This window comes from Microbispora triticiradicis, from assembly GCF_005864065.1.
Lineage (GTDB): Bacteria > Actinomycetota > Actinomycetes > Streptosporangiales > Streptosporangiaceae > Microbispora > Microbispora triticiradicis.
This window is the reverse complement of sequence record NZ_VANP01000004.1, coordinates 57,071-281,777: the sequence shown is the minus strand read 5'-3', so window position 1 is coordinate 281,777 and position 224,707 is coordinate 57,071. Positions and strand designations below refer to the sequence as shown.

221 protein-coding genes, 5 pseudogenes and 1 riboswitch (2 of these 227 cut by a window edge) are annotated in these 224,707 nt (G+C 71.6%); of the genes and pseudogenes, 111 read left to right on the top strand and 115 right to left on the bottom strand.

Features of this window, described 5'->3' with window-relative positions; all coding sequences use genetic code 11:
* On the bottom strand, window positions 1–197 hold the 5' portion of the coding sequence (locus FED44_RS12685; protein ID WP_138460763.1) for a class I SAM-dependent methyltransferase. Its footprint begins 457 nt before the window's first position; 197 of the gene's 654 nt are visible here — the first part of the coding sequence; it begins with the start codon at window positions 195–197; the stop codon falls past the left edge of the window.
* A gap of 163 nt (window positions 198–360) precedes the next feature.
* Here FED44_RS12685 and FED44_RS12680 point away from each other — a divergent pair, with 163 nt between their 5' ends.
* Complete coding sequence (locus tag FED44_RS12680) at window positions 361–639, top strand: DUF3040 domain-containing protein (protein WP_111698552.1); 279 nt, start codon at window positions 361–363, stop codon at window positions 637–639.
* 112 nt (window positions 640–751) lie between these two features.
* On the opposite strand, the gene FED44_RS12675 is transcribed toward FED44_RS12680, so the two are convergent.
* Entirely contained in the window at window positions 752–2,371 is a 1,620-nt protein-coding gene (locus FED44_RS12675; protein WP_111698549.1) for a penicillin-binding transpeptidase domain-containing protein, read from the bottom strand.
* A gap of 63 nt (window positions 2,372–2,434) precedes the next feature.
* On the bottom strand, window positions 2,435–3,058 hold the full coding sequence (locus FED44_RS12670) for a lysophospholipid acyltransferase family protein (protein ID WP_138460932.1): 624 nt from the start codon (window positions 3,056–3,058) through the stop codon (window positions 2,435–2,437).
* Between the two features lie 190 nt (window positions 3,059–3,248).
* On the opposite strand from FED44_RS12670, the gene FED44_RS12665 reads away from it, so the two are divergent.
* The 3 genes from FED44_RS12665 to FED44_RS12655 all read left to right on the top strand — a co-directional run bounded on the left by FED44_RS12665 (window position 3,249) and on the right by FED44_RS12655 (window position 5,238).
* The gene (locus FED44_RS12665) at window positions 3,249–3,806 is read left to right on the top strand and encodes a TetR/AcrR family transcriptional regulator (RefSeq protein ID WP_111698707.1); all 558 of its coding nucleotides are present in this window, start codon (window positions 3,249–3,251) and stop codon (window positions 3,804–3,806) included.
* A 44-nt stretch (window positions 3,807–3,850) separates the two neighbouring features.
* A complete protein-coding gene (locus FED44_RS12660) occupies window positions 3,851–4,435 on the top strand; it encodes a DUF4865 family protein (RefSeq protein WP_244301919.1) in 585 nt (194 codons plus the stop codon).
* Between the two features lie 251 nt (window positions 4,436–4,686).
* Entirely contained in the window at window positions 4,687–5,238 is a 552-nt protein-coding gene (locus FED44_RS12655; RefSeq protein WP_244301870.1) for a GNAT family N-acetyltransferase, read from the top strand.
* Between the two features lie 130 nt (window positions 5,239–5,368).
* Here FED44_RS12655 and FED44_RS12650 read toward each other — a convergent pair.
* Window positions 5,369–6,568: pseudogene (locus tag FED44_RS12650) on the bottom strand (MFS transporter); the annotation flags it as partial.
* A gap of 128 nt (window positions 6,569–6,696) precedes the next feature.
* Here FED44_RS12650 and FED44_RS12645 point away from each other — a divergent pair.
* Window positions 6,697–7,275, top strand: a complete 579-nt coding sequence (locus tag FED44_RS12645) for a TetR/AcrR family transcriptional regulator (RefSeq protein ID WP_167521458.1) — start codon at window positions 6,697–6,699, stop codon at window positions 7,273–7,275.
* A 70-nt stretch (window positions 7,276–7,345) separates the two neighbouring features.
* A complete protein-coding gene (locus FED44_RS12640; protein WP_138460760.1) occupies window positions 7,346–8,008 on the top strand; it encodes a class I SAM-dependent methyltransferase in 663 nt (220 codons plus the stop codon).
* A 6-nt stretch (window positions 8,009–8,014) separates the two neighbouring features.
* Here FED44_RS12640 and FED44_RS12635 read toward each other — a convergent pair whose 3' ends face one another.
* The gene (locus FED44_RS12635; RefSeq protein WP_138460759.1) at window positions 8,015–8,968 is read right to left on the bottom strand and encodes a tyrosine-type recombinase/integrase; all 954 of its coding nucleotides are present in this window, start codon (window positions 8,966–8,968) and stop codon (window positions 8,015–8,017) included.
* A gap of 198 nt (window positions 8,969–9,166) precedes the next feature.
* Here FED44_RS12635 and FED44_RS12630 point away from each other — a divergent pair, with 198 nt between their 5' ends.
* The 3 genes from FED44_RS12630 (at window position 9,167) to FED44_RS12620 (ending at window position 12,106) form a co-directional block, all read left to right on the top strand.
* Entirely contained in the window at window positions 9,167–9,574 is a 408-nt protein-coding gene (locus FED44_RS12630) for a YciI family protein (protein ID WP_111698534.1), read from the top strand.
* Window positions 9,571–10,716 carry an RNA polymerase sigma factor gene (locus FED44_RS12625; RefSeq protein WP_138460758.1) on the top strand — a complete coding sequence of 382 codons (1,146 nt, stop codon included), beginning with the start codon at window positions 9,571–9,573 and terminating at the stop codon, window positions 10,714–10,716. The genes FED44_RS12630 and FED44_RS12625 overlap by 4 nt, the downstream gene beginning before the upstream one ends.
* A gap of 169 nt (window positions 10,717–10,885) precedes the next feature.
* Window positions 10,886–12,106: a hypothetical protein gene (locus tag FED44_RS12620; RefSeq protein WP_138460757.1), complete on the top strand. Its 1,221-nt coding sequence runs from the start codon at window positions 10,886–10,888 to the stop codon at window positions 12,104–12,106.
* Between the two features lie 19 nt (window positions 12,107–12,125).
* Here FED44_RS12620 and FED44_RS12615 read toward each other — a convergent pair whose 3' ends face one another.
* A complete protein-coding gene (locus tag FED44_RS12615; RefSeq protein WP_138460756.1) occupies window positions 12,126–12,554 on the bottom strand; it encodes a glutaredoxin domain-containing protein in 429 nt (142 codons plus the stop codon).
* 140 nt (window positions 12,555–12,694) lie between these two features.
* On the opposite strand from FED44_RS12615, the gene FED44_RS12610 reads away from it, so the two are divergent.
* Both FED44_RS12610 and FED44_RS12605 read left to right on the top strand, forming a co-directional pair.
* Complete coding sequence (locus FED44_RS12610) at window positions 12,695–13,243, top strand: DUF2243 domain-containing protein (protein WP_244301869.1); 549 nt, start codon at window positions 12,695–12,697, stop codon at window positions 13,241–13,243.
* On the top strand, window positions 13,240–14,061 hold the full coding sequence (locus FED44_RS12605; RefSeq protein ID WP_138460755.1) for a cytochrome c oxidase assembly protein: 822 nt from the start codon (window positions 13,240–13,242) through the stop codon (window positions 14,059–14,061). Before FED44_RS12610 ends, FED44_RS12605 begins: the two co-directional genes overlap by 4 nt.
* Here the strand turns inward: FED44_RS12605 and FED44_RS12600 are convergent.
* The 8 genes from FED44_RS12600 to FED44_RS12565 form a co-directional block, all read right to left on the bottom strand.
* On the bottom strand, window positions 14,033–15,196 hold the full coding sequence (locus FED44_RS12600) for a cation:proton antiporter (RefSeq protein WP_138460754.1): 1,164 nt from the start codon (window positions 15,194–15,196) through the stop codon (window positions 14,033–14,035). The genes FED44_RS12605 and FED44_RS12600 overlap by 29 nt on opposite strands.
* Window positions 15,197–15,205: 9 nt before the next feature.
* Window positions 15,206–15,688: a cation:proton antiporter regulatory subunit gene (locus FED44_RS12595; RefSeq protein ID WP_111698508.1), complete on the bottom strand. Its 483-nt coding sequence runs from the start codon at window positions 15,686–15,688 to the stop codon at window positions 15,206–15,208.
* Window positions 15,689–15,800: 112 nt separating this feature from the next.
* Window positions 15,801–16,652 carry an SRPBCC domain-containing protein gene (locus tag FED44_RS12590; RefSeq protein ID WP_138460753.1) on the bottom strand — a complete coding sequence of 284 codons (852 nt, stop codon included), beginning with the start codon at window positions 16,650–16,652 and terminating at the stop codon, window positions 15,801–15,803.
* On the bottom strand, window positions 16,645–17,205 hold the full coding sequence (locus tag FED44_RS12585; RefSeq protein WP_111698504.1) for a helix-turn-helix domain-containing protein: 561 nt from the start codon (window positions 17,203–17,205) through the stop codon (window positions 16,645–16,647). Before FED44_RS12585 ends, FED44_RS12590 begins: the two co-directional genes overlap by 8 nt.
* 102 nt (window positions 17,206–17,307) lie before the next feature.
* Window positions 17,308–18,444, bottom strand: coding sequence for a SagB family peptide dehydrogenase (locus FED44_RS12580; protein ID WP_208758948.1), 1,137 nt, complete (start codon window positions 18,442–18,444; stop codon window positions 17,308–17,310).
* The gene (locus FED44_RS12575) at window positions 18,441–19,406 is read right to left on the bottom strand and encodes a tetratricopeptide repeat protein (protein WP_138460752.1); all 966 of its coding nucleotides are present in this window, start codon (window positions 19,404–19,406) and stop codon (window positions 18,441–18,443) included. Before FED44_RS12575 ends, FED44_RS12580 begins: the two co-directional genes overlap by 4 nt.
* 78 nt (window positions 19,407–19,484) lie before the next feature.
* Complete coding sequence (locus FED44_RS12570; protein WP_111698498.1) at window positions 19,485–19,733, bottom strand: hypothetical protein; 249 nt, start codon at window positions 19,731–19,733, stop codon at window positions 19,485–19,487.
* A 229-nt stretch (window positions 19,734–19,962) separates the two neighbouring features.
* Complete coding sequence (locus FED44_RS12565; protein WP_138460751.1) at window positions 19,963–20,373, bottom strand: nuclear transport factor 2 family protein; 411 nt, start codon at window positions 20,371–20,373, stop codon at window positions 19,963–19,965.
* Window positions 20,374–20,504: 131 nt separating this feature from the next.
* On the opposite strand from FED44_RS12565, the gene FED44_RS12560 reads away from it, so the two are divergent.
* Window positions 20,505–21,125, top strand: coding sequence for a TetR/AcrR family transcriptional regulator (locus FED44_RS12560; protein ID WP_138460750.1), 621 nt, complete (start codon window positions 20,505–20,507; stop codon window positions 21,123–21,125).
* Window positions 21,118–22,086, top strand: a complete 969-nt coding sequence (locus tag FED44_RS12555; protein ID WP_111698484.1) for a pentapeptide repeat-containing protein — start codon at window positions 21,118–21,120, stop codon at window positions 22,084–22,086. The genes FED44_RS12560 and FED44_RS12555 overlap by 8 nt, the downstream gene beginning before the upstream one ends.
* Before the next feature lie 23 nt (window positions 22,087–22,109).
* Here FED44_RS12555 and FED44_RS12550 read toward each other — a convergent pair whose 3' ends face one another.
* On the bottom strand, window positions 22,110–22,925 hold the full coding sequence (locus FED44_RS12550) for a putative protein N(5)-glutamine methyltransferase (RefSeq protein WP_138460749.1): 816 nt from the start codon (window positions 22,923–22,925) through the stop codon (window positions 22,110–22,112).
* Between the two features lie 416 nt (window positions 22,926–23,341).
* On the opposite strand from FED44_RS12550, the gene FED44_RS12545 reads away from it, so the two are divergent.
* The gene (locus FED44_RS12545; RefSeq protein ID WP_138460748.1) at window positions 23,342–24,415 is read left to right on the top strand and encodes a methyltransferase domain-containing protein; all 1,074 of its coding nucleotides are present in this window, start codon (window positions 23,342–23,344) and stop codon (window positions 24,413–24,415) included.
* Window positions 24,416–24,432: 17 nt separating this feature from the next.
* On the opposite strand, the gene FED44_RS12540 is transcribed toward FED44_RS12545, so the two are convergent.
* From FED44_RS12540 to FED44_RS12520, 5 genes are all read right to left on the bottom strand, one after another.
* Window positions 24,433–25,794, bottom strand: coding sequence for an MFS transporter (locus tag FED44_RS12540; RefSeq protein WP_244301867.1), 1,362 nt, complete (start codon window positions 25,792–25,794; stop codon window positions 24,433–24,435).
* A gap of 32 nt (window positions 25,795–25,826) precedes the next feature.
* Window positions 25,827–26,447 (bottom strand): TetR/AcrR family transcriptional regulator, encoded by a 621-nt coding sequence (locus tag FED44_RS12535; protein WP_111699354.1) that lies wholly within the window; start codon window positions 26,445–26,447, stop codon window positions 25,827–25,829.
* 64 nt (window positions 26,448–26,511) lie between these two features.
* Window positions 26,512–26,823 carry a VOC family protein gene (locus tag FED44_RS12530; RefSeq protein ID WP_111699355.1) on the bottom strand — a complete coding sequence of 104 codons (312 nt, stop codon included), beginning with the start codon at window positions 26,821–26,823 and terminating at the stop codon, window positions 26,512–26,514.
* A gap of 38 nt (window positions 26,824–26,861) precedes the next feature.
* Window positions 26,862–28,391 carry a serine/threonine-protein kinase gene (locus tag FED44_RS36365; protein ID WP_187406002.1) on the bottom strand — a complete coding sequence of 510 codons (1,530 nt, stop codon included), beginning with the start codon at window positions 28,389–28,391 and terminating at the stop codon, window positions 26,862–26,864.
* 69 nt (window positions 28,392–28,460) lie between these two features.
* Window positions 28,461–29,951, bottom strand: a complete 1,491-nt coding sequence (locus tag FED44_RS12520) for an aromatic amino acid ammonia-lyase (protein ID WP_138460747.1) — start codon at window positions 29,949–29,951, stop codon at window positions 28,461–28,463.
* A 62-nt stretch (window positions 29,952–30,013) separates the two neighbouring features.
* On the opposite strand from FED44_RS12520, the gene FED44_RS12515 reads away from it, so the two are divergent.
* A complete protein-coding gene (locus FED44_RS12515; RefSeq protein ID WP_138460746.1) occupies window positions 30,014–31,567 on the top strand; it encodes an NAD(P)-binding domain-containing protein in 1,554 nt (517 codons plus the stop codon).
* Window positions 31,551–33,044: a class I adenylate-forming enzyme family protein gene (locus tag FED44_RS12510; RefSeq protein ID WP_208758947.1), complete on the top strand. Its 1,494-nt coding sequence runs from the start codon at window positions 31,551–31,553 to the stop codon at window positions 33,042–33,044. Before FED44_RS12515 ends, FED44_RS12510 begins: the two co-directional genes overlap by 17 nt.
* 86 nt (window positions 33,045–33,130) lie before the next feature.
* Here the strand turns inward: FED44_RS12510 and FED44_RS12505 are convergent, their stop codons facing one another.
* From FED44_RS12505 to FED44_RS12485, 5 genes are all read right to left on the bottom strand, one after another.
* A complete protein-coding gene (locus FED44_RS12505; protein ID WP_138460745.1) occupies window positions 33,131–34,036 on the bottom strand; it encodes an alpha/beta fold hydrolase in 906 nt (301 codons plus the stop codon).
* On the bottom strand, window positions 34,033–34,731 hold the full coding sequence (locus FED44_RS12500; RefSeq protein WP_138460744.1) for a TetR/AcrR family transcriptional regulator: 699 nt from the start codon (window positions 34,729–34,731) through the stop codon (window positions 34,033–34,035). Before FED44_RS12500 ends, FED44_RS12505 begins: the two co-directional genes overlap by 4 nt.
* Window positions 34,732–34,992: 261 nt before the next feature.
* The gene (locus tag FED44_RS12495) at window positions 34,993–37,374 is read right to left on the bottom strand and encodes an ATP-binding cassette domain-containing protein (RefSeq protein ID WP_138460743.1); all 2,382 of its coding nucleotides are present in this window, start codon (window positions 37,372–37,374) and stop codon (window positions 34,993–34,995) included.
* Window positions 37,375–37,501: 127 nt separating this feature from the next.
* Entirely contained in the window at window positions 37,502–37,912 is a 411-nt protein-coding gene (locus FED44_RS12490) for a VOC family protein (RefSeq protein WP_187406001.1), read from the bottom strand.
* A gap of 5 nt (window positions 37,913–37,917) precedes the next feature.
* Entirely contained in the window at window positions 37,918–38,406 is a 489-nt protein-coding gene (locus FED44_RS12485) for a helix-turn-helix transcriptional regulator (protein WP_396698402.1), read from the bottom strand.
* 92 nt (window positions 38,407–38,498) lie between these two features.
* On the opposite strand from FED44_RS12485, the gene FED44_RS12480 reads away from it, so the two are divergent.
* A complete protein-coding gene (locus FED44_RS12480) occupies window positions 38,499–39,800 on the top strand; it encodes an APC family permease (protein WP_262367221.1) in 1,302 nt (433 codons plus the stop codon).
* Between the two features lie 107 nt (window positions 39,801–39,907).
* Window positions 39,908–40,915, top strand: coding sequence for an RNA polymerase subunit sigma-70 (locus FED44_RS12475; RefSeq protein WP_138460741.1), 1,008 nt, complete (start codon window positions 39,908–39,910; stop codon window positions 40,913–40,915).
* Between the two features lie 237 nt (window positions 40,916–41,152).
* Here the strand turns inward: FED44_RS12475 and FED44_RS12470 are convergent, their stop codons facing one another.
* The gene (locus tag FED44_RS12470) at window positions 41,153–41,737 is read right to left on the bottom strand and encodes a dihydrofolate reductase family protein (RefSeq protein ID WP_111699690.1); all 585 of its coding nucleotides are present in this window, start codon (window positions 41,735–41,737) and stop codon (window positions 41,153–41,155) included.
* Window positions 41,738–42,064: 327 nt separating this feature from the next.
* Here FED44_RS12470 and FED44_RS12465 point away from each other — a divergent pair, with 327 nt between their 5' ends.
* From FED44_RS12465 to FED44_RS12450, 4 genes are all read left to right on the top strand, one after another.
* On the top strand, window positions 42,065–42,607 hold the full coding sequence (locus FED44_RS12465) for a thioredoxin domain-containing protein (protein ID WP_138460740.1): 543 nt from the start codon (window positions 42,065–42,067) through the stop codon (window positions 42,605–42,607).
* Window positions 42,604–44,484, top strand: coding sequence for an ABC transporter ATP-binding protein (locus tag FED44_RS12460; RefSeq protein ID WP_244301865.1), 1,881 nt, complete (start codon window positions 42,604–42,606; stop codon window positions 44,482–44,484). Before FED44_RS12465 ends, FED44_RS12460 begins: the two co-directional genes overlap by 4 nt.
* A complete protein-coding gene (locus FED44_RS12455) occupies window positions 44,481–44,951 on the top strand; it encodes a S26 family signal peptidase (RefSeq protein WP_138460739.1) in 471 nt (156 codons plus the stop codon). Before FED44_RS12460 ends, FED44_RS12455 begins: the two co-directional genes overlap by 4 nt.
* Before the next feature lie 107 nt (window positions 44,952–45,058).
* On the top strand, window positions 45,059–45,238 hold the full coding sequence (locus tag FED44_RS12450; protein ID WP_111699684.1) for a hypothetical protein: 180 nt from the start codon (window positions 45,059–45,061) through the stop codon (window positions 45,236–45,238).
* An 84-nt stretch (window positions 45,239–45,322) separates the two neighbouring features.
* Here FED44_RS12450 and FED44_RS12445 read toward each other — a convergent pair whose 3' ends face one another.
* Window positions 45,323–47,095 carry an AfsR/SARP family transcriptional regulator gene (locus FED44_RS12445; protein WP_167521457.1) on the bottom strand — a complete coding sequence of 591 codons (1,773 nt, stop codon included), beginning with the start codon at window positions 47,093–47,095 and terminating at the stop codon, window positions 45,323–45,325.
* Between the two features lie 312 nt (window positions 47,096–47,407).
* On the opposite strand from FED44_RS12445, the gene FED44_RS12440 reads away from it, so the two are divergent.
* From FED44_RS12440 to FED44_RS12425, 4 genes are all read left to right on the top strand, one after another.
* On the top strand, window positions 47,408–50,338 hold the full coding sequence (locus FED44_RS12440; RefSeq protein ID WP_138460737.1) for a hypothetical protein: 2,931 nt from the start codon (window positions 47,408–47,410) through the stop codon (window positions 50,336–50,338).
* A 251-nt stretch (window positions 50,339–50,589) separates the two neighbouring features.
* Window positions 50,590–51,126 carry an RNA polymerase sigma factor gene (locus FED44_RS12435; RefSeq protein ID WP_138460736.1) on the top strand — a complete coding sequence of 179 codons (537 nt, stop codon included), beginning with the start codon at window positions 50,590–50,592 and terminating at the stop codon, window positions 51,124–51,126.
* The gene (locus tag FED44_RS12430; protein WP_138460735.1) at window positions 51,123–51,605 is read left to right on the top strand and encodes a hypothetical protein; all 483 of its coding nucleotides are present in this window, start codon (window positions 51,123–51,125) and stop codon (window positions 51,603–51,605) included. The genes FED44_RS12435 and FED44_RS12430 overlap by 4 nt, the downstream gene beginning before the upstream one ends.
* A 169-nt stretch (window positions 51,606–51,774) precedes the next feature.
* Window positions 51,775–52,227: a VOC family protein gene (locus FED44_RS12425; protein ID WP_111699679.1), complete on the top strand. Its 453-nt coding sequence runs from the start codon at window positions 51,775–51,777 to the stop codon at window positions 52,225–52,227.
* A 22-nt stretch (window positions 52,228–52,249) separates the two neighbouring features.
* On the opposite strand, the gene FED44_RS12420 is transcribed toward FED44_RS12425, so the two are convergent.
* Complete coding sequence (locus FED44_RS12420) at window positions 52,250–53,446, bottom strand: SGNH/GDSL hydrolase family protein (protein ID WP_138460734.1); 1,197 nt, start codon at window positions 53,444–53,446, stop codon at window positions 52,250–52,252.
* A gap of 156 nt (window positions 53,447–53,602) precedes the next feature.
* Here FED44_RS12420 and FED44_RS12415 point away from each other — a divergent pair, with 156 nt between their 5' ends.
* A complete protein-coding gene (locus FED44_RS12415) occupies window positions 53,603–56,854 on the top strand; it encodes a BTAD domain-containing putative transcriptional regulator (RefSeq protein WP_138460733.1) in 3,252 nt (1,083 codons plus the stop codon).
* Here FED44_RS12415 and FED44_RS12410 read toward each other — a convergent pair.
* Entirely contained in the window at window positions 56,835–57,986 is a 1,152-nt protein-coding gene (locus tag FED44_RS12410; RefSeq protein WP_138460732.1) for an erythromycin esterase family protein, read from the bottom strand. The genes FED44_RS12415 and FED44_RS12410 overlap by 20 nt on opposite strands.
* A 91-nt stretch (window positions 57,987–58,077) precedes the next feature.
* Here FED44_RS12410 and FED44_RS12405 point away from each other — a divergent pair, with 91 nt between their 5' ends.
* Window positions 58,078–58,761 (top strand): TioE family transcriptional regulator, encoded by a 684-nt coding sequence (locus FED44_RS12405; RefSeq protein ID WP_111699675.1) that lies wholly within the window; start codon window positions 58,078–58,080, stop codon window positions 58,759–58,761.
* A 15-nt stretch (window positions 58,762–58,776) separates the two neighbouring features.
* Here the strand turns inward: FED44_RS12405 and FED44_RS12400 are convergent.
* From FED44_RS12400 to FED44_RS12385, 4 genes and pseudogenes are all read right to left on the bottom strand, one after another.
* Window positions 58,777–58,917: pseudogene (locus FED44_RS12400) on the bottom strand (SDR family oxidoreductase); the annotation flags it as partial.
* A gap of 141 nt (window positions 58,918–59,058) precedes the next feature.
* The gene (locus FED44_RS12395) at window positions 59,059–59,877 is read right to left on the bottom strand and encodes an FCD domain-containing protein (RefSeq protein ID WP_167521456.1); all 819 of its coding nucleotides are present in this window, start codon (window positions 59,875–59,877) and stop codon (window positions 59,059–59,061) included.
* Window positions 59,878–59,959: 82 nt separating this feature from the next.
* Complete coding sequence (locus FED44_RS12390) at window positions 59,960–60,622, bottom strand: response regulator (RefSeq protein WP_111699655.1); 663 nt, start codon at window positions 60,620–60,622, stop codon at window positions 59,960–59,962.
* Window positions 60,610–61,764 carry a sensor histidine kinase gene (locus FED44_RS12385; RefSeq protein WP_138460730.1) on the bottom strand — a complete coding sequence of 385 codons (1,155 nt, stop codon included), beginning with the start codon at window positions 61,762–61,764 and terminating at the stop codon, window positions 60,610–60,612. Before FED44_RS12385 ends, FED44_RS12390 begins: the two co-directional genes overlap by 13 nt.
* 131 nt (window positions 61,765–61,895) lie before the next feature.
* On the opposite strand from FED44_RS12385, the gene FED44_RS12380 reads away from it, so the two are divergent.
* On the top strand, window positions 61,896–62,888 hold the full coding sequence (locus FED44_RS12380; protein WP_138460729.1) for a hypothetical protein: 993 nt from the start codon (window positions 61,896–61,898) through the stop codon (window positions 62,886–62,888).
* A gap of 39 nt (window positions 62,889–62,927) precedes the next feature.
* Here FED44_RS12380 and FED44_RS12375 read toward each other — a convergent pair whose 3' ends face one another.
* Genes FED44_RS12375 through FED44_RS12365 form a run of 3 tightly spaced genes read right to left on the bottom strand, consistent with a single transcriptional unit; the run spans window position 62,928 to window position 63,935 of the window.
* Window positions 62,928–63,254 carry a DUF1048 domain-containing protein gene (locus tag FED44_RS12375; protein WP_138460728.1) on the bottom strand — a complete coding sequence of 109 codons (327 nt, stop codon included), beginning with the start codon at window positions 63,252–63,254 and terminating at the stop codon, window positions 62,928–62,930.
* Window position 63,255: 1 nt separating this feature from the next.
* Window positions 63,256–63,612, bottom strand: coding sequence for a DUF1048 domain-containing protein (locus FED44_RS12370; RefSeq protein ID WP_138460727.1), 357 nt, complete (start codon window positions 63,610–63,612; stop codon window positions 63,256–63,258).
* The gene (locus FED44_RS12365; protein WP_111699650.1) at window positions 63,609–63,935 is read right to left on the bottom strand and encodes a PadR family transcriptional regulator; all 327 of its coding nucleotides are present in this window, start codon (window positions 63,933–63,935) and stop codon (window positions 63,609–63,611) included. Before FED44_RS12365 ends, FED44_RS12370 begins: the two co-directional genes overlap by 4 nt.
* A 205-nt stretch (window positions 63,936–64,140) precedes the next feature.
* Here FED44_RS12365 and FED44_RS12360 point away from each other — a divergent pair, with 205 nt between their 5' ends.
* Both FED44_RS12360 and FED44_RS12355 read left to right on the top strand, forming a co-directional pair.
* Window positions 64,141–64,854 (top strand): sensor histidine kinase, encoded by a 714-nt coding sequence (locus FED44_RS12360; RefSeq protein WP_244301864.1) that lies wholly within the window; start codon window positions 64,141–64,143, stop codon window positions 64,852–64,854.
* A 70-nt stretch (window positions 64,855–64,924) separates the two neighbouring features.
* The gene (locus FED44_RS12355) at window positions 64,925–65,389 is read left to right on the top strand and encodes a DUF4158 domain-containing protein (protein ID WP_138460726.1); all 465 of its coding nucleotides are present in this window, start codon (window positions 64,925–64,927) and stop codon (window positions 65,387–65,389) included.
* A 115-nt stretch (window positions 65,390–65,504) separates the two neighbouring features.
* Here FED44_RS12355 and FED44_RS12350 read toward each other — a convergent pair whose 3' ends face one another.
* The 6 genes from FED44_RS12350 to FED44_RS12325 all read right to left on the bottom strand — a co-directional run bounded on the left by FED44_RS12350 (window position 65,505) and on the right by FED44_RS12325 (window position 70,236).
* The gene (locus FED44_RS12350; protein ID WP_208758998.1) at window positions 65,505–65,879 is read right to left on the bottom strand and encodes a hypothetical protein; all 375 of its coding nucleotides are present in this window, start codon (window positions 65,877–65,879) and stop codon (window positions 65,505–65,507) included.
* 422 nt (window positions 65,880–66,301) lie between these two features.
* The gene (locus tag FED44_RS12345) at window positions 66,302–67,135 is read right to left on the bottom strand and encodes an alpha/beta fold hydrolase (RefSeq protein ID WP_111699647.1); all 834 of its coding nucleotides are present in this window, start codon (window positions 67,133–67,135) and stop codon (window positions 66,302–66,304) included.
* A gap of 27 nt (window positions 67,136–67,162) precedes the next feature.
* On the bottom strand, window positions 67,163–67,579 hold the full coding sequence (locus FED44_RS12340; RefSeq protein WP_138460725.1) for a DoxX family protein: 417 nt from the start codon (window positions 67,577–67,579) through the stop codon (window positions 67,163–67,165).
* 103 nt (window positions 67,580–67,682) lie between these two features.
* Window positions 67,683–68,528, bottom strand: a complete 846-nt coding sequence (locus tag FED44_RS12335; RefSeq protein WP_111699646.1) for an ABC transporter permease — start codon at window positions 68,526–68,528, stop codon at window positions 67,683–67,685.
* Window positions 68,525–69,490, bottom strand: a complete 966-nt coding sequence (locus FED44_RS12330; RefSeq protein ID WP_138460724.1) for an ATP-binding cassette domain-containing protein — start codon at window positions 69,488–69,490, stop codon at window positions 68,525–68,527. The genes FED44_RS12335 and FED44_RS12330 overlap by 4 nt, the downstream gene beginning before the upstream one ends.
* A gap of 104 nt (window positions 69,491–69,594) precedes the next feature.
* A complete protein-coding gene (locus tag FED44_RS12325; protein ID WP_138460723.1) occupies window positions 69,595–70,236 on the bottom strand; it encodes a PadR family transcriptional regulator in 642 nt (213 codons plus the stop codon).
* 1,380 nt (window positions 70,237–71,616) lie between these two features.
* Between FED44_RS12325 and FED44_RS12320 the strand changes: the two genes are divergently transcribed.
* Both FED44_RS12320 and FED44_RS36360 read left to right on the top strand, forming a co-directional pair.
* Window positions 71,617–72,402, top strand: a complete 786-nt coding sequence (locus FED44_RS12320) for a tyrosine-type recombinase/integrase (RefSeq protein ID WP_208758945.1) — start codon at window positions 71,617–71,619, stop codon at window positions 72,400–72,402.
* Window positions 72,306–72,674 (top strand): tyrosine-type recombinase/integrase, encoded by a 369-nt coding sequence (locus tag FED44_RS36360; RefSeq protein ID WP_208758944.1) that lies wholly within the window; start codon window positions 72,306–72,308, stop codon window positions 72,672–72,674. The genes FED44_RS12320 and FED44_RS36360 overlap by 97 nt, the downstream gene beginning before the upstream one ends.
* 87 nt (window positions 72,675–72,761) lie before the next feature.
* Here the strand turns inward: FED44_RS36360 and FED44_RS12315 are convergent, their stop codons facing one another.
* Window positions 72,762–73,862, bottom strand: coding sequence for a pentapeptide repeat-containing protein (locus FED44_RS12315; protein WP_167521455.1), 1,101 nt, complete (start codon window positions 73,860–73,862; stop codon window positions 72,762–72,764).
* 322 nt (window positions 73,863–74,184) lie between these two features.
* Between FED44_RS12315 and FED44_RS12310 the strand changes: the two genes are divergently transcribed.
* Complete coding sequence (locus FED44_RS12310; RefSeq protein ID WP_133305938.1) at window positions 74,185–74,637, top strand: hypothetical protein; 453 nt, start codon at window positions 74,185–74,187, stop codon at window positions 74,635–74,637.
* Here the strand turns inward: FED44_RS12310 and FED44_RS12305 are convergent.
* Window positions 74,556–74,927 (bottom strand): beta/gamma crystallin domain-containing protein, encoded by a 372-nt coding sequence (locus FED44_RS12305; RefSeq protein ID WP_138460721.1) that lies wholly within the window; start codon window positions 74,925–74,927, stop codon window positions 74,556–74,558. The genes FED44_RS12310 and FED44_RS12305 overlap by 82 nt on opposite strands.
* A 163-nt stretch (window positions 74,928–75,090) precedes the next feature.
* On the bottom strand, window positions 75,091–75,789 hold the full coding sequence (locus tag FED44_RS12300) for an SDR family oxidoreductase (protein ID WP_165900569.1): 699 nt from the start codon (window positions 75,787–75,789) through the stop codon (window positions 75,091–75,093).
* Between the two features lie 240 nt (window positions 75,790–76,029).
* Between FED44_RS12300 and FED44_RS12295 the strand changes: the two genes are divergently transcribed.
* From FED44_RS12295 to FED44_RS12270, 6 genes and pseudogenes are all read left to right on the top strand, one after another.
* A complete protein-coding gene (locus tag FED44_RS12295) occupies window positions 76,030–76,929 on the top strand; it encodes a helix-turn-helix transcriptional regulator (RefSeq protein ID WP_138460720.1) in 900 nt (299 codons plus the stop codon).
* 576 nt (window positions 76,930–77,505) lie between these two features.
* A pseudogene (locus tag FED44_RS38425) lies at window positions 77,506–77,892 on the top strand (recombinase family protein); the annotation flags it as partial.
* 127 nt (window positions 77,893–78,019) lie between these two features.
* The gene (locus FED44_RS12285) at window positions 78,020–78,442 is read left to right on the top strand and encodes a hypothetical protein (protein ID WP_244301861.1); all 423 of its coding nucleotides are present in this window, start codon (window positions 78,020–78,022) and stop codon (window positions 78,440–78,442) included.
* Between the two features lie 108 nt (window positions 78,443–78,550).
* Complete coding sequence (locus FED44_RS12280; protein ID WP_208758943.1) at window positions 78,551–78,760, top strand: ATP-binding protein; 210 nt, start codon at window positions 78,551–78,553, stop codon at window positions 78,758–78,760.
* Window positions 78,757–79,257, top strand: a complete 501-nt coding sequence (locus FED44_RS12275) for a response regulator transcription factor (RefSeq protein WP_111699637.1) — start codon at window positions 78,757–78,759, stop codon at window positions 79,255–79,257. Before FED44_RS12280 ends, FED44_RS12275 begins: the two co-directional genes overlap by 4 nt.
* 113 nt (window positions 79,258–79,370) lie before the next feature.
* Entirely contained in the window at window positions 79,371–80,456 is a 1,086-nt protein-coding gene (locus FED44_RS12270; RefSeq protein ID WP_167521454.1) for a protein kinase family protein, read from the top strand.
* Window positions 80,457–80,496: 40 nt separating this feature from the next.
* Here the strand turns inward: FED44_RS12270 and FED44_RS12265 are convergent, their stop codons facing one another.
* The 4 genes from FED44_RS12265 to FED44_RS12250 form a co-directional block, all read right to left on the bottom strand.
* A complete protein-coding gene (locus FED44_RS12265) occupies window positions 80,497–81,264 on the bottom strand; it encodes a GntR family transcriptional regulator (protein WP_138460717.1) in 768 nt (255 codons plus the stop codon).
* Window positions 81,261–82,088: a tryptophan synthase subunit alpha gene (gene trpA, locus FED44_RS12260; RefSeq protein WP_138460716.1), complete on the bottom strand. Its 828-nt coding sequence runs from the start codon at window positions 82,086–82,088 to the stop codon at window positions 81,261–81,263. Before trpA ends, FED44_RS12265 begins: the two co-directional genes overlap by 4 nt.
* Window positions 82,085–83,290: a tryptophan synthase subunit beta gene (gene trpB, locus FED44_RS12255; protein ID WP_208758942.1), complete on the bottom strand. Its 1,206-nt coding sequence runs from the start codon at window positions 83,288–83,290 to the stop codon at window positions 82,085–82,087. Before trpB ends, trpA begins: the two co-directional genes overlap by 4 nt.
* Before the next feature lie 222 nt (window positions 83,291–83,512).
* Window positions 83,513–83,890 carry a winged helix-turn-helix transcriptional regulator gene (locus FED44_RS12250; RefSeq protein ID WP_111699633.1) on the bottom strand — a complete coding sequence of 126 codons (378 nt, stop codon included), beginning with the start codon at window positions 83,888–83,890 and terminating at the stop codon, window positions 83,513–83,515.
* Window positions 83,891–83,940: 50 nt separating this feature from the next.
* On the opposite strand from FED44_RS12250, the gene FED44_RS12245 reads away from it, so the two are divergent.
* Entirely contained in the window at window positions 83,941–84,711 is a 771-nt protein-coding gene (locus FED44_RS12245; protein ID WP_138460715.1) for an alpha/beta fold hydrolase, read from the top strand.
* On the opposite strand, the gene FED44_RS12240 is transcribed toward FED44_RS12245, so the two are convergent.
* Window positions 84,704–85,087 carry a TIGR03618 family F420-dependent PPOX class oxidoreductase gene (locus tag FED44_RS12240; RefSeq protein ID WP_111699631.1) on the bottom strand — a complete coding sequence of 128 codons (384 nt, stop codon included), beginning with the start codon at window positions 85,085–85,087 and terminating at the stop codon, window positions 84,704–84,706. The two genes, FED44_RS12245 and FED44_RS12240, sit on opposite strands and share 8 nt — an antisense overlap.
* A gap of 225 nt (window positions 85,088–85,312) precedes the next feature.
* A complete protein-coding gene (locus FED44_RS12235; protein ID WP_111699630.1) occupies window positions 85,313–85,726 on the bottom strand; it encodes a MarR family winged helix-turn-helix transcriptional regulator in 414 nt (137 codons plus the stop codon).
* A 166-nt stretch (window positions 85,727–85,892) separates the two neighbouring features.
* On the opposite strand from FED44_RS12235, the gene FED44_RS12230 reads away from it, so the two are divergent.
* Window positions 85,893–86,819 carry a quinone oxidoreductase family protein gene (locus tag FED44_RS12230; protein WP_138460714.1) on the top strand — a complete coding sequence of 309 codons (927 nt, stop codon included), beginning with the start codon at window positions 85,893–85,895 and terminating at the stop codon, window positions 86,817–86,819.
* 51 nt (window positions 86,820–86,870) lie between these two features.
* Here the strand turns inward: FED44_RS12230 and FED44_RS12225 are convergent, their stop codons facing one another.
* Entirely contained in the window at window positions 86,871–87,824 is a 954-nt protein-coding gene (locus FED44_RS12225; RefSeq protein WP_138460713.1) for a helix-turn-helix transcriptional regulator, read from the bottom strand.
* A gap of 102 nt (window positions 87,825–87,926) precedes the next feature.
* Here FED44_RS12225 and FED44_RS12220 point away from each other — a divergent pair, with 102 nt between their 5' ends.
* Window positions 87,927–88,349 carry a VOC family protein gene (locus FED44_RS12220; protein ID WP_138460712.1) on the top strand — a complete coding sequence of 141 codons (423 nt, stop codon included), beginning with the start codon at window positions 87,927–87,929 and terminating at the stop codon, window positions 88,347–88,349.
* Window positions 88,350–88,581: 232 nt separating this feature from the next.
* Here FED44_RS12220 and rox read toward each other — a convergent pair whose 3' ends face one another.
* Both rox and FED44_RS12205 read right to left on the bottom strand, forming a co-directional pair.
* A complete protein-coding gene (gene rox / locus FED44_RS12210; protein ID WP_208758977.1) occupies window positions 88,582–90,006 on the bottom strand; it encodes a rifampin monooxygenase in 1,425 nt (474 codons plus the stop codon).
* Between the two features lie 315 nt (window positions 90,007–90,321).
* Window positions 90,322–90,930, bottom strand: coding sequence for a TetR/AcrR family transcriptional regulator (locus tag FED44_RS12205; protein WP_138460710.1), 609 nt, complete (start codon window positions 90,928–90,930; stop codon window positions 90,322–90,324).
* A 176-nt stretch (window positions 90,931–91,106) separates the two neighbouring features.
* On the opposite strand from FED44_RS12205, the gene FED44_RS12200 reads away from it, so the two are divergent.
* Entirely contained in the window at window positions 91,107–91,667 is a 561-nt protein-coding gene (locus FED44_RS12200; RefSeq protein ID WP_138460709.1) for a hypothetical protein, read from the top strand.
* Window positions 91,668–91,706: 39 nt separating this feature from the next.
* On the opposite strand, the gene FED44_RS12195 is transcribed toward FED44_RS12200, so the two are convergent.
* The 3 genes and pseudogenes from FED44_RS12195 to FED44_RS12185 all read right to left on the bottom strand — a co-directional run bounded on the left by FED44_RS12195 (window position 91,707) and on the right by FED44_RS12185 (window position 93,537).
* The gene (locus FED44_RS12195; RefSeq protein WP_244301860.1) at window positions 91,707–92,246 is read right to left on the bottom strand and encodes a DUF1062 domain-containing protein; all 540 of its coding nucleotides are present in this window, start codon (window positions 92,244–92,246) and stop codon (window positions 91,707–91,709) included.
* 259 nt (window positions 92,247–92,505) lie between these two features.
* Window positions 92,506–92,870: pseudogene (locus tag FED44_RS12190) on the bottom strand (VOC family protein); the annotation flags it as partial.
* Between the two features lie 130 nt (window positions 92,871–93,000).
* On the bottom strand, window positions 93,001–93,537 hold the full coding sequence (locus FED44_RS12185) for a TetR/AcrR family transcriptional regulator (protein ID WP_111699622.1): 537 nt from the start codon (window positions 93,535–93,537) through the stop codon (window positions 93,001–93,003).
* 86 nt (window positions 93,538–93,623) lie between these two features.
* On the opposite strand from FED44_RS12185, the gene FED44_RS12180 reads away from it, so the two are divergent.
* A complete protein-coding gene (locus FED44_RS12180; protein ID WP_111699621.1) occupies window positions 93,624–94,769 on the top strand; it encodes an FAD-dependent monooxygenase in 1,146 nt (381 codons plus the stop codon).
* Between the two features lie 374 nt (window positions 94,770–95,143).
* On the opposite strand, the gene FED44_RS12175 is transcribed toward FED44_RS12180, so the two are convergent.
* Window positions 95,144–95,392: a hypothetical protein gene (locus tag FED44_RS12175; protein WP_208758941.1), complete on the bottom strand. Its 249-nt coding sequence runs from the start codon at window positions 95,390–95,392 to the stop codon at window positions 95,144–95,146.
* A 203-nt stretch (window positions 95,393–95,595) separates the two neighbouring features.
* Here FED44_RS12175 and FED44_RS12170 point away from each other — a divergent pair, with 203 nt between their 5' ends.
* From FED44_RS12170 to FED44_RS12155, 4 genes are all read left to right on the top strand, one after another.
* Window positions 95,596–96,525 (top strand): alpha/beta hydrolase, encoded by a 930-nt coding sequence (locus FED44_RS12170; RefSeq protein WP_208758940.1) that lies wholly within the window; start codon window positions 95,596–95,598, stop codon window positions 96,523–96,525.
* 33 nt (window positions 96,526–96,558) lie between these two features.
* A complete protein-coding gene (locus FED44_RS12165) occupies window positions 96,559–97,014 on the top strand; it encodes a GbsR/MarR family transcriptional regulator (protein ID WP_138460706.1) in 456 nt (151 codons plus the stop codon).
* Window positions 97,015–97,023: 9 nt separating this feature from the next.
* Window positions 97,024–97,878, top strand: coding sequence for a class I SAM-dependent methyltransferase (locus FED44_RS12160; RefSeq protein ID WP_138460705.1), 855 nt, complete (start codon window positions 97,024–97,026; stop codon window positions 97,876–97,878).
* 427 nt (window positions 97,879–98,305) lie between these two features.
* Window positions 98,306–99,505, top strand: coding sequence for a coiled-coil domain-containing protein (locus FED44_RS12155; RefSeq protein ID WP_138460704.1), 1,200 nt, complete (start codon window positions 98,306–98,308; stop codon window positions 99,503–99,505).
* Window positions 99,506–99,515: 10 nt separating this feature from the next.
* On the opposite strand, the gene FED44_RS12150 is transcribed toward FED44_RS12155, so the two are convergent.
* Window positions 99,516–101,195, bottom strand: a complete 1,680-nt coding sequence (locus tag FED44_RS12150; RefSeq protein ID WP_138460703.1) for an ABC-F family ATP-binding cassette domain-containing protein — start codon at window positions 101,193–101,195, stop codon at window positions 99,516–99,518.
* Window positions 101,196–101,309: 114 nt separating this feature from the next.
* Between FED44_RS12150 and FED44_RS12145 the strand changes: the two genes are divergently transcribed.
* The 4 genes from FED44_RS12145 (at window position 101,310) to FED44_RS35750 (ending at window position 105,374) form a co-directional block, all read left to right on the top strand.
* A complete protein-coding gene (locus FED44_RS12145; RefSeq protein ID WP_244301859.1) occupies window positions 101,310–102,086 on the top strand; it encodes a TetR/AcrR family transcriptional regulator in 777 nt (258 codons plus the stop codon).
* A 234-nt stretch (window positions 102,087–102,320) separates the two neighbouring features.
* The gene (gene helR / locus FED44_RS12140) at window positions 102,321–104,468 is read left to right on the top strand and encodes an RNA polymerase recycling motor ATPase HelR (RefSeq protein WP_117410231.1); all 2,148 of its coding nucleotides are present in this window, start codon (window positions 102,321–102,323) and stop codon (window positions 104,466–104,468) included.
* A gap of 115 nt (window positions 104,469–104,583) precedes the next feature.
* Window positions 104,584–105,141 carry a DUF4158 domain-containing protein gene (locus tag FED44_RS38420; RefSeq protein ID WP_208758939.1) on the top strand — a complete coding sequence of 186 codons (558 nt, stop codon included), beginning with the start codon at window positions 104,584–104,586 and terminating at the stop codon, window positions 105,139–105,141.
* A complete protein-coding gene (locus tag FED44_RS35750) occupies window positions 105,030–105,374 on the top strand; it encodes a hypothetical protein (protein ID WP_167521448.1) in 345 nt (114 codons plus the stop codon). The genes FED44_RS38420 and FED44_RS35750 overlap by 112 nt, the downstream gene beginning before the upstream one ends.
* Before the next feature lie 149 nt (window positions 105,375–105,523).
* On the opposite strand, the gene FED44_RS12130 is transcribed toward FED44_RS35750, so the two are convergent.
* Window positions 105,524–105,976 carry a MarR family winged helix-turn-helix transcriptional regulator gene (locus FED44_RS12130; RefSeq protein WP_138460701.1) on the bottom strand — a complete coding sequence of 151 codons (453 nt, stop codon included), beginning with the start codon at window positions 105,974–105,976 and terminating at the stop codon, window positions 105,524–105,526.
* 60 nt (window positions 105,977–106,036) lie between these two features.
* On the opposite strand from FED44_RS12130, the gene FED44_RS12125 reads away from it, so the two are divergent.
* Together FED44_RS12125 and FED44_RS12120 are read left to right on the top strand one after the other, a co-directional pair.
* Entirely contained in the window at window positions 106,037–106,405 is a 369-nt protein-coding gene (locus tag FED44_RS12125; protein ID WP_111697601.1) for a VOC family protein, read from the top strand.
* A complete protein-coding gene (locus FED44_RS12120) occupies window positions 106,392–107,255 on the top strand; it encodes an NAD(P)H-binding protein (protein WP_111697600.1) in 864 nt (287 codons plus the stop codon). The genes FED44_RS12125 and FED44_RS12120 overlap by 14 nt, the downstream gene beginning before the upstream one ends.
* 323 nt (window positions 107,256–107,578) lie before the next feature.
* Here FED44_RS12120 and FED44_RS12110 read toward each other — a convergent pair whose 3' ends face one another.
* Together FED44_RS12110 and FED44_RS12105 are read right to left on the bottom strand one after the other, a co-directional pair.
* The gene (locus FED44_RS12110) at window positions 107,579–110,548 is read right to left on the bottom strand and encodes a Tn3 family transposase (RefSeq protein WP_244301858.1); all 2,970 of its coding nucleotides are present in this window, start codon (window positions 110,546–110,548) and stop codon (window positions 107,579–107,581) included.
* A 117-nt stretch (window positions 110,549–110,665) separates the two neighbouring features.
* Window positions 110,666–112,771, bottom strand: coding sequence for a HelD family protein (locus tag FED44_RS12105; protein WP_138460700.1), 2,106 nt, complete (start codon window positions 112,769–112,771; stop codon window positions 110,666–110,668).
* A 187-nt stretch (window positions 112,772–112,958) separates the two neighbouring features.
* Here FED44_RS12105 and FED44_RS12100 point away from each other — a divergent pair, with 187 nt between their 5' ends.
* Both FED44_RS12100 and FED44_RS37245 read left to right on the top strand, forming a co-directional pair.
* Window positions 112,959–113,303 (top strand): ArsR/SmtB family transcription factor, encoded by a 345-nt coding sequence (locus FED44_RS12100; protein WP_111697771.1) that lies wholly within the window; start codon window positions 112,959–112,961, stop codon window positions 113,301–113,303.
* On the top strand, window positions 113,300–114,397 hold the full coding sequence (locus FED44_RS37245) for an SRPBCC domain-containing protein (protein ID WP_111697772.1): 1,098 nt from the start codon (window positions 113,300–113,302) through the stop codon (window positions 114,395–114,397). Before FED44_RS12100 ends, FED44_RS37245 begins: the two co-directional genes overlap by 4 nt.
* A 309-nt stretch (window positions 114,398–114,706) precedes the next feature.
* Here FED44_RS37245 and FED44_RS12090 read toward each other — a convergent pair whose 3' ends face one another.
* Together FED44_RS12090 and FED44_RS12085 are read right to left on the bottom strand one after the other, a co-directional pair.
* Window positions 114,707–114,952: a hypothetical protein gene (locus FED44_RS12090; protein ID WP_111697773.1), complete on the bottom strand. Its 246-nt coding sequence runs from the start codon at window positions 114,950–114,952 to the stop codon at window positions 114,707–114,709.
* Window positions 114,949–115,194 carry a hypothetical protein gene (locus tag FED44_RS12085; protein WP_208758938.1) on the bottom strand — a complete coding sequence of 82 codons (246 nt, stop codon included), beginning with the start codon at window positions 115,192–115,194 and terminating at the stop codon, window positions 114,949–114,951. Before FED44_RS12085 ends, FED44_RS12090 begins: the two co-directional genes overlap by 4 nt.
* A gap of 132 nt (window positions 115,195–115,326) precedes the next feature.
* On the opposite strand from FED44_RS12085, the gene FED44_RS12080 reads away from it, so the two are divergent.
* Window positions 115,327–115,956 (top strand): TetR/AcrR family transcriptional regulator, encoded by a 630-nt coding sequence (locus FED44_RS12080; protein ID WP_111697774.1) that lies wholly within the window; start codon window positions 115,327–115,329, stop codon window positions 115,954–115,956.
* Between the two features lie 180 nt (window positions 115,957–116,136).
* On the opposite strand, the gene FED44_RS12075 is transcribed toward FED44_RS12080, so the two are convergent.
* The 3 genes from FED44_RS12075 to FED44_RS12065 form a co-directional block, all read right to left on the bottom strand.
* Window positions 116,137–116,610, bottom strand: coding sequence for a dihydrofolate reductase family protein (locus FED44_RS12075; protein WP_244301857.1), 474 nt, complete (start codon window positions 116,608–116,610; stop codon window positions 116,137–116,139).
* A gap of 7 nt (window positions 116,611–116,617) precedes the next feature.
* Complete coding sequence (locus tag FED44_RS12070; protein WP_208758937.1) at window positions 116,618–116,758, bottom strand: hypothetical protein; 141 nt, start codon at window positions 116,756–116,758, stop codon at window positions 116,618–116,620.
* Window positions 116,759–116,927: 169 nt separating this feature from the next.
* Window positions 116,928–117,602: a CHAP domain-containing protein gene (locus FED44_RS12065; protein ID WP_138460699.1), complete on the bottom strand. Its 675-nt coding sequence runs from the start codon at window positions 117,600–117,602 to the stop codon at window positions 116,928–116,930.
* A gap of 13 nt (window positions 117,603–117,615) precedes the next feature.
* A riboswitch (cyclic di-AMP (ydaO/yuaA leader) is annotated at window positions 117,616–117,750 on the bottom strand.
* 326 nt (window positions 117,751–118,076) lie between these two features.
* On the opposite strand from FED44_RS12065, the gene FED44_RS12060 reads away from it, so the two are divergent.
* Complete coding sequence (locus FED44_RS12060; RefSeq protein ID WP_111697776.1) at window positions 118,077–118,424, top strand: hypothetical protein; 348 nt, start codon at window positions 118,077–118,079, stop codon at window positions 118,422–118,424.
* Window positions 118,425–118,459: 35 nt separating this feature from the next.
* Here FED44_RS12060 and FED44_RS12055 read toward each other — a convergent pair whose 3' ends face one another.
* The 3 genes from FED44_RS12055 to FED44_RS12040 form a co-directional block, all read right to left on the bottom strand.
* The gene (locus FED44_RS12055; protein WP_111697777.1) at window positions 118,460–119,668 is read right to left on the bottom strand and encodes a hypothetical protein; all 1,209 of its coding nucleotides are present in this window, start codon (window positions 119,666–119,668) and stop codon (window positions 118,460–118,462) included.
* Window positions 119,669–120,205: 537 nt separating this feature from the next.
* Window positions 120,206–121,438: a sensor histidine kinase gene (locus tag FED44_RS12045; protein WP_244301856.1), complete on the bottom strand. Its 1,233-nt coding sequence runs from the start codon at window positions 121,436–121,438 to the stop codon at window positions 120,206–120,208.
* The gene (locus FED44_RS12040) at window positions 121,435–122,088 is read right to left on the bottom strand and encodes a response regulator transcription factor (protein WP_138460698.1); all 654 of its coding nucleotides are present in this window, start codon (window positions 122,086–122,088) and stop codon (window positions 121,435–121,437) included. The genes FED44_RS12045 and FED44_RS12040 overlap by 4 nt, the downstream gene beginning before the upstream one ends.
* Before the next feature lie 163 nt (window positions 122,089–122,251).
* Here FED44_RS12040 and FED44_RS12035 point away from each other — a divergent pair, with 163 nt between their 5' ends.
* From FED44_RS12035 to FED44_RS12020, 4 genes are read left to right on the top strand one after another with little or no spacing between them, the layout of a single operon-like run.
* A complete protein-coding gene (locus FED44_RS12035) occupies window positions 122,252–122,782 on the top strand; it encodes a hypothetical protein (RefSeq protein ID WP_138460697.1) in 531 nt (176 codons plus the stop codon).
* Entirely contained in the window at window positions 122,779–123,867 is a 1,089-nt protein-coding gene (locus FED44_RS12030) for an efflux RND transporter periplasmic adaptor subunit (RefSeq protein ID WP_244301855.1), read from the top strand. The genes FED44_RS12035 and FED44_RS12030 overlap by 4 nt, the downstream gene beginning before the upstream one ends.
* The gene (locus FED44_RS12025) at window positions 123,864–124,628 is read left to right on the top strand and encodes an ABC transporter ATP-binding protein (RefSeq protein ID WP_111697780.1); all 765 of its coding nucleotides are present in this window, start codon (window positions 123,864–123,866) and stop codon (window positions 124,626–124,628) included. Before FED44_RS12030 ends, FED44_RS12025 begins: the two co-directional genes overlap by 4 nt.
* The gene (locus FED44_RS12020; protein ID WP_111697781.1) at window positions 124,625–125,833 is read left to right on the top strand and encodes an ABC transporter permease; all 1,209 of its coding nucleotides are present in this window, start codon (window positions 124,625–124,627) and stop codon (window positions 125,831–125,833) included. The genes FED44_RS12025 and FED44_RS12020 overlap by 4 nt, the downstream gene beginning before the upstream one ends.
* Window positions 125,834–125,858: 25 nt before the next feature.
* Here the strand turns inward: FED44_RS12020 and FED44_RS12015 are convergent, their stop codons facing one another.
* Genes FED44_RS12015 through FED44_RS12005 form a run of 3 tightly spaced genes read right to left on the bottom strand, consistent with a single transcriptional unit; the run spans window position 125,859 to window position 129,302 of the window.
* Window positions 125,859–127,211, bottom strand: a complete 1,353-nt coding sequence (locus FED44_RS12015) for a serine hydrolase domain-containing protein (protein WP_138460696.1) — start codon at window positions 127,209–127,211, stop codon at window positions 125,859–125,861.
* A 34-nt stretch (window positions 127,212–127,245) separates the two neighbouring features.
* Window positions 127,246–128,619 carry an MFS transporter gene (locus FED44_RS12010; RefSeq protein ID WP_138460695.1) on the bottom strand — a complete coding sequence of 458 codons (1,374 nt, stop codon included), beginning with the start codon at window positions 128,617–128,619 and terminating at the stop codon, window positions 127,246–127,248.
* Window positions 128,616–129,302, bottom strand: a complete 687-nt coding sequence (locus tag FED44_RS12005) for an ArsR/SmtB family transcription factor (protein ID WP_138460694.1) — start codon at window positions 129,300–129,302, stop codon at window positions 128,616–128,618. Before FED44_RS12005 ends, FED44_RS12010 begins: the two co-directional genes overlap by 4 nt.
* A 107-nt stretch (window positions 129,303–129,409) precedes the next feature.
* Here FED44_RS12005 and recD2 point away from each other — a divergent pair, with 107 nt between their 5' ends.
* Window positions 129,410–131,656, top strand: a complete 2,247-nt coding sequence (gene recD2 / locus FED44_RS12000) for an SF1B family DNA helicase RecD2 (RefSeq protein ID WP_111697783.1) — start codon at window positions 129,410–129,412, stop codon at window positions 131,654–131,656.
* 16 nt (window positions 131,657–131,672) lie between these two features.
* Here the strand turns inward: recD2 and FED44_RS11995 are convergent, their stop codons facing one another.
* The gene (locus FED44_RS11995) at window positions 131,673–132,719 is read right to left on the bottom strand and encodes a hypothetical protein (RefSeq protein ID WP_138460693.1); all 1,047 of its coding nucleotides are present in this window, start codon (window positions 132,717–132,719) and stop codon (window positions 131,673–131,675) included.
* Window positions 132,720–133,298: 579 nt separating this feature from the next.
* On the opposite strand from FED44_RS11995, the gene FED44_RS11990 reads away from it, so the two are divergent.
* Entirely contained in the window at window positions 133,299–134,522 is a 1,224-nt protein-coding gene (locus FED44_RS11990) for a L,D-transpeptidase (RefSeq protein ID WP_244301854.1), read from the top strand.
* Between the two features lie 17 nt (window positions 134,523–134,539).
* On the opposite strand, the gene FED44_RS11985 is transcribed toward FED44_RS11990, so the two are convergent.
* Entirely contained in the window at window positions 134,540–134,719 is a 180-nt protein-coding gene (locus tag FED44_RS11985) for a hypothetical protein (protein ID WP_111697786.1), read from the bottom strand.
* Window positions 134,720–134,843: 124 nt separating this feature from the next.
* Between FED44_RS11985 and FED44_RS11980 the strand changes: the two genes are divergently transcribed.
* The gene (locus FED44_RS11980) at window positions 134,844–135,299 is read left to right on the top strand and encodes a helix-turn-helix domain-containing protein (protein WP_111697787.1); all 456 of its coding nucleotides are present in this window, start codon (window positions 134,844–134,846) and stop codon (window positions 135,297–135,299) included.
* Between the two features lie 20 nt (window positions 135,300–135,319).
* Here FED44_RS11980 and FED44_RS11975 read toward each other — a convergent pair whose 3' ends face one another.
* The 7 genes from FED44_RS11975 to FED44_RS11945 form a co-directional block, all read right to left on the bottom strand.
* Window positions 135,320–136,075 (bottom strand): phytanoyl-CoA dioxygenase family protein, encoded by a 756-nt coding sequence (locus tag FED44_RS11975; protein ID WP_111697801.1) that lies wholly within the window; start codon window positions 136,073–136,075, stop codon window positions 135,320–135,322.
* Window positions 136,076–136,196: 121 nt separating this feature from the next.
* Window positions 136,197–138,041: an ABC transporter permease gene (locus FED44_RS11970; RefSeq protein WP_244301853.1), complete on the bottom strand. Its 1,845-nt coding sequence runs from the start codon at window positions 138,039–138,041 to the stop codon at window positions 136,197–136,199.
* Window positions 138,029–138,790, bottom strand: a complete 762-nt coding sequence (locus FED44_RS11965) for an ABC transporter ATP-binding protein (RefSeq protein ID WP_111697788.1) — start codon at window positions 138,788–138,790, stop codon at window positions 138,029–138,031. The genes FED44_RS11970 and FED44_RS11965 overlap by 13 nt, the downstream gene beginning before the upstream one ends.
* Window positions 138,787–139,344, bottom strand: coding sequence for a PadR family transcriptional regulator (locus tag FED44_RS11960; RefSeq protein ID WP_138460692.1), 558 nt, complete (start codon window positions 139,342–139,344; stop codon window positions 138,787–138,789). Before FED44_RS11960 ends, FED44_RS11965 begins: the two co-directional genes overlap by 4 nt.
* A 203-nt stretch (window positions 139,345–139,547) precedes the next feature.
* Window positions 139,548–140,369 carry an alpha/beta fold hydrolase gene (locus FED44_RS11955; protein ID WP_138460691.1) on the bottom strand — a complete coding sequence of 274 codons (822 nt, stop codon included), beginning with the start codon at window positions 140,367–140,369 and terminating at the stop codon, window positions 139,548–139,550.
* Window positions 140,370–140,388: 19 nt separating this feature from the next.
* Entirely contained in the window at window positions 140,389–140,958 is a 570-nt protein-coding gene (locus FED44_RS11950; protein ID WP_138460690.1) for a DJ-1/PfpI family protein, read from the bottom strand.
* An 88-nt stretch (window positions 140,959–141,046) separates the two neighbouring features.
* Window positions 141,047–141,793 (bottom strand): GntR family transcriptional regulator, encoded by a 747-nt coding sequence (locus FED44_RS11945; RefSeq protein ID WP_138460689.1) that lies wholly within the window; start codon window positions 141,791–141,793, stop codon window positions 141,047–141,049.
* Window positions 141,794–142,218: 425 nt separating this feature from the next.
* Between FED44_RS11945 and FED44_RS11940 the strand changes: the two genes are divergently transcribed.
* From FED44_RS11940 to FED44_RS11910, 7 genes are all read left to right on the top strand, one after another.
* Entirely contained in the window at window positions 142,219–143,616 is a 1,398-nt protein-coding gene (locus FED44_RS11940; protein ID WP_208758935.1) for a sugar ABC transporter substrate-binding protein, read from the top strand.
* Complete coding sequence (locus tag FED44_RS11935) at window positions 143,613–144,563, top strand: carbohydrate ABC transporter permease (RefSeq protein WP_111697791.1); 951 nt, start codon at window positions 143,613–143,615, stop codon at window positions 144,561–144,563. Before FED44_RS11940 ends, FED44_RS11935 begins: the two co-directional genes overlap by 4 nt.
* A complete protein-coding gene (locus tag FED44_RS11930; RefSeq protein ID WP_111697792.1) occupies window positions 144,563–145,474 on the top strand; it encodes a carbohydrate ABC transporter permease in 912 nt (303 codons plus the stop codon). Before FED44_RS11935 ends, FED44_RS11930 begins: the two co-directional genes overlap by 1 nt.
* Entirely contained in the window at window positions 145,474–146,541 is a 1,068-nt protein-coding gene (locus tag FED44_RS11925) for an ABC transporter ATP-binding protein (protein WP_111697793.1), read from the top strand. The genes FED44_RS11930 and FED44_RS11925 overlap by 1 nt, the downstream gene beginning before the upstream one ends.
* The gene (locus FED44_RS11920) at window positions 146,541–147,617 is read left to right on the top strand and encodes an ABC transporter ATP-binding protein (protein WP_111697794.1); all 1,077 of its coding nucleotides are present in this window, start codon (window positions 146,541–146,543) and stop codon (window positions 147,615–147,617) included. The genes FED44_RS11925 and FED44_RS11920 overlap by 1 nt, the downstream gene beginning before the upstream one ends.
* A gap of 292 nt (window positions 147,618–147,909) precedes the next feature.
* Complete coding sequence (locus tag FED44_RS11915) at window positions 147,910–149,370, top strand: NAD-dependent succinate-semialdehyde dehydrogenase (protein WP_111697795.1); 1,461 nt, start codon at window positions 147,910–147,912, stop codon at window positions 149,368–149,370.
* A 138-nt stretch (window positions 149,371–149,508) separates the two neighbouring features.
* Window positions 149,509–150,744 carry an iron-containing alcohol dehydrogenase gene (locus tag FED44_RS11910; protein ID WP_111697796.1) on the top strand — a complete coding sequence of 412 codons (1,236 nt, stop codon included), beginning with the start codon at window positions 149,509–149,511 and terminating at the stop codon, window positions 150,742–150,744.
* Between the two features lie 117 nt (window positions 150,745–150,861).
* Here the strand turns inward: FED44_RS11910 and FED44_RS11905 are convergent, their stop codons facing one another.
* Window positions 150,862–151,995 (bottom strand): radical SAM protein, encoded by a 1,134-nt coding sequence (locus tag FED44_RS11905; RefSeq protein WP_244301852.1) that lies wholly within the window; start codon window positions 151,993–151,995, stop codon window positions 150,862–150,864.
* 178 nt (window positions 151,996–152,173) lie between these two features.
* On the opposite strand from FED44_RS11905, the gene FED44_RS11900 reads away from it, so the two are divergent.
* The 3 genes from FED44_RS11900 to FED44_RS11890 are packed head-to-tail and all read left to right on the top strand — an operon-like array spanning window position 152,174 to window position 154,965.
* Complete coding sequence (locus FED44_RS11900; protein ID WP_244301915.1) at window positions 152,174–153,097, top strand: copper resistance CopC family protein; 924 nt, start codon at window positions 152,174–152,176, stop codon at window positions 153,095–153,097.
* Between the two features lie 26 nt (window positions 153,098–153,123).
* Complete coding sequence (locus tag FED44_RS11895; RefSeq protein WP_117408974.1) at window positions 153,124–153,627, top strand: cupredoxin domain-containing protein; 504 nt, start codon at window positions 153,124–153,126, stop codon at window positions 153,625–153,627.
* Window positions 153,628–153,636: 9 nt separating this feature from the next.
* Entirely contained in the window at window positions 153,637–154,965 is a 1,329-nt protein-coding gene (locus FED44_RS11890) for a hypothetical protein (protein WP_138460686.1), read from the top strand.
* Between the two features lie 112 nt (window positions 154,966–155,077).
* Here FED44_RS11890 and FED44_RS11885 read toward each other — a convergent pair whose 3' ends face one another.
* From FED44_RS11885 to FED44_RS11865, 5 genes are all read right to left on the bottom strand, one after another.
* Complete coding sequence (locus FED44_RS11885) at window positions 155,078–157,798, bottom strand: CBM35 domain-containing protein (RefSeq protein ID WP_167521453.1); 2,721 nt, start codon at window positions 157,796–157,798, stop codon at window positions 155,078–155,080.
* A gap of 260 nt (window positions 157,799–158,058) precedes the next feature.
* Entirely contained in the window at window positions 158,059–159,426 is a 1,368-nt protein-coding gene (locus FED44_RS11880) for an ABC transporter substrate-binding protein (protein ID WP_117408971.1), read from the bottom strand.
* A 49-nt stretch (window positions 159,427–159,475) separates the two neighbouring features.
* Entirely contained in the window at window positions 159,476–160,366 is an 891-nt protein-coding gene (locus FED44_RS11875) for a carbohydrate ABC transporter permease (protein WP_117408970.1), read from the bottom strand.
* 10 nt (window positions 160,367–160,376) lie between these two features.
* Window positions 160,377–161,339, bottom strand: a complete 963-nt coding sequence (locus tag FED44_RS11870) for a carbohydrate ABC transporter permease (RefSeq protein WP_208758934.1) — start codon at window positions 161,337–161,339, stop codon at window positions 160,377–160,379.
* A 5-nt stretch (window positions 161,340–161,344) separates the two neighbouring features.
* Window positions 161,345–163,534 (bottom strand): alpha-galactosidase, encoded by a 2,190-nt coding sequence (locus FED44_RS11865; RefSeq protein WP_396699826.1) that lies wholly within the window; start codon window positions 163,532–163,534, stop codon window positions 161,345–161,347.
* 292 nt (window positions 163,535–163,826) lie between these two features.
* Between FED44_RS11865 and FED44_RS11860 the strand changes: the two genes are divergently transcribed.
* On the top strand, window positions 163,827–164,882 hold the full coding sequence (locus FED44_RS11860; protein ID WP_138460684.1) for a LacI family DNA-binding transcriptional regulator: 1,056 nt from the start codon (window positions 163,827–163,829) through the stop codon (window positions 164,880–164,882).
* A gap of 227 nt (window positions 164,883–165,109) precedes the next feature.
* On the opposite strand, the gene FED44_RS11855 is transcribed toward FED44_RS11860, so the two are convergent.
* Entirely contained in the window at window positions 165,110–166,267 is a 1,158-nt protein-coding gene (locus tag FED44_RS11855) for a TetR/AcrR family transcriptional regulator (protein ID WP_138460916.1), read from the bottom strand.
* A gap of 105 nt (window positions 166,268–166,372) precedes the next feature.
* Between FED44_RS11855 and FED44_RS11850 the strand changes: the two genes are divergently transcribed.
* From FED44_RS11850 to FED44_RS11830, 5 genes are all read left to right on the top strand, one after another.
* Window positions 166,373–167,572 carry a cytochrome P450 family protein gene (locus FED44_RS11850; protein ID WP_138460683.1) on the top strand — a complete coding sequence of 400 codons (1,200 nt, stop codon included), beginning with the start codon at window positions 166,373–166,375 and terminating at the stop codon, window positions 167,570–167,572.
* A gap of 118 nt (window positions 167,573–167,690) precedes the next feature.
* A complete protein-coding gene (locus FED44_RS11845) occupies window positions 167,691–168,014 on the top strand; it encodes a DMT family transporter (protein WP_138460682.1) in 324 nt (107 codons plus the stop codon).
* Between the two features lie 96 nt (window positions 168,015–168,110).
* A complete protein-coding gene (locus FED44_RS11840; RefSeq protein ID WP_138460681.1) occupies window positions 168,111–168,755 on the top strand; it encodes a TetR/AcrR family transcriptional regulator in 645 nt (214 codons plus the stop codon).
* Window positions 168,752–169,069 (top strand): DUF952 domain-containing protein, encoded by a 318-nt coding sequence (locus FED44_RS11835; protein WP_117409619.1) that lies wholly within the window; start codon window positions 168,752–168,754, stop codon window positions 169,067–169,069. Before FED44_RS11840 ends, FED44_RS11835 begins: the two co-directional genes overlap by 4 nt.
* A 191-nt stretch (window positions 169,070–169,260) precedes the next feature.
* The gene (locus FED44_RS11830) at window positions 169,261–169,659 is read left to right on the top strand and encodes a VOC family protein (RefSeq protein WP_138460680.1); all 399 of its coding nucleotides are present in this window, start codon (window positions 169,261–169,263) and stop codon (window positions 169,657–169,659) included.
* Window positions 169,660–169,748: 89 nt separating this feature from the next.
* Here FED44_RS11830 and FED44_RS11825 read toward each other — a convergent pair whose 3' ends face one another.
* From FED44_RS11825 to FED44_RS11815, 3 genes are all read right to left on the bottom strand, one after another.
* Entirely contained in the window at window positions 169,749–170,369 is a 621-nt protein-coding gene (locus FED44_RS11825; RefSeq protein ID WP_208758933.1) for a helix-turn-helix domain-containing protein, read from the bottom strand.
* A 189-nt stretch (window positions 170,370–170,558) separates the two neighbouring features.
* A complete protein-coding gene (gene argG, locus FED44_RS11820; RefSeq protein ID WP_117409622.1) occupies window positions 170,559–172,007 on the bottom strand; it encodes an argininosuccinate synthase in 1,449 nt (482 codons plus the stop codon).
* A 155-nt stretch (window positions 172,008–172,162) separates the two neighbouring features.
* Window positions 172,163–173,182, bottom strand: coding sequence for an NAD-dependent epimerase/dehydratase family protein (locus FED44_RS11815; protein WP_208758932.1), 1,020 nt, complete (start codon window positions 173,180–173,182; stop codon window positions 172,163–172,165).
* 93 nt (window positions 173,183–173,275) lie between these two features.
* Here FED44_RS11815 and FED44_RS11810 point away from each other — a divergent pair, with 93 nt between their 5' ends.
* Entirely contained in the window at window positions 173,276–173,746 is a 471-nt protein-coding gene (locus FED44_RS11810) for a MarR family winged helix-turn-helix transcriptional regulator (RefSeq protein ID WP_138460678.1), read from the top strand.
* Window positions 173,747–173,819: 73 nt separating this feature from the next.
* On the opposite strand, the gene FED44_RS11805 is transcribed toward FED44_RS11810, so the two are convergent.
* From FED44_RS11805 to FED44_RS11795, 3 genes are read right to left on the bottom strand one after another with little or no spacing between them, the layout of a single operon-like run.
* Window positions 173,820–174,620 carry an ABC transporter permease gene (locus tag FED44_RS11805; protein WP_117409625.1) on the bottom strand — a complete coding sequence of 267 codons (801 nt, stop codon included), beginning with the start codon at window positions 174,618–174,620 and terminating at the stop codon, window positions 173,820–173,822.
* Complete coding sequence (locus FED44_RS11800) at window positions 174,620–175,393, bottom strand: ABC transporter permease (protein WP_138460677.1); 774 nt, start codon at window positions 175,391–175,393, stop codon at window positions 174,620–174,622. The genes FED44_RS11805 and FED44_RS11800 overlap by 1 nt, the downstream gene beginning before the upstream one ends.
* A gap of 1 nt (window position 175,394) precedes the next feature.
* Window positions 175,395–176,330 (bottom strand): ABC transporter ATP-binding protein, encoded by a 936-nt coding sequence (locus FED44_RS11795; protein ID WP_208758931.1) that lies wholly within the window; start codon window positions 176,328–176,330, stop codon window positions 175,395–175,397.
* Window positions 176,331–176,484: 154 nt separating this feature from the next.
* On the opposite strand from FED44_RS11795, the gene FED44_RS11790 reads away from it, so the two are divergent.
* A complete protein-coding gene (locus FED44_RS11790) occupies window positions 176,485–176,934 on the top strand; it encodes a universal stress protein (protein ID WP_138460676.1) in 450 nt (149 codons plus the stop codon).
* A 30-nt stretch (window positions 176,935–176,964) separates the two neighbouring features.
* Here FED44_RS11790 and FED44_RS11785 read toward each other — a convergent pair whose 3' ends face one another.
* Complete coding sequence (locus tag FED44_RS11785) at window positions 176,965–177,702, bottom strand: ATP-binding protein (protein ID WP_138460675.1); 738 nt, start codon at window positions 177,700–177,702, stop codon at window positions 176,965–176,967.
* A 225-nt stretch (window positions 177,703–177,927) separates the two neighbouring features.
* On the opposite strand from FED44_RS11785, the gene FED44_RS11780 reads away from it, so the two are divergent.
* Together FED44_RS11780 and FED44_RS11775 are read left to right on the top strand one after the other, a co-directional pair.
* Window positions 177,928–178,323 carry a DUF3224 domain-containing protein gene (locus FED44_RS11780; protein WP_138460674.1) on the top strand — a complete coding sequence of 132 codons (396 nt, stop codon included), beginning with the start codon at window positions 177,928–177,930 and terminating at the stop codon, window positions 178,321–178,323.
* 29 nt (window positions 178,324–178,352) lie between these two features.
* The gene (locus tag FED44_RS11775) at window positions 178,353–179,423 is read left to right on the top strand and encodes a diacylglycerol/lipid kinase family protein (protein ID WP_138460673.1); all 1,071 of its coding nucleotides are present in this window, start codon (window positions 178,353–178,355) and stop codon (window positions 179,421–179,423) included.
* 1,063 nt (window positions 179,424–180,486) lie between these two features.
* Here FED44_RS11775 and FED44_RS11770 read toward each other — a convergent pair.
* Window positions 180,487–181,218, bottom strand: a complete 732-nt coding sequence (locus FED44_RS11770) for an SDR family NAD(P)-dependent oxidoreductase (RefSeq protein WP_138460672.1) — start codon at window positions 181,216–181,218, stop codon at window positions 180,487–180,489.
* A gap of 98 nt (window positions 181,219–181,316) precedes the next feature.
* On the opposite strand from FED44_RS11770, the gene FED44_RS11765 reads away from it, so the two are divergent.
* Window positions 181,317–181,922 (top strand): TetR/AcrR family transcriptional regulator, encoded by a 606-nt coding sequence (locus tag FED44_RS11765; RefSeq protein WP_117408968.1) that lies wholly within the window; start codon window positions 181,317–181,319, stop codon window positions 181,920–181,922.
* Between the two features lie 73 nt (window positions 181,923–181,995).
* On the opposite strand, the gene FED44_RS35745 is transcribed toward FED44_RS11765, so the two are convergent.
* Entirely contained in the window at window positions 181,996–182,136 is a 141-nt protein-coding gene (locus tag FED44_RS35745; protein ID WP_165900833.1) for a hypothetical protein, read from the bottom strand.
* A 1-nt stretch (window position 182,137) separates the two neighbouring features.
* On the opposite strand from FED44_RS35745, the gene FED44_RS11760 reads away from it, so the two are divergent.
* The 4 genes from FED44_RS11760 to FED44_RS11745 all read left to right on the top strand — a co-directional run bounded on the left by FED44_RS11760 (window position 182,138) and on the right by FED44_RS11745 (window position 185,024).
* Window positions 182,138–182,338: a hypothetical protein gene (locus FED44_RS11760; RefSeq protein ID WP_138460671.1), complete on the top strand. Its 201-nt coding sequence runs from the start codon at window positions 182,138–182,140 to the stop codon at window positions 182,336–182,338.
* A gap of 301 nt (window positions 182,339–182,639) precedes the next feature.
* Window positions 182,640–183,119: a hypothetical protein gene (locus tag FED44_RS11755; protein ID WP_117408961.1), complete on the top strand. Its 480-nt coding sequence runs from the start codon at window positions 182,640–182,642 to the stop codon at window positions 183,117–183,119.
* Window positions 183,120–183,295: 176 nt separating this feature from the next.
* Window positions 183,296–183,742: a ribosomal protein L7/L12 gene (locus FED44_RS37240; protein ID WP_244301850.1), complete on the top strand. Its 447-nt coding sequence runs from the start codon at window positions 183,296–183,298 to the stop codon at window positions 183,740–183,742.
* Window positions 183,743–183,833: 91 nt separating this feature from the next.
* Window positions 183,834–185,024, top strand: a complete 1,191-nt coding sequence (locus FED44_RS11745; protein WP_138460670.1) for a tyrosine-type recombinase/integrase — start codon at window positions 183,834–183,836, stop codon at window positions 185,022–185,024.
* A gap of 125 nt (window positions 185,025–185,149) precedes the next feature.
* On the opposite strand, the gene FED44_RS11740 is transcribed toward FED44_RS11745, so the two are convergent.
* From FED44_RS11740 to FED44_RS11730, 3 genes are all read right to left on the bottom strand, one after another.
* Window positions 185,150–186,622, bottom strand: a complete 1,473-nt coding sequence (locus FED44_RS11740; RefSeq protein WP_138460669.1) for a pectinesterase family protein — start codon at window positions 186,620–186,622, stop codon at window positions 185,150–185,152.
* 205 nt (window positions 186,623–186,827) lie between these two features.
* Window positions 186,828–187,274 carry an SRPBCC family protein gene (locus FED44_RS11735; RefSeq protein WP_117408959.1) on the bottom strand — a complete coding sequence of 149 codons (447 nt, stop codon included), beginning with the start codon at window positions 187,272–187,274 and terminating at the stop codon, window positions 186,828–186,830.
* The gene (locus tag FED44_RS11730) at window positions 187,271–187,666 is read right to left on the bottom strand and encodes an ArsR/SmtB family transcription factor (protein ID WP_117408958.1); all 396 of its coding nucleotides are present in this window, start codon (window positions 187,664–187,666) and stop codon (window positions 187,271–187,273) included. The genes FED44_RS11735 and FED44_RS11730 overlap by 4 nt, the downstream gene beginning before the upstream one ends.
* Window positions 187,667–187,822: 156 nt before the next feature.
* Here FED44_RS11730 and FED44_RS11725 point away from each other — a divergent pair, with 156 nt between their 5' ends.
* From FED44_RS11725 to FED44_RS11715, 3 genes are all read left to right on the top strand, one after another.
* Window positions 187,823–188,563: an HAD family hydrolase gene (locus tag FED44_RS11725; protein ID WP_165900832.1), complete on the top strand. Its 741-nt coding sequence runs from the start codon at window positions 187,823–187,825 to the stop codon at window positions 188,561–188,563.
* A gap of 64 nt (window positions 188,564–188,627) precedes the next feature.
* Window positions 188,628–189,428, top strand: coding sequence for an arsenate reductase/protein-tyrosine-phosphatase family protein (locus tag FED44_RS11720; RefSeq protein ID WP_138460668.1), 801 nt, complete (start codon window positions 188,628–188,630; stop codon window positions 189,426–189,428).
* Entirely contained in the window at window positions 189,425–189,580 is a 156-nt protein-coding gene (locus tag FED44_RS11715; RefSeq protein ID WP_138460667.1) for a VOC family protein, read from the top strand. The genes FED44_RS11720 and FED44_RS11715 overlap by 4 nt, the downstream gene beginning before the upstream one ends.
* Before the next feature lie 8 nt (window positions 189,581–189,588).
* Here FED44_RS11715 and FED44_RS11710 read toward each other — a convergent pair whose 3' ends face one another.
* From FED44_RS11710 to FED44_RS11700, 3 genes are all read right to left on the bottom strand, one after another.
* Window positions 189,589–190,401: a GNAT family N-acetyltransferase gene (locus FED44_RS11710; RefSeq protein ID WP_208758930.1), complete on the bottom strand. Its 813-nt coding sequence runs from the start codon at window positions 190,399–190,401 to the stop codon at window positions 189,589–189,591.
* 8 nt (window positions 190,402–190,409) lie between these two features.
* Window positions 190,410–191,837, bottom strand: a complete 1,428-nt coding sequence (gene purB, locus FED44_RS11705; RefSeq protein WP_138460666.1) for an adenylosuccinate lyase — start codon at window positions 191,835–191,837, stop codon at window positions 190,410–190,412.
* A 137-nt stretch (window positions 191,838–191,974) separates the two neighbouring features.
* Window positions 191,975–195,262, bottom strand: coding sequence for an efflux RND transporter permease subunit (locus tag FED44_RS11700; protein WP_138460665.1), 3,288 nt, complete (start codon window positions 195,260–195,262; stop codon window positions 191,975–191,977).
* A gap of 112 nt (window positions 195,263–195,374) precedes the next feature.
* Between FED44_RS11700 and FED44_RS37235 the strand changes: the two genes are divergently transcribed.
* The 3 genes from FED44_RS37235 to FED44_RS11685 all read left to right on the top strand — a co-directional run bounded on the left by FED44_RS37235 (window position 195,375) and on the right by FED44_RS11685 (window position 197,848).
* Window positions 195,375–196,166, top strand: a complete 792-nt coding sequence (locus tag FED44_RS37235; protein ID WP_244301849.1) for a MarR family winged helix-turn-helix transcriptional regulator — start codon at window positions 195,375–195,377, stop codon at window positions 196,164–196,166.
* 145 nt (window positions 196,167–196,311) lie between these two features.
* A complete protein-coding gene (locus FED44_RS11690; protein ID WP_138460664.1) occupies window positions 196,312–197,085 on the top strand; it encodes an SDR family NAD(P)-dependent oxidoreductase in 774 nt (257 codons plus the stop codon).
* A gap of 301 nt (window positions 197,086–197,386) precedes the next feature.
* Window positions 197,387–197,848, top strand: coding sequence for a hypothetical protein (locus tag FED44_RS11685; protein WP_138460663.1), 462 nt, complete (start codon window positions 197,387–197,389; stop codon window positions 197,846–197,848).
* Window positions 197,849–197,888: 40 nt separating this feature from the next.
* Here FED44_RS11685 and FED44_RS11680 read toward each other — a convergent pair whose 3' ends face one another.
* Window positions 197,889–198,368, bottom strand: coding sequence for a pyridoxamine 5'-phosphate oxidase family protein (locus FED44_RS11680; RefSeq protein WP_111697589.1), 480 nt, complete (start codon window positions 198,366–198,368; stop codon window positions 197,889–197,891).
* A 190-nt stretch (window positions 198,369–198,558) separates the two neighbouring features.
* On the opposite strand from FED44_RS11680, the gene FED44_RS11675 reads away from it, so the two are divergent.
* A complete protein-coding gene (locus FED44_RS11675) occupies window positions 198,559–200,619 on the top strand; it encodes a cellulose binding domain-containing protein (protein ID WP_138460662.1) in 2,061 nt (686 codons plus the stop codon).
* Here the strand turns inward: FED44_RS11675 and FED44_RS38415 are convergent.
* Window positions 200,585–200,986 (bottom strand): FAD-dependent oxidoreductase, encoded by a 402-nt coding sequence (locus FED44_RS38415; RefSeq protein ID WP_396699796.1) that lies wholly within the window; start codon window positions 200,984–200,986, stop codon window positions 200,585–200,587. The genes FED44_RS11675 and FED44_RS38415 overlap by 35 nt on opposite strands.
* Between FED44_RS38415 and FED44_RS11665 the strand changes: the two are divergent.
* From FED44_RS11665 to FED44_RS11650, 4 genes and pseudogenes are all read left to right on the top strand, one after another.
* Window positions 200,915–201,154, top strand: a pseudogene (locus FED44_RS11665) (IS1380 family transposase); the annotation flags it as partial. The gene FED44_RS38415 and the pseudogene FED44_RS11665 sit on opposite strands and share 72 nt — an antisense overlap.
* A 285-nt stretch (window positions 201,155–201,439) precedes the next feature.
* Window positions 201,440–201,913: a nuclear transport factor 2 family protein gene (locus FED44_RS11660; RefSeq protein WP_111697587.1), complete on the top strand. Its 474-nt coding sequence runs from the start codon at window positions 201,440–201,442 to the stop codon at window positions 201,911–201,913.
* 473 nt (window positions 201,914–202,386) lie between these two features.
* Window positions 202,387–202,725: an ATP-binding protein gene (locus tag FED44_RS11655; RefSeq protein WP_208758929.1), complete on the top strand. Its 339-nt coding sequence runs from the start codon at window positions 202,387–202,389 to the stop codon at window positions 202,723–202,725.
* Window positions 202,726–203,019: 294 nt separating this feature from the next.
* Window positions 203,020–203,604, top strand: a complete 585-nt coding sequence (locus FED44_RS11650; protein WP_208758928.1) for a TetR/AcrR family transcriptional regulator — start codon at window positions 203,020–203,022, stop codon at window positions 203,602–203,604.
* 313 nt (window positions 203,605–203,917) lie between these two features.
* Here FED44_RS11650 and FED44_RS11645 read toward each other — a convergent pair whose 3' ends face one another.
* The 5 genes from FED44_RS11645 to FED44_RS11625 form a co-directional block, all read right to left on the bottom strand.
* Window positions 203,918–204,316, bottom strand: a complete 399-nt coding sequence (locus tag FED44_RS11645; protein ID WP_111697586.1) for a VOC family protein — start codon at window positions 204,314–204,316, stop codon at window positions 203,918–203,920.
* Window positions 204,317–204,616: 300 nt separating this feature from the next.
* Window positions 204,617–205,219, bottom strand: coding sequence for a class I SAM-dependent methyltransferase (locus FED44_RS11640; RefSeq protein WP_138460660.1), 603 nt, complete (start codon window positions 205,217–205,219; stop codon window positions 204,617–204,619).
* 4 nt (window positions 205,220–205,223) lie between these two features.
* Complete coding sequence (locus FED44_RS11635) at window positions 205,224–206,216, bottom strand: helix-turn-helix transcriptional regulator (RefSeq protein WP_111697584.1); 993 nt, start codon at window positions 206,214–206,216, stop codon at window positions 205,224–205,226.
* Window positions 206,217–206,282: 66 nt separating this feature from the next.
* Window positions 206,283–206,963 (bottom strand): response regulator, encoded by a 681-nt coding sequence (locus FED44_RS11630; protein WP_138460659.1) that lies wholly within the window; start codon window positions 206,961–206,963, stop codon window positions 206,283–206,285.
* 4 nt (window positions 206,964–206,967) lie between these two features.
* Window positions 206,968–208,101: a sensor histidine kinase gene (locus FED44_RS11625; RefSeq protein ID WP_138460658.1), complete on the bottom strand. Its 1,134-nt coding sequence runs from the start codon at window positions 208,099–208,101 to the stop codon at window positions 206,968–206,970.
* Window positions 208,102–208,329: 228 nt separating this feature from the next.
* Here FED44_RS11625 and FED44_RS11620 point away from each other — a divergent pair, with 228 nt between their 5' ends.
* From FED44_RS11620 to FED44_RS11605, 4 genes are all read left to right on the top strand, one after another.
* Entirely contained in the window at window positions 208,330–209,868 is a 1,539-nt protein-coding gene (locus FED44_RS11620) for a nitrilase-related carbon-nitrogen hydrolase (protein ID WP_167521451.1), read from the top strand.
* A gap of 132 nt (window positions 209,869–210,000) precedes the next feature.
* Window positions 210,001–211,077 carry a PQQ-dependent sugar dehydrogenase gene (locus FED44_RS11615; RefSeq protein ID WP_138460656.1) on the top strand — a complete coding sequence of 359 codons (1,077 nt, stop codon included), beginning with the start codon at window positions 210,001–210,003 and terminating at the stop codon, window positions 211,075–211,077.
* A 166-nt stretch (window positions 211,078–211,243) separates the two neighbouring features.
* Window positions 211,244–212,986, top strand: a complete 1,743-nt coding sequence (locus tag FED44_RS11610) for a PQQ-dependent sugar dehydrogenase (protein WP_138460655.1) — start codon at window positions 211,244–211,246, stop codon at window positions 212,984–212,986.
* 110 nt (window positions 212,987–213,096) lie between these two features.
* Window positions 213,097–214,512: a xylulokinase gene (locus tag FED44_RS11605; protein WP_111697579.1), complete on the top strand. Its 1,416-nt coding sequence runs from the start codon at window positions 213,097–213,099 to the stop codon at window positions 214,510–214,512.
* Window positions 214,513–214,692: 180 nt separating this feature from the next.
* On the opposite strand, the gene FED44_RS11600 is transcribed toward FED44_RS11605, so the two are convergent.
* Both FED44_RS11600 and FED44_RS11595 read right to left on the bottom strand, forming a co-directional pair.
* A complete protein-coding gene (locus tag FED44_RS11600) occupies window positions 214,693–215,394 on the bottom strand; it encodes a Clp protease N-terminal domain-containing protein (protein ID WP_111697578.1) in 702 nt (233 codons plus the stop codon).
* A gap of 56 nt (window positions 215,395–215,450) precedes the next feature.
* Window positions 215,451–215,891 (bottom strand): ArsI/CadI family heavy metal resistance metalloenzyme, encoded by a 441-nt coding sequence (locus tag FED44_RS11595; protein WP_138460654.1) that lies wholly within the window; start codon window positions 215,889–215,891, stop codon window positions 215,451–215,453.
* Between the two features lie 176 nt (window positions 215,892–216,067).
* On the opposite strand from FED44_RS11595, the gene FED44_RS11590 reads away from it, so the two are divergent.
* Both FED44_RS11590 and FED44_RS11585 read left to right on the top strand, forming a co-directional pair.
* Window positions 216,068–216,829, top strand: a complete 762-nt coding sequence (locus tag FED44_RS11590) for a DeoR/GlpR family DNA-binding transcription regulator (RefSeq protein WP_244301847.1) — start codon at window positions 216,068–216,070, stop codon at window positions 216,827–216,829.
* Window positions 216,830–217,369: 540 nt separating this feature from the next.
* Window positions 217,370–218,599: an MFS transporter gene (locus FED44_RS11585; RefSeq protein WP_111697575.1), complete on the top strand. Its 1,230-nt coding sequence runs from the start codon at window positions 217,370–217,372 to the stop codon at window positions 218,597–218,599.
* On the opposite strand, the gene FED44_RS11580 is transcribed toward FED44_RS11585, so the two are convergent.
* Both FED44_RS11580 and FED44_RS11575 read right to left on the bottom strand, forming a co-directional pair.
* Complete coding sequence (locus FED44_RS11580) at window positions 218,560–218,910, bottom strand: hypothetical protein (protein WP_111697574.1); 351 nt, start codon at window positions 218,908–218,910, stop codon at window positions 218,560–218,562. The two genes, FED44_RS11585 and FED44_RS11580, sit on opposite strands and share 40 nt — an antisense overlap.
* 115 nt (window positions 218,911–219,025) lie before the next feature.
* Window positions 219,026–219,793, bottom strand: coding sequence for a TSUP family transporter (locus FED44_RS11575; RefSeq protein WP_138460653.1), 768 nt, complete (start codon window positions 219,791–219,793; stop codon window positions 219,026–219,028).
* 219 nt (window positions 219,794–220,012) lie between these two features.
* Between FED44_RS11575 and FED44_RS11570 the strand changes: the two genes are divergently transcribed.
* The 3 genes in view from FED44_RS11570 to FED44_RS11560 are tightly spaced (at most 44 nt apart) and all read left to right on the top strand, a layout consistent with a single transcriptional unit that may run on beyond the window.
* Window positions 220,013–223,348, top strand: coding sequence for a BTAD domain-containing putative transcriptional regulator (locus tag FED44_RS11570; RefSeq protein WP_138460652.1), 3,336 nt, complete (start codon window positions 220,013–220,015; stop codon window positions 223,346–223,348).
* A gap of 44 nt (window positions 223,349–223,392) precedes the next feature.
* Entirely contained in the window at window positions 223,393–224,037 is a 645-nt protein-coding gene (locus FED44_RS11565; protein ID WP_138460651.1) for a hemerythrin domain-containing protein, read from the top strand.
* Window positions 224,037–224,707 carry the 5' portion of a pyridoxamine 5'-phosphate oxidase family protein gene (locus FED44_RS11560; RefSeq protein WP_138460650.1) on the top strand. 334 nt of this gene lie beyond the right edge of the window, so 671 of the gene's 1,005 nt are visible here — the first part of the coding sequence; it begins with the start codon at window positions 224,037–224,039; the stop codon falls past the right edge of the window. Before FED44_RS11565 ends, FED44_RS11560 begins: the two co-directional genes overlap by 1 nt.

Sequence of the window (224,707 nt, the reverse complement as noted above, 5' to 3'; positions counted from 1 at the left end):
GCCTGCCCGCCGGCCCAGGGGTACGCCCAGAAGGGCAGCCCTCCGGCCCGTTCCCAGATCTCGTACAGCTCGCCGTGTGTCTCGTCGTGTTCCTCACCGGCATGGGCCAGACACAGACGGATCTCCGGCACGTACGGCACGGCCGCCGGCCTGGTGTGCGCGCGGACGAACGCCTCGGCGTGCAGGTCGTGCCCCATGCCGGGCGATCGTAGCGTCATCCGGACGAAACGCCGCCGGGCCGCGGGCACCCCCGAACCCCTAAAGGCAACTCATCGTAAATCGCGGTCCTGGAAACGGCTAACGATCTTCATCGTTGGGGACAACGTCGGCACATACCTTGCGTTCTGGGAGTGTTGCGCGATGGCCTGGTCGCAGGACGAAGAGCGGATGCTGGCGATGATCGAGCGGCACCTCACGGACGAGGACCCGAAGCTGGCAGCCAGGCTCGAGTCGTTCAACCACCGTGCCGGACATCGCGCCGGCCACCGGGCCGGCCAGCGCGCGGGGCGGGGCGCCGCACGGCGCCGGCCGGGCCGCTCCACCTTGATCATCGCCGTGAGCTGGCTGCTCATCGCCACGCTGATCGCGACCCTGCTGGTCATGGCCCTGCGGCATGACGCCGCCGCGTTCCCCGTGTAGCAGGCACCGTGTAGCAGGCACCGTGTAGCAGGCACCGTGTAGCAGGCACCGTGTAGCAGGCACCGTGTAGCAGGCACCGTGTAGTCGTCCCCGTGTAGTCGTCCCCGTGTAGTCACAGGGCCTTGAGGAAGCGTGCGGCGACCGGGGCGGCCACGTCGCCGCCCATGCCGCCGGCCTCCACGACGACGGCGAAGGCCAGGTCGCCGCGGTACCCCATGAACCAGGCGTGCGAGTCGAGCTTGGGCCCGGTGCCGAACTCGGCGGTCCCCGTCTTGCCCGCCGTGCCCGAGGGCAGCCCCGCCTTGCGGGCGGTGCCCTTGGTGACCACCGCCCGCATCATCGAGCGCAGGCCCTTCACCACCCCGCCGGGCAGCTCCCGGGGAGCCTCCGCCTGCTTGCGGGAGGGCACCAGCGTGGGCGGGCGCCAGGAGCCGTCCGCGACCGCCGCGGCCACCGTCGCCATGACCAGCGGGCTCGCGGTGATCCTGCCCTGGCCGAACGACTCGGCGGCCAGTTCGGCGTCGCTGGTGGCCTTCGGCATGCTGCCGGGCGTCGCCGGGACGCCGATGCGCAGCGGCTGGTTGAACCCCAGCTCCGTCGCCAGGTCGTACAGTTTCTGGGCGCCCAGCTTCTCGGCGGCGAGCGGGGCGAAGGTGGTGTTGCACGAGTGGGCGTAGGAGTCCAGGAACGACAGCGATCCGAAGGCCTCATGGTCGGAGTTCCGGATCTTCATGCCGCCGACGACCGCCTCCTCCGGGCAGGTCACCCGGCTCGACGGGGTCAGGCCCTCGGCCAGCAGCCCGGCCGCCGTGATCGTCTTGAAGGTGGAGCCGGGGGCGTACTTGCCGTCCAGCGCGCGGTTGAACCCGCCCCTGTTGTTGACGACCGCGAGGATCTCGCCGGTGGAGGGCCGTACGGCGACCAGCGACGCGGGCTTGGGCAGGTCGCGCACCGCGTCGGCGGCGGCCCGCTGCACCTTGAGATCGAGGCTGGTCGCCAGGTCGCGGCCGGGGGAGCCCTTGACCGCGTACAGGGTCTTGCGGCCCGCGCCCACCGCCTGGATCTCGGTGGTGGGGGTCCCGGCGAGCTGCTTCTGGAAGGTCTCCTGGAGGCCGGCGCGCCCCACGGGGTCGTTCTTCTTGTACGCGCTGCCCAGCTTGCCGAGGTCGTCGTCGCCGGCCTTGTCCAGGTAGCCGACGAGCTGCTGCACCGAGCCACCCACGTCGCCGCCGTCGATGCGGTCGCCGTTGGCGTCGGTGATCGGGGCCCGCTGCGGCCACGACGTCTTCAGCGCCAGGTGGGTGGTCCCGTCGAGGGCGGGGTGGACCGCGGCCGGTGACCAGTCCACCTTCCAGTAGTGGTCCTTGACGACGAGCCTCAGCGAGCCCTGGTAGGTCCAGTCGCCGACGTCCTTGAGGCTCGCGGTGGCGGTGAACGACGCGGTGGCCCGGTCGTCCTTCGCCTGGCCCGCCCGCACATCCCGTATGGAGACCTTCTCGGCCCCCAGGTTCTTGGTCAGCTCGGCGTACGCGGCGTCGAAGCCGGGTGCGGGGGAGGCGAGCTCGGCCTTCATGGCGGTGAGGTCGCCCCGGGACCAGGCCGAGGTGAAGCGGGCCGCGGTCTCCTGTGGGGTGCCGCGCGTGTGCAGCACGTAGTAGGCCCCTCCCGCGGCGCCCCCCGCCAGCACGACGGCCGCGGCGGCCGAGATCGCGACAGTCCGTCCTCGCGGCACAGGTACCCCCAGTCACGCCCGTGTCCCGGTCGGGACCAGAGCCTAGCGGGGCCGAATCGGGATTCACACTCCCGATTCGCCGGCGCCCTTGACGCTCGCGCCGTACCGGGGCACGTACTCCTGGCCCGACAGGCGCTGGATCGCGGCCATGACCTCGTCGGTCACCCGCCGCCGGTCCCGGGCGCTGCCGGGGTCGCCGGTGAAGGTCATCGGCTCGCCGAACCGCACGCCGATGCGGCGCAGGCGCGGCACCGACGCGCCGGGCGGCAGGACCTTCTCGGTGCCCAGCATGGCCACGGGCACGACCGGCGCGCCGGTGGTGAGCGAGAGCCAGGCCACGCCGATCTTGCCGCGGTAGAGGCGGCCGTCGGGGGAGCGGGTGCCCTCGGGGTAGATGCCGAACAGTTCGCCCGCCTTCAGCACCTCCACGGCGGCGTCGAGCATGTCCTGGGCGGCGGTGACGTTCTCACGGTCGATCTCCATGGCCCCCATCGCCCGCATCCAGTCGGCCGCGAGGCGGTTGCCGGTGAAGTACTCCTTCTTGGCCACGAAGCGGACCATGCGGGGCACCAGCGCCGGCATGAAGAACGAGTCGAGCACGGACAGGTGGTTGGAGGCGAGGATCGCGGGCCCGTGCGCGGGGACGTGCTCGCGTCCCTCCATCCGCGGCCGCCACAGCAGGTGCATGACGGGAACGCTGACGGCCTTCAGGGCGGAATAGAGCACGGCCTCTCCTTCTCAGCACCACCGGACTCGGCTCGACGGACATACCCTAGGCCGCTCCGGGTGCCCTTCAGGTGTACGCCCCCTGCAACACACCCTCCCGTGTTTTGTACGGCATCGCCAACACTTCTCTGTACCTACTAGTATGTACAGCATGAGCACACCGGACCGCCTGATCGAGAGCACGCGCGAGCTGTTGTGGGAGCGCGGCTACGTCGGGACCAGCCCGCGAGCCATCCAGCAGCGCGCGGGAGCGGGCCAGGGCAGCATGTATCACCACTTCTCCGGCAAGCCGGACCTCGCGCTCGCCGCGATCGGCCGTACCGCGGGGGAGATGCGGGCCGGGGTGGAGGAGATCCTGTCCGGGCCGGGCACGGCCGCCGAGCGGGTCTCCGCCTACCTGCGGCGGGAGCGGGAGGTGCTGCGGGGCTGCCCGATCGGGAGGCTGACGCAGGACCCAGAGGTGATGGCCGACCCGATGTTGCGGGGGCCGGTGGAGGAGACCTTCGCCTGGCTGCGGGACCGGCTCGCGGCGGTGCTGGCCGAAGGACGGGAGCGCGGCGAGACCGGCGCCGGACTCGACCCCGCCGCCACCGCGTCCGCCGTCGTGGCCGTGCTGCAGGGCGGATACGTCCTGGCCCGCGCGGCGGCCTCGCCCGAGCCGTTCCACCAGGCCGTCGACGGGCTGCTCGCCCTGCTGTCCCGGTCCTGACCCTCCAGTTCCCGATCTTCCTGAGGAGCCCCGGCGTGTACGCCATGCAGTACGACATCACCCTGCCCGCCGACTACGACATGACGACCATCCGGGAACGGGTCGCGACGCGCGGGCACGCCCTCGACGACCGGGCCGGGCTCGGTCTCAAGGCCTACCTGATCCGCGAGCGGGGCGCGGCGGGGTCGCCGGTCAACCAGTACGCCCCGTTCTACCTGTGGCACGACGCCGGGCGGATGGGGGAGTTCCTGGTCGGCGGTGGCGGCTTCCAGGGGATCGTCGCCGACTTCGGGCGCCCGGCGGTGCGGCAGTGGACCGGTCTCGCCGTCGAACCCGGCCCGGCGCGGGGAACGGCGCCGCGGGCGGCCTCCCGCCTGCTCACTCCGCTGCCCGAGACCGCCGATCTGACGGCGTGTGTCGCGGAGGCTCTGGCCGGCCTGCGTGCGCTGGGCGGCTCTGCGGGCCTGCACACCGCCGCCCTGGCCCTCGATCCCGGTAGCTGGCGGCTGATGACGTTCGCGCTGTGGGAGCGGGAGGCGCCGGGCGCCCACGGCGACGCCGAGCGCTATGAGGTGCTGCACGTGTCCACGCCCGGCCTGGCGCTCCTGCCGGAGGGCCGGGCCTGGTGAGAGGCGTACGGCGAAGAGCGCGTACGGACAAGAGGCGACAACACGACGCCCCGCGAGACAGGGTCTCGCGGGGCGTCCGCGTCGAGGGCCGATGTGGCGGTCGCCTCCTCGGCGGAATGCACAACACGGCTCCAGCCGAACGGTATTCCGTGAAGGCGGTGTTTGCGGCCCGGGGGACACAAACCACATCGGCCACAACCGACTCTAGCCGACGCCGGCCCCTGCTTTCTCCCGCCCCCTATCCTCGGAAGGTGACAAGTTCGATCAAACACCCCATCAGGACCGACAGGCTGGTGCTGCGGCGCTGGCGTGAGGACGACAAGGAGCCCTTCGCGGCGCTGAACGCCGACCCGGTCGTCATGGAGCACTTCCCGGCCACGCTCACCCGCGAGGAGAGCGACGCGCTCGTCGAGCGTGCCGAGGCGGCGATCGAGGAACGCGGGTTCGGCTGGTGGGCGGTCGAGGTGGACGGCGAGTTCATCGGCTTCACGGGACTGTCGGTCCCGGGGTTCACCGCGCACTTCACGCCGTGCGTGGAGATCGGCTGGCGGCTCGCCAGATCCGCCTGGGGGCACGGGTACGCCACCGAGGCCGCGCGGGCGTCGCTGGAGTACGGGTTCGGCCCGCTCGGCCTGACCGAGGTCGTCTCGTTCACGGCGGTGCCGAACCTCCGCTCGCAGGCCGTGATGCGGCGTCTCGGCATGACCCGCGACCCCGGGGAAGACTTCGATCACCCGGTGCTCCCCGAGGGGCATCCGCTGCGCCGTCACGTGCTCTACCGCGCACGAAGACCAGCGTGCTGAGCAGGGCGAGCACCGCGATCACCGACGCGCCGGCGAACGCGGCGGAGGTGCCGCGCGCCGGTGACGCCGCCCCGCCGCCCGCCGCGGCGTGCTGATACAGGGTGACCAGCACCGCGAGGCCGAGGGACCAGCTGGTCCACTGCAGGGTCTGGAACACGCCGGCCCCGGCGCCGGCGTCCTCGCGGCGTACGCCGGACAGTGAGGTGACGCTCAGCGCGACGGTGCTGAGCCCGGCTCCGGCGCCGAGCAGCACCAGCGGGCCGAGCACGCCGGTCAGGTAGCCGGTGCCGCCGGTCAGCCGGGAGAGCCACAGCAACGCGGCGGTGACGGAGGCGATCCCGGCGGCCATCACCGGGCGGGTGCCCCACCGGATGATCAGCCGACCGGCCGGGCGGACCACGCCCATCAGCACGAGGGTCATGGGCAGGAACGAGAGACCCGACGTCAGCGGGCCGTAGCCGAAGCCCTCGCGCAGGTACCGCGTGAGGAAGTAGATCACCGCGAAGACGGTGCTCGGCACCAGCAGCGTGTTCATGTACGCTCCGGCCCTGCGCCGGTCGGCGAACAGCCGCAGTGGCATGATCGGCTGTTCGGCCCGCGCTTCGACCAGGGTGAAGCCGGCGAGCAGCAGCACCGCGGCGGCGAAGACGGCGACGGTGACCGGGTCGCCCCAGCCGGAGGTGGCGGTGCGGATCACCCCGTAGGCCAGCCCGGCCACCCCGGTGGTCGCGGTGACCGCCCCCGCGAGGTCGAACCGGCCGCGGCGCCGCTCCGTCTCGCGTACGAAGACCGGGGTGAGGGCGAGGATCGCCGCGCCGACGGGCACGTTCACGAAGAACACCCAGCGCCAGGAGCCGGCCGAGGTCAGCACGCCGCCGGCGAGCAGGCCGAGGGCGAGGCTGGCGCTGGAGGCCGCGGCGAACACGCCGAGCGCCCGGGTCCGGCGGGGTCCGTCCTCGTACGTTGACATGATCAGCGACAGCACGTTCGGAGAGGCCATCGCGCCGCCGGCGCCCTGCAGCGCACGGGCCGCGACCAGCCACCAGGATTGGGTGGCGAGACCGCCGAGCAGCGACGCCGCGGTGAACAGCAGCACGCCGGAGGCGAACATCCGGCGGCGGCCGAGCAGGTCGCCCGCGCGGCCGCCGAGCAGCAGCAATCCGCCGAACGCGAGGGTGTAGGCGTTGAACACCCAGGCCAGGCCGGTCTGCGAGAAGTGCAGCCGCGCCTGGATCTCGGGCAGGGCGATGTTGACGACGGTGGCGTCGATCCCGACCATCAACTGGCAGGCGAGCACCACGGCGAGCACGATCGCCGGCCGTCCGGTCATGTGAGCCTCTTCCGCGGAAGACGGGCAGATGCTCCAGGCGTGGCCACGTCCTGGTCAGGCACGCACTACGATATGGGCGACCCGCCCACTTTGTAAACGGGCGACCCGCCCACTTCCGGAGGCCGATGATGACCGCGGGCCATGAGAAGGGACTGCGCTCGGACGCCCGGCGCAACGTCGAGCGTCTGGTGGAGATGGCGACGCGGGTCTTCGAGGAGCAGGGGCCGGAGGCGCCGCTCAGCGAGGTCGCGCGGGCCGCGGGCGTGGGCACGGCCACGCTGTACCGGAGGTTCCCCACCAGGGAGGCGCTGCTCGCCGCGGTGTACGCCGGGCACGTCGAGGCGCTCGCCGTCCGCGCCGACGAACTCGCGGCCTCCTCCGAGGACCCGTCGGTGGCGCTGGTCGGCTGGCTGCACGAGTTCGCCCGTCTGCTCATCGAGCACCGCGGGATGAAGGGGCTGATCACGGGCCGATACGAGGGTGACGCCGAGCTGTTCCGGAGCTGCCGGCGCAGCCTGTCGCGGGCCGTCGACGCGCTGCTGCGGCCCGCGCAGGAGGCCGGCGTGATCCGTCCCGACGTCGACGCCGAGCGCACCCTGATCCTGATCAACGCCGTGGTGCTGGCCGCGGGCCAGGCCGGCGACGACCGGGACGAGACCGGCCGCCTGATCGACCTGGTGATCTCCGGCTTCCGGGTCCGGCGCTGATCGCGGACTGGTTTGCCGGTTCGGCAACAAGATTTGCGCTGTCGCCGTATGCGTCCGCACGATGAGGGGCATGACGCACGGATTCGACAAGGACTATTGGGAGCGGCACTGGCAGCGGGGGCGGGACGGAGGCCCGGGTTCCATGGGCGGCAACCCGCCGAATCCGTACCTCGCCCGTGAGATCGGCGGCCTGGGACCGGGTACGGCGCTGGACGCGGGATGCGGCGGCGGCGCCGAGGCGATCTGGCTCGCCTCCCACGGCTGGGAGGTCACCGCGGCCGACATCTCGTCCGAGGCCCTCGCCCGCGCCGCCGAGCGCGCGGCGGCGAACGGGGTGGCGAGCGGTGTGCGCGAACGCGTGCGGTGGGTCGAGGCGGACCTGGGCGTCTGGAGCCCGGACACGCGGTTCGACCTGGTCATGACCCACTACGCCCATCCGGCGATGCCGCAGCTCGAGTTCTACGACCGTATCGCCGGCTGGGTGGCTCCCGGCGGCACGCTGCTCATCGTGGGGCACCTGCACACCACCGGCTCCGGCGGGCACGGGCATCACGGGCACGGGCATCATCCGCCGGCCGAGGCGTCGGTCACCTCCGCGGCCGTCGCCGCGCGCCTGGACGGCACGGAGTGGGAGATCGTCACCGCCGAGGAGCACGTGCGTACGCTCTCGGGCGGCGGCGGCAGGGAAGTCCCCCTGTACGACGTCGTCGTGCGCGCCACCCGCCGCGGGTGACCGCGCTCAGCTCGGGGCGCCGGGGACGCGGAGCCGGTCGACGGCCTCGCGGCGGCGGCGCTCGGGCCGCCGGTCGTACCGGGCGGTGGTGGCGGGGGAGGCGTGGCCGACCAGGGCCTGGGCGGTGGCGAGGTCGACTCCGGCGTCGAGGAGTTCGCCGATGAACGTGCGCCGGAAGTCGTGCGGGGTGCGGGGCGAGGCCCCGGCGGCGGCCAGGCGCCGCGAGACGATGTCGGCGATGGCCTGGCCGGTCATGTGGGCCATGCGCAGCCGCCCGGCCTTGTTGATCGGGCAGAACAGCGGCCCGGCCGCCCGGCCGCGTACGGCGAGCCACAGGTTCAGGCGTTCGACGGCCTGCGGGGTCAGGTAGACGAGCCGCTCCTTGTCGCCCTTGCCGCGCACTCGCATGGAACGGGCGTGCGGGTCGAAATCGGCCAGCCTGAGCCCGGCGATCTCGGCGCGGCGGCAGCCACTGGAATACAGCGCCGCCAGCATGGCGCCGTCCCGGCGGCCGGCGGGGGAGTGGTCCTCGTCGCACACCTCCAGCGCGGCCGCGAGCGCCTCGGCCTCGACGTGCCGTCCCGCCGGAACGCGCGTGTGCTTGTAGGCGGGCAGGTCGGCGGCGCGCTGGTAGTCCTCGCCGCTCATCAGGCCGAGCCGCCAGGCCTCCTTGAGCACGCGCCGCAGCGCCACCAGGTGCTTGTTGACGTGGGAGGGGGACCACCCCTGCTCGCGCATCAGCGTGCGGAGGCGGACCGTGTGCTCGTAGCGCAGCAGCTCCCAGGGCTGCCCGGCCCCGGTGGCCTCGGGGTCGCCGGTGACGAGGCGGGCGATGCGGTCGAGGCAGCCCTTCATCGTGCGCCGGGACTCCGGGCTCTGCAGCGCGCCGAGATACACCTCGTACGGATCGGGTGTGGAGGGTGCGGGGACACTCCGCTCGGGAACCGCGGGGATGCTCATCGAGCCCGATCATACTATGAATCTACAATGTAAAGACTCCCGGATTTTTGTGCACCCAGCAAGCACCAGCATCAGAAACCTCACCGACAGGAGGATTGCTTCGGAAAAAACTCGTGCCACGTGTCGAGAATGTGGCGTCGGCTCCGTCCCAGGGGCATGAGTGGCCGAACGGGCCGCCGACGACGAAGGGGAAGCACGATGAAATACCTGATCCTGAAGCACTACCGCGGTGGCCCGGCTCCCGTCGTCGACTACGGGTCGATAGACCAGTGGACGCCGGAGGAGGTCGACGCGCACGTGCAGTTCATGCGCGACTTCGCCGCCCGCCTGGAGGAGACGGGCGAGTTCGTCGACGGCCAGGCGCTGTCGCCCCAGGGCGCGTTCGTGCGGTACGACGGCGAGGGGCGCCCGCCGGTGACCGACGGTCCGTTCGCCGAGACGAAGGACCTCATCGCCGGATGGATGGTCATCGACGTGGAGTCGTGGGACCGCGCGGTCCAGCTGGCCGGGGAGCTGTCCGCCGCTCCGGGGCCCCGTGGCGAGCCGATCCACGAGTGGCTCGAGGTCCGGCCGTTCCTCGCCGAGCCGCCCACGGTCACCGAGTGAACGAGTCGCTGCTGCGGGAGCTCGTGCCCGCGGTGATCGGTGTCCTCGTCCGGCGCGGAGCCGACTTCGCCTCGGCCGAGGACGCCGTGCAGGATGCCCTGATCCGGGCGCTGGCGGCCTGGCCGGACGACCCACCGCGCGATCCGAAGGCGTGGCTCGTCACGGTCGCCTGGCACAGGTTCCTCGACGCCGCGCGTGCCGAGGCGTCGCGGCGGGGGCGGGAGGTGGCCGTACAGGCCGAGCCTCCCGCCGGTCCGGCGCCCGCCACGGACGACACGCTGCGGCTCTACTTCCTGTGCGCGCACTCCACCCTGCCGCCGGCCTCGGCCGTCGCGCTGACGCTGCGCGCGGTCGGCGGCCTGACCACCCGGCAGATCGCGGCGGCGTACCTCGTCCCCGAGGCGACCATGGCGCAGCGGATCAGCCGGGCCAAGCGGAAGATCGCGGGGCTGCCGCTCGACCAGCCCGGCGATCTCGGGACGGTGCTGCGGGTGCTCTACCTCGTCTTCAACGAGGGGTACGGAGGGAGCGTCGACCTGGCGGCCGAGGCGATCCGGCTCACCCGGCAGCTCGCCGCCCTGACCGACGAGCCCGAGGTAGCGGGGCTGCTCGCGCTCATGCTGCTGCACCACGCGCGCCGTACGTCTCGGACCGGCCCGGGAGGCCGCCTGGTGCCGCTCGCCGAGCAGGACCGATCGCGCTGGGACACCGGCCTGATCGCCGAGGGGGTGACGATCCTGCAGACCGCGCTGGCCCGTGACCGGCTGGGCGAATACCAGGCGCAGGCCGCGATCGCCGCGCTGCACGCGGACGCCCGGAGCGCCTCCGAGACCGACTGGGTGCAGATCGTGGAGTGGTACGACGAACTGCTGCTCCTCACCGGCAGCCCGGTGGTGCGGCTCAACCGGGCGGTGGCGGTGGGGGAGGCGGACGGACCACAGGCCGGCCTGGCGGCGCTGGCCGGGGTGGACCCCGGCCTGCCCCGGTACGCCGCGGTGACGGCGTACCTGCACGAACGCGCCGGCGACCTCGCCCGGGCGGCGGAGCTGTACGCCGAGGCGTCCCGTGCCGCCGCCAGCGTGCCGGAGCGCGACCACCTCACCCGGGAGGCCGCGCGGGTACGGCAACTGCTGAAGGCGTGAGCGCGGCCGATGCCACTGGTGACGGCTGGTCGGAAGTCCCGTCAAGACGCCGATGGAGTTGCTAATTCGCCCTGCTATGGCCTCCTTTGCTGTTCTTGTCACGCTCCAATGCCGGGGTTTGGATCAAGGGGGTGATCTTCCGCCGTCCCTGCGCGAAGGAGTCGTGAGCATGACCCTGCTGACCTACACCCTCCTCACCGACCCGGCGCCCCTGGAGGCGTCGGTGCCGGGGGCGCCTGCCGCGTCCACGGGGACCGTCCACCTTCTCGTCACCAACACCGGGGAGCAGGCGGTCTTCTGGCGGACGATCACGGTTCAGGTGCCCGTCGGCGACGGCGCCGTCCACCTCACGCCGGACCTGGGCAAGGTCGGCAGCGAGGGAGAGTACTTCCCCCGGTCGGGCCCTTCGCAGCGACTCGCCGTCCAGACACAGGGCACCGACGCCGTCCGCGTCACCGACCAGGCCGGTGGCCGGCCCAACTTCGAACCCGGCGGCCACATGGTGCTGATGCTGAAGGACGTCCCCGTCGCGCCTGCCGCCGGCCTGGCCGTGCTCAGGGTGACCGAGAACGCGGGCAGGACCCGGACCGGGCAGGCGGCGGACAGGCACGCGGTGGTGGCGCTGGTGAAGACCGCCCCGGCGCCACGCGACCTCCGCCCGGAGAGCGAGATCGTCGAGGCCGGAACACCGGTCACGCTGAGCTGGGAGGGGTCCGCCGACTTCGCCTACGAGATCCGGTTCCCCGGCGGACACGAGCCGGTTCCCCCGGGCCCGCCCACCGGGCCTCAGGGCAGGTACGCCGTACGACTGAACACCACCCCGCAGCGGGAGACCACCTACACCCTCGTCGCCGTCTCCGGCAGCACCAGGCGGCAGCACACCCTCACCACCACCGTCCAGGTGCGCAATCCCGTCATGGACGACCTCAGAGTCACCAATGTCTGGGCCACCAACGTCTGGGCCACTTCGGTGGGAGGACCGAACAGCGGCGACGGAGTCATCACCTTCCCCCAGGGCGGACTCAACGTCATGCGCGCGAGCGGCACCGGCGAACGGGGCACGGTGACGGCCGACAAGGCCGAATTCGACGGCGTGAACACCAGGTGGGTGCAGGGCAGGAGCTCCAGTGACGGGTGGATCAGCTTCCCGCAGGGCGGCGTGAACGTCTACCGGGACGGAACGCAGACCTGGGGCACGGTGGCGGCCGACACGGCCGATCTCAACGGCGTCAACGCCAAGTGGCTGCAGGGCAGAGGCGAGCGCGACGGGTGGATCGACTTCTCCTACTACGGGATCAACGTCTTCCGGCGCGACGACGCGGGCGCCGGCAGGAGGTTGAAGCAGTGGGGCGGCGTGGGCGTCAAATGGATCGCCCACCACGACGAGTAGGAGACCAGACCGGGCCCGGTCAGGGGAGCTGGCTGCGTACCCAGTCGGGGTCGGGGTTGACGTGGGGGCGGCCGGCGACCACGACGGTGGGCACCGTCTCGTCGCCGCCGGTGGCGGCGCGGACCGCCGCCGCGCCCTCGGGGTCCTGCCAGATGTTCACCCAGTGCAGCCGCCGCGCGTCGCGGGCGAGGCGCAGCCGGAGCCGGAGGCAGTAGCGGCAGCCCGAACGCCAGTAGACGATCGGGCGGCCGTCGGCCTCGCTGCGGCGCCGCGCCTCGGCCGCGCCGATCGACCTCGGGAACACCAGGGGAGACAGCAGGGCGGCGGCGAGCAGGAACACGAGGAAATACGTCGCGGCGGCGCCGGGGGACCCCTGGGCCGTCTGCCGGAACGCCGCGGCGACTCCGCATGCCAGGAAGACGACCGGCAGTATCCATCCGCGCACCATGGCCGTCACGCTATCGGGCCGTTCTCCGGCGCCGCAAAAGTTGGTAGGTCACGCGGCGGGTCCGCGCGTGGCCGCGTGACTGGGCCCCTCCGTGCCGGGAACCTGGCGGGGACCCGAAGACGGGTGCCGAGGACGGAGGGGTGAACGAGGCGATGGCGACCACCGCAGGCGGGACCCGCGCCGATCCGGAACCGGCCGATCTCCGGCTGCCGGGCATCGTGCTGGGTGTGGGACTGGGCGGGTTCGTCGACGGAATCCTGCTGCACCAGATCCTGCAGTGGCATCACATGCTGAGCGGCACCGACAGCGATCACATCGGAGTGCGGTACTACGATCCCCGCACCGTCTCCGGGCTGGAGATGAACACGGTGTGGGACGGCCTGTTCCACACCGTGTGCTGGCTGGCGGTCCTGATCGGGCTGGCGCTCCTGTACTCCCGGGTCACCCGGAACCGCCGCCGGGTGTGGGGTTCGCGGGTGCTGTGGGGCTGGATCCTGGCCGGGTGGGGTCTGTTCAACCTCGTCGAGGGCGTCGTGGACCATCACCTCCTGGCCATCCATCACGTGCGCGGCGGCCCGCATCAGTTGTGGTGGGACATCGGCTTCCTCGTCCTGGGGGCGCTGCTGGTCGCCGGGGGTTACCTGTTGGCCCGGAGCGGGCGGTCCTTCGAGCCCGAAAGCCGGACGTGACGGACCCTGTGACGGAACACGGCGCTCACTTCGCCGGCGCGCTGCCGGTCCTGGCCGTGCTCGGGTGCGCGATCGGATACCTGCGCCTGGCGCGGCTGGCCCGCCGCCGCAATCCGGCGCGCGGCTGGAGCCGGTGGCGTACGGCGGGGTTCGTCGCCGGGCTCGTCCTGCTGGGCGTCGCGCTGGTGCCGCCCGTCGCGTCCCTGGCCCACGCGGACTTCCGCGGTCACATGCTCCAGCACCTGCTCGTCGGCATGTACGCGCCGCTCGCGCTGGTGCTCGGCGCGCCGGTCACCCTGATGCTGCGCACCCTGCCCGCAGGCGGCGGGCGGTGGCTGACCGCCGTGCTGCGCAGCCGTCCCGTCCGGGTGGTGACCCACCCGGTGGTCGCCCTGCTGCTGTCCACCGGCGGCCTCGTGGTGCTCTACTTCACCCCGCTCTACAACGCGGCGTCGGCGTCGGCTGCGGGGCGCTGGCTGCTGCACGGGCATTTCCTGCTGTCGGGCTGCCTGTTCGCCTATGTGATCGCCGGGCCCGATCCCGCCCCGGACCGGCCCGGGGTCCGTACCCGCCTGGTGTACCTCGGCTGCGCCGTCGCCGTGCACGCCGTCGTCGCCCAGTTGATGTACGGCGGCTTCCGGGTGGACGTGCACGCCCCGATCCCCGAGGTCCGGGGTGGCGCGGAGATCATGTACTACGGCGGCGACATCGCGGAGCTGCTCCTCGCGGCGGCTCTGGTCGCCGCCTGGCGTCCCGCGCCCCGCACGGGTGCGGGGCGCGGGACGGTCGTCAGGCGGTACGAGCGGCGATCTTGGTGAGGAGTGGCTGCACCAGGCGGGCGGCCAGGGGGCCGAAGGCCGCGAGGATGAGGACGTACGCGGCGGCCAGGGCGCCCAGGTCGGGGTGGGCCCCGGCGGCCACGGCCAGTCCGGCGATGACGATGTTGAACTCGCCGCGGGGGATGAGCGCGATGCCGGCGCGTACCCGTCCGGCGCGGGCGATGCCCGCGCGGCGGGCCGCGTAGATTCCGGTCATCAGTTTGGTGATCATCGTGACCAGGGCGAGGCCGGCCGCGAGCCCGGCGGCGGGCAGGATCTTGGTCGGGTCGGTCTGCAGGCCGAAGAAGACGAAGAACACCGCGGCGAACAGGTCGCGCAGGGGAGCGAGCAGCGCGTGGGCGTCCTCGGCGAGCTCGCCGGACAGGGCGATGCCGACCAGGAAGGCGCCGACCGCGGCGGAGACCTGCAGCTGCTGGGCCAGCCCGGCCACCAGCAGTGCGAGCCCGACCACCTTGAGCACGAGCACCTCGGAGTTGGGGCTGGCGACGAACGCCTCGATGTAGCGGCCGAAGCGGAGCGCGACCAGCAGCACCACGCTGACCGCGGCCAGTGCGATGGCCACGGTGACCGCCCCGGCGACGAGGGTCAGGCCGGCCAGCATGGCGGTCAGGACCGGCAGGTAGACCGCCATCGTGAGGTCTTCGAACACCAGCAGCGACAGCACGACCGGGGTCTCGCGGTTACCGATCCAGCCCAGGTCGGAGAGGACCTTGGCGGTGATTCCGGAGGAGGTGGCGTAGGTGACGCCCGCCATGGCGACCGCGGCGACGGGTCCCCAGCCGAGCAGCAGCGCCAGGATGACGCCGGGGGCGGCGTTGAGCAGGAGGTCGACGAGACCGGCGCGGGCGTTGCCCTTGAGGCTGGTCACCAGTTCGTCGGCGTTGTATTCCAGGCCGAGGGTGAGCAGAAGGAGGATGACGCCTAATTCGGCGCCGGTGGCGATGAAGTCCTCACTGGTGCCCAGAGGGAGGATGCCGCCGGTGCCGAAGGCCAGGCCCGCGAGGAGATAGAGAGGGATGGGGGAGATGCCGACGCGCAGCGCCAGTGCTCCGAGAATGCCGAGTCCGAGGACGACGGCGCCGAATTCCAGGAAAAGTATTGCGGTGTTGTGCACGCGCTGCCCTCAGCCGCTGGCGAAGATGTCGGCGACTGCGGTGGTGCTCTCCTCGCCGCCCACCACGACCACGATGTCGTCCCCGGTCAGGACGAAGTCGGGTGCGGGGCTGGCGAAGACGCGTCCGGCGCGGACCACGGCGACGATGGAGGCGCCGGTGCGGGTGCGCACCTGCGCGTCGCCCATGGGACGGCCGTCGTAGCGGGAGCCGGGGGTGATCAGCACCTGGAGGCTGACCAGGCCCTCGACCTCCCGGTGCATCGCGTTGAGGCGCTGGACGATGCGGGGGGCGCCGAGGAGTTCGACGAGCGCGTCGGCTTCCTCGTCGTTGAGTTTGACCGTCTCACAGGCTCTGTCGGGATCGTCGGGGTCGTAGATGACGAGGTCCCGCCGTCCCGTGCGGTGCGAGACGACTCCGATGCGCCGGCCCGAGCGGGTGGTGAACTCGTGTCGCAATCCGATCCCCGGCAACACCGTCTGCTCGACTTCCACGGCGCCGCTCCTCCGTTCGTAACATGTCATTACTTGTCCGGAGAACCTACCAATAAGACGCGGTCGTCCCGCCGCTGGTGTCGCTCGGCGGCGGGACGACTACGCTCGCGCGTCAGGCGGCCATGTCGTCGGCGAGCCAGATCGGCCGCCAGTTCGACTGCTCGTGGTAGCGGCGCAGCTCGGCGAGTCCGGACAGCCATCCGGTCCAGGCGCCGTACGGCGGGTTGGCGGTGTCGAAGCCGCTCTGGACGAACGTCAGGCGGGTGGCGCCGCCGGTGTCCTCCAACTCCCAGGTGACGACGCCCATCGGTCCCCAGTCGACCGAGATCGTGCTGTCGGGAACCAGGTCGATGATCTTGGCGGGCTGGGGGTTGGCGTCGAGGCCGCCCATCGCGAAGCGGCCGCCGACGTACGGCTCGATGCCGATGGGGTAGCCGAACCACTCGGTGGCCTTGTCGGAGTCGATCAGCGAGTCGTACACCGTGGACACGGGCGCGGCGATGTCCAGGTGACCGCGGAAGTCGGTGGTGGTGTAGTCGGGCTGGGGGCCGATCTCCCTCCCCTGGACGTGGTCGGCGAGGTTCGACAGCGCGAGCGACCAGAACACCTGCAGCACCCCGCGGATGCTCGCCCCGGTGATGGCGTCCTGGAAGTCGAAGTGGGTCTGCGACAGGGTCAGGATGGTCGATCCGGCGTCCTCCTCCGCCAGGGTGATCTCCGTGGTGGTCTCCTCGCCGTCGAGCAGCCAGGCGAAACGCAGGGTGTGGTCGTCGGCGTGCAGCAGGCGCTGGTGCGGCGCGTCGCCCTCGGGAGTGCGGCGGCCCCAGAACTCGTACCGTTCGGGCAGGTCCACCTCGGCGTGCTCGGCCAGCCACACCCGCATCGCCGCGGGGTCGGTCAGCGCGTGGCGCACCTCCTTGATCGGGGCTTCCAGGCGGACACGGATGGTCATCGGCTCACTCACTGTCGTCTCCCTTGGGGTAGCAGGCCACGGCGAGTTTGAAGGCGTCGCCCTCGGCGCCGCCGTAGCGGGTGAACAGGTCCTGAAGTGCGGACCGCAGGTCGTTGAGGAACTCCTGACGGCGTTCGGGGGGCACGCGTATCTCCCCGGAGACGCCGATGGACGGCAGTTCCGGCGCCGTCCGGTCGAGGGCGGCGACATCGGCCTGCACCTGTTCCATCAGGTCGAGCAGGTAACCCAGGCTGAGCTCGTCCTGCCGCCGGCGCAGCCCGCCGATCCTGCCGACGAGGCCGGGGGACAGCCAGTAGGACCTGGCGCTCGCCCGGTAGATGCCCTCGGTGATGCCGCGCACCCGCCGCTCGGAGACCTGCTGCACCAGGCCGGCCTCCACCAGGCGTTTGACGTGGTAGTACACGCGCTGCGGGGTCTGGCCGAGCACCGCCGCCACCTCGGTGCAGGTGCGCGGCTCGGCCAGTTGCCGCAGCACCTCGATGCGCTGCGGCTTGAGCAGGGCCTCGGCCTGCTCGATCTGCTCCAGGTACAGGACGTCTCTCATCGCAAAAACAATCTTGTACGTAAAAATTGTATTTGTCAATGGGATACGCCTACGGCCTGCCGGGCGTCCCGGCAGGCCGGCGTACGGGTGAGGACGGGCGGGTCAGGAGGCGGGCGGGACGCCGATGACGGAGGTGCCGATGACGAGGTGGCGGGCGGGATCGCAGCCGAGGAGCTCTTCGACCACCTGGTCCCGAAGGGCCGCGGTGAAGGTGATGTGCAGACCGGCCGCGGTGGCCAGCAGGTAGACGGTCTGGCTGAGGTGGCCGACGTCCATCATCAGCGCCCGGTAGACCCGGGGGAAGCTGTACTTCCACTGGTTGCGGGCGATGACACTGGTGTAGAAGATGAGCGCTCCGGCGCCGGCGACCCAGTCCTGGCCGCCGACGGCGGCCACGAGCCGCTCGTCGTCGAGACGGCGGCCGAGGAACTCGAGGGTGTGGTCGGCGGCGGCGTAGTGGTAGGCGCCCGGATCGAGGCCCTGGACGTTGCGCGCGTAGAGGTAGACCTCGGTCGGGTGGCGGGCGCCGCCGGAGGGGCTGGTCTTGAACACCCGCTGCCAGGAGTCGGTCACCACCCCGTTCGGGTCGAGGTCGACACCCGCCTGGGTCAGCGGGCCGTCGGCCCGCGGCAGAGGTCCCGCGGCGGTCTTGAGCAGGGCCGCGACGGTCTCCAGCGGCAGCGCGGAGGGGCCGAAGTAGCGGCGGCTGCGACGCCGGTGGAGCACGTCCAACAGGTCGCGATGGCGCCAGACGCCGGGGCCGGCGTCCGGCAGCGCGAGGCGGGTGGTGCCGGGCAGGGACCAGAACGCCGGAGGCGGCGGGTCGGTCAGAACCTTGGCTTCGAGTTCCTCGTTGTCCTGTTCGGCGGTGCGCATGGCGGTGCCGGCGTGGGAGCGGGTGGAGAAGTGGTAGGCGCGCGCCAGCCGCCCCCACGGCTGCCAGGCCTCTTCTATGGCCTGTTCGCGCTGGTGGCGGGGCCCGTTCTCCGCGATCAGGATGTCGTGCCCGGCCAGGACGGTGGCGACCTGGTGCCAGTGGGCGGCCTCGCCGGGATCGCCGCCCAGCTCTCTCACCGAGCCCAGGTCGCGGAATCCGGTGAACCACCGCAGCACGCGCTCGACGCCGTCGGCGAGGGCGAACTGGCGGTGGTCGAGATAGTCGTCCCAGACCAGTTGGCCGGCGTCCCACAGCAGGGCGCCGCAGCCGGACACGCGTACGTTCACGATTCGGTCGCTCACTTCTCGTTCGCGGGCGGCGCCAGGGACGCGCAGGCGGCCGCCCGGCCGCGGCGTGCCGCCGCCAGATGAGGGTGGTCCGGCGCCGCCCGCCGCAGCAGCTCCACGGCCCGGCCGTAGCAGGCGTGGGCCTCGCCGGGCTGGTGGCGGGCGCGGTACAGGGCGCCGAGGTTGATCAGGGTGATGGCGGATTCCGGATGGCCCGGCCCCAGGACCGCGTCCTTGACGGCCAGGGCGCGGAGGTAGTGGGCCAGGGCCTCGTCCAGGTCACCGCGGCGATGCCTCAGGGCGGCGAGGTTGTGCAGCGCGGCGGCGACATCGTGGTGCTCCGGGCCGTAGGCGGCCTCAAAGACGGCGAGGGCACGCCGGAGCAGCGCCTCGGCCTCGTCCGGGCGTCCGCGGCCCTCCACGAGCGCGGCCCAGGCGGCGAGGTCCGCGGCTACCCTCGGATGACGCTCACCGAGGAGCCGGGCGCGGAGTTCCGCCGCCCGGCGAGCCCACGGCTCACCGGCCTCGTGGTCACCACGGGCGTGGGCGAGCCCGCCCAGGTTGTGGCAGACGGTGGCCACGTCCTCGTGCTCACCGCCGCGGGCCGCCTCCAGGATCGTCAAGGCCCGCCCGTAGAGGGCCTCTGCCTGCTGGAACCGGCCGGTGTACTTGCCCAGTACACCCCATTCGTTGCACACCTTGGCCACTTCCACCGACTCCGGGCCGAAGACCCGCTCCGCGGCGGGAAGAGTGAGAGCGAACAGCAGCCCCGCCCTGCGGTAGCCGCCGCACATACGCCACACACTCGCCAGCTCGCACTGGGCGTGGATCCGCAGCGCGTTCTGGCCCTGGCGCCGGGCCTGGCCGACGGCGGCCCGGAACGCCCGCTCCGCCTCGTCGAAGGCTCTTCCGGCGTAACGCTCCCGTGCGTGCGCCAGCAACTCGGCCGCCCCGGCGGGACGGGACTCATCGCTCACATGGCCTCCCGTACGACGTCACGACCGACGGCGGCGTCCGCCTCCCGGGGCTCACCGGCTCCGGGAGGCCGACGCGGCTCACGCCTCGATCAGAACCTCGTTGTGGTTGAGGTTCAGGAAGGACTCCGGCTGGGTGTAGGCGTCCTCGTGGGCCTCGAACACCGCGACCTCGTTGTGGTTGTGGTTCAGGGCACCTTCCGGCGCGCTGTAGTCGTCCTCGTGGATCTCGAACACCGAGGTCTCGTTGTGGTTGGGGTTCAACGCGGCCTCCGGCTGGGCGTAGTCGTCCTGGTGGACCTCGAACACTTCGGACATCTTCTGCGACATCTGGGGCACTCCTTACGGGGACTCCTGTAACCACCGGCCGGAAACCGGCCTCGTACAGGCGGGGTGACCACGCACCACCATTGCTCTGGCTCCGACTCCGGAATCATCGCAGCGGCAGAATCTCGCATTAGGTCCAGTGAGGGCGGGATCACGGGCGACACTGGTTCATCGCGCGACCCTGCCGGGCGCCGGTCCCGAACGGGAGCGCCCGCCGCTCCACCGGGAGGGGTCAGGCCGCGAACGCGGCGCTGATCGCGTGGCTGTCCTCATGCATGCGGTAACCGACGATCCTGCCGTCGGCGACGGTGAAGTGCAGGGCGAACTCGTTCAGGAACGACCTGCCCGTGGACAGCACGCAGAAGCGGCTGCGTCCGGTCACCACCGCGTGCCCGTCCTCGACGATCGTGGCGTCGATCGTGAACTCCTGGGCAGGCGTGAGCGCGGTGCCGAGCACGGCGAAGAACTCGGCGATCTGCTCCCTGCCGGAGCGGGCCCCGGTCCAGGGCACGTTGGGCGCGCCCGGGACGAGGAAGTCCACCCGGTCGGCGAAAAGATCGAGCAGGCCGGTCAGGTCACCGGCGGCGAACCGGGCGAAGAAGGCGTCGACGACCTCGCGGGTGGTCTGGGGTGTGGCGGTCATGCCGTGATTCCCATCTGTCGTGCGTGTGTGGAGCGAAGCCGGCCGGCGAAATCTCCAACTGATCGGTTGGAGTATGGCACGGGCACGGTCGTGATTCCAACTGTGCGGTTGGAATTCTGTAGGCTGCTCCCATGGCATGGGACACCACCAGGACGAGGCGGCTGCTGCTGGAGGCGGCGGTGGAGGAGTTCGCCGAGCACGGGCCGCAGGGCGCGCGGGTGGACCGCGTCGCCGTACGCGCGGGGGTGAACAAGGAGCGGATCTACCAGTACTTCGGCGGCAAGCGCCAGCTGTTCACCGCCGTCCTTGAGGCCGAGCTCGCCAAGGTGGCCGCCGCCGTGCCGCTGACCGGCGCGCACCTGGCCGACCTGGGCGAGTACGCCGGGCGGGTCTTCGACTACCACTGCGCCCACCCGCACTTCCTGCGCCTACTCACCTGGGAAGGGCTGGAACGCGGCCGCGCCGAGGTGGCCGCCGAGGACGAGCGTGCCGCGCACTACGCTGGCAAGGTCGCCGCCTTCGCCGCCGCTCAGGAAGAGGGGCTGATCACCGGAGAGTCCGACCCGGCGCATCTGGTCTACGCGGTGTACGCGCTGGCGACCTGGTGGTTCACAGCCCCGCAAGTGGTGCGCATGATCACGGCCGGCGTCGGCGGGGACGGCCCCGAAGCGCGCCGCGCCGGGCTGGTCCGATTGGTCCGGCGCCTGACCACCCCCGACGATCGCACGGGAGGACACCGGAGCCATGCCTGAGCCTCTGACAGGCCGCGCGGCCCCCACCGGACACAAGGAGATCAAGCACGTGCCCGACACGCACGACCACGCCCGCTCCGGCGGCGACCGGCTCGCCCTGCGGGCCGACTGCGCGAGCTGCTTCGGGCTGTGCTGCGTCGCCCTGCCCTTCGCCGCCTCGGCGGACTTCGCGATCAGCAAGGACGCCGGGCGGCCGTGCCCCAATCTCCAGTCCGACTTCCGCTGCGGCATCCACTCCCGGCTGCGCGACAGCGGCTTCCCCGGCTGCACCGTGTTCGACTGCTTCGGCGCGGGGCAGAAAGTCTCCCAGGTCACCTTCGGGCGCAGCTGGCGCGACGAGCCGGACACCGCGGCGCGGATGTTCGAGGTCTTCCCGGTAATGCGGCACCTGCACGAACTGCTGTGGTACCTGCACGAGGCACTCTCCCTGCCCGCGGCCCGCCCGATCCACTCCGAGGTACGCGGCGCGATCGACGAGACCGAGCGCCTCACCATGGGTACTCCCGGCGAGCTGCTCGACGTGGACGTCGCCGCCCACCGGGAGAAGGTCAACGTACTGCTGCTGCGGACGAGCGAGCTCGCCCGGGCCGGCGCCGGGGGCCGCGCGCCCGACCACAGGGGGGCCGACCTCATCGGCGCCCGGCTCAGGAAGGCCGACCTGCGCGGCGCCAACCTGCGGGGGGCGTACCTGATCGGCGCGGATCTGACCGGAGCCGACCTGCGGGGCGCCGATCTGATCGGCGCGGACCTGCGGGGCGCCGGCCTCGGCGGCGCCGACCTGACCGGGTGCCTCTTCCTCACCCAGGCCCAGCTCAACGCCGCCAGGGGCGACGCCGCGACCGTGCTGCCACCCTCGCTGACCCGCCCGGCGCACTGGCCCGAGCACTGGCAGGCGGAGGCCGCGCCGACGGCGGGCCGGGCGCCCGCCCGGCGGCCCCGCTCCCGCGAACGGCGCAGGTAGGGACCGCGCCCGCGTCCTGCCGCTCAGCCGGCCGGTACGGGCAGGGTCCCGATGACGGCGCTGGCGTCCAGCTCGTCGTCGCAGGTCAGGCGGGTGACGAGCCCGGCGCGGGCGACTGCTTCGGCGGTCTTGCCCGCCTGGCTCTCGCTCGTCTCCACCAGAAGGCTCCCGCCCGGCGCCAGCCATCCGGACGCCCCGGCGACGACCCGCCGTACGACGTCGAGCCCGTCGGCGCCGCCGTCGAGTGCGACCTTCGGCTCGTGTTCGCGCGCCTCGGGCGGGAGCAGGCCGATGGCCCGGGTGGGCACGTACGGCGGACTGGCGACGACGACGTCCACCCGGCCCCGCAGGGCGGCCGGCAGCGGCGCGTACAGGTCGCCTTCGTACACCCGGCCGCCCACCTCGGCGAGGTTGCGGCGGGCGCAGCGCACGGCGGCGGGATCGACGTCCACGGCGTGCACCTCGATCGGCCCCGCGGCGGCGGCGGCCAGCGCCGCGCCCAGCGCCCCCGTGCCGCAGCACAGGTCGACGACGACGGCCCCCGGGCGGGTGAGGGCGGCGGCCTGGCGGACGAGGAACCCGGTGCGCGGCCGGGGCACGAAGACCCCGGGCTCGACGGCCAGCCGCAGGCCGCAGAACTCGGCCCAGCCGAGGACGTGTTCGAGCGGCAGCCCGTCGGCACGCCGCCGCACCATGGCGTCGAGCTCGGCCGGCGTACGCGCGGCGGCGACCAGCAGACGGGCCTCGTCCTCGGCGAACACGCAACCGGCGGCGCGCAGCCGGGTCACGATCGCGGGCGGAGCGGGGGAGGGAGCAGGGGAGCGGGATGACAGTGACATGGGGAGCCTTCCGGGAATGCCGAGGGCGCTCCCGCGGTCGCCTCGCTCTAGGGGACCGTATGCACGGGGAGAAGGGAGCACCCGACCTGTTCAGCGGTAATGGGGCTCACCTCCTCGCGTCGTCGCCGCCGTGGACGGCACATTATCAGAGCACGCTCTCCCATCGCCCGGGGCGCTCGTCGGTGGAGACGCTGCCGGGTTGATCACCTGCTTCCCCGCGCCCTAGGATCGCCGCCATGACGTTCACGTCCTTCTTCCACCTCCGCTAGCCGCCGTCGGCGAAGCGAGGCACGACCCGTCGCCGACGAGGCGGGGCGGCGCGGTGCCGTCCCGGGCCGACGCGGGAGAAGAAGGATCACCATGCGCGTTCGCGCTGTCACTCTCACCGCTCCGCGTCCCAGCGCTCCCGCCGTCCCGTGACGGCGGCGAGCCTGGTGGCGCGGTGCGTCCACGGGCTGGAGCCGACGCTCGCCGCCGAGATTCTGCGGCGCGGCCTCGGCGTCATCACGCACATCGGGCATCGCGAGGTGCGGTTCCGCGCCTCGCGCCTGCCCGCCCTGGGCCTGCGCACGGCGGACGACGTGTTCCTGCTGGCGGCGCAGGGCCCGGACGTCGGCGCGTCCCGGCAGGGCGCCGCCGCGCTCGCGGGGCTCGCCGGCGCGGCCGACCTCGCCGCGCTGGCGCGGCTGCGCCGTGACCACGGCGGCCCCCGCGGGCTCACCGGCGTCGAGGTGTCGGCGTCGTTCCTGGGCAGGCGCACCTTCACCAGGTACGACGTGGAGGACGCGGTGGGCCGCGTCCTGGCCGGCCGGCTGGGGGTCGGCTACCACTCGCGGCGCGGCGCGGGCGCGCCGCCGCCGGGCCACAGCGGCTGGCGGGTCACGCTGGACGGCGAGCGGGCCACGCTCCTGCTGCGGATCGCCGCGCGTCCCCTGCACCGGCGGGAGTACAAGCGGCAGTCGGTCCCGGGGACCCTGCACCCCCCGCTGGCCGCCGCCATGGTGGCGATGGCCGGCGTCGAGCCCGGCGACACGGTGCTCGATCCCTGCTGCGGCGCCGGGACGCTGCTGATCGAGGCGGCGGGGCAGTGTCCGGACGCCCGCCTGTACGGGTTCGACCTGGCCAGGCGAGCGGTGACGGCGGCCCGGGAGAACGCGGCCGGGCTGCCCGTCGCCGTCGGCCGCGCCGACGCCGGACGGCTGCCGGTGCGGGACGGCGTCGCCCACCGTGTGCTGGCCAACCCGCCCTGGGGCGGTCAGGTCCCTCCCGGCGGCCTGCTCGCCGCGTCCCCCGCACGGTGGTGGGCGGAGGTGCGCCGGGTGCTCACACCCGGCGGGACCGCCGTGGTCCTGCTTCCCGGCGTCGGCGACCTGCCCCTCGCCCTCCGTCAGGGCCTCACGCCCGTGCACCTCCAGCGCGTGCGGATCGCCGGGGCCGAGTCGTTCCTCGTCCGGTTGACGGCGCCCAGTCCCGCCCGCGGGGCACGGTGAGGGCGCGGTGAGACGGCCTACGCGTCCCCCGCCTCCGCGGCCGGCTGTGCCGTGGGGCGCGGGGCCGGCCCGGCGGGCAGCAGCGACGCCGGTAACAGGCCGAGGACGACGAGCCCCGCCATGACCGGCAGGGTGGACCCCAGGGTGGACCCTGTGGCGGGGGCCTCCACGGCCGTCACCCCGGCGGCCACGGCGATGCCCAGGCTCGGGCCGATGTTCATCACGGTCTGCTTGAGCCCGCCGACGACTCCGGCGTACCGGGCCGGGGCGTCGCCGACGACGGTCCCGGTCGCGGTGACCATGACGGCCGCGAACCCGGCGCCGACCAGGGCGAAGGCCGCGCCGGTGGCCGTCCACGAGCCGTCCGGGCCGAGCCGGGCCACGCACGCGACGCCGAGGGCCGCGAGCGCCGTCCCGGCGACCGCCGTACGGCGCGGGCCGTGCCGGCGCACGGCGGCGGCTGCCACGGGCGCGCCGAGGACCATGACCACCGTCACCGGAAGCAGCCGCACACCCGCCGCGAGCGGGCCGAGCCCGTGCCCCTGCTGCAGCACGAAGGTGACGGCGAACAACGCGCCGAACACGCCGCTGGTGACGGCCAGCAGGAGCAGCATCGACGCCGTCACCGGCAGGGACCGGGCCACCGCGGCCGGCACGATCGGGTGCGCGGCCCGGCGTTCGTGTGCCGCGAACACGGCCGACAGGCCCGCGACGGCGAGAAACCCGAGCAGCGTCGGCCCGGCGGTCCACCCGTGCCCGGGCACGCCGGCCAGCGTGTGGACTCCGAGCGCCAGCACGACCGTGAGCAGGGCCGCGCCCGTGAGGTCGAGCCGCGTCCGTACGGAGCCTTGGGGGCGGGGTGTGCGCACGGCGATGGTGAGCGCGGCGATCAGGACGGCGATCGGGACCTGGAGCACGAAGACGGTGCGCCAGCCCAGCTCCGCGACGACGACCCCGCCCACGACCGGCCCGGCGGCGCCGGCCACGCCGATGGCGCCGGTGCGGACGGCGATCGCCGTCCCGAGCCGGTCCGCCGGGTAGGCGAGCCTCAGCAACGCGAGGGTCGCCGGCTGGAGCAGCGCGCCGAACACGCCCTGGAGGACCCGCAGGCCGATCACCCAGCCGATCGCGGGCGCGAGCGCGATGCCGGCCGAGGCGGCCGCGAAGCCGAGCACGCCGGCGAACAGCATGCGCCGATGGCCGTAGCGGTCGCCGAGCCGTCCTGCGACGACGAGGAGCGCGGCCACCGCGACCATGTAACCGGTGCTGGTCCACTGGACCTGCGTGAGGCTCGCGGCGAGGTCGCGCTGCAGGCTGGGCTGCGCCACGACCAGGACGGTGCCGTCCAGGGCGACGACCATCGCACCCGCCGCGCTCACCGTCAGCGCCAGGCGGGGTCGCGGGGCTCCGGTCACGGGACCGCGGGCCCGAGGTGGGCGTCCAGCACCTCGGCGACCAGCCGGTCGAGGCGTTCGCCGTCCGGCACGGCGCCGTGGGCGTCGAGGACGAGTCGCAGGCTGCCCCACGTCCACAGCTGCGCGAGCCCGTGCAGGGCGGACCAGAAGGCGGCCGCCGTCACCGCGGGCTCCTCCGGCGGGCTCGCCGCGCTCCGGCACTCGGCGACCAGCGCGACCAGGCGCTCGAACAGCGGCAGCGTGGACTCCCGCAACCTCGGCCCGTCCGACCCGTGCCTGTCGCTGTCGAGCAGTTCGTGGCGGAACATCAGCTCGAACATGCCGCGGCACTCCAGCGCGTACGCGACGTACTCCCGCGCGAACACTCCCAGCAGGTCGCGCGGGGAGGTCAGTCCCGCCATGGCGGCGGAGAACCGCGCTTCGAGGTCGGCGAAGCCCCGGCGGGCGATGGCCGACAGCAGCGAGTGGTGGGTGGGGAAGTACCGGCGCGGCGCGCCGTGCGACACCCCCGCCCGGCGGGCGATCTCCCGCAGGCCCACCGCGGCGGCTCCCTCGGTCATCACGAGGTGGACCCCGACCTCCACGAGCCGCTCCCGCAGGGAGCTCTCAGTCTTCATAGACAGTGTCTACCAGCCCCGAGTAGACACTGTCTATCCGCAAGCGGAGATCGCGACGTGTCGGTCACATCGCGTAGACCTCGATCACCCTGCCGTCCGGATCGGTCACGACGTGCCGGCCGGGCTTCAGCGGCGGCTCGCAGGCGGCGCCGTCGACACCGATACCGAGCCGTACGGCGCCGGTCCTGCGCTCGGAAGTGGCCGGGTAGAGCTCGAAGACCTGGCCGTCGGGCAGGACGGCGGCGTAATGCTCCGGGCCGTCCCCGTGTCGCTCCCGTGTGAAGCCGATGCCGAGTGCACCGTAGAAGGTGCGGCACTCCTCCATCCGGTCGGTGTAGAGGACCAGCAGGGTGAAGCGAGCAGTAGTGGCCGGCATGGGGATCCTTGTCTGCGCGGGTTGCTCCGTTGGAGTCGTCAGTCCTTGATCAGGAGGCCCTGGAAGGTGACGTCGCCCTCGTTGCCGTCCGATCGGTAGGCGAGCCCTTCGCCGGCCTGGGTCAGGGTGATCCTGCCCGGGGCGCACCTGTCCAGCCGGAAGACGAGTGCTGTGCCGGAGCTGCGTGTCAACGTCAGGACTCCCCGGCACGAGCTGTCGGTGTCCTTCCAGCTTCCGGTGCGCCCGCCCGGCTCCAGCACGATCTGGACGTCGGCCTCGCTGGTTCCCACGAGCTCGTCGGGCACGAGATGGCCTCCCCAGGTGCCGGCGAACGCGGCCGGAACCGTCCCGCCGGGGGTGGTCGACGGGACGGGAGCGGCCTTCGGAGTCGCTGCGGCGTCCCCCTCGGCGTCGTCGGTCGCCGCGGTGTCGTCCGTTGCCACGGCGTCGTCCGTTGCCACGGTGTCGTCCGTTGCCACGGCGTCGTCCTGGGCCGCGCCGTCCTCCGCGACGGTTTCCCCTGGCCTGGAGCCGGCGGGCGGTGCCGGTGACTCGGCGGTGTGCGACGAGGTGCCGGCCGGGCCGGTGGACAGCAGGCGCGGCCCCAGCAGGGCGGCGGTGACCGACAGCGCGGCCACGGCGGCCACCGCCCCGGCGACGATCCCGGTACGGGAAGCCGGACCCGAGGGCGGGACAGCCGGGAGAGTCGCGGTCGTCCCGCCCTGCCGCACCGGCCTGGTGGCCGCCGCGGCCGCGCCCGCCCGAAGCGGGTCGGGGGTGGCCCCGACGAGCTCCAGCAGCAGGTCGCGGGAGGCCGGTCGGCGGGCGGGGTCCTTGGCGAGGCAGCGTTCGACCACTCCGCGCAGCGGCCGGGGCAGTGCCGCGACGTCGGGCTCGGCGGTCAGGATCCGGTGCATGACGGCGGGGACGCCGGCGGCGCCGAAGGCCGGGCGGCCCGTGGCGGCGAAGACGATCGTGGCTCCCCAGGCGAACACGTCGGAGGCGGGCGTGGCCGGGTTTCCGGCGATCTGCTCGGGAGCCAGGTAGGCCGGGGTGCCGACCGGGCCCGCCGTGATCGTGTCGCTCTCGCCGTGCCTGGCGATGCCGAAGTCCACCACCCGGGGGCCGTCCGGCCCCAGCAGCACGTTGGCCGGCTTGAAGTCCCGGTGCACGATCCCGGCCGCGTGAACGGCCGCCAGCGCCGTGGCCGTGCCGACCGCGAGGCGTTCCAGCTCGCCGCCCAGCAGCGGACCGCCGGAATCCACCCGGTGCTGCAGTGACGGCCCGTCGATGAACTCGCTCACCACGTACGGCATCCGCCCGTCGACCATCGCGGTCAGCACCCGGGCCGTGCAGAAGGGCGCGACTCCGCGAATCGCGTCGAGCTCGCGGACCAGCCGCTCCTTCACCGAAGAGTCGAGCCCCGACTTGAGCACCTTCACCGCGACCGGTTCGCCACGGGGCGACCGGCCGAGGAACACCACCCCCTGCCCGCCCTCGCCGAGCCGTCCGCTCAGTGTGAACTCACCCAGTACGCGCGGGTCGTCGGGCTCCAGGGGGGTGACCATGGCACCGGACCCTAGCGACGCGGGGGCCCGGTGCGGAACGGCTATGGGCGATAACCCGGAGGCTGTCGCTCACAGAGGGAGTGTCGCGGTGAGCAGCTCGGCGGCCTTGCGGACATCGGCGTCCAGCGGGCGGTCGGGATCGACCGCGGGGATCGCCTCGACCAGGGTGTCGAGGAGCGCCGCGCAGCCCGGGGCCGTGGGGTGGCGGGCGCCGACGTGCGCCGCCTGCCGCAGCCCCACCGCCAGCGACCCGCAGAGCAGCCGCAGCAGGTCGGCCATGTCGTAGGCGCGAAGGGCGGCCTGGGTGCCGAACGGCACCACGTCCTGGTTGTGCAGGTTGGTCGGCAGGCTCTGCATGCTCGCCGGCACGGCGGCGCGGCGGATCTCGGCGACGAAGGCGGTCGTGGCGAGCTGCACCCCCTGCATCCCGTGCTGACGGCCGGGTCCGGCGGCGAGCATCGGGGGCAGGCCGCCGTTGCGGGCCGGGTCGACGAGGAGGTCGAGCTGCCGCTCGGCGAGGTTGCCGAGCTGGGCGGTGACCGTCGCCAGGACATCGGCGGCGAACGCGGCCGGCTGCCCGAAGAAGTTGCCGCCGTGCACGACCAGGTCGTCGTCGGGAAAGAACAGCGGGTTGTCGCTGACGCTGGACAGGTCGGCCGCGACGACGCCGTCGACGTAACGCAGGGCGTCCTCGGCGGCGCCCAGCAGTTGCGGGGAGCAGCGGATGCTGTACGGCTCCTGCAGCGCCCGTGTGCCGGCCGGGAGGATCCCGGCGAGGGTCTTGCGCATGCCGTCGGCGACGTCGATCGCGCCGGGATGGCCGTAGGCGTCGAGCAGGCGCGGGTGGAGGAAGCCCGGGTCACAGCCGAGCAGATCGACCAGCAGACAGGTGAGCGCCTGCAGCGCGCGGTGCGAGGACCGGACGCTGTCCAGGGCCAGGGCGGTCGCGGCCGTGGTGAGAGAGGTCCCGTTGACGAGCGCGAGGGCGTCCCGGCCGTCGAGTGCCAACGGGGTCAGCCCGGCCTGGCGCAGCGCCTCGGCCGCGGGCATCCGCGAGCCGCCGAGATAGGCCTGTCCCCGTCCGCGCAGCGCCTGGGTGGCATAGGCGAGCGGGATCAGGTCCCCGCTCGCGCCGACCGAGCCGTAGCGTGGGATCGCCGGGACGAACGTCGTCGTGAACATCGCGGCGAGCCCGTCGACCACGTGTGCCGAAACCCCGGACGCCCCTTGGGCGAGCGACCACGCGCGCACGAGGAGCGCGGCCCGGCTCACGTCGTGGGGCAGATCCGGCCCCTGCCCGGCGCCGAGGTGGGCCAGGGTGTTGTCACACTGGTCCGCTTCCTCCTCCCGGCCGGCGAACCCGACCAGGGCGCCGAAGCCGGTGGTCGCGCCGTAGACCGGACGTTCTTCCTCCCGCACGTCGCGGAGGAAGTCACGGCCGCGTTCGACGCGGTCGCGGACGGCCGCGCCGACCACGACGGACACCGGTGTCGCGGCGCGGTGCAGGTCGGCTGAGCGCAGTGGAAGGCTGAGGTCGATGGTGTCTTCGACGGCGGGCATGCCCGGACCGTAGACAGCCGATTCTCAGAATCCTATGAGAATTCGCCCGTAGCTTCCGGCTCATGGCGCATGACTACCTGATCATCGGGGCCGGACCGGCCGGGCTGCAGCTGGCCGCACTGCTCGAACACGGCGGTCACGACTATGTCGTCCTGGAACGCGGAGCAGGGCCGGGCACCTTCTTCACCCGGTTCCCGCGGCACCGCCAGCTGATCTCCATCAACAAGGTGCACACGGGGTACCAGGACCCGGAGCTGCGGCTGCGGATGGACTGGAACTCGCTGCTGAGCGACGATCCCGAGCTGCTGTTCACCCGCTACAGCGAGGAGTACTTCCCGCAGGCCGACGATCTCGTGCGCTACCTGTCCGACTACGCGGCGGCGACCGGCGTCAAGGTGCACTACGACGTCGACGTCGTCCGGATCGGCCGGGACGACGAGGGGTTCACCGCCACCGATCGCAGCGGACGTTCATGGCGGGGACGGCGGCTGGTCGTGGCCACGGGGGTCTCCCAGCTGCACGTCCCGCCGATCCCGGGCGTCGAGCACGCCGAACGCTACGACACGTTCGAGACCGACCCGGCGTCCTTCGCCGACCAGCGGGTCCTGGTGATCGGCAAGGGCAACTCGGGGTTCGAGACCGCCGACGCGCTCATGGCCAAGGCCGCGGTCATCCACGTCGCCGGGCCGCACTCGGTCAGGATGGCCTGGCAGTCGCACTACGTCGGGCACCTGCGCGCGGTGAACAACAACTTCCTCGACAGCTACCAGCTGAAGTCCCAGAACACGGTCCTCGACGGCACGGTGGAGAGCATCGAACGCCGCGCCGACGGCGGCTACCGGGTGCTGTTCCGCTACGCCCGCACCGTGGAGGCGCTGCGCGAGCTGTTCTACGACCGGGTGGTCGTGTGCACCGGTTTCCGCTTCGACGCCTCGGTGTTCGACGACGGCTGCCGGCCCGCGCTGGTCATCAACGACCGTTTCCCCGAGCAGACGCCGGCGTACGAGTCCGTCAACGTGCCTGATCTGTACTTCGCCGGCACGATCACCCAGCAACGCGACTTCAAGAAGGGCACCAGCGGGTTCATCCACGGTTTCCGGTACGGGGTGCGCGCGCTCTACCGGATCCTGACCACCCGGTACCACGGCGCGACCTGGCCGGCCGAGCGGATCGAGCCCACCCCGGACGCGATCAGCGACGCGATCATCGCCCGGGTCGACCGCTCGTCGGCGCTCTGGCAGCAGTTCGGCGTGCTCGGCGACGTCGTCACCGTGACCGGAGGCACCGCGCTGTACCAGGAGGAGGTCCCGGTGGCGTACGTGGCCGACGGCGGCCTCGGCGGCGCCCGGCACACGTTCGTCGTCACGCTGGAGTACGGCCAGGGCCACGACGCCGTCGACCCGTTCGACATCTCGATCCCGAGGGTCGTCGAGAACGACGCCGTCAACGCCCACGACGCGAGCTACCTGCACCCCGTGGTGCGGCACTACCGGGACGGCGCGCCGGCCGGCGTCCACCACCTCGCGGAGAACCTGGAGAACCAGTGGAACCTGCCGGAGGTGCACCAGCAGCCCCTGGCCGTCTTCGTCAAGGAGTGCCTTGCCGACGCCGGCTGAGCCGTACCCGCGTGCCGTTCTGAACCTCCTGGAGGCGGCCGGGGACCGGCCCGTCTTCGAGCACGGCGCCCGTGCCGTCACCGGCGCACAGATGCTCGGCCTCGTCCGGCGGATCGCGGCCGGGCTGCGCGCCGCGGCCGTCGGGCCGGGGGACGGCCTCGCCATGATGCTCGGCGTCACCCCGGAGGCGTTCGCCGCGACGATCGCCGCCTACGTCGTGGGAGCCCGGGCCGTCGGCGTGCGGCCCGGACTGCCCGACGGCCAGTTGCGCCACGTGCTCCACCAGGACATCACCGCGGTCGTGACCGACGCGGCCACCGGACCGGAGCACGCACCGCGCACGCTGACCGTCTCCGAGCTGCTGGCCGCGTCCGGCGAGGACGGCCCGCTGCGCCTGTCCGGCCGGCCGGAGGACGTCGCCCGGCTCGTCTACACCAGCGGCAGCACCGGCACGCCCAAGGCCTGCGCACAGACCTACGCCGCCATGAACGCCGCGTGGACGGCCCGCCCGGAGGCGTGGCCGCCGGCGATCCGCGAACTGGCCTCCCGGCTGCGGCGCTACCTGGTGTTCGGGTCGCTGGGCAGCCAGGTGATGATGGAGTACGGCGTGCTCACGCTCGCCGCGGGCGGCACCATGGTCGTCGCCGACCCGCCCGCGTTCCCCGACGCGATCACCAGGTACCGGGCGACCGCCAGCGTCATCACCGTGCCTCGCCTGTACAAACTCGTCGCCGCCCAGCGCACCGCCCCGGCCGACCTGAGCAGTCTCCGGGCGCTCATGGTGTCCGGGTCGCCGCTGGACGCGTCCCGGCTCCGCGAGGCACTGGACGTGCTCGGCCCGGTCGTGTTCCAGGGTTACGGGCAGACCGAGACCGGCACGATCTCCATGGCCACGCCGCGGGACGTCCCCCCGTCGGTCGGGTTCCCGCCGGACGTCGTCGACGTCGAGGTCCGGGACGCGGACGGCCGGCCCGTCCCGCCGGGCGTCGACGGCGAGCTGTACGTCCGTACCCCCGCGCAGGCCATCGGCTACTGGGCCGAGCCGGCGGAGACCGCGGAGGTGTTCGTGGACGGGTGGGTGCGCACCCGGGACCTGGGCCACTTCGACGAGGACGGACGACTGTACCTGACCGGGCGGACACGGGACGTCGTCATCGTCAACGCGAACCTCTACTACGCAGGCCCGATCGAGCGGGTCCTGGCCGCCGCCCCCGACATCGCTGAGGCGTACGTGGTCGGCGCCCCGGACGAGGACACCGGCGAGGCGGTGCACGCGTTCGTGGTACCGGTGGCGGACCGGATCCCCGACCTCGGCTCGCTGCGGGCGCTGGTCGGTGAGCGGCTCGGCGAGGCATGCGTTCCGGCGACCATCACCATTCTCGACGAGGTGCCGACGGCGCCGAACGGCAAACCGGACAAGCGCCTTCTGACGACCGCGATACCCCGAGGCCGACCGGCGTCCGGGAGGTTCTCCTGAAAAAGCGGTGGCGCGGGGTCAGGGCTGCGTTTGGGTAGGGGCCTGCCGATGGTGGCGCGCCCCTCGGTGCGGTGATGTGGGTGCGATCAGTTGGTTACGCGCGCGCTCGGGCGCGTCGCAAGGGTGGTGATGAAGGTGGCGATCTCGTCGGGATTCTCTTCGGCCATGAAGTGCCCTGATGCGGTCGGCTGGTAGGTAAGGTCCGGCGCCCAGGCCCGCCACAGCGATGCGGCGTCGAAGCCAAGCTGGGAGCCCCAGTCCTGTGAGATGACGCCCACCGGCATCGCGAGCTGCTCGCCACGCTCACGGTCGGCTCGATCCATCTCCAGATCGATGCTCGCGGTGGCACGGTAGTCAGCCACGATGGAGTCGATCGCGGCGACCGAGCTGTCGATGTAGTAGGCGCGCTCCTCATGGGTGAAAGTCGTGCCGCTGGCGTCCCATGCGTCCAGGAAGGAGCCGAAGAACTCCGGAGCGACCGCGCGGATCATCTTCTCGGGAAGCCCGATGGGCTGAGCCATCAGGTACAGGTGCCAGGCGACCTTGGCGTCTACTCCCTGCAGAACGGCCCACGTGTCGAGGGTGGGCAGGACGTCGAGGATCCCCAGGTAGTCCACGACGGCGGGGTGGTCCAAGCCTGCGCGGACGGCGACCAGTGCACCGCGGTCGTGCCCGACGAGCCCGAAACGGTCCACGCCGAGGGCGGACGCGACCGTTACAATGTCCTGTGCCATCGTGCGCTTGGAGTACGTGGAGGGGTCACTCCCGTCCGGCTTGTCGCTGTCGCCGTATCCGCGCAGGTCAGGGATGATAACCGTGTGGTCGTCGGCGAGTCTCGCCGCGACGTGGCGCCACATGTAGTGGGTCTGCGGGAACCCATGCAGGAGGACCACGGCCGGCCCGCTCCCGCCGACCGCGACGTTGAGGTTGACGCCGTTGGTGCCGGGGATGGCCTGGTAGTCGAAGCCGTTGATCGTCAGGCGGCTGGTCATGCGTTCTCCTTCGCGTCAGGCGCGGCGGTCTCATGGGCGGTGGGGGCCGGGTGGCCGGAGAAGATCCCGGCGGGCAGGGGGGCCCGCCCGGACGATGCCTTCAGGGCTGGGATGACGATGGTGTCGACGAGTGCGGACAGGTACTCCTCGTCGACTGCGAGGTCGTTGACCCGTCGCAGCAGGAGGGCGGCACCGACCACCTCCTCGAATGCGAAAGGGTCCGCGCCGTCGGGCAGCTCGCCGCGCGCGATCGCGGCGTCGATGACCTGTCGCGGCAACCGGGCTCCTGTCGGGCCGATGGCGTTCTCGATGGCCTCGCACAGGTCCGGGTCCTCCAGGCCCGCCTGCAAGAGCAGCATCGCGGTCTGACTGTCCGCGGCGCGCATGGTCTGGTCCAGGCGCCGACACAGGCTCAACACATCCCCGCGCAGGCTGCCCGTGGCGATCGGCTCGCCGGCCCCGCGCCGTGCGGGCCCAGCCTTGACCGCAGCGATCACCATCTCCCGCTTGGACCCCCACCGTCGATACAGGCTCGCCTTGGATGTCTGGCACCGCCGGGCGACCTCCTCGAAGGACACCCCCTCGTAACCGGACTCCGCCAGCACCTCCAGCACGACAGCAGTGATCCGCTGATCCAGAGCCGCATCACGGGGACGGCCGCGCGCCGCCCCGTCAACACTATTTCGATACGTCACGGACCGTATCGTAATACATAGGGCTGAACCCCATCAACCAACGTCTCCGGTCAGTACAGCCAGGCCGGCCGCGTCGTCGCCGGTCGCGGTCCTCCCCCGTGAGGGCTGTGACCGGACGTGGCCACCCCATGCGGCGGCGGGCGCTCACCCGGCTCGGTCATCGGAAATTTCTGCAGTGCTACCGGTATCCCGGTATGCGGCAGCCTGAAGTCCCTCACCGGGACACCAGGCTGCCCGATACCATGCGCCGGTGCGCCGCGGTCACGCGCCGACGTAGTCGGCGAGGTGCTCGCCGGTGAGGGTGGAGCGGGCGGCCACGAGGTCGGCGGGGACGCCCTCGAAGACGATCCGGCCGCCGTCGTGACCGGCGCCGGGCCCGAGGTCGATGATCCAGTCGGCGTGCGCCATGACCGCCGGGTGGTGCTCGATGACGACGACCGACTTGCCGGAGTCGACGAGCCGGTCGAGCAGGCCCAGCAGCTGCTCGACGTCGGCGAGGTGGAGGCCGGTGGTGGGCTCGTCGAGGACGTAGACGCCGCCGTCGTCGGCCATGTGGGTGGCCAGCTTGAGCCGCTGCCGCTCGCCGCCCGACAGGGTGGTGAGCGGCTGGCCGAGGCTGAGGTAGCCGAGCCCGACGTCGGCGAGCCGGCGGAGGATGCGGTGGGCGGCCGGGGTGCGGGCCGGACCGGCGCCGAAGAACTCCTCGGCCTCGGTCACCGGCATCGCGAGCACCTCGCTGATGTCCTTGCCGCCGAGGGTGTAGCCGAGCACCGCGGCCTGGAAGCGCTTGCCCTCGCACTCCTCGCAGGTGGTCGCGACACCGGCCATCATCGCGAGGTCGACGTAGATGACGCCGGCGCCGTTGCAGGCCGGGCAGGCGCCCTCGGAGTTGGCGCTGAACAGCGCCGGCTTCACGCCGTTTGCCTTCGCGAACGCCTTACGGATCGGGTCGAGCAGCCCGGTGTACGTCGCGGGGTTGCTGCGCCGCGAGCCGCGGATCGCGCCCTGGTCGACCGACACCACGCCCGCGCCGGCGGGGATCGACCCGCGGACGAGGGAGCTCTTGCCGGAGCCGGCGACGCCGGTGACGACGACGAGCACCCCGAGCGGGATGTCGACGTCGACGTCGCGCAGGTTGTGGGTGCTAGCGCCGCGGATCTCCAGGCTGCCGGAGGGCGTCCGCACGGTCTCCTTGAGCCGGGTCCGGTCGTCGAGATGGCGGCCGGTAACGGTGCCGGCGCTCCGCAGCCCCTTGACGTCGCCCTCGTAGCAGACGGTGCCGCCCGCCGTTCCCGCGCCGGGGCCGAGGTCGACGACGTGGTCGGCGATCGCGATGGTCTGCGGCTTGTGCTCCACGACGAGCACCGTGTTCCCCTTGTCGCGCAGCCGCAGGAGCAGGTCGTTCATGCGCTGGATGTCGTGGGGGTGCAGGCCGGTGGTGGGCTCGTCGAAGACGTAGGTGACGTCGGTGAGCGAGGAACCGAGATGACGGATCATCTTGACGCGCTGGGCCTCGCCGCCCGACAGCGTGCCCGAGGGCCGGTCGAGCGAGAGATAACCCAGGCCGATCTCCGTGAACGAGTCGAGGGTCTGCTGCAGCGTGGCCAGAAGCGGCGCGACCGACGGCTCGTCCAGGCCGCGCACCCACTCGGCCAGGTCGCTGATCTGCATCGCGCAGGCGTCGGCGATGCTGACATCGCCGATCTTCGACGACCGGGCGGCCTCGCTGAGCCGCGTGCCGCCGCAGTCGGGGCAGGTGGTGAACGTCACCGCCCGCTCCACGAACGCCCGGACGTGCGGCTGCAGCGCCTCCTTGTCCTTGGACAGCATCGACTTCTGGATGCGCGGGATCAGGCCCTCGTAGGTGAGGTTGATGTTGTCGACCTTGATCTTGGTCGGCTCCTTGTGGAGCAGATCGTTCAGTTCGGTCTTGGTGAAGTCGCGGATCGGCTTGTCGGGGTCGAAGAAGCCGGAGCCGCTGAAGATGCGGCCGTACCAGCCGTCGACGCTGTAGCCGGGGATCGTGAGCGCGCCCTCGTTCAGTGACTTGGAGTCGTCGTACAGCTGGGACAGGTCGATGTCGGAGACCCGGCCCATGCCCTCGCAGCGGGGGCACATGCCGCCGGTGACGTTGAAGCTGCGGCGCTCCTTCACGGTCTGCCCGGCCCGCTCCATGGTGACCGCGCCCGCTCCGCTGATCGAGGCGACGTTGAAGGAGAACGCCTGGGGCGAGCCGATGTACGGCTTGCCGAGCCGGCTGAACAGGATGCGCAGCATCGCGTTGGCGTCGGTGACGGTGCCGACCGTGGAGCGGGGGTTGGCGCCCATCCGCTGCTGGTCCACGATGATCGCGGTGGTCAGGCCGTCGAGCACGTCCACCTCGGGCCGTGCCAGCGCCGGCATGAAGCCCTGCACGAACGCGCTGTAGGTCTCGTTGATCAGGCGCTGCGACTCCGCGGCGATCGTGCCGAACACCAGCGAGCTCTTGCCCGAGCCGGAGACGCCGGTGAAGACGGTCAGCCGGCGCTTGGGGATCTCGACGCTGACGTCCTTGAGGTTGTTCTCCCGCGCACCGTGCACGCGGATCAGATCATGGCTGTCGGCCGCGTGCGGCGGGGTGTCCTGGCTCGGGGGCAAGCTCATCGTGTCTCTGTCTCCATGTGCGTACGCGGGGCCGTACCGGCGAACTGCGGTCGCGGCAACGGTCCCCCTGTCTACCCGATCGGCGGCTCCGGCGCGGCGGCGTGGCCCGGGCCGGGCCGGCCGCGCGTCAGCCGACCTGGTTGATGCGGATCAGGTTGCCCGAAGGGTCGCGGAAGGCGCAGTCGCGCACCCCGTACGGCTGGTCGGTCGGTTCCTGGACGACCTCGGCGTCGCCGGCCTGCAGCCTGTCGAAGGTGCCGTCGAGGTCGTCGGTGGCCAGGGTGAGTATCCCGTAGGTGCCCTTCGCCATCATCTCGGCGATGACGCGGCGTTCCTCCTCGGTGATGCCGGGGTCGGCGGCCGGTGGGTGGAGGACGATGGACGTGCCGGGCTGCCCGGCGGGGCCGACCGTGATCCAGCGCATGCCGCCGTACCCGACGTCGTTCCGGACCTCGAAGCCGAGGGTGTCGCGGTAGAAGACGAGCGAGGCCTCGGGGTCGTCGTGCGGGAGGAAGGTCGCGTGAATGGTGAGGTTCATACAGGTCAGGCTAGTTTCGGCGCGGTGGTCCGCGCTTCTCGATTCCTGACCGGCCGGGTCACCTGTTTCGCGACGCACGACGGCATCCCCGCCGTCGCGCCCGCCGCGGCGCGGCGGTAGGCGCTCGGCGGCATGCCGACCAGTTCGGTGAAGCGGGTGCTGAAGGTGCCCAGCGACGAGCAGCCGACCGCGAAGCAGACCTCGGTGACGCCGAGGTCGCCGCGGCGCAGCAACGCCATGGCCCGCTCGATACGGCGGGTCATCAGATAGCCGTACGGCGACTCTCCGTAGGCGAGCCGGAACTGGCGGCTCAGGTGCCCGGCGGACATGTTCACGCCACGGGCGAGCGCCTCGACGTCGAGCGGCTGGGCGTACTCCCGGTCGATCCGGTCCCGGACGCGGCGCAGCCGCGCGAGGTCGGCGCGGCGCTGTGCGGAGACGGGTGTGCTGGTCACAGGGGCATCGTACGCCGCGACGCCCTCTCGGCGGCCCATGCCCCCGGCCGCCGGGACGGCTTGACTCCGGGACGCGGCGACGCGGACGATACATCAAACACGTTTGATGTAAACGACCCCAAGGGGGTGCGGTGGCCTCCCAGCCACGAACCGGGCCGTACGGGCAGGACCACGGCGGCCTCGCGCGCCGGCTGGGCACGGCGGACGCGGTGGTCATCGGGCTGGGGTCGATGATCGGGGCGGGCGTGTTCGCCGCGTTCGGTCCCGCCGCGCGGGCCGCGGGCACGGGCCTGCTGATCGGGCTGGTGATCGCCGCGGTGATCGCGTACTGCAACGCGGTCGCCTCCGCCCAACTGGCCGCGATCCACCCGGTCTCCGGCGGCACCTACGTCTACGGCCGCGAACGCCTCGGCCACTGGTGGGGGTTCACGGCCGGGTGGGGCTTCGTCGTCGGCAAGACGGCGTCGTGCGCCGCCATGGCGCTCACCTTCGCCTCCTACGCGGTGCCCGGCCCCTGGTGGGCGCAGCGGGCCGTCGCCGTCGCGGCCGTGCTGGGGCTGGCCGCGCTGAACTACCACGGCGTCACCAGGACCGTCCTGCTCACCCGGGTGCTCGTCACCGCCACCCTGACCGCCCTGGCCGTCGTGCTGACGGGGATCGTCCTGAGTGGCGGCGCCGCGCCGGACAGCCTGGGCGACTGGCGGGGCACCGGCGGTGCGTACGGCGTCCTCCAGGCCGCGGGGCTGCTGTTCTTCGCCTTCGCCGGATACGCCCGCGTGGCCACCATGGGCGAGGAGGTCCGCGACCCGGGCCGCACCATTCCCCGCGCGATCCCGATCGCCCTGTTCGTCACCGTGGCCGTCTACCTGGTGGTCGGGGTCGCGGCGCTGCTGGCCGCCGGGCCGTCCCGGCTCGCCGCCTCGTCCGCGCCGCTGACCACCGCGGTCGAGGCGGCGGGCGCCGGCGGCCTGGCCCCGGTGGTGCGGGCGGGCGCGACGCCGGCGGCGCTGGGCGCGCTGCTCGCCCTGATGGCCGGGATCGGCCGCACCGGCCTGGCCATGGCCCGCCACCGCGACCTGCCGGGCTGGCTGGCGGCCGTCCACCCCCGCTACCGGGTGCCGCACCACGCCGAGATCGCCCTGGCCGCCGTCGTCTGCGTCCTGGTCGCCACCGCCGACCTGCGCGGGGTCATCGGCTTCTCCTCCTTCGGCGTCCTCGTCTACTATGCCGTCGCGAACGCCTCGGCGTTCACCCAGCCCGCGTCCGAGCGCCGCTGGCCGCGCGCGCTCAACCTGCTCGGCGTCGCCGGCTGCCTGACCCTGGTCGCCACCCTGCCCTGGCCGTCCGTGCTCGCCGGGCTGGTCATGTTCGCCGCCGGTCTGGCCGGCCGATGGCTGGCCCTGCGCCGCCGCGCCCGAAGGGCGGGCCCGTGAGGGCCCTCCTGCGAACGGCCCGGTGTCAGCGGCTTCACCGATCAGAAATCCTCCACCACGTCGTCAGTTCTGGTAACCCCTCGCCACCCGCGGAAGGATTGACGACCATGACCGACGCCAGACCGCCAGGCGACGACAAGGCCGCGTTCATCGCGGCGGCCCGCTCGAACGACGCGGCACAGTTCGCGCTCATCACGGAGCACTACCGGCGTGAGCTGCAGGTGCACTGCTACCGGATGCTCGCGCACTACGAGGACGCCCAGGACATGACGCAGGAGACGTTCCTGCGGGTGTGGAACAAGCGGGAGTCGTTCAAGGGCGACGCCGCGCTGCGGACCTGGCTGCACCGGATCGCGACGAACGCCTGCCTCGACTTCCTGGAGAAGCGCGACGACCGTACACCCGTGCCTGCCGAGCTGCCGGGCGCGGGCTCCGAAGTGCGCTACCTGCAGCCCTACCCGGACCGAATGCTCCCGGAGGACCCGCAGGAATCGGTGGTGGTGCGGGAGACGATCGAGCTGGCGTTCATCGTCGCCGTCCAGCACCTGCCGCCACGGCAGCGGGCGGTGTTCATCCTGCGCGACGTCCTCGGCTGGCCGGCGTCGAAGACCGCCGGCGCCCTCGAACTGACCGTCGCATCGGTGACCAGCGCGCTGCAGCGGGCGCGCGTGACGATGCGCGAGCAGCTGCCCGACCGCCGCCTCGACTGGCGGCGCCCTGCCGCGCACGAGCTGTCGGATGACGAGCGCGGCGTGGTGAAGTCGTACATCGAGGCCCATGAGCGCAACGACCTCGACGGGCTGACGGCCCTGCTGCGCGACGACCTGCGCTTCACGATGCTGCCCGACCCGGGCACCGTGACCGTCACGGCCAAGGAGGCGGTGGACGGCTGGGTCTCCAACGGGCTCTTCCAGCGCGGCTACGACGACTGGCGCTGCACCGCCACCACGGTCAACCGCATGCCTGCCGCCGCGCTGTACCTCCGCACCCCCGGCGACCCGGAACACCGTCTGTTCACCATCGCGGTCCTGCACATCGTCGACGGCAGGATCGCCGAACTCACCGGATTCGACGCCACCGACAAACCATGGCTGGGCCTGCCCGCGACGCTGTGATCAGACACGTCACCATCGTCGACGAGTCCGGCGCACGGGCCGCCGTCACCGAAGTCACCGGGGGATGAGCACCCCGACCAGCTGAACACCGACGTGGCAACGCGAACACCACCGCCCCGCCGGCGTCGCCGGCGGGGCGTCTTCATGCCCCGGGGGACATCGTCACGATCAACGAGGCGGTGAGCACGCCAGGAAGGATCTCGACCTGGCCCTGCGAGCCGAGCGTCTGGCCCGTGCTCATCGCCTCGTCTCGTATCGGGTCAGCACCACGCCGCCGGGGAATGTCCGCGTCTCGACCAGATTCAGGTTCACCCAGCTGTCCAGCGCGGTGAAGAACGGCGTGCCGCCGCCCACCAGGACCGGTACGGTGACCAGCGCGTACTCGTCGATCAGCCCGGCCCGCATGGCCGCCCCGGCGAGCGTCGCGCCGCCGATGTCCATCGGGCCGCCGTCCTCGGCCCTGAGCCGGGCGATCTCGGCGACCGCGTCGCCGGTGACCAGGCGGGTGTTCCAGTCGACCTTGTCGATCGTCGATGAGAACACCACCTTCGGCATGTCCCGCCAGAGCCGCGCGAACTCGATCTCCGCCGGGGTGGCGTCGGGCTGCTGGTCGCCGGTCGGCCAGTGGGAACTCATCGTCTCCCACAGCTTGCGCCCGTACAGCGACAGATCGCTCGCCCGCATCTGCTCGTACCACCACTGGAACAGCTCGTCGCTCGGCGACGAGTCCGGTCCCTCCCCTCCACCCCAGCCGATGTCGTCGCCGGTCGCGGCGATGTAGCCGTCCAGGGTCACGTTCATGCCGAAGATCAGTTTCCGCATCGTGCCAGCCTCCCGTGAGTCGATCTCACACCTACAGACGGGCCCGGCCCGGAAAACTCATCGGTGCGGGATCCGCGTCCGCAGGTGGTCCTCGCCTTCTGGACTCAGCACGCGTACTCGGCGGGTTCGAGCAGCACCGACCGGATACACCGCCGCGTGTAGCCGTCGTGTACCCCGCCGGCCGGGGCCGTTCCTAGCGTGGTGACGACCCGCCCGCCCGACCGGGGATGAGGACGCCCTGACGGCCGGGGCGGCGGCCGTCCTGCTGCCGGCGATGGGCGAGGTCGCCCATCTCTTCACGAACAGGCCCTCACGGAGGTAGTCCCCATGCCGTTCCTCAGCGCGCTCGTCCTCGGCGTCGGCGTCCTGTGCCTGATCGACCTGGTGCTGACGGTCGGGGTGATCCGCAGGCTGCGTACGCACGAGGAGATGCTCGCGGCGCGGCCGGGGGTGTCCCCGCCGATCGTGCTCCCGCCTGGAGCGACGATCGGCGCCTTCTCCGCCGTGAGCACCGACGGCGTGCTCGTCTCCGCCGAGACGCTGACCGAGCCGGCCCTCGTCGGCGTCTTCTCACCCGACTGCCCCGCCTGCGGGGACCGCCTGCCGCAGTTCGCCGAACGCGCGCGGTCCTTCCCCGGAGGGCGCGGCAGCGTGCTGGCCGTGCTCGTCGGGACGGAGGAGGAGGTGGCGGCCCAGCGGCGGGCGCTGGAGCCCGTCGCCCTGGTGCTGGTCGAGGAGTACGGCACCGGCGTGACGAAGGCGCTGCGGGTCCAGGGCTTCCCGTCGCTCGCCCTGCTCGACGAGCACGGCAGGGTTCTCGCCAGCGGGAGCACGCTGGCCGACCTCGACGTGCTTCCCGCATCCGCGTGACGGCGCCGGCGCGGGCGGTGGTCGCCGCCGCCGGCCTGGCCTGGCGGGCGAGCAGGGGCCTGACCCTTGCCTTCGCCGCCCTCACCGCGGTCATGGCCGCCCTGCCGGTGACGATCGCCTGGTGCACCAAGCTGGTCCTCAACGAGATCGGCGGCGGCCACCCCCGGCCCGGGGTGACGGCGGCGCTGGGCGCCGCGCTCGCCGGGTGCGGGCTGCTGGCCGCGCTCGGGCCGCAGGTCGTCCAGTACGTCAGGGACGAGAGCGGGCGCAGGGTCGGCCTCGTCGCCCAGGACCGCCTCTTCCAGGCCGTCGAGCGGTTCACCGGCCTGGCCAGGTTCGAGGACCCCGCCTTCCTCGACCGGATCCGGATGGCCCAGCAGTACGGCGGGGCGACCCCCGGCATGCTGGTCTCCGCCGCGCTGGGCGCGGCCAGGACGGTCCTGACCGGCGCCGCCTTCCTCGTCTCCCTCGTGACGATCAACCCGTGGACGGCGGTTCTCGTGATCGCGGCGGCCGCGCCGTCCCTGGCCGCGGAGCTGTGGCTGTCGCGACGGCGCGCCGCCATGCTGTGGGGCATCGGCCCGGCCGAGCGCCGCGAGTTCTTCTTCGGACAGCTCCTCGTCGACGTCCGGGCCGCCAAGGAGCTCAGGCTCTTCGGCGTCGGGGGGCACCTGCGCGGGCTGCTGCACGCCCAGCGGCGGGCCGCGAACGCCGAGCGGAGCCGTACCGACCGGCGGGAGCTGCGCGTCCAGGCCGCCACCGGGACCATCGCCGCGCTGGCGGCCGGAGGCGGCCTGCTGTGGGTTCTGCTCGACGCGGTGAACGGCACGGGCGGGGCCGGCGACGTGGCGCTTTTCGTCGCCGCCGTCGCCGGGGTGCAGGCGGCGGTCGGCGGCCTCGTCCTCGAACTGGTCTCGGCGCATCAGCAGGTGCTGCTGTTCGGCCACTATCTCGCCGTCCTCGACGCCGGGCCGGACCTCCCGGTCCCGGACCATCCCCGGCGGGCGGGGCCGCCGCGCCGCGGGATCGAACTGCGCGACGTGTGGTTCCGCTACTCGCCCGGCCACCCCTGGGCCCTGCGCGGCGTCAGCCTGACCATCCCGTACGGCGCCTCGGTGGCGCTCGTCGGCAGGAACGGCGCGGGCAAGAGCACGATGGTCAAGCTCCTGTGCCGGATGTACGACCCCGAACGCGGCGCTGTCCTGTGGGACGGCGTGGACCTCAGGGAGATCGACCCGGCGGAGCTGCGCGCCCGCATCGGGGCGGTGTTCCAGGACTACATGGAGTACGACATGACCGCGGCCGAGAACATCGGCCTGGGCGATCTCGCCGCGATGGGTGACCGGGGAAGGATCGAGGCGGCGGCGCGGCGGGCGGGCGCGCACGGCACCGTGAGCGGCCTGCCCCGGGGGTACGACACCATACTGTCGCGCATCTTCGCCGATCCCGCCGATCCAGCCGATCCAGCCGGCTCCGCCGAGGACGGCGGGGCGGTGGGCGTCCACCTGTCGGGCGGGCAGTGGCAGCGGCTCGCCCTGGCCCGCGCCTACCTGCGGGGTGAGCGGGATCTGCTGATCCTGGACGAGCCCAGCTCGGGGCTCGACGCGGAGGCGGAGCACGAGATCCACCAGGGACTGCGGGAGCACCGCCGGGGCCGCACCAGCGTGCTGATCAGCCATCGGCTCGGCGCCGTACGCGACGCGGACCGCATCGTGGTCCTCGACGGCGGTCAGGTCGCCGAGCGGGGCACACACGCCACGCTGCTGGCGCACGGCGGGATCTACGCCCAGCTGTTCGCCCTGCAGGCGGAGGGATACCGGCAGCGGGACGACCCGGACGCCGACACCCCGGGCCGGCGGCTCTCGGAGGCGAGATGACACCGGTCCCGCTCGTCCTGTCCGCGGCGGCGTTCGCGGCCGTGCTCGCAGCCGGGGCGGTGCTGGCGCTCAGACGGACCCTGCGCGTCGTCGAGGTCCACGGGGAGAGCATGCGGCCCGGCCTGCGGCCCGGCGACCGGGTCCTCGTACGGAACCTGCGGCCCGGCCGGGCCGGCCCGCGCGTCCGGCGGGGGGACGTGGTCGTCATCGCCCGCGTGGGCCCGGGGAAGGGCGTCACGCTCGACGGCGGCACGAATTCGGTGATCAAACGGGCCGCAGCCGTGGCGGGGGACCCGATCCCTCCGGGGTTGGAGGCCCTGCGCGAGACACCGGGAGAGGCGTGTGTGCCGCCGGGGCGGCTGCTCGTCCTCGGCGACAACCCGGCGCGGAGCACCGACTCCCGGCAGTGGGGCCTCCTCCCCGAGAGCAGGATCACGGGTGTCGTGCTCCGGCGGCTGAACGCGTGAGTCGCGTGCCGGTCGTACAAGCGCGCGTGTATCGGAGTGGTATCTCGGTGATCGAGGCCGCTCCTAACGTCGGTGGACAAGAGGTCCTTTCGCAAGGAGGAGACGAGATGACGCGGACGATTCAGCGGCTGGCCGACCGGATGGTCGCCCGGCTGGTCCCGGCCACCCGCGCCGAGGCGATCAACTGCTGGTACGAGTACTCGGGGACCTGCGTCCGCAGGTACTGCTGCACCGGATCGGAGATTCCCGGCGGCCGTTCCTGCACCCCCTGGCAGTACACCTGCTGACCGAACGCATCTGACCGAGCGCATCCGGACGACCACGGTGGAGCGCCCCTCGAATGCGGGGGCGGGGGCGCCCCGCCGCCGTTGTCACGTGGTCGGGGCGATCTCCCTGGCGTACAGGCGGGTGAGGCCGTTCATCCGGTAGTGGCCGGGGGCCAGCGGCTCCATCAGGCGGAGATCGGCCAGCCTGCCGAGCGCCGCCGACGCCGTACGCCGATCGCTCCCGAGGAGCCCGGCCGCGGCCGCCGGCCCGCAGTCGGCCAGGCCGCGCTCGCCGAGGCGGTGGAACAGGGCCAGCGCTCCGTCGCCGGCCGTCCCCCCGGACCGCCGCAGGGCCTGGTAGTCGAGGTCGATGGCGGCCCGCACGGAAAGGTCGCCGCAGGTCAGCAGGTCGAGCCGGTGCTCCTCGCCCGCCAGCATGTCGGCGAACGCCTCCGGTGTCCACTCCCTCCTGGCGGCGAGGCGCTTGCCCGCGATCTCCAGCGCGAGCGGCAGGTTGTCGCAGAGCCGGGCCACCCTTCCCGCCTGCGCGCGGTCGACCCGGTCCCGCCCGCACAGCCGGGTCAGCAGGTCGTACGCCGCGTCGTCGGCCAGGGGGGCGAGCGGCAGGTGCTCGACGTCGTCGAGCGCCGCGAGCATCCTCCTGCTGGTGACGACGAACCGGCAGTCCGGGCAGCCGGCGAGCAGGGGGCGCACCTGCTCCTCTCCGGTCACGTTGTCGAGGAGGACCAGTGCGCGCCTCGCGGCGGTGGCGGTCCTGAGCTGGTGCAGCGCGTCATCGAGGTCCGCGGCGATCTCGTCGTCGGCCAGGCCCAGCCGTCCCAGCAGCCGCGCCAGCGTCTCGTAAGGGCCGGGCCGGGGGAGGGAGCGCAGATCGACGTGGTGCACGCCGCCCGGGAAGCCGGGCGCCGCCGTGCGGACGGCGTGCCGGGCCAGGGCCGACTTGCCGACCCCCGCCGGGCCGTGTACGGCGACGGGCCGCGGAGGGCCTGCGCCGATCGCGGCCACGACCTCCTTGAGCTCCCGCTCCCGGCCCACCAGGCGTCCCGGCGCCGGGACCGTCGCCGTGATCGCCGCCGTGACCGCCGCCGTGGCGGGTGCCTGCGGATCGGCGCGGAGCGCGGGGTCGCGGTTGAGTATGCCCCGGTGCAGCCCGGCCAGTTCGGGACCGGGCTCGACGCCCAGTTCCTCCGCCAGGAACGCCCGGGCCTGCCCGTAGGCGGCGAGCGCGGCGGCGGCGTCGCCGGTGCGGTACAACGCGAGCATGAGGGCGCCCCACAGCCGTTCCCTGGTGGGATGGGCGGCCACTGTCTCCCGCAGCTCCGCCACCGCGTCGGCGTGCTCGCCCAGCATGAGGCGGGCTTCGGCCAGCGCCTCCAGGGCGAGGCAGCGCTGCTCGGTGAGGGCGTCCAGGCGCGGGCCGAGCGCCGCCGAACGGGGCACGTCCTCGGCGGGGGCGCCCCGCCACCGCGTGAGGGCCGTGGACAGCTGCCGCAGCGCCGCGTCCGGCCGGCCCGCGGACAGCGACCGCCTGCCCTGCCGCAGGGCGTCGGCGAACTCGGTCACGTCCAGCTCGCCGTCCCGCACGGCGAGGACGTAGCCGGGCTGGCGCGCCGTCAACCGGTCGCCGTCGCCGATCGTGCCGCGCAGGCGGTTGACGTACGTGCGGACGTTGGCGACCGCGAAGCGGGGCGGCTCGGCGTCCCACACGGCCGTGACGAGCCGGTCGATCGACACGACCCGGTTGGGTTCCAGCAGCAGCGCGGTCAGCAGGGCCCGCTGTTTGGGCGTGCCGAGCGGGACCGGCCTGCCGTTTCGGTGCAGCTCAACCGGGCCGAGCAACCCGAAGCGGAGGTTCACCCCGCCCTCCCGCGGCCGGATGGGGTGCACGTGCGGGTCGAACGGCGTGCTCGGTGCACGAGGAGACCTCCCGTGGCGTTTCGCGAGGAATGGGTGAGGAGAACCTCAACAAGATCACCGCCCTGGCCTGCCGCTCACAAGGGCCGCGGGTGTACGGAACAGTTCCGGACAACGATCCGGACAGCACGCTCGGGCGGCGCCGGGCGCGGTGGATCACCCATTGACTCGGACCGTTCCAAGGGCCAGCATCGGGGGCGTCGCCGCCGCCGTCGTCCGCCCGTCCCCGCGTACGGGGATCACCAGGAGGAAATCATGTCGATCATGTCGAGCGAGTCTTCGGCAGATGCGGCGTTACCCAAGAGCTGGAAGGCGTTCGTCGCGCTGCCCGACGACACCACGGCCAGGGCGGTCGCCCAGGAGCTGGAGAAGGACCCCAGCCCGGACAACGCGCTCGCGTCCGTGAGGCTCATCGCCGAGACGCTGGCCCAGCGTTCGGCGCAGGAGCGCAGCACGATGTCCGAGTTCATCGTCAGGCGGCTCACCGGCGACCTCGCCCGGGGCTTCCTGAAGGCGACCGCCGCGGTCCGGCTCGCCCACCCGGCGCTGGAGAAGCCGAAGGAGAAGCCCACGCCGCAGCACGCCGACGTGCGCCACAGCCTCGACCTCCTGAAGCCGGAGACACCCAAGACCCTCACCGAGAAACTCGCCGAGAAGACCTCGAAGACCCCCGAGGAGATCTCGAAGACCCTCCACCTGGAGATGCTCGACGCGCTCGACCTGGCCGCGGGGGGCAAGGGCAAGGACAAGGTCACCGTCGACCTGGTCGAGCTCGCCCAGCGTGTCGAGGACGAGAGCGACGCCTCGTCGATGGGACACCTCCGGGCGGTGGCGAGGCTCGTCGACTCCATCAGCGGCAAGGCGGCGTACTCGAAGGAGCGCCGTGGCGAGCTCGAAGACATCACGAAGGGGACGACGCAGCAGCACCTCGTCGAGCAGATCGGGTTCCGCGCGGCGAAGAGCCAGCGCAGCTCGCTCACGGGCCTGTCCACCCAGAACGAGCTCGCGGCCAGCTACTGGCGCACGAACTTCCGCGACACCCTGGACGAGTTCCTGAAGAAGCTGCGGGGAAGCGGGGAGTCGGGCAAGGGCGGCGCCCTCGACGAACTCGTCCAGAAGCTCACGAAGGTCGGGAAGTCGGGCAGTGACGTCCTGGTCAACAGCCCCCGCGTGCTCAACAAGCTGCAGATCGTGCTCGGCCCCGAGGTGCTGGAGAATCTCACGATCACACCGCTCGTCGGAAGGACGGGCGTCAGCGTGCTGAGCGGCACCGGCGCGTACACCAAGATCGAGTGGGACAAGATCCTGTACGAGCTCGGCGCGACGCCGTCGGCCTACCAGCTCTACGAGCTCATGGACACGGGAAAGACCCCGCCCACGTCCAACTTCGAGGTCGACACGCGGGCCGATCTCGTCAGGCTCATCACCTCCAGCCGGTTCTCCCGGCTGCAGGAGATCGCGCGGGGGAAGAGCGAGATCGCGCCGGTTTGCGCGATGGTCGAGCACCTCGTGCTGGGCCTCACCGACGCGCTCGGCCCGAAGCGCTTCGACGCGCTGACCGCCAACGCCCTCGGCTCGCTGAGCCGGCTCATCGACATCGTCGTGGAGAACGAGGCGAACCCCACGGTGGCGATGCGCGCGGCCGACCTGATGATGGACGAGATCGCCATCGTCGTCGCCGTGGCCCAGTACTACACGGGCACCGACTACCGGACGACGATGCGGGACATCCTGCTGGAGCGGGCCAAGGACTTCGCGAAGGCGGCCGGGGACATCCAGATCGACAGCTACCTCATGACGAGCGGCATGGACGCGCTCGCGACCGCGCTGTACATCGCGCTGTCGTGGCGGGACCACGAGGAGGTCTCGCGGTCCACCGAGGCGATCGACTACTACGAGACCGCGTTCCTGCTCGGCAAGCTCAAGAAGGGCGAGAAGGCGACCCCGCACAAGGACGTCCTGGTGGCGGCGCTGAACCCGAGCACGCCCGCCTTCGCGCCGTCGCCGGCCAAGCTCGTGGACGACGTGCGGCGAAGCCTGGAGACGCACAAGAAGGGCGACGCGCCGTTCGCGCTGATCATCGACACCACCATCGAGATCGCGCCCGAGACGGCCGGCAAGACCCAGATCGACATCCTGCTCGACGGCCTGAAGGACGCCGTCGCCGCCGGCAAGCTGGAGATCTTCCTGTGCAAGAGCTTCCAGAAGTACGCCTCGATGGGCACCGGCAAGGTGGCCGCCGGCAATCTCACGATGCTGTCGGCGAAGGGAAACTCCGGGTCCGCGTACGCGCGGGCCGAGGCGCTGCTGCAGGACATCGACCTCGATCTCGTCCGGCACGACGAGGGGCAGCTCGTGGTGCACATGCTCAAACACGGGCACCGCGACGAGCTGGCGCTGGTGCGCAGCGCCGCCAGGAACGCCAAGTTCGTGGACGAGTTCTGCTGGCCGATCGACAGTGGGGACCTCACCCAGGGAACCACGTACGTTGACGGCATCCCCCTGATCCTGCGCACGACTCCCACCGGCGACGTCGACAAGCTGTTCAACAAGCTCCAGATCGACAGGCGCGACAGCTTCTCCTTCCTGCGGACCTCCTACGTCGGCGAGATCCCGAGCGCCGGCGGCGTCGAGGGCAAGTACGTGCGCATCAACACCGGCCACGAGTCGAAGGCGACGATGGTCGAGTACTTCTACGCGTTCGGCCACCTGGCGCGCAGCACGCCCCCCGGCGCGAAGAAGCCGGGCGGCACGAAGGTCGATCTCGGCGCGCTCACGATCGACGTGGTGAAGGAGCATCTGGAGGTGCTGGGCGGTGTCAGGAACGACCAGGACCCCGGCATCGCGGAGTACCGGGACAACATCGTGGCGTCCTACTGCGCCTTCGCCCTGCAGAACGTCCCGGGGAAGGGCGCCGTAATGCCGCTGCTCCTCGAGTTCTTCGTGCGTCCCGTTAGCCGCGTGACGATCGAGACCCAGCGGTATCTCGCCGACGCACTGCTCACCTTCAAGGCGAAGGACCTCGGCACCAACCCCGTCGCCCTCGCGTCGTTGTGCCGCGCGGCGGTGGTCCTGCCCGCCTCGCGGATCAAGTCCCTCACCCCGGTCCTCAGGCTCGACACGATCGGCGAGTCTGAGGAGGCGAAGCAGCTCCGCGCGATCGTGACCCGGAAGAACAAGGTCTGAGCAGGGCCCGAGCAAGGCCTGAGCAGGGCCCTTCCGGCGACCTGAGAGGCCGTCGCGATCCGGGCGCCACGAACAGACCGCAGTGGCGCCCGGACACGAAGCGTCCGCACCGGAGACCGGCTGCCCAGGTCGTGTCCGGCCTGCGATCGCTGATCATCTAAGAACCAGTCACGCCTTCCTCCCGGAGAGATCCGGGGATCGTGAACCTTCTTGGCTTCTCGCCCGACTGTGCAAGATGACGGGAGGACGAGATGACCGATGAGCTGCTGGTTACTCGCGCTCAGCTGGGCGAGCGCGCGGCGCTGGCCCAGCTGGTGGCTCGATGGCGGATGCCGGTATGGACGTACGTACGGCGCATGCTGGATGCCGAGCGGGCCGACGACGTGGCGCAGGAGGTCTGGCTGGCCGTGGTCCGCGGCCTGCCCCGCCTCAGGGAGCCGGGCCGGTTCGCGCCGTGGCTGTTCACGATCGCCCGGCGGTCGGTCACCGACCGGCTGCGCGGCGAGTACGCCCTGGTCGAGGAAACGTCCGCATTCGGCGACCTGGTGGGCGAAGCGGGCGCCGAAGACCCGGCTGAGGCCCTGGTGGATCGCGCAGCGCTGGTGAGCGTACTGGCAGATCTGCCGCTGCTGGAGCGGGAGATTCTCGTCCTGTTCTACCTGGAGGACCTGCCGGTGGAGGAATGCGCGGACATCTGCCAGATCCCGGCCGGAACGGTGAAGTCCCGGCTCAGCCGGGCCCGTCGTCTGCTGCGTGGGCACCTGAAGGAGAAGGGATACAGGCCATGACCGAAGAGCCACGCCTGTCGGCGCAGGACATGATCGACCGGCTGTCGCCGGTGCTGTCGCTGAGAACCCGGATCCGGGCGGTGGCGGCACTGCTGGCCGGCGTCACCGGCGCGGTGTTCATGGGCACCTTGTGGTGGACGGAGCCCGGCCCGCTGCCCGGCCGCACACATCTGGCGTTCGCGTTGCTCACCGTGTTCTGCCTGGCCTGGGCCGCCTACGGCGGATGGCTGCTGACACGCCGGATTCCGTTGTTCGCCACCGACCAGGTGATCGCCGCCTGGATCGGCCTGGTCGCCTCGCTGGCCACCACGGCGGTCGTGACCGTTGTGGCCGTGCAGCGCGGCGCCGGCGTGGGACTTCCGTCGGCAGCCGGGGGCGTGTTCGTCGCGGTCGCCCTGGCGCTGGTGGTGCGCGCACAGGCCCGGCGGGCGGCGCTGCTGCGCCGCAAGCACGAGCTGACCGGCAGGGAGGAGCGGTGATGGCCCACAACCCGAAATTCATCCGCCGCCGGCTCGGCACGATAGCCCTCCTCGTGGTGACGGTACTCATCGCCGCGATGTTGCTGGCCGGTGTGATCACGTTGCTGGCCTGACTCGCCGCCGGATCGCGAGTTGCGCCCGCGCCGGTGTAACCACTATAACCAGTTACATGGTATTGAGCTGGAAGCTGGTCGTCGACAGTGTGAACGCGCCCGTGCTCGCGGACTTCTGGGCCGCGGCGCTGGGCTACGAGGTGGAGGATCCCAGCGTGCTCGTCGGGCGGCTGCTGGCCGCCGGCCACCTCCCGGAGGAGGCGGTCGCCGAGCACGACGGCCGCACGATCTTCCGCGGTTACGCCGCGATCCGCCACCCCGACGATCCCTTCGACGCAACCAGCGGCGTCGGCCTCGGGCGGCGCCTGCTCTTCCAGGACGTGCCCGAGGGGAAGACCGGCAAGAACCGCCTGCACATCGACGTGCACGGTGAGCCCGGTGGTCTCGACGCCCTGGTGGCGCGCCTGGAAGGCCTCGGCGCGACCCGCGTCCGCGAGGTGGACAAGGGACCCGCCGGTCACTGGTGGATCATGCTCGACCCGGAGGGCAACGAGTTCTGCGCCACGTAGGCCGCGCCTGCCCGCCGCCTGCTTAGTCGAACAGCGACAGGTCCACGGAGTCGGCCAAGGCCTGGTAGCCCGCGTCGCTGCCGTGCACATGGTCGCCGCAGTGGAAGTCCGCACGGATACGGCCGGGGTGGTCCGGATCACGCCAGACGGCGTCGAAGTCCAGCACGGCGTCGAAGGCGCCGCCGGTCCGGATCCAGTCGTTGACCGTCCGGCGTGCGCTCTCGCCCTCCGGTGTGAAGACCTCCGCGCCCTCGTAGGGCGCGATGGTGGTGGCGTAGACCCGCACGCCGCGTTCGCGCGCCCTGGCGATCAGCCAGCGGTAACCCGCGATGACGTCGTCCGTCGTCACCGGCGCGCCGGGGAACATCTTCAGGAAACCGGCCAGGGGTCCGTCGTCCCGGGGGGCGAAGGAGATGGCGATGTCGTTGGCGCCGACGGAGAGCACCACGTAGCCGAGGCCGGGCGTCGCCAGCACGTCACGGTCGAAGCGGGCCAGTGTGGCGGCGCCGATGCCGTCGTTGAGCATCCGGTTTCCGCTGATGCCCTGGTTGGAGACGTAGCCGGCGGCCACGCCCCCCTCGATGAGCCGCACGGCCAGTAGCTCCGGCCAGCTGTGGTTGGTGTCCGGTGTCGAACCGGCGCCGTCGGTGCGGGAGTCGCCCACCACGACGATGGTCTTGGCCGGGCCGTCAGGGAACAGCTCGACGGCGGAGATCAGCGCCCGCACCGGCAGAACCTCGGCGTTCTCCGGCAGCGTGAGGGCGGCGACGGCGTCGCCCGGGATCGTCCAGCCGGTCTCCAGGGCGGGGTCGTGGCAGGTGCAGGTCTCCACACGCCCCGGCAGATGGAGGCTGATGGACAGCTTGGCCAGGGCGGGCAGGGAGATGTCGACCGGATCGCTGAGGACCGGCGCGCCCGCAGGGACGGTGACGCGCGGCGCGCCGGAGAAGGTCAGCACGCGCTCGCTGCCCGGCCGAACCCCGCCGCCGGGCGCCGCAAGGCCCACCCGCGCCGCGCCGATGTCGAGGGGCGCGGTCCCGAACTCGTTGGTGAAGCGGACGCGCACCCGGCTCCCGCCGCCGCTGATGCGCACCACCTGGCGCAGGGTCACGTCCGCGAGGGGCAGGTGGCCATCCAGCGAGCCGAGCCCGTCGTGTGCCGCCTGGGGCGAGGCGCCCCAGCTCCTGACCCAGCTGCCGGCGTTGGTCGTCTCGGTCATGTGTCGTCTCCGTTGTTCGTCGGGATCCCAAGACTGAGGCGGGTCACTGACACGGGGCGAATATGGCGCTGACACGCGCCGGCATCGAGCTGACGTCACGCTGACACGGCTGTCCTTCTTTTGGCGTCTCGCGGGGGAGCGCACGAAGATTGAGGAATGGACGGAGTTGCGAGGCTTCGCATAACACTGCTCGGCGCGTTCCAGGTGTCTCGTGGTGACGCCGTCCTGCCCGTTCCCGGCGCGCGGTTGCGCGGCCTGCTCGTCCGGCTGGCGCTCGCCGGAGGCCGCGGGGTCGAGCCGGGCGTGCTGGTCGACGCGATCTGGGCCGAGGAGCCGCCGTCCGGCCCCGGCCCCGCCCTGCAGACTCTCGTCTCCCGGCTGCGCCGCGCCCTCAGCCCGACCGGCGCTGCCCGTGACGTGGTGATTCAGGGCGCGGGCGGTTACCGGCTGGCGGTGGACGCGGCCGACGTGGACGCGCTGCGCTTCGAGCAGCTCACCGCCGCCGGTCGGGAGAGGCTGCGGGCAGGTGACCCGGAGGCGGCGATCGCCGCGCTCGCCGAGGCCCTGGCGTTGTGGGGCGATCACCCAGGTGCCGAACCCGCGGTCGTCGCCGCGGTCGCGCCCACCGTCGCGACACGGCTGGCACAGGTGTCGATCGAGGCGGTCGCCGACCTCGCCGACGCCGAGTTGTCGCTGGGGCGGGCCGACGTGGCCGCCGCGCGGCTGACCAGGCTGCTGGCCGAGCACACAGTCCACGAGCACACGGTCCACGAGCGGGCGGCCGCGCTGCTGATGGACGCGCTCGCCGCTCAGGGGCGTCAGGCCGAGGCGCTGGCCGTCTACGAGCGGGTCCGCCGGGACCTGGCCGACGTACTCGGCGCCGACCCGGGCACCGCCCTGCGGGAACGCCATCTGCGCCTGCTGCGCCCCAGCCAGGGGGTCTCGGAGCCCGGCCGGATCCGGCCGGCCGCCCTGCCCGAGCCGCTGACCAGCTTCGTCGGCCGCGACGACGACCTCACGCGTATCCGGGGCCTGCTCACCACCGGGCGCCTGGTCACCGTCCTCGGCCCCGGTGGCGTGGGGAAGACCCGGCTCGCTCTGGAGGCCGCCCGCCGCCACCGCCACGAGTACCGCGACGGCACCTGGCTCATCGACCTCGCGTCCGTCACCGAGCCGGCGGAGCTCGCCGCGGCCGTGCTCGCCGGGATCGGGTCGCGGGGCGGCGCGATGCTCGCCGACCGCAAGCGGGTGGAGGGAGACGAGCTGGACGTCCTCGCCGGCGAGCTCGGCGGCCGGGAGATCCTGCTGCTGGCCGACAACTGCGAGCACCTGATCGGCGCCGTGGCCCACCTGGTCGCGGCGCTGCTGCCCCGCTGCCCCGGGCTGCGCGTGCTCGCCACCAGCCGGGAACCGCTCGCGGTCGACGGCGAGGCGCTCGTGCCGCTGGCCCCGCTCGCGCTGCCCGGCCCGGACGACGGCGTCGAAGCGGCCCGAAGCGCGGCCTCGGTGCGCCTGTTCACCGAGCGGGCCGCCGCCGTGCGGCCCCGTTTCGACGTCGACGAGATCACGCTGCCCGACATAGTGCGCGTGGTGCACGGTCTGGACGGCATGCCGCTGGCCCTCGAACTGGCCGCCGCCCGGCTGCGGACGCTGTCACTGCCCGACCTGGCCGACGGGCTCTCCGACCGGTTCCGGCTGCTCATCACCGGCAGCCGTACCGCACCACCCCGCCACCGCACCCTGCGCGCGGTCATCGCCTGGAGCTGGGAGCTGCTCGACGAGCACGAACGCACCGTGGCGGAACGGATCTCCGTCCTGCCCGGCGGCGTCACGCTCGCCTCCGCCACCGCCGTCTGCTCCGGCACCACCGTGCCCACCGGGGAGATGCCCGAACTGCTCGCCGCCCTCGTCGACCGGTCGCTGCTGCAGCTCGCGCCCGGCGCCGGGCGCTACCGGATGCTCGAGACCATCCGCGAGTACGGCGCCGACCGCCTGGCCGGCACCGGCGACCTCGGCACGGCCCGCGGCCTGGCCGCCGCCCACTTCACCGAGCTGATGGCCCGCCACGACTCCCGGCTGCGCGGGCCCGGCCAGCTGACCGCCATGCGGGCCATCGGCGCAGAGTACGACAATGCGCTCGCCGCGCTGCGCCACCTGTGCGCCGCCGGCGACTCTCCCGGCGCGACCACCCTCGCCCTGACCCTGATCTGGTACTGGCAGATGTCCGGCCGCCACTCCGACGCCGCCTACTGGCTGGACGAGGTCCTGGCGGTGCCCGGCGGCGGGCCGGCGCCCGAGCGCGACTGCGCCCGAGCCGTCCACCTGCTCAACCGGGCGGACATCCTGTCGGGGATCACCGCCCGGGAGGCCGCCGACGACCGGGCGGAGATGCGCGAGCTGGCAGAACGGCTGCTCGCGCATCCGGAGCTGCCGAGCCACTACCGCGTGTTCGGCCCGATCCTGCTCTTCCTGCGGGAGGAGCAGGCCGCGCTAACGATCTTCCAGCGTCTGGCGGACGGCGACGACGTGTGGCTGTCCGGGCTGGCCCACATGTTCCTGGCCGAGATCGCCGAGAACGCGGGCGCGCTCGACCGGACGCGTGTCCACGTGACGGCCGCCCTGGCCCGCTTCCGGCAGGCCGGTGACCGGTGGGGCCAGGCCGCCACCTTGCCGATGCGCGCTTGGCTGCGGCGATACGACGACCTCGACGGCGCGCTGGCCGACCTGCGCGAGGCCCGGGTGCTGGCGGGCGAGTTCGGCTCGCTCAGCCTCGGCGACCAGCTCTACAGCGACCTGCGCTGGATCGACATGCACATCCGGCGCGGCGACACCGACCGGGCGATGGCGTTGATCGGCTCCGCCCGCGAGCGTGCGCTGCACGCGTCGTCGGCGGAGATGCTGGTCCTGGTCGACGCGCGGGAGGCGGACGTGCGGGTGCGGCTCGGCGACCTGTCCGGGGCGGCCGACCTGCTCGACGACGCCGAGCGGCGCCTGCTCGACGATTCCGCGTTCCCCTCCGGCCACGCCCGGACGCTGGCCGGCAGCGCGCGGGCCGCGCTCTGCCTCGCGCTCGGCGACCTGTCCGGCGTGGAGAAGGCGCTGCGGGAGGCGTACGCGGCCGCGCTGGCGACCCGGGAACTGCCGATCCTGTCGCTGGTGACGGTGAACGCGGCCGCCCTCGCCGGGACGCGCGGGCGGCACCACGAGTCGGCCGTACTGCTCGGGGCCGCCGCCCGGCTGCGGGGAGCGCACGACCACACCGATCCGCAGGTCCGTGAGCTCAGCCGCCGGAGCCGGGCCACGCTGGGCGGGGAGGAGTTCGCGGCGGCCTACGCGAAAGGCTGGGAGCTGGACGCGAACTCGGCGTCACTTCATGTACGGCGCACGCTCACACCAGGGCCCGCTTGAGGAAGACGACCCCGTCGATCGTGTCGAGCCGGGCCGGGTCGAGCGGGAAGTAGCGGAAATCCTCCGAGACGCGCGGGGTGGGTTCGGTGACGGCCTGGGCCAGGCGGCGGGCGTCGACCAGGGCGCGGTCCCACGGGAGCGTGGACAGGACGCCCTCGACGGTGTCCGGGGGCGGGGTGTCGTCACCGGTCGTGCCGAGGGCCGAGGCGAGAAAGGCGTACCGGTCGCCGAGGTGCGCTCCGGTGATCGCTCCGGCGCTCCACCACTCCAGCGTCTGGTCGCCGAACGGCATGACGCTCTTGTTCCGCTGCAGGTGGAGGTTGTGGCCGAAGACCAGGGCCGGGCCGTGCCCGGCGACGGCCCGCAGGTTCGCGGCCATCATCGCGTCCCGCTGGGCCGACAGCCGGGTCCACCGAGCCGGGGACGCGTCGGCCATCCAGTGGTGGTAGCGGAGCAGGCCGACGGCCGTGCGCCCGTACAGTGCCGCCCGCTCCCTGTCCTCCGCGCTCAGCCGCGGAACCTGCGTGGCGAGCAACGCCACCAGGTCGTCGGCGATCAGCCGCAGCCGCCGGGCCTCGGTGGACCGGCCGATCGACCGGGCCGGATCCCTGGCCGTGGCCTCGTCCGACCACCGGTCGTCCGGGCCGAGAAGCTCGTCCAGGGTTTCGGGGGTGCAGGGGAGCGGGCCGTCGAGGAGGCCGTGGAGGGCGGTGAGCGCCTGGCGCGGGCTCGCCGCCCAGTACTCGAGCGGGCCGTCGAACCCGAAGAACCGGAGCCTCTCGTCGTGCTCCTCGTTGTAGGCGCGCATCCAGCGGACGAGCTCGCGGTTGGCCGGTGCCGCGCCGAAGCCGTGGCTGAAGCCGCGTTCCATGACCTCGTCGAGACTGCCCGCGCCCGTCCTGACGTAGTCGTCCACCACCAGGCCCATGAGACAGTCGCTCTCGATGGCGAACGACCGGTAGCCCTCGTGCTCGACCAGATGCCGGAAGACCTCGTTGCGCACCTCGCCCAGCTCGTCCACGAAATGCCTGGCCTCGCCGAGCCCGAGCAGCAGGGGTTCCGCCGGCAGCGACCGGAGGAACGCCGAGACGCCCGCGCCGTCGAGCGGCCGGGCCGTGTCCTTGATATCCATGCCTTCGACGGTATCGTTGAACTCTCGGTGTAAACTTTTCCCGATCGCACCCCGCTCTCTTCATGATGGACCTTCAATCGGTGATGTATCCATGAGGCCGGTGGACCTGGCGCGTGAGCACGGCCTGTCCACCCAGGCGATCAGGAACTACGAGGACGCCGGCATCCTGCCCGCCGCCGGACGCACCGCCTCCGGCTACCGCGTCTACACGACGCTGCACGCGCAGGCGCTGCGCGCGTTCCTCGCCCTCGTGCCCGGGCACGGTCACCAGACGGCCACGTCGATCATGCAGGCGGTCAACCGGGGCGCCACCGAGGACGCGCTGCGGATCGTCGACGAGAGCCACGCCCGGCTCCTCGACGACCGCCGCACCCTGGAGGCCGTCGAGGCCGCGCTCCGCGACCTCGCGCCCGTGCCGCAGGAGCGCGGCGACACGTTCATCGGCCCGCTGGCGCGCAGGCTCGGCCTCCGCCCGGCCACCCTGCGCAAATGGGAGAACGCCGGGCTGGTCCGGCCGCGCCGCGACCCGGGGACGGGCTACCGGGTCTACGGCGCCGACGACGTACGGGACGCCCGGCTGGCCCACCAGCTCCGGCGGGGTGGCTACCTGCTGGAGCAGATCGCCCCGCTGATCGCCCAGGTCCGCTCCGCCGGGGGCGTCGCCCCGCTGGAGTCGGCCCTGCGGGACTGGCAGGCCCGGCTGTCGGCCCGGGGCCGCGCCATGCTCAGGGGCGCCGCGGGCCTGGACGCCTACCTCCGCACCCGCGAATCCTGAACGGGGTCACCCGGCTCACCTGGCCGTGTAGCCGCCGTCGGCGACCAGAACGCTGCCCGTCATGAACGAGGAGTCGGCCGAGAGCACGAACTCGACGACCGATGCGATCTCGGCGGGCTCCGCCAGCCGGCCGAGTGGAATGTTCGCCGCCGAGTCCGCGAGCGTCCTGCCGAGGGGACCGCTCCGACTCGGCGCATGAGGCCGCCCTCTTCGACATCAACGCCCGCTACGCCGACGTGCTGCCCATCGAGGAGGTCGTCGACCACATCAGGCGGCGCCCGCGGGCGGCCGCCACCGTCACGACTGACGGCTGAACATCAGCAACCGGTCGAAGATCCGGACCTGGTCGCTGCGGGAGAAGTCGGTGACCTCGTCGATCAGGCGGGTGAGGTGACGGGCCATCGCCTCCGCCGCCGCCGCCGGATCCCGGCGGCGGATCGCGGAGACGATCTCCGCGTGCTCGGGCACCGACTGGCTCACGGTGCCGTGACCTCCGGTGATCACGTCGAGCACCTTCTCCAGCGGGAGGAGCGACTCGTTGAGCACCGCGCCCGCCAGCGCCCCCAGCAGGTCGCTGCCCGCGATGCGGGCGATCGTCCGGTGGAAGTTCATGCCGATCTGGCGGGCGTGTTCGTCGTCGTCCAGGCTCATCTCGTGACGGCGCAGGATCTCCTCGAGCCCCGCGACGTCGTCGTCGGTCGCCTTGGCCGCCGCCCGGCCGGCGATCTCCCGCTCGACGCCCCGCCTGGCGTGCAGCAGGTCGAGAAGCTGCTCCACCGTGCGGATGTCGAAGGCCCGGGTGAACTCCTTCTCGTGGCGCTGCCGCGCGGACATCGCCTCGGCGCAGCGCCGCCCGTGCTCGGTCAGCGTGCGGCCCTTGCGCCCCGACGGCATGGTGAGGCCGAAGTCGTCCAGGCGCTTGAAGATCCGTGAGACGGTCGCCTCGCTGATCTCCAGCCCGCTCTCGCGCAGCTGGCGGCCCGCGAGCCGGGCGCCCACGGGACCGTCGGCCCGCCACACGATGCCGAGCAGCCGCTCCTCTTCGGGGTTCAGCTCAGGAGCGGCGCCGTTCACCGCGGGGACGTCGGAAGCCGATGGTCGCGCTCGCCTCGCCACTTTGCGAGCCTCCCCATCCTCGAAGGACCCCACTACGAAGCGCCCATGATATCGGTCCGCCCAGCACCCGGAACGCCGTTGATCAGAGCGGGTTGTCGTGGGCGATGAGGGCGAGCTGGACGCGGTTGTCCAGGGTGGTCTTGGCGAGGATGCGGGAGACGTAGCTCTTGACCGTGCCGACGCTCATGTGGAGCTCGGCCGCGATGTCCGCGTTGGACATGCCCCGGCCGACCGCGGCGGCGACCTCGCGCTCCCGGCCACTGAGCCTGGACAGGAGCCTGCGCGCGTCGTCGCGGCGGCGGTCCTCCGCCTCCGGCGCCAGGTGGGCGATCAGGCGCCGGGTCACGTCGGGGGACAGGATCGGCTCGCCCGCCGCGACCCGCAGGACCGCGTCCACGATGCCCTCCGGCGGGGTGTCCTTGAGCAGGAACCCGCCGGCCCCGGCGCGCAGCGCGCCGAAGACGTGCTCGTCGGCGTCGAAGGTGGTCAGGATGATGACGTGGGGAGGGCTGGGCCGCCGCCGCAGCAGGCGGGTGGCGTCGATCCCGTCCAGGCCGGGCATCCGGATGTCCATGAGCACCACATCGGGCGCGTGCGCGTCGACCGCGGCCGCGACGTCGGCGCCGTCGGCCACGCCGCCCACCACGACGAGCTCGTCGGCGCCCCTGAGCATCAGCGTCAGGCCCGCCCTGACGAGCGGGTCGTCGTCCACGACCAGCACGCGGATGGCGCTCACACCGGCCATGGTAGCCAGACCGCCAGCCGGAACTCGCCTTCCTCCACACCGGCCCGCTCCACCCGGCCGCCCGCCAGCTCGGCCCGCTCTCGCATCCCGGCCAGGCCGGCGCCCTCACCCGCGGGGGAGCCGGGCACGAGAACGGAGCCGGGGACGGACGTCGTGACGGGGTTGCGCACCTCGATGGTCAGCCCCCGGCCGGGACCTCCGTCGAGGCGTACGGTCACCGGCCGGCCCGGGGCGTGTCTGCGGGCGTTGGTGAGGCCCTCCTGGACGATCCGGTAGGCGGCCCGCGCCGTCGCGCCCGGCAGGTCGGGCAGGCGCAGGCCGCCGTCGTGCATCTCGACCCGCACGCCCGCCCGCCGTACCTCCTCCACCAGCGCCGGCAGGTCGAGGACGGCCAGGACGGGCGCCTCGCGCAGGACCGAGATGACCTGGCGCAGTTCCTGCAGCGCCTGGTGCGCGCTGGAGCGCATCACCGCGGCCGCCTCGACCACCTCTGCGGGGTCGGCCCGCGCGTTGAACTCCAGCGCCCCGGCGTGCAGCGCCAGCAGCGACAGCCGGTGCGCCAGCACGTCGTGCATCTCGCGGGCGATGGCCAGACGCTCGGTGTGGCGGGCCTGCTCGACGCGCCGCCGCTGCTCCTCCCCGGCCCCGCGGAGCCGCTCCTCCAGTGACAGCACCAGCTGACGGCGGGCCCGCGCCAGCATCCCCCACCCGGTCAGCGCCACCCCGAACAGCACCGCGACCAGCGCCCACACCGCGTACGGCGCCAGCCCCGGCGGCCGCAGCCAGAACCGGGCCAGCGTCGCCGCCACCCACGCGGCGCCCATCCCGATCGCGACGGCCGAACGCCGGTACAGGGCGGTCATCAGCGTGGCGATGCCCGCCGCGACCGACGCCGAGGCCGCGGGCACCGCCAGCGCCACGGCGACCAGCGCCGTGGTGGCCGGCCACCGGCGCGACAGCCACAGCGCCCCGCACGCCACCGCACCGCCGGCCGTGTCGGCGATCAGGTGCCATCCGGAAGCCGCGCCGAGCTCGCCTCGCACGACGACCGCCGCCGCGGCCAGCGCGCAGGCTACGCTCCCCGCCCGGATCGCCCGGTCCCGCCGGGTCCGCGAGGGGCCGGGCCGTACGTCTGCCGTCACGGACGCCCAGCGTAGTGACGGCGGGCCGGGCGGCGGCAGCAACCGAAGTGACGCCGGGTTGTCACCTGGGTTGCCACGGACGGGACCCGGGACGGCAGACGCGGGCCGTGCTCGCGGCACACGCTGGCCGCATGACGGCGAACAAGACGCGCGGCCGGCTGGCCGCACTGCTCCTCGCGGTGATCACACCGCTCGTGGCCGAGTTCACCCTCGGCAACCCGCCGCTGCGCATGGCCTGGCTCCTGCTGCTGTGGATCCCGATCTACGGCGCGGGCGTCGTCCTGGTGCGCGAACTCGTACGCCGGGCCGGGACGGGCTGGACCGGGGTGCTGCTGCTCGGCGCCGCGTACGGCATCGTCGAGGAGGGCCTGGCGCTGCAGGCGCTGAGCAGCCCCACGATGTACGGCGCGGCCGGGTGGGCGCCGCGAATCCTGGGCCTGAACAGCGCCTACGCCGAGCTGCAGATCCCCTACCACGCGGTCTTCAGCGCCGCGATCCCGATCCTCCTGACCGACCTGATCGTCCCGTCCCTGCGCGACCGGCCCTACCTGGGCAGACTCGGCACGTGGGTGGCCGGGGCGGTCTTCGTCCTCGGCGCGCTGCTGCTGCGGGTGACGGTCGTGACCTCCATCGACCCCGGATACCAGGCGCCGCCGGCGATCCTCGCGGGCTGCGCCGTCGCCGTGGCCCTGCTGGTGGTGGCCGGGCTGCGGCTGAGGCCCCGGCCTGGCGCGCCCTCGATCAGGCCGCCCGCCCCCGCGGTGGCGGGAATGGCCGGCGCGGTGGCCGTCTTCGGATTCCTGGCTCTGCTGTTCCCCTTCGACGGCGCGACCCGGCCCGCCTTCACGCACGGCGGGTGGGTGGTCGTGCCCATGTCGGCCGCCGCCGTCGTGGCGGTGGCCGCCGCGTGGTCACTGCGCCGGTGGACAGCCGGCGACCGGTGGACCGACCGGCACGGTCTCGCCCTGGCCTCCGGCGCACTGGTCGCCCACACCGCCTTCGGCCTGGTCTCCAACACCGACACGGCGGCCGACCGGGCCGGCCTCGCGGCCGTCGGCGTGGTCATGGCGGGCCTGCTGGCCGTACTGAGCCGCCAGGTCGCCAGCCTTCCCGGCGCCGGATGAGGCCCCGGTGGAGCATCTGCTTGCCGGGGACGGCGGGCGTCACTTCTCGTCCGCGCCGGGTTTCGCGCTGATCGATTCCTGGTAGACGTCGGCGTAGGTAGGGGAGTCCTTGACCAGGTCGTCGCAGAACGCGGCGACGTCGGTGCCGATGAGTTCCACGACTCCCTTGCCTGCGGCGACGCCCTCCTCGAAGAAGTCGACGATCCCGGGGAGCAGGGGCCCGTCAGGCAGGTCGATCGGTCCGACCTTGAACAGGTACTTCTGCATCTCCTTGTAGACGATCTGGTAGTCCGGCGGGAGAGCCTTGACCCGCGCCACGTGCGCCCGCCACTGTTTCTTGCCCTCGACGATGTCGTGGATGCTCACGTCAGCCTCCCAGCCGGCTCAGTTTCCTCGCGACGTTCCTGTTCAACTGCTCGCGCCACCGGTCGCGATAGGTTCGCGCCCCTTCGCCACCGGCAAGCGCGGTGCAGAAGCCGCGGACGTCCTCGCCGAGCACGTCATGGGCGCTCTGCCCGTCCGCCGCCGCTACTTCGAGCAGCCCCAGGGCGGCGTCGAGGATCGGCATCAGGTTGCGGCCGGTGAAGTCCCCGTAGGGGAGGAGGTGGGCGATGATCTGTCCCCACGCCGCCCGGTAGTCGTCCGGCAGGGCCTCGGCCCGGGCTTCGAACGCCTTCCATTCCCTGGTGAGATCGCTGCCTGTGACTTTCTCCCAGAAGTTCATGTCCCGCCCTTCTTGAGCCTGTCGATGCGTGATGAGAGGTACTGCCATTTCGCCCAGAACTTCGTGAGTTCCTCGCGTCCGGCGTCGTTGAGGGCGTAGAACTTGCGCGGCGGACCGACCCCGGACGGTCGTTTCGTCACCTGGACGAGCCCGTTCCTCTCCAGCCGCAGCAGGATGGTGTACACCGTCCCCTCGATGACGTCGGTGAAGCCGAGTTCGTTCAGCTGACGGGTGATGGCGTACCCGTAGGTTTCCTCGCTGCCGATGATCTGGAGCACGCACCCTTCGAGGGTGCCCTTCAACATCTCCGTCAGGTCGTCCATCACAGGTGCTCCTCAGCCCTTTCGGTACTACGTGCCACCGAGTACCACTATACGGTATCACCGAGTAGTTCCGCCCTGCCTCCGCATCCCTGAATGCACCGATCCGTGGAGCCGCTCCACCGCGTGGGCGAACGACCGCTTCCACCGCCAGCTCGGGAGATCGGGCGATCCGCGTGAGCTGTACTTCATCGCCGGCGTCGCGGTGGTGGCCGGCACGGCACAGTCGGCCGGCCCGGACACCGGCTCCTGGGCCGGCCGCCTCGAGTACCTGGGGATCCTGGTGGTCAACATCGCGCCGATGTGCCTGCTGGCCTGGATGGGCGAGATCGGCGCGCGGTACTACGACTCCCGTGAGGCGGCGCTGCGCGAGGCCCGGGAGGCCAACGCGCGGCTGGCCGCGGCGCTGGCGGAGAACGCGGCGCTGCAGGAACGGCTGGTCGAGCAGGCCCGTGCGGCCGGCGTCCTCGACGAGCGGGCCCGGATGGCTCGGGAGATCCACGACACGCTGGCCCAGGGCCTGACCGGCATCGTCACCCAGTTGCAGGCGGCCGAGCACGCGGCCGACGACCCGGCCGCGTGGCGGCGGCACCACGCCGCGGCGACCGCGCTGGCCCGGGAGAGCCTGACCGAGGCGCGGCGCTCGGTGAACGAGTTGCGCCCGGAGCCGCTGGAGACCGGCCGCCTGGCCGACGCCATCACCGAGGTGGCGGCCGCGTGGTCGGCCCGCCACAGCATCCCGGCCCAGGTCATCGTCACCGGCGAAACCCGCACGATGCGCCCGGAGGCCGAGGTCGTCCTGCTACGGGTCGCCCAGGAGGCGTTGGCCAACGTCGCCAAGCACGCCGGCACCGCCACCCGCGTCGGTCTCACCCTCTCCTACATGGGGCATGACGAGCATCGGAACGAAAAGTCCCGTTAGCGGACGTCCCAGCTAACTATTTGATCTTCCGCTCGTCCGGGGCGCGTTGGCTGCCCTACTTTCGGCGTCTATGCCAGTTGAGTTCTTGAGTGACAGCGAGGCCGCCGCGTACGGCCGGTACTCGGGCGCTCCGTCGCAGGCGGAGCTGGAGCGGTTCTTCTTCCTCGATGACGCAGATCGAACGCTGATCGCCGAGCGGCGCGGTGCACACGCCCGTCTCGGCTTCGCCCTCCAACTGACCACGGCCCGGTTCGTCGGGCGCTTCTTGACCGATCCGCTGGACGTGCCTCACGAGGTGCTGGAGTATCTCGGCGAGCAGCTCGGGATCGAGGACATCTCGCAGATCAAGCGGTACACCGAGCGGCGCAACACACCATTCGAGCACCAGGACGTCATCCGCGAGGCGTACAAGCTGAAGGACTTCTCCCCGGCGGAGGCCGAATTCACCGCATGGGTGGACTCGCGGGCCTGGAACACCGGCGACGGCAAGAAGACAATCTTCTACGACGTCTGCCGGAATGCCCGGTTCGCATGATCCGGCAGCCGAGCGTGCCGTGCCGTTCCGCTTCCAAGGAAGTGGAACGGGATCTCTGCCAGGTTCCGCGTTCTGTCCGAGCACCTCGATAAGTGCGTGTCGCTGAACCAGATGATCAGTTGAGACGCCGACGGGCGAGGTAACGGTGTGTAGGGGCGGAACCTTGACAAGAGATGGACCAACTCCGCACCCCGGCCCCGTCATGTTCGTCAAGCAGGCGATCGAAGATCCGCTTCGCCGTGTGTCGCTGCTTCCGCGGCGCGTCGAGGTCCGAGCGCAGCCAGTCGTCGATCACCACTCGGTACGCGTCAAGCCGTGAGCCGCGTTTGGGCGGTTGCTTTCTCTCCTTCGGCCATGCAGATTCCAGCGCCGCTGTCACGGTTCGGAAGCCGACGCCGTGCTTGCGCTGCAGCGCGCGGTTGGACATCCCAGATCGGGCATCCCGTCGGATCGCCGCGTACAGGTCGACCCGGGAACGCGGCTGCGTCATCGGTGGCACTCCTGACGTGAGCACGCCGTGGGCACGACTTTCGGCACCGGGCCACCGCCCGGGAACGGTGACCGCATGCGACCACAGCCCGGAATCACTGGCCCTACCGAGGTGCCTGGTCATGTGCTGCGCAGGGGTTCGGTGGGCGGTACTGAGGCGGCCCGGAGTGCGGGGTACGACCGACGACGGAGCCGATGAGCCGCGAGTAGGCCAGGTCGAGTCCCACTGAAGCCCAGGTCAGTACGACGGCCCGGCCTTGCGTGGTGACGAAGACGTTGGTGACGAGCACGCCCTGGATCAGGCCTGTGATGCCGCCGACGACATCAAACCTCGACACCACCTGTCCGCCCCGTGTCCCTGGCGCGACGATGATCTGCTTGCGCGGTGCCTAATTGGTCTTCCCGCAACACCTCGCGGGCCCCTCAGTGTTCGCTGCTGAAGAACCGTAGCAACAGCCGGCCGACGGTCTGTGGGTCGACGACGTGATCCGGCCCCTCGAGGGTCTCCCGTTGAGCGTGGGGTAGGAGGTCTGCAAGCTCGTCGGCTGCGCGGTCGAAGAAGTCCGAGGGCAGGCCTGCCATGTAGGGGGCCGTGATCGGTCCTCCGGTGGTGACCAGGACCGGTTGGGTGACCGTTGCCAGTCGATCGGCTGGCAATTGGTAGCGGTTGAGGAAGAGGCTGTCGTGGACCAGCGTGGGCGCGAGGGCGACCGAATCCGCCCAATGCGCCGTCTGCTTGCCTGCCGCTTTCCTGGCCGCGATGTTGTCGTCGGAGGCGCCGGTCATGCGCATGAACAGTTCGAGAACCTCCTCGTCTCGCCCGGCGTCGAAGGCGCGTCGGGTGTCCGCGATGTACTCCTCGAATCGCGGGCGTATGTCGTCTCCGACCGCATAGGGCACCTCCCAGACGGCGATCGTGTCGATGGCTGACCCGGCCGCGGCGGCTTCCAGCGCCAGCGCGCCACCAGAGGACGCCCCGAACAGGTGTGCCGAGCCGCCCGCCTCCGCGATCAACGCATCCAGGTCTTCGATCTCCCGCTCCACGGCGTAGGGCTCGGTGAAGCCGCTCGCGCCGCGTCCCCGACGGGCATAGTTGTAAACCGTGAAGTGCTCGGCGAGAGCAGGTACCAAGGGAGCGTTCTCGGCTCCGTCGTCCTGTGCGCCGCCTACCAGGACGACAGCCGGGCCGCTTCCCTTCCGGTCGTAGGCGATGGTGGTGCCATCGTTTGATGTCACGCGAAAGGCCATCTCGTTCATCTCACATCTCCGTTCGAGAGGTTTGTCTCAGCGCCTGAGCAGCGTGCCGACGACGGCCTCGGTGCGCGACCACCGCGCCCTTGCGATCACGGCCGCCACGACGAGAAGGGCGAGCGGCAGCCAAGGGCTCTGCTCGAGCACGAACTGATCGGTGATGACAGCACCGGTCAGCAATGCCGCCAACCCGAGACTGGCCAGGCCCGCCAGAGCCGGAATCAGAAGTCCAACCCCTCCCGCGACCTCCAGCGCTCCGACCAGGTACCGGAGCCACTGGCCAGCCCCGATGTCGGCGAACATGTCCACCATGACCGGGTCGCCGGCGAGCTTCGAGATTCCGCCGCCGGCGATTATCGCCGCCAGCACGACTTGCAGAATCCAGACCCCGATGCTGGTCGCCCGCCCGGGCGTGTGCGCAACGGTTTCCGACTTGGGGATGGTGCTCATGCGTCTCTCCTTGTCGTGTCCGGGCCTGGTACCGGTGATGGCGTTGGCCGAGTGGGCCGGGTTGTCGGAGTTGATGTCGACCAAGTGCTCGCGGTAGCGGCATCTACTCCTTGTTGCGGTAGAGGACCATGGTGATGGGACCGAAGACCGCGACGAGAAGTACGGACGAGACGAGCACCCAGCCGATTTCCCCGGCGGGCACCGAGCCGTCCATCAGGCCGCGTACCACGGTCGCCAGGTGGGTGATCGGGTTGACCTCGACGACCGCCTGCATCCACCCGGGCATCGTCTTCGGGTCCACGAAGATGTTGCTCACGAACGTCAGCGGGAACATCACCATCATGCTGACCCCCGCCACCGAGTTCGGCGTGCGCAGGATCAGGCTGAGCATCGTCCACAGCCACGACAGGCAGAACGAGAACACCAGCAGCAGCACCACCGAGAGCACCACGCCGACGGCGCCGCCCTCCGGCCGGAACCCTAGGACCAGGCCGAGCGTGATCACGATCGCCGACCCGATCGAGTAGCGCATCACATCGCCGAGCAGGGCGCCGACCAGCGGCGACGGTCGCCACACCGGAAGTGACCTGAACCTGTCGAACACCCCCTTCTGGATGTCGGTGTTCAGCGTAATGCCGGTGTTCATGGTGATCATGACGTTCGCCTGCACCAGGATGCCGGGCAGCAGGAACTGTAGGTACGCCTGTGTCGACCCGGCGAGCGCGCCGCCGAACAGGTAGGTGAACATCAGCGTGAACATGATCGGGAACAGGGTCACGTCGACGAGCTGCTCGGGCACGTGTTTGATCTTCAGCAGCGCCCGCCAGCCGAATGTCAACGAGGTGAGCACCGGGCCGGGGCGAGACGGCCGCTCACCGGCCAACAGCACACTGCGCAGCGCGTCCTCGGTGACCGGCGCCGACGCCTGCTCCGCGGTCGTGGCATTCATGCGGCATCCTCCTCGGGTGTCTCCTCGGCGGCGTGTCCGGTCAGGGTGAGGAACACCTCGTCCAGGCTCGGCTGACCGAGCGCGAACTCGGTGACGTCGATGCCGCTGCGGGACAGCTCGGCCAGGGCGCGGGCGACCCGCTCGGGGTCGGAGATCCGCGCGGACAGCGCGGCCGGGTCGGCGGACGGCTCGGCCGGCACCTCGAGGACGCTGGCGAGGACCCGTTCGGCCTCGGCCCGCTGCTCGGGCGCACGTAGCCGTACGTGCAGCGAGCCGGCGCCGACCGATGCCTTGAGCTCGCCGCTCGAGCCCTCGGCGATCACCTTCCCGTGGTCGATCACCGCTATCCGGTCGGCCAGCTGGTCGGCCTCGTCGAGGTACTGCGTGGTCAGCAACACGGTGGCGCCCTCGGCGACCATGCCCCTGACGATTTCCCAGACCTGGTTCCTGCTGCGCGGGTCGAGCCCGGTCGTGGGCTCGTCGAGGAAGATCAGTTCGGGGGTGACGACCAGGCTCGCCGCGATGTCGATGCGCCGGCGCATCCCGCCGGAGTACTTCTTCACCTGCCGGTCGGCCGCCTCGGCAAGACCTAACGCGTCGAGCAGGTCGGTCGCCCGCTGCCTGCCTCGGCGGCGTGAGTAGCCGAGCAGCCTGGCGAGCAGCAGCAGGTTCTCCACCCCGGTGAGGTCCTCGTCGACCGACGCGAACTGCCCGGTGAGGCCCACCCTGCTCCGCACCGCCTGGGCGTCACGCACGACGTCGTAGCCGAGCACTTGCGCCTCTCCGGCGTCGGGGCGCAGGAGCGTGGCCAGCATGCGGATCGTGGTGGTCTTGCCCGCCCCGTTCGGACCGAGCACGCCGTACACGCCCCCGGCGCTCACGGCCAGGTCCACACCGGCGACCGCGTGGGTCGTGCCGAAGCTCTTCTTCAACCCTCTCGTCTCGATCGCGAACTTTCCCATGGGTTCGATTCCTTGTCTCGGTGTTGCGAACGGATTGGTAGAGGCTAGTCAAGTTTGACTACTTGGCCAGAGTGCACGAGGAGGAAACGTCTAGTCAAGTTTGATTAGAAGCGCATCTTGAGGTGACCGGGGACCGTTCGCCACGAACCCGGATCATCGGCCATGGTGTAGGCGCCCTCAGACAGTCGTTTGCTCAGGCTCTTCGCCCACTCCAGTTCGGTGCGTGCGTGTCCCGCCCACAGTTCGGCCTGATCGCGGACGTGTTCGGGGGCGTCCCGATTGGGGTGCTCCCGCCACTTGGCCTGCTCTACGAGCTCCGCTTCCAGGCGCGCGACCCGCTCGTTAACCTGCGCGATGGCATCTGTCCTGGTCAGCATGGGCAACATGGCGATGGACGCGTTGAGCATGTCCGCGTCGTGGGTGCGCCGCAGACCGTCGCGGACCAGTTCGACCATCTCGTCACGTCCCCGAGCTGTCGCGCGGTACAGAACGCGCTCCGGCCCAGAGTTGCCCGGCTCGGCGTGTTCGGTGAGGAGGCCATCAGCCGCCGCCTTCTTCAGCGCGTGATAAATCGAGCCGGGCTTGATCTTGGCCCAACTCTCCGCACCCCAGCTCTGCAGTTCGGACCGCACCTGGTAGCCATGCGCGCCGCCGGAGAGGTGCACGATACCGAGTACCAGGAGCTTCGTCGCCGACACGCGCCCACCTCCGCTCAACCCTCTCGTCTCGATCGCGAACTTTCCCATGGGTTCGATTCCTTGTCTCGGTGTTGCGAACGGATTGGTAGAGGCTAGTCAAGCTTGACTACTTGGCCAGAGTACACGAGGAGGAAACGTCTAGTCAAGTTTGATTAGAAGCGCATCTTGAGGTGACCGGGGACCGTTCGCCACGAACCCGGATCATCGGCCATGGTGTAGGCGCCCTCAGACAGTCGTTTGCTCAGGCTCTTCGCCCACTCGAGCGTGATGGAGCCACGCCGTGCTCGACGACGCCCGTACCGCAGGCATGTCGGAGTGGGAGCTGTACGCGCTGCACACGCTGGGTGGCCGACCCCATCATCCTGGGCCACGACGGACGATGGTCGGCCTTCGCACCCGCCTCGTACACCAACGGCCAGCACCGGCCCAGGCGATGCTCGAGGCCGGAGTACACCGCACCATCACCCTCGACTGGCGCTAACCCTGACCGCTGCCTACTGCTCGGTAGCCAGGGTGGGTGTGCAGCCGTGTGCATAGCGGTGCACGCACCTGCGGCACAACACTGTGACGGGGATCACTATCACGTCTTGTTGCGGTACGTTGCGCCTGCTCAGCCCCTCAGCAAACTCCGCACCTGCCCCAAGCTGGGATGTTGCGTATGTACAAGGGAGTTGGCAAAGGTGATCCGCCGGGCTATGGTCCACAACGCGGTTGTAGCAACCGCGCACAATACGAAAAGGCTCTGCCCGGGCTGCAACCAAGACAGAGCCTGTTTTCGCTACCGCGAGCTCAGGTAGGCGGCCGCCTACTTGGGCTCGCTGTCGTTAAGCCACTCCATGACGGAGAGGCCCACTCGCACCGCGAGCGGTCCCCATACGGGCAAGGTGCGACGTGCCGAGGCGAACCATCGGCGGCTGACTGCTGCAGCGAGTCGAGCACGCTCCCGGGTCCCCCTCCAGCGAGCCGCGACCCGCTCAAGGACCAGTGACGAGTGCCTCCGAAGGGCAGCCATCTCTCACTTCCCACCGGGCCCGGTTGGGGATTGGTCGGGATCGACCAAGGTCCCGGTCGGCCGATCCCCCGGGGGTGACAGGCCGTACGGCGAAGAGCTGGCCGCACTCAGGCGACAGGCACGGAACGTAGTACCGACACCGGGGCCAGGCCAACCGTGATCATTGCCCGAGAGCAACGGATTGGCCTGGCCCGATCGCAGGTCGCCGCAACGTGCCTGATCATCCCCCTGGTGGCCGTCTGGCTGTGATCCTCATCACATCGGCCGCCAAGTTGGGTTATCTCCGCCTCCCGATTCGGCCTGTGCCACGGATGTGACAGTGGAGCACCTTGCGGCGCGTGTAGCCCAGAGTCGTGGATCTGGCTCTTGAAAATGTTCCTTCTCAAGAGCAACACCGACCCCCGGAGGTACACCCCGTGACCGCGCTCGCCCCCCGCCCGACCGGCCCGCTCGCCCCCGCCGCCGGGCACGGCGAGGCGGACCTGTCGCTCAGCGCCGCCGCCCGCGCCGCCATCGAGGCCGGCGTCCCCGCATCGACCCGCCGGGCCTACGCCCGCGACTGGTCGGCGTTCACCGCCTGGTGCTCGGCCACGGGCCGCAGCCCGCTGCCGGCGACCGCGCAGACCGTCACCGAGTACGTCACCCACCTGACCGCCGCGCCCTCGGCGCGCACCGGCCGGTCGCTGGCCCCGCCGTCCATCGAGCGGGCGCTGGCCGCGATCCGCACCATGCACCAGGCCGCCGACGTCGACCCGCCGCAGACCAAGGCCGCCCGCAAGGTGCTGTCCGGCTACCGCGAGCGCCTGGCCCTGGCGAAGGACCCGGCCGCGCGGCCGCGCCGGGCCGACGCCGCGGTCCCCGACGCGCTGCGCGCCATGCTCGCCACCCTCGACCGCTCGACATTGGCCGGCAAGCGCGACGCCGCGCTGCTGCTGCTGGGCTACGCCTGCGCCGCCCGCGTCAGCGAGCTGGCCGCGCTCGACATCGCCGACGTCGCCGAGACCCCCGACGGGCTGCTGGTCACCTCTACCGGCGCAAGATCAAAACCTTCACCGAGGCGGCCGTGCCCTACGGCCGGGTGCCGGCCACCTGCCCGGTGCGCGCGGTGCGCGACCTGGTGGCCGCGCTCGCCGCGGCCGGTCGCACCGCCGGGCCGCTGCTGGTCCGCATCGACGAGGGGGGCCGCGTCGCCGTCCCGATGACCCGGGCCGGGCGCCCGATCGGCGACCCGCACGGCCGGATGACCGCCGAGGCCATCGCCGACGTCGTCACCCGCATCGCCGCGGCCGCCGAACTCGACGGACGGTGGACCGGCCACTCGCTGCGCCGCGGGTTCGCCACCGCCGCCCGCCGCGCCGGCGCCCAGCTCGAACGCATCGGCCGCCACGGCGGATGGGCCGACGGCTCGGCCGCCCTACTCGGCTACCTCGAAGAAGGCGACCGCTGGACCGACAACCCCGTCACCGGGCTATAGAAGCCCGCCCGCGTGCGTAACCACGTCGTGCATAGGCAAGCATCTGAGCACCTCCGGCATCTCGCGACCGTGTTTCGCAGGCGGCATTCAGAACTGCGTCGCGGAGTCAGTGCGAGCCATGTCCCGTATCTGATCCGGTGTCCGACCCCGCACCTCCCGCAGGTCCGCGCCGCGCAGGTCCGCGCCGAGCAGGTACGCGTCGCCCAGGTCCGTGCCGCGCAGGTCCGCACCGCGCAGATCCGCACCGCCCAGGTCCGCGCGGTTCAGGTCCGCGCCGCGCAGGTCCGCGCCGCGCAGGTTCGCCCTGCTGCCCAGGTACGAGCGGTTCAGGTCCGCGTCGCCCAGGTCCGCGCTGCGCAGGTCCGCGCCGCCCAGGTTCGCGTAGTTTAGGTTCGCGTCGCTCAGATCCGCATCGCCCAGGTCCGCATCGCCCAGGTTCGCGCTGCGCAGGTCCGCGCCGCGCAGGTTCGCGCCGTTCAGGTTCGCGCCGTTCAGGTTCACGTGCATCAGCTGCCTGCCGCTCAGGTCAGCGCCCCGGATGCGGATGTGTGAGAGATCGAGCTCAGTGAAGCTGTGCTCGAGGTTGGTGTTGCGGCGGCCGATGATGGTGAGGACGGCTTGGATGTCGGTGGCGGGTGTTGCGGGCATGGCGGCTTTGGGTTTGGGGTCGTGTTCGCGGATGAACGCGGTCAGGACGTCGTAGATGGTCTGGTGGTCGCGGGGGGAGTCCTGGGCCAGGCGCTCCAAGGCGTAGATGCCGCCGAGGCGGACGTCCAGGCTGGTGCGGGAGCCGAGTTGTTCGACGGCTTTGGTGTAGCGGTCGGTGATTTGTCCTTGTTCGGTGGTGCGCTGGGCTTGGCGGGAGGCGTCCAGGCTCTGGGCGGTGTACCAGAGGCCTTGGGCGGTGAACACCACGCCGCCGATGACGACCAGTCCGGTGGCGGCCTGGATCAGGGTGTGCCGGGCGGCGTTGATGGCCTCGACGCGTTCGGTGGCGGTCATCTGCCGGCGTTCGGCCGGGGTAAGTGGCTGGTGTTCGCCGGCCAGGCGGCGGGCGGCAGGCCCGATCAAGACAGCGATGCCCAGGCTGGACACCGCAGCGATCGCGATGCCGGCCAAGGTCCAGCGAGCCCAGTCAGCAACATCCAGGGACACCGCCGCCCACACCACGGCCCCGATCACGGCCACAGCGGCGACAAGCCATATCAACCGGGGTAATCGCCGCCGGCCGCCGGTCGGTGGCGCGGCGGGGCTGGGTGCGATCGCGGTCCGAGTGGCGCGGCGGGCTCTGGCCGCTGCCGCCGAGGTGATGACCGTGCGGGCAGATGGCGACGGAGATCGACTCTTCATGCCTCAATTGCACCGTCATTTCCAGGGCGAGGCGCGGCAGAACCGGGACACCCATGGACCAGGACACGCCTCACGCGCGTGCACAAGGGTTCGTGCGTGCGAACGCAGACCCGCCCGTGCGCCCGCACGACGTCCTGGCGAAACTGCCGTAACGCCCCCCGTGAACGCCGAGATCGACAGAAGACGGCCCGTCCCGGGCCGGGCAGATGCCAGCATCGACACCATGAACTGGTGGCGACGCAAGCCCTCCCGGCCCACCGACAGCGACCCCGACCTCGCCGACATCCGCCGCGACCTGGTGTGGAAGTTCGGCGAGGACATCGCTTACGCGATCTGGCTGACCGGCAAGGATCAGACGCCGGCCCGCACCCCGACCTGGGACACGCTGGTTTCGTCCGCGTTGATGTCAGTGGTGGTGACGCGAACTCGCGACCTCAATGTGGGAGCCCGGCTTTCCCGGGGCTGTACCCCGGGGCCTTGCCGGCCGGAGCGGCGATCGGGCAGGACCGCCGCCCCGATATCGCCGGCAGTTCAGACGATCCTGATCCCCTGGATGCGGACCCCACCGGGATGGTTCGGCCAGGTGAACACGGTCCACTTCGGGATCGGCTGAGCCGGCTGCCACCTTCCGTCCCCGTACCACTGGACGCGGTTGTTACCGGTCGAGATCCGGGTGACCCACCAGACATCCTGGACGTACATATCCGTTCCGCCGTTGGCGTAGCAGTAGTCGGCTGACGAGCCGCCGGTTGCGTGGATTGTGGCGCGCACGAGGTCGGTCCGGTCGCCGCACGGGACCTCATTGATCGCGTACGCCGCCGTCGGGAGGGCGACGGCAAGTGAGGCCGTCACCGCGACGGACGCCAGAGCGGCCAGGGCCGCGCGTTTGGTGATGCGTTTCATGGACTTCTCCTTTGCAGTGAGATTCATGCGGTGGAACTGGAGCCGGACTATCCGCAGGCGTGACCAGGAGATCTCTGGCCGCCTGCCGGGGTGGCTGTCTCGCTTCCGATGCGAACATCACGGCTCACGACCGGCTGCGATGCCACAGGGCGTCAGATCTGCCTCAGACGGGCTGGCCGACCGGCCGGATGGTCAGGGTGTTGAGGTCGACGTCGGCCGGCTGGTCGAGGGCGAAGCAGATGGCCTTGGCGACGGGCTTGGGGGACAGGGCGAAGGGCGGGACGCCGCCTTGCCAGAAGGCGGTGTCGGTCATGCCGGGGTTGACGAGGGTGACGCCGATGCCGCGGCTGGTGGCGTACATGCGCAGGTTCTCGGCCATGCCGGTGACGGCCCATTTGGTGGCGGAGTAGAGGTTGGCGGGGCTGTTCTTCAGGCCGGCGACGCTGCCGATGAGCACCAGCCGCCCGCCCGTGGTCTCGAGGTGGGGGAGGGCGGCGTTGGCCAGCAGGGCGGGGCCGAGGACGTTGGTGAGGACCATGGGCGCCCACAGGTCCGGGTCGCCGTCGGCGATGGTGCGCGGGTGGTCGGCGGGGATGAAGCCGGCGTTGGCCACTGCGGCGTGCAGGGCGCCGAAGTGTGCCACGGTGCGGGTCACGGCGGCGTGGGTGGCCGGCCAGTCGGCGGCGTCGGCGATGATGCCGAGCAGGCGGTCGGGGTGGCCGGTCTCGTTGAGGAAGGACTTGAGTTTGGTCTCGTCTCGGCCGGTGACGGCCACGCGGTGGCCGCGGTCGAGGAGCAGTCGTGCGGTGTGGGCGCCGATGCCGCTGGTCGCGCCGGTGATCAGTACGGTCTTGCCGGTCATGGTCATACTCCCGGGTGCTGGAGGTCCTGGCATCACAGGGCTTCGACGGTGATGGGCGGGCCGATCACCGCTACAAGAGCTGGTCGGACAGGGTCCATCTCCGTGTCGCAGGTCGCGTTCGATTCGCTGATCCCAGGAAACCCGCCCGGCCGGGCGCGAAGCAGAGCGCGTTTATAGAGGGGATAAGTTCAACCCCCTTACCGTCGGCGCCTGCGCGAACCCTGCGGTTACCGTGGGGGCATGGAGGACCGGCCCGACCACCGTGCCCAGATCCGGGATTTCCTCGCCACCCGGCGCGCGAAGCTGGCCCCGGAGCGGGTCGGGCTGCCCACCAGCGGCCGGCGCCGGGTCCCCGGGCTGCGCCGCGAGGAGGTCGCGGTGCTGGCCGGTGTGAGTACCGAGTGGTACACCCGGCTGGAGAAGGGCCACATCAGCGGCGTATCGGAAGAGGTGCTCGACGCGGTCGCCCAGGCCCTTCGCCTGGACCAGGACGAACGCACCTACTTGTTCGACCTGGCCCAGGCCGCCCGGCCCGCCCGCCGCGCACCTTCGCGCCGCAAGGACGTCCAGGTCCCGCCGCGCGTCCAGTGGCTGCTGGACTCCATGACGATGTCGGCGGCGTTCGTACGCAACGGCCGCCAGGACCTCGTCGCCCACAACGCGCTGGCCCGGGCCCTGCTCGCGCCGGTCTTCGACAGCCCTGCCACCACACCGAACGGCCGCGCCAACCTCGCCCGCTACGTCTTCCTCGACCCGGGCTCCCAGCGGTTCTTCGTCGACTGGGACGCGGCCACCGCCGTCAGCGCCGCGCTGCTGCGCGCCGAGGCCGGACGCGAGCCCCACGACCGGGCGCTACGCGACCTCGTCGGCGAGCTGTCCACGCTCAGCACCGCGTTCCGCAGCCAGTGGGCCGCCCACGACGTGCGCATCCGCCACGCTGGCAGCAAGCGGCTGCGGCACCCGCAGGTCGGCGACCTGGAGGTGACCTACCAGTCCCTCGACCTGCCCATCTCCAGCCGGACCGTGTACGACCTCACCATCTACACCGCCGAACCAGGCAGCACCTCCGAAGAGCGGCTCAAGCTCCTGACCAGCCTGGCAGCCACCCAGCCGGCACACCCCACCAGCCAGCCGCGTTGAAGCGCCGACCTGCTCACGGCCTGCAGCTCGGGCACCTATAGCTACGGCGAGCCGCCGCCCTGACCGGGCCCCGCGGACAGGCATTGAACGAACATCACCACGACCTGAACATGCGTTCACCCCAGCATGCCAGCATGCCAGCCAACGTGCCTTTACGTGCCTGGCAAGATGACATCTTCCTGCCCTGCGAAAAGATGCGAACAACCCCAGATAGCCACGGCGACGCCTGTCAGCATCGAAGTCCAGGTGTGCTATGAGAAACGATCTCCCAGGGGGCGGCACGACGAGAGCGTGATCCCCGCCGTGCCAAGCCGATGGCGAGCGGGGGCGCAATCGGTCGATTGCGCCCACTTGGGCGGATCCAATCAAGCCGCCGTCCGCCACCTGCGAAAACGGCCGGTCGATCCAATGGAATCCGATCCAGACTTTCGCCTCCCCTTTCCGCCCCCTTAAAGTGGCCGCAGAAACCCGTCGGCTCCCACAAGGCCGACCTTCGGCAAGGGGACACGATGGCCCTGGTCGAGCAGACCGACTGGAACAGCACGGCGATCCCCTTCACCAGCAACCACTCAGCGGATGCCGGGCGTGGCTGACCTGGTCTATCTGCGGCACTCCACCGACAAGCAGACCGACGCCCGCCAGCGGCACGCCCTCACCGCCCTGCTGACCGCAGGCGCCCCGGTCTACGAAGACCCCGCCACCTCCAGCCGGCAGCTCTCCCTCGACCGCGCGGGCTTCACCACACTGCTGCATGCGGCCGCAGTCGGCGACACCATCCGTATCGCCGACGCCGCCCGCCTGTTCCGCTCCGTCGCCGACATCCTCGCCCTGCGCCCCGTACTCATCCGCCGCGGCCTCCACCTGCGCGTCGAATCCGGACTGTTGTCCGGCATCGACCTGGCCAGCGACGACCCTGGCACGAAAATGATGGTCTCGGTCCTGGAGGCCGTGCTGGAGTTCCAGCGCGACATGATCGGCGAGAACACCCGCCAGGGCGTCGCCGCCGCCAAGGCCGCCGGCAAGACCCTCGGCCGCCCCGCCGCCCTCGACCAGGACAAGGCGGCCGCCATCGTCGAGGAGTACCGCCAGGGTGCCGCCGTTCAAGGCCCTGGCCCGGCGGCACCAGGTCACCCCCAAGACCATCCGCCGTGTCCTGGATGCCGCCGACGCCCGCAACATGCCCGACCAACTCGACGCGCCGCCGACCGACACCGGCGAGCGGCATCGCGTGCCCGCGCTGGGCCTGGACGCGACCCTTGATCTGCCGGGACTGCTCGCCGATCACCTGCGTACGGCTGGTGATGAAACCGTCCGCCAGGCCCTCGCCTCCGGGCAGACCATCCGCCGCGGCCACGGCTACTCAGTCCGCATCACGGCCCCGCTCGCACTCCACCGCGCCGCGCTGGAGCAGAGCGCTGCCCTCGCCAATGCTGGCCCAACCGAGCGCAAGGCGCACCGCGTGTACGCCGCCCGTGTCACAGCCGTTCAGGCCACCCGCCTGCATCCGTCATGACGTGCGAAAACCCTTCGGCGAGACGCATTTGAACGGAAAGTCACGGCAAGCCGCTTAACGCTGCTCCGTTAACGGGACTTTTCGTTCGGATGCTCGTCATGCCCCTACATGGACCGGCAGGTGGCCCTCGACGTACGCGATGACGGCTGCGGCTTCGACCCGGCCTCCCGGATCGAGCGCGACGGGGGCTTCGGATTGGTGGCGATGCGGCAGCGGATCGAGGCGTTGTCGGGCACGTTGCAGATCGAATCGGAGGTGGGGGATGGGACCGGGATCTCGGCCTGCCTGCCCGCCAAGGCGGCGGAGGTGCGTTCGTGAGTGACCCGATCAAGCTGCTCGTCGCCGACGACCACCCGGTGGTACAGGACGGGTTGAGCAGCATGTTCGCCCGCGACCCCGAGTTCACCGTGGTCGGCGAGGCGGCGGACGGGGCCGAGGCGGTCCGGCTGGCCGAGACGCTCGAGCCGGACGTGATCCTGATGGACCTGCGGATGGCCGGCATGGACGGCGTCACCGCGATCGGCGAGCTGACCCGGCGCGGTGTGTCGGCCCGGGTGCTGGTGCTGACCACCTACGACACGGACAGCCACGTGCTGCCCGCGATCGAGGCCGGTGCCACCGGCTACCTGCTCAAGGACGCGCCGCGGGACGAGCTGCTGCGCGCCGTACGCTCGGCCGCCCGGCTGTTCATCACCGAGGCCACGGTCAAGACGCACCTGCTCAACGTCTATGCGAAGCTCGACGTCAACGATCGTGCGGCCGCGGTCGCGGAGGGTTACAACCGCGGCCTGCTCGGTGCTACCGAGCCTCCGTGAACGTCGTGCCATCGGAACGACGGCATGAACCGGCTCGGGGGTCGGGCAGACCGTCGGTGCCGCTACGCGCTGACCACCGAGGCCGGCAAGCCCGCCGCACTAGGCTGATGCCAGTGATCAAGCTGGTGGAGTGGACGAGGTTGGAGCCCTGGCGGGTCGCTCGTGCTCGGACCGACCGCGGTGAGACAGTGATCGTCAAGTGGATGGGACCTCATGCCGACGGCAGGCGTGCCGAGGCGTGGCGGTTGTGCACGGAAGTAGCCGCACTGCGGTTTCTGGCGGAGGACCTCCGCGTCGATCTGGCACCACGCGTGCTGGCGGCGGACATCTCTGCGGGACGCGTCATTCTGCAGGATCTCGCGCCACGGGTCGCACTGGACGGACTGTTGCGCAGCGATGGCATCGCCGCGCATGCCGTACGCCTGGAGGCCTTCGCTCGTGCCCGTGGCGAACTCGGCGCGTTGACCGCCGGACAGGCGGGGCTGTACTACCGGCGGCGAGCGGACCTGGGACAGGTCGATCCGGAGACCGACCGGCTTGGGCATGTGGCCCGGCTGCGCGAAGAGGGTCTGTCGCAGGCCGAGGCCCTGGGAGTCACGATCAGCGGGGCGGTGGAACGCGAGTTCGCCCGCGCACTGTCGGAACTGGCCGATCCCGGGCCCTTTCTGGTGCTGAGCAACGGCGATCCGGAAACCAACAACGTTCTGGTCCGCCCGGATGGGCCGACCGATGCACGCCTGATCGACTTCGAGTTCGCCGGATTCACCCATGCGCTGCACGATGCCGTCTGCCTGCATGTGCCAGGTCCGGCCTGGATGTGGGTGAGCATGCCCGCACAGCCCGGCGGCTCGGCGCCGCTGCCGCAGGTCGCCGAGACCTATCGGCGGGCTCTGGCGACCGGGGTGCCGCAGGCCGAGGATGATCGGCTCTACGGTGTCGCCCTGGCGGCGGCATGCGTGGCATTCGCGCTGACCCGTCTCCGGCGTCTGCCGGCACTGGACGGGCGGCCGGCGGGGGAGGACAGCCGCGCCCAACTCGTGACGACCTTGGAAGCCGCCGCCGACACCGCTCGGGCGCACCATGCCCTGCCGCAGCTGACGGGCCTGTGCCGGCGCCTGGCCGAGGCGCTGCGTTCTCGCTGGCCCGACGCGGATGTGGACATCGCTGCTCTGGCTCCCTACACGCCGCGACGCCGCTGATGGCCTCGGCCACGAACGTGGACAGACCGCGCACAGGTGCTCAGCTGACGGCGCCCCAGGTGAGGGATAGGCCGGTGGCGGCGCGTTCGGTACGGATCTCCATCATGCTGCCGAGGATGGTGGCGTGGTCGGACACCACGGGCGTGGCGTCGAGCGTGTAGGTGATCCGGGTGCTGACGAGCACCGGGCTGCCCTGCGGCTCGTGGAGGTGGCGGGCGGCGGCGGGGTCGAGCAGACCCGGCCGGACCACCTCGGACGCCCGGGCGACCGCGACCCCCGCGTCGGCGAGGGCCGTGTAGAGGGAGACGGCGGTGAAGTCCCGGTCGCGGATCTGGTCGGCGACCGGCCGGCGGACCCAGGACACCTGGTGCACCGCGGGACGCCCCGCGAACTCGCGGACCCGCTCCAGCCGCAGGGCGGTGTCACCGGGCCGCAGCCGCAGCTCGGAGGCGATCTGGGCGGGGGCCCGGCGCACGGCCCGCCCGGTCACCACGGTCCGCACGTCGTGGCCCTGCTTACGCAGGTCGTCGGCGAGGCTGCGGAGCGAGTCGAGCTGGTACGCCAGATGCGGCGGGGCGACGAACGTGCCCCTGCCGGGCCGCTGCACGATCAGCCGCTCGTCGCTGAGCTCCCGCAACGCCTGGCGCAGCGTCATGAGGGTCACCCCGTAGGAGGCGCTCAGCTCCCGTTGCGGCGGCAGGGCCTCACCGGGGGCGTAGTGTCCCGACCGGATCTTCGCGGCGAGGTCGGCGGCGATGACGCGGTATCTCGCCTCGTGCCCGGCGTCGGGGGTCCCGTCGGGGGTCATCGTGGTCGGTCACACTCCTGGTCGAGGGCCTGCCGCAGGGGCGCGAGGAAGTCCCGCAGGTCGTCCGGCCCGGCCCCGTCGAGCACCCGCCGCATGACCGCGGCGCCGACCACCACGCCGTCGGCGTGCCGGCGGGCTTCGCGGGCCTGGTCCGGGGTGGAAATGCCAAATCCTAGCAAGACCGGCCGGTCGGTGACGCGCCTGATCCGCCCGGTGAGCTCCGCCGCCGAGGCGGCGAGGGCGGCCCGCTCACCGGTGGTGCCCATCAGCGACACCGCGTAGACGAATCCGCGGCTTCGGCGCGAGATCTCCGCCAGTCGCGGCTGCGGCGTCGCCGGCGACGCCAGCAGGACCAGTTCGATCCCGGCGGCGGCGGCCACGTCCGTCAGCTCGTCCGCCTCGTGCACCGGCAGGTCGGGCACGATCAGGCCGCCGACGCCGGCCCTGCGCAACGCGTCGCAGAACGCCTCGGGGCCGTCGTGCAGCACCAGGTTGTAGTAGGTGCTGGCGACCAGCGGCACGCCCGGGTCCGGCAGACCGGACAGGTCGGCGAGGATCCGGCGGGTGCTCGCCCCCCGGGCCAGTGCCGTGTCGCTCGCCCGCTGGATGGTGACGCCGTCCAGCGTCGGATCGGAGAAGGGCAGGCCGACCTCGATCGCATCCGCCCCGGCGTCGGCGAACGCCCGCAGGTACTCCGTCCAGCCGGGCGTGATCCCCCCGGTGACGTACGGCATGAGCAGGCCGCGGCCGGTGTCCCGGCGGGCCCGCAGGTGGCGTTCGACCGCGCCCGTGGCCAGGGTGGGGTCCGTCCTGTGGTTCGTCACAGCAGCTCCTTCAGGGTGGAGACGTCCTTGTCACCGCGGCCGGACAACGTCATCAGCACCGTCGATCCCGCGGGCAGATCGCCGTCGCCGGCCGCGCGGATCACCCAGGCGAGGGCGTGCGCCGATTCGAGCGCCGGGACGATGCCCTCGGTGCGCGCCAGCCGCACCGCCGCGCCGACCGCCTCGTCGTCGGTCACGGTGACGTAGCGGGCCCGGCCCAGGTCGCGCAGGTGGGCGTGCTCCGGGCCGACTCCCGGGTAGTCGAGCCCGGCGGCGATGGAGTGCGGCTGGGTGATCTGCCCGTCGTCGTCCTGCAGGAACAGCGAGCGGCAGCCGTGCAGGACGCCGAGCCGGCCGCGGGCCGCCCCGGCGCCGCCCTCCGCCTCGACACCGACCAGGCGCGCCGGAGTGTCGGCGAACCCGGCGAACGTGCCGGCCGCGTTGGAGCCGCCGCCGACGCACGCGACCACGTAGTCGGGGACGCCGGTCCGCAGCTCGGCGGCGCACTGCCCGCGGGCCTCGTCACCGATGACCCGCTGCAGCTCCCTGACCATCCAGGGGTACGGATCCGGCCCGACGACCGAGCCGATGCAGTAGTGGGAGTCCCCGGTCGCGCCCACCCAGTGCCGCATGGCCTCGCTGGTCGCGTCCTTGAGGGTACGGCTGCCGGTGGTCACCGGGACCACCTCGGCGCCCAGCATGCGCATCCGGAAGACGTTCAGCGCCTGCCGCTCGATGTCGCGCTCACCCATGAACACCGTGGCCTCCAGCCCGAGCAGCGCGGCGGCGGTCGCGGTGGCCACCCCGTGCTGGCCCGCTCCCGTCTCGGCGATCAGCCTGCGCCGTCCCATCCGGGCGGCCAGCAGGGCCTGGCCCAGCACGTTGTTGATCTTGTGGGATCCGGTGTGGGTGAGATCCTCGCGCTTGAGGTACAGCCGCACCCCCAGCGCCTCCGACAGCCGGCCGGCCGGGGTGAGCGGGGTCGGCCGCCCGGCGTGCACGGCGAGAAGCCGCGCCAGGGCGCCGCGGAATCCCGGATCCGCCCAGGCCTCCCGGAACGCCTCGGCCACCTCGCGGCACGCCTCCACCAGGGACTCCGGCGCGTACCGTCCGCCGTACTCGCCGAACCGGCCCCGCGCCCGGGGCTCGCCCATCGTCCCGTCCGGCGGGACCGGCTCCCGCCACAGCGACACGTCTCGCATGCCACGCTCCTGTCGTTCTATAACTCCTCAGTGAGTTCTATAACAGTGAGTGTGGCATGGGGCAGCACGGGCGCGCTACCGCGGTTCTGTTCTCGTACGGCTGCGGCAGTCGGCGTGCGGCACTGAGCGGCGGCCCGGGCCGCCGCGTCTCCAGGCCGGTCGTCGCCGGTCGTCTCACGAGTGGGTGGGGAGCCTGGGGTGGAGCCGAAGGAGGTCCGCAGGTCAGCCGCCGGACGCGGACTCCTCTTCCGCCGCCTCCTGGAAGCTGACGACGGCGCCGCCGTACGTCCTCGCCCATTCCGTCAGGACCGCGATGGGCTCGACGAGGGTCAGGCCGAGGTCGGTGAGGCTGTACTCGACCCTCGGGGGCGCTTCGGCGTAGGAGTGGCGCTCGACCAGGCCGTAACCCTGCAGCCTGCGCAGTGTCTGGGTGAGCACCTTGCGCGAGATGCCGCCGATGAGATCGACGAGTTCACCGTGCCGGCACGGCCTGCGACTCAGCGCGAACAGGACGACGACCGCCCACTTGTCGGTGATGATCTCGATGGCCAGCCGAGCGGGGCAGTCGGCGAAGAAGACGCTTCCTGCTGAGTCGCGCATGAGCCGAAGGTTACCAATAGGTACCTCACGGCTCATTAGCGTCCTTTTTCATGAGTACGCCACACACGAAAACCTTCGTTCTCGTCCACGGCGCCTGGCACAGCGGGCGCGTCTGGGACCGGGTCGTCCCCTTGCTGACGCGGGCCGGGCATCGGGTGTTCGCCCCCTCGCTCACCGGCCACGGCGAGAAGGAGCACCTGCTCGGTCCCGGCGTCGGCCTCGACACCCATGTCGCCGACATCGTCGCCGTCCTCGTCGAGGAAGAACTCACCGGCGTGATACTGGTCGGGCACAGCTACGCCGGGATGGTCATATCCGCCGTGGCCGACCAGGTCCCGGACCGGATCGCGGGGCTGGTCTACCTCGACGCGATGGTCCCGGCCGACGGCGAGACCGTGCTCGACGTCATGCCCCTGACCCAGCACCTGATCGACGCGGCCGCCGCCTCCGACGCGCCCTGGCGCATCCCGCCCATGCCGGAGGGGCCGGCGCCCATGGGCCTGTTCGGGGTGACCGATCCGGCGGACACGGCGTGGCTGCGCACAATGCTCGGCGACGAGTCGGTCCGCTGCTTCCAGCAGCCCGTCCGGCTGCGCAACCCGGCCATGGACGCGATTCCCCGGACGCACATCCACTGCGTCAGCGACGCGCCGAAGGGCGTCACCCGCCGTCCCGTGCCCCCCGTACAGCCCAACGGCACTCCGTCGCGGGTGTGGGAGTTGCGAAGCGGCCATGACTGCATGGTCACCGTGCCGGGCGAGCTCGCCGAGTTGTTGCTGAACACGACCCTGGTCGTCGGTCGCGATCGATCGTTCAGCTGACGCCGACGGTCTGCCGTTCGGGTTCGACGACGGCGACGACGCGCTCTTCCGTCCGGGAGTAGGGCCGGCCGATGTACTTCGCCGAGATCTGGTCGATGATCTCCCAGGCCGCGTCGCCTTCGAGCCATCGGACGACCCGGCCGCGGACGATGACGGGCTCGAACGGGTTGTCGGCGGGCGTCAGGGAGAGCGCCACCCGGGGGTCTCGGCGCAGGTTGCGGGCCTTGCGCGAGTGCGGGCCGGTCAGGAAGACGATGTGGTCGCCGTGGGTGCCGGCCCAGAGGGGGACGCTGTGGGGCGAGCCGTCCGGCAGGACGGTGGCGAGGTGGGCCAGCGAGGTGCCGTCGAAGGCGCGGCGTACGTCGGGGTTGAGCATCTTCTACTCCCTGCGGGGTTGTCGGTGCGTGATACGGCATGGCCGGCGGCTTTCGCGCGTCCTCGATGCCGGTGCTGATCGGTTCCTTGAAGAGACTCCATGACCGTAACACGTGGAGTTCCTTTAGGGAACCCAAAAGCGCGCACACTGCGGCCAGTTGATGCACGACGGCGATGTCGACCCACTGCCGGGCCTGGGCGCCGCCCGACCGAGGCGGTGTGTTCGCTACGGGCGGGTCGAGACGATTTCGAGCAGGTTGACGAGCTGATCGAGCTGGTCCGGGTCCAGGCGGCCGGTCCTGGGCGCCAGGGCGCGCCGGACTTCGTCGTGCACTCGCTCGACCAGTTCGAGCCCGGCCGGGGTCATGTAGACATCGACGACCCGGCCGTCATCGGGGTTCTTGCCGCGCATCAGCAGCCCCCTGCGCTGGGCTCGGTCGATGAGGCCGGACATCGTGGACTTGTCCAGGCCGAGGTAGGCGGCCAGTTCGGTGACGCGGGCGCGACGATCGCGGAGGATGCCGAGCACCCGCAGCTGGGTGAGCGACAGGTCGTTCTCGCCGCCGACGCGGGTCAGCACGCCTGCCACCTCGAAGGTGGTCCGGACGAGGGCGTCCAGGGCATCGTCGGCGGCGGTCATGCCGTCATGGTAGCTCCGGCATGGTTGGCAATCCCAACCAGCCGGAGCCGGCCCGCGCGGACGGCGAGCGGCTCCACCTGGTTCACGCCATCCCGTTGACATGGTTTGTATTGCCAACCATTATGGCCATTGGTTGGTAATACAAACGACTTTCAGGGAGACCACCATGCACGCCGCCGTCATCCAGGCCGCCGACGCCCCGCCGGTCTACCGCGACCACCCCGACCCGGCCGAGCGCCACGGCGACGAGATGGTCGTCGAGGTCCTCGCCGCCGGCCTGCACCATCTGACCAGGGCGAAGGCGAACGGTTCGCACTACTCCAGCAAGGGCGTGCACCCGCTCGTCCCCGGCGTCGACGGCGTGGTACGCGACACGGAGGGCAACCTGCGCTACGTGGTCCTGGACGACACGGCTCTGGGGACGTTCGCCGACCGCACCCTCATCGACCCCCGTCGCAGCGTGATCCTGCCCGACGGCATCGACCCCGTACGGATCGCCGCCGCGATGAATCCGGCCATGTCGTCCTGGATCGCGCTGCGGCGGCGCGTCGAGTTCCACGCCGGTCAGCGCGTCCTCGTCCTCGGCGCCACCGGCAACGCCGGACGGATGGCGGTCCAGATCGCCAAGCTGTTCGGCGCCGCCCAGGTCGTCGCCGCCGGCCGCGACACCACCCGTCTGAGGGCGCTGACCGCGCTCGGCGCCGACGAGACGATCACCTACGACCAGATCGGCCGCGCGGCCGACGTCGACGTGGTCATCGACTACGTGTGGGGCGAACCCGCCGCCGGCGCGATGATTCCGATGCTCACCGCCCGCGCCGACCGCACCGCCCCGCTGGCCTGGATCCAGATCGGGTCCGTCGCCGGCCAGACCGCGCCGATCCCCTCCGTGGCGCTGCGCTCCGCCCGCCTGCAGGTCGTCGGCAGCGGCATCGGCTCGGTCCCCGCCCGGGACATCCTCGCCGAACTGCCGGAGCTGGCCTCGGCCGTGGCCGCGGGCGCGATCGACGTACGGGCCCGCGCCGTGCCCCTCGCCCAGGTCGCGCAGGCGTGGACCGCCGAGACCGACGACCGCATCGTTCTCGTCCCGTAGCCGCCACGCCCGAGATCGCTCTCCGGCCGGTCCTGTCCGGCCCGGTACGGCCTATGCGGAGGCGTTGGCGTAGCGGCGGGCCAGGTGGGCGAAGGCGTCCTTGAGCTCGGCCGGGCCGACGACCTCGATGTCGGCGTCGAACCTGCCGACGGCGGCGGCCAGCCCGGTCCACGACCACGAGCCCAGGACGAGCCGGCAGCGGTCCAGGCCGAGCTCCTCGACGACCCCGTCGCGGACATAGGGGGACACCTCGGCCGCGGCCACGCCGAGGATCACCTCGCCGCGGCAGGGCCAGTCGCCGGAGCCGTCGGAGCCTCGGAACCTGGCGGACAGGAAGGCGGCCACCGTTCCTCCGGGCAGCTCACGCGGTGTGAAGCGGGGCCCGGCCGGGATGCGCAGGGTGATCCGGTCGGCGCGGAAGGTGCGCCACTCCTCCCGGTCGAGGTCCCAGGCGACGAGGTACCAGCGCCCGCCCCACGTCACGAGGTGGTGGGGCTCCGCCCGCCGCGGCGCAGGCCCCGGCGCGTAGTCGAAGCGCAGCACCTCACGACTGTGGACGGCGGCGCTGATGGCCATGATCACCTCGGTGCCGACCTGTGGGGCCGGGCTCGCCGCGGCGCGCCCGACCGCGGTGACCTGGAGTGCGTCGATCCGGTGGCGCAGCCGTGCGGGCATGACCTGCCGTACGGTGTTCAGCGCCCGGGCCGAGGCCTCCTCGATGCCGGCGCCGCTGGTGACGGCGGTCTGGAGCGCGATGGCCAGGGCGACGGCCTGCTCGTCGTCGAACAGCAGCGGGGGCAGCTCCGTGCCGGCGTCCAGCCGGTACCCGCCGTCGGGTCCCTTGAAGGTCGTGATGGGGTAGCCGAGCTCGCGCAGCCGGTCGATGTCACGGCGCACGGTACGCGGGCTGACCTCCAGCCGCTCGGCCAGCAGCGCTCCCGGCCAGTCCCGGCGCGTCTGGAGCAGTGAGAGCAACGCCAGCAGTCGCGCTGAGGTCTTCGGCATGGATTCAGTGTGCCGTAGGTAGTGGCCACATCCTGACCGCTACCCCTGCGACGGTTACCCCACATCAGGCGCTGCACAGCGTCGAGAACCGATAGGAGCGGCATGTCTGTCAAGTCCGTCACTCATCTGAACTTCCGGGGCGACGCCCGCGCGGCGCTGGAGTTCTACCAGTCCGTCTTCGGCGGTCATCTCGCCGTCGTCACCTACAAGGACGCCGGGAACGTGCAGGACCCGGCCGAGGCGGACCAGGTGATGTGGGGCCAGGTGGTCGCCGGCAACGGCTTCCACGTGATGGCCTACGACGTGCCCTCGCGGCAGCCGTGGGACCGGGGCGAGAACTCGTTCTTCCTCTCCCTCCGCGGCGAGACCACCGAGGAGATCACCGCGTACTGGGAGAAGCTCTCCGACGGGGCCGTCATCGCGCAGCCCCTGGAACCCGCGCAGTGGGCTCCGCTCTACGGCATGCTGACCGACCGTTTCGGTGTCGTCTGGGTCGTGGACGTCGCGAGCGAATACACCGGCTGAGCAGCGGGGCGCGACCCGGTGACGTGCTAGGCACCCGCGCACTCGACCGCGCCGGCCTGCCGGGCCCACCACGACCTCATGCTGCGCCGGTTCGGAAACACCGCCGCGAGCTCGCCGGGGTGAACCTCGACGAGTTCGCGGCGGCGGACCGGGCGGTCATGGCCGACGGCGAGCCGCGCTCGATGAGCGAGCTCGCGAGGGCGCCGGCCGCACCGGCCCGCACCAGGCACGATCAGCCGGTGGGCTTGCCGAACCAACGGGAGAGGTGGTCGTCCAGGTCCCGCTGGTCGTCGCCGATCCAGGCGACGTGGCCGTCGGGGCGTAGCAGGACACAGGGAACATCCAGTGCCGCGGTGGGATCCGCGAGGTGGTCGACCCGGTCCGACCAGCCGCCGGCGGTCAGGCGTTCGGTGCGGTCCAGCAGCAGGCCGCGGCCGCGATGCAGCAGACCGTAGAGGTGGCCCTGTTTCACGTCGATGTCGCGCAGGCGGCGGCCGAGCAGGTCGGGGCCTTCGCCGAAGTCGTAGCGGATGCCGACAGCGGTGATCTTCTCGATCAGGTGGCGGTTCACCTCGTCGAAGTCCATCAGTTCGGTGAGCAGCCTGCGCACGGCCTGTGCGCCCGGTTCGGTGGACAGCAGTTCCATCTGGGCGCGGGTGTTGTCCAGCACCTCTTGGGCGACCGGATGACGTTCGGCCTGGTAGGTGTCCAGCAGTGTGTCCGGCGCCCAGCCGCGGATCTGTGCGGCCAGTTTCCAGCCGAGGTTGAACGCGTCCTGAACGCCCAGGTTGAGGCCCTGTCCGCCGATGGGCGGGTGGATGTGTGCCGCGTCCCCGGCCAGCAGCACCCGCCCGACCCGGTAGCGCTCGGCCAGCCGCGTGGCATCCCCGAAGCGGGACATCCAGCGCGGGGAGTGCACCCCGAAATCGGTTCCGGCGACGGCGCGCAACTGCTGCTGGAACTCCTCCAGGGTGGGCGGCTTCGCCCGGTCGCCGACTTCCGCGGCCGCGACGACGATGCTGTAGACCCCTTCGCCGAAGGGCCGGAGCCAGAATCGCTGCTGGGTCTCGCGGAGTTCGGCCGCCTTGGCGGCGATCTCCTCCCGCGACGCGCCCACGAGCATCTCGCCCATCAGCGTGTCGTTGCGTGAGGGCTCGCCGGGGAAGCCGACGCCGAGCAGTTTCCGCACCGTGCTGCGCGCGCCGTCACAGCCGATGAGGTAGCGCGAACGCAGCTGTCGCCCGTCGGTCAGCTCGACGGTCACACCCTCGTCGTCCTGCTCGAAACCGGTGACCGCGCAACCGCGCCGGACCTGCGCACCCAGCTCGATCGCGTGTTCTTCGAGCAGTTGTACGATGACCGGCTGCGGGATGCCCAGCAGATAGGCGTACGCGGAGTCCAGGCCCTGGGGCACGGGTTTGGGGATGGCCGCGAAGAAACCGGCCGCCGGACGCTGTCTTCCATGCGGGAGAACGCGCTCGAGCAGTCCGCGCATGGCCATCAGTTCGAGGCTGCGAATATGCAGACCGACTATGCGGATGAACGACGCGGGCTCGGTCTCCTTCTCCAGGACGAGAACTCGTACGTTGTGCAGCCGCAGTTCGGCGGCCAGCATCGCACCGGTCGGACCGCACCCGGCGATGATCACATCGAACATGAACGGCGCGCGGTCGCGCTCGGCCACATCGTCCGACGACGGCTCGGAGGCGAACGGAAAGTCCATAGGTGTTGCCTTTCGGGAGTGCCTTGTTGGCGAGGCGCTCCCGGCGACACCTACGTCGATCGCCCGGCCGTGACGGGAAGGGGGAGCACCCACGTCGATACAGCGTTCATGGGTCTCACCTCCTCGGGCGGTGTCACGGTCGACCGCAAGCTACAAGCCCGAGCATCATCCCGTCCAATCCTTTTCCGAGCCGGAACGGCTGTGCGGAGCATCCGTGATCAGGGGCCTGACCGCGTCAGGCCCGCGGCTTCAGGCTCCCGCCGGTCCGCTGTAGTCGGTGACGGCGTAAACCTCCAGGAGCCTCTCGACTCCGCGGAGGAAGGTTTCGCTGATCAGTACGGGGTCGAACAGACAGCCGGCGGCCATGGCGCCGTCGCGCATCATCACGAAGTGGCGGGCGGCGGGCTCGGCGCCGGTCTCCTGGATCTTGGCCAGCAGTTCCGTGACGGTCTCCAGGAACCATTGGCGGTGGGCGAGCACGGCCCTGTGGACCGGGGACTCGGGGTCGGGATACTCGGCGGCGGCGTTGAGGAAGGCGCATCCCCGGAAGCCGGGGGACTGGATGCCCTGGACGATGGACTCGCTGAGGGCCCGGATGGTGCCGGCGGCCGGTAGTCCGGCGGCTACGGCCTCGTCCGCCTGGCCCCGGATGGCTCGGTCGACCTCGTTCAGATAGGCGAGGACGAGGTCTTCCTTGCCGGGGAAGTGCCGGTAGAGGGTGGCCCGCGTCACCTGCGCTTCGGCCACGATGCGATCGATGCCGACGGCGTGGATGCCCTCCGCGTAGAAGAGCCGGGTGGCCGTGCTGAGCAGCCGGGACCGCGCTTCGGACGGCCGGCCTTCGGATTGGCGGGACATATCGCCATCCTAGTGGGTAGAACGTTCGGTCTTGACAGCCTGCGTCGCCGATTGCCATGCTGGGCCGCGATAGAACGTTCGGTCTACCAGGCGGGGCACTCGCCGGTCGCCCCTGATCGGAAAGGCCGGACGCGTCGAACCGCTCTCCTCGTCGCTCATCCGCTGGAAGGATCACCATGAGCACCATCGCCGCTTCGCCGGGTATCTCCGGGACCGCGTCCGCACTGCGGCGGCTGTACTTCGTCCGGTTCGCGTTCGCCGTCGTCTGGGCCCTCGCGATGTTCACGACCGCCTCGAACCTGGGTCCGCTCGCGGTCACCCTGCTCGTGCTCTACCCGCTGTTCGACGTGGCCGCCGCCGTCGTCGACGCCCGTGCGTCGCGCAGCACCGGATCACCTGCCCTGCTGTACGTGAACATCGCCGTCAGCCTGGTCACCGCCATCGGCGTGGCCATCGCCTGCGCGTCCGGTATCCCGGCGGTGCTGCGCGTATGGGGCGCATGGGCGGTCGTGGCCGGGCTGGTCCAGCTGCTCGTGGGTGTCACTCGCCGCAGGATGAACGGCCAGTGGCCGATGATCATCAGTGGCGGCATCTCCGTACTCGCCGGTGCGTCCTTCATCGTCGGTGCCTCCTCGGCCGGCCCGACGCTGATCAACGCGGCCGGCTACGCCATCCCCGGCGGCGTCTTCTTCCTCATCTCGGCCCTCCGTCTCGGCCGCGCCGCGAAGGGAGACTGAAGCCGTGGCGGGCCGGGTGGCCCGCCACGGCGACATTCCCTAGTCTCCGGCCATCACGACGAACGCGAATCCGCTGCTCGTCGTACGGCGCAGCGGAGTGTCGCACTTGATCCGGCGCAGCACCTCGTTTCTGCTGAGGCCGAGCCCCTGCGCGATGAGCCGGTCCGGGCGCACCGGCACCGGGTCCTCGAAGACGACCTCCACCTGGACCGGCCACGCCTCCTCGAGCCATGCCGCCGGGGTGTCCAGCCGCCAGGCCCCCGTCCAGTCCAGGGTGAAGCGGTTGCGCCGGGCGAGCAGCGGATCCAACAGCCTGGACGCCACCAGTTCCGGATCGTTGACGCGGTAGCCGTGGAGTTCGGCCGGATCGAGGGATCTCACCGGCACCCGCTCGTGCACGGTGAGCTTGCTCGTCCGATCGCAGGACACGCAGCGGACCAGCAGCCACACGTCCAGCAGCTTGCCGTTGGCGTTGACGCGGAACCTGCCCTCGCCGGTGGTGGCCGACTCCGACGGGCAGCCCACGCACCGCACCGACAGCAGAGGCAGCCTGGTCCGGCGGACGACCCAGGGCAGCACGATATGAGGTTGTGAAGACATGATCTCTCTAGACCTGACACGAGGCCGATTACGCGCGGCCTCAGACGCCGTGCGACCGGGCGCGCGAGGGCAGCCCGGCGAGACCGACGGGAGCGTCGGCTACGGGTGAGCGGAAGAAGGTGTCAGGTCTGAAGAGCAGGCGGGGTCACGCGGTTCTGTCCTCTGTCCTCACTGCTACGGGCCGCAGGCAACCTACGGGAACACGGAAGGACGGCTCAACCGGTTTTCCGCCTCAGCCCGGGGCGAGGACGCAGAACTCGTTGCCCTCCGGGTCGGCCAGAACCGTCCACGGGACGTCTCCCTGGCCCACATCCGCGGGCGTCGCGCCGAGATCCTGCAGGCGCGCGACCAACTCCGCCTGATGGGCCACAGAGGTGGTGGCGAGATCCAGGTGCACCCGGTACCGCACGGTCTCGGGATCCGGGACGGTGACGACGTCGACGCAGACGGCGGTCGGGTCCGGCCAGGCGAAGCCCACCGGTTCGACGTTGGTCACGCCGGGCCCCTCGCTGGAGACCCCCAGCCGAGCGCCTCCGCCCAGAACCGGCCGAGGGCCGAGTCGTCCCGAGCCTTGAAGTTCACCTGAACAAGTCGCAGAGCCATGCCGCCCAACCCCACGCGCGGGCGGATCGGCGGGAACAACCGGCAAGTCGGCCAGGGTTCGGGTTCGTGAGCGTCGTCCGGGCACCGGCCGGCGGCTCCGGGCGGAGAGGAGCGCGAAGACCCCGCGGTGTCACTCGGTGAGATAGCGCTGGACCGTGGGACTCAGCCAGGCGATGAGCTCTTCCTCCGTTGCCGCCACCATCGGGGGAAATTTCAGGATGTAGCGGGACAGGGCCAGGCCCAGTAGTTGCGAGGCGACCAGGGAAGCCCGCAGGGGAGCGCGCTCCGGATCGCCGGTCAGGCCGATCACGAGCGGCATGACCTGGCCGCCGAAGATCGTCCGCATGCGCTCGGCGGCGGCCTCGTTCGTCACGCCGGTGCGGAGCAGGACCTGCAGCCCTTCGTCGGCCTCCCACTTACGCAGGAAGTGCCGGACCAGGCCGGCGCCGGCCTGGTCCGGTGCCAGCTCGGGCAGTTCCAGGTCGAATTCGGCCGCGGCGGCGAACAGCTTCTCCTTGGTGCCGAAGTAGCGCATCACCATGGCCGGGTCGATCCGCGCGTCGGCGGCGATGGCCCTGATGGTGGCCTTGTCGTAGCCGTCGGCGGCGAAGCGTTCGCGGGCCGCGGCCAGGATCACGGCCTTGGTCTCGGCGGAGGATCTCCTCATGTCAACAATTGTAGGCCAACGGCCGTTGACATTCCACTCGCGGCGGGCTTACGTTCATGCCAACAACCGTTGACCAAGGAGGCGCGATGAACGCCGAAGTGCTCGTCGTCGGAGCCGGACCCGCCGGGCTCACCGCCGCGATCGTCCTGGCCCAGCACGGCCGGCAGGTCATGATCGTGGACGCGCTGGGGGAGGGCGCCAACACCTCCCGCGCCGCCGTCGTGCATCCCCGCACCCTGGAAGTCCTGGAGCCGTACGGCGTGGCGGACCGGCTGGCCGCGCACGGCGTCCACACTCCGGTCTTCGCCATCCGGGACCGCGACAAGATGCTGGTGCCGGTGCCCTTCGGCGGCCTGCCCACCGCCTACCCCTACGCCTTGATGATCTCCCAGGCCGACACCGAGGCCCACCTGCTGGCCCGCCTGCACGAACTCGGCGGCAAGGTGATCAGGCCCGCCCGGGTGAGCACCGTCGAGCAGGACGCCGACGGCGTCACCGCCACCCTGGACGACGGGCGGCGGATCCGCGCCGCCTACCTGATCGGCGCCGACGGCCTGAACAGCACGGTCCGCCAGAGCGCCGGGATCGGCTTCACCGGCGGCACCTACGCCGAGTCGTTCGTCCTGGCCGACGTCCGCCTGTCGGGCGGCGTGCCGCAGAACGAGGTCATCCTGTACTTCTCGCCCGCCGGACTGGTCGTCGTCGCCCCGCTGCCCGGCGGCCTGCACCGCATCGTCGCCACCGTGGACGAGGCCCCCAAGGAACCCGGCATCCCCTTCGTGCAGCACCTGCTCGACACCCGTGGCCCCGAGGCCGAGCCCGCGCGGGTGCGGGAGCTGATCTGGAGCTCGCGCTTCCGCGTCCACCACCGCGTCGCCGACACCTACCGGCGGGGCCGCCTGCTCCTGGCCGGCGATGCCGCCCACGTGCACTCGCCCGCCGGCGGCCAGGGCATGAACCTGGGCGTCGACGACGCCGTACACCTGGGCGAGACGCTGGCACGGGTGCTCAAGGGCGAACCGGACAGCCTGCTCGACTCCTATGCCGCCACCCGCCGCCCGCAGGCCGAGCAGGTGATCGCCCTCGCCGGGCGGCTCACCAGGCTGGCCACCGCCGCCGACGGCCGCCGCGTGTTACGCAACCTCGTCCTCGCCCTGGCCGGCCGCGTCCCCGCCGTCCGTACCCGGCTGGCCTGGCAGTTGTCCGGTCTGAACAGACGGGAAGCCGCGTGAACCCCCGCCCTGCCTCCGTGTGACAGAGGAGCGGACCACGACGCGGCCTTCACCTCGCACCGATGATCGCCGGATCCGGGCAGGGGCGGAGCCGCCAGAAGATAACGATGGGCGCGGCCGCGTAGGGGAGTGCCCGGACAGGATCGCCGTGACCAAGCACGACGACCGCAAGGCCCGCATCCGCGCGCGCACGGCCGCCACCCGGTGAGCCGTACAACGTGGCCGCCCGCGCGCTGCGCAGCGAGGCCGACCCGTCGATCCCGCCCCGCCAGCCGGTCGTAGCCCGCGTGATCGAGGCTGGCCAGGTGCTGGTGGCGGGACTTGGCCTGCAGTTCGGGGGCGGTGCGGCCGGTGCCGGCAAGGTAGGTCAGCGCCTAGTGGCGCAACTGATGCAGCGTCCAGCCGTCGCCGTGCGGGTCGAGCTCGGCGGAGGCGGTCTTGAACAGGTACTCGGCGCGCGGGTAGGACAGGCGGCCGCGTCCGGTGACGGGGCAGACGTCGGCGGCCGCAGGCGCGTGGCGGCCGGAGGCAGGAGCGCGCCGGTCGGCCAGGAACACCGGCCCGATGGTGCGGCTGGAGAGCAGGCGGGGCAGCAAGCGGGCGGTGGCGGTGGCCCAGTGCACGTACTCGATCGCGAGCCCTTGGAGACCACGCGGGCGCGGCGGAACTCGGGGTCGAGGTCTTCGACGTTGAGGGACAAGATCTCTTCGGCGGGAACGGCTCCTGTGGCGGCTCCTCTACGAAACGGCGGCCCGGACCCCGGATTGACATGGCTAGATATTTCAGTCATGTTTGAAATAGCTAGCCAACAAGTATGGAGCAAGCCATGGAACACGTGACCTTCAACAGCCTCGGCACCCGCTGTGCGGGCGATCTCTACCTGCCCGAGACGAGCGACCCGGTCCCCGGGCTGGTGCTCGGGCACAGCGGGGTGATGGTCAAAGAGGCGCTGGCGTTCTTCGCGCCGTACTTCGTCAAGGCCGGCTTCGCGGTGCTGGCCATCGACTACCGCACGGTCGGCTCCAGCGCAGGCGAGCCGCGCGGCCTGGACTACCCGGAGCGGCAGGTGGAGGACTTCCGCAGCGCCGTGTCCTACCTGCAGACCCGTCCCGAAGTGCAGCCGGAGCGGATCGGGGTGTGGGGGGTGAGCATCGGCGGCTCGGTGGCGGCTCAGGCCGCCGTGCTCGATCGGCGCATCAAGTGCGTCGTCGTGCAGAGCCCCAGCGTGTGGAACGGATGGCGGTACATGGAACGCCTCCTGGGCCGTGCCGGTGTCCACACGCTGCGCGACCAACTGCAGCAGGACTGGCAGCGGCGCTACGAAGGCGGGCAGAGCGCTCGCGTGCCGCACCTGACGCTGGAGGGCGACAGCGTGAAGGACACCCCGGACATGTCGACCCGCCTGTTTCCCACCTACCGCAACGAGAAGACCCTCGACTCAGCCGAGCACCTGCTCACCTTCGCACCGGAGAACCTCATCCACCGGCTCGCGCCGACGCCACTGCTGATGATCGCCAACGGCGGCTGGGACCCGTACCACATGCTCGAGGAGGCGCAACGTGCCTTCGCCAAGGCGGGCGAGCCCAAGCGGCTCGCGGTGCTGCCCTACGACGTGCTCGGCCTCTACACCGGCCCAGGCCTGGAGGAGGCGACGGCACTCGCGATCGACTGGTTCGACCTCTACCTGCGCAGGACCCGGCTCGCGGACATCACCCCGACACCCACCTACAGGTCGGTGGCCGCGATGACACAGTGAACCGGCACACGATCAACAACGGAGGATGCGACGATGAGCACTGAGGACCAGCAGGACCGGCTGCTCCGCTGGGTGGAACGGGTGGCGGCCTTCTGCGTCGAGGAGTGGGGGCTGCCGCCCATCACCGGACGCATCCTCGGCTGGCTCATGATCTGCGACCCGGCCGAGCAGTCCGCCGGTCAGATCGCGGAGGTCATCCAGGCCAGCCGGGCCTCGCTCACCTCGAACATGCGGTTTCTCACGGCCATCGGACTGGTCAAGAAGGTGAGAAGGCCCGGGGATCGCGTCTCCTACTACCGCATCGAAGACGACGCGTGGCAGAAGGTCATCCAGCGCAAGCTCGAAAGCCTGAGCGCGTTCGGCGAGATCGCCGACGAAGGGCTCGACATCGCGGGCGGTGACGGGCACCGCACCGAGCGCATCAAGGCCGCCCACGACTCCCTGACGTGGCTGCAGAACCTCGCGGCCCGCCATCCGCTACGCCGTTAAGGAATCCCCATGCATCGCCGGCAACCCAAACTCGGGCTGATCCAGGAAACGCTGCTGCTCACTCTCCACGCCAGAGCCCTGGACGCCGGGCAACCCAGCCCGATCCTCGGCGATACGCTCTCCGCCGACCTGGCCGGCACCATCGATTACGACTTCGGCAAGCTGAAGGTAAAGCCCAACCTCGTCCTCACCACGGCACTGCGCGCCAAGAAGCTCGACGGCGTCGTCCGCGCCTACATCGCTGCTCATCCCGGATGCGTGGTGCTCGACCTGGGCTGCGGCCTGGACACCAGGATGTTCCGCTGTGATCCCCCGCCCGGCGTCGACTGGTACGACATCGACTTCCTGGAAGTGGTGCACCTGCGGGCCGAATGTCTGCCCGGCCGCTCCCACCTGGTCGGAGCCGACCTCACCAGCTCCGACTGGCTCACAGCCATCCCCGGCGACCGGCCTGCGATGATCGTCGCCGAGGGGCTGCTCCCCTTCATGCCCGGCGACTCCTTCCAGGCGATGACCCGCGCGCTGGCCGGCCATTTCCCTTCGGGCGAGCTCGCGCTCAACGGCTACACCCGCTTCGCCGCCTGGGCCATGAAGTACCACCCGACCATCAAGGCACTCGGCATCAAAGCCGCCCAGGGCTTCGACGACCCACACGAACCAGAGTCCTGGGACGCCGGCCTCGAACTGATCGAGGAGCAGATCCTCACCCGCGCACCGGAAACAGCCCGGTTCCCGCAGCCCCTACGCGCGCTGACCCGTCTCACCGCCCGCAGCACGACCTTGTCGCGGCAAGGGGCCCGCATTCTCCGCTACCGGTTCCAGTCGACCGCGTCGTCGCCGAACAGCCAGTCAATGTGCACGTAGCGGGTGTTCTCATCCGGCCGATACCCGTCCCGGCAGAGCACCGTCTGGATTCCTGTCGAATGACGAGCGGGGCTGAAGCAGTCGATTGCGCTCAGGTCAGTAGCGGCCCGCACTCACTTCCGCTCCGAGGACCTTACGACGCGAGCTGTGACGCCGGGTGTACGGCGATCGTGCGCAGTCTCCTGGTAGCGGGCGAGGGCGACATAAAGTCACGCTCGCCGCTGGGGCGGGCCGCGACGATCTCCTCCGGGCTGGCGACGGGCCGCACTCACTGGAGGCGGCGCCGGATCCGCCAGGAGGGCCGCCGGAAAGATAGCTTGCGAGAATTACCCATCTCCCAAGTTATCCGGGCGCGGACGCCACGCAACGGATCGAGGCTTTCTGTTTTCTGTTTCCAGAAATTCAGAAAATCGCTAGGCTACCCGTCGTGACGATCTCCGTGACCACCGCGTGCAAGCACTGCGGGGCGCCCATCGACCAGCCCGTACGGCGGGGCAGGCCGCGGGAGTACTGCCCGGACGGCGACTGCCAGGCGGCGGCCAAGCGGGAGCGGGAGCTGCGCCGCGCGACCCCGGGCCTGGAGGGCGCGCTGGCGCGGGTGGAGGACCTGTACGAGCGGATGGAGAAGGGCCTCGCCGCGGCGATCGACCCGCTGGCGCGGGTGCTGGAGCAGGAGCTGAGCCCGGCGGGGGTGGAGGCCAAGCTGAGCGCGGTCCAGGCGGAGGCGCACACCAGCGTCGCCATCGCCCGGGCCGAGCGGGAGCAGGCCCTGGAGCAGGTGCGGCTCGCCCGGGAGGCCGCCGAGGAGGCGCGGCGGGACGCGGAGGAGGCCCGCCGCCGGATGGACGAGGCCTACACGGAGCGGGACACCGCCTTCGCCGACGCGGAGACCGCCCGCGAGCAGGCCCTGGCCGCGCTGCGCGAGGCGGCCGCCACCGAACGGCGGATCAGGCAGGAGGCCGACCAGGCCGGCCGGCGGGCCGAGGCCGCCGAGGCCGCTCGCGAGCAGGCCGTACGCGAGCTCGCCGACCGGGTGGACAAGGCCACGGCCGAGGTGCGGCAGGTGCGGGAACGGGCGGCGCGGGCCGGTGCGGAACGCGACCAGGCGCAGGCCGAGGCGCGGGAGGCGCGGGCGGAGGCCGAGCTGGCCCGCCGCGCGCACCGGGAGTCGGAGCAGGCGAGCGCCGCCGCGCTGGCCCGGGCCCAGTCGGCCGAGGCCGAGCGTGACCGCGCGGTGGCGCGGGCGGAGGCCGAGCGCGACCGGGCCGTCGCCCAGGCCCAGGACGAACGCGACCGGGCGCTGTCACGGGCGCAGGCCGCCGAGTCGGCCCGCGAGGAGGTGGTCGCGGAGGCCGCCCGCCTGCGCGCCGAGGCGGCGCAGGCCGAGGCGCGTGCCAGGGCCGCGGGTGCGGAGGCGGAGCGCGCCGCGGGGGAGTCCCGGTCGGCGGCGGCCGAGCGGGATCGAATCCAGGCCGAGCTGTCGCTGGAGCTGTCACTGGAACGGGCGCGGCTGTCGGACCTGCGTTCGCAGCTCGACGTGGCCAGGTCCGAGGCCGCCCAGCTGCGTGAGCGGGCGGTCGCCGCGGAGCTGCGGGCCGCGGGGGAGGCCCCGCCGCCGGACCGGTGACGTACGGCGATCAGGTCCGGGCGCGCCGGATCGGCTCCTCGGCCGAAGCCGACGGACGGCCCGGGCGGGCACGCGTGACACGAGCTTCGTCCCAGACCGGCTCGCCGCTCTCGTAGACGGTTCCGTCGGCGCCGAAGACGAGGAAGCGGTCGAAGTCGGCGGCGAACCAGCGGTCATGGGTGACGGCCAGCACGGTGCCGGCGAAGGACCCAAGGCCCTGTTGCAGGGCCTCGGCGCTGGCCAGATCGAGGTTGTCGGTCGGCTCGTCGAGCAGCAGCAGCGTCGCTCCCGACAGTTCCAGCAGCAGGATCTGCAGCCGGGCCTGCTGACCGCCGGACAGGGTCTCGAACCGCTGATTGGCCGCCGGCGCGAGTTCGTAGCGGGCCAGCGCGGCCATGGCTTCGTTCAGCGTGAGGGCATGCCCGGCCGTGACCAGCCCGGCGGGGGTACGGCCGTGCAGGTCGGGCCTGGCGTGGGTCTGCACGAAGTGGCCGGGTACGACCCGGGCGCCCAGCTGTACGGAGCCGCTGTGGCGCACCGAGGGAACCCCGCCGTCGGCCGACTCGGCCAGCAATCGCAGGAAATGAGATTTGCCCGAACCGTTCGACCCGAGGACGCCCACGCGCTCGCCGTACCAGATCTCGACGTCGAACGGCCGCATCAGTCCGGTGAGTTCCAGGGATTCGCAGACGACGGCGCGTTTGCCGGTCCGGCCGCCGCGCAGCCGCATCCGCACGTTCTGCCGCCTGGGCGGGCGCTCGGGCGGGCCCGCCTCCTCGAACCGTGACAGCCGGGTACGGGCGGCCCGGTAGGCGGAGGAGAGGGCGTCGTTGTTGGCCGCCGTCTGCCGGAGGGTCTGCACCAGGCGCCTGAGTCTGGTGTGCTCCTCATCCCAGCGGCGGCGCCGTTCCTCCAGCCGGTCGATGCGGTTCCGGCGGCCCTCGGCGTAGGTGGCGAAGCCCGCGCCGTGGACCCAGACGCCGCGCGACTCCACGGTCACGATGCGGTCTGTCGCGTTGGCCAGCAACTGCCGGTCGTGGGAGACCAGCAGCACGGTCTTGGATGTGCCGCGCAGCTGGTCTTCCAGCCATACCTTGGCGGGCACGTCGAGGTAGTTGTCCGGCTCGTCCAGAAGCAGGACCTGATCGGGTCCGCGCAGCAGCGCCTCCAGGACGACGCGCTTCTGCTCGCCGCCCGACAGGGTGCCTACCGGGCGTTCCCGGACCTCGTCGTAGGGCAGACCCAGGGCCGCTGTCGCACAGGTGTCCCACACCACCTCCATGTCGTAGCCGCCCGCGTCGGCGTAGTCGCTGATCGCCTGTGCGTAGGCCAGTTGCGTCGTCTCGTCGCCGCGTTCCACCATCGCCGACTCCGCCCGTCGCACCGCCGCCGCGGTGACGCGGACCCGGTCGGGGGCCACTGATAGCAGCAGATCGTGCAGGGTCCGGTCGTCGCGGACGCTGCCGATGAACTGCCGCATCACCCCCAGCCCACCCGAGCAGGCCACCCGGCCGTCGTCCGGTCGCAGGTCTCCGGCGATCAGCCGCAGCAGAGTGGTCTTTCCCGCACCGTTCGGTCCCACCAGCCCGGCCCTGACGCCAGCGCCGATGCGGAACGACACCTCGTGAAGAAGCAGTCGCCCGTCCGGCAGGACGTAGGTGAGCCGGTCCACCTCGACATGTCCCGCCACCGTGTTCCTCCCTGCCGGGCGACTCCCTCTGGGACGACGTTCGAGTACCGGATCATTGATCCGGTCCTCGACCACGATACTAGACTGGCCCGCGCAAGGACGAGGAGGGACGTGTTGGGAACGAAGCACTCGGGTTCGCCAGGGGACGTGTGGCTGCGACCGCCTGCACGGGCGGCGCGCGAAGCTCCGCCGCTGAGCCGCGACCGGATCGTGGCCGAGGCCATAGCCCTCCTGGATGAGGAAGGCGCCGACCGGCTGACCATGCGACGGCTCGCCGAGCGCCTCGGGACCGGCTCCACGACGTTGTACTGGCACGTCAAGACCAAGAACGACGTCCTCGACCTCGCCCTCGACGCGATCTTCGCAGCGGTCGAGATCCCGCGCGCGGACGGCCAGGACTGGCGTGCCGGCATCACCGCGCTGATCAGCGGGTGGCGTGCCGTCCTGCTGGAACATCCCTGGTCGGCGGCGCTGCTCGGCCGTCCGATGCTCGGCCCCAACGTGCTCGCCCGCAGCGAGTTCCTGTACGCCACCCTCCTGGGCGCCGGGGTGACCGGGCCGCACCTGACCGCCGCCGCGTACGGCCTGTCCAACTACGTCATCGGTTCCGCACTCATGCAGGCGACCTGGACGGCCGGGGGAGAGCAGGCCACGCGAGCCGCCGCTCAGGATCGCTTCCGCGCCGACCGTGAGCGGTACCCCGTCCTCGCCACCCATGGCCCTCTCGCCGCGGACAGCGATTGGGACTCCAGCTTCGCCCTCGGCCTCACCTGGCTCCTTGACGGTATCCACGCCACCGTCGGTGCCTCCATGCCGGCGTGCGCCACCGACGAGGCATCTGTCAGCGCCGCACGCCACGCCCGTCGTGGCCGCGGGTCTTCCGGAGAGTAGTGAGGGAGCCGCCCACGGGGAGTATGTGCCGACCCGGTGGGCGCACACAGACGCGGTCCAGGTGGTTGGCGATCGGGCGGAAAGGGGTTTGTCCGCACCTTTCCACTCTCAACCTATAGCGCACCGGGGGGCTTGCCACAAGACCCCGGTCGTGCCGCACAATCGTCGGCCGAGGCCGGGCCTGCGCCCACGGGGGACGCCGGCGCACCACCGGACCGGATCGGAGCTGATGCCGTGAACCCCTTGACCACCAGCGCGTTCGATCTTCCCGAGCACCTGTCCCACAAGACCGGCCCGGAGCTGATCGCCGAGGACGAGCGGCACTTCGCGGCCATCGCGGAGAGCCTGCATCAGTCGGTTGCCGAGCTGTCCGGCCGTCTCGACGCCGAGCTCAGGGCGCCCGGCGGCGAGGGCCGCGAGGCGCTGGACCGCGACCTGGAGATCCACCGGCTGACCGCCCGCCTGCGTACGCTGCGCCGCTTTGGCCTGGACCTGTGCCTGGGGCGCATGGTCGGCGCGGACGGTTCCGAGCCCGTGTACGTCGGGCGGCTCGGCCTCACCGACAGCGCGGGCCGCCGGCTGCTGCTCGACTGGCGCTCCCCGGCGGCCGAGCCGTTCTTCGGCGCCACCCACGCCAACCCCATGGGCCTGGCGAGCCGCCGCCGGTACCGCTGGTCCGGGGGCCGCGTCAGCGACTACTGGGACGAGGTGTTCACCCCGGACGGGCTGGAGGGGAACGCCGCGCTGGACGACCAGTCCGCGTTCATCGCCAGCCTGGGCGGCAGCCGGTCGTCGCGGATGCGGGACGTGCTCGGCACCATCCAGGCCGACCAGGACGCCGTGATCCGCGCGGGATCCCGCGGCGCTCTCGTCGTCGACGGCGGTCCCGGCACGGGCAAGACCGTCGTCGCCCTGCACCGCGCGGCCTACCTGCTGTACGCCGATCCCCGCCTGGGTCGGCGCCGGGGCGGCGTGCTGTTCGTCGGCCCGCACCAGCCCTACCTCGCCTACGTCTCCGACGTCCTGCCCAGCCTCGGGGAGGACGGCGTACGGACCTGCACCCTGCGGGACCTGGTCACCGAGGGAGCCTCGGCCGGGACCGAGACCGACCCCGAGGTTGCCCGCCTGAAGTCGTCCGCCCGCCTGGTGGAGGCGATCGAGCCGGCCGTCAGGTTCTACGAGAACCCGCCGGCCACGGGGATGACGGTCACGACCCCCTGGTCGGAGGTGTGGCTGAGCCCCGACGACTGGGCCGAGGCGTTCGAGGCGGCCGAACCCGGCACCCCGCACAACGACGCGCGCGACCTCATCTGGGAGGAGCTGCTCACGATCCTGGTGGACCGGCACGACGGCGACGCCCCGCCCGACCTGGTCCGCCGGTCGCTGCTGCGCGACAGGGAGCTGCTCACGGTCTTCAACCGGGCCTGGCCCCTGATCGAGGCGGCCGACCTCGTCGGAGACCTGTGGTCGGTGCCCGCCTACCTGCGGATGTGCGCCCCCTGGCTGAGCGTGGAGGAGATCCGCGTCCTGCAGCGCGCGGACGCGCAGGCCTGGACGGTGTCCGACCTGCCGCTCCTCGACGCGGCGCGGCAGCGGCTCGGCGACCCGGAGGCGTCCCGCCGCAGGCGCCGGAACGAGGCCGCCGTCGCCGCCCAGCGCGAGCACATGACCCGGGTCGTCGAGGACCTGATCGAGGCCGACGACTCCGAGATGCTCGTGATGTCGATGCTCCGCGGGCAGGACATGCGCGACGCCCTGGTCGACGAGGCCGGGCTGGCCACCGGTGATCCGGACCAGCTCGCCGGCCCGTTCGCGCACGTCGTCGTGGACGAGGCTCAGGAACTGACCGACGCGGAGTGGCGGATGCTGCTGCGGCGCTGCCCGTCCCGGAGCTTCACCGTCGTCGGGGACCGCGCCCAGGCGAGGCACGGGTTCACCGAGTCGTGGCGGGAACGGCTGGAACGGATCGGGTTCGACCGGATCACCCTGGCCTCCCTGAGCATCAACTACCGGACGCCGGAGGAGGTCATGGCGGAGGCCGAGCCGGTCATCCGGGCCGTGCTCCCCGACGCGAACGTGCCGGTCTCGATCCGCAGTGGCGGCGTCCCCGTCGTGTACGGCCCGGTGTCGGAACTGGGCACGGTGCTCGGCACGTGGCTCGCCGAGCACGCCGAGGGGATCGCCTGCGTCATCGGCGACCCCACGTTCGAGGAGACGCCACGCGTCCGGTCACTTACCCCGGAGCTGTCGAAGGGGCTGGAGTTCGACCTGGTCGTGCTCGTCGACCCCGACGCGTTCGGCGACGGCGTCGAAGGAGCGGTCGACCGCTACGTCGCGATGACCCGGGCGACCCGGCAGCTCGTCATCCTCACCAGCCCCTGATTGGCCCCGGTCTCCTATCTCTGACCCACGGTGCAAAGTAGCTCCGGTGTCTGGCCGGGCCCCGTTGCTTGGCGCCCTCTCGCTTCGTTACGCCGAATGAGGAGACGGCGGAGGGGTGGGAGCGTTCAAGCGCCGGGAGTGGTCGCCCGAGGATTTGGCGAAGTACGACTTGGCGTCCCGCTCGGCGAAAGGTCACCGTACGCAGATCCGGGAGGCGCTCGGCTTCCGCCCCGCGACCCGGGCTGATGAGGAGCGGCTGACCGCCTGGCTGGCGGCGGAGGTCTGCCCGGTGGAGCTCGTGGAGGAGCGGCTGCGTGCGGCGGTACTGGTGCAGTGCCGTAGTGACCGCATCGAGCCGCCGGGACGGATCGAGCGGATGGTGGCCGCGGCGCGGGCGCGAGCCGACCGGCAGTTCTGTGCCCAGACCGTCGCGCGACCCCGTGGCCCAAGGCGTAGAGGGGTGAGGCGGCGACCACCGACGTCAAAGGATGCTCGCGGAAGCGACCCTCCTGCACAGCCTCGTTTCCTCGAACATGCCCATCCCGCAAGAACGGCGCCACCGTGGAGAAGGTCGACGCCGAGAGCGTCCAGTGCGGCATCTTCTACACCCTCAACGGCTGCCGAAATCGACGCCCGAAGAAGCCCAGGTCAGACGAGATGGCGGACATCCTGACCGCAACGGCCCCGCCAGCAAGGGAAGTTCGATTACCTGCCGCGCAGGCTCGACAACGGCCCCACTGTGCCCGCGCCAGCGTTACCACACTCCCGGCCCCGCTCCACGACATCGTGAAGGTGTTGCAGAAGACCTGCCGTTTGCAACAACTTATGAAACGCGATCGCCGCAGGTCGCTCAGCGCGAGGCGGGGTGTTTCACAGGCGACCATCTATGAAACAGGCACGCTGTAGCCGCTGGCCGAGGCGGTCTGGCTGTTGTGGTCGGGTAGCCGGAGGCCATTGCTGACCCCCGGCCCCGTGGTTCAGCCGCCGAGGCCGCCGTAGATGTGTACTTCGAGGCGCTGCGGCAAGTCGAGGGCCGACGGCTTCGCCGCGGCAACTCAGCCGTTGCCGTCGCGCAGGGAATGGATCATGCTTCGCAGTATTCGGAGCGTGTCCGCCTGTTCTGCCTCGGTCAGTCCGGCCAGCATCCTGTCCTCGACGGAGCGGACTGCTTTGCTCGCCTCCTCCAGGCTCTCCCCACCGAGAGGCGTGAGTCGCGCGGGAAGGGCCTTCCCGACCGGCGCCTCCGCCGGCCTGGTCACGTAGCCGTCCCGCTCCAGGGCCCGGAGCAGCACGTTCATCGACTGCCGCGTCACGAAGGCGCCCCGTGCGAGCTCGGAGTTCGACAAGCCCGGCCGTTGCGCGAGCAGCTCAAGACACGAGTAGTGCGTGATCGTCATCCCGAGCGGCCGCAGCACCTCCTCCATGGCTACGCGCAGGGCACTCGACGCCTCCTTCAGCAGGTAGCCCAGTGATTTGTCGAGGTCGATGCGGTCCCCGTTTGGACTCATGTCAGCATTCTGACACACTGGTTCGTGTCAGTAGGCTGACACAAACCTAAGGAGTACGCCATGCCGGCCACCGGCCCCGATTTCATCTCCCTCCAGGTACGCGACCTCGACGCCTCGCAGGCGTTCTACGAGCAGTACCTCGGCCTCGTCCGCTCGCAGGCCGGCCCTCCGCACGCGGTCGTCTTCGAGACCAAACCGATCGCGTTCGCGCTCCGCGACCTCATCCCCGGCACCGACCTCGACTCGGTGACCCAGCCCGGCATCGGTGTCGCGCTCTGGCTCCACGCCACCGACGTCCAGGCCATCCACGATGCGCTCGCCGGCGACGGCCACACCGTCGTCTCCGCGCCGATCGACGGCCCCTTCGGCCGCACGTTCACGTTCGCCGACCCCGACGGCTACCAGGTCACGCTCCATGACCGCGCCTGAGCCGTCCCTCCTGGTCTTCGGGGCCACTGGCTCGCTTGGCCGCCACGTCCTGAATGCGCTGCTCGACCGAGGGCTCGCTCCCGAGTCGATTACCGCGGTCGGCCGGAACCGGCCGCGCCTTAGCGAGCTCGCGTCCGCGGGGTTCAACACCGCCGCCGTTGACTTGTCCGACGCGGTCGGCGTCGCCGACGTGGTCGCCCGGCACACCGATGTCGTGCTGATCTCCGGCAGCGACCCGAATCGCTGCGCTCAGCACATCTCTGTCATCGCGGCTGCCAAGGGCGCGGATGTCCGGCACGTCTACTACACCAGCGGCGTTCGGGCTGACGACGACCGATTCCAGATCAACGCCGACCATAAGGCGACAGAGGATGCGCTGATTGCCTCCGGGCTGACGTACACGATCCTCCGCAATACCTGGTACATCGAGAACTACATCCCGGCGCTCGCGGCTTGCCGCCACACCGGAGTCCTGGCCGCGGCGACCGGCGACGCCGTGGTGGCGGCAGCCAGCCGGTTGGACCTTGCCGAGGCATTGGCCGTCGTCGCCACCACTGAGGGGCACGACAACGTCAGCTACGGCCTCTCCGGCGACACGGACTTCAGCTACGCGGACATCGCGGAAGCGATGTCCGTCGTCCTGGAGCGAGACGTCATCTATCAGCCGGTCGCTCCGGACGAGCTGCGGGCGCTGCTTGCCGGCTCTGGGATGAGCGAGGAGTTGGCAAGCTTCTTGGTGAATCTCGACGAGACCATCGCCGCGGGGGCGTTCGCTCGTGTCGGCGACGATCTGTCCCGGCTCCTCGGCCGACCGACAACCGGGCTCGTCGCCGGACTGAGGGCGCCATGAGGGGCAGGGCCGGCGCGGGCGGGCCGTAGCCGAGGCCGGCGCCACCCCCGCCGCAGATCGGCGCTGCTGGATCAACACAGTCAGCCTCGATCACGTTGAGGCGGCCATCCAGGGAGGCATCACGCAGGCGGACCATGGAGCCAATACTCGTCTCCAGCAGCCACGCCGAGGCGATGAGATGAGATGAGATGATCTTCCACTCCTCGCGTACGGCTCCGTGGGCCCCGCCCACGATCGCAGCGCGCGGCCGGCCTCACGGGAGTGCGCGTTACGCAATGCTGTACGGCCGCGCGCGAAGTCCTTCATCGTCGCTCCGTGCTTGATTAGTCGGCGGCATCCGCCGCGGTGCGGGGGCGGGGCACCGTGAGCCCCAGGTCGAGGCGCTTGTCCATATCCAGGCGGAAGGTCCCGTACGGGTTGACGTTCGACCAGAACAAGGCGGTCAGGCCGCGCCGGTCCTCGTCCGTCAGCTTCTTCGCCCACGTAGGTTCGGCGAGGATCTGCTGCACGAGCAGCGTGTTGACGTGCACGAGCGCGGACTGCAGCAGGTGCAGCGCGAGCATCGAGGTCTCGGCGTGCTCCTTGTCCGGGCCGGTCAGGGCGCCGTCCTTGCCGTAGTGGAGCACGGTGTTCGCGCTGTTCCAGTTCTCCACGACCTGCAGCCCGCCGTGGATCTCGCGGCGCAGCTCCGGGCTGGCGAGGTAGTCGCAGGCGAAGATCGTGCGCACGGCGCGGCCGAGCTCTTCGAGCGCGGCGTACGTGGGGTGCTTGGGTCCGCCGCGGGTGAAGCGCCGCAGCACCTGCTCGGCCTCCGCGGTCCCCAGCCGGAGCGCGGTGGCGTACTTCACCAGCTGGTCGTACTGCTGCTCGATCAGCTCCCAGCGGATCGGGCGGGTCAGCGAGCCACCGAGCCCCGGCCAGCCGAGCGGGGTGTCGTCCGGGCGGTACAGGCGGATGCTGCCGATGTTCTTCAGCCGGGGCAGCAGCCGGAAGTTCAGCAACTCGGTGAACGCGAACCCGACGACGGAGGCGCCGTGGGTGTCGACGTACTGGGACTCGATCTCGGCGTCCGTGCAGTGCCGCAGCAGGCCCTCGATCATCGCCGCGACCTCGGACGACGAACAGCTCTTGAGCTGGGAGTAGATGCAGACGTTCTTCTTCTCGACGTGCCAGTAGATCATCACGCCGTTGCCGCCGTAGCGGGCGTGGTACTCGGTCATGAAGTTGGACGACCAGGACCCGAACTTCTTCGAGTCCGACGCGCACGCCGTGCCCTTCCCCCACCAGGACGTGTCACGGGCGGCGAAGGTGGCGTTCACCAGTTTCGTCACCGCGGCGCGCAGGTTGTCGACGGTGATGAAGTGCCGGCGCACGTGCCGCAGCGCGACCTCGGTCTCGCCGTGCTCGCCGGTCGCCACGATCGCCCGGATGCCCATGTTCGTGCCCAGCGCGAACAGCGCCAGCAGCAGCCGGCGCTGCAGGGTGGGCCGGTCGATGCGCTCGTACGCGGCGATGGAGGAGAACTCGTCGGTAAAGCCGGACAGGAAGTCGGCGTTCTTCAGCATGTCCAGCAGATCGAGGACGCCCCAGCGGCGTACGACCTCCTCCTTGAGCGCCTGCAGTCCGGTCGGCTCGGCCAGCGGCTCCAGCTTCGGGACGGTGATCCACGGCTCGCCCTTGCGGGTGGTGACCTTCACCCCGCCCGCGGAGCCATCCGCCAAGGCGGCACTCAGCCGGTCCAGGCCGGCGGTCATCCGCTGCTTCAGCCCGGCGATGAATTCCTTGGGGTCCTCGGGCTGACGGATCGCGGCGTAGTGCACCGCGCGGGCGGCCTCGAAGTCGCCGGGCAGATCGTCCTCCGGTTTACACCACCGCTGTGCGCCCTTGACGTAGATCTCCCGGCGGCGGATCGCATCCCGCAGCGCCACCAGCACGCACAGCTCGTACGGGATCCGCTCGATCCGCCCGCGGTCGTCCACCACGGCCTCGCGCCAGTCCTTGCGCACCACGCCATCCATCGGTACCACCGCGTCCTCGCGGTAGTAGCGCACCTTGCCGTCCACGCCGGCGTAGGACTGCAGCAGCGCGAGGGCGTCCATCACCGGCCGGTAGGCGGTGTTGTTGCACTTGAAGCCCAGCGTCTTCAGTAGCGGCAGCAGCATCTGCCGGTAGTAGCTGCTGTAGGAGGACCGCAGCGTGGTGCGGACCTTGGCCTTGAACGCCTTCTCGTTCACCTTCGCCTCCGCGACCAGGTCCCGCAGCGTCTTCTCCCCGACCACCGGGAACAAGGCCCTGCGTACGATCTCGTCCGGCTTGCCGATGGCGGCGTCCGCGAGCTTGAAGATGATGCCTTCCTTGCCGCGGACCTTCCGCAGCTCGTCCGTCAGCTGCCGCTCCACCCGCCGCTCCGCACGAGCGTTGATCTTGTGGACCAGGGCGATGAGCAGTTCCACGAGCGCGTCGGTGATCTCCGCCTGCCGCGATGCGCACAGCGTGGCCAGCAACGTCGTCCGCACGTCCTCGCCCCCGTCGCGGAAGTCCGAGGGGTACATCTTGATCGCCCGTGCCCGCCAGGCCGCAACCAGCTTCTCCGAGCAGTCCGCGAACAGGCCCGCCGGCAGCTTGAGCCCCCGTACGGCGGTCAGCTTGGTGATCTCCGTCAGCAGCGAGTCCAGCCCCACCGCCCCCGGGTCGCGCTTCAGCGCGGCCAGCAACGCGGTTCCGTCCTCGTTTCCCTCCGCCACCAGCTTCAGCAGCCGGCCGGCGCACTGCTCGCCCAGTCGCGCGACGGTCTGGGCACAGAACTGCCGGTCGGCTCGCGCCCGCGCCGCGGCCACCATCCGCTCGATCCGTCCCGGCGGCTCGATGCGGTCACTACGGCACTGCACCAGTACCGCCGCACGCAGCCGCTCCTCCACGAGCTCCACCGGGCAGACCTCCGCCGCCAGCCAGGCGGTCAGCCGCTCCTCATCAGCCCGGGTCGCGGGGCGGAAGCCGAGCGCCTCCCGGATCTGCGTACGGTGACCTTTCGCCGAGCGGGACGCCAAGTCGTACTTCGCCAAGTCCTCCGCCGGCACCTTGACCACGTCGGCCACGTAGTCGACCGCGGCCTGCGGGAACTCCTCGATGAGCTGGGGGAAGCGGCCCTCAAGCTCGAAGAACTTCAGCATCAACGCGAAGCCCAGCCGGGTCGGACCCGACTTGTTCGCCATCAGGTCCCAGTCGCTGCCCACCAAGGTCCAGCACGCCACCACATCCTCGGGCGACCACTCCCGGCGCATGAACGCTCCCATCCCTCCGCCGTCTCCTCATTCGGCGTAACGAAGCGAGAGGGCGCCAAGCAACGGGGCCCGGCCAGACACCGGAGCTACTTTGCACCGTGGGTCAGAGATAGGGGACCGGGGCCTGATTCAGCGGCCGCCGGGTGCCCCGCTTCGGTGTACGGCGATCGTGCACAGTCTCCTGGTGGCACGGGTGAGGGCGACGTACAGGTCACGCTCCCCGCTGGGACGGGCCGCGACGATCTCCTCTGGGCCGACGACGACGATCGCGTCGAACTCCAGGCCGCGGGCCTCGGAAGCCGGCACGAGACGCGCCCACTGTGCGACACCCGCGGACGCCATCTCCTCGACCCGGTCATCCGCACAGATCACGGCCAGCAGTTCGCCCGGGTGTGCCGCGGCCTGCGCCCGGAGTTCCTCAACCAACGTGGTAGCGAGTGCGTTCGGATCTGCGGCGAGGTTGCGGGGAGGCTCGCCGTGGCGGATAGACCGGCTCGGCGTCTGGCCGGGGGCGATCCGGGCGAGCAGGCCGTGGGTCGTCGCCAGGATCTCCTGGGTCGTGCGGTAACCGATGGTCAGGGTGTGCAGGGCGAACCGGCTGCCCAGGTGCGGGCCCAGCGCCTGGGACCAGTCGCCCGCGGCGGTCGCGGGGCCCGCCTGGGCGAAGTCGCCCACCAGCGTCATCGACCTGGCCGGGCACCGGCGCATCACCATCCGCCACTGCATCGCGGTCAGCTCCTGGGCCTCGTCGACCACGACGTGCCCGAACGTTCGCTCCGGCGGCCCGTCCACCAGGGCCGCCGCCTCATCCAGCAGCGGTGCGTCGGCATCGGTCCACGGGGCATCGGGGGAACGCGCCAGCCGGGAGTGTTCGTCACCGGAGAGCGACGGCAGATGCCTCGCCATCGTGCGAGCGTCCGCCAGCAGCGCCCGTACGACCGCTTCGGGTGCCAGCCGCGGCCAGAGGGACTCCACCGCACGGTCGACGCCGGCGTCGCCCGCGAGGTCCGCGCGGACGGCATCCGCGTCGAACACCTCGGCCGGATCCGCGGCCGGCGCGTCGTCGAAGCCGAGAGCCCGCAGATCCGCCGCGGCCGTGGCGTCGAGATCCATGCCCGTGCTCTCGGCGACCTCGGCGTCGATGAGTTCGAGGGCCTCGACGGCTCCGCGCTCCAGGGCGTCCGTGACCAAGTCGATCAGGTGTTCCTTGAACACCTCCCGCGCGCGGTTGTGCGCCAGGCCGCTCGCCACCGCGGCCTGCCGTGCCGCCGCGACGTCCACGCTCGTCAGGCGGACCCACTCCTGCCCCGCACGCACCGCGAACCCGCCGCCCGGTGCCTGCCGGGAGCGCACCAGGTCCGCGAGCGCCCCGGCCAGCGCCGAACCCCCCTTGAGGCGCGCGACGTCGAACGGCTCCGTGGCGGCGGGCACCACCCCGGCCAGCTCCGCGCAGGTCGCCAGGAGCACGTCGTTCTCACCGAGCGAGGGCAGCACCCGGGAGACGTAGTCGAGGAACCGCGCGTTCGGCCCGAGCACCAGCACCCCGCGTGCGGCGGCACCGGGGAACGCGTACAGCACGTACGCCGCCCGGTGCAGCGCGACGACGGTCTTGCCCGTGCCGGGGCCGCCCTGCACCACCGTCACGCCCCGGTGCGGGGACCGGACGATCTCGTCCTGCTCCGCCTGCAGCGTCGCCACGGCGGCCCGCATCCGCCCCGTCCGCCGCGCCTCGAGTGCCTCCGTCAACGGACCGTCGCCGACGACGTCGCCGACCGCGGGCGCGGATCCGTCCAGTAGCTCGTCGCTCACCGCACGGACCGTACGGCCCTCGACCCGCAGATGACGGCGCCGCCGCAGGCCCATCGGGTGGACGGCCGTCGCCGCGTAGAAGGGCCGCGCGGCCTCCGCTCGCCAGTCGACGAGCAGCGGCAGCTCCCGATCGCCGGTGTGCAGGCCGAGCCGTCCGATGTGCAGGACGGTTCCGTCCGCGCCGTCGATCCGGCCGAACGCCAGCCCCTCCTCGGCCCCCTCCAGCCGGCGAAGCCGGCGCGCCAGACGCTCCGCTTCGACATCGCGCGCGTACGCCTCACCCGCGCTACCGGCTGATGACCTCAACACGTCCGCCAGCCTGGCACGTGCATCCGCCAGCTGCTCGTCGAGCAGCCTGTACATGGGGGCCACGTGGGCCTGCTCCACCTCGACCTGTCCTGCGGCATCCTCGTCGAACTGCGGCAACAGCAGCGCTCCTCTCGACTCGGCCCTCCACTATGCGGCCCGATTCCCGCGAAAGTAAGGCTTGACTTACTTATCCGAGCCGATCGCCCACCACTGCTCGCGATTTTCGCGCCGCCACCCCTTGTCCCGGCCACGGTTCCGTGCCTATTATCAACACATCGGTTGATAAAGAGGTTGGTTGATAAAGATGTCGATTGACGAGGCGGAGGATCGCCTGGACCGGGCGTTCGCCGCACTGGGCGACCCCGTCCGGCGCGCGCTGATCGCCCGGCTGTCACGGGGCGAGGCGACCGTGAACGAGCTCGCGGAGCCGTTCCCGATCACCAAGCAGGCCGTGTCGCGGCACATCCAGGTGCTGGAGGCGGCCGGGCTGATCACGCGGAGCCGTGACGGCCAGCGCCGTCCGTGCCGTCTGAACCCGGCGGCGCTGGAGGAGCTGACGAGCTGGATCGACACCTACCGGCTGACCCGCGAGGGGCAGTTCCGGCGCCTCGACGACGTACTCGGCGAGATAAGGGAGCAGGAACCATGATCGAGAACCCGACCACCATCACGGCCCAGCCCGGCAGCCCGTTCATCGAGGTCGTCCGCGAGTTCGACGCGCCGCCCGCGCGGCTCTTCCGCGCGTACACCGACCCCGAGCTGGTCACCCGCTGGCTCGGCCCGCGTGACATCGAGATGCGCCTCATCGAGTACGACGCGCGCCCGGGCGGGGCGTACCGCTACGTGCACCGCGACATCGAGGGCAACGAGCACGTCTTCCGCGGCGTCTTCCACACCGTCACCCCCGGCGAGCGGATCGTCCAGACCTTCGAGCACGAGGGCACGCCCGATGTCGTCAGCCTCGACTCGGCGACGTTCGAGGACCTCGGGGGACGCACCCGGCTGTGGACCCGGTCCGTGTTCCCGACCGTCGAGGCCCGTGACGCCATGATCGCCAGCGGGATGGAGCGCGGCATCCGCGACGCGATGGACCGCCTCGGCGAGCTGGCTCACGACCCGGCCGAGGGCCGCCCGGAGGCGAGCCGGGTCGTCGTGGACATCTCGATGTCGCTGGACGGGTACGTCAGCGCGCCGGGCGTCGACCTCGAACACGGCCTGGGGGTGGGCGGCGAACCGCTGCACGCCTGGGTGACGGACGACCGTACGCCGCGAGACGCGGAGATCCTCCACAAGTCCTTCACCGACACCGGCGCGGTCATCATGGGCCGGCGCACCTTCGACATCGTCGACGGGCCGAAGGGATGGAACGACGAGGTGGGCTACGGCCACGACCAGGACCAGATCGCCGCCCCGCCCGTCTTCGTCGTCACCCACTCGCGACCCGAGAAGGTGCGGCTGGGCGAACGGTTCCGCTTCGTCACCGACGGCCTCGACAGTGCCGTGGAGAAGGCGCGTGCCGCCGCCGGCGGCAAGGACGTCGTGATAATGGGTGGCGGCACGATCGCGGACGCGTTCCTGCGCGCCGGCCTGGTGGACGTCCTCCGGATCCACCTCGCCCCGATCATCCTCGGCGGCGGCACGTCGCTGTTCCCCGAGGGCATGCCCGAGTCCCTGCGCCTGGAGCCGCTCGAGTCCGTGTCCACCCCGGCCGCCGAGCACCTGACCTACCGTGTGGTCAAGTGAGGACAGGCGGATGACTCGGCGGGTCAGCTGTGCGGTGCAGGCAGGGCCGGGGCCATCCATGTCACACAGGTCACCGAGCGTACGGGGCGCGAGGCGAGCCCACAGCGCCGCGGGCACAGAACCGCCGCCGCTGGTGTAGGCGGGCAGATCGGGCAGGTCGTGGATGTCGAGGTGGCGGACCTGCTCGGGCGGTGTGGCCTCCAGGAGGGCGCCGATCGGATCGTGCCAGCCGGAGACCCGCCGCCGCACCTGCTCCAGTTCGTCGTCGGAGCGGACACCGGGCCGGTCGGCGGCGGCGCCCAGAGCCCACTACACCCGGCCCGGCGCGACGGGGTGAATGAGGAAGTACCTGCCGCGGCCCAGGGTCATGCTGCCGCCCGCCGCGATGGAGGTCTCGGCCAGGGCGCGCATCGCGTTGGGCGACTGCGACAGGCCGGACCCCACCTCCCCGAAAGCGTGCACGCGCACATCCACCCGCCAGCCGATGCGGCGTAGGGCGACGGCGGCGGCCAGACCGCCGATGCCGCCCCCGATCACGATCGCGTGGCCGGTCACCGGTCCTCCCTGTCCAGCGGCGGAGCCTGTTCGAACACCTTGGCCATCCACGCGAAGGTGGCGTGCGCCTGACGGACGCGTGCGGCCCGTTCGTCGTCGGGGCCGACCAGGTCAAGGCCCTGGCGGGTGATGTCGAGGAACGAGGCGATCCCCCCCACCTGCTGCCGCACCACCGCCTGCCAGGCGTCGTCGGCCATCCGGTAGTACATGGTGCGATCGCCCGGCCGGGTCCTCTGCGACAAGACGCCAAACCGGGAGTGATCATGTCTCGCCCCCACGCCTGTCAAGGTACGTCGAGTGCCTTGACGATCCGCTAATCTTCCCACCGGACCCACAGGTAAGGTACGCGCGGTTGTGAAGCGGGAAGGCTCGCGGTGAACGACTCGGTCAGGCCTCCGGGGTCGGGGCGGACGCGACGCCGCGGCGCCTCCCTGGAGGAGGCGATCCTGCGCGCCGCGGTGGACGAGATGCTCGAATCCGGGTACGCCGGACTGACCATGGACAAGGTCGCCACCCGCGCCGGCACCAACAAGAACGCCATCTACCGCCGCTGGCCCAACCGTCTCGCGCTCGGCATCGCCGCCTACCGGCAACTGGCCACGGCGGTGCAACCGCCCGACACCGGCGACCTGCGCGGCGACGTCCTGGAGATGCTGCGCCTGGCCAACCGCCACTGGAGCTCCCCCCTCGGCGCGATCCTGCGCGAGCTGATGTCGGCCGCCGGCGGCGCGCAGGAGTTCCTCACACAGTTGCCGGAGCAGTCCGGCGACGCCGCGGCCGCCGCCTGGCTGACCATCCTGGGGCGGGCGGTCGCGCGCGGCGAGGCGTCGCCCGAGGCGCTCCATCCCCGCGTCGCCACGACGGCCGTCGTCCTGCTGCGCAACGAGTTCGTCGTACGCGGGGCGCCCACCGCGCCCGACGATGTCCTCGTCGAGATCGTCGACGAGGTGTACCTGCCGTTGGTGCGAGGCCGCGGCACCGCTCACCATGGTGGAGACAGCTGACAGGCGGGGACCGGGTCCCACGAGTCCCTACCGCCATGCGGTGGAACCGTCGGCGCTCAGGCGTTCTCTGATGAGAGGGCGGCGTCGGCTGCCTGATCAGGGACAGCGATGCGCGAACGCGGCCGGAGGCCCGATCTTCTGTCGCCGTTCGCGGTGGGCTTGTTCGCGTACCCGCTCATGTCAACGGCGCACCCGATAGCGCAGGTGAAGCACCCGGTTGCCCTGGATCACCACGTCAGGGTCCTCCAACAGGTGCTGCGCGTGGACCGACCCGAAGTAGCGCTTGCCGGACCCGAACACGACAGGCACGACGTCCATGCGCACCTCGTCGACCAGGCCCGCGGCGAGCACCTGGCCGCCGACGTCGCCGGCGGCGACCTCGACCATGCGGTCACCCGCGAGCTCCTGCGCCTTGGCCACGGCCGCCTCGACGCCGTCGACGAAGTGAAACGGCGCCTCGGGGTCCCAGCCCTCGGGCATCGGCCGGTGCGACACGACGACCACGTGGTCGATGCCACCCGGCGGCTTGCCGCCCCAGCCGTCCGTCAGGTCGAAGACGTGGCGGCCGACGATCGTGACTCCGATCTGGTCCCAGTACGCCCGGGTGTAGTCGTAGGACGTCTGCGACACCTTCAGCTCGCCGCTCTCGTCCAACGGGACGTCACCGCGGCGCCCCGAGATTGACGATGAGCAACGCCGCCGGCATCGGCGGCAGCGTCAGCCGGGCGTACGGCGGCGCACCCTCCAGGTAGTAAAGGTCGTCGATCAGCCCGTCCAGCGGCGGTCGCGGCACTCTGGACACGTACTCCACACCGACGGTCTCGCCGACCCCCCGCCGGGATGGTCCGGCCGTGCTGCCGCCGGAAACGGGCGAGCGTCCGGCGTTGCGCGGCCGGCAGGTCGGTGCGCCATGAAATGCGAGTTCATCGACACCGTCCCGATCGGCGGAGACGTGGGAACCCGGGATCTCGTCAGGAGGTGAGTTCGGCGGGGTAGACCGGGTAGCCGTACCCGGCGACCTGCCAGGTGGGGCGGGTGCGGGCCTCGACGGCTCCGTTGCCGGTGTTGCCCTCGACGGTGCGGATCGTGCCGTTGCCGTTGTCCCTGACGACGAAGCCGACGTGCTGGATGTCGTCGATCTTCTTGCTGCCGCTCCAGCTGAAGAACACCACGGCCCCGGGCTTGGGCGTACGGCCCCAGCGGCCGTGGTCGGCGAACCAGCGGGCGTGCTCCACGGTGTAGGCGTCGGAACCCATGACCGGCTGGATGCCGAGCTGCTGGCCGACCCAGGAGACGAACATGTCGCACCAGGGGGCGTTCTCGTACTCTTCCAGCGCCCCGCCGTCCCGCGCGAGGGTCTCGCGGGCGCGCGGGCTGGTCATGTACCACTCCTGGAACTTGGTCCCGCCGCCGTCGGCGTCCTCGCTGATGCCGACCTGGCTCGCGGCCAGCTTGATGACGTCCTGGGGGCCGACCTTGGGCAGCCGGGCGGCGATCTCGGTCAGGGACGGCGCGGCCACGGCGGCCGGGCCCTTGCCGGCCGCCGGGTTGTCCGCCGCCTGCGCGGCGGGCGGGGCGATCGCCACGGCAGAGGCGAGGACTCCGCCGGCGAGGGCCGTGCGCAGACAGGTCGTGAGGGCGTGCATGATGGGCGAACTCCCTTTGCTTCCATGCTGCCGACCGGGTTAGCTGACGGGTTCGGGCTGGAAGTCGCCCTACGGCAGGTATGCCGATTCACCCCAGGAAGAGGTTGGGTCCCCGGCTCCGCTCGCGCGGATTAGGCAGCCGAACGGCAGGCCGAGATCGGCCGGCCGCGTCGGTGTGAGGTGGGCTTTCTTGACCACTGAGATGAGCAAGTGGGCCCCGAGTTGCCCAAAACGTAATAGACACGTCCAAACCAGTCAAGTGATGACAAGTCGGGTTTTGCCTGGTGAGACGCCGGGGCGGCGAGAGCAAAGGGCGGGTTCGCCCGCCCCACCGGGGTTGCCGCGTTCCCCTTCTTCTCCTCTGCTCACACCTCGGTTCGCTCACAGCGAACGCGCCTCGCTGACCTGGGGTGTGGCCGATCCTCGTACCGGTGATACGGCTGAGCGCCTGGGGGTGAAGTGCAACGCGGCCCCGTGACCTTCGAGGTGCGCGGTGGCATCGATCGACCGCACCAGTCGGGAGTTGCCGGCTACACCACGCCGGACCGGATGGCCGCCAAGATCCGCGCCGAGCTTGTCCTGGCCGCGGTGCGCGAGGCTGCCGGACCAAGGCCCGGCGAACACGAGCCCGACGCCGAGAAGGGCACCGGCATCGCGACGCTGAGCGTCGCACGAGGCGGGGGCGGCGCACCACGGCGACACAACCACCTGCCGTTGTGCGAGCAGTACTACAAGTCGCGCCGGGCAGTGCTGTTCACGCCGGTGTACGCCGCCGCCCCCGCGCGGGGACGAGGCGGCGCGGCGCCGCCGGCTCGGAGATGACCATCGTCTTCATGGCGTCACCCCGGGCGGTGCGGTCAATCGCAGGACGGGTACGGCCATGGGCCGTTCAGGTAGTTGAACATGGCGTTCCAGCTGTAGTACCAGTTCTCCGTGTTGGACTGGCACGCAATGAAGTTGTAACCGAAACTGCCCGAGTCGTCGTCGGGGTAATTGGTGAAGAGCGTGCTGTGGAAGACCAGAAACCATTTCGCCCTGTTGCCGTTGTGTGCCCAGCACAGGGCTTTCAGGGTCTGGTCGCCCATGATGCCGGCCTCCTCCAGGTGTTGGAGAGCCGGCCATATCTCAGTCAGATCCCTGGGACGGTCCCAGCCGGAGATGGGCAGAAAATCTCCGCTGTTCGGTTCGAGGACGGCGACCCGGTTTCCCGCGGTGAGCCAGTAGTAGCCGTTGCCGTCGGTCGTGGCGCAGGAGATTCCGTTGGCCCAGTGGTCTTTCTCTTCTTGACCGAAGTCTCCGCGGTCGATCCGGCCGAGCCCCGCCCAAATCTCCGTCAGTCTCGACGGCGACCAGGTGAGAGAGTTTCCGTAGCCGTTCGTTCTCGCGCAGTATGGGCCGTTGAACAGCCACCACATTCCGGTGCGGGGGACGAAGGTGCACGTGTCCAGCCCGCTGTCGAACTCCGCATGGCCCTTGAGGCAGGGCCATCCGTAGGTACTCCTGAAGTCCCGAGGGTTGACGTGCATGGAGTTCCCGTCGTACTCCGTGGAGAAGTAGATCGACGACACCGAGGACTCGTCCGGATTCGAATTGGTGGCGGTGAAGGCCCAACGCTTGTTGTAGAGGTTGATTGAGTTGACAGTCCACCACCGCAGGCCGTTCACGGTGGCCGGAGGGTCCCATCCTCCCGGGGGGACGTAGCCCTCGTCCGGCTCTGGCATCACGGTAGGATCGGGGATGTATCCCACCAATTTGACCCTTCCGTCCGGCACGCCGTTCGACACCACCTTGATCGACTCCGCCTCGGCGTCGATATAGATACTTATCGCCTCGAAGAGCGGCGCGAGTTCTTCGATTGCCTCCATGGACGCGTTCAGAAGCTGATCGAAGAGCTTCTCCATGCCGTCGATCCAGATGACCGCCTGTTTGCTCAAGTGAATGGTGTAGCGAAGGCCGTCCAATTCGGTGTAGACGTCCCCGCTGATGTCGGCCTTCTCGGTGTCGGCCCTCCGAGGACGCGTGCGGTGCACCAGCGTTCCATCGACAGGTTGATTGGGAAGCGGCATGGCGTCTCCTCAGGACCGTCACGGACGTGCGCTCGGCAGCGCGCGAGATACGACAAATCACACAGCTGTCATTACATCGAGTTTATGAGCGGTGATGCGCCTGTACAAGAGTTCTACGACAGGCGGCCGAGCCTCCGCAAAATCCCACCGGGCGTCCCACACTACGACCTCGATGTTTCCGCTGCCCAGAGATATGCGCTGGATTTCCGGCGGATACCGCACCGACCCGAGGCCCGAAATGACGCCTCCGGAATCTCCTTACCGGCCTGATATGCGTCCGCCAAACGGACATCGTCACAGACCCGGCCCATCCCGCGATCCTCATGTGCCCCAATAGTTCTCGCCGAAAGAACAACGTTGAGCGGCGACGGCCCAGCTCATAGGGGAAATCACGTCGCGCGGGACGCCTTCTCATGTGGCGCGGTATCTGCGTGACGGTCACGGGTGAGGGGTGCTGTACCGCCTACGACACCGGTTCGTGCCTGTGACGTATCGGCCGCTGGCGTGTGACACGTTTCGCTCGCACTCCGGTCGCCCCTACCTGGGCAGACGTACGGTGACCACCAGGCCGCCCTCCGGGCGGGCGCGGGCGTCGGCCGTGCCGCCGTGCGCGACCGCGATGGCGCGGACGATGGACAGCCCGAGCCCGGCGCCGCGGGCGGACCGGATCCGGTCGCCGCCGTGCCGCCGGAACGGCTCGAACAGGTCACCGACCTCGTACGGCGGCACCGGCGGCCCGGTGTTCTCCACGGTCAGGCACGCCCCGGCGTCGTCCTCACGCAGGCGGACCCAGACCTCCCCGTCCCGCACGTTGTACTTGACGGCGTTCTCCAGCAGGTTGACCAGGCAGCGTTCCAGGAAGAGCGGATCGCCGTGCGCGACCGCCGGATACAGGTCCTCGTGGACGGTGACCTTCCCGCGGCGCGGCTGCGGGCCGATCTGCTCCATCGCCGTACGGACGACCTCCCGTAGGTCCACCGGCCTGCGGGTGGTGATCTCCTGCTCCGACTGCGCCAGCATGAGCAGCCCGTCGATCAGCCGCTCGTACCGGGCGGTGGCGCCCAGCAGGGCCCGCGCCAGCGCCTTGAGGTCCTCCGACGCCGCGGGCTCCTCCAGCGACACCTCCAGCACCGTACGGTTGACCGCCAGCGGGGTGCGCAGCTCGTGGGAGGCGTTGGCGATGAAGCGGCGCTGGGCGTCGAAGACCCGGTGCAGCCGGTCGAGCATCGCGTCGAAGGTGTCGGCCAGCCGCTTGACCTCGTCCTGCGGGCCGCGCAGGGCGATCCGCTCGTGCAGCGTGCTCTCCGACAGCCGCTGCGCGGTCTCGGTCACCCGGTCGAGGGGGCGCAGCGCGCGGTCGGCCACCAGGTAGCCCAGCACCACCGCGACCACCCCGACGAGGATCATCACGATCAGCGACGACCGGAGCACCTCGTCCAGCACGTCGGCCGCGCCCTGCTCGACGTCGGTGCGTATGCGCCGCGCGACCACGTCCGTGCCGAGCACGCCGCCGGGCAGGGTGTCACCTGGCAGAGTGTCACTGGGCAGGGTGGAGCCGGGCAGGGCGGAGCCGGACACCGCGGGGGTGGGGCGCGCGCCGCCGGTCACCTTGTCCACCGCCACGACGAACCGCTGGTTGAGCGCCCGGGCGGTCAGCAGGTGGGTGAACCACAGCAGCACCGAGCCCGCGACGAAGAACAGCCCGCCGTACAGCAGAGTGAGCCGCGTCCGCAGCCCCAGCCTGCGCCACACCAGCAGACGCCGGGTCACAGGCGGTACCCCCGGCCCGGGACGTTCTCGATCACCGGGGGGTCGCCCAGCTTCCTGCGCAGCGAGGTGAGGGTGACGCGCAACACGCCCGTCCCGGCGCCGGCGTGCTCGTCCCACACGCTCGCGCGCAGCCGCGCCGAGCTGACCAGTCCGCCGCCGGCGCGCATCAGCTCGCGCAGCACGTCGAACTCGCGGCGGCCCAGCGCCACCTGCCGTCCGTCCCGGATCACCGTACGGCGGGCCGGGTCGAGCCGGATCCCGGCCCGCTCCAGCACCGGCGGCGCGGCCCGGGGCGAGCGCCTGGCCAGTGCCCGGACCCGCGCCACCAGCTCGGCGAACGCGAACGGCTTGACCAGGTAGTCGTCGGCGCCCAGGGCCAGACCGCCGACCCGGTCCCGCACGCGCCCCGCCGCGGTCAGCATGAGGATCCGGCTCGCGCCGCTCGCGGCGGCCAGCTCCCGGCACACCTCGTCCCCGTGCACGTCGGGCAGGTCGCGGTCGAGCACCACCACGTCGTAGTCCACGTAGGCGGTCAGCTCCAGCGCCTCCCGGCCGTCGTAGGCCACGTCCACCGCGATCGCGTGCAGCCGCAGCCCCCGGGCGACGGCGTCGGCCAGTTGTTCCTCGTCCTCGACCACCAGCACCCGCATCCTCGCCTCCCGCTCGGCACCGACAGTGACGCACGCGGTGTTAGGCGCGGATAAGCGAAGCCTCCCGGACGCCCGGCGGGCTCCTCCTTATCCGTGTTTAGCACCGGCTGCGCTGGAGTTGGGCCCCGTCCCGGGCGAAGGCCCCGGGGGAGGAGGAACGACCATGCGCTCACGACCCGTACGGGCGGGGCTGTGCCTGGCCCTGGCGACGACTCTGGTGACGGCGGCCGGCTGCGGCGACGCCCCGGACGGCGACGGAATCGCCGCCGCCGGCGGCGGCGCCGCGACCGGGACCACGGCCGCGCCGTCCGCCTCGGCGAGCACGGACCTGCGCGAGGCCCAGCTGAAGTTCGCCCAGTGCATGCGCGAACACGGCGTCGACATGCCCGATCCCGACGCCCAGGGCCGTGTCCAGATCCGCGCCCGGAAGGGGGAGGAGGCGACGACCCGCGAGGCCATGCGAGCCTGCGAGCACTTCATGAAGAACGCCGTCGGCGACCGGGCGGGCGCCGACGACCCCCGGGAACGCGACCGGATGCTCAAGTTCGCCCAGTGCATGCGCGAACACGGCATCGACATGGCCGACCCCAAGCCCGGCGAAGGACTCCTCGTCAAGGTCAAGCCGGGCCAGGAGAAGACGATGGAGGCGGCGCAGAAGGCGTGCGAGGAGTTCGCGCCGGGGGAGCGGCCGTGACGCGCCGCGCCCTGGTGCTCGCCGGGGCGGGCGTCCTGGCGCTGGCCGCAGCGGGAACGGCCGTCGCCGTGGCGGGCGGCGGCCCGTTCGGAGGGCCGGGTGGAGGAGCCGGCGCGGGCGGGCCCTCCACGCCGGCCGTCCCCGCCACCACCCCGATCACCCGGCAGGACCTGGTGGACACCAAGACGGTTGAGGGATCGCTCACCTACTCCGGGGAGCGGCGGATCGTCACCGACGCCCGGGGCGTCGTGACCTGGGTGCCCGCCGAGGGAGCGGTCGTCCGCCGGGGGCGCCCGCTGCTGCGGGTCGCCCGCCGCCCGGTCGTGCTGATGTACGGCACGCTGCCGCTCTACCGGACGCTCCGGCAGGGCGTCGCCGACGGGCCGGACGTCGAGCAGCTCGAACGCAACCTCAAGGTCCTCGGCTACGGCGGCGACCTGACGGTGGACGACCACTTCAGCTACGCCACCTACCTCGCCGTCAGGCAGTGGCAGGACGACGCCGGGCTGCCGCGGACCGGGCAGGTGGACGCCACCCAGGTGGTGTTCCTGCCCGCCGCCGCCCGGGTGACCGACGCCAGGGCCGAGGTCGGCGCCAGGACCACCCCAGGGCAACCGGCCCTGGTCGTTTCGGGCCTGCGCCGCGTCGTCCACGTCGACCTGTCCACGAGCGATCAGGCGCTGGTGCGGAAGGGCGCCAGAGTCACCGTGGAGCTGCCCGGCGGTGAACGCGTCAGGGGCAGGGTGACCTCGGTCGGCACGGTCGCCAAGGCGGCCTCGCAGGGCGAGGGACAGGACGAGGACAGCACCGTCGATGTGGACATCACACTGGCCAAGACCCCCAGAACCCGGCTCGACAGGGCGCCCGTGCAGGTGGAGCTGGTCAGCGAACGCCGCCGCGACGTGCTGGCCGTGCCGGTGGAGGCGCTGCTCGCGCTGCGCGAGGGCGGCTTCGGTGTGGAGGTGGCCGAGGGCGCCGCGACCCGGATCGTGCCGGTGGAGACCGGCGCCTTCGGCGGCGGCATGGTCGAGATCACCGGCGCCGGGCTCGCCGAGGGCATGAAGGTCGGGGTGCCCGCCCCGTGAACCGGCCACCGAACGAGCTCACCCGCACCGGCGGGCCGTACGTCGTGGAACTGCGCGAGGTGACCCGGACCTACGGCGGCGTGCGGGCGCTGCGCGGGGTGGACCTGCTCGTCGAGCGGGGCGAGCTGGTGGCCGTCGCCGGGCCGTCCGGGTCGGGGAAGTCGACCATGCTCCACCTGATCGGCACGCTCGACCGGCCCACCACCGGCACCGTGCGGATCGCCGGGCACGACGTGCCGGGGCTGTCGGACCGCGAGCTGTCCGCGCTGCGCGCCCGCCACCTGGGATTCGTCTTCCAGCAGTTCCACCTCGCCCCCGGGGTCGCCGCGCTGGACAACGTCGCCGACGGGCTCCTCTACACGGGCGTCCCACCGCGCGCCCGGCGCGAGAAGGCCGCCGCGGCGCTGGAACGCGTGGGCCTCGGCCACCGCCTCGGCCACCGGCCCCACCAACTGTCGGGCGGCGAGCAGCAACGCGTGGCGGTGGCCCGCGCGGTGGCGGGCGACCCGCCGCTGCTGCTCGCCGACGAACCGACGGGCAACCTCGACTCGGCGGCCGGGACCGAGGTGCTGGCCGTCCTACGGGACCTGCACGCCTCCGGCACCACGATCCTGGTCATCACCCACGACGCGGAGATCGCGGCGTGGTGCCCGCGCCAGGTGCGCGTCCGCGACGGGCGGATCGCCGGCGACGACGGCCCGGGAACAGGCCGTCGCCCGCCCGGGCCCGTCCCCGCGACCACGAAGGGAGCAGCACGATGACCGGCGAGACGACCGGCGGGCGGCTCGTCCCCGCCCGGCTCGGGCCCTCCGACGTCCTGCGGACCGGTATGGCCGGGCTGCGCACCCGCCCCGCCCGGGTGATCCTGTCCGCGCTCGGCATCGCCATCGGCATCGCGACCATGATCGCCGTGCTGGGCGTCTCGGCCTCCTCCCGGGAGGAGCTGCTGCGCCGCCTCGACCGGCTCGGCACCAACCTGCTGACCGTCTCGCCGGGCCGCACGCTGTTCGGCGAGCAGGCGAAGCTGCCGGAGGAGGCGCTGCGCATGGTCCGGCGCATCGGACCGGTCCGCACGGCGTCGGCGACCGGGGTGGTCGACACGACGATCCGGCGCACCAACCACATCCCCGAGGCGGTGACCGGCGGCATCGCCGTCCAGGCCGCCACGTCCGGCCTGCTCGCCACCCTGGAGGGCCGGGTGACCGCGGGCACCTGGCTGAACGCCGCCACCGAGACGCGGCCCGCCGTCGTGCTGGGCGCCAGGGCCGCCGAGCGGCTCGGCGTCACCCGGACCGGCGTACGGGTCTGGATGGGCGAACGGTGGTTCACCGTCGTCGGCATCCTCGGCCCGATGCCGCTCGCCCCCGAGATCGAACGCTCGGCGCTGGTCGGCTTCCCCGCCGCCGCCGACTACCTGGGCTTCGACGGCCACCCGACGACGATCTACGAACGGTCGGCCGAGGAGTCGGTGGAGGCCGTACGGGCCGTGCTGCCGCGCACGGTCAACCCGGAGAACCCGGAGGAGGTGACGGTGAGCAGGCCCTCGGACGCGCTCGCCGCCCGGGCGGCCGCCGCGAGCGCCTTCACCGGCCTGCTGCTGGGCCTCGGCGCGGTGGCCCTGCTCGTCGGCGGGGTCGGCGTCGCCAACACCATGGTGATCTCGGTGCTGGAGCGGCGCAGGGAGATCGGCCTGCGCCGCTCGCTCGGCGCCACCCGCGGGCAGGTGCGCCTGCAGTTCCTCACCGAGTCGCTGCTGCTGTCGGCCCTCGGCGGGCTGGCGGGCACGGTGCTCGGCGGCCTGGCGACCATCGCCTACGCGCTGGCCCGGGGCTGGCCGCCGGTGGTGCCGCCCTGGGCGTTCGCAGGGGCGGCCGGCGCCGCACTGGTCATCGGCACGATCGCCGGTCTCTACCCGGCGATGCGCGCCGCCCGGCTGCCGCCGACGGCCGCGCTGTCGGCCACCTGATGACCGGCCACCTGACCGGGCGGGGTCACCGCCAGCCGTCGGGGTCGACCCCGCCCGGCACCGGGGCCGCCGGGTCGTACGGCTCACGGGTGAAGACGAAGGTGTTGAGGTCGAGATGCGTGACGCCGCCGGGGGAGCGGACCACCCGCAGGGTCTCCCCGGCGTAGTAGCCGTCGAGCCCGACCCAGGTGCCGTCCGCGTTGGGCGCGAACCGGGACGCCCGGCCCCGCCCGTTGACCGGGCCGAGCGACAGGCCCCGCCGCGGCAGGACCCGCAGCACGTACGGCGCGGGCCCCCAGTACCACGGCCCGGTCAGCTCCAGCAGGTCCTCGTCCACCGGCGACGACCGCCACTCGGCGGGCAGCGGCGGCTCGTGCTCGGCCAGGATGTCCAGCAGCGCGGTGTCGAGGGGGCGCACACCGGAGGTGGTGTTGGCCATCCACAGCACCGCCACGCCGTCGGCGGGGTCGGCCCACACCGTGGCGAGGAAGCCGGGCATCGACCCGGTGTGCCCGGCCAGCCGCCGCGGCCCGCCGGGCCCGGTGTGCCGGGCGAGCTGCAAGCCCAGGCCGTAGCCGCGGGCCCAGGCGTCGCCGTCCTCCACCGTGGCCGGCTCGCGCATCTCCGCCAGCGTGGCCGGGCGCAGCACCTCGCCGGTGTCACCGGCGAGGAACGCCGCCCAGCGGGCCAGGTCGGCGGGGGTGGACCACATCTGCCCGGCGGGGGCCATGGCGCCGTGGTCGTTCTCCGGCTCGGGCAGCAGCACGTCGGCCCACGGGTGCACGGCGTACCCGGTCGCGTGCGGCGGCCTCGGCCGGGGGGTGGTGTCGCGCATGCCGAGCGGCAGCAGGATCTCCTCACGCACCACCTGCTCCCATGGCGCCGACCGCTTGCGCGCGACCAGCTCGCCGAGCAGGGCGTACCCGAGGTTGGAGTAGTGGTAGCGGCGGCCGGGCCGGTGCCGCGCGGTCTCCGGGCCGAGCGCGGCGAGCAGGTCGGCCGCCGGCGTCCCCGGCGTGCGCTCCCACCACTGGCCGGGCGACTCGGCCGTCAGCCCTCCGGTGTGCGACAGCAGTTGCGCGACCGTCACGTCGCCCAGCGGGGTGCCCGGCACGTGCTTGCCGAGGGGGTCCAGCAGGTCGAGCCGGCCCTCGTCGCGCAGCCGCATGACGGCGGTCGCGACGAACGTCTTGGTGATGGAGCCGATGCGGTACTGGGTGTCCGGAGTGGGCGGCTCGTCGCCGACCCGGCCGCGCGCCCCGAACCAGGCGACCACGCCGCCCCGCACGATGGCCGCCACCAGCGACGGCACCCGTGACTCCGCCTGCTCGGCCGCCAGCTTCGCCAGCAGCGCGCGGGCCGTCCCCTCCGAAACCATGCCCCACCCCTCCCGCTCCGTGATCGGCACCAGGCTAGCGCTCCGCCGCCCGCACGGCCTCCGCATCGGCGCAGGCCACCGGCCGGAAACCGGGCCTCCGCGAGCGGTCCATCTCGCGCCACTCGGGGCGCAGCCCGGCCAGGTTGGTGGTCAGGAAGTACGCGACGCCGCCGGCCACCAGCGCCGGGGCGAGACCGAAGGCGGCCACCGCCGCCCCGGCGACCAGCCCGCCGAGGGGGATGCCCGCCCACGCCAGCGCGTCGCCCAGCCCGTTGACCCGGCCCAGCAGGGTGCGCGGCACCCGCTCGAAGGCGATCGCGCCCAGGATCGGGTTGAGGAAGCCGGACCCGAAGCCGCCCACGGCGAACACTGCGACCACCGCCCACATCGGCGCGTCGGCGGCGAGGACGAGAAACCGCGGCGCCCCGACCAGCAGGAACCCGGTGAAGAACACCGCGCGGCGCGGCAGCCGGTGCGCGGCGCCCGCCGCGAGCAGGCTCCCCGCGATCGCCGCGGCGCCCAGCACGCCGTTGCTCAGGCCGATGGCGGCCGGACCGTTGCCGGACCGGTCGGCCCATACGGGCAGGAGCACCGTGTTCAGCGCCGCGTCGAGCAGGTTGGTGATGCCCACCATGACGATGACGGCCAGCAGCAGCGGTTCGCCGCGCAGGAAGACGAAGCCCTCGCCGAGGCGCCGCCAGTAACCCGGCTCCGCGCCGGACGACGCCTCCACCGGCGGACGTTCCGGGCTCTCGGGCGGGGCCGGCCGTCCCATGCCGCGCGGCAGCGCCAGCGCGACGAGCAGCGCGGCGAGCGCGAAACATGCCGCGTTGACGACGAGACCGGTCAGGGGGCCCAGCAGCGCCACCAGGATCCCGCCGGTCGGCAGGCCGAGGGTCGACGACAGCCGCTCGGTCACCCCCGACAGTCCCGTGGCCCGCTCCAGCGGCACCCGGCCGCGCTCGGCCGCCTCCGGCACCATCACGTGCTTGGCGAGGTCGCCGGGGCCGCGCGCCGCGCCGACCACCGCGACCACGGCCAGCAGCAGCGGGAAGGACAGCAGGCCGAGGGCGTGCAGCAGGGGTACGGCGCCGACGGCGGCCGCGCTGACCAGGTCGGTGATCGAGGAGATCCTTCGCGGACCGGCCCGGTCCACCAGCGGCCCGGCCAGTGCCTTGACCACCACGTAGGGGGTCATCTCGCAGAACGCCACCAGGCCCGTCTGGGTGGCGCTGCCCGTGGTGACGAGCACGAACCACGGCAGCGCGACGGTCGAGACCCGGGTGCCGGTGAGCGCCACCGCCGTGGCCGCGAGCAGCCCGGTCAGCGCCCGCGCCCCCCGCTCCCGGGAGGACCCGCCCGCGTCGGCCACAGGTCCGGTCGTGGGTCCGCTCGCCGCGGCCGTCATGACGGGCCCGTCCCCGCCGTGCCCCCGCCGCCGTCCGGATCACCGTCCGGATCGCCGGCTGGGTCCGCGCCGGGGACGGGGGCGTCCAGTTCGGGCAGGATGTAGGTGATCAGCCCCACCCGCTCGGCGCCCTCCGGTGCGACGGCCGCCTCCTCGGGGACGTCACGGCGGTATCGGGCGAGGACGTCGTGCAGTTCGTCCCGAAGCCGCACGGTCTCCTCGGGGGTGAGCCGCAGCGCCCAGTCGCTCATGTCTGCGGCGTTCCGCCACGGCCGGGGCATCGTCTGGAACTCGTTCACCGCCCGCTGCACGCGCAGGGTGTGAACGGCGGCGACCGACTGCAGGTAGGCCAGCGCGACCTCGGGTTCCCGCTCGACCAGGTCGATGCCCTCGAAATACGTCGACCGGTGGATCGAGCGCCACCAGCGCTCGCGCGCGTTGCCGCGTCCGGTGTCCTCCTCGACGAAGCCCGCGGCGGCCAGTTGCCGCAGATGGTAGCTCGCGGTGCCGGAGTTGACGCCCAGCCGCTCGGCGAGCCGGGTGGCGGTCGACGGACCGTGCTTGCGCAGCAGGCCGACAAGCTGCACGCGTACGGGATGCGCCAGGGCACGCAGGCCCTTGGCATCCAGGACGATCACATCGGGGTTGCCCGGGGTGTAGGGCGAGGACGGTGAGTCGGACATGCCTTCACCCTAAACCGCAAAGAGTTCTTCGCAAAGAATCCTTCGCGAAGAACTGTCCGCGATTGGGAAGGCGCGCACGGGCGAGGGCGTGGGGGAGAATGCCACGCATGACCACCGCGGGTCCCGAAGGCAGGCCGCCCGGCGTCCAGCTCGACGCCGTGCTGGAGCGGATCACCTATGCCAACGAGGAGACCGGGTACACGATCGCCAGGGTCGCCACCGAGCGGTCGGGCACCGAGCTGCTGACGGTGGTCGGGCCGCTGCTCGGGGCGCAGGTGGGCGAGTCGCTGCGGCTCACCGGCCGCTGGGGCTCCCACCCCAAGTACGGCAGGCAGTTCGAGGTCTGGTCGTACACCACGGTGCTCCCGGCGACCATCCAGGGCATCCAGCGCTACCTGGGCTCGGGCCTGATCAAGGGCATCGGCCCGAAGATGGCCGAGCGGATCGTGGACCACTTCGGCACCGACACGCTGCGGGTGATCGAGGAGGAGCCCAAGCGGCTGGTCGAGGTGCCCGGGCTCGGCCCCAAGCGCACCAAGATGATCGCCGCCGCCTGGGAGGAACAGAAGATCATCAAAGAGGTGATGATCTTCTTGCAGGGCGTCGGGGTGTCCACCTCCATCGCGGTGCGCATCTTCAAGCAGTACGGCGAGGACTCCATCGAGGTGGTCCGCAAGGAGCCCTACCGGCTCGCCGACGACGTGTGGGGCATCGGGTTCAAGACGGCTGACACGATCGCCCAGGCCGTCGGCATCCCCCACGACAGCCCCGAGCGGGTCAAGGCCGGGCTGCGTTACACGTTGTCGCAGGGCGCCGACGACGGCCACTGCTTCCTGCCCGCACCCAACCTCGTCGCCGACGCCGTGAAGATCCTGGAGGTGCCGGCCGCCCTGGCCGGCGCCTGCCTGGAGGAACTGGTCGCCGAGGAGGGGGTGGTCCGCGAGGAGATCCCGGCGCGAGGCAACGGCGAGGCGGGCGAGGACGGCGACGTCACCGTCCCGGCGGTCTACCTCGTGCCCTTCCACCGGGCCGAGCTGTCGCTGGCCGGCACGCTGCGCGGCCTGCTGGCCTCGTCCCACGACCGGCTCAAGGCGTTCGCGGACGTCGACTGGCCCGCCGCCCTCGACTGGCTGCGCGGCCGCACCGGCGCCGACCTCGCCCCCGAGCAGGCCCAGGCCGTACGGCTCGCGCTGACCGAGAAGGTCGCGGTGCTGACCGGCGGCCCCGGCTGCGGCAAGAGCTTCACCGTCCGCTCGGTGGTGACCCTCGCACGGGCCAAACGCGCCAAGGTCATCCTCGCCGCCCCGACGGGGCGGGCGGCCAAGCGGCTCGCGGAGCTGACCGGGCACGAGGCCACCACCGTGCACCGGCTGCTCCAGTTGCGGCCCGGCGGGGACGCCACCTTCGACCGCGACAACCCCCTCGACGCCGACCTGGTCGTGGTGGACGAGGCGTCGATGCTCGACCTGCTGCTGGCCAACAAGCTTGCCAAGGCGGTCGCCCCGGGCGCGCACCTGCTGTTCGTCGGCGACGTCGACCAGCTTCCCTCCGTCGGCGCCGGCGAGGTGCTGCGCGACCTGCTCGCCGCCCCGGACGTCCCCCGGGTGCGGCTGACGCAGATCTTCCGCCAGGCGCAGGAGTCCGGCGTGGTCGTCAACGCCCACCGCGTCAACACCGGCCAGCACCCTCTCGTGCGGGAGTTCCCCGACTTCTTCCTGTTCCCCTGCGAGGAGCCCGAGGAGATCGCCGCGCTGACCGTGGACGTGGTCGCCCGCCGCATCCCGCGGAAGTTCGGGCTCAACCCCCGCAGGGACGTGCAGGTCCTGGCGCCGATGCACCGCGGCGCGGCCGGCGCGGGCGCGCTCAACATCGCTCTGCAGGAGGCGCTGACCCCCGCCCGGGAGGGTATGCCCGAGCGCCGGTACGGCGGGCGCGTCTTCCGCGTCGGCGACAAGGTCACCCAGCTGCGCAACAACTACGACAAGGGCGCGGCTGGGGTGTTCAACGGCACCGTCGGCGTGGTCACCGCCATCACCCCCGAGGAGAGCAAGCTGACCGTGCTCACCGACGAGGACGAGAGCGTCGACTACTCCTTCGACGAACTGGACGAGCTCGCGCACGCCTACGCGGTCAGCATCCACCGTTCCCAGGGCAGCGAGTATCCCGCCGTGGTAATCCCGCTGGCCACCAGCGCCTGGATGATGCTGCAGCGCAACCTGCTCTACACCGCCATCACCCGGGCCAAGAAGCTCGTGGTCGTCGTGGGGTCGCGGCGGGCGCTCGGCCAGGCCGTCCGCACGCGGGGGGCGGGCCGCCGGCACACGGGGCTCACGCACCGCCTCCGCGTGCCGTGACCCGCCCCCGGTTCTGTCAGTACTTCGAGGTGTAGGTCACGAACGACGGCTGGTCGACCTGGGTGGTGCCCTTGTAGCAGACCACGTCACGCACGTAGACGTCGGCGCCGGAGGTCGTCCACAGCGTGAGCAGGTTGCAGTATTCCGGCCCTGGACCGTACGCCGTCACCTGCACGTTGTTGGGCGGCGACCCGACCCTGGGGAAGTACACCAGGCGCATGCCGGTCCCGGCCGTCCGCACCGTGTTGACCCCGCTCTGGGAGTTGTAGTTGATCCCGGTGGGGACCGGCGCGTACGGCCCGGGGTTGGCCGGGACGTTGTCGAAGGTGTAGGCGAACAGCTTCGGCGGCGCGAAGGCCCCGGTGATCGCCCGCTCACGCTGGTAGGTGAGGGTCCAGCCGGTGTTGTACGGCTTGTCGGCCACGTCGTGGCACAGCACCTGGATCTTCTGCCCCGACGCCGCCCAGCTCCAGGCGCCCACCTTGCACCGCGCCGGTTTGCTCGAGTCGACCGCGGTGACCTGGATGTTCCCCGCCTGCACGGCGGAGCCGAGCCCGGGCAGCCAGACGGTCCAGTCGCCGGTCGTGTTGGGGAAGACGGCGTTCACGCCGAGCGAGGAGTTGTAGTCGGAGGCGATGGACGCGCCGTCCCAGTAGACGTAGCCGTACGCCTGCGTCGCCGAGGCCAGCGCCCCGCTGCTGCCGGCGAAGACGATCGAGAAGCGCGCCCAGACGGGGACTCCGCCGAACCGGTAGCACCGCACCGCCACGATCTCGTCGGAGCCGGCCTGCCCCCACTTCTCGATCTGGCACCACTCGGCCGACTGCGAGACCGCGGTCACGTGCGCGATCCCGCCCTTCGGGATGCCGATCTTCGGGAACCGCACGAAGTACTCGCCGGTGCCGCCGGGCGTGACGCTGACCGTCGGCCCGGGCGCCCAACTGCCCGCCTGGTAGGCCAGGTTCGGCACCCCGGAGGTGACGTCGACGTAGGCGAACCCCCATACGTCGGGAACCGCCGCGTTCGCGGCCCCCGCGCCGGTGGCGGCGCCCGCGGTGACCATCGCGCACATAAGAAGTAATCGAGTGACAACGTTACGTAACAGGCGCATGCCGTCCTCCATCGCGGTGGTGCCCAGTGGGCGTGCGAGATGTCGACGCCGGGCGGCCCCGGCGCGTCGTGCCCTGCTTCGGGTGGAGCGGTGATCGGGGGTGAAGCGGCCATCACGGTGAAGGCGGAAGGTTCACTTTCACCTTTCCGCTTTGTGATAACCCGTGCGGCGATCTTTGAAAAGGCCCAATCCACCTGCCGGAAGACGGCCCGGCGGGCGCCGTTCGCCCTCTGGCCGAAAGGGCACGCCCGCGGCGCGTGTTCGGGCGGCGCCGAATTCCCCCGAGGCCTGATCGCCGGGCCCGACCCGGCGGCCGACGGCGGCAGGGTGAACGAGGGGCGGCGCGGGCCCTGCGGGCCGGACACGCCTGACTGAACACTTGATCAGTCTTGACCTGCACCTTACCGTTTACAGAGGTGAGACCAGCGAAGAGCGACCGAAATGTGACCTCAGGGCCAGAGAAAATGCCAACATAAGAGGCAACCCCGAATAAGGTCTGATGGTGCCCTTCGCGCTCATGGGGGAGTAGTTGTGCTGAGCACTGCACGTCGTTCGATGGCGCCGATCGCCGGTGTCGCCGTGGTCCTGACCGCGACCCTGTCGGCATGCTCCGGTGGCTCGGGCGGACCGGGCTCGACCGGAGGCGGAGGGTCCGGGGGGTCCGGAGGATCCGGGAACAGCGCACCCGCCGTTCCGGCTCCCACGATCAAGATCAGCCCCGCCACGGGCAGTGCCGGTGTGCGCCCCGACAAGACCGTGGTCGTCACGGCCACGGGCGGCCAGTTGCAGGAGGTCACCGTGAGGGCGGGTGGCACGACGGTCGAGGGCGAGTTCGACCCCACCCACACCAAGTGGACGTCCAAGCAGCCGCTCAAGCCCTCCAGCAAGTACACCGTCTCGGCCACCGCCGGCGGCGAGGGCGGCCCCGCCAACGCGTCCAGCAGCTTCTCCACCCTCAAGCCCAAGTTCCCCCTGCAGATCGCCGACGTCACCCCCGGCGTCAAGGGGGAGACCGTCGGGGTCGGCATGCCGATCATGGTGAGGTTCAACCGGGCCGTGCAGGACAAGGCCGCCGTCGAGCAGGCGCTCGAAGTGGAGGCCCAGAAGCCGGTCAAGGGCGCCTGGCGGTGGATCGACGACACGTACGCGATCTACCGGCCGGCCAAGTACTGGCCCGCCCACCAGAAGGTGAAGTTCACCGCGCACCTCACCGGGGTGAAGGCCGGACGCGACACCTACGGCGTGAAGGACCAGTCGACGACCATCAAGATCGGCGCCGCCTGGGTCAGCACGGTCAACACCAAGACTCACATGATGGTGGTCCGGCGCGACGGCAAGGTCGTGCAGTCCATGAAGATCAGCGCGGGCAAGGCGACCACGCGCGAGTACACCACCACCAGCGGTGTCCACCTGACCATGGAACGCGGCAACCCGGTCACCATGATCTCCCCGGGGAAGAAGGAGGGCGACCCCGGCTACTACAAGGAGATCGTGAACCACGCGGTGCGCATCTCGAACAGCGGCGAGTACGTCCACAGCGCGCCGTGGTCGGTCGGCTCGCAGGGCCGCGCCAACGTCAGCCACGGCTGCGTCAACGCCAGCCCCTCGCAGGCCAAGTGGTTCTACGACAACTTCCACCGCGGCGACGTCGTGAAGATCGTCGGCACGAACCGGGCGCTGGAGTGGAACAACGGCTGGGGCTTCTGGCAGATGCCGTTCGGCAAGTGGAGGCAGGGCAGCGCCCTGGAGTCCTGACCCCCGGAGGGTCGCTCCTAGGTGATGCCCCACTTCATGAGAACGAAGGCGCCCACGATCTTCAGCGCGACGAGCACCATGATCACGCAGAAGACGATCAGCGCGGGACGGTGCTCGAAGTGCTTGCCCTCCTTGAGAGGGGGACGCTTGGCGACGCGCTCGGCGATGCGCTCTTCCAGGGGTTTGCGGTGGAACATGCCTCCAGGCTATCGCCCCCTGTCTCCGCCCCACCAGCCGGGCGCGGCCGCCTCGCTCCCCAAACTTCCCTGAGGTCACCAGTGGTAGGGTAGTTTAGGGAATCACGGGGAGAGGGGTGCCACGATGCCACGGCAGCCGTACTCGGTCGAGCAGGTGGCCGAACTGCTGGGCCTGCACGTCAAGACCGTGCGCACCTACGTGCGCGACGGGCGCCTCAAAGCGGTGCGCATCGGCAAGCAGTACCGCATCGCCCCCGAGGACCTCGACGCCTTCCTGGGACACCCCGTGACGGCTCCGGCCACCGGGACGACCGGCCGGAGGCGCCACGCCGAGGCGTCCAGCATCGTGCAGGTAGACGCGATCACCCCCGACGCCGCGATGACCGTGGGCAACACGCTGATCGCCGCCGTCAACGGGCGCGCCCCCGGCGGGCGGCCCCTGCGCGTCGAGACGATCTACGACGAGGAGCGGGCGAGCCTGAAGATCATCATCGTGGGCGGCGTGGCCGACACCGCGGAGCTGCTGCGGTTCGTCACCACGCTGACCGAGGAGACCACGCCGGCCGAAGGCCCCGCGTGAACGCCGGCCGGTAGCCCGGGTCAGCCGGCGAGGCCGAGCCCCGCCGCGCGGGCCAGGGGGGTGGCGGCGCCCGGGACGAGCGGCTCGGTCAGCATGAACGGCATCTGGGACATGAACCGCGGCCGGGTGCCGTGGTGGGGCTGCGCGGCGTGCACCAGGTAGGGGTGGCACACGTAAGCGTCTCCCGGCAGCCCGGTGGCCAGGGCCACGGGCCGGTGGGCGCTCGCCTCGTCGATCAGCGGCGCGGCGGCGAAGAAGTCCAGCCCCCTCTCCCCGTGCGGTTCGAGCACGCGGGCGGTGTCGAGATGGGAGCCGACCCTGATGCGGGTCGGCGCGTCGTCGGGGCCGACCTCCGAGAACAGCATCAGCACGAGCAGCGTGCGGGACCTGGCGGTGACGGTTCCCCACGCGCCGCCGGGCCCGGGGTCGTTCTGGTCGATGTGCCAGCCGGTGTCCCCGGCGTCGGAGGGATGGGGGAAACGGATCGGCGTGTTGCCGATGGTTCCGCGAGGCTCCCAGCCGCCCTTCCCGGCGAGCAGGTCGAGCGCCTCGGCCAGCGCGGGACCGCGCACCGCCTCCCCGAACGGGCCGCGTCCCATCGGGTCGGGGGCCGCCCACACCACCGGCTGCGTCCAGTCGCCGGGCCGGTCGGGCGACAGCCCGACCTGCTGCCACAGCGCTTCCCTGATCCGGTCGCCGGTCTCCCGGGGGAAGGCCTCCTCCAGCTTGAGGAAGCCCTCGGCGACGAAACGATCGGCGTCGGTGTTGGTGACCATGCCGTGGACGGTAGCGATCACGGCCGTACGCGTCGATCGATTTTCCGCCACCCGCTTTCGCCACCCCCCGCTTCGGGCGTCGTCTGCTGCCGCCGTCAGCCGGGGCGCCGTCTCCGGCCGGTCAGGCCGACTCGGCGCTGAGGGCCCGCGCCACCGGGCGCCGGGCCGCCATGCGTGCCGGCAGGGCGGTCAAGGCCGCCGTCACCAGCAGGGTCACGAGTGCGGCGGCGAGCATCCAGGAGACGGGCGGCATGATCACGTTCCGGGCGCCGAAGACCCCGCAGACTCCGATGCCCAGGGGAACGCCGGCCAGGGCGCCGGGCAGGGCGGGCAGGACCTGGGCGGCCGACAGTCCCGCGGAGATCTGCCCGGGGGTGGCGCCGAGCGTGCGGGCGACGGCCATGCTCGCCCGGGTCTCCATGGCCGTGGTCCAGGTGAGCGTGAGGGTGTTCACGACGGCGAGAGCGATAAGCAGGACGACGACGGCGAGCATCAGCCGGCGGTCGAGCTCGCCCCGCAGGTTGGGCAGGGCGGAGGAGCCGTTCAGGCCGTAGCCCCTCTCCGCCTGGGAGTCGAGGGTCAGCAGGGCGACGATCGCGATCACCGTGGTGGCGGTGGACCAGGCCTGCAGCACGGCGCGGCCCGGCCGGCGGGCGGTCAGCCGCAGCCCGAGCAGCAGCGGGGTGGGCAGCAGCGCGGACAGCGCGGTGAGCAGTGGCCGGTGACGGGGCTGGTGCGCGGCGGCGGCCAGCGCCGTGACGGTCGCCGTACGCACGGCCCGCAGCGTGGGACGCAGCGTGGACAGCACCGCCACCGCCACGGCGAGGACGGTCGCCGTGGCGACGGCGGCGCCGCCGGGCCCGGCCGCGTCGCCGATCCGGCTGGCGGTGGGGCCGGCGATGCCGGGCACGGTCAGCCGGGCGATCACCAGCCCCAGCGCGTCGCCGATCAGCGCCAGCGCCAGGTGCTCGGTGAGCAGGACGGCGGCGATCAGGCCCGGGGTCGCGCCGACGGCCTTGAGCAGCCCGGCCCGGCGGGTCTGTTCAACCGCTCGTCCCGCGGCCAGCGCCGCCGCCCCGGTGACGGCCAGGAGGCCGAGCAGCCAGCTCCCGACGACCAGGATCGGCTGGCTGTTGCTGAGGATGACCGCGTCCTGCCTCGCGATGAACTGCCAGGTGTGCAGGTTCATCCTGGCGGTGGAGTCGTGGTGGGCTTCCTCGAAGGTCTCGGCGAAGGCCTCGGTGGCGGCGGGGTCGCGCAGCTTGAGGTCGATGGCCGTGGTCACCGGCAGATCCCGGCCCGCGAGGGTCCGGGCGTCCGACCGGGTGAGCCAGACCAGGCCGCTGGAGTCGCTGGGGCCGCCGTACGGGCCGATCTGCGCCGCCCAGGGGTAGATGGAGGTGGCCGCCGTCACCGCGATCCCGACGACGGGGTACGACCGGCCGGCGATGGTGACGTGGTCGCCGACGCCGATGCCCAGCGCGGTGGCGAAGCCCCGTTCGACGACCGCGCCGCCGGGCCGTACCCAGCGGCCCGAGGTCACCAGCGGCCGGTTGACCGTGCCGGGCGTCTCGGCGAAGCCCTGCACCACCACGCCGGACGACACCGGGGCCGGCCCCGCGGGAGACCTGTCCGAACCGCGCGTGGTGAGGTCGGCGTAGACGATGCGGTAGGGGCCGTGGTGGGCGATCACCTCAGGATCGTCCGCCAGGGAGGCCAGGGCCGAGGTCACGGCGGGGCCCGTGTCGCCGGAGAGCGCCACCACGTCCGGCCCGGCGGTGGCCGCGCGGGTCTGCTCGTACAGCGCCTCGCTCGCGCCGCGCAGGGACAGGCCCAGCGCCATCGTGGCGGTGGCCACGGCCACCGCGAGCAGCAGCATCGCGGCCTGGGCCCGGTGCCGGCGGACGTCGGCGAGGACGAGGCGGACGACGAGCACGAGGGAGCCCACGCCGGTCAGCCCTCCCACTCGATCAGGCCGTCGAGCCCGCGCGGGGAGGAGCCCGCCAGCCGGGTGTCGTCGACGAACATGCCGTCGCGCATCGACACCAGCCGGTCCGCGGTGGCCGCGACCCGTTCGTCGTGGGTGACGATCACAAGGGTCTGCCCCGCCGTACGCAGGTCCTCGAAGATCCTCAGCACGTCGAGCGTCGCCGCGGTGTCGAGGTTGCCGGTCGGTTCGTCGGCCAACACGATCGGCGGCTCGTTGGCGAGCGCGCGGGCGATGGCGACCCGCTGACGCTGCCCGCCCGACAGCCGCGACGGCAGATGCCGGGCCCGCGCGGCGAGCCCGACCCGTTCCAGCAGGAGGCTCGCGCGGCGCCTGGCCTCGCGCCGCGAGCGCCCGGCCAGCAGCACGGGCAGTTCCACGTTCTCGGCGGCCGTCAGCTCCTCCACGAGGTGGAAGGCCTGGAAGACGAATCCCACCGACCTGCGTCGCAGCCGGGCCAGAGCCCGCTCGCTCAGGGTGTCGACGCGCCGGCCGGCCAGCCACACCTCCCCGCGGGTGGGCCGCTCCAGCCCGCCCAGCAGGTGCAGCAGGGTGGACTTCCCGCAGCCGCTGGGTCCCATCACCGCCAGCGTCTGCCCCCGGGGCACCTCCAGGTCGACCTCGTCCACCGCGCGGACCCTGCCCTGCCCCTGTCCGTGCACCTTCACCAGGCCGCGGATCTCCGCCACCGGACCCGCCACCGGATCGGGCACACCCGGCACGTTCATCCGCCCTCGACTTCGTCGTCCTCGTCACCGGCCGTCGCGTCGCCGCCCATGGCCCAGGCCCGCTCGCAGGCCGCCAGCCAGCGCAGGTCCGCCTGCAGCCGCAGCATGACCCCCTCCAGCAGGACGGCGGCAGCCGATCTCTCCGGCTCGGCCAGGGCCGCCCGCTGCGCCTCGCGCAGGCGGCGCAGCAGCTCACGCCGCTGCGCCGCCACCAGTTCGACGGGGTCGGCGAGCCGGGCCGCGGCCGCCGCGACGAGCTTGAGGTGGAACTCGGCAAGGTCCGGCTTCGGCCGGCCGACCTCGGCCAGCCACGCGGCCACCCGCCGCTGTCCGGCCGGCGTCAGCGCGTAGACCTTGCGGTCCGCCCGGTCGGGCAGGCCGTCGCTCCGCTCGCAGACCACGAGCCCCGCTTTTTCCAGCCGGGCCAGCGTCACGTAGATCTGGCCGTGGTTCATCGACTCGCCCAACGGACCGAGGGCCCGCCGCAGCCGGGCGCGCAGGTGATACCCGTACGACGGCTCCTTGGCGAGCATCGCCAGCACCGCGTCCTGCATCCTGCCCCACACCCCCTACGGCTAACGGTTAGCCGATAGATAGCGGTTAGCCGTAGGAAGTGTCAAAACAACCGCTCCCGCACCGCGGGCCGAAGTAGTGCTCGCCGGGAATCGGGCGGATGTCCCTGACCAGCGTGCCCGCAGGTGGGGAGGGGCGGCGGGGCCGAAGAAGTGGACCTCGAAGCGGACCTGTCGCAGCGCGATCAGTGACCTTGTTCCCGGCCGAGGAAGCACGACAGGAGTCGCCTGAAGTCGTGCGGGTGCTCGATCGCCGGCACGTGCCCGCATCGGCCGAACACGTGCAGGCGGACATCGGCCAGGTGTTCGAGCAGGGGCAGGGCCGCCGTCCCGAGCGGGGTGACTCGGTCCTGGGCGCCGTGGACGAGCAGCACGGGCGCGCGGATCCCTGCCAGCGTCGGCGCCGAGAGGGTGAGGTCGTCGGCCCAACGTGCCCTGGGTGGAGGGAACAACGACGCGTACGCGGCCGCCCCCGCTTCCATCGCGGCCGCACGGGCGGCGACGGCCGACTCGGTCACGAGCGCCTGGTCGAAGACGAGGCGACTCAACATGTCCCGTGCCCCGGGCGGGCCGGCGGGGGCGGCCCAGAGCGCGTCGAGGTCGGCGGACAGCGGCGCCCCGGGGGCGCCCATCGTCGAGACCGCCACGACACGGGTGACCTGCTGGGGACGGGCGGCCGCCAACGCCAGCGCCACGGCACCGCCCATGGAGTGGCCCACCACGGCGTAGCGCTCGGCACCGAGAGCGTCCATCAGGCCCGCGGCCTGCTCCGTCCACAGCCGGAGCCCGCCCCTGGAGCCCGCCGGGATCGGCGTACGGCCGAACCCCGCCTGGTCGGGAGCCACCAGGTGCAAGGACGTGGCCAGCGCCTCTGCCGTCGCCGCCCAGGCTCCGGATCCGGTCGTACCGGGTCCGGAGCCGTGCAGCATCAGCACCGCGGGCCCGGTGCCGCTCTCCAGGACGTGGACGGGTGAGCCGTCGACTGTGACGGTCCTAAGTGCCGTCACCGAGACACGTCCGGTGTGCTCATGCCGATGCGGAGTTGACGGACTTCGAGAAGACCTCCATCATCACCCGGCCGAACTGCGGCATGTCGGGCCAGCCGCGGCAGGAGACGAGGTTTCCGTCCACGACGTCGGGAGCGTCGATGACCGTCGCGCCCGCGTTCTCCATGTCACCGGTGATGGGGGGGAAGCACGCCGTCTTCCGGCCCTTCAGCAGCCCGTACACCGCCGGCACCTGCGCACCGTGGCACACCAGCGCGATCGGGAGGTTGCGGGCGAAGAAGTGCTCGGTGATGCGCCTGACGTCGGCGTCGACCCGGATCCACTCGGGGGCGCGTCCCCCAGGGATGATGAGGGCGTCGTAGCGCTCGACGTCGACCTCGGCCCAGGGCACGTCGACCGGCAGCTTCCGGCCGTTCTTCTCCACGTAGGCGTCGGAGTTCGGGTCGAACTCGTGGATGACCAGCTGAACGTCACGCAGCGTCCGTGACGAGACGTCGACGTCCCAGCCGCCCTCCTGCACGCGATAGTAGGGATACATGGTGTCGAGCTCCTCGGCGGCATCGCCGGTAAGGAGCAGTGCTCTAGGCACCTGCTTCTCCTCGCATCTGAGGCGGGTGAGGAGATCAGATCCGATCCGATCTGATCCGGAGTCAGCATTCCCTGGCCAAGCCCGCCCGTCAAGCCTTTACCGCCATTCCGTCCGAACCCTTGACTTCGTCGAACAACCGCCGGAACCGCTCGCCGGACAGCAGGATGTGCCGGCGCATGGCGTAGGCGGCGGCGTCGGGGTCACGCGCGGCGATCGCGGCCAGAACCTCTTCGTGCTCGGCCATGGCCAGGTGAGTGACCTGGGTGTCGTGGAGAAGCCGGAACAGGTGCACGTGCGTGTGCAGGCGAGCGAGCGCCTCGCGGATGACCTGGTTCTCCGCGCTCAGGGCGACGAGATCGTGAAAAGCGGCGTCGCGCAGCCCGAAGGCGCCATAGGCCATGAGCCCGTCGCCACCCCCTTCCAGCTCCGCCATCTCCTCCAGCATTCGTCGCAGGCCGGCCACCTGCTTGGAGGATGCGCGCTCGGCGGATCTGCGCGCCGCCGCCGGCTCGAGGAGAAGGCGGACCTCAAGCATGTCCTCGAATCGCTGACGGGTGATCTGGGGGGGAATGCGATAGCCGGCGTGGGGCACACGCACGACCAGGCCCTCGGCCTCCATGCGGTTCAGAGCGTCTCGGATCGGCGTCTGCGAGACCCCCAGCTCTCGCGCCAGGACGTCGATCGTGACGCGGGAGCCAGGCTCGATCCGTAGCGACATCAGCTGTCCGAGCAGCGTGTCGTACACCTCGTCGGCAAGCCGGCCGCGAGATCTTCGCGGCGGCGTTCCGCCCGTCATGGCCCCACGGCGCCGCGCGGTCATCACTTCGTCGTCCATCGTGACGTGAGGCCTTTCTTACGTTTTCGGAAACCTGTTGAATTCGGTCGCAACGCTGCGGGATGTTGACGCCCCCACTCGGATCGTATAGGAAAGGTGGCGGATGCCAGCCATCCTTCACCCTCACGAAATCCCCCCGTCATCGCTCCGCTTCGATCAGTTGGAGCTCCAATGAGCATGTTCGACGTCCTGCTCGGTTCGCCCCCAGGCCGATAAGGACCAGAGGACTTCTCGACTGCTTGAAGCCCCATTACGTCGCGGCGTACCCGTGACGCCGGTCTGCGGGTCAGCCCTGCGACAGCCGGCAACACGCCTGAACACCCCCCAGCAACTGCTCGGCGAACCACGCAGCAGGGCTCCAGAACCTCCCCACCCAGAAAGCAGGCAAGAAGATGCGGTATCCAAGGCGAATAGGACGACTGTCCGTGCCCGGTCGAACGGCGCGGCTGGCGACGGCGGCCATGTTGGTGGTCACGACCATGGCGGCCTGCGGCGGCGGCGAGGACGACGGCGCGAACGCGAGCGCCCCCAAGGCGCCGGCGACCATCCCGGAGCTCACCAAGGACCCGCTGACGCTCAGCTTCATCTGGTTCGACTGGCCCCCCGCCCACGCGCTGGAGGACTTCGCGAACGCGGAGTACACCAAGGAGCGGTCGAACGTGACCATCAAGGTCAAGACCGTGCCGAACGCGAACTGGCACGACGCGATGTTCACCCAGTTCGCCGCGCGCAAGACCGACTTCGACATCCCGATCCTGGACTCGCAGCACATCGGCGAGGCCGTGACGAACGGCAACATCCTCGACATCACCGACTTCGTCAAGAAGAACATCGATGTCAAGGCCTACAACCCGTACCTCCTGGCGGCCTACGGCCAGTACCCCCAGGCGGAGACCGGGAAGCGCGACGAGAACGCCAGCCTGTACGGACTGCCGCTGCTCGGCGACACCTGGACGATGATCTACCGCAAGGACCTGATCGGCGACAAGCCGCCGCAGACCTGGGACGAGATGATCTCGGTCGCCGAGAAGTGCCAGGCGGACAACCCCGGCGTCAGCGGGCTGGCTTTCCACCAGGCCAACGGCTCCGACGCCGCGGCCGTGACCTACAACACGGTCAACGGCGTCTACGGCGGCAACCTCTGGGACGCCAAGTCGCGCAAGATCGACGGCGTCGTCAACGACGCCGCGGGCCAGGAGGCGATGGACGTCCTGGTCAACAAGATGAAGCCGCTGACCGCCAAGGGCTCCGGCAACTGGTTCATCGACGAGGTGAACGCGGCGGTCGCCCAGGGCAAGGCATGCATCGCGTTCAACTGGATCGCCGCGAGCGGCGGCCTGCTCGACCCGAAGCAGTCGACGCTCGGCACCACGCGGGAGCAGATTCTCGACAAGCTGGGTTTCGCCCCCCTGCCGAGCCAGAAGACGAACCTGGTGCCTCTCGGCGGCATGGGGATGCACGTGTCGGCCTACTCCCCGAAGGCGAACCAGGCCGAGGCCCTGAACTTCATGAAGTGGTTCGAGCGGGCTGACATCCAGAAGAAGTGGGCCGCCGCCGGTGGCGTGCCGTCGCGTACGGACGCCCTGGAGTCGCCCGAGTTCCTCAACGCCGGGCCGTTCAACAAGGTGTACACCGACTCGGTTTCGCGGATGCGGGACATGTGGAATGTGCCCGAGTACGCGCGCCTCATCGACATCGAGAACACCAACGTGAACGCGGCTCTCAACGGCGCGAAGAAGCCCAAGGACGCGCTCGACGACATCGCCAAGGAGCAGCAGGCCGTGCTCGACTCCAGCGGCCGCAAGGGCGGCGGCGGACTGTGAGTGAGTCCGCTCCTCTGACGATCGACCAGCCCGGGCAGGCGGCGTCCGCGACGCCGCCTGCACCGGGCAGGTCCCGCCGCCTGAGCGACCGCTGGCTCGCCGGGGCCTTCATCTCCCCCGCGTTGCTGCTGTTGCTCGCAATGTCGGTGTTCCCATTGCTGTGGGCGTTGTACCTGTCTTTCACCGACTACTCGGCCACCCGCGGGGGGCCCGCCCATTTCGTCTGGTTCGAGAACTACACCGCCATCCTGACGTCGGCGCAGGTCCACCTGAGGGCCTTCACGACGTTGATCTACGTGGTCGGCGCGGTCGCCCTGCAGACCACGCTCGGTTTCACCATCGCCTACCTGATCTCACGGCGCACGCACGGGCGGGGACTGCTGACCACTCTGTTCCTGGTTCCGATGATGCTGTCACCGGTCGTGGTCGGGCTGTTCTGGCGATTCATGCTCGACGCGCAGTTCGGCGTGATCAACAGCATGCTCGGCTCGCTCGGCCTGGGGCAGGTGGAGTGGCTCACCCAGCAGGGAACGGCACTGCTTTCCCTGATCGTGGTCGACACCTGGCAATGGACGCCGTTCATCATGCTCATCGCACTTGCGGGCCTTACCGCGGTCCCCAAGTACCTGTACGAGGCCGCCTCGATCGACCGGGCGTCCGAGTGGTTCCGGTTCCGCACCATCACTCTTCCGCTGGTGTGGCCGCTGCTCCTCATCGCCGTCTTGTTCAGGGCCATCGAAGCCTTCCGGCTGTTCGACCTCGTCTACATCCTCACCAGCGGAGGTCCGGGGGTTTCCACCGAGACGTTGTCGTTCCACGTCTACAAGGTCGCGTTCCTGGGCTTCAACACCGGAACCGCCTCGGCGTACGGGATCCTCATGGTCCTCATCGTCCTCGTCCTCACGCAGCTCTACCTGCGCTACTTGAACAAGCTCAAGGAGGACTGATGGCCGTCTCCGTTGACGAGGCCGTGTCCGCCGGTCCTGGCCGGGATCACACGCCCCCCACGCGGCGCCGTAGCGGCCGGGGCCGCGCCGTGCTGGAGGTCGCGCTGCTGACCGTGCTGGCCGTCGTGATGCTCTTTCCGGTGCTGTGGATGATCGAGACGTCCATCAAGGAGAACCGGGACGTCTACGCCATCCCGGCCAAGTTCTTCGACTTCAAGGTCACACTGGACCATTTCAAGGACGTGTTCGCCGGCTCCGGCGGCGGTCGCTCGGCCTTGTCCGTCTCGTTCCTCAACTCCGTCGTGGTCGCCGGGGTCTCCACGGCGCTGGCCACCGTGCTGGGGGTCCCGGCGGCCTGGGCCTACTCACGCTTCTCCGTGAAGGCCAAGAAGGACCAACTGTTCTTCATCCTGTCCACCCGCTTCATGCCGCCCGTGGTGGTCGTGATCCCGATCTTCCTCATGTACCGCCAGCTCGGGCTCATCGACAACAAGCTCGGCCTGATCCTCATCTACACCGCGTTCAACGTCCCGTTCACGATCTGGATGATGAAGGGGTTCGTCGACGAGGTGCCCGCAGAGTACGAGGATGCCGCCATGCTCGACGGCTACACCCGCCTGCAGGCGTTCTGGAAATTCACCCTTCCCCTGCTCCTGCCCGGCATCGCCGCGACGGCGGTCTTCGCCCTCATCTTCTCGTGGAACGAGTTCGTGTTCGCCATCTTCCTCACCTCCAGCGACAGCGTGCGGACGGCCCCACCCGCCATCGCCGGCCTCATCGGTGGAACCACTGTGGACTGGGGTCTCGTGGCCGCCGCCTCCGTGGTCTTCGCCCTACCGGTGCTCGTGTTCGCCTACCTGGTGCGCAAGCACCTCGTCGCCGGTGTGACGCTCGGGGCGGTGCGACGCTGATGGCGGGCATCGAGGTGACCACCCTGCACAAGCGCTACCCGGACGGGACGGTCGCGGTAGAGCACGTGGACCTGTCCATCGGCGACGGCGAGCTGTTCGTGATGCTCGGCCCTTCGGGTTGCGGCAAGACGACCACGCTGCGGGCCATAGCCGGCCTGGAGAGGCAGACGTCGGGCGACATCCGCATCGGCGACACGCTGGTCAACGACCTGCCGCCCGCCGAGCGCGACATCGCCATGGTGTTCCAGTTCTACGCTCTCTACCCGCATCTGAGAACCCGCGACAACCTGGCGTTCCCACTTCGGGCCGAGGGACTGCCCAAGGCGGAGGTGCAGGAGCGGGTCGACGAGGCCGCCCGGCTGATGCGGCTCGGTCCGCTCCTGGACCGGCGACCACACCGGCTGTCCGGCGGGGAGCAGCAGCGCGTCGCGCTTGCTCGCGCCCTGGTGCGACGACCGCGCGCGTTCCTCATGGACGAACCCCTCACCAATCTGGACGCGGAGCTGAGGGCGGACATGCGCACGGAGATCAAGCACCTGCAGGGGGAACTGGGGACGACGATGGTCTACGTCACCCACGACCAGGTCGAGGCGATGTCGCTCGGTCACAGAATCGCCATCCTCAACAAGGGCCGCGTCGAGCAGATCGGCACGCCGCTGGAGGTCTACGACCGTCCGGCGAGTCTCTTCTGCGCCGCGTTCATCGGCTCCCCGCCGATGAACCTGATCGAGGTGGAGGTGGCCGACGGGAAGCTGCGCAGTCAGGGCGGACTGGTCCTCACGCCACCGCCAGGCCTGCCGCGCGACCGTCGCCTGGTGGCAGGCGTCCGTCCGGAGGCGCTGGAAGTCACAGAACCAGGGGCGGAAGGTTCGGTCCCGGCCCGCGTGGTCTCGGCGGAGTGGCTGGGCGACGAAATCATCTACGTGGTCGACCACGGCGGCCAGCGCGACGTACGAGTTCGGATGGCACCGACTGTCCGTTTCGCTGCTGACGCACCGGTCGGGCTGCGGCACACCGGCGGGCCCCCGCCGGTCTACGACGTGGACACGGAAGAGCTGGTGGCCTGATGGGAACCGTGGCAGTACACGGGCTGCGCAAGTCCTTCGGCAAAGTCCAGGCCCTGGACGGGGTGACGCTGGACGTGCCGGACGGCTCGTTCTTCGTCGTGCTGGGGCCCTCCGGGGCAGGCAAGACGACGACCCTGCGAGCGATCGCCGGCCTTGAGAAGCTTGACGCCGGGTCGGTGCACCTGGACGGGCGGGACGCGACCGGTGACACCCCGGCCGCACGCGACCTGGCCATGGTCTTCCAGAGCTACGCCCTCTACCCGCGACGCACGGCGTACGAGAACATCGCTTCGCCGCTGCGGGCCCGCCGTTGTTCTTCGAGCGAGATCGCCGCTGCCGTCGAGCAGATGTCGAGCCTGCTGCACATCGAACGTCTGCTGCAGCGTCGTCCCGCGCAGATGTCGGGCGGTGAGATGCAGCGCGTCGCCCTGGCCCGGGCGCTGGTCCGTCGCCCGCGCGCGTTTCTCATGGACGAGCCGCTGACGAACCTCGACCTCAAGCTCCGCGTCGAGATGCGCACCGAGCTCACCCGCATCCACCGGAGCCTCGGCGGAACCTTCGTCTACGTGACCAACGACCAGGTCGAGGCCCTGTCCATGGCCGACCAGGTCGCGGTCCTCAAGGAGGGGAAGGTGCAACAGGTCGGAACGCCGACCGAGGTGTACGAGCGCCCGGCCAACCAGTGGGTCGCAGGCTTCGTCGGGAGCCCGTCGATCAGTCTGCTCGCCTGCCACGCCGAGGGAGATCGTCTGGTCGGGGCGGAAGGCTGGACGCTGCCGCGGCCCCGCTGGACCACGGCTGAGGACCGTCGTCCGCTGCTGCTGGGCCTGCGGGCGGAGGACCTGTCAGTCGAGCGGCGTGGGGACGCGTCGTTGCCGGGTGAGCTCTACGGCCTTGAGCCGCTCGGTGACCGAACGGTGGTCGACGTCCAGGTGGGGACGGAGATGCTCAAGGTCAAGGCACGACCCACCTTCACCGCCACGCCGGGCGAGCGGCTGCATGTCACGGTCGACCTGGACCGTGCGCACCTGTTCGACGCGGGCACCGGGCTGGCGCTGTCCGAGACCGGGAGGTAACCGCCCGGGAGGTAACAGCACAGGGCGGCGACGTCACCGTGCGCCCGCACGTGGCGATCGAGCCTCGGCCGGACCGTCACCGGTGAGCACGGCCTGACGACGCTGAAGCGGCCATGGCCCGAGAAGGCGATCGGTGGCGCGGAGCGTCGCCCTGCAGCCATGGCCAGGGCCACGTTCGACCCGCCCGGCAACCCCGGCCCCGACGAGGTCGTGTGACCCGTTCGTTCACGCGCGTGGCGCGATCGCCCAGGTCACACCGGACATCACCAAGAACATCACAGGAGGCGACGCAATGAGTGACCCGATGGACGTCCTGGCCCCCGAGCACCGGCGGCTCCGGATCGGCGACGCCTGGCGCGACGCCGCCGGTGGAGCCACCTTTGCCGTCGAGGACCCGGCCACCGGCAAGACCATCGCCGAGGTGGCGGACGCCGACGTCGTCGACGGGCTCGCCGCTCTGGACGCGGCGAGCAAGGCGATGGCGCAGTGGGCGGCGACGCCGCCGCGAAAACGGTCAGAGTTGTTGACGGCGACGTACCGGGCACTGACCGAGCGATCCGAGGAGGTCGCCCGGCTGATAACGCTCGAAATGGGCAAGCCTCTCGCCGAGGCTCGGGCAGAGGTGGCCTACGGCGCCGAGTTCTTCCGTTGGTTCGCCGAGGAGGCGGTGCGCGTCGAGGGGCGCTACAACACCGCTCCCAATGGTGGATATCGCATCCTCACCGTGCCGAAGCCGGTCGGACCGTGCGTCTTCGTGACGCCCTGGAACTTTCCGCTGGCGATGGGCGCCCGCAAGATCGCTCCTGCGCTGGCGGCGGGCTGCACGACGATCACCAAGCCGGCTGCCCAGACGCCACTCACCATGCTGTTCCTGGCCCGCATCATGGAGGAGGTCGGCGTTCCCCCGGGCGTCGTCAACGTCGTGACGACCAAGCGTTCCGGCAAGGTGGTCTCAGCACTGCTGGCCGACCGCCGGACCCGCAAGCTTTCGTTCACCGGGTCGACCGAGGTCGGGCGCGTGCTGCTACGACAGGCGGCGGACAACGTGCTGCGCACCTCCATGGAACTGGGCGGCAACGCGGCCTTGATCGTGTGTGCCGACGCCGACCTGGACGTCGCGGTCGACGGTGCCATGGTGGCCAAGATGCGCAACATCGGGGAGTCCTGCATCGCGGCCAACCGAATCTACGTCGAGGAGCCGGTGCGCGAGGAGTTCACGGCGCGCTTCGCCCAGCGGATGGGCGCGCTCTCGGTGGGCCATGGTCTCGACGACGGCGTGGACGTCGGGGCGTTGATCGACGACGCCTCGGTCGCCAAGATCGACGAGCTTGTCGCCGACGCGGTCGATCGCGGCGCCCGTGTCCTGCTGGGCGGCGAGCGTCCGGATGGGCCGGGCCACTTCTACCCGCCCACGGTCCTCGTCGACGTGCCCGAAGACGCGCGGATACTGGAGGAGGAGATCTTCGGCCCGGTGGCGCCGATCATCTCGTTCACGTCCGACGCCGAGGTGATCGCGAAGGCCAACGACACCGAGCACGGCCTGGTCGGATACGTCTTCACCCGAGACCTCCAGCGGGCGCTCCGGTTCACCGAGGGGCTGGAGACGGGGATGGTCGGCATCAACCGTGGTCTCATCTCGGACCCGTCAGCTCCGTTCGGAGGCGTGAAGCAGTCGGGGATCGGCAAGGAGGGGTCGCACGAGGGCATCCTCGAGTACCTCGACGTCACCTACGCGGCGATCGACCTACCGTGACCGGCCCCGTCCGAGCCCGGGAGCCCGGCGCGCGCCCGCGCCACCCGGCAGCCAACCTTGCCGACGCCGTCCCGGTCTCGCAGGTGACCTGGACGTCCGCCCAGCAGATCACCGCCGACGTTCCAGAGAGGCACCGACATGCTTGAGACCGTCCGCGGACCACGCCAGCTGATAGTGGGCGAAGGGGTCGCGCAGAACATCCCACGAGTGGTGGCCGAGTGTGGCTCGCGGGTCCTCATCGTGACCGACCGGGTTCTTCTGGGGCAGCCGGGCGTGGCCGAGATCGTGGCCGCCGTGCGGGAGAAGGTCGCGGTCGTCGGGGTGTTCGCCGACGCGACTCCGGACGTGCCACTCACCGACGTCGACCTGGGCGTCTCGGCCGCCGCGGAGGTGGACGCCGACGTGATCCTCGCCATCGGGGGTGGCACGGTGATCGACCTCGCCAAAATCGTCGGCGTCATCCGGCGCCACGGTGGGACGCCGCGCGACTTCTACGGCGAGTCGAAGGTGCCGGGGCCGACGATTCCTCTCGTCGCGGTCCCGACGACGTCAGGCACCGGCTCCGAGCTCACGCCCGTCTCGGTGTTGACCGACCCGGACCGCGAGCTGAAGGTGGGGGTCTCCAGCGTCCACATCGTGCCCGACTTCGCCATCGTCGACCCCGAGCTCACCTACACCTGCCCTGCGACCGTCACCGCCCACTCCGGCATCGACGCGTTCTGTCACGCGGTGGAGAGCTACACCGCGCGCCCCCGGCCCCACGGACCGCGCGACCCGGTGGAGCAGGTCTTCCTCGGCCGCAACCCGATCACCGATCACTACGCGCTCCTGGCCGCGGAGCGGATCGCCCGCAGCTTGCCCCGTGCCGTCAAAGACGGAGGCGACAAGGACGCGCGCGCGGACATGTCCTATGCGTCCATGCTGGCCGGGATCGCGTTCTCCCACGCGGGCAACGCGGCTCCGCACGCCCTCCAGTACCCCATCGGCGCGGCCACCCACACGCCGCACGGCCTGGGCGTCGGACTGCTGCTGCCCTACGCGCTGGACGCGGCCAGGGATGCCATCAGCGACCGGTTGGCCGTCCTCGCCAGGGTGTGCGGGCTCGACGTGACCGACGCCTCGGATGCCGAGGCCGCAGACCTGTTCCTCACCTGGCTCCACGGGCTCCTTGCCGACATCGGCATCCCTGCCACCCTGGCGGACATCGGCGTGGCACGCGCCGACCTCCCGCGCTTCGCGGAGATGGCCACCGGCGTCACCCGCCTGATCCAGAACCATCCAGGCCCGACCGACACCGCCAGCCTGACCGCGATCCTCGAAGCGGCCTGGACCGGGGACCGGACCCGACGCGTCCTGACTCCGGAGCAGAGATAAGGGGGAGCCGGCGCCGACGACCGCCGTGGAGGAGCGCGGCCCGGCCTCGGGCCGCGCCGAGGCAAGGGCAGGGGCGGACGGGGACGAACCGGCGGCGGCGCGCGGAGTGACGCGTGCTCAGACGAGGGCGAGCTGGCGGTCGGGGGACCGGCGCCGGCGCCAGCGCCGGGCCTGGCCGCCGACGCCGTAGGTCTCGGCCAGCGCCCGCACCTGCTCGGCGATCCGGCGGCGGTAGCCCTCCTCCGCGACCTGGCCCTTGCCGTACAACGCCTGGTAGCGCGGCACCAGGCCGGGGTGCTCGCGCTCCAGCCAGCCCAGGTAGCCCTCGCGCACCCCGGACGGCAGGCGCAGCACGACCGGCGTCACGCTGACCGCCCCCGCCTCCGCCGCGCGCCTGACCGTGGCCAGCAGATGATCGCTGGAGTCGGTCACGAGCGGCAGGATCGGCGCCATCAGCACCCCGCAGGGGATGCCGGCGTCGTTCAGCGCGGCGCAGACCTCCAGCCGCCGCTGCGGCGTCGCGGCCCCGGGCTCCACGGCCCGCCGCACCCGGTCGTCGACGAAGCCGACCGACACCATCACGCCGACCTGGGTCACCTTCGCGGCGTCGCGTAACAGGTCCAGGTCGCGCAGGATCAGGGGGCTCTTGGTCAGTACGGTGAACGGGTTGGCCGCGTCGGCCAGCGCCCGCACGACGCCCGGCATCAGGCGGTAGATCTCCTCCGCCGGCTGGTAGCAGTCGCCGGTGAGGCCGAGCGCGACCGGCTCGCCGCTCCAGCGCGGGGAGGCGAGCTCACGGCGCAGCCGGCGGGCCAGGTCGGTCTTGACGACGATCCGGGTGGAGAAGTCCCGGCCCGGATCCAGGCCGAGGTAGCGGTGCCCGCGCCGGGCCGCGCAGTAGCCGCAGCCCGCCTCGCACCCGCGGTAGGGGCTCGCGGCCCAGGTGAAGGGCAGCTCGGCGGCGTCGGGCACACGCTCCAGCGCGGCGCGCGCGGGCACCTCGTAGCAGGTGATGCCGTCGAACACACGCGTGACGGCCTGCCGCTCGATGCGCGGGCGGGCGGGGCCCGCGCCGACGATCGACTGCTGCTCGGCGCTTACGATCGCCTGCGGCTCGGCGCCGATGATCGCATGTTGCTCGGCACTGACGGTCGCATGCTGCTCGGCGGGCCGCGCCGTGCCCTGGTCCCCGGAGCCGGCGCCGGGGCGGGAAGTGGCGTCGCGACGCATGAGGATCAGTAGAACACGCATTCGACCCTCACGCCAAGTACCCACGCCCGGCCCAGGCGCGGCATCGGGGAAGGGCCGGGAGCGCATCGATCCACTTTCGTTGCGAACGCATGAAGTTCTGTTCATCCACGTCATAAGTGGCTAATCTCGTCGCATCGCCCCAGCCCGGGGGCCACACCCATGGAGAGCGGACGTGACGATGGCACGGTGGTTGGGCCGGTTGCTCCTGCCGGTCGTCGTCGGCGTGCTCACCCTCGCCGCCCTGGCCGCTCCCGCCTCGGCCCACGGCCAGCTCGCGATGTCCACCCCGGCCAAGGACAGCACGGTGAAGACGCCGCTGGAGTCGCTGCGGCTCTACTTCACCGAGGCGCCCGCCCCGAACGCCTACTTCACCGTCACCGCGCCCAACGGCGCCCGCGTCGACCAGACCTGGACACACGGGCAGCCGGAACGGCTCGACAAGCCGGTCCAGGAGTACAACCTCGTCAACGGCGTGTGGGAGCCGAGCGTCTACAACACCGGATTCCCCGCGGTGATCCCCGTCGCCTACTGGCCCGAGCAGGGCGAGTACGTCGTCCACTACCTCTCGATCGCCTCCGACGGGGAGCCCGTCAAGGGAGACCTGCGCTTCACCTACAAGGGCAGGACCACGGCGCCGCCCAAGGGCTGGCAGGCCCCCACCAACGAGCCCGACGCCATCCTGCTCGCCTCGGCCGAGCCCGGAGGCGGCGCCACCGCCGACGCGACGCCCCAGAGCAGCGGCGGCGCGCTGGGCCCTGTGGCCCCCTCCCAGGCGAGCACCGGCTCCGCCGCGGGCCCTGCCGCCGTACCCGAGACCGGCGCCGCCACGGCCCCCGCCGCGCGGACGGCGGCGGGCCAGGACGACTCCGGCACCGGCCTGTCGGTGTGGCTGGTGCCCGCGCTCCTCGTCGTGGGAGCGGGCGCCCTGGTGCTGCGCGCGGCGCGGCGGCCCGCCCCGTCCACCGGCGCCGCCCCGGCGCGTACGGCGGCTGCGAAGGGCCCGGCGGCCAAGCGGCCTTCCGGGCGCCCCCGGCCGAAGACCCCCACGAGTTCGTCCCAGTCGCGGACGGCGAACCGCCCCAGGTCCGCCAAGCGGCGCTGAACCACCCACACCCCCGGAGAAATGTCGTGACGTTCACCCCTGCCCGGCACCACCGCGCCCGGCGACGCCCGCTGCTCGCCGCGCTCCTGATCGGCGTGACGCTGCCGATGACGGTGTCGGCCTGCGGCGAGTCGGGCACCACCGAGCCCGCCGCCGCACCCACCACCGCGTCGTCCACCGAACTGCCCGCCCCGGCGGCCACGGACGCGGCGACCGACGCGGCGACGGAGCCGGCCGGGTCCGCCACCGACGCGCCCGCCGACGCGGACGTGAAGGAGATCGACGTCACGATCAGCGGCCGCAAGGTGACGCCGCCTCCGGGACGCATCGAGGTGGACAAGGGGCAGCGGGTGCGCATCACCGTCACCGGCGACGCGGCCGACGAGGCGCACCTGCACGGGTACGACAAGGAGGCGGAGCTGAAGCCCGGCACCCCCGCCACCATCGAGTTCACGGCCGACGAGACCGGCCTGTTCGAGATGGAGACCCACGAGTCGGGACTTCAGCTGTTCCAGCTCGTGGTGCGGTAGGCCCGTCTCATGCTCCTCGCGCACGGGGTCGGCGGACGCCAGGACCTGCCGATCCCGTTCCCGGCCGCGCTGACCGGCGCGGCGCTGGCGTTGCTGGTGTCGTTCGTGGCACTCGGCGCGCTGTGGAAGGAGCCGCGGCTGGGCGGCGGTAACCCGCATGCCCGCACCCTGCCCGGCGCGCTCCAGCGGGCCATGGCGACACCGGCGTGGGGCTGGGCCTGGCGGATCGCCGGGCTCCTCGCCGCCGCCTACTTCTGCGTCGGACTGGTCTTCGGCCCCGACAAGGCCGACAACCCCACGGCGGGCGCGTTCTACGTCCTGTTCTGGGTCGGCCTGGTGCCGCTGTCGCTGCTGTTCGGCCCGGTGTGGCGCGCCCTGAACCCGCTGCGGACGCTCCACCTGCTGGCCTGCGCGGCTCTGCGGCGCGACCCGGACGCCGGCCTGCGCCCGCTGCCCCCGGGCGTCGGCTACTGGCCGGCCTGCGCCGGGCTGTTCGCCTTCGTCTGGCTGGAACTCGTCGCCCCCGAGCGCGCCACCCTGCCGGTGATCGGCGCCTGGCTCGCGGCGTACGCCGTGATCATGCTCGGCGGAGCGGTCGTCTTCGGCGCCCGGTGGTTCGGCCACGCCGACCCGTTCGAGGCCTACAGCGGCCTCGTGGGCAGGCTCGCCCCGGTGCACCGGCGCGACGACGGTGTCATCGCCTGGCGCAACTCGCTCGACGGCATGGCCGGGCTGCGGCCGGCGCCGGGACTGACGACGCTGGTGGTCGTCCTCCTCGGCTCCACCATGTACGACAGCCTGTCCAACGCGCCGATCTGGGTGCGGTTCACGCAGGAGAGCCCGATTCCGGCGCCGGTCACCGGCACCGCCGGGCTGCTGGCCGTCATCGGCCTGGTGCTCGCGGCGTACCGGATCGCGACCGCGCTGGCCGGCCGATGGGGCGCGGCCGTTCCCGGAGCGACGGCCGGGGGGACGGCTGGGGAGATCGCCCACTCGATCGTGCCGATCGCCGTCGGGTACGTGATCGCCCACTACTACACGCTGTTCCTCCTGGAGGGACAGCGGACCATCGCGCTGCTGTCCGACCCGCTGGACACCGGCGCCAATTGGCTGGGCACCGCCGGCTGGAAGATCCAGGCGCTCGGCACCACCCCCGCCGGAGTCGCCACCCTCCAGGTGACGGTGATCGTCGTCGGCCACGTGCTGGGCACCGTGCTGGCCCACGACCGCGCGCTCGCCCTGTTCCCCCGGCGGACCGCCGTCCTCGGGCAGGTCCCCCTGCTCGTGCTGATGGTGGTCTACACCGTGGTGGGCCTGCTTCTGCTGTTCGCCGCCTGAACCGGCCGCCGCCCGGGTCCGCCGGCTCACTGTGCCGGCCGGCACCGGGGAGATCGGTGAGCCCGGGGCGGGAACGGCTGTCCTGCCGCCGTTCCCGCCCCGGGTCACCGCGTCAGCCGACCTTGATCGGCGCGATGTCGAACCTGTCGAGGTTGGGCGCCCACTGGCTGTCGAGCTCGGAGATGCACGGTGCCGGGCATCCCTGGGCCTTCGCGCCGTTGGCGGGATCGTTGTACAGGCTGATCGTGTTGGTGCCGGCCTTCAGGGTCACCGGCACGCCGCGAGCCCACCAGTTGCCCCAGGACCAGGTGTTCTTGAACCAGTACCGCTTCGCGTCCCCGTCGTTGACGGAGATGTCGAGGGGCCGCGAGATGATGTCGGCGTTGTAAACGTGGCCGGACTTCCGCTCGTCGTTGGCGTAGCGCACGACGAGCAGGTAGTCACCCGCCTTGTCCGCGTCGACCTGGAGGGTCAGCCGGTTCTGCGGCCCCTGTCCGATCCAGCCGACGAACTTGCCTCCGGAGGCGTAGCCGTGGTTGTCGACCGCGGCCGAGCCGGACCGGGCGGCGGACTCGGCCTCGATCACCTGCACCGGGCGGGGCCCGGACGTCGCCCGGGTCACGCTCACCTTGTCGAGGCGCACCGGGGTGGGGCCGGAGGGCTCCACCGTCACCCGGTTGACGCCCGCCGACAGGAACAGCCGGTGCCGGTCGGTCTTCCAGAAGGTGCCGCCGCCCGGGTTGGCGCGGAGCACCGCACCGTCGACCGCGCGCCGGTCGAGCCCGATGTTCGCGGTGACCGACCCCGGCTTGCCGGGGCTGTTGTGCCGGAACTCAAGGTCGTAGTACCCGTCCTCCTCGGCGTACACGGTGAACATGGCCTCGCCGCCGCGCTTGAGGGTGAGGAAGCCCGCCTCCGACTGCTTCGGCTGGTCGTACTCGTAGGTCACGTCGCCCTTGGTCTGCGACCGCTCGGCCTCGTAGTCCCGGGTGACCGGGCCGGTGGAGGCCGGTTCGAGGTCGATGCGGTCCAGCGTCGCCTGGCCGGTCGCGGTGCCCAGCTCGGGGTGGGACTTGGCCAGCCGGATCTGGTTCGCGCCCGCCTGGAGCTGGACCACCACGTCCTTGCGGGTGCGCCACTGGAAGTTGAGCGTGGCCTGGTAGTCGACGACCTGCGCCTGGGCGCCGTTGACCGTGAGCACCTGCTGGGCGGGCTGGCCGGTCTGGTTGGCGTACAGGATGCCCAGCTTGTAGGCGCCGGCCTTGGGCACGTTCACGCCGAACGTCACCGCGCTGTTGTTCTGGGTGAGGTTGCCGACGTGGCGCGTGCCGGAGGTGGCGGCCGCGTTCCAGTTCGACGGGGTGCCGAAGGTCTGAACCGTCCCGGCCGTGATGGTGGCCAGCTCCGCCTCGTAGGAGGCCCGCCAGGGCAGGTCCACGGACTGGCGGGTGCCGGCGCCGCCGGGCGACAGCACGATCTCGTACACCGACATCTGGTCGATGTTCGGCCCGCCGTCGCCTTCGACGCCCAGCCCGCGGATCGGGATCGTCAGCGACCCGTTCTCGGGGACGAGGTCGACGTCGCGCAGCACGACCGGCGGCGGGGCGTCGGAGTTCTGGCCGCTCCACGTGGTCGCCGACACGGTCACGTTGACCTTGTCGCCGAACAGCTCGCCGTCGATGCCGCCGACGACCACGTCGAAGTCGGCCGAGGGGCCGCCGCCGGCCAGGATCCGCGCCTGCCTGCGGTCGTCGTCGATGGCAGCGATGCCTTCGAGCTTGTCGAGGGTGGCCGGGGCCGGGGGAGTGACCTTGACCGTGTCGCCGCCGGCCATGTCGGCGTACATCTTGTAGAACCACCAGCCGCCGCCGGGCTTGTTGGTCTCCACGACGTCGCCGCCGAGCAGACCGGCCGCGGTCCAGTACGCCTTGCCGCCCGCGTCGACCTTGGTGTCCTCGAACATGGCGACATACTGGATGAGCTGGCCGGGCACCGTCAGGTCGCGGTTGCCGCCGTACTCGTTGATGTTGATCGGGATGGGGGAGATGCCCCGTTCCTGCTCCAGGTTCCGGTAGGTCCGGTAGTTGGTGCGGTAGTAGTTGCCGCCCGCGGGGTTGAGGCTGCCGGACTCCAACTGGTGCCAGGACACGAAGTCGGGCAGCACGTTGTTGTCGCGGGCGTAGGTGAGGAAGTCACCGTAGTTGCGGGCCCGGAAGGTGGCGTCGTTGAGGCCCATGACCCGCGCGCCCGGGTGGTTGGCGCGGATGTACTCCACGGCCGCCTTCCAGTGCGCCATCAGGGCGGCCATCCGGGTCTGGTACTGCGCGGCGTTGCCGGTTGAGGTGTTGTACCAGATGCCGTCGGGCTCGTTGAACGGCACGTAGACGATGCGGTCGGCGTACGGGCTGTTCTTGACCTGGTCGACGACCCAGGCGAGCTTCTGCATGTAGTTGTCGAAGCAGACCTGGTTGCAGGGGATCACGCCGCCCGCGTTCTCGTACGTCCACTGCGCGTACATGTCCTGGACGTTGACCTGGATGTACTTGCCGCCGTTGCGGAAGAACGAGGGCGCCACCGACAACGCGTCGCCGTTGGGGTGCTGGGCGCCCGCGGGCGGCTTCTGGTTGACGGTGGTCAGCCGCAGCGGCTCCAGCGTGTTGTCGCTGGGCACGCCCTCGTCGCTGAGCCCGTACAGCGCTCCGCCGGCGGCGCCGCGGAACGCGCCGGTCCTCGTGCCGAGGTCGACGACCAGCTGCGTGGCCGCCGGGCCGTCTCCCTGTGCGGGGACCGCCGCCGTCACCCCTGCCGTCACGAGCGCGAACGTGGTTGTCACCGCGGCGATGATTCGCCGTGCTCGCCGATCAGTTGGTAATTTGGACATGCCTCTCCTCTGGCTCTCCAGTCGATGGCCGATGGGGTAGGGGGATTCACGGATCGAAGGTGACCGGCCGAGCCCTTGCACAGGCGTTTCTCGGCCGGTTCACCGCGATTTCCGATGTGGTCCGGCGTATCGGCTCCGCCGCGGGCGGTGATCTACCGCCCACGGGCGTCCGTGTCGGCACGGGGCGCGCCGGGACTACTGGAACGCCGGGGCTACTGGAACAGGGCGTTGACCTCGTCGTTGGCCTTGCTGAGCGAGGACGGCTCCGCCTCGAAGCTCAGCACCGCGTCCATCGCCGGGCCCATCACCGCACCGATGTCGCTGGCGTGGTCGGTGATCGGGAACAGCGACGTCGTGTTCTCGTGGATCTGCACGGTGAAGGCGCTGATGTCGATGCCCTTGGCCTTGAACTTCTCCTCGGCGACGGTGAGCGCCTCAGGGATCGCCGGGAAGACGACGGCCTTGTCGCCGACCGTCTTCTGGCAGTCCGCGGACGCCAGGTACTTGACCCACCGCCAGGCCTGGTCCTTGTGCTTGGTCCCGGCGTAGATGGAGTCGGCCAGGCCGTTGTAGATGGTGGCGCGCTTCCCGGAGGGGCCGACGGGCGTCGGCGCGGTGCCCACCTCGACCTTGTCGTAGCCGTAGTAGGTGTTGATCATCCACGAGCCGTTCGTGGACAGCGCGTACTTGCCGGCGCCGAAGCCGTCGTTGACGCTGGTGCCGGACCGGGCGATGGCCAGGCTCGGCATGTACCCCTTGTCGATCAGCCCGCGCCACCACGCGATGGTCTTCTGGAAACGCGGGTCGTCGTACTGGAACTTCGTGCCCCACGGGTTCTTGTCGGTGAACTGCCAGCCGGTGGACAGCGCGTACATGCTCCACATCTGCTGGCCGACACCGGCGCCGTTGTTCTCGTCCAGGCCCAGGCCGTAGACCTTGACGTTCTTCTTGTCGAAGCCCGCCTCGTCGCCGCGTTTGCCGTTCTTGTCGACGGTGAGATGGGCGATGATCTTCTCGTAGGTGCCGCCGTCGTCGGGGTTCCAGGTGAGCGACTTCATCTGGTCCTCGGTGATGCCGGCGTCGTCGAGCATCTTCTTGTTGTAGAAGATCGCCACCGTGTCGAAGTCCTTCGGCAGTCCGTACCGCTTGCCGTCGGCCGACACCCACAGGTCGGCGAGGCCGGGGGCGTAGACGTCGGTCTTGGTGCCGTCGGCCGCGACGAACTCGTCCAGCGGCAGGATCTGCTGCTTCGCCGCGAACTCGGGATAGTAGTTCAGGTGGTTGGTGAAGACGTCCGGCGCGTTGCCGGACACGAGGTTGGTCGTGAGGCCGGTCCAGTAATCGGCCCAGCCGAACTGTGAGATCTTCACAGTGATCTCGGGGTTCGCGGCGTGGAACGCGTCGGCGCAGGCCTGGTAGGCCGGCAACTGGTTGGAGTCCCACAGCCAGTAGCTGATCTCGGTCTTCTCCGGGGCCTGGGCGCTCCCGCTCCCGCCGCCGCTGTCGTCCCCGCTGCCGCACCCGGCCAGGGCCAGCGGAAGTATCGTCGCGACAGCGGCGAGGCGCGTTATCCGTCTCATGCCAGATCTCCTTGCTGCGGTGGGGGGATGAGGGTGGTTCAGGGAGGGATCACTTGATCCCGGAGAACTGGATGGAGTTGACGATCCATCGTCCGAAAACGGTGAAGAGTGCGATGACCGGCAACGCGGCCAGAAGCGTCGCGGCCATGAGCCCGGACCAGTCCGGCCCGGCCTGCGGGCTCTGGGCGCGGAAGATGCCCAGGGCCACGGTGAGCACCCGGACGTCGTCCTCCTGCCCCACGAGCAGTGGCCAGAAGTACTCGTTCCAGGCTCCGATGTAGACCAGCAGGGAGATGGTGGCGATCGGCGCCGAACTCATCGGCACGATCAACCGGAAGAAGATGTGCGCGTGTCCCGCGCCGTCCACGATCGCCGCCTCCTCCACCTCCCTGCTGATGTTGAGGAAGAACTGCCGCAGGAAGAACACCGCGAAGGGCGTCATGAACAGGTACGGCAGCACGATCCCCGCGTACGTGTTGAGCAGCCCGAGCTGCTTGACGGTCACGAAGTTGGGCAGCGCGGTGAAGATCGGCGGGATCATCAGCGCGGTGAGGAAGACGAAGAAGACCTTCTCCCGTCCGGGCCAGCGCAGCCGGGCGAACGCGTACGCCGCCATGGCGCTGAAGAACACCTGGCAGACCGTGATGACGGCCGAGGTGACCACCGAGTTCGCCAGGTACCGCCAGAAGTCGATCTTCGCGCCGGAGCCGCCCTCCGCGGTGGCCTCCGCCAGCGTCGCGATGCCCAGGACCCGCTTGAACGCGCCGAACGTGAAGTCCGTCGGCATGAGCGAACCCGGGTTCGCGAAGAGGGTCCGGTTGTTGGACAGGGAGATGCGCAGCATCCAGTAGAACGGCAGCAGCGTGATCAGGATGAACAGGACGAGGATCGCCCAGGCCGCCGTCCGCCGCAGGCTCAGCCGTCTCAGTGTGTCACTCATGGCCCGCCTCTCAGTCCAGGTCCGAGTCGCCGGCGCGGAGCAGCTTGAGCTGGAGCAGCGCGAGGCCGGCGAGAATCGCGAACAGGGCGACGCAGACGGCGGCGGCGTAACCGAAGTTGAAGCGCTGGAACGCCTGCTCGTAGATGTAGTAGTAGATGACCCGGGTCGCGTTGATCGGCCCGCCCTTGGTGGTGACCGCCACCGTGTCGAAGATCTGGAACGATCCGATGACGGTCAGCACGAGCACCAGCGCCAGGGCGGGACGCAGCAGCGGCATCGTGATCCGCCAGAACATCCTCGCCTCGGAGGCGCCGTCGGTCGCCGCCGCCTCGTACACGGTCTTCGGGATGGCCTGCAGGCCGGCGAAGATCAGCAGCGCGGTGTAGCCCACGTGCCGCCAGACGTTGACCAGCGCGATGGTCGGGATCGCCGTGCTCGTCTCCCCGAAGAAGGCCACCGGGTCGAGGCCGATCCACTCCAGCGCCTGGTTCACGATGCCGAGCTGAGCGTCGAGCATCGTGTACCAGATCAGTGCGACCACCACGTTGGCGACCAGGTACGGCAGCAGCAGCACGCCCCGGATCAGCCCGGAGCGGGTCAGCCGGTGCATCAGCACGGCCATGCCGAGGGCGGCGATCGTCTGCACCCCGATGTTGATGACGACGTACTCGACCGTGACCTTGAGCGAGTTCCAGAACAGGCGGTCGCCGAGCAGGCGCCGGTAGTTGTCGAGCCCGGCCCATTCGGGTGGCGCGAGCAGGCTGTAGTCGGTGAAGCTGAGGTACGCGGTCCGCAGCGCCGGCCACAGGTAGAAGGCGGCGAAGCCGACGGCCGCGGGCAGGAGGAAGACCATCGCGACGGGCAGGTCGCCCGCGCGGCGCCCGGGCCGCGGAGCGGGCGCGCCGGACCGCGGCGGGGATGTCTCGGACCGCGGCTCCGCCGTGCCGCTCTGCCGTCCGATGCCGGTCCTCATGACGGTCACGCCTTCGTGACGTGCAGCAGGAGCAGTTGCTCGGGGTGGAGCGGCGGGGCGGACAGGCCGACCTCCGCCAGCATCCGGCCGGTGACCACGACGCCCTCGGCCAGCCACGGGTTCGGGGTCACCGCCGTGGTGCCCGGACTGTCGCCCGGGGCCAGCGGACGCACGTGGTAACGCCGATGCGGGTCGAGTCCGGGGATGCGGACCCGTCCGGGCTGGGTGCGGGCGCCGGTGGCCATCGCCACCACCGAGAACAGCGCCTGCTCGCGGTCCGCCGACACGATTCCGTGCAGCCACAGCGCCGGGTCGGGATGGTCGGCCCGTACGACGAGCCCGCGGTGCAGCCAGCCGCGCATCCGCTTGTAGAGCTGCACCCACCGCCGCAGCTCCGCGCGTTCCTCCCCGGAGGCCGCGGTCAGGTCCCACTCGATGCCGAAGTGGCCGAACAGCGCGGTGCCGGCCCGCAGCGCGAGGCTCTGCGTACGTCCGGTGGTGTGCGCGCGCGCCGACCCTACGTGGGAACCGATCAGCTCGGGCGGCAGGAGCAACGCCGTCCACCGCTGGATCGCCTGCCGCTCTATGCCGTCGATGCAGTCGCTGGCCCAGACGCGATCGGTGCGCTCGAGGATGCCGAGGTCCACCCGGGCGCCGCCCGACGAGCACGACTCGATCTCCAGCCCGGGGTGGCGCGCCCGCAGCTCGTCCATGAGGCGGTAGACCGCCCTGGTCTGCTCGTGCACTCCCGCGTCGACGAGATCGCGGTTGTGGTCCCACTTCAGGAACGCGATCCGGTACTCGCGCACGAGCGCGTCCAGCCGCTCCAGGATGTACTCGTAGGCCTCCCGCCGGCGCAGGTCGAGCACCTGCTGATGACGGGATGACGGGGGCTGCCGGCATTCGGTCGCCATGATCCAGTCGGGGTGCGCGCGGGCCAGGTCCGAGTCGGGGTTGACCATCTCGGGCTCGACCCACAGGCCGAAGTCCATGCCCCGCGCTCGTACGCGCTCGACGAGCGGGTGCAGCCCCTCCGGCCAGCGCGCCTCGTCGACGAACCAGTCGCCCAGCCCGGCCCGATCGTCGCGGCGGCCCCGGAACCAGCCGTCGTCGAGCACGAACCGCTCGGCCCCGACCTCGGCGGCCGCGTCGACCAGCGCCGTGAGCCGGCCCAGGTCGTGGTCGAAGTAGACCGCCTCCCAGGTGTTGACGATCACCGGTCGCCGGCCGCCCCGCCCGGTCCGCACCAGGCGATGGAATCGGGCGGCCATCTCGTCGAGGCCGTCGCCGTGGGCGGCGTACACCCACGGGGTCTCGTAGGACGCGCCGGGCGCGAGCCGGACCTCGCCGCTCTGCAGCAGCTCGCCGCCTCCGACGACCGAATCCCCGGTGGGCAGCCGCTCGGCGTACGTCCGGTGGTTGCCGCTCCATCCGACGTGGACGCCCCACACCTGGCCGGACCGGAACCCGAACCCCTTCTCACCCGCGACCAGGACGAACGACGCGTCCGAACCGGTGCGCCCGCGCCGCCCGTCGCGAACATGGGCGCCGGCCGAGAACGCGCGTCGCTGGGGGTCCCGCTCCCGGCTCCAGCGGCCGGTGAAGTCGAGCAGCTCGGTCGCCTCCGCCGGCACCGGCAGCGCCATCACCAGGCCGTCGAGCGTGTACCAGCCGGACGCGGTGTTGCGGAGCACGGCTCGCATGCGGAGTACGCCGACGGCCGTCAGGTCGAGGCGGAGTTCGAGGGACAGCCCGCAGCCGGCGTCCGACGCCAGGACGGCCACCTCGCCGCCCTCACCGGCACCGCGGTCGTGGACGCCGACGTGCTCGGTCTCGAACAGCGGCGACCAGTGCCGGCCGTCGCGATGGCCCAGGACACCGGGAAGGCCGAACCACCCCGTCGCCGGCTCCGGCACCACCGCCACCGAAGCGGGCGTGTCGAGCGAGTTCGGCACCGTCGCCGGCAGCGAGGCCAGCGCCAGCGCCGAAAGGTCGGCGTCCGACGCGTGCGGCAACGGGCGTCCCCAGTGCAGCACCCGTGGCAGCCGGGGGCCGCGGCAGTCGAGCACGAGGCTCACCCCGGACGCCTGAAGGTGGACGAAGCCGTCGGTTCCACGCCCGGCCGGCCGCGCCGTGACCTCGTCGCCCGCACCGGGGGAGTGCGGATCTCCCGCGACAGCTTCCACAATTGCCACACTTACGTCCTTTTCATCCCGAATCAGGCGTGCATCAGCCGCCGAGAGCCTGGGGCCCGGCTACATGTCTCGATGGGGTGGTGGAGTGTGTTTGCGCTCACATGTATCGTTCAATGGAGCCGAGAGTGACACGCCGTCCGTGTTACGTCAAGGTGTCCGTTGGTGGCCCATTCGGGTGCTTGCGTGGCGGCGCGCGCACCGGTCCGCGCGACCCTCTCCGGGGTGTGCGGTGCGTGTTAGAGTCCGGTGGCATTCGATGGTCCGGGCGCCCGTGACACCATGAGTGGTGCGAATGTCAGACACAGCCGATCGGGGGAAAATGGCCGGCGCGAACGATCGTCACTCAGTCCGCCGCCCCAGCATCGACGATGTCGCGAAACTCGCCGGCGTATCACGGCAGACGGTCTCCAACGTGCTGAACGGCCGCAAGGATTACTTCTCGACGCAGACGCAGATCCGCGTCGTGGCCGCGATGGAAGCGCTTTCATACAAGCCGAACCGCGCGGCCCAGACCCTGCGCTCCCGGCGGAGCATGCAAATCGGTTACCACATGTCCGGTGAGGAACTGGAGACGGTCAAAGGATTCACCCTGAGTTTCCTCCAGGCGCTGATAAAGGCCGCGGCCCGTCGCGGCTACCAGATTCTGGTGTTCACCCATACCGACGAGGACCCCTTGTCCGTGTTCACCGAGCTGACCACCCGGGGCAACATCGACGCGCTGATCATCTCCGAGTCACAGGTGGACGACCCCCGCGTCCGGCTGCTGGCGCGCGGCACGCTGCCCTTCGTGTCCTTCGGCCGCCTCGCCCCCGGCCTTCCTCAGCAGTGGGTCGACATCGACAACGCCCACGGCATGGCCATGCTCATGGACCACCTGGTCGCGAAGGCCTACGGCCGGTTCGCCTACGTGGGGGCCGAGGGCGACGAGTACTGGAAGCGCGAACGGCTTCACGGCTTCCGGCGGGGCCTCGGCCGCCATGGGCTCAAGGTGAGCGACGACGACGTCTTCGAGGGCTCCGGCGACGCGATCCGCGACCACGTACGCCGGATGCTGAGCGGGCGGCAGCGGCCCGACGCCATCGTCACCAGCAGCGACTCCATCGCCGCCGTCGTGGTGAACATCGGTCATTCTCTCGGCCTGCGGGCCGGCCGCGACATCGCGGTCACCGGCTTCGACGGCGGGGCGATGGGGCTGATCACCGAACCGACCATCACGAGCGTACGGATTCCGCTGGAGAAGGTCGCCGCCGAACTGATCGACCGATGCCAGGCCGAAATCGACGCGGGACCCACCGGACGCCCGGGAGTGCTGGTGCCGACCGAGATATTCCAGGGCGGAAGCGCCTGAGGAATCGCCCCGCTTTTCGATTCTCACGGGCCGGCCGCGGCTCTGCGCCAGGCGAGGAAAAACCGCCGGAAGGACGGTCTTCCACGCGCGGACAATGGCAGCGGGCCATCGCGAACCAGGCGCCTCATTGCGGAGGGCTGAGCGCCGCGACTTTCCCTCTGCTCGAACGCGGTTCGATGTCTGACGATCGCGGGTGAGCGCACGGGATCACGGCGACGAGGCCGTCGTCAGGGACCCGCGGCGGAGGCGGCGGAGTGGCAGGCGCCGTGGCCGTCGGCGCGGGCCACCACCCGCCCGGCCCGCACCCGCACCGCCGTCTCGGTTCCGTCGCTCACGGCGGGCACTCCGGCCGCCGCCGCCACAGCGCCGCGCTCGTCGAACACCACCCCGAGACGTGGCCAGGCCGTCCGGGGGAACGCCTCCCGCAGGCAGCCGCGCAGGCCGGCGACGACCAGCCGCACCAGCGGCCCCAGCTCACCGGGGTCACCGGTCACCAGCACGGCGGTCACCTCGTCCCCGGCCCGCGCGGCCCGCACCGCCTCCTCCACCGCGCCCAGGCGGTGCAGCCCGACGACCGCCACCACCCCGTCGCCGGAGAGCGGCGCGGGGCCGCCGCGCAGCGCGTCGGCCGCCGCCGGCGGCGCCCACGGCGCGTCCGCGGGCCGGGCAGGGGCCGCCCAGGGCAGGTGCGGCGGGTCCCACCGGTCGCCGAGGTCGAGATCGGCCAGCCGCTCGCACGCGCTGACGACGTCGAACTCCTCCACGAAACCGGGAGCGGCGTCGGCCATCTGGCTCATGCCGTGGAGCGTCGTCAGCGCGACCTCCGCGACCCGCACCATGCGCCCGCCCCCGGCGGACACCTCCTCCAGGGCGAGCCCGAGCAACATCCCGCTCAGCTTCATGAGCTGCGCGAACGGCTTCCTGATCCGCTCGTCGGCCATGATCTCCGGCATCAGGTCCATGCCGATCCTGCCCGGGCCGTCGGTCGCCAGGGGAAGCCGCGACACCCAGGCCCGGGCGAACGCGGCGAGGGCCTCGCGGGCCCCGGCGGCCTGCGGCGCGCCGTCCCGGGCCGGGCCACCGGCTCCCAAGACCCCTCCGGGCACCCCGCCGTCCGGTGGAGCGCCGTCCCCGGCGAAGGTCCCGCCTCGTGGCCCGGCGGCCGGGGGAGCGGCGCCCTCGGCGAGTTCGGCCAGCACCGCGAAGTACAGCGCCCGCTTGCCCGGGAAGTTCGAGTAGACCGCGCCCCGCGTCAGCCCGGCACGCTCGGCGATGGCGTCGATCTTGGCGTCGCGGAACCCCCGCTCGGCGAACTCGTCCCGCGCGGCGGTCAGCACCCTGGCCCGGTTGCGCGCCTGAAGCTCCACCCTGGACAGGCGTTCCATCACCCTCCTCGCCGCGACGGCCACGCGCTTGCCGGCCGCCGCCCACCAAGATACCGTCACCATCCAGATGACGTGAACATGTGGAATTAGCATTTGGAGTAGGCGATGACCGACACCCTGCCCGAAATCGACCTGTCCCGCCCCGAGGTCCTCCGCGACCCCCTCACGGCGTACGGGCAGGCCCGCGAAAGCGGCCCGCTCGCGCGGTTGCTGATCCCCGGCTTCGGCCCCACCTATGCTCTGACCAGGTACGACGGAGCCAGGGTGATGCTGGGCGACGCCCGGTTCGAGCTCGACGCCACCAGCTACATGCGCCCCGAGGTCCCCGAGGACTGCCTGCCGTACATGCGGACCATGAGCGAGATGAACGGCGCGGAGCACGCCCGGTTGCGCAAGCTGGTCGCCCCGGCCTTCACCCCCCGCCGGGCCGCCGAGTTCCGGCCGCGGATCGCCGCCATCGTCGACGCGCTGCTCGACGAGCTTCCCGCGCATGCCGGGGGCGGGGAGACCGACCTGCTGCCCCATTTCGCCCGCCCGCTGCCGATGGACGTCATCTGCGCCCTCGTCGGCATCCCCGAGGAGGACCGCCCCCGCTGGCGCGAGTACGGCGCCACCGTCGCCGGGGCCGCCGGCGCGGACTTCGCGCGGGCCATCCCGGGCATCATGGCCGGCGCCAAGGCAGCCGTCGCCGCCCGCCGCGACCACCCCGACTCCGCGGGGGGCGAAGTGGTGGGCGACCTCGTCCGCGCCCAGGACGAGGACGGCGACCGGCTGAGCGACATCGAGATCGTCACCCTGGTCTGGCACCTGGTCATCGCCGGACAGACCCCGACCAACCTCATCGCCAACGCCGTGGCCGCCCTGCTGTCCCACCCCGACCAGCTCGCCGCCCTGCGCGCCGACCCGACCCTTATGCCCCGCGCCGTCGAGGAGCTCATTCGCTGGTGCGGCCCCGCGCAGCTGGCGGTCCCGCGTCAGGCCCGCGGCGACGTCGAGCTGTACGGCACGACGGTGCCCCACGGCGCGAAGGTCACCGCCCTGATCTCCGCGGCCAACCGCGACCCGCGGGCGTTCGACGACCCCGACCGGCTCGATCTCGCCCGGGTGCCGGCCACCGGCCATCTGGGCTTCGCCCACGGCCCGCACTTCTGCCTCGGCGCCTCCATCGCCCGGGTGCAGACCCAGGTCGCGCTCACCGCGCTGCTGCGCCGGTTCCCCCGCATGGCCCTGGCCGCCCCGGCGGAGGAGCTGCAGGCCGTCGATCCCGGCACCCGCCGCCTGACCGCGCTGCCGGTGACCCTGTAGGCGGACAGCGCGCCTCGGTCGGCATAGCTGGAGCACCCGCCAGGCAACCCCATGGCCAGGAAGAGCCCTCGCATCTAAAATTGGGACAAGCGTACCGCTTTGTCTGTGAGGTTCCTCCATGGCCTGGCTCCTGCTCGCCGCCGCGATCGCCTCGGAGGTCCTGGCCACCTCCGCGCTCAAACTCAGCGACGGCCTCACCCGCTGGGGCTGGACCATCGTCGTCGCCGCCGGATACCTCGCGTCGTTCATCCTGCTCGCCTGGGCGCTCAAGCTTCGCATGCCCGTCGGCATCGCGTACGCGGTGTGGGCGGGCACCGGAACCGCGGCGATCGCGCTGATCGGCGCGCTGTTTCTCGGCGAGCACATGAACCTGGTCAAGGTCGCGGGAATCACTCTGATCATCGCCGGGGTGGCCGTGCTCAACCTCTCCGGCGCACACTGATCGTTTGACCCCGGCGCCGGGGGCCGGTAAGGGTGGTCCGGACGGGTTCCGGGCTCCTCGGAGCCCGTACATTCCGGCGAGCCTCGCATTCCGACGATGCGCGCATCCGACAAGCCAGGGGAGGACCACGGCGTGCCCGAATCCCGCCAGGTCGCGCCCCGGCGACCGCAACTGCGGGCCGTACGCCGCCGGGAGGCGCTGCTCGACGCGGCGGTCGACCTGCTCGGCGAGGGCGGCTTCGCCGCGGTCACCCACCGCGCGGTGGCCGGACGGGCCGGCCTCCCGCTCGCCGCCACCTCCTACTACTTCGCCTCCCGCGACCAGTTGCTGGCCGAGGCGTTCGCGCTGCTCGTCCGGCGCGAACTCACCCGCATGCGCGCCGCCGTACGGCGTCCGGCGGGCGGTTCGGCCGCCGCGGTGGCCGAGGCCCTCACCGATGTGTACGCCGCGGACCGGCTGCGCGAGCTCGGCCTGTGGGAGCTGTACCTCCAGGCCGGCCGCGACCCGGCGTTGCAGGCCATCGCCCGCACCTGGACCGACGGCTGCGACGAGATCGTCGCCTCCGCGCTCCGCGGCGCGGGCTATCCCTGCGGTCGTTCCGAGGTCCGATTCGTCGCCGGGCTGCTGTCGGGCCTGTGGGTGGAGGACGTCGTCGAGGCCCGCCCCGACTCACGGGAGCGCGCCCGGGACGCCGTCACCCGCGCACTCACCACACTCGAACCACCCGGAAGCCACCCATGATCCTTCACCTCGCGCTGGCCGCCGACTGGGACGCGGCCATCGCCTCCGGCGAATACCGCGTCTCCACCCTCGGCCTGACCCTGGAGGAGGAGGGTTTCGTCCACGCCTGCTCCGACCTGACCCAGCTGCGTGGCGTGGCCGGCCGCTACTACGGCGCGGTCACCGAGCCGCTGGTGGTGCTGGAGATCGACGAGGACCGGCTCGGCTGCCCGGTCAGGCTGGAGGTGCCCGAAGGCATGGGGGAGGCGTTCCCCCACATCTACGGGCCGGTCCCGGTGACCGCCGTGATCACCGTCACGCCCTTCACCCGATGAGCCCGCCTCTCACCGCGATCTGGGCGGTGGGCCGGGCCAGGTCGACGTCCGCGCCGACGTGCCCGGCCCCACCCCGCTACGGCGCGGCATGCCTCGGAGCGGCGTGGTCCCTTGAAGCGGTGGCGGTTCCCGGGGCGGCGTGTCCGATTCGTTCAAGACGCCGTACCCGCCCGCCGCCTAACGTGACCGCCATGACACCCTCGTTCGACCTCATCGGCCTCGTCGTGGCCGACATGGCCGCGTCCCTGGCCTTCTACCGCCGGCTGGGCCTGAACATCCCGCTCTCGGCGGACACCGAGGCCCATGTCGAAGTGACCCTCGACGGAGGGCTCCGCCTCGCCTGGGACACGGTCGACACCATCCGCTCCTTCGACCCCGCGTGGAATCCCGCCACGGGCGGCCCCCGGATGTCCCTCGCCTTCCGATGCGACGGGCCCGAGGAGGTCGACCGCCTGTACGGCGACCTGGTCCAGGCGGGCTACCCGGGGCACCTGCCGCCGTGGGACGCCTTCTGGGGGCAGCGTTACGCCGTCGTCCACGACCCGGACGGCAACGGGGTGGATCTCTTCGCGCCGCTTCCCGGCACCTGACGACGCTCCGCGCCCGGTGCTGACCACCCGTCCGCCCAGACGCCCCTGAGAACGAGCCGCCGACGCGACCGTCGTCCCGGGCCGGCGGCTCAGCGGGTCAGCTCGCCCAGGGTGGCACCGGTCAGCGACTTCACTTCCCGGGCGAGATGGGCCTGATCCGCGTATCCGGCCGCACCGGCCACGGCGACGTAGGGCATCCCCCGGCGGGCCAGGGTCAGCGCGTGGTTCATCCGGAGGATCCGGCCCAGCGTCTTCGGGCCGTATCCGAAGGCGTCCAGGCACCGGCGGTGCAGTTGCCGCACCCCGAGCCCCGCACCGGCCGCGACCTCCGCGACCGGCAGGCCCGCGCGGACACCGCCCACCACGGCAGAGATGAGCGCGGTGTCGGCCGGGCCCCCGGCCGCGCGGATCCGGCCCAGCGCCGCCTCCTCAAGCACCGCGCCGGGGTCGGAAGCCTCGGCCGCCCGCTCCGACAACCGCCGCGCCTCGGCCTCCGGCCACACCTCGGCCAGCGGAACCCGCCGGTCACGCAACTCGCAGGCGGCCACGCCAAGAATCCCCGGAGCGGTTCCGGGACCGAAACGCAACCCCACATATCGGCTGCCCGCACGATCACGCACCAGGTGCGCCGCCGTGTCCGGACCGGCCACCAGCAACGCGCCGTCCATCCAGATCAGATCCATGCAGCCGTCGGGCAGCACCCGCCGCACCGGCGGGGGACCTGACCCCGGAGCGGAGCCGGGGGCGTCCTGCCACTACAGCACCGCCTCCGGAACCCGCGCCTGCCTCTCCTCGTACACCCGCCTCTCCTCCATCCCCCCGTAATCATCCCCCTCACCCCGCCCGGCGCTGCCACCAGAGCCGGGCGGAGTGGGAGGGCGACAGGGGACGGAGGAGGGTCAGTCGGTGCCGGCCTCCATGGCGGCGTGGTCGAGCAGTTCCTCGTCGGCCGAGACCTCGCCGCGCGAGGCGATGACCTCGGCCCCGCCCTCCGGCATCGCACCGATCAGCTCGGTCGAGGCCACGAGGGTGGCGCCGGTCAGCATCGGGTGCGGGGTGCCCACCATCCCGACCCTGGCGTACTGCTCCAGCTTCGCCCGCGAGTCGGCGATGTCCAGGTTGCGCATGGTCAGCTGGCCGATGCGGTCGACCGGGCCGAACGCGGAGTCCTCGGTGCGCTCCATGGACAGCTTGTCCGGGTGGTAGCTGAAGGCCGGCCCGGAGGTGTCCAGGACGGAGTAGTCCTCACCACGGCGCAGCCTCAGGGTCACCTCGCCGGTGATCGCGGTCCCGACCCAGCGCTGCAGCGACTCGCGCAGCATCAGCCCCTGCGGGTCCAGCCAGCGGCCCTCGTACAGCAGCCTGCCCAGCCGCCGCCCCTCGACGTGGTAGCTGGCCAGGGTGTCCTCATTGTGGATCGCGTTGACCAGCCGCTCGTACGCCGCGTGCAGCAGCGCCATGCCCGGCGCCTCGTAGATGCCCCGGCTCTTGGCCTCGATGATCCGGTTCTCTATCTGGTCGGACATGCCCAGGCCGTGCCGGCCGCCGATGGCGTTGGCCTCCAGCACCAGATCGACGGCGGAGGTGAACTCCTTGCCGTTGATCGTCACCGGCCGCCCCTGCTCGAAGCCGATCGTGACGTCCTCGGGAGCGATGTCGACGTCCGGGTCCCAGAACCGCACTCCCATGATGGGCTCGACGATCTCGACGCCCGTGTCCAGGTGCTCCAGCGACTTGGCCTCGTGGGTCGCGCCCCAGATGTTGGCGTCGGTCGAGTAGGCCTTCTCCACGCTGTCGCGGTAGGGCAGCCCGTGGGCCACCAGCCACTCGGACATCTCCTTGCGGCCGCCGAGCTCGTTGACGAAGTCGGCGTCCAGCCAGGGCTTGTAGATGCGCAGGGACGGGTTGGCGAGCAGGCCGTACCGGTAGAACCGCTCGATGTCGTTGCCCTTGAAGGTGGACCCGTCACCCCAGATCTGCACCCCGTCTTCGAGCATCGCCCGCACCAGCAGGGTGCCCGTGACCGCCCGCCCGAGCGGAGTGGTGTTGAAGTAGGTGCGGCCGCCGGAGCGGATGTGGAACGCCCCGCAGGCCAGGGCCGCAAGCCCCTCCTCCACGAGGGCGGCCCGGCAGTCGACCAGCCGGGCGACCTCCGCGCCGTACGCGGTGGCGCGCCCCGGCACCGAGGCGATGTCGGGCTCGTCGTACTGGCCGACGTCGGCGGTGTACGTGCAGGGCACCGCGCCCTTCTCGCGCATCCACGCGACCGCTACCGACGTGTCGAGACCACCGGAGAAGGCGATGCCGACACGTTCGCCGGCAGGCAGGGAGGTGAGGACCTTGGACATGAGTAGAATATATACACCCCAGTGCATGGACATGCAATGTGGATCGGGGCCATGCCGAGCAAAACCACCAGGCCATGTGCCTCCCGCGCCCCGCGCCGTCTGCGGCACGGCGTCGCGTGCGGAACCGCCGCGCCGCCGCCGTCCGGTTTGTGCCGTCAGCGGGGGTGACCGGCCCGCAGCCAGCCCACGTAGTCGGCCACGGCCCGGTCCAGACCGTATTCGGGGACGAATCCGGTGTCCTCCCGCAACCGCGTGACATCCAGATGAGCGTCGAGGGCGGGTGATCCCGGGGAGCGCCCGGGCAGCAGGGCGGGCACGCCCCCCGGTACGACCCTGCCGACGGCGGCGGCCACCTCGTGGTTGGCGACGGCCCGGCCGCCGCCCACGTTGTAGGTGCGGTGGCGCAACGCCGGGGTCGTCTGCAACAGCGCGATCGCCCGCCCGCAGTCACGGGCGTAGCACATGTCGACGGAGTCCTCGGCGTAAACCGGTGGCATCCCGTCAACCGCCGAGCCTCCAGGAGTGGCGCCGGTGGGGGAGGCCGGGGCGGGGCCGCCCCGCACGGCCCCGGCGTCTCCTGCGCCGGACCTCGCCCCAGCGCGCACGGCCGCATGGACGAGACCGGGCGCGGCGAAGAAGGGAGAGGACGGCCTGCCCAGCGGACCCCAGATCGCGCCGATCCGCACGCTGACCACCTCCTGCCCGGACGAGGCGGCGACGTCGGCCACGATCTCGGCGATCTTCTTGCTCGCCGGAATCGGATGCGGGCTCGCGACCGGCAACGGCGCGCCCTCCCGGTAGGAAGGGCCGTCGGCCCCGGCGTACACGCCGATCGTGCTGGCGACCACGACGCGGGCCACGCCCCACTCCAGCGCGGCACGCAGCACGGCGAACAGCCCCGCGGTGTTCGTCTGAACCTCTTCCAGCGGCGGCGACGCCCCCAGCCCCGAGGCGGCGAGGTGCACGACGCCCGTGATGCGGTGCCGCCGGCCCACCGCCAGCACACTGCCGGGGTCGGCGCAGTCGAGCGGCTCCATCACGGCGTGCCCGTCCGGCACCCCTCGCAGCAGGGCGGGCCGCGGTCCCGCCGACCGCTGCCCGAGCACGCACTGTTCGCCCAGGTCGAGCAGGGCTCGTACGGCGTGCGCGCCGATGAAGCCCCGACCCCCCGTCACCAGGATCACGCTGATCTCCCAATCTCATTAGCAGGCTATCGATCAATGTAGCGACGAAGTCGTTAGCCTGCAAACGGATCGTAGGATCGACCCGTGACCGAAGTGCTGAGGCTGCTCACGCGAGCCCAGAAGCTGCTGCGCGCCGCGGCCGACGAGGCGATGAGCCGCCACGGCGTACGGATCGGCCAGAACCTCGTGCTGGAGGTCCTCTGGCAGACCGACGGCCTCACACCGGGGGAGCTGGCCGCCCGCCTGCAGGTCACCACACCGACCGTCGTCAACACCGCGACCCGGATGGAGGCCGCCGGCCTGCTGGTACGCCGCCGTGACCCCGCCGACGGCCGCCTCGTGCGACTGCATCTGACCCCCAGGGCCCGCGCGGCCGAACGCCCGATAGCCGAAGCGAGACGGCGGCTAGCCGAACACGCGACCGCGACCCTCACCGATGAGGAACGGCGTCACCTGCACAGCGCACTGCAGAAAATCATCGACCAGATGACCGGCCCCACCCCGCCCCTCGATCCCGGCGAGCACACCCGCTCCACCGACCAAGCCGGCCCCTGACCGGCACCCCTCGTACGGTGAGCACACCTGCCACGTCGACGGCCGGGGGAGTTCCCCGGCCCCGACCCGTTGTTCACGCGCACAGCGTGCGCTCCAGACGCCGCGACGCGAACCAGACCCCCACGGCCGCCAGCACCGCCAGATACAGGGCGTGACCGAGCAGGCCCCACCCCGGCACCCCCATGCACAGGCCGCGCACCAGCTCGACCGCGTGATACAGGGGAGTGACCTGGATCAGCACCTCCACACCGACGGGATAATCCCGCACGGGGGAGAACGTCCCGGAGAACAGGAACAAGGCGAACTGACCCGTGCTCAGCAGGTCGAAGTCCTGCCAGCCGCGCATCAGCGTGCTGACCGCCATCCCCAGCCCGCCGAAGGCCAGCCCCACCAGCACCGTCGCCGGGAAGGCGGCCACCGCCCAGCCCGCCTCGGTCAGCCCCATCGCGACCATCACGACGAGGAAGATCGCCGTGTAGAGCGAACCCCGCACGATCGCCCACACCAGCTCACCGACCGCGACCTCCACCGGCCGGACCGGCGTCGCCAGCACCGCCTCGAACGTCTTCATGTACTTCAACTTGAAGAAGAAATTGAACGTCGTCTCGGCCAGCGCGCCCGACATCGCCGACACCGCCAGCATCGCCGGGGCGACGAACGACGCGTACGACATGGTCCGGCCGTCCACCGTCAGCTCACCGATCAGCGCCCCCACACCGACACCGATCGACAGCAGATACAGCAACGGCTCGAAGAAACCCGACAGCAGCACGACCCAGTACGACGGCCCCGAGCGCAGCGCCCCCACGTTGCGGTTGATCACAGCGCCCACCCGGCCGGGGGAGAGCCGGGAGACCACCAGAGTCGTCACCATCAGTCCTCCAGCCTCCCGCGGAACGCCCGCACCGCCAGCACGACCCCCACCACCGCCCACACCAGCAGATAACCCGCGTGCGCCCAGACCGGCCAGGCCGGGGCCCGCCCCAGCGTCGCCGCCCGGCACAGCTCCACCGCATGCCACAGGGGAGAGGCGTACGCCAGCAGCCGGAACCCCACCACGAGCTGCTCCACCGGGAAGAACACTCCCGAGAACAACGCCGCCGGCAGCACGATCAACCGGAACAGCAGGGCGAAGTAGCTGTCCTGATCGATCGTGGCGGCGAACGCGGTCACCGGCGCCGCCACGGCCACCGTCACCAGGGCGCACACCAGCACGGTCACCGGCGCCCACGGGGAGTGCAGCCCACCGAAGAACACCACCACGACCAGGAACGCCAGCACCGTCACCGTCACCCGGAAGACCAGGTAGAGCAGGTGACCACGGACCATGTCCGCCACGTTCACCGGAGTCGCCCGCATCGCGTGGTACGCCCGGACCCACTTGAAGTCCCCGAGCACCGCGTAGGTCGACTCGCCCACCGCGATCTGGAAGGCCGTCGACGCGAGCACACCCGGCACGATCCACGACAGGTAGTCGACCCCCTGCACGGAACCGACGTAGCCGCCCACCCCGATGCCGATGCTCAGCAGGAACAGCACCGGCATGACGAACGACGAGAACACCGACGCCTGCCACAGCCGCCGATACAGGGTCAGGTGCCGCTCCAGCACCGCGAAGGTCGGATGAACGGACCGCGTGAGCGCCATCTCAGTCCACCAGCGTCCGGCCCGTCAGGTGGAGGAACACATCCTCCAGCGTCGACCTCCGCACCAGCACGCTGGACGGCTCCAGCCCGCGCCGCTGCACCTCCGCCAGCGCCGCGTCCCCGTCGTCCACGTACACCAGCACCCGATCCGGCAGCGGATCCACCCGCTTGCCGACCCCCGCCAGCGCGGCGGCATGCCCCGCGACACCCTCCAGCCCGTCGGGGAAACGCAGCTCCACCACCTCCGCGGTCGAATACGTCTCGATCAGCGACCGCGGCGACCCCTCGGCCACGATCCTCCCGCCGTCCATCACCACCAGCCGGTCGCACAACTGCTCGGCCTCGTCCATGTAGTGCGTGGTGAGCACCAGCGTCGCGCCCCGCTGCTTCAGCCGGAACAACCGCTCCCACAGCAGATGACGCGCCTGCGGGTCCAGCCCCGTCGTCGGCTCGTCCAGCAGCACCAGGTCGGGCTCGTTCACCATCGCCCGCGCGATGGTCAGCCGCCGTTTCATTCCCCCCGACAGCGGCTCGACCTTCCCGTTCGCGCGATCCGAGAGCTGCACGAACTCCAGAAGCTCGTCCGCCCGCCTGCGGCTCTCCGCCCGCGACAACCCGAAATACCTGGCGTACGTCACCAGGTTCTCCCGCACCGTCAGATCGGGATCGAGGTTGTCGAGCTGCGGGCACACCCCCAGCCGCGCCCGGATCCGCGGCCCGTCCCGCACCGCGTCCATCCCCAGGATGCGCAGCTCCCCGGCGGTCGGCACCGACACGCACCCGATCATGCGCATCGTCGAGGACTTCCCGGCCCCGTTGGGACCCAGGAACCCGAACGCCTCGCCCGGCGCCACCTCCAGGTCGATCCCGTCGACGGCGGTGAAGTCTCCGAAGCGTTTGACCAGGCCACGCGCCACGATCAGAGGTTGGTCAGCCACGATCCGAGACCCTAACCAACGGCCCCGACATTTCCGCAACAGGTTATCGGCGCCCCCGCCACGACCCCGAGCCGTCCCCGTCTCCCAGGCGGACTCCCAAGCCGGGACGCGGGCCCCCGCACGCGTACTCCGCGCAGGTCGTACGCTGACGTGCGTGAGCACGTTCGAACTGGGCACCGACGGCCCGCGGGTCATCCTCGTCGGCATCGACGGCTCCGACACCTCGCTCCGCGCCGCCGCCTACGCCTGGGGACTGGCCCGCCGCCAGGGCTCCCACGTCGTGCTCGTCCACGTGACCGACCCCGGCATGATCAGCACGATGATGCCCACCGCCTCCGCGTCCGTCGTCGAGGCGGGGGAGCAGGTCGCCGCCGAGCTCCGCGAACAGGTGGAGCACTACGCCCGGACCCTCCACTCCCACGTCGGCTACACCTTCCGCACCGAGTACGGCGACGCCGCCGGAGCCCTCGCCAAGATCGCCGACGAGATCAGGGCGGACGCGGTCGTCGTGGGCGCCTCGACCCAGGCCGGGCACCGTTTCATCGGCTCGGTCGCGCTCCGCCTGGTGCGCGCCGGCCGATGGCCCGTCACCGTCGTGCCCTGACCGCCCCGGCAGCCGATATTCCAGCACCGCTCAGCGGTGATCCGGGCCGGACACGTCGAGGGCGCGCAATCCCTCCAGCACCCGCAGCAGCGTCGCCTCGTCCGGGCCGTCCGCCAGCACTCCCACGGGATGACGCCGCTCCCGCCGCGGCAGCGCCCCGGCGGACCCCGCCACCGGCGCCAGCGCCGACGACACCCCGGACGCGAGGCCCGTCACGACCGCCGAGAACATCCCGGACGACGGCCCCCGCACCACGGCCGGGGGAGTGTCCTCCGGCAGGCCGAAGGCCACCGCATCGGCCGCCGCGATCGCCAGCTCGCACCACACGATCTTCCCCCGGTCCGGCGCCGTGTAGTGCCCCCAGCGCCGCGCCAGGCTCCCCACCAGCACCAGCCCCCGGCCGCTCTCGCCCGGCTCGCCCTCCGCGTCACCGCCGGGCACCGGCTCGTGCTCGCTGCCGTCCCACACCTCGATGAACAGGCTGCGCGGCCCGGGAGCCTCCCGCACCCGCAACGCCACCGTACGCAGCGCGACCGGGAACATCGACGACGCCACGGGCGGGCTCACCACGGCGTCCGTCGCCCGCACCGCGTTCGTCACCAGCTCCGAGACGACCAGCTCCGCCGTGTCCGCCAGATGCCCGAGCTGCCACCCCCGCAGCTGGCACCGTACGAACGCACGGGCCCGCCGCGGCGCGGTCGCGACCGACCCGAACACCCGGTACGCGACCCTGCGGCCTTCCCGCGCGGGGAAGGGGGAGGTCAGCATCCCGCGGAGCGGCCCTGGACGGACCGGTCTGCGGCGGCCGGCGCGGCCACTGGGGGAGTAGGCATGTCTCCGATCATCCGTCATGCCCGGCGGTAAAGCGGGAGCCTTGACCGCATTCGTCGAACTTTCTCCGACTCCTCACTGAAAAGTCATCTCGGAAAGCCACCCCCGGAACTCGCCGTGTACCTGACAGAAGATGACAGGAACAACCGCCACCCTGGTCCCATGCACGCGCACGCCACCGGCACATTCGACGTCACCAGCTGGAACGACCTGGCCACCGAGGAGAAGCAGGGCGCCACGTTCGGCCGCAACCGCCTCACCAAGACCTTCCAGGGCGACCTCACCGGCACCAGCACCACCGAGATCCTGACCGTCGTCACCCCCGACGGCCCAGCCGCCTACGTCGGCGTCGAACACGTCGAGGGCACCCTGCACGGACGCAAGGGCACCTTCGTCCTGCAGCACAGCGCCGCCAGCCACAACGGCGAACAGTGGATGAAGTGGCAGATCGTCCCCGCGACCGGCACCGGCGAACTGACCGGCCTCACGGGGGAGGGCACCATCCGCGTCGAGAACGGCCACCACTACACCCTCGACTACACCCTGCCCGAGGCCTAATGGGTCCCCGGCTGGGTAGCCGTGGACCCATGGTGAAATCCGCTGATCGGCAGTCCGCGGGCGCGGTCGCCGCGCCGGACCCGGCCGCCCCCGCGACCGCCGCCCCCCGAACCGTGGCGCGCCGCACAGACGCCTCCCGCGCCGAGCAGCCGGGCGCCGCCCGCACCGAGGCCCCCGCGACCAAGGACCTCGATACCAAAGCCTCACGTACCAAGGCCCCGCGCGTCGCGGTCATCGCGCACCGCAAGAAGACCATCGGCGGCGGCCTCGACGAACTGCGCAAGCTCATCACGGGCTACGAGGTCGAGGACCTGCTGTGGTACGAGATCCCCAAGAGCAAGAAGGCCCCCAAGAAGGTCCGCCAGGCGCTCAAGGAAGGCGCCGAGCTGTTCTTCGTCTGGGGCGGCGACGGCACCGTGCAACGCTGCGTCGACGCCCTGGCCGGCAGCGACGCCGCCGTCGCCATCGTTCCCGCAGGGACCGCCAACCTGCTGGCCCGCAACCTCGAAATCCCCGAGGACCTGGCCGAGGCCGTACGGATCGGCTTCGAGGGCCGCCGCGCCAGGCTCGACCTCGGCAAGATCAACGGTGAGCACTTCGCGGTCATGGCGGGAGTCGGCCTGGACGCCGAGATGATCGCCGACGCCGACCGGGGCCTCAAGGACCGCCTCGGCCGCCTCGCCTACATCTGGACCGGGCTGCGGCACGTCGGCGGCTCCGTGACCCCGATGAAGGTCAAGGTCGACGGCAACGACTGGTTCGAGGGCGACGCCAGCTGCGTGCTCGTCGGCAACGTCGGCACCGTCACCGGGGGCATCGACGTCTTCGAGGACGCCCGCTACGACGACGGCTGGCTGGAGGTCGGCGTCTCCACCGCCGAAGGGCCCATCCAGTGGGCGCGCACCCTCGGCCGGATGAGCGCCGGCAACGCCGAGAAATCGCCCTTCGTCCGCATCACCCGCGCCAGGAAGGTGTCGGTCAAGCTGCAGACCCCCATGGCGTACGAACTCGATGGGGGAGCGCGCGACCGGGTCAAGCGCATCACGGTCAAGGTGGTGCCCGAGGCCGTCACCCTCTGCCTGCCCGACACCACCGGCTGACCCGGCGCTTCGACCAGGTCGCCGTCCCGGCCGTCACCACGCACCACCTTTCCCGTACGGCCGGGACGGCACAGCCCTGCCACCCGCGCCCCGGCTCGGCACGCGAGCCGGGGGAGAGGGCGGCCCACCGCGGACGACCGGCCCGGGCCCGGCTCAATCACCGGGATTCAGCCGAACCTCCACAGGGAGGCAGGTCTTCCGCGGCGAGCTGGGAACACTCCGCGCCGCACTTTGCACGCTGCGGGCTTCTCACCGGAGCGACTCGCCTTGGGCACCTCGCACCGCACGCAACGACCGGCTCCGGCCCGAATCTCCAGTCCGTACCTCAGCGGCGACGCGGCGGACTCTCACCCAGGCGGCAACGGGCAAGGGGAGCCGCTTGATCATCGTCGTTCCTCTCGGAGGACCGCCCGATCTCGTTTACTTGACATAATGTTCATTATCGAGCAACGAACCACCGGTGCGGGAAGGGGTTGATTGAGCCGGTTGCGCCCACCGCATCCGTTCACCGTTTCCACGACGTCAGGCGAATCCGGCACTCGCCACAAACAGGAACACCGAACCCGGCACGACGAGTCTCACCGTCGTCCGTGCGGTGTCATGGCATCGGGCGCCGCAGAACTATGCGGCCCGATGCCGCAAACACGCCGCGCTCGGCACCATAAGTCCCGCCGGATCTGCCGACGGCACTTGGCCGGCATTTCCGCCCTCGGACGCCAATCCGAAGCCTTATCGGCTTCGACGCTCCACAGGACCGGTGGAACAGCGCCGCCTCGCCAAGCGCCGGGCCGCGTCGATCGGCGGACCCGCACCTCGCCTCCCCGTCACCCCCTCTCTCCAGAAAGCCGCAAATCGTCCTATACCGGACAGAAGGTGGATTCTGTTGGGTATAAGAAATTGCCTTGGAAGGCCAGGAAGAGCTGAGCTCGCCAGGCTGTGGCGGCATTCGTCGTTCTCCTGGCGCCGGGTCAGTCGTTGACGTCGGCCATCCTGCCTGGCGGTGCCGCCGAACCGCCCTCGGTCATCACCTGCACCGCCTGGCAGCTCCCCAGAACACCCCGCCCTACTTGAAGGCGCTGAACGTCGCCTCGGGGCGGTCGCGCTTGGCGTAGAGGTCCCAGGCGGTGTCGGCGATCACGTCCGGGTCGAGGGACCTGCTCCCCACATCGCCGAACCGCTCGGGCTGGGAGGTCACCAACCGATAGATGTCGCCCCGTTCGACCAGTCCCCCGATGATCAGACTCCCGGCGTACACGCCCTCCCCCGCCAGCGCGGCGTTGAGGGTCAGGGCGTAGTTGCGCAGCGCCGCCGCCGACAGCGCCAGGTCGCCGAGCGCGGGCATCGGCATGACGGCGCTCAGCCCGCCGGCGAACAGCAGCCCGCCCTCCCCTCTCTCGACCATGCCGGGCAGTACGGCGCCGACCGCGTCGACGGCCGGATACATGATGTTCATCGCCTCTCTGGCGTCGTCGGAGGTCGTCTGGGTGATCGGCCGGCGTGGGGCGTCCAGGTCCGCGGCTCCGGGGCCGTAGTAGAGCACGTCGATCGTGCCGAACCGTTCGTTGATCGCGTCCAGCGTGGACAGGAGCCGGTCGCGGTCGCGTACGTCGGCGGCGAAGGACGCCGCCTCGATCCCCGCTTCGGCCAGGGCAGCCACATATCCGGGGTGCCGGGCGTCCGTCCGGGAGATCAGCGCCACGGCGTATCCCTCGCGCCCGAACCGATGCGCGATGGACATGCCGAGCCCGGGCCCGGCACCGAGGACGACGACGGTCTTGCGTGCTGCTGCAGGCATGAGGCACCTTTCCACGACGTAAAGTTGAGGGCCTTCTCAACTTGGCCGGGACACTACCACAAACTTGAGGCAACCCTCATGTTCATATGATGGGAGGCATGGCAGCCGGATCGAAGCCGCTGCGGTCGGATGCCGCGCGCAACCGCGACAAACTGCTGGTCGCGGCCACCCAGGTCCTCGCCGAACGCGGACTCGACGCTCCGCTGGAGCACATCGCCCGCCGTGCCGGCGTCAGCATCGGGACCCTCTACAACCACTTCCCGACCCGGGAGGCGCTCCTCGGCGCGATCCTCCCCCAGCGGATGGCCGCCCTCGACGAGATCGCCGCGGCGGCCCTGGCCGACCCCGACCCCTGGGCGGGCTTCACCGGTTTCCTCGAAGGGCTGTTCACCCTGCAGGCCGAGGACCACGGCCTCAACGACGCCCTGACCCAGAGCTTCTCGCTGGCCACCGATGTGAGCCAGGCGTGCCACCGCGGCTTCCTCGACGTCGAGCGCATCATCGAGCGGGCCAGGGCCGCGGGCCGCCTGCGCGCAGATTTCGAAGCCGGGGACCTGGTGACCCTGGTCTGGGCGATGTCCCAGGTCATCCGGGAGTCCATGGAGACCGCTCCGGACACGTGGCGCCGCTTCCTGTCCTTCTTCCTCGACGGTCTGCGCGCCGAGGCCGCGCGTCCCATCCCCCACGATCATCCAGTTCGCTGATTCGCCGATCGCCTGGCAACCGATCTTCGCCGTGCCACGTCTCATGTGGGTCCCCGACGTCCCATGAGTCCCCTCAGGAGCCGCGAACTGCGGGCGCCGGCCGATCCCGGGACGGGCAGACGAGCTCCACTCCCTCCCCGAGCTCGACTTCCTCGGCGAGCGCCACCGCCGGCACCGGCAGCAGCCTCAGGCCGACCCGGACGGTGACGGCCACGGTGACCGCCGCCGTACCGGACGAAGACGACGAGGTGGCCCCGGCGGCCCGGGACGCGGTCGCGACTCCGATCGGTGCGGCCGCGACCGGAGGCGGCGGCGAGGCCGGGCCGGACGGGCGGATGTACGTGCTGACCGGCCTCGCGATCTCCCTGGCCGCCGGCGCCGGGCTCCTGCTGCGCCGTCGCCTCCTGCCGAGGTGAGCATGCGCTTGCGGGAGTGAACTTTTCACGAGAGCGACAGGTCATCTTTCCGGTCTGGTCGTCCATCCGGAAATCACGTTTCCGGATGGACGTGGACAGGCGACGAATTGATCGTTGCTGCATGTACTGCGCCCTCGGGTGAGCGCCCCCGCGGTTTCGGACTCCGTATTCTCCGCAGCGGTAATTTCACTCGCCGTTCCAGCAGAACTTTCGGTCGGCGCCGAAAATCTCGGTGATTGACCGTTCCTGGCGGCGATGATGAATTCGCGGTGGCACGGGTGTGGCTGGAGAAGGGATAGACATGTTCGCTGCGAAATCGGCTCGGCGGGCGCTGGCGCTCGGTTCTGCGCTGGTCACCACCGGGGTGCTGGCCCTGGTGTCCACACCGCAGCCGGCCATGGCGTCCGGCATCACGGTGCAGGCCACGGTCGACTGCTCCAACGTGAACTTTTTCGGGGACACCTCCGACTGGTACGCCACCGACCTGTGGTTGGCCGGCATTCCTTCCGGCGGCGGGTCGGTGCCCTACAGCAGCGCGACCGCCGTCCCTGCCACGCACTCGTGGCGGTTCACCCAGACGGTGCCCAGCGGGACCACGGCCGTCGGCGCCGGCGGCATCTGCAGCGGCGGACACCAGTACGACTTCTTCGGATCGTCCGCTTATGCCAGCATCCCCCCGGGGACGACCACCGTCATCGGCACCTGGGCCTGCACCACCGCCCCTGTCTACCCTGGGCCGTGGCAGACCAACTGCACCGTCCAGTCTGTCTCCTACAGCTGAACGTACCGCCGGCTCTCCTCTCGTACGGTGAAGCGGGAGGAGGGCCGGCCAACCGGACGTCGGCAGACTGCTGCGGAGCCATCACGACGCGACCATGGGCTCCGCGCGGCGGCGATGTGTACCGGAATTTCCGGCTGAGACCACCGTGGCGTTGACCCGCGTTTTACGATCACCGCATGCCTAATGTGGGTCCGTTCGAGTTACTGGTCCTCGCCGTCATCGTGGTCGCGCTGCTCGGTGTCGTCTTCGCGGCCGCGCGGGCCGGTGCGCGGCCCGCCGGGCCGCTCGCCTGGCGTAGTCCCGGCATGGTGCCGCCGATTTCGGCCGCTCTGCAGCAGCGCGTCCGGGAGTTGTACGCGGAGAACAAGAAGGTCGAGGCGATCAAGCTGATCCGCGAGGAGACCGGGCTGGGGCTGAAGGAGGCGAAGGACCTGGCCGACGGGATCGGCGCGGGCCGGTCGCTGCCCGTGGCGACGGCGCATCACGGGTACGACCTGGCCGCGCGGGCGCGGGAGATGAAGGCGGCCGGCCGGGTGGAGCAGGCGGTGTTCCTGGTGCGCGGTGAGACCGGCATGAGCCAGAGCGAGGCGGAGCGGTTCGTCGACTCGCTCGTCGTGGAGTAGAAACGGCGTCGAGGGAGGGGCGGCCACGCCGGTCCTGTGCCGCTTCCAGGCCGGGTGATTGTTGTCGGTCCCGGGCGGTACGGTGTCGATCATGCTGCCCCCGCAGGTGAACCGGCTGACCGTGCAGGAGGCCGCGGACCGCTATGTGGAGCTGGTCCGGGCGAAGACCGTGACCGGGGCACTGTCGCCCGCGACGGCCGAGGTGTATGCGCGGGACGTGGCCACGTTCGTACGGCTGGCGGGAGACGACCGGGTCCTGGACGACCTCACCGGGGAGGACGTGGACGCGGTGCTGCTGGCGTTCGCGCGCAAGCCGGACGAACGCCGGCGGAGCGGGGAGAACGGCGCGGCGGCGGGAGACGGCACGGCCGGCAGAAGCGTGGCGGGAGACGGCGTCGCTCGTGACGGCCTCCCCCGCGGAGGCGGGACGCGCGGGCCGGCGCCACGGGGTGGTTCCGGACAGAGCGCGGCGTCGCAGGCCAGGTTCCGCCGATCGGTGTCGGCGTTGTTCCGGCACGCCGCGTCGGCGGGGTGGGTCCATCTGGACCCGATGGCCGCCTCGTCGGTGCGGGCGCGGGAGCGGGGCGGGCTGCGGCCGGAACGCCGGGCGCTGACGCGGGAGCAGGCCGAGGGCCTGATCGAGGCGGCTCGCTCCCCCGCTCCGCCACCTGAGCCGGGCGGCTCGGAAGGGCGCCGCCGCCGGGCCGACCAGCGGACCGAGGTGCGTGACGCGCTGGTGGTGATGTTGCTGGCCGCGCTGGGGCCGCGGGTGTCGGAGCTGGTGCGGGCAAACGTAGAGGACTTCTACACCAACGACGGGATGCGCTACTGGCGGATCTTCGGCAAGGGCGGGCGCACCCGCGACGTTCCTCTCCCCCGTGATGTGGCCGCCGCGCTGGACGCGTACCTCGCGGTGCGCGCGGCCGGGGCCGGCGAGAAGGCGCTGCTGCTGTCGTGGCGGGGCAGGCGGCTGGCGCGGGGCGACGTGCAGGCGGTGATCGACCGGGTGCGGCAGCGGGTGGAGCCCGGGCGGAGCAGGGAGGTGACGCCGCACGGGTTACGGCACACGACGGCGACGCACCTGCTGGCCGACGGCACGGACATGGACGCGGTGCGGCGGGTGCTGGGGCACAGCGACCTGTCGACGCTCGGTCGTTACCGCGACGATCTGCCCGGGGAGCTGGAGGTGGCGATGGGGTCGCATCCGCTGCTGCGCCGCCGTGGCGGCGGCCGGGCCGGGCAGACCGCGCACGGCGGGGAGAGCGGTCCCGGGGAGGGCTGAACTGCGCGCCGCTCCCCTCGCTCGCTCCCCCAGCTCGCTCTTCTGGGCCGCTCCCTCTGGGCCGTTTCTCCGCTGGGCCGTGCGTCGGCCGGGCAGGCTCAGCTCACGACACTCAGCTCACGGGGTCAGCTCACGGGGTTCCAGCCGTCGGAGCCGGCCAGGTACTTCTGCGGGGTGTAGTTGGCCGCCTGTGCATCGCTCAACTGCGGGCGGTTGGCGTTGACCGTGGCCCCGGCGCCGGTGTTCCGGTATTCGAAGAAGCGGGCGTTCTTCCAGGAGTTGCCGGACATGTCGGTCCAGGGCTGGGAGGTCTTGATGGTCGAGCTGAGGGTGGACTCCCGGTAGAGCACCTGGGCGTTGGGACCCCAGGGGCGCCCCAGCTGGGTGGTGTCGCCGGTCGCGCCGCTGATCCGGGACTTGTAGATGAGGAACCCGTAGGGCTTGGCAGCGTCGGTCCTGGCCGCGGTGATGGGGGCGCCGCTGCTGCGCTTCTCGTAGATGTCGCAGTCGTGCAGCACGGCGGTGCCGTCGCCGAAGATGAAGTCGACCGTGCCCTCGATGTAGGAGCTTCTGACGTACGCGCGGGCGGAGGCGTTGATCAGGAAGGCGTCCTGGTCGCCCAGCAGTCGTACGTTCGACAGGATCGCCCGGTCGGCGTTGAGGTTCAGCGCGACGGCCTGCTGGTTGACGGTGGAGCCGTCCTCGACGTAGTCGTTGGAGACCGTCAGGTTGGTCAGGGCGGAGTCGTGGCCGTTGACGAACGCGGTCGCGCTGTTGAACGTGCCGTACGCGCCGGCCGCGTGGTTGTTGACGATCAGGACGTCCCTGGCCGACGAGCCGAGTCCCTGCAGGGTGATGTACGGCTTGTTCGCCGGGATGGTGACGATCTCCCGGTAGGTGCCGGGCTTGATCGTGATCACTTTCCTGCTGGAGTTGCCGGTGGGCACCGCGTCGATCGCGGCCTGCACGGTCCGGTAGGTGCCGGTGCCGTCGGCGGCGACGGTGGGCTTCCCTGTCGTGGGTGTCACCGTCGGCGTCGCGGAAGGTGACACCGTGGGCGTCATGGTGGGCGTCACTGTGGGAGTCGCCGAGGGCGTCACGGTGGGTGTGACGGTGGGCGTCACCGAGGGAGTGGGTGACGAGGTGGTGGTGGACCCGGTGCAGGTCACGCCGTTGAGCGTGAAAGCCGTCGGTTTGGGGTTGGCACCCGACCACGAGCCGTTGAACCCGATCGAGACCGACCCGCCGGTGGCGATGGCGGCGTTGTAGTCCACGTTCGTGGCCGTGACGTTCTGTCCGCTCTGGCTCCAGGTGGCCGACCAGCCGGTGGTCACCTTCTGGCCGGAGCTGGGGAAGGTGAACGCGAGCGTCCATCCGTCGATGGCGCTGCCCAGGTTCTGCACGGTGACGGCGGCGCTGAAGCCGCCCGGCCAGTCGCTGGTGGTGTAGGTGACGGCGCAACCGGTCGCTGCGGTCGCCGTTCCCGGGGCCCCGGCGGCGAGGCCGCCCACGACCAGCGCGGCCGCCAGAGCCGCGGTGCCGCCGCGACGGCCGCCGTACGGGCCGGGAACCGCCGTCCCGGGCGTGGTGTCGGGCATTCTGCGCTCCTTCGGGACGGGCCATCGTGGACGGAAAGCCGCTGCTCGCACCGCACGCGGAGCGAGAGCCTCCGCACGTTAAGATCGTCGGCCGGAATAAGTCAACCGTCCAAACTAATGCCGCCGCGTCGCCCCTGCTCGGCCGCGGTCAGGGCCGGAAAGTTTCACCCGGCCGTCCCTCCGCCACCCGGGCCGGGCCCGGTGGTCACAGAACGGCGGGGAGGCGGTCCGTCAGCAGGTGGCGCCATCCGCCGTGCATGATGGAGCGGGCCCGCCGCTGCAGTTCGCTGCCGGGATCGAAGCCCTCGTGGGTCAGGAAAAGCCGGGTGCCCCTGCCTTCGGGTTCGAGTGTCCAGGTGATCGTCCAGTCTGCGGCCGCGGGGCTGGCGGGGTCGGCGTCGCGCCAGCCGAGGCGCAGCATGCGCTCGGGTTCGAAGGCCAGCACCTCGGCCTGCACGGTGCCGGAGAACCCGGTGCCGGGCATCGCCATGCCGGTCATGGTGTACCGGTGACCCACGGTCAGGCGGAAGTCTCCCGGCATGAACCACCGGGCGAGCAGCCTGGGGTCGGTCAGGGCCTGCCACACGCGGGCGGGCGGGTGTGCCAGGAACTCGTCGAGCCGCAGCACGGTCGGGGCGTCGGCGCCGTTCATGTCGTCTCCTGGTCTCCGGCGCGGCCGAGGGCGGCCGCGTCCCGGGTGTCGTTCATGTCTTCCATGTCGTCGAGCAGGTCGCGCAGACCGGTCAGCCTGCCGCGCCAGAACCGCTCGTACGGGTCGAGCCAGTCGCGGACGCGGACGAGCGGGACGGCCTCCAGGCGGTAGAGCCTGCGCCTGCCGTCGCGACGTTCGCTGACCAGGCCCGCGTCCCGCAGCACCCGCAGGTGCTCGGAGAAGCTGGGCCGGGCCATCGCGAAGCCGGAGGCCAGGTCCTGCACGGACTGGGGGCCCCGTTCGCGCAGCAGGCGCAGGACCTCGCGCCGCACCGGGCTGGCAAGCGCGGCGAAGATCGCGTCTTCCGCCCGAGCGGCGGGAGTGGTGTCCACACACTGCATGATACGTAGGAAATATCCTACCTGTCATCTTCGAGTAGGAAATTTCCTACCCGATCCACCAAAGGCCGGAACTTGACTGCGATCTTCACCCAGGCTTTCACGGTTCCGAAACGCACCGGAAACACATCCCCTCGAAGATGGGGACTCGTGATCAGGGCCATTCTGTTCGACCTCGACGAGACCCTCTTCGACCACCGCCGGGCCGTCGCCCACGCCGCGACCCGCTGGATGGAGACGGTCTGCCCCGGCCATGAGCTGCTGCCGGAGGCGCCGGCGCTGTGGCTCGACCTGGAGGACAAGCATCTGCCGGCCTGGCACGCCGGCGAGTGCTCGTTCGCCGAGCAGCGGCGCAGGCGGCTGCGGGAGTTCTGCGACCGGCTGGGCATGCCCGCGCCGACCGACCCGGACACGGCCTTCGCCGGTTTCCTGACCCACTACGAGGACGCCTGGGCCGCCTTCCCCGACGTGGCCGCGACCCTCGGGGTGCTCGGCGACGAGCTGACGCTGGGCGTGCTCAGCAACGGCGATCCGGTGCAGCAGGAGGCCAAGCTGCGCCGCCTGGGGCTGATGGACCGCATGGAGGTCGTCTTGACCCCGGACACGCTCGGCGCGTTCAAGCCGGCCCCGGAGTGCTACCTGCGGGCGGCGGCGAAGCTGGGGCTGCGGCCCGAGGAAGTGCTGATGGTCGGTGACAACCTGCTGCTCGACGCCGTCGCGCCCACACGGGTGGGTATGCACGGTGTCTGGCTGGACCGCTACCGCGCCGAGCCCTCCCCCGCGTTCACCTCGTCTGCGGAACCGGTCGCGAGGATCACCACCCTGCGTGATCTGATCGGTGTGCTGGACGGCCTGAACCCGCGCCTGGCCGAGTCCGTCCGCGCCGCCTGAACGGGCACGGCCGGCCCGGCACAGGGACAGATCAATCAAATCAGTTTGATGTACCATGCTCGTCATGGTGCCGTCCGCGCAAGCCGTCCCGCCGGTGTTCCTCCGGCTGGCCGCGCACGCGGTGCGGTGGCGGCTGCTGAGCGAGCTCGCGTACGGTGACCTGCGGGTGCGGGAACTGGTGGCGCTGGTCGGCGAGCCGCAGAACGTGATCTCCTACCATCTGCGGCTCCTGCGCTCGGCCGGGCTGGTCGCGGCCCGGCGCAGCAGTCACGACGGCCGCGACAGCTACTACCGCCTCGACCTGGAACGCTGCGCGGATACGCTGGCCGGCGCGGGCACCGCCCTGCATCCCGCGCTCCGCCTGGTCCCCGCCCCGCCGGCGGCCGCGGCCGGCGACGCGGTGACGTCCTCGGTGCTGTTCGTGTGCACCGGCAACAGCGCCCGCTCACCCGTCGCCGAGGCCCTGCTGCGGCACCGCGCCGGCGGCCGCGCCGACGTGGCCAGCGCGGGCAGCCACCCCAAGCCCCGCACGCACCCCGGCGCCGTACGGGTGCTGCGCCGGCGGTACGGCATCGACATCGCCGACCGGCGTCCCCGGCATCTGGACACGCTGAACGGCCGCCGCTTCGACTACGTGATCAGCCTGTGCGACAAGGTCCGTGAGGTCTGCCCGGAGTTCGGCGACCACCCGCGGCGCCTGCACTGGAGCATCCCCGACCCGGCCGCCCCCGGCGACGAGACGGGCCAGGCCGGCGGCCCGGCGTTCGAACGCGCCGCCGCCGAGATCGACACCCGCATCCGCTATCTGCTGCCCGTCCTCACCCACCCCGCAGGGGAGAACCCGGCCGAGGAGGCCCAGTCATGACATCGCCCGACCGGTTCGCCGGCGTCCGGTACATCGTCGACGACGTCCAGGCGGCCGTCGACTTCTACACGACGCATCTGGGATTCACCCTGCGGGCCGGCGCCGCGCCCGACCCTGCGGGCAACCTGATCGAGCTGTTCCAGCCCGCCTGACGCCGGGGTCAGCCGCGTACGGCGGCGACGCCGAGACCGCGGCGGGTGAAACCCAGCCGATCGGAGACGGCGATCGCCGGGGCGTTCCAGTCGTCCACCATCAGCGCCACCCGCCCGTGCGCGTCGAGCAGCGCGGACGCCGTAAACCGACACACCCGCTCCCCCAGCCCGTGCCCCCGCGCGGGCACCGCGGTCGCGACACCGGCGAGCAGTCCCACCGACGGCGCTGACCACGCGTCGGCCGCGACCGCCAGCAGCGCCCGCGCGCCGTCGCGGATCCCGGCCCACCGGCGTACGCCCGGCAGTCCCGGCACGGCGTACGAGCGGGGGTGGGCGGCGGCGAGCAGGGCGGCCACCTCCCGCTCTTCGGCGGGCTCCAGCCAGGCGGCCTCCGCCGTCACCGGCCGCGCGCCCGCCGAGGAGCCGTCCGGCGCCCCTTCCGGCGCGCGGTCCGCGAGGCCGGGTGCGCCCGCGCGCGGCGGGGCGAGCTTCTCGGTCACCATCCAGGTGAAGTGACCCACCGGCTCCAGTTCCGGCGCGGCGCGGACCACCTCCTCCATGAGGGCGGCCTCGCCAAGCGGCCGGAACGACGGGCCCGCCTCGGCCAGGGCGTGCCGCAGGAGCGGGACGACCTGGGCCGGCTCGCCCGTGACCGCGAGCCGATCGCGCCGCGCCGCCGCGGGGCTCGCCACCGCCACCGCCTCACCGTACGCCCAGGCGCGGACGCCGGGCCGCATGCCCTGCGCCGCCCACACGACGAGGTCGTCGTCGCCTGAGGCGGCGGCGACCTCGGCCTCACTGACCAGCGGGCTCAGCCGCACCGGCGTCCCTACAGGATCGCGCCGGGGGTGTACGCGGCCGCGCCGGGATGCCGCGCGGTGATCTCTTCGGCCCGCTCGACGACCGCCGCGACCTGACCGGCGGCCGCCCCGGCGAAGGAGGACCGGTCGTCGAGCAACGCGCCGAGTTCGGCGCGGCCGAGCGGGAAGCGCTCGTCGGCGGCGAGGCGGTCGAGCAGTTCGTTGCCGGCGCCGCGCGAGCGCATGGCCAGTGCCGAGGCGACGGCGTGCTCCTTGATGACCTCGTGGGCGGTCTCGCGGCCCACCCCGGCCCGCACGGCGGCCATGAGCATCTTGGTCGTGGCGAGGAACGGCAGGTAGCGGCCCAGCTCGGCCTCGATGACGGCGGGGAACGCGCCGAACTCGTCGAGCACGGTCAGCATGGTCTCGGCCAGGCCGTCGAAGGCGAAGAACGCGTCGGGCAGCGCGACCCGGCGCACCACCGAGCAGGACACGTCGCCTTCGTTCCACTGGTCTCCGGCGAGCTCCCCGGCCATCGAGGCGTACCCGCGCAGGACCACGGCGAGGCCGTTGACGCGCTCGCATGAGCGGGTGTTCATCTTGTGCGGCATCGCCGAGGAGCCGACCTGGCCCTCCTTGAAGCCCTCGGTGACCAGTTCGTGCCCGGCCATCAGCCGGATGGTCTTGGCCAGCGAGGAGGGGGCGGCGGCCAGCTGCACCAGGGTGGTCAGCACGTCGTAGTCGAGCGAGCGGGGGTAGACCTGGCCGACGCTGGTGAAGCGGCGGGCGAAACCGAGGTGCGCGGCGACGCGGTCCTCCAGCGCGGCCAGCCGGTCCTCGCCGCCGAGCAGGTCGAGCATGTCCTGCGCGGTGCCGACGGGGCCCTTGACGCCGCGCAGGGGGTAGCGCTCAAGCAGGTTCTCCAGCCGCTCGTAGGCGACGATCAGTTCGTCGGCGGCGGTGGCGAAGCGCTTGCCGAGGGTGGTGGCCTGGGCGGCGACGTTGTGCGAACGGCCGGCCATGACCGTGTCGGCGTGCTCGGCGGCCAGGCGGGCCAGGCGGGCCAGCAGCGCCACGACCCGGTCGCGTACCAGCAGCAGGCTGTCGCGGATCTGCAGCTGCTCGACGTTCTCGGTCAGGTCGCGGGAGGTCATGCCCTTGTGGACGTGCTCGTGCCCGGCGAGGGCGTTGAACTCCTCGATGCGGGCCTTCACGTCATGCCGGGTGATCTTCTCCCGGTCGGCGATGGAGGCGAGGTCGACCTGCTCGGCGATCTTCTCGTAGTCGGCGATCGCCTGTTCGGGTACGTCGATCCCGAGGTCGGCCTGGGCCTTGAGCACGGCCAGCCAGAGCCGGCGCTCCAGCACCACCTTGTGCTCGGGTGACCACAGGCGGGCCAGTTCCGGCGAGGCGTAACGGGAGGCGAGGACATTCGGGATACGCGGCTTGGCACTCACGTTGGCCCAGTCTATTGAGGTCCGCCGGACGCCGGACGCGGGAGGACCCCGGGACGGTCGTCGCGGGGACCGTCCCGGGGTCCTCCCTTCCTCCATGGTGCTTGCACAGAGCCGTCACCGGGACCCTGACGGGGCTCTCATCGGGCGGGTTCGAGGGCCTCCTCGTCGTACACCGTGACCTCGCCGTCGTCGCCGCCGGGCCGCGCGGGAGTGCGGCGCATGCGCTCCTTCAGCCGTTCGACGATGACGTAGAGGGCGGGCACCAGGACCAGCGTGAGCAGGGTGGAGGAGAGCAGGCCGCCGATCACGACGATGGCCAGCGGCTGGGAGATGAACCCGCCCGACCCGGTCACGCCCAGCGCCATCGGGGTGAGCGCGCAGATCGTCGCGATCGCGGTCATCAGGATGGGACGCAGGCGGCGCCGTCCGCCCTCGACGACCGCCTCGGTCACGCCGAGCCCCTGCTCGCGGTACTGGTTGATCAGGTCGATCAGCACGATGGCGTTGGTGACGACGATGCCGATCAGCATCAGCATGCCGATCAGGGCGGGCACGCCGAGCGCGGTGTCGGTGACCAGCAGCAGCCCGATGGCGCCGGTCGCCGCGAACGGGATCGACACCAGCAGGATCAGCGGCTGCACCAGGCTGCGGAACGTCGCCACCATGATCATGAAGACGATCGCGATGGCGATCAGCATCGCCATGCCCAGGTCGGCGAACGCCTTCTGCTGGTCGGAGCTCGCGCCACCGATCTTGTACGTCACCCCGGCCGGAAGCGTCAGCGTCTTGAGCTTCTCGGTGACCTTGGTGGTGATCGCGCCCAGGTTGGAGGCGTCGGCCGCGCCCGACACGGTCGCGGTGCGGTCGCCGTCCTGGCGGGTGATCTGGGTCGGCCCGTCGGCCTGGACGACGTCGGCCACGTCGGACAGCTTCACCAGGCCGGTCGCGGTAGGAACGGTCAGCTTCTTGATCGCGGCGAGGTCGTCGGGGGCGTCGCCGGCCCCGCGCAGGATCACGTCGCTGGAGCGGCCGTCCACGTCGATCGAGCCGACCGGCGCGCCGCGGAACGCCTGCGCGACCAGTTGCCCGACGGTGGCCTCGGTGAGGCCGCGGGCGGCGGCCTTCTCGCGGTCCACGTGCACCTCGACCCGGGGGATGCTGTCCTCGAGGTTGGAGGTGACGTCCCGCAGGCCGCCCACGCCGGTCATGGCGTCGCGGACCGAGGCGGCGGCCGTCTTCAGCGCGTCCTGGTCCGGCCCCTGCACGATGACCTGCACCTGGTCGGAGTTGAACCCGCCGCCGCCGTTGCCGCCGACGGTGATGTCGCCGATGCCGGTCATGCCCTTCAGCCGCTCCCGCAGCCGCTCCTCCAGGACGGGCGTGTCCACGCCCTCCTCCAGGGAGACGGAGTAGGAGGCGCGGTCGGCGGAGCCGCCCAGCCCTCCGAGGAAGCGGTTGCCGCCCCCGACGGTCACCTGGTAGGACTTCACGTCCTTGTCGGCGGCCAGCACCTCCTCGACCTTCTTGGCCGCCGCGTCGGTGGTCGCGAGGTCGGTCCCGGCCGGCATCCGCTGGCTGATCTGCGTGGTGTCGTTGCCGGAGGAGTCGAGGAAGTTGGTCTTCAGCTTGGGCGCCAGCGCCATCGTCGCGGCGAACACCACGACGCCGATGAGCACCGTCACCAGGCGCCGCCGGGTCGCGAAGCGCAGCACCGGCAGGTAGATCCGCTGCAGCGGACTGCGCAGTTCCCGGCGCTCGGCGTCCTCGCGTACGGCCTGCGCCTCCTGCGGGGTGAGCTCCGGCGCCTTGAGGAACCAGAACGCCAGCACCGGGATGACGGTCAGCGCGACCAGCAGCGACGCCAGCAGCGCCACGGTGACCGTGATGGCGAAGGAGCTGAACAGCTCCCCGACCAGCCCGCCGACGAAGCCGATCGGCAGGAACACCGCGACCGTGGTCAGCGTGGAGGCGGTGACCGCGCCGGACACCTCGCGCACGGCTGTCAGGACCGCCCGCCGTTTCTCCTCGCCGTAGGCGAGATGACGCTTGATGTTCTCCAGGACCACGATCGAGTCGTCGACCACCCGGCCGACCGCGATCGTCAGCGCGCCCAGCGTCAGCAGGTTCAGCGAGTAATCACCCGCCCACAGCGCGATCAGCGCGATCACCACCGACAACGGGATGGACACCGCCGTGACCAGCGTCGAACGCACCGACAGCAGGAACACCAGGATGATGAGCACGGCGAACGCCAGGCCCAGCAGGCCCTCGGTGGCGAGATCCTCGATGGACCTCTCGACGTACGGGGCCTGGTCGAACACGACGTTCAGCTCGGCGCTGTCGCCGAGAGCGCGGGTCAGCCCGGGAAGGGCGTCGTTGACGTCGTGGGAGATCTGCACCGCGTTCCCGTCGGGAACCATGGTGATCGAGACGCCGAGGCTCGGGGTGCCGTTGGTGCGGGTGAGCGTGGTCGCGGTGGCGTTCTCGACCTTGATCTCGGCCACGTCGCCCAGCTTGACCGGCTTGGGTGGCTTGGGCGCCTGGACCGGCGCCGCCGCGCCCGCCGCACCGGCTCCTCCGGCAGCGGCGCCCCGGCCGGCCGACGCCTGACCGGGGAATCCCTGGCCCGCGCCCGTTCCCGCGCCGGCGCCGCGCTGGCCCGCGCCCGCCTGCCCGGCCGTGCTCGCGGGCGTGAGGTACAGGTTCTCCAGGTCCTTCACCGTACGGACGGGATCGCCGATCTGCACGGTCAGCGACTTGCCGTCCTCGGTCAGCGTGCCGGCCGGGATGGACACTCCGTTGGTCCGCAGGAGGTCGGGGATCGCGGCGGCCGACAGCCCCAGCAGGGCCAGTTTGCCCTGATCGGGAGTGATGACGACCTGCTGCTCGCGGGCGCCGCTGACGGTGACGTCCCGGACGCCCTCGATCGACTGCAGCTCCGGCACCATGATGCGCTCGATCTTGTCGGCCATGGCGTGCTCGTCGCCGCCGTCGCCCACGGCGATCGCCATGACCGGGATGTCGTCGGTGCTGCCCGCCACCACCTGGGGGTCGACGTCGGCCGGAAGCTGCGCCTTGATCCGGCTCACGGCCTGCTGCATCTTGCCGGTCATCTCGTCGATGTCGGTGCCGTACTCGTAGGCGACCTGCACCTGCGACACCCCCTCGCGGGAGGTGGAGGTGATGTCGGTGACGCCGGCGATGCCCTGGAAGGCGCTCTCGATCGGCTTGGTGACCTGCTCCTCCACGATGTCGGGAGCGGCGCCGGGATAGCTCGCCACCGCGAAGGCCGCCGGGAACTCCAGGGACGGGAAGAGCTGTTGCTTCAGCGAGGGGATCGCGAAGAGGCCGAATCCCGCGAGTACCAGCGCGACCAAGATCACGAGTGCGCGGTTGGCGAGGCTCAGCCTGGCCAAGGAGGTCATCCGAACTCCTGACAACGGAGGAAGTGTTTGGGGCAACCCTAACACTTCGCATGACCCTAAGATTTATCCGGTGTATTAAACGCTGGTAACCTCTCGTGACGAGAGGTGGAACGTGAACGACAGCGCAGCCGAGCGACGCCCCCGCACCGGAACGGGACCCGAAGAGGGCCCGTACGCGAGCCGGGAGGTGAGCGTGGACACGGCCCCGGAGACGCCCCGGACGAGCGGCCCCCGCCCCCGGGCCGGCCGCCCGGATGCCCCCGCCACCGGCGCGGTGGAGGCCACCCCGGAGCCGAACACCTCGGAAGAGGAGGCCGAGCGCGGATCGATCATCACCAGGCTCGCGGATCTCCAGCGTAGCCTGGGCCGCTTCTTCGCGCGCGACCGCTCGATGCCGCTGATGGCGTCCACCTTGACCATGCAGCAGTTCAAGGTCGTCATGTTCCTGACGTTCGCCGGGCCCACCTCCGGCCAGGAGCTCGCCCGCCACCTCGGCGTCGGCCTGGCGACCGTCACCGGCATCGTCGACCGGGTCGTCGCGCAGGGCCTGGTCACCCGGCACGAGGACCCCCACGACCGCCGCGTACGCCTGGTCGAGCTCACCGAGGCGGGGCGGCGGCTCACCGGCGAGATCATCGAAGCCGGGACGGGCGGCTACGTCCGCCTCCTGCGGCGGCTCGACACCGAGACCCTGCGCACCATGGAGACGGTCATGCGCAAGATCGAGGACGCGATGCGCGACCTGCACGCCGAGGAGACCGTCACCGACGCCGTGAACGGCGTCATCGACGACATCTCCTCCGACGTGACCTCCGGTGTCGCCGCCCACGCCGCCAAGGCCACGGAGGCCACGGAAGCCACGGAGGAGTCGGCGGCCACCAGGCGGTTCCCCGACCCCGGCTGACCGCCCGCGCGGCGCGCAGGCCTCGCGCCCCCTCCGTACGGGGCGTACGTGGCCGGGGCGCGGCGTGCGGGGTGACCAGGACGGGGTGCGGAGCAGACAAGGGCGGACGCCGGACCGGGACGGGCCGCTGCTAGCGTCGCCCGATGTGCCGATCTACATCGAAGAGCTCTTCTCGCTGACCGGCCGGGTGGCCCTGGTCACCGGAGGCAGTTCCGGCATCGGATACGCGATGGCGGAGGCCCTCGGGCGGGCGGGGGCGGCCGTGGTCCTGGTCGCCCGCCGCGAGAAGGAACTCGCCGAAGCCGCCGCCCGGCTCGACGGCCACGGGGTGCGCGCGGCGACGATCAGCGCCGACCTCGGCGACCGCGCCGCCATCGCCCGCGTGTGCGAGCAGGCGGACGGATTCTTCGGCGGCATCGACATCCTCGTCAACGACGCCGCCAACAACATCCGCAGGCCCATGGCCGACCTCACCGCCGGCGACTACGACCAGACCATCGCCGTCAACCTCACCGCGCCGTTCCTGCTCGGGCAGCACTTCGGCCCCCGGATGGCCGCCCGAGGCTGGGGACGGATCATCAACATCGGCTCCCAGCAGTCGATCAGCGCCTTCGGCGACAGCGGCGTCTACGGCGCGGCCAAGGCCGCCGTGTGCGGGCTGACCCGCTCCCAGGCCGAGGCGTGGTCCGGCCGCGGAGTCACCGCCAACACGATCGTGCCGGGATTCGTGCTGACTCCCCTGACCGCGCCCGCCCAGGCCGTCCCCGGGCGGGTGGAGGCGCTGGCCGCCCGGAGCATGACCGGCCGCAACGGCGTTCCCGGCGACTTCCACGGCGTGGCCGTCTTCCTCGCCTCCGACGCCGCGTCGTACGTCACCGGCCAGGCCATCTGCGTCGACGGCGGTTTCAGCGTCCACTAAGAGGCGCCGGTCAGCCCGGCCGGCGGCGGCGATGCCGAGTGCATGACGACAGCGCACCGCCCCTTGGCCCCTGGGCGCAACTACCGGGGTTCCCCGCCGGGTAGGAGGGTCACGTCCCGGCGGAACCGGAACGAGCGACAGCGAGCGCCGGGGCAGGAACAGGAAGGCACACACCGAGATGTCCCGCTACCGCACGCGGAGCCCGCGCGGCGCCGTGGTCCTCGCGACAGTCCCCGCAAGAGACACCGCGAGAGGCACAGCGACCATCCCCGCGACCCGGCGGCCGTCCCCGGCCCCGGCGATGGCCCCACCCGCGGCCGCGCTCCTCACCGCGCTGGTGCCCGTGCTGGTGTCCGTGCTTGTCATACCGGCGGGAAGCGCCGCCGCCCAGCCCACAACCGCGCGGGTCTCCGCCGCGCAGTCGGCCGGGGTGCAGTTGGCCAGGATGCACTCGGCCGGGGTGCGGGTCGCCTCGCACCGTCCCCGTACGGCGGCCGCGGCGTTCCACGCGCCCCACCCCGGCGGTGGCGGCGGCGGGGGGCAGGTCATCAGCGGCGGGCGCGCGGCCGGTGCGCAGGGCCGGTCGGGCGCGGGCAGGTCCAACCAGAACCTCAACGGCCTGCAGGCCCCCACCTTCGTCATGGGCCGGACCCAGCATGTGGTCACCGACGTCGGCGGGTACGCCGGGCAGGCCCTCGTCTGCGGGTCCCGGCCCGCCGTCTGCCTGGTCGGGCAGAACATGCCCACCCACTTCAGGTCCTGACGCCCCTTCCGGGCACCACCCTCTCCTGCGGAAGGGGGGGTCAGCGGCGGCGGACCACCCGGTGACCGGCGCCCTCGTGCCACATCTCGATCAGCAGATGCTCCCCCGACTCGTCGACGCGCGTGTAGACCACCTCGGTCACGTCGACCCGGAACAGGTGGAAATCCTGCCCGGGCGGCCCGCCGAACGCCTCACGCACGGCCGGGTCGGTGACCTCGACGGCCCGGCCGGCCAGCTTTGCCTCGCCGTCCCAGGAGGCCGGATCCGCCTCGTCCGGGTCGACCGAGGGGCCGTGGATCGCCACCCGCGGATCGCGGCGCAGGTCGAGCGCCTTCATCGCCCCCGGCATCGACCCCAGCCACACCTCCCCGTTCTTGAACTCCACCTCGGTCCCGCTGATGCGCGGCGAGCCGTCCCGCCGCAGCGTCGCCATGGTCTTGTGCCTGCCCTTTCCCATGCTCGCCAGCACTCGCGCAGCAAGCGCGGGATTCTCCTTCTCGATCTCCTGCCAGGAAGCCATGGGGCCATCCTGCCGAACTCCACCGACATTCCGCCGATCCACCCGCGCCGGCGGTGAGACCAGGCGAATGAAAGTTGCACGCCCCGCCTAACTCCCCCGCAGCTCATGACTGCGCACTAGGCGCTCTCCTTGACCGTTCCACACGGCCTGATCACCATCGCACCGCAAGATCCTCCAGAAAAGGGACGTCATGAGCACCCTGCGCACCTCCAGGCCGGCCCTCGCGCTCCTCATGGGCGCAGCGGTGGCCGCCCAGACCCTCGCGGGAATCCCCTCCGCCGGCGCCGAGACGACGCCGGTCACCGTCACCGTGAACACCCGCGCGGCCCTGGCGGTCGCGTCCGATACCGCGGTGGGCACCAACCACGCGATTTGGGACTCCAACCTCGGGACGAACGAGACCGCGGACCTCCTCAAGGCCGCCGGTGTGAAGATGCTGCGCTATCCCGGCGGGTCGTACGCCGACATCTACCACTGGAAGACCCACACCGCCCCCGGCGGCTACGTCGCGCCCAACACCGATTTCGACACCTTCATCCGCGGGGCGCAGCGCACCGGCGCGCAGCCGATCGTTATCGCCAACTACGGCACCGGCACCGCCGAGGAGGCCGCCGACTGGGTCAAGTACGCCAACGTCACCAAGGGGTACGGCGTCAAGTACTGGGAGATCGGCAACGAGAACTACGGCAACGGCCACTACGGCGCCGACTGGGAGGCCGACGACCACACCGACAAGACCCCGGCGGAGTACGCCAGGAACGTCGTGAAGTACTCGGACGCCATGAAGGCCGTCGATCCCACCGTCAAGATCGGCGCGGTGCTCACCTCCCCCGCCAACTGGCCCGACGGCATCGTCGCCGACGGTGACCAGGCCACCTGGAACGACACCGTCCTGTCGATCGCCGCCTCGAAGATCGACTTCGTCATCCTGCACTGGTATCCCCCGCACACCGACGTCGCCGACGTCCTCACCAAGACCGCGCACATCCCCGACATGATCTACATGGTCAAGCAGCAGATCGCCAAGCACGCGGGCGCCCGCGCCGGTGACATCGGCATCGCCATGACCGAGATCAACAGCGGGATCGCGTACAACACGCAGCCCGCCGCGCTGTTCGCCGCCGACGCCTATGCGGCTCTCATGGAACAGGGACTGTTCACGATCGACTGGTGGAACGTCCACAACGGCATCGGCACCGTCAGCACCGTCGCCGGCCACACCGACTACGGCGACTTCGGCATGCTGTCCAGCGCCGGCTGCACGGGCGATGTCTGCGAACCCCCCTTCAACACGCCCTTCGCCCCCTACCACGCGATCTCCATGGTCAGCGCGTTCGCGCATCCCGGCGACCAGTTCGTCCGCGCGGCCACCGACGAGCCGCTGGTCGCCGCGCACGCCGTCCGCCGCCCCAACGGCGACCTCGCCGTGCTGCTGGTGAACCGCGACCCCGACAGCGAGCGCCAGGTGAAGATCGGGTACGCCGGGTTCGCCCCCGCCGACGAGGCGCCCACGGTGTCCAGCCTCACCAACGGCGCGACGTCCGTCACCACCGGCCACGGCGGCACCGCCACCACCCAGACCCTCCCGCCGTACTCGGTGACCACGCTGGTGCTGCACCCCGCGGCGGCGGCCACGGGCGCTCCCGCGGCTCCCGGGCAGCCCACCGTCAGCGGTGTCACCGACAGGACCGCCACCATCTCCTGGCCCGCCGCCGCACCGGGCGCCGCTCCCGTCGCCAAGTACGAGATCCACCGCCAGAACGGCGCCGTCACCGAGCAGCTCGGCGAGACCTCCGTCACCTCCTACGTGGTCCACAACCTCGTTCCCGGCACCCGCTACACGGTCAACGTGATCGCCCGCGACACCGCCGGCCGCGTCTCCTGGGCCTCCGCGCCGCTCACCTTCACCACCGGCTCTCCCGCCGAGAGCTCCTGCTCCGTACGCCTGACGGACACCACCGACTGGGGCAGCGGGTTCGTCGGCAACGTCGAGATCACCAACACCGGCACCGCCGCCCTCGACGGCTGGACCCTCGGCTTCACCTGGCCCACCACGTGGCAGAGCGTCAGCAGCGGATGGAGCGCCAACTGGGCGCAGAGCGGGAGGTCGGTGACGGTCACCAGCACCCCGGACAACCGCAGGCTCGCCTCCGGCGCCGCCACCTCCATCGGTTTCGTCGGCGCCTACAGCGGCCCCAACGTGCTGCCCACCGCCTTCACCCTGAACGGCACCGTCTGCACCACCCGGTGACCCGGGCCTCCTGAAGAAGACGACCGCGGCGCGGCGTACCGGGTTCACCGCCCGGTACGCCGCGCCGTCGCTTGAGCGGAGTCTCAGCGGCTGTAGTCCAGGAACAGCGTGCCGTTCTTGCCCCGTTCGACCTCGGCCAGGTGCCACGACCGGATGTCACCGCCGTCGAACACCCGCCTGCCGTGGCCGGCCACCGCCGGCGCGACGAGCAGAGCTGGTCGAGGAGCAGCCGGGCGGCCCGCTCGCCGGACCGGAGAGCGCCTTCCATGTAGCCGAAATGGTCCATCTGGGTGTGCTCACCGACATGCTCGACCTGACCGGCTGGCCCAAGGGCATGCGCGTCATCGTCGGCAAAGAACGGCCTCATCCCGGCGCGCAGTTGCGCTTCACCGACATCGGCGGGCATCGCTTCACCTGCTTCGTCACCGACGCCCGCCGCGGCCAGCTCGCCGACCTGGAGCTGCACCACCACCTGCGCGCCAGATGCGAGGACCGCATCCGAGCAGCCAAGGACACCGGCCTGGCCAACCTGCCACGACTCGACGCCGACCGCGCAGCCAACCCGAAACGCACCCGCCGCCTCAACCAGGCACGAGGCCGACTCCCTCGTCGCGAGCCCGTTCACGGTGGCTTGCCCCGGAAGTACCGCTCCACCGGCCGAGGCGTCTGCGCGCGATGGCCCGACAGAGGGGAGGGCTGCCAGGTCGTGGTCGTGTCGGTCTTGCGCGAGAGCAATCGTTCTCGTACGGTCGTGCTTGACGGTGAGAACGCTCGTTCTCGAGCGAGAACGTTCGTTCTCGCACAGGCCCAAGGAAGCGACATGACTGACGAAGCACGCCCTCCGTTCCCGCCGTTCACCCGGGAGACCGCCATCCAGAAAGTCCGCCTGGCGGAAGACGGCTGGAACACCCGCGACCCGCAGAAGGTCGCCCTCGCATACACCGTGGACTCGCGCTGGAGGAACCGCGCGGAGTTCGCCACTGGCCGTGACGAGATCATCTCCTTCCTCACCCGCAAGTGGAACCGGGAGCTGGAGTACCGGCTCATCAAGGAGCTGTGGGCCTTCGACGGCAACCGCATCGCCGTGCGCTTCGCCTACGAATGCCACGACGACTCACGCAACTGGTTCCGCTCCTACGGCAACGAGAACTGGGAGTTCGACGACAACGGCCTGATGCGACTGCGCTACGCCTGCATCAACGACCTCCCCATCAAGGAGTCGGAGCGCAAGTTCCACTGGCCCCTCGGGCGCCGCCCCGACGACCACCCCGGCCTGAGCGACCTCGGCCTCTGACCGCCCGCCCCCGCGCCGTGGATCCGGGCCCGACTCCGGATCCACGGCGTGGCCGTTCGTGCGTGAGGCTGTACCTGCGGCAGGGGCCGCCGCGTACCTGGAGGGCTTTGGCCTCAGGATTCCCTCGCAGGCCTTGAAGACCCTCTCACCTGCGGTGAGCGTGGGGCGTTGCTCCAGATTTCGGCATTTCATACGCATCCCTCTTGCGCTGAGAACGATTGTTCTACAGGCTGATCTCGTTCGATGGAACGATCGTTCTCAGCTGGAGGCTCACGACGCTGTCACCGCTGGCGGGACGGATTGCCGGTTCGGCCGCCGCGAGTGCCGCAGGACCGCTGCCTCGGCCCTGACGCCGACCCAATCCAGGGCCGAGGGCAAAGAAGCTGCAGAACATGAGCCTCTTGATGTGGGCTCGGAAAGTTCAGATGGGCGTTCCCATGACCCTCTCGCACACGGCAACGCAACCCCCGCCGATGGCGCTGCCCTTGTCCGGCGAGCAGCCCCGGACAGCCCCCGTGACCCCGGCGCTGGCCCATGCTCGTACGGGCATGCACCGGCACGGCATGATCGCCCTTCCCGCCGAGGAGCGCTGGGTACACGCCGCCCGCCACTCCGCCGCGTCCCTGCTGGCCCGATGGGACGTCGTCCCGGAGGATCAGGACTCCGTCCTGCTGATCGTCGGCGAGCTTGCGGGGAACGCGGCCCAGCACGGACGGGCCGACATGATCGTGAGCCTCACGTTCGAAGGCCGCGCCGTGCGTATCGAGGTTGCGGACTCCGGCGCCACGGCGCCCTCGCCCCACCCTCGCTGAACCGGTGCCCATGATGAGCACGGCCGCGGCGTGGCCATCGTCGAGTTGCTGGCGGACTGGACCGAGACGCTTGAGGAACGGCATCGCCGACGGGACCGCGCCGGTGTGCGCGTCGCCACGCACCGGCCGGGGTATCCCGGGCGGGCCTTGTGCTCGCTTGAGAGGGCAGAGGGCAGGCCTGCCCGGCCTCGCTCCGGGCAGGCCGCGTTACGGCGACGGTCAGGCCCACGCCCGGGAATGTGCCTTGCGACCTGGAGCGCCGTACCGTAAGAGAACGTTCGTTTTCGAGGATGGGTGATCGAAGTGGAGCTCGAAACGACTGAGCAGCGGATCCTCGACGCTGCCGAGGAACTGTTCTACGGCCGAGGCATACAGTCGGTGGGAATGGATGCGATCCGCACCGCCTCCGGCGTGCCCCTCAAGCGCCTGTACCAGATCTTCCCTTCCAAGGACACCCTGGTCGAGGCGTACCTGAAGCGGCGGGACGCGAGGTGGCTCCATGATCTGGCTCGGTACGTGGATGCCCACGACTCACCTACGCAGCGGATTCTGGCGGTCTTCGACTGGCTGTACCGCTGGTTCAGCGAGCCGGACTACCGCGGCTGCGGCTTCATCAACTCCTTCGGGGAACTGGGAGCGACGTCCCAGGCCGTGGCCGACATCGCGAAGGCCCACAAGGATGCCTTCCGGCGCTATCTCGCCGATCTCGTGGCCGCCGCGGACGCGCCCGCGCGGCTGACCGACCAGCTCGTCCCCCTCGCCGAGGGCGCGATGACCACAGCGGCCATCTCCGGGTCTCCAGAGCCCGCCCGTCACGCCAAGGACGCCGCCCGCACCCTGCTGCGGGCCGCTCACGCAGACGTGGTCACCGCTGCCTGAGCACGCTGTCGCCTTACTCACAGCCCGGGTGTTCGTAGGGGCACCCCGGCCCTTTGCAGCTCGGTTCGGGGCGTTGGGACACAGAGCGAGGACAGCTTGACCGGGGCCGGTGATGCTGTGCGGCAGCCGCCAGGCTCCGAGCGCGGCGCCACGGCCTGCTCGCGTGACGCCCTGATTTGGGCGCGGAAGCGGCAGGGGCCCCGCAGTGGTGGCCCTGGTCGCTCGAAGCGAATCGGCGTGCCGGCCCGGGCCACTCTCAAAGTCGTCGTGCAGCAGAGCAGATGGCTTCAAGACAGGCCTAGTCGCGCTTTGGTCAGATCATCAGGCCCTGGTCGGTCCAGATGACGCCCTTGTTGCGGCACAGGCAGAAGGGGTGGCCGATCGGGTCGGTGTAAACCCGCCAGCCGTAGCCGTTGGGGCCGAAGAAGTCCTGCTGCAGCGTCGCGCCGAGGTCGAGGACGCGGCGCTGCTCGGACTCGATCTCGTCCACTTCGAAGTCGAGGTGGAACTGCTTGGGGTGCTCACTGTCGGGCCACTGAGGAGCGCGGTAGTCGTCCACCCGGATGAAGGCCAGCTCGATCTCGCCGAACTTGATGCCGGCCCAGTCCTCGTGGCTGCCTTCCTTGATCGGGCGACCCGTCACCTCGGAGTAGAAGGCCGCCAGCTTCATCGTGTCCGGGCAGTCGATGATGAAATCGGTGAGTCGCAGCATTCCGCGATCGTGTCACAAGATCAAGGGCGCCTGACCTGGCCCCCCTGCTCGACCTCGTCCCCGGCGGTCCGTATATCCCGGACTTCCTGTGTCCCGTCCCGACCAGCCCGACCCCGGACCTGGCCGGCGAACTGGCGGTCCTGCGCGCCACCCCGCACGAGATCATCCGTACGGATCTCGGCCGCATGGCCGACGAAGCCCCCGGCTCGCTGACCGGCGGCGCCCTGGAGCTGTACCAGGACCGTACGCCTCGCGGCCACGCGCTGCTCGACGGCTGACGGTCGGCCGGGCGGGCCCGGCTCAGGCCTGGGGTTTGCGCCAGACGATGCTGTAGCGGAACAGCGGGTGACGGCGATACCGGGAGCCGGGCAGGAGCTCGGCGGCCAGCTGCCGCATCTGCGGGAACGTCACCGGCGGCGGCCACACCATGGGGGACGGATGCTGCCAGTGGCCCTTCGTGGCGCGGAAGAAGGCGCCGAGGACGGTGCCGGCCAGGTCGTGCGGCAGGTCGGCGGGCATGGTGCTGCGGGCCAGGCCGACGACGGCCAGGACGCCCCCGGGACGCAGCAGGTCGCGCATGCGGGCCAGCCCGGTCGCGGCGTCCATGTGGTGCAGGGTGGCCACGGAGACGACGGCGTCGAACGAGGCCGGCTCGAAGGGGTGGGTGAGGAAGTCGCCGAGGATGTAGTCGATGTCGCCGGGGTGCTCACGGGCCTGCTCGATGCTGGGCGCGTCGAGGTCGATGCCGACGACCTCCGGCACCGTGCGCCGGAGTTCGCGGGCGAGCATGCCCTCGCCGCAGCCCACGTCGAGGGCGCGCCGGGCCTCGCCGGAAACCGCGCGCAGGATGTGGGGGTGATAGTGGATGTTGCCGTTCCACCGTCTGCCGGTGATCTCTGACATGCGCTCATCCTGCCGTGCCGGGCTCCTGCCGCGTGCCGTACAGGCGGGACAGGTCCGCGACGGCCTCGGCCATCAGCGCGCGCAACTCGGCGGGTTCCAGCACCTCGACCAGGGTGCCCAGGCGCAGCAGCAGCCATCGCGCGTGCGTGAGCGACTCGATCGGCACCGTCAGCCGCGTCCACCCGCCGGGCTCGGCATGCCCGTTCGCCAGTGCCTTGTCCACGACGTCGCCGCCGAGGGTGTACCGGAACAGGTCCTCCCCACCGGGTGCGAGCCGTACGACCGCCTCGGCGGTGTACATGCGGGCGGCGAACTCCTCGGCGAAGTCGCGCCAGAACTCCGCGAGGTCGAAGTCCGGCGGCCGTTCGAAGCGCTCGCCGAGGACCTCGGCCTCAATGATCCGGCTCACCCGGTAGGTCCGCACCGTGCCCGAGCAGGCCGCGGCCAGATACCACGAGCCGCCCTTCAGCACCAGGCCGTACGGATGCAGCAGGCGTTCGACCTCGGCCGGTCCCCAGCGGCGGTACCGCGTGCGGAGCACCCGTTCCTCCCAGACCGCCTCCGCGACCTCCGTGAGGAACGGCGCCTCGTCGGCGCTGCGGTACCACCCCGGCACGTCGAGGTGGAACCGCTCCCGCATCCGCGCCGCGTGCGACCGCGGTCCGGGCGGCAGCGCGGCCAGCAGCTTCAGCTCCGCCGCCGCCGCGAACTCGCCCAGCCCCAGCTCGGCGGCCGGCCCCGGCAGGCCCGCCAGGAACAGCGAGGACGCCTCCTCCGCGGTGAGCCCGTTGAGACGGGTGCGGTAGCCGTCGAGCAGCCGGTAGCCGCCCAGCGGCCCGCGGTCGGCGTACACCGGCACTCCGGCGGCGGAAAGCGCCTCGACGTCCCGGTAGACGGTGCGGACCGACACTTCGAGTTCTTCGGCGAGTTCGGCGGCGGTCACCCTGTCGCGGGTTTGGAGTAAGAGGAGTAGCGACAGCAACCGGCTCGCACGCATGTCGACCAGTCTGCCACCTTTACAGTGTAGATCAATCCGGTCTAGCCCAGAGGCGGCACCGCGTCGTCAGCGCCGGTCGGTGCGGGGCATCTCCTGCTCGCCGACGACGACCAGTCCGGATTCGTACGCGAAGACGACGGCCTGGGCGCGGTCGCGCAGGTCCAGTTTCGTCAGCAGGTTGCTCACGTGGCTCTTGACCGTGTGCTCGGAGACGACCAGATCCGCAGCGATCTCGGCGTTGGACCGGCCCCGCGCGAGCAGCCGCAGTGTGTCCGTCTCCCGGTCGGTGAGTTCGGCGAGTCGCCGCTGTAGCCGGGGCCGGGCACGTCCACGCCCGACGAACTCGGCGACCAGGCGCCGGGTGATCGCGGGAGCCAGCAGCGACTCCCCCTCGGCGACCAGGCGGACGGCGCGGACGAGGTCGTCCCGGCGCACGTCCTTGAGCAGGAAACCGCTGGCCCCGGCGCGCAGGGCGTCGTAGACGTACTCGTCGACGTCGTACATCGTCAGGACCAGCACCTTCGCGCCGGTCCTGCGGCACACCCGCGCGGTGGCCTCGACCCCGTCCATGCCGGGCATCCGGATGTCCATGAGCACCACGTCCGGCTCCAGTTCGACCGCCTTCGCCACGGCCTCGGCGCCGTCGGCCGCCTCGCCGACCACGGCGATGTCGTCGTGGGCGCCGAGGATCATCGCGAAGCCGCCGCGGAACAGGTCCTGGTCGTCGGCGACGAGCACGCGCAGCACGCCGTCAGCCGATCGGCAGGGTCGCGGCGACGGTGAGCCCCGGGTTTCCCGGCCGGACGGCGAGCCGGCCGCCACAGGCCGTGACCCGCTCCCGCATCCCGATCATGCCGTGTCCTTCCTGTAGCTCACGCCCGCCCCGGCCGTCGTCGGCGACCTCGACCTCCAGGGTGTCACCCGACCAGCGGAGCCCGACGCGGACGGTGCTCGCGCCGGCGTGCCGGATCGTGTTGGTCAGCGCCTCCTGGACGATCCGGTACGCGGCGACGTCCACATCGGAGGGAAGGCGCCGTGGCTCGCCCCGCACGTCGGCGGAGACGTCCAGGCCCGCCCGGCGGGCGTTGTCCAGCAGGCCGGGCAGGGCGTCGAGCCCGGGTTGCGGCCCCCGGGCCGGAGCCGGGCCACCGAGCCCCTCGCTTCCGCGCAGCGCGCCGAGGATCAGGCGGAGCTGGCCGATCGCGTCCCGCCCCGCCGCCGCGATCGCCTCGAAGACCGCCTCGGCCTTCTCCGGGTGGTCGCGCGCCACCAGCGGGCCGGTCTCCGCCTGGATCACCATGAGGCCGACCGAGTGGGTCACGATGTCGTGCATGTCGCGGGCGATCCGGGTGCGTTCGCGTGCGACCGCGGCGGCGCGTTCCTCGCGGACGCGCGCTTCCCGCTCCCGTTCGGCCTCCCGGCCCGCCCGCCGGGCGCGTGCGCTCACACCAAGCGCGTACGCGGCGACGATCGCGGTGAGGAGGTAACGGTAGGTCTCCAGGTTCTCCTGCGGGACGACGAGCGACACGGCCACGCCGGCGGCGAGACCCGCGACGCCCCCGGCGCGGCGTGCCCGGGAGAGGTCCGCCGCCGCGAACGTGTAGGTGCACACCAGCACGCCGTACGGCAGCAGCAGCACCAGAGCCCCGGAGTGCGGCAGCGGCTTCACCGCGATCGCCAGGACCGTCGTGGCGCAGCCCACGACCGCCCCGACGGGGAGAACGGCGCGGCGCCGCCACAGCACCGGCACCGACATCAGGACGGCGAGCGCCACGGCCCACCACGGCTGCCGGTACGGGACCAGGACGGGCGTCACCGTCATCACGGTGACGACGGCGGTGATCGCGACGTCGGCCCTTGATGGACTCAGGATGCTCGCCCGCATGACCGGCTCCGGGGTTGTCGGAGAGAACCCGGCAAGACTATGCGCGCGGCCCCGCCGTCGCCTCCGCCGCTCGGCTGACGACCGTCTCACTCCTTCGAGTGAGACCCGCTGCCACGCCTCTCCGAGCGGCCCCGGTCCCTGCGACCGGCACCCGGACCGCTCCCTCCGGTGATGCGCGTCCAGGCCGGATCCCGGAAGGTCGGGGCGGCTGAAGAAGGAGGCTGCACGATGAATTCACGGATTCGGCGTCTGACCGTGGCGCTCGCCGCCACGGCGCTGTCGGCGACGCTGTTGCATCTCGGCACCGGGCTCACGCCGGCGCCCTGGCTCACCTGGCTCGCACCGCTGCCGGTGCTCGTCCTCGCCCACCACGTCGGCGCTCGCACCGCGTTCCTCGCGGCGTCGGCCGCGTGGCTCGGCGGCGAGACGGCGATGTGGGGCTACTTCCTCGACACGGTGCGGATCCCGCCGCCGATGGTCGTGTCGCTGATCGTCGGATCGGCGCTGCTGTTCGGGCTGGTCGTCCTGGCGTCCCGGGCGCTGGTGCTGAAGGGACGTCCGCTGACGGCCGCCGCCGTCGTGCCGGCGGCCTGGGTCGCCGTCGAGTACGCGTTCTCGGTGCTGTCGCCGAACGGGGCGTGGTGGAGCATGGCCTACACCCAGGCCGACGTCCTTCCGGTCCTGCAGACCGTCTCGGTCACCGGACCGTGGGGAGTCACGTTCCTGGTCCTCGGGGTTCCCGCGGCCGTCGCCGCGTTCTCCGCACCGCGGGCCGGCGGGCGGCTGCGGGTGGCGGTCACCGCCGCGATCGTGCTGACCCTGGCCGTGGGGTACGGCGCCTGGCGGCTGCGCCCGCCGTACGGGGAAGGCTCGGACGGGAACGGATCGGGCGGGGACGGCTCGGGTTCGGAGAAGGTGGCGCTGCTCGCCGCCGACCGGAACGGCTCGGTCCCGGTCGCCTCGGCGGAGGGACGTGCCCTCCTCGGGAGGTACACGGCGCGGATCCCGGACCTCGCCGCACGCGGCGCGCGGGTCGTGGTCATGCCGGAGAAGGTCTTCGTCGCCGACGACGCGACGCTGCCCGTCCTGGCGGTGCCGCTGGCACGGCTCGCCGCCGACCACCACGTCGACATCATCGCCGGGCTGATCCTCAAGCGGTCCGATGGCCTCCGCAACGCGGCCGTCGACTTCCCCGCCGACGGGAGCCGGCCGGTCGAGTACTTCAAGCACCACCTCATCCCCGGGCTGGAGAGCGAGTTCCAGCCCGGCGACCGCAAGGCCTTCGTGCCCGGTTCGGGCCTCCGCTGGGGGATCGCGATCTGCTTCGACCTCGATCTGCCCGGCCTGGTGCGCGACTACCGCAGGAGCGGCGCCACGGCGATCTTCGTACCCGCCTGGGACTTCGACCGGGACCGCTGGCTGCACGGCAGGATGGCGGTCACCCGGGGCGTCGAGACCGGGCTCACGGTGGCGCGTGCGGCGCGGAACGGCGACCTGGTCGTGAGCGACGCCAACGGCCGGATCCGGACCGAGGCGCACAGCGCGGACGCGCCGTTCGTGTCCGCCCTCACCGCGCTGCCCACCCGCTCGGCGGAAACGCCCTACACACGGTTCGGCGACTGGTTCGCCTGGGCCTGCGCTCTCCTGCTGCTGCTCGCGCTCGCGTCCCTGGCCCGCGTCCGGGCCGCGGCAGGCGCCCGGCGTGCGCCGGCCGCTCCCCCACGGCGGGATCTCCAGGACCGGGATCGAGCAGCTCAGCCCGGTTGACCACCTGGCGGTCACCGCTCGGACGGCCGGCCTGACGCCTGTCCGTCCCCACCGGCGCGGCGGGCGGATTCCCGGCTTCGCGAGTTGTACGGTCACGAGCCGTAAGCCCATGTCCCGCACCGGGAGCCTCTCATGCCCAAGCGTCTCGTCGTGGCGCTCTCGGCCGCGCTCAGCGCGGTCACCGCGTCCGCCGCCCTCGTCGCGATCCGGCCGGCGCCCGCGGGCGCGGACACCGGCGGATACGACTTCGCCCACCCGCAGGTGGTCGCGACGGGACTGCGGGCGCCCTGGGGGATCGCCTTCCTGCCCGACGGCAGCGCCCTCGTCTCCCAGCGCGACACGGCGGACATCATGCGGGTGCGCCGCGGATCCGCGCCCGTGAAGGTGGCCACGGTCCCGAACGTGTCGCCCGGGGGCGAGGGCGGCCTGCTCGGCATCGCGGTCTCCCCGGTCTACGCCCTGGACCAGTGGGTCTACGCGTACTTCACGAGCGCCTCCGACAACCGGGTGGTCCGGTTCCGGCTGAGCTCGCCCCAGACGCAGCAGCCGATCCTCACGGGCATCCCCCGCGCCCAGACCCACAACGGCGGGCGGATCGCGTTCGGCCCGGACGGCAGGCTGTACGTGGGCACGGGCGACGCCGGGAACTCGGCCAACGCGCAGAACCTGAACAGCCTGGGCGGCAAGATCCTGCGCCTCAGGCCCGACGGCACGGTGCCCGTCGACAACCCGTTCGCCGGCTCGCCGGTCTACAGCTACGGCCACCGCAACGTCCAAGGCCTCGCCTGGGACGACAGCGGCCGGCTGTACGCCACCGAGTTCGGCCAGAACACCTTTGACGAGCTCAACCGCATCCTCCCCGGCCGCGACTACGGCTGGCCGATCTGCGAGGGCGTGTGCTCCGACCCGCGCTTCACCAATCCCCTCGTGACGTGGAGTCCCGCCGAGGCGTCACCCAGCGGCCTCGCGTACGCCAAGGGCACGCTCTTCGCCGCGGCGCTGCGCGGGACGCGGCTGTGGACGGTGCCGATCAGCGACGGTGCGGCGGGCACCCCGGCGGCCGAGTTCCAGGGGACGTACGGGCGGCTGCGCACCGTGGCCGTCGGGCCGGACTGCTCGCTGTGGGTGGCGACGAGCAACCGCGACGGCCGCGGGAGCCCGGCCGCCGACGACGACCGGATCATCCGCGTCCGGCCCGCGGCCCGCTGACCCTCACCGTCGCCGGGTCTGAAAGTTTCCTCACCCGGGCCCCTGCTGCGGACAAACACGCAGGCCGCCGGACGGGCTCCCGCCGGTCCGTTGCCTCTGGCGCGGCGGACGCTTTCGATGATTGACAAGCCGGTATGCGGTCCCCGTCTCCTCCCGGGAGCACGTGATGCCCAAGCGTCTGTCCGCGGCACTCGCGGCCGTCCTCTGCGCCGTGACCGCCGCCGCGGTGCTCGTCGCGACCCGTCCGGTCCCCGCGGGAGCGGCCACCGGCGGGTTCGACTTCACCAGGGCGCAGGTCTCCATCACGGGACTGCAGTCACCCTGGGGGATGGCCTTCCTGCCGGACCGCAGCGCCCTCGTGACCGAACGCGCCACCGCGGACATCTGGCGGGTGTATCCGGGATACATGCAAACACGGGTGACCACCATCCCGAACGTGTACACGACGGGTGACGGCGGCCTTCTCGGCATCGCCTTGTCCCCCGCCTTCCTTCAGGACCAGTTCGTCTACGTCTATTTCACCAGCGCCTCCGACAACCGCGTGGTCCGGTTCCGGTGGGGCGCCCCCAACACGCAGCAGGTCGTCCTCAGCGGCATTCCCCGCGGCCAGTCCCGCAACGGCGGGCGGATCGCGTTCGGTCCCGACGGCATGCTGTATGTCGCCACCGGCGACGCAGGCACCCCCGTCAACGCGCAGAACGGCACCCTGGGCGGCAAGATCCTGCGCCTCAGGCCCGACGGCACGGTGCCCGCGGACAACCCGTTCGCCGGCTCGCCGGTCTATAGCTACGGCCACCGCAACGTCCAGGGCCTCGCCTGGGACGCGGGCGGCCGGCTGTACGCCACGGAGTTCGGCGAGGACGCCTGGGACGAGCTCAACGCCATCGTCCCGGGAGGCAACTACGGCTGGCCGTCCTGCCAGGGCGTGTGCGGAGACGTACGCTGGCGCGACCCGATCGTGACCTGGCGCCCGGCCGACGCGTCGCCCAGCGGCCTCGCGTACGCCAACGGGACGGTCTTCGCCGCGGCCCTGCGCGGGACGCGGGTGTGGGCGGTGCCGGTCGCGGGCGGCATGGCGGGCACGCCGGTGGCCGAGCTTCAGGGGAGGTACGGACGGCTGCGCACCGTCGCCGTCGGCCCGGACGGCTGGCTCTGGGTGACGACGAGCAACTACGACGCCGGCGGGACTCCTGTCTACGGCGACGACCGGATCATCCGGATCCCGCCCGTCGAAGGCTGGCCGGCCTCGCCGTCGGCCAGCCCGTCGCTCTCACCGTCGGCCAGCCCGTCGCCCTCGCCGTCCGGCGGCTCCTCGCCGTGCCTCTCCCCCTCGCCCAGCCCTTCGCCGTCACCGTCACCGTCGGTCAGCCCTTCACCGTCGGTCAGCCCTTCAGCGACGCCGTCACCCAGCCCGTCACCATCAGTCAGCCCCTCGCCGTCACCGTCGCCCAGCCCCTCCCCCAGCCCTTCGCCGAGTGCCTCGCCGTGCCCCTCGCCAACGCCCAGCCCTTCACCGTCACCGAGCCCTTCACCGTCGCCCAGCCCTTCACCGTCGCCCAGCCCTTCACCGTCGCCCAGCCCTTCACCGTCCACCGGTACACGCTCGTGCGAAGCGACGATCCGTTTCATCCTGTCGTCGGCGGGGCCCGCATACGGCGAACTGACGGTGCGGAACACGGGAACGCTGCCCATCTCCTCGTGGACCGTCACCTTCAAGGTCCCCAACGGTCTGAGCTGGGTGCAGATGTGGAACGGCGGCCGCATTCCGCCGGGAGGCACGGTGACCGTCCCCAACCAGCCCTGGAACGGCGCGCTGCCGCCGGGCGCGTCGGTGACGACGGACTTCGCGATCGGCTGGTCCGGCGGCACCGTCGGAGCGCCGTCGCCCATCACCTGTACGGCCACCTGACCCCCCGGCTGGGCCGCTCACGAGCGGCTTCGGTGACCCGCGACGGGTGTGTCATGATCTTCGCGACCCACCCAGCGCGGTCGTCCGCGCCCGAGATCCCCGGAGGACCGGTGCCCCTCGTCGCCGGGGTCGACTCCTCGACCCAGTCGTGCAAAGTCGTCGTTCGCGACGCCGAGACCGGGGAACTGGTGCGCGAAGGTCGCGCACCGCACCCCGCCGGGACGGCCGTGCCGCCGACCGCGTGGGAGGCCGCACTGTCCGACGCGGTCGCACAGGCCGGCGGACTGGACGACGTGGCGGCGGCCTCGATCGCCGGGCAGATGCAGGGCATGGTGTGCCTGGACGCGGACGGCGCGGTGATCCGGGACGCGGTGCTGTGGAACGACACCCGCTCGGCCGGCGCCGCCGCCGACCTGATCTCGGACCTCGGCGGCGGGGAGGCGGGACGGCGAGCATGGGCGGAGGCGGTCGGCCTGGTGCCGGTGGCCAGCTTCACCGTCACCAAGCTGCGCTGGCTGGCCTCGGCCGAGCCGGACAACGCCGCCCGCACGGCCGCGGTGTGTCTGCCGCACGACTGGCTGACCTGGCGACTGTCCGGCGCGCCGGGGCTGGACGCGCTGCGCACCGACCGCAGCGAGGCGAGCGGGACCGGATACTGGTCGGCCGTGACCGATGAGTACCGCCTGGACCTGATCCGGCTGGCGTTCGGCCGCGACGATGTGCTGCTGCCGCAGGTGCTCGGGCCCACCGGTCAGGCCGGGCACCTGCGCACCGGTGCGCCGCTGGGCCCCGGCGCCGGGGACTGCGCCGCGGCGGCGCTGGGTGCCGGTGCCGAGCCGGGCGACGTGATCGTGTCGATCGGCACCTCGGGCATCGTGTCCACCGTCTCCGACGTGCCGGCCGCGGACCCGAGCGGGATCGTCGCCGGGTTCGCCGACATGACCGGCCGGTTCCTGCCGCTGGTGTGCACCCTCAACGCCGCCCGGGTGCTGGACGCGGCCGCGACCATGCTGCGGGTGGACCACGCGGAGCTGTCGGCGCTGGCGTTGTCGGCCCCGCCGGGCGCCGACGGGCTGGTCCTGGTGCCCTACCTGGAGGGCGAGCGCACACCGAACCGCCCGCACGCCACCGGAGCCGTCCACGGCCTGACCCTGCGAACCTCGACCGCCGCGCACCTGGCCCGCGCGGCGGTCGAGGGCATGCTGTGCGGACTCGCCGACGGGCTGGACGCGATGATCGCGCAGGGCACGACGGTCGACCGGGTCATCCTGGTCGGCGGCGGCGCCCGCTCGGAGGCGGTGCGCCGGATCGCGCCGGCGGTCTTCGGCCGGCCCGTGCTCGTCCCACCACTGGGGGAGTACGTCGCCGACGGCGCCGCCCGCCAGGCGGCCTGGATGCTGTCGGGCGGGCAGCGACCGCCGTCGTGGACGATCGGGCAGGTCGAGACGCACGAGGCGGACCCTGTGCCGGCGATCCGCGAACAGTACGCCGCGGCCCGCGAGAGCGTCCTCGACCGCACTGAATGACGGCTGCCCGACGGCGGCAGCGCCGGTCAGCGGGCCGGCCTGCAAGCCGCGCGCCACGCCGAGGCGTTCACGCGCGGCGCCGGGCGATCTGTTCCGGCCCGTCTCGGCCGAACCCACGAAGTGGGGCGACCCGCGTGCGAAGCCACTGGACGGGGACGCCTGGGAGCAGGTCGAGCCGGCCTACTCGTCGCGGGCCGCGGATCGCTTGGCGATCTCGGTCCTGACCGTCTCGTGCAGCTCGTCCGACGTGAAGCCGAGGTTGCGCAGGATCTGCGCGGCCGGGCTCTCCTCGGCGCGGATCAGGCCCAGCAGCGTGTGTTCGGTGCCGACCCAGTCGTGGCCGAGGTCCGCCGACGCGCGGCTCGCGTGCTCGATGACCTCCTTGCTCTCCGGCCGGAACGCGATGTGGCCCCGCAGCGCCTTGGGCCCGGCCGGCGGCATCGCCTCCTCGATCGCGTCGCGGATGCGTTGCTCCGACTCGGTCTTCGCCATCAGCACCTCGTACGCGAGGCCCCGGGGTTCGCCGAGCAGGCCGAGCAGGATGTGCTCGGTGCCGATGAAGTCGTGCTTGTGCGCTCGGGCGGCCTCCTGGGCCAGCACGATGGTGTGCCGGTTCAGGTCGGTGAACCGATCGAACACGTTCGGCGCGTGGCGTTGCTGGGCGGCCTGCTTGGACACCCCGATGGCGTCGCCGACCTCGCTCCACGAGGCGCCCGCCTGCTTGGCCTTGCCGACGTAGTGGCCGACGAGCTGGTCGGCGAGGTCGGACAGGGTCTGGGCACGCAGTTGCGCCTCGCTGATGCGGGCCAGGTGGTCGGCGTCGGGGAGTTCCTCGTCGAGACGGGCGATCAGGTCGGCGAGGCTGATGTTGAGTGGACTCATGCGTCAACCGTAGCTTGACGATTCTCGATCGTCAATCTTCGGTTGACGGCTGTTCCTCAACCCTTCTCCTCAGAGGTGCCGCAGCACGCGGCACTGTCGGCGGTCGCCGTCCCGCTCCTGCCGATGACCTCCGCGTCGGCCTTGACCACGTACACCTCCCAGGGCTCACCTCCGGGGCCGTGCACCCACACCTTGTCCTGCAGTGCGTAGCAACAGCTGGTGTCGTTCTCCTCGAAGGTCGCCAGGCCGGCCTCCTTCAGCCGCTCGGTCGCGGCCGTGACTTGCGCGGCGCCCTCGACCTCCACGCCGAGGTGGTCCATCCGGGTGGGCTCCCCCTGCTCGCCTTCCAGGAGCACCAGCTTCAGCGGGGGCTCGGCGACGGCGAAGTTGGCGTAGCCGGGCCGCCGCTTGGCGGGCTCGACGCCGAACAACTTGGAGTAGAAGGCGATCGACCCTTCCAGGTCGGCGACCCGCAGGGCGAGCTGAACACGGGACATCGGTTCCTCCGTGGACCGTGAAGCCGCGGGCACGCCCGCTGCTTCGACGACTGTCTAATCAAGTTATCGGCAGATTGTGTCCCCGTCCCAACTCTCGCACCCGGCCTTACAAAGTAGATTTAGTTGCTCTCGGACAGACCGTGTGTTCAAATGAACATATGGAAAGTGCCGACCGCATGCGTGCGATCATGAATGCGCTGCGCACGACCGACAGCGTCTCCGTGGCCGAGCTGGCACTGGCGTACGGGGTCTCGGAGATGACCATCCGCCGCGACCTCGACGAACTCGCTCAGCAGGGCGTGGTCCGGCGGGTGCGCGGCGGCGCGCTGAGCCTGCTGCTGCGCGGCGAGGAACCGCCGTTCGGGGTGCGTGAGCGTGAGGCGGTCGAGGCCAAGCGGCGCATCGCCGCGGAGGTCGCCTCCCTGCTGGCCGATGGTGAGGCCGTGGTGCTCGACGGCGGCACGACCGCGCTGGAGGTCGCGCGGGTCGTACGCGACCGGCGGCTGACCGTGCTGCCGCTGGCGCTTCAGGCGGCGCAGGAGCTCGCCGCCGCGCCCCGCGTCCGTCTCGTGCTGCCCGGCGGGGAGGTGCGTCACGGTGAGATGAACTTCGTCGGTCCGCTCACCGAGGCGTCCATCAAGGCGCTGCGGTTCGACACCGCGGTCGTCGGCTGCTGCGGCCTGTCCGCCGAGCACGGCCTGACCGCGCATGACCTGCCCGAAGTGGCCATCAAGCAGGCCGCGATCGCCTCGGCCCGCCGGGTGGTGGTGGTCTGCGACTCGGGTAAGTTCAACCGGACGGCGTTCGGCGCGGTCTGCGGACTCGACCGGCTCGACGTCGTCGTCACCGACGACGGGATTCCCAAGGACCAGCACGACGCCCTCGCCGCCGCCGGAGTCACCGTACGCACGGTTCCCGGGACGGCGTCCGTTCCCTGACGGATCCACGCCACGCGGATCGTGCCGCCCGTCCCGTACACGCCCGACCAGAACTCCCACGGAGGTCGCCCGCCCGCCTACGTCACTTCGCCGCCGGTCGTGCGGGTCTCGTCCCGTCCTGACGGGCGGCCGCCCGTCTTCGGCCAGCACACCGTCCCGCTCACCGTCCTGGTCACCGTCCTGGTCACCGCGCCGACCGCTGTCCCAGTGCGCTGTACAGCGCCGCCTGCCGGCGCCGATCCCCAGTCCCTACGCCATGGCGTCAATGGCACAGCGCCGATCTCACCGCGCCGCGGGTGAGGCCAGGCGGCGCCGGCCCGGCGCGGCGTAGCCCCTCTCCCCCACGCACCCCGAATCCCCCCATGTGTCCAAAGCACGCGTGTCCGAAGCACGGACACGGACGGGTGCTTCCACCATCCCGAACGCCGGACGTGATCGATCGCACATCCACCGGCATTCGTACGCACACCGCCACAGCTCGGCAGGCCCGGCGGCCCGGGCCCTGCCGACACGACCACAGCCTTCGAGGAGCGATGCGACATGGCCCTGTCCGCCCCCGCCCGTCCGGCGCTCGTCCGCGCCCGGGTGGCCGTCTACGGTCTGTTCCTGCTGTCCGGGATGGCCATCGGCACGTGGACCAGCCGGATCCCCGCCATCAAGGCCGACCTGCTGCTCAGCGACGGCGCGCTGAGCCTCGGACTGCTGGGCATCGCGGCCGGCGCGATCACCGGCATGCAGATTGTCGGCCGGTTGGTGGACAGGTACGGCAGCTATCGGACGATGCTGCCGGTGGCCGTCGCGCAGGGCGTCGTGCTCGTGCTCCCCGCGTACGCCCCGAACCTGCCGGCGCTCGCACTCGCCCTGTTCGTCTTCGGCTCGGTCCACGGCACCCTCGACGTCGCGATGAACGCCAACGCCGTCGTGGTCGAGCGGGCCTACGGCAGGCCGATCCTGTCGTCCTTCCACGCGGTGTTCAGCGTCGGCGGGTTCGCGGGGGCGTCCGCGGGTGGGCTGTTCGCCCACGCCGATGTGAGTCCGGCCCTGACCTTCGCGTCCGTGGGCGTGGTCATCCTGCTCGTCGCACTGCTGAGCGCCCGCTGGGCGCTGCGCGACGACCCGCCGGGGCGCACGGCAGCGTCCGCGCCCTCCGGAAGCGGCCCGGCCCGGCGGCGCGTCAGCGGCGGCGTGCTGTTCCTCGGCGTCCTCGCGTTCTGCTGCCTGGTCGGTGAGGGCGCCTCGGCCGACTGGGGATCGGTCTACCTGCGTGACAACCTGGGCTCCTCCCCCGGCTTCGCCGCCGCGGCGTACGCCGCCTTCTCAATCATGATGACGGCCGGGCGGTTCGCCGGAGACCGTCTCGCCGCCTGGCTGGGCCCGGTCACGCTGGTGCGCTGCTGCGGGGTGCTCGCCGGGGCGGGTCTCGCGGCCGGGGTCCTCGTGGCCCGGCCGGTCGCCGGTGTCGTGGCGTTCGGGCTGTTCGGCGCGGGACTGTCGTGCATCATCCCGCAGGTGTTCTCGGCCGCCGGGCACCGCGACCCCGCGCAGTCGGGCCGGGCGCTGGCGGCCGTGGCGAGTCTCGGCTACACCGGTTTCCTGACCGGCCCGGTTCTCATCGGCGGCCTGGCGGAGGCCGTCACCCTCCCGTACGCGCTGCTGGTGCCCGCCCTGCTCGCGCTGTTCGTCGCCCTCGCGGCCCCGGCCGTACGGGCGCCGCGGCGCGAGCCCGACGATCAGGCGCGGGTGACCTTGACGCCGCCGAAGACGCCGTAGCTGCGCACGCGGACGAGAGGCCCGGAGGCGCCGGCCGTCGCCGGGTCCACCGCGCGTCCGCCGAACAGGCTGAAGCCCTCGACCTCGACCGCGGCGTCGGCGGGCACCCGCAGCCGCACCCCTCCCACGAGGGAGACCTTCGTCACCGTGGTGACCGGCGCCATCTCGGCGTCGCCGAGGTCGAGGTCGGCGCCGCCGACAGGAGTGAGGACGACCGTGTCCGCGGGCATCCGGCCCTGCCCGCGGTGCCTGAGACCGCCGAGAAGCGAGACGTGCCAGTCCGTGCGCTGCGATGAGTTCGTGTTCGTCATGGCCTTCACGGTACGGATGGCCGGCTGGCGTGATCAGTGCCGAGCGTCGTGTGCCGACCATGACATCCGTCATGGCGGCGGCCCGGTCCCGCCTCCTCCGGGAAATCAGGGGTGGTCAGGTGGCGAGGAACTGGTCGTAGGCGAGCTTGGCGACCAGGGCTGCCACCACGCACAGCAGGACGGCCCGGACGAACCCGGAGCCGCGGCTGAGCGCCATCCGGGCGCCGATCTGCGCCCCGGCGATGTTGCAGGCGGCCATGGCCAGTCCCACGGCCCACAACACGTGCCCCTGCGCGGCGAAGACGACGAGGGCGCCCAGGTTCGTGCCGGTGTTGATGACTTTCGCCGTGGCCGAGGCGTGGACGAAGTCCATCCCGAGGATCGAGGTGAACGCGATGAGCAGGAACGTCCCGGTGCCCGGCCCCAGGATGCCGTCGTAGTAGGCGATGGCCATGCCCGAGACCGCCAGCGCCGCGACGACCCGCCCCCGGGTGCGCAGGTGCGGCTGGGGCAGGCGGCCGAACGCCGGTCGCAGGGTCACGAACGCGGCCACTCCGAGCAGCACGACCATGACCAGCGGTTTCAGCACGGCGGCGTCGAGCAGCGCCGCCGACGCGGCGCCCAGACCCGCGAAGGCGACCGCCAGCGCCGCGGCGGGCACGGCCACGGCGCGGTCCACTTTCGTCCTGCGGGCGTAGGTCAGGGCGGCCGAGGCCGTGCCGAAGATGGCGGCGGACTTGTTCGTCGCCAGCGCCTGGACCGGCGGGACGCCGGCCAGCAGCAGCACCGGAAGCTGGAGCACGCCCCCGCCGCCGACGACGGCGTCGACCCACCCGGCGGCCACCGCGGCAAGCAGCAGCAGCACGATCTGCCCGGCGTGCATGCGCCGCGTCCCCCCTTTTGCCCCCGCTTTTGCCCCGGTTTGACCCTGGCCTGACAGGGCCGAGCCTATCGGGCGGCCGTGTGGCCGACGTCGGCGAAGGCGACGAGAACGGCCGAAGGCCGGCCACGACCAGGACGATCGGTCGTGGCGCTGGAAAACCGAACAGCTCCGGAAATGTAACAATTGGACCGGTTGAACGGTGCTCCCTACCATTGGCCCGTGCGGCTGAACGTCCTCGGGCCCGTGGAACTCGTCGTGGCCGGGCAGGCCGTATCGGCCGGACCGCCGAAGCAGCGAGCCCTCCTGGCCCTCCTCGTGATGAACTCCGACCGGGTGCTCCCCGCGGACCTCCTGGCCGACCGCCTGTGGTCGGGCAACCCGCCGCCCAGCGCCCAGGGGAGCCTGCAGGTCTACGTCTCCAACCTGCGCCGCCGGCTGGAGCCCGACCGGCGGCCGGGCGCGGCCCCGGCCGTCCTGGTCAGCGCCGCCGACGGGTACGGCCTGATGACCGGCGGGCTCGGCCTCGACACGAGGGACTTCGAGACGCTCGTGTCGGCCGCGTCCGGCCATTTGGCCGAGGGACGGCACGAGGAGGCGGCGGCCGCCCTCGCCGAGGCGCTCGACCTGTGGCGAGGCGACCCGTACGCGGACGTGCGGTCCGAGGAGTGGGCCCAGCCGGAGATCGGCCGTCTGGAGCAGGTGCGGCTGGACGCGGTGGAGGGGCTGGCCACGGCCCTGCTGGAGCTGGGCCGCCACACGGACGTGGTCGCACGGCTGGATTCGTTCGTCCGCGAACACCCCCTGCGGGAGCGTGCCTGGGAACTGCTGGTGCTGGCCGACTACCGGGCGGGCCGGCAGGCGGCGGCCCTCGAACGCCTGCGCAGGGTGCGGGAGGTGCTCGCCGGGGAGCTGGGCATCGACCCCGGGCCGCGGCTGCGGGAGCTCGAAGGCGCGGTGCTGCGCCAGGACCCGGCGCTGCTCACGCCGGAGCGGCCCGCCACGCCGCCACCCCCGCGGCGGCCTCCGGCGCGGACGCCGGAAGAGACGACGCCGAAGCGGACGGCTTCGAAACAGGCGCCGGCGCGCAGGGCTCCCGAGCCCGCGGCGGACCAGACGGTCTTCGTCGGCCGCGAGAGCGCGCTGGAGTTCCTGCACGCGGCGGCCAAGGCGTCGTCCGACGCCGGGCAGGTCGTGCTGGTGGACGGCGAGCCGGGGGTCGGCAAGACGAGCCTGCTGAAGCGGTTCCGCGCGACCGCCGCCGTGCCGGTCGGCTGGGGGTCGAGTCCCGACCACGAGACGGCGCCCGCCCTGTGGCCCTGGGAACGGGTCCTGCGCGACCTCGCCGCCGCGTTCCCGGAGGCCGCCCTGCCCGGCGAGGTGAGCACGTTCCTGTCGGGCGGGCTGGAGGCGATTCCGGCGGCCGACGCGCAGGGGGCGCGGCTGCGGTTCTTCGAGGCGGTCGGCACGTTCCTGGCCGACGCCGGCCCGTTGATCGTCGTACTGGAGGACGTCCACGCGGCCGACGACGCGACGCTGCGGCTGCTGGTCCACGTGGCGTCCACCGCCCGGCCGGGCCTGCTGCTGGTGGCGACCTTCCGGCGGCACGAGGCGTCGGCGCTCACCGGCACGCTGTCGGCGCTGTCGCGGCTCGGCGCGCGCAGGCTCGGGCTCGACGGGCTCACCGCCGAGGAGGTCCGCGCGCTCGTCCGGGAGTTGTCCGGCCGCGACCCGGGCGGCCGCAGGGCCGAGGAACTGCGCGGGCGCACCGCCGGGAACCCGTTCTTCCTCGCGGAGCTGGCCCGGGCGGGCGAGGAGCTGCCGCAGGGCGTGCTGGACGTCGTGCTGCACCGGGTGGCGGCCCTGGGGGCGGAGGCGGCCCGCGTGCTGGAGCTCGCCGCCGTGATGGGCGACGAGTTCGAGGCGGGCGTCCTGGCCCGGGTCGCCGGCGGCACGGTCGGCGACCTGCTGCCGCCGCTCGACGCGGCCCTCGACGCGGGGCTGATCCGGGAGTCGTCGTACCGGCTGGGCGGGTACGAGTTCGCGCACGCCCTGGTGACCGACGCGTTGCTGTCGCGCCGGTCGCGGCTGTGGCGGGCGCGCGTGCACGAGCAGGTCGCCGGCGTCCTCACCCACGTCCACGGGGACCGGGACGACCACGCGGCGGTGATCGCGCGGCACTGGCTGGCGGCGGCGGAGCTGGGCGCGGAGCCCGCCCGCATGGCGATGGACTACTCCGCCCGCGCCGCGCGGGCGGCCCTGCGGCGGCACGCGCCCGACGACGCGGCCGTGTCGTGGCAGGAGGCGCTGGCGGCGGCCGAGCCGGCCGGGGCCGGTCCTGCCGAGCGGTTCGAGCTCGCCGTCGGGCTGGCCGAGAGCCGCTACGCCGCCGGGCGGTTCGACGAGGGCTACGAGGCGGTCGAGCAGGCGCTCGCCCTGGCCGGCGCCGACCTGGACCAGGCCGTCAGGGCCGCCGACATCGCGATGGGACACGGCGTCTGGGTGCCGTTCCGCTACGACCTCGATGTGGCCGCCCTGCGGGAGGCGATGGACCGGGCCGTGCGCGAGCTGCCCCCGGACACGTCCGCGTGGGCGACGGCACAGGCCGTCCGGGCCGTCGTGCTCGCCCAGACCGGCCGCGAGGACGAGGTCGACGCGGTCTCGTCGCAGGCCGTGGCGGCGGCCGAACGCCTGGGCGACCCCGCCCTGCTGCGGCGCGTGCTCCACCTGCGGCTGCTCGCCATGCAGGGACAGGACTTCATCGAGCAGCTCGCCGCGACCGCGCGGCGCCTGCTGGCCGAGCCGGACCTGTCGTCCCAGCTCAGGGTGATCGCCCAGCTCCACCTCGTCACCCATCACGTCGAGCACGGGCGCGTGCCGCAGGCCCGCGCGCTGCTGACGGAGACCGGCGCGCTGCTGCGCGACCTGCACAACCCCACATTGGCACTGCAGGCGGCGATCGCACACGTGGGCCTCGACCTGTTCCAGGGTGTGCCGGACCCGACTCGCCACTTCGAGCCCGTCAGGGCGACGCTGTCCTTCTCCGACCTCGCGTACTTCGAGGTGGGCATGCTCGCGGTGCGGGCCGAGACGCTCATTCAGGAGGACCGTCTCGGCGAGGAGGCGGAATGGATCGAGGAGACGTTCCGGCGGACGGGCCTGGCCGGGCTCGCCTACGTCCTGGCGTACGCGCTGGCGGACCGGGGCGAGCACGAGCGCGCCCGGCGGCTCCTGCGTGAGACCCCGATGCCGCCGCGCGACTACCACTGGTCGATGTCCGCCATGTGCCGGCTGCACGCGGCGATCCGGCTCGGCGAGACGGACATCGTGCGGGAGGTCTACGACGCGTTCCGTCCCTTCGCCGGGCTGCTGCATGTGAGCGGCACCTGCACCACGATCGACGGCGCGTACGACGGCCACATGGGCGAGGCGCTGCTGGCGCTCGGCGACCGCGAGGGGGCGCGGGCCCACCTGCGGGAGGCGGTGCGCCTGCTGGAGCAGGCGGGCGGGGGCTACTGGCTAGCAAGGGCCCGACAAGCCCTCGACAAGTGCGCGTAGGGGCGTGACGCGCACGCTGTTCCCGACAGTGAGGGAACAGACTGATGATCAAACCAGAACACCTGACCGGATTCCTGATGATGCACGCCGGTTTCCGCGCCGAGTTCGGCCGCCTGGCCGAGGCGTGCGCGACCCCGCGTGACGACGCGCACGAGGAACTGCTGGAGGAGCAGCTCGCGCTCGTGCTGGACATGCTGCACGCCCACCACTCGCACGAGGACGCCCACCTGTGGCCCACGCTCGTCGGCCGCGCCCCGGAGGCGGCGGACGTGCTGGCCGAGCTGGAGTCCGAGCACGCCGTGCTCGACCCGCTCGTCGCGGCCGCCTCCGACCGCGGGGTGCCCCTGGCCGGGCGCGCGCCCACCCTGCGGCGGCTGCACGAACTCGTCAACGAGCACCTCGACCACGAGGAGCGGACCGCCGTGCCGCTCATGCTCCGCCACCTCACCCTCGACGACGTCGAGGCCGACAAACGCCGGGCGATGGACGACTTCGGCCGCCGCCGGATCCCCGTCATCTTCGGCTGGCTCGCCTCGAGTGCGGACACCCGCCTGCTCGCCACGTCGTACGCCGACCTGCCCGTCGTGGCCCGGCTCATGTTCCGCCTGTTCTGGTGGCCGGCCTACCGGCGGCGCTTCGCCCGCCTGTACGGCGCCGCCGCCCCCGCGAACGCCGTCCTGGAGTCGTGATGACCACGCCCGTATCGACCATGTGGCCGCGCGAGACGGCCGAGCTCTTCGACCGCGCCATGGTGTGCGAGTACGCCTCGCTGACCCGCGACGGCCGGCCCGTCACCTGGCCCGTCACGCCGTACGTCGGCGCGGCCGGCACGCTGGACGTGAGCACCGGGCTCACCTACCCGGACAAGGCCGAGCGCGCCCGGCGCGACCCGCGCGTCGCGCTGCTCTGCTCCGATGCCGAGGGCACCGGACCGGACGGTGCCCGCCCCCGGGCGCCCGTCGTCCTCGTGCAGGGCCGGGCGACCGTACGCGACGCGGATCTGCAGGCCGGCACCGACCGGTACGTCCGCGAGTCGCTCGCCAAGACCGGCGCCGGGTTCGCCGGGATGCCGTGGTTCCTGGTGAAGCGGCTGGGATGGTATTTCGCTCGCATCTGGGTGGAGGTCACCCCCGAGAGGATCGTCTGGTGGCCCGAGGGCGACCTGTCCAGGACACCCGAGATCTGGACGGCCCCCGGGGACGTCGCGGTCCCCGCCTCCGATCCGGCCCCCACAGGCCCCCGGCTGCCGAGCCGGTCGGTCCCGCCGGCGGACTGGCGGCCCTTCGCCGATCGCGCGGCCCGCCTCGGCGAGCCCGTCGTCACCATGGTCGCCGACGGCATGCCGCTGGCGGTGCGCAC

Coding starts and splice junctions, on each gene's coding strand:
- FED44_RS12495 (WP_138460743.1), bottom strand. CDS start 37,374: ATGAGCTTGCCCCCGAGCCAGGACACCCCGCCGCACGCGGCCGACAGC.
- FED44_RS12670 (WP_138460932.1), bottom strand. CDS start 3,058: ATGCACCTGCTGTGGCGGCCGCGGATGGAGGGACGCGAGCACGTCCCC.
- FED44_RS11830 (WP_138460680.1), top strand. CDS start 169,261: ATGACACCCTCGTTCGACCTCATCGGCCTCGTCGTGGCCGACATGGCC.
- FED44_RS11625 (WP_138460658.1), bottom strand. CDS start 208,101: ATGCGGGCGAGCATCCTGAGTCCATCAAGGGCCGACGTCGCGATCACC.
- FED44_RS12280 (WP_208758943.1), top strand. CDS start 78,551: ATGGACCGGCAGGTGGCCCTCGACGTACGCGATGACGGCTGCGGCTTC.
- FED44_RS11905 (WP_244301852.1), bottom strand. CDS start 151,995: ATGCGTGTTCTACTGATCCTCATGCGTCGCGACGCCACTTCCCGCCCC.
- FED44_RS11635 (WP_111697584.1), bottom strand. CDS start 206,216: ATGCGTGCGAGCCGGTTGCTGTCGCTACTCCTCTTACTCCAAACCCGC.
- FED44_RS12365 (WP_111699650.1), bottom strand. CDS start 63,935: ATGGACGACCTGACGGAGATGTTGAAGGGCACCCTCGAAGGGTGCGTG.
- FED44_RS12180 (WP_111699621.1), top strand. CDS start 93,624: ATGAACGCCGAAGTGCTCGTCGTCGGAGCCGGACCCGCCGGGCTCACC.
- FED44_RS11580 (WP_111697574.1), bottom strand. CDS start 218,910: ATGACGAACACGAACTCATCGCAGCGCACGGACTGGCACGTCTCGCTT.
- FED44_RS12405 (WP_111699675.1), top strand. CDS start 58,078: ATGAGGCCGGTGGACCTGGCGCGTGAGCACGGCCTGTCCACCCAGGCG.
- FED44_RS11595 (WP_138460654.1), bottom strand. CDS start 215,891: ATGTCCCGTGTTCAGCTCGCCCTGCGGGTCGCCGACCTGGAAGGGTCG.
- FED44_RS11615 (WP_138460656.1), top strand. CDS start 210,001: ATGCCCAAGCGTCTCGTCGTGGCGCTCTCGGCCGCGCTCAGCGCGGTC.
- FED44_RS12435 (WP_138460736.1), top strand. CDS start 50,590: ATGACCGATGAGCTGCTGGTTACTCGCGCTCAGCTGGGCGAGCGCGCG.
- FED44_RS12410 (WP_138460732.1), bottom strand. CDS start 57,986: ATGGATATCAAGGACACGGCCCGGCCGCTCGACGGCGCGGGCGTCTCG.
- FED44_RS11600 (WP_111697578.1), bottom strand. CDS start 215,394: ATGAGTCCACTCAACATCAGCCTCGCCGACCTGATCGCCCGTCTCGAC.
- FED44_RS11995 (WP_138460693.1), bottom strand. CDS start 132,719: ATGGTCACCGCGGGCGCCGCCACCGGCGCGGGGGCCGCGAACGCGGCG.
- FED44_RS11860 (WP_138460684.1), top strand. CDS start 163,827: ATGTCAGACACAGCCGATCGGGGGAAAATGGCCGGCGCGAACGATCGT.
- FED44_RS12110 (WP_244301858.1), bottom strand. CDS start 110,548: ATGGGAGCGTTCATGCGCCGGGAGTGGTCGCCCGAGGATGTGGTGGCG.
- FED44_RS37245 (WP_111697772.1), top strand. CDS start 113,300: ATGATCGAGAACCCGACCACCATCACGGCCCAGCCCGGCAGCCCGTTC.
- FED44_RS11590 (WP_244301847.1), top strand. CDS start 216,068: ATGCGTGCGATCATGAATGCGCTGCGCACGACCGACAGCGTCTCCGTG.
- FED44_RS11765 (WP_117408968.1), top strand. CDS start 181,317: ATGGCAGCCGGATCGAAGCCGCTGCGGTCGGATGCCGCGCGCAACCGC.
- FED44_RS11915 (WP_111697795.1), top strand. CDS start 147,910: ATGAGTGACCCGATGGACGTCCTGGCCCCCGAGCACCGGCGGCTCCGG.
- FED44_RS12390 (WP_111699655.1), bottom strand. CDS start 60,622: ATGGCCGGTGTGAGCGCCATCCGCGTGCTGGTCGTGGACGACGACCCG.
- FED44_RS36365 (WP_187406002.1), bottom strand. CDS start 28,391: ATGGTCACCCCCCTGGAGCCCGACGACCCGCGCGTACTGGGTGAGTTC.
- FED44_RS12550 (WP_138460749.1), bottom strand. CDS start 22,925: ATGTCACTGTCATCCCGCTCCCCTGCTCCCTCCCCCGCTCCGCCCGCG.
- FED44_RS11660 (WP_111697587.1), top strand. CDS start 201,440: ATGACTGACGAAGCACGCCCTCCGTTCCCGCCGTTCACCCGGGAGACC.
- FED44_RS12645 (WP_167521458.1), top strand. CDS start 6,697: ATGACCGCGGGCCATGAGAAGGGACTGCGCTCGGACGCCCGGCGCAAC.
- FED44_RS11745 (WP_138460670.1), top strand. CDS start 183,834: ATGCTGCCCCCGCAGGTGAACCGGCTGACCGTGCAGGAGGCCGCGGAC.
- FED44_RS12450 (WP_111699684.1), top strand. CDS start 45,059: ATGACGCGGACGATTCAGCGGCTGGCCGACCGGATGGTCGCCCGGCTG.
- FED44_RS12455 (WP_138460739.1), top strand. CDS start 44,481: ATGACACCGGTCCCGCTCGTCCTGTCCGCGGCGGCGTTCGCGGCCGTG.
- FED44_RS11805 (WP_117409625.1), bottom strand. CDS start 174,620: ATGGTGACGACTCTGGTGGTCTCCCGGCTCTCCCCCGGCCGGGTGGGC.
- FED44_RS11945 (WP_138460689.1), bottom strand. CDS start 141,793: ATGGACGACGAAGTGATGACCGCGCGGCGCCGTGGGGCCATGACGGGC.
- FED44_RS12615 (WP_138460756.1), bottom strand. CDS start 12,554: ATGGTGCGCGGATGGATACTGCCGGTCGTCTTCCTGGCATGCGGAGTC.
- FED44_RS12370 (WP_138460727.1), bottom strand. CDS start 63,612: ATGAACTTCTGGGAGAAAGTCACAGGCAGCGATCTCACCAGGGAATGG.
- FED44_RS12560 (WP_138460750.1), top strand. CDS start 20,505: ATGGCATGGGACACCACCAGGACGAGGCGGCTGCTGCTGGAGGCGGCG.
- FED44_RS11610 (WP_138460655.1), top strand. CDS start 211,244: ATGCCCAAGCGTCTGTCCGCGGCACTCGCGGCCGTCCTCTGCGCCGTG.
- FED44_RS11845 (WP_138460682.1), top strand. CDS start 167,691: ATGGCCTGGCTCCTGCTCGCCGCCGCGATCGCCTCGGAGGTCCTGGCC.
- FED44_RS11740 (WP_138460669.1), bottom strand. CDS start 186,622: ATGCCCGACACCACGCCCGGGACGGCGGTTCCCGGCCCGTACGGCGGC.
- FED44_RS12415 (WP_138460733.1), top strand. CDS start 53,603: ATGGACGGAGTTGCGAGGCTTCGCATAACACTGCTCGGCGCGTTCCAG.
- FED44_RS12430 (WP_138460735.1), top strand. CDS start 51,123: ATGACCGAAGAGCCACGCCTGTCGGCGCAGGACATGATCGACCGGCTG.
- FED44_RS12330 (WP_138460724.1), bottom strand. CDS start 69,490: ATGGGAAAGTTCGCGATCGAGACGAGAGGGTTGAAGAAGAGCTTCGGC.
- FED44_RS12570 (WP_111698498.1), bottom strand. CDS start 19,733: ATGTCGCAGAAGATGTCCGAAGTGTTCGAGGTCCACCAGGACGACTAC.
- FED44_RS11655 (WP_208758929.1), top strand. CDS start 202,387: ATGGCGCTGCCCTTGTCCGGCGAGCAGCCCCGGACAGCCCCCGTGACC.
- FED44_RS12425 (WP_111699679.1), top strand. CDS start 51,775: ATGGTATTGAGCTGGAAGCTGGTCGTCGACAGTGTGAACGCGCCCGTG.
- FED44_RS12035 (WP_138460697.1), top strand. CDS start 122,252: ATGCGCTCACGACCCGTACGGGCGGGGCTGTGCCTGGCCCTGGCGACG.
- FED44_RS11770 (WP_138460672.1), bottom strand. CDS start 181,218: ATGCCTGCAGCAGCACGCAAGACCGTCGTCGTCCTCGGTGCCGGGCCC.
- FED44_RS12325 (WP_138460723.1), bottom strand. CDS start 70,236: ATGGGAAAGTTCGCGATCGAGACGAGAGGGTTGAGCGGAGGTGGGCGC.
- FED44_RS12005 (WP_138460694.1), bottom strand. CDS start 129,302: ATGTCCGACTCACCGTCCTCGCCCTACACCCCGGGCAACCCCGATGTG.
- FED44_RS12520 (WP_138460747.1), bottom strand. CDS start 29,951: ATGCCCGCCGTCGAAGACACCATCGACCTCAGCCTTCCACTGCGCTCA.
- FED44_RS12265 (WP_138460717.1), bottom strand. CDS start 81,264: ATGACCCCCGACGGGACCCCCGACGCCGGGCACGAGGCGAGATACCGC.
- FED44_RS12465 (WP_138460740.1), top strand. CDS start 42,065: ATGCCGTTCCTCAGCGCGCTCGTCCTCGGCGTCGGCGTCCTGTGCCTG.
- FED44_RS11985 (WP_111697786.1), bottom strand. CDS start 134,719: ATGTTCCACCGCAAACCCCTGGAAGAGCGCATCGCCGAGCGCGTCGCC.
- FED44_RS11850 (WP_138460683.1), top strand. CDS start 166,373: ATGACCGACACCCTGCCCGAAATCGACCTGTCCCGCCCCGAGGTCCTC.
- FED44_RS11910 (WP_111697796.1), top strand. CDS start 149,509: ATGCTTGAGACCGTCCGCGGACCACGCCAGCTGATAGTGGGCGAAGGG.
- FED44_RS12120 (WP_111697600.1), top strand. CDS start 106,392: ATGACCGCGCCTGAGCCGTCCCTCCTGGTCTTCGGGGCCACTGGCTCG.
- FED44_RS12295 (WP_138460720.1), top strand. CDS start 76,030: ATGGAGGACCGGCCCGACCACCGTGCCCAGATCCGGGATTTCCTCGCC.
- FED44_RS12020 (WP_111697781.1), top strand. CDS start 124,625: ATGACCGGCGAGACGACCGGCGGGCGGCTCGTCCCCGCCCGGCTCGGG.
- FED44_RS12165 (WP_138460706.1), top strand. CDS start 96,559: ATGAGCACTGAGGACCAGCAGGACCGGCTGCTCCGCTGGGTGGAACGG.
- FED44_RS12160 (WP_138460705.1), top strand. CDS start 97,024: ATGCATCGCCGGCAACCCAAACTCGGGCTGATCCAGGAAACGCTGCTG.
- FED44_RS12235 (WP_111699630.1), bottom strand. CDS start 85,726: ATGACCGCCGCCGACGATGCCCTGGACGCCCTCGTCCGGACCACCTTC.
- FED44_RS11920 (WP_111697794.1), top strand. CDS start 146,541: ATGGGAACCGTGGCAGTACACGGGCTGCGCAAGTCCTTCGGCAAAGTC.
- FED44_RS11715 (WP_138460667.1), top strand. CDS start 189,425: ATGACATCGCCCGACCGGTTCGCCGGCGTCCGGTACATCGTCGACGAC.
- FED44_RS11875 (WP_117408970.1), bottom strand. CDS start 160,366: ATGAGTGACACACTGAGACGGCTGAGCCTGCGGCGGACGGCGGCCTGG.
- FED44_RS12470 (WP_111699690.1), bottom strand. CDS start 41,737: ATGCGGAAACTGATCTTCGGCATGAACGTGACCCTGGACGGCTACATC.
- FED44_RS12250 (WP_111699633.1), bottom strand. CDS start 83,890: ATGCGCGACTCAGCAGGAAGCGTCTTCTTCGCCGACTGCCCCGCTCGG.
- FED44_RS11675 (WP_138460662.1), top strand. CDS start 198,559: ATGAGCACCCTGCGCACCTCCAGGCCGGCCCTCGCGCTCCTCATGGGC.
- FED44_RS11960 (WP_138460692.1), bottom strand. CDS start 139,344: ATGCAGGACGCGGTGCTGGCGATGCTCGCCAAGGAGCCGTCGTACGGG.
- FED44_RS12505 (WP_138460745.1), bottom strand. CDS start 34,036: ATGACCAGCCGCCTGACGATCAACGGCTTCGACTACCAGGCCATCCCC.
- FED44_RS11780 (WP_138460674.1), top strand. CDS start 177,928: ATGCACGCGCACGCCACCGGCACATTCGACGTCACCAGCTGGAACGAC.
- FED44_RS11855 (WP_138460916.1), bottom strand. CDS start 166,267: ATGGAACGCCTGTCCAGGGTGGAGCTTCAGGCGCGCAACCGGGCCAGG.
- FED44_RS12665 (WP_111698707.1), top strand. CDS start 3,249: ATGAGCACACCGGACCGCCTGATCGAGAGCACGCGCGAGCTGTTGTGG.
- recD2 (WP_111697783.1), top strand. CDS start 129,410: ATGACCACCGCGGGTCCCGAAGGCAGGCCGCCCGGCGTCCAGCTCGAC.
- FED44_RS12010 (WP_138460695.1), bottom strand. CDS start 128,619: ATGACGGCCGCGGCGAGCGGACCCACGACCGGACCTGTGGCCGACGCG.
- FED44_RS12015 (WP_138460696.1), bottom strand. CDS start 127,211: ATGGTTTCGGAGGGGACGGCCCGCGCGCTGCTGGCGAAGCTGGCGGCC.
- FED44_RS11620 (WP_167521451.1), top strand. CDS start 208,330: ATGAATTCACGGATTCGGCGTCTGACCGTGGCGCTCGCCGCCACGGCG.
- FED44_RS11835 (WP_117409619.1), top strand. CDS start 168,752: ATGATCCTTCACCTCGCGCTGGCCGCCGACTGGGACGCGGCCATCGCC.
- FED44_RS12240 (WP_111699631.1), bottom strand. CDS start 85,087: ATGCTCAACCCCGACGTACGCCGCGCCTTCGACGGCACCTCGCTGGCC.
- trpB (WP_208758942.1), bottom strand. CDS start 83,290: ATGCGAGACGTGTCGCTGTGGCGGGAGCCGGTCCCGCCGGACGGGACG.
- FED44_RS12055 (WP_111697777.1), bottom strand. CDS start 119,668: ATGCCGCTTCCCAATCAACCTGTCGATGGAACGCTGGTGCACCGCACG.
- FED44_RS11700 (WP_138460665.1), bottom strand. CDS start 195,262: ATGACCTCCTTGGCCAGGCTGAGCCTCGCCAACCGCGCACTCGTGATC.
- FED44_RS11840 (WP_138460681.1), top strand. CDS start 168,111: ATGCGCGCATCCGACAAGCCAGGGGAGGACCACGGCGTGCCCGAATCC.
- FED44_RS11870 (WP_208758934.1), bottom strand. CDS start 161,339: ATGAGGACCGGCATCGGACGGCAGAGCGGCACGGCGGAGCCGCGGTCC.
- FED44_RS11685 (WP_138460663.1), top strand. CDS start 197,387: ATGGCCCCACCCGCGGCCGCGCTCCTCACCGCGCTGGTGCCCGTGCTG.
- FED44_RS12640 (WP_138460760.1), top strand. CDS start 7,346: ATGACGCACGGATTCGACAAGGACTATTGGGAGCGGCACTGGCAGCGG.
- FED44_RS11755 (WP_117408961.1), top strand. CDS start 182,640: ATGTTCGCTGCGAAATCGGCTCGGCGGGCGCTGGCGCTCGGTTCTGCG.
- FED44_RS12535 (WP_111699354.1), bottom strand. CDS start 26,447: ATGAAGACTGAGAGCTCCCTGCGGGAGCGGCTCGTGGAGGTCGGGGTC.
- FED44_RS12170 (WP_208758940.1), top strand. CDS start 95,596: ATGGAACACGTGACCTTCAACAGCCTCGGCACCCGCTGTGCGGGCGAT.
- FED44_RS11735 (WP_117408959.1), bottom strand. CDS start 187,274: ATGAACGGCGCCGACGCCCCGACCGTGCTGCGGCTCGACGAGTTCCTG.
- FED44_RS12515 (WP_138460746.1), top strand. CDS start 30,014: ATGGCGCATGACTACCTGATCATCGGGGCCGGACCGGCCGGGCTGCAG.
- FED44_RS11900 (WP_244301915.1), top strand. CDS start 152,174: ATGGCACGGTGGTTGGGCCGGTTGCTCCTGCCGGTCGTCGTCGGCGTG.
- FED44_RS12660 (WP_244301919.1), top strand. CDS start 3,851: ATGCAGTACGACATCACCCTGCCCGCCGACTACGACATGACGACCATC.
- FED44_RS12245 (WP_138460715.1), top strand. CDS start 83,941: ATGAGTACGCCACACACGAAAACCTTCGTTCTCGTCCACGGCGCCTGG.
- FED44_RS12680 (WP_111698552.1), top strand. CDS start 361: ATGGCCTGGTCGCAGGACGAAGAGCGGATGCTGGCGATGATCGAGCGG.
- rox (WP_208758977.1), bottom strand. CDS start 90,006: ATGTTCGATGTGATCATCGCCGGGTGCGGTCCGACCGGTGCGATGCTG.
- FED44_RS12335 (WP_111699646.1), bottom strand. CDS start 68,528: ATGAATGCCACGACCGCGGAGCAGGCGTCGGCGCCGGTCACCGAGGAC.
- FED44_RS11775 (WP_138460673.1), top strand. CDS start 178,353: ATGGTGAAATCCGCTGATCGGCAGTCCGCGGGCGCGGTCGCCGCGCCG.
- FED44_RS12225 (WP_138460713.1), bottom strand. CDS start 87,824: ATGCCGAAGACCTCAGCGCGACTGCTGGCGTTGCTCTCACTGCTCCAG.
- FED44_RS11680 (WP_111697589.1), bottom strand. CDS start 198,368: ATGGCTTCCTGGCAGGAGATCGAGAAGGAGAATCCCGCGCTTGCTGCG.
- FED44_RS12065 (WP_138460699.1), bottom strand. CDS start 117,602: ATGCACGCCCTCACGACCTGTCTGCGCACGGCCCTCGCCGGCGGAGTC.
- FED44_RS12565 (WP_138460751.1), bottom strand. CDS start 20,373: ATGACCGCCACACCCCAGACCACCCGCGAGGTCGTCGACGCCTTCTTC.
- FED44_RS12620 (WP_138460757.1), top strand. CDS start 10,886: ATGACCCTGCTGACCTACACCCTCCTCACCGACCCGGCGCCCCTGGAG.
- FED44_RS12230 (WP_138460714.1), top strand. CDS start 85,893: ATGCACGCCGCCGTCATCCAGGCCGCCGACGCCCCGCCGGTCTACCGC.
- FED44_RS12305 (WP_138460721.1), bottom strand. CDS start 74,927: ATGAAACGCATCACCAAACGCGCGGCCCTGGCCGCTCTGGCGTCCGTC.
- FED44_RS12040 (WP_138460698.1), bottom strand. CDS start 122,088: ATGCGGGTGCTGGTGGTCGAGGACGAGGAACAACTGGCCGACGCCGTC.
- FED44_RS11930 (WP_111697792.1), top strand. CDS start 144,563: ATGGCCGTCTCCGTTGACGAGGCCGTGTCCGCCGGTCCTGGCCGGGAT.
- FED44_RS11720 (WP_138460668.1), top strand. CDS start 188,628: ATGGTGCCGTCCGCGCAAGCCGTCCCGCCGGTGTTCCTCCGGCTGGCC.
- FED44_RS12125 (WP_111697601.1), top strand. CDS start 106,037: ATGCCGGCCACCGGCCCCGATTTCATCTCCCTCCAGGTACGCGACCTC.
- FED44_RS12185 (WP_111699622.1), bottom strand. CDS start 93,537: ATGAGGAGATCCTCCGCCGAGACCAAGGCCGTGATCCTGGCCGCGGCC.
- FED44_RS11890 (WP_138460686.1), top strand. CDS start 153,637: ATGCTCCTCGCGCACGGGGTCGGCGGACGCCAGGACCTGCCGATCCCG.
- FED44_RS12205 (WP_138460710.1), bottom strand. CDS start 90,930: ATGTCCCGCCAATCCGAAGGCCGGCCGTCCGAAGCGCGGTCCCGGCTG.
- FED44_RS12530 (WP_111699355.1), bottom strand. CDS start 26,823: ATGCCGGCCACTACTGCTCGCTTCACCCTGCTGGTCCTCTACACCGAC.
- FED44_RS12200 (WP_138460709.1), top strand. CDS start 91,107: ATGAGCACCATCGCCGCTTCGCCGGGTATCTCCGGGACCGCGTCCGCA.
- FED44_RS11800 (WP_138460677.1), bottom strand. CDS start 175,393: ATGGCGCTCACGCGGTCCGTTCATCCGACCTTCGCGGTGCTGGAGCGG.
- FED44_RS12380 (WP_138460729.1), top strand. CDS start 61,896: ATGACGGCGAACAAGACGCGCGGCCGGCTGGCCGCACTGCTCCTCGCG.
- FED44_RS12300 (WP_165900569.1), bottom strand. CDS start 75,789: ATGACCGGCAAGACCGTACTGATCACCGGCGCGACCAGCGGCATCGGC.
- FED44_RS11575 (WP_138460653.1), bottom strand. CDS start 219,793: ATGCACGCCGGGCAGATCGTGCTGCTGCTGCTTGCCGCGGTGGCCGCC.
- FED44_RS11975 (WP_111697801.1), bottom strand. CDS start 136,075: ATGGTCACCAACACCGACGCCGATCGTTTCGTCGCCGAGGGCTTCCTC.
- FED44_RS11880 (WP_117408971.1), bottom strand. CDS start 159,426: ATGAGACGGATAACGCGCCTCGCCGCTGTCGCGACGATACTTCCGCTG.
- FED44_RS12355 (WP_138460726.1), top strand. CDS start 64,925: ATGCCAGTTGAGTTCTTGAGTGACAGCGAGGCCGCCGCGTACGGCCGG.
- FED44_RS11965 (WP_111697788.1), bottom strand. CDS start 138,790: ATGAACGTGCCGGGTGTGCCCGATCCGGTGGCGGGTCCGGTGGCGGAG.
- FED44_RS12490 (WP_187406001.1), bottom strand. CDS start 37,912: ATGAACCTCACCATTCACGCGACCTTCCTCCCGCACGACGACCCCGAG.
- FED44_RS12585 (WP_111698504.1), bottom strand. CDS start 17,205: ATGAGAGACGTCCTGTACCTGGAGCAGATCGAGCAGGCCGAGGCCCTG.
- FED44_RS11980 (WP_111697787.1), top strand. CDS start 134,844: ATGCCACGGCAGCCGTACTCGGTCGAGCAGGTGGCCGAACTGCTGGGC.
- FED44_RS12635 (WP_138460759.1), bottom strand. CDS start 8,968: ATGAGCATCCCCGCGGTTCCCGAGCGGAGTGTCCCCGCACCCTCCACA.
- FED44_RS11585 (WP_111697575.1), top strand. CDS start 217,370: ATGGCCCTGTCCGCCCCCGCCCGTCCGGCGCTCGTCCGCGCCCGGGTG.
- FED44_RS12345 (WP_111699647.1), bottom strand. CDS start 67,135: ATGAACGAGATGGCCTTTCGCGTGACATCAAACGATGGCACCACCATC.
- FED44_RS11565 (WP_138460651.1), top strand. CDS start 223,393: ATGATCAAACCAGAACACCTGACCGGATTCCTGATGATGCACGCCGGT.
- FED44_RS11645 (WP_111697586.1), bottom strand. CDS start 204,316: ATGCTGCGACTCACCGATTTCATCATCGACTGCCCGGACACGATGAAG.
- FED44_RS11785 (WP_138460675.1), bottom strand. CDS start 177,702: ATGCTGACCTCCCCCTTCCCCGCGCGGGAAGGCCGCAGGGTCGCGTAC.
- FED44_RS12555 (WP_111698484.1), top strand. CDS start 21,118: ATGCCTGAGCCTCTGACAGGCCGCGCGGCCCCCACCGGACACAAGGAG.
- FED44_RS12340 (WP_138460725.1), bottom strand. CDS start 67,579: ATGAGCACCATCCCCAAGTCGGAAACCGTTGCGCACACGCCCGGGCGG.
- FED44_RS37240 (WP_244301850.1), top strand. CDS start 183,296: ATGCCTAATGTGGGTCCGTTCGAGTTACTGGTCCTCGCCGTCATCGTG.
- FED44_RS11925 (WP_111697793.1), top strand. CDS start 145,474: ATGGCGGGCATCGAGGTGACCACCCTGCACAAGCGCTACCCGGACGGG.
- FED44_RS12440 (WP_138460737.1), top strand. CDS start 47,408: ATGTCGATCATGTCGAGCGAGTCTTCGGCAGATGCGGCGTTACCCAAG.
- FED44_RS11640 (WP_138460660.1), bottom strand. CDS start 205,219: ATGTCAGAGATCACCGGCAGACGGTGGAACGGCAACATCCACTATCAC.
- FED44_RS12485 (WP_396698402.1), bottom strand. CDS start 38,406: ATGGGCCGCCGAGAGGGCGTCGCGGCGTACGATGCCCCTGTGACCAGC.
- FED44_RS12100 (WP_111697771.1), top strand. CDS start 112,959: ATGTCGATTGACGAGGCGGAGGATCGCCTGGACCGGGCGTTCGCCGCA.
- FED44_RS38415 (WP_396699796.1), bottom strand. CDS start 200,986: ATGAGGCCGTTCTTTGCCGACGATGACGCGCATGCCCTTGGGCCAGCC.
- FED44_RS12475 (WP_138460741.1), top strand. CDS start 39,908: ATGACCGACGCCAGACCGCCAGGCGACGACAAGGCCGCGTTCATCGCG.
- FED44_RS12130 (WP_138460701.1), bottom strand. CDS start 105,976: ATGAGTCCAAACGGGGACCGCATCGACCTCGACAAATCACTGGGCTAC.
- FED44_RS12630 (WP_111698534.1), top strand. CDS start 9,167: ATGAAATACCTGATCCTGAAGCACTACCGCGGTGGCCCGGCTCCCGTC.
- FED44_RS12420 (WP_138460734.1), bottom strand. CDS start 53,446: ATGACCGAGACGACCAACGCCGGCAGCTGGGTCAGGAGCTGGGGCGCC.
- FED44_RS12220 (WP_138460712.1), top strand. CDS start 87,927: ATGTCTGTCAAGTCCGTCACTCATCTGAACTTCCGGGGCGACGCCCGC.
- argG (WP_117409622.1), bottom strand. CDS start 172,007: ATGTCCAAGGTCCTCACCTCCCTGCCTGCCGGCGAACGTGTCGGCATC.
- FED44_RS12350 (WP_208758998.1), bottom strand. CDS start 65,879: ATGACGCAGCCGCGTTCCCGGGTCGACCTGTACGCGGCGATCCGACGG.